This is a genomic window from Leisingera sp. CC-HEC093 (genome assembly GCF_059429195.1).
The window spans coordinates 168,099-389,985 of record NZ_JCAIJR010000001.1 but is presented as its reverse complement, the minus strand read 5'-3'; the positions used below and the strand labels follow the sequence as shown (position 1 = coordinate 389,985).

The window sequence follows — 221,887 nt, the reverse complement described above, 5'->3', positions numbered from 1 at the left end:
GATCTCGAACCGTGCAAGCGGGTTCTGCGTGTCGGGTTCGGCCATTGTCTGCTCCGGTCTGGTTTGGGCCAGAGGCACAGATAGGCGCTGGCCGGAGAAAGGGAAAGAGGTCCGGTGCAAAGCAGTGCCGGGCAGGCGGAGCGGCAGTTTTGTTTCCTCATCGGGGGTAATCAGGGGATTTTGCCGCCATTGTTGAAACTTTCTTGGGCCCAATCTCGTGCCTATAGGAGCGAAAGCGGAAATCAGGAGAAAATATCATGGCTCATTTAGCGTCAACTTACAGTTCCTTTGATACATTTTTGCGCGGCGCGGACGGCTTCTGGTCGGTTGATCTCGCGGCAATGAACAATTCTGGCATAACCGGCACCGCGGTGCTGGCGGTAAACACGGAAGAAGACGGAACCCGTTATCTCAACATTTCAATTGCAGCTGAAGGGCTGACGCCGGACGTGCGGCACGCTCAGCACGTGCATGGCACATTCGACACCGAGGGCAACCCGTCGGATGCCCGCATGCCTGACCTTGGCGATGATGCCGACATGGACGGTTTTATCGAGGTGCTGGAAGGGCTGGGGGCTTACGGCGACATTCTGCTGCCGCTGGTGGGCAGCGACGGTGCCTTGCCGCTGACGGACAGCAACGGGCAGCTGACCTTCATCCAGAACTACCGGCTGGATGATGACAGCAACTTCTTCAGCCCGGTCTCCGGAACGGATTATACCGCTGCGGACCTGATGCCGCTGGAATTCCGGGAAATCGTTCTGCACGGCCAGAATGTCGGCCCCGGCTTTGGCGCCGGCACGGATGGAGAGATCGACGGCAGCCAGGACGGATTTGTCGGCTTGCTGCCGGTGGCAGCCGGTGAAATCGAGATGACCACGCTTGAGCAGGCGCTGGACATTCTGGAAGACCAGATGGACATCGCGTCCGACGAGTTCCGCTTTGGCAGCGAAGATGACGAACTGAATGCAGGTTTGGGCAATGACACTGTGTTTGGCGGCGGCGGTGCCGACCGGGTGAATGGCGACAGCGGCGATGACATGATTTCCGGCGGCCGCGGAAATGACGTGCTGCGCGGCAGCGACGGCAACGACATGGTAAACGGCAACCGCGGTAACGACTGGCTGTCCGGCGGCAATGGCGACGACACCGTGAAAGGCGGCAAGGGCGACGATATCGCGTTCGGGGATGACGGCGACGATGTGCTGCGCGGCCGTGCCGGCGATGATGCCTTGTTCGGCGGCGCCGGGCGCGATGACCTCAAGGGGAACGACGGCAATGATCTCCTTTCCGGCGGCAATGGCCGGGACACGCTGGACGGCGGCGCCGGCTGGGATGAGTTCATCTATAACGACCTGAACGAAGGCCGGGATGTTATCAGAGGTTTTGAGGACGGTATGGATCTGATCAACCTGAACGGCCTCGGGCTTGGTTTTGAGGACATCACCGTGTCGGAAGCCCGCGGCGGTACCGCCAGCAGGGTCGAATTCGGAAATACCAAAATCGTGTTGCTGGATTTCAGCACCGATATGGTGGACTCAGGCGACTTCGTTTTCTGAACGGAATATTCGGGCAGTACCTTGGCTGCGGCCCCGCACACCGGGGCCGTGGCTTACTTTTTGGTGCTAATGACATCCGGCCGGCTGATAGCGCTGAGCTCATCAAGCTGCAGCACAACTGCCGCTTTACCCTCCGGCGGGACCATCCTATAAGGCCTTTCATGTCCCTATTCGCGGCCATCATTATTCGAATTATATCCCCGGCGCTCTGAAACCATTGAGCCGCCGGGCAAAGGCGCTTGAGCCATCGCGCCGAACCGAATATCCCAATTTCCGACCTTGATTATCCAAAGGACGCCCCCGATGTGCGCCGACACGCCCCAGACGCCTGACTACAAAGACACCCTGAACCTGCCGAAAACCGATTTCCCGATGCGCGCAGGCCTGCCCAAGCGCGAGCCTGCCTGGCTGGAGCGCTGGGCAGAGATCGGCGTCTACGACCGCTTGCGCGACAAGGCCGCCGCGGCAGAGCGCAAGCCCTTCACCCTGCATGACGGCCCTCCTTACGCCAACGGCCACCTGCACATCGGCCACGCACTGAACAAGACCATCAAGGACATGATCGTGCGCTCGCACCAGATGATGGGCTTTGATGCGCGCTATGTGCCGGGCTGGGACTGCCACGGCCTGCCGATCGAATGGAAGATCGAGGAGCAGTACCGCAAGAAGGGCAAGAACAAGGACGCAGTGCCAGTCGTGGAATTCCGCCAGGAATGCCGCGCCTTTGCCGACAGCTGGGTCGATATCCAGCGCGAGGAATTCAAGCGCCTGGGCATCACCGGCAACTGGGATGATCCGTATCTGACCATGAACTACCACGCCGAGGCTGTGATCGCAGACGAGTTCATGAAATTCCTGATGAACGGCACGCTGTATCAGGGCTCCAAGCCCGTGATGTGGTCTCCGGTCGAGAAAACCGCGCTGGCTGAGGCCGAGGTCGAGTATCACGACAAGGACAGCTTCACCATCTGGGTGAAGTTCAAGGTGGCCGAGGCGGGCGGGTTCGTGGCCGCGGACGGCGAAGATGCCGATTTTGCCGGCGCTGACTCGGCGATCGTGGCGCAGGACCTGGAAGGTGCCCATGTGGTGATCTGGACCACCACGCCCTGGACCATCCCGTCGAACAAGGCGGTGGTTTACGGCGCCGACATTGCCTATGGCCTTTATGAAGTCACCGGCACCCCTGAGGAATGCTGGGCCAGCACCGGCGACCGCTTCCTGCTGGCCGACAATCTGGCGGCAGAGGTGTTCAAGCGCGCCCGCCTGGGCGAGGACCAATACAAACGTCTGCGCGGCGTCTCAGCTGACGAGCTGTCCAGCCTTTCGCTGCAGCACCCGCTGCACGGCGCCGAGGGCTCGAACGGCGAATGGGACGGCATCCGCGACTTCCGCGCTGCCCCTTTCGTGACCGACACCGAAGGCACCGGTTTCGTCCACTGCGCACCCAGCCACGGTATGGAGGAATTCGAACACTACCGTGATCTGGGCATGCTGGAACAGATGATCACCTACAATGTGATGGACGACGGCGGCTTCCGGGCTGACCTGCCGTTCTTTGGCGGCACCTACATCCTGAACCGCAAGGGCGGCGAGGGCGATGCCAACAAGAAGATCATCGACAAGCTGGTTGAGGCCGGCGGCCTGCTGGCGCGCGGCAAGATCAAGCACAGCTACCCGCATTCCTGGCGCTCTAAGGCGCCGATCATCTACCGCAACACGCCGCAGTGGTTCGCGTCCGTCGACCGCAAGCTGGACGACGGCATGGATGAGATGGGCAACAGCATCCGCGAACGCGCCCTGCGCTCGATCGACGAACTGGTGAAATGGTGGCCGCAAACGGGCCGCAACCGCCTGCATTCTATGATCGAAAGCCGCCCCGACTGGGTGCTGAGCCGCCAGCGCGCCTGGGGCGTGCCGCTCACCTGCTTCACCAAAAAGGGCGCGCTGCCGACCGATGCGGACTTCCTCTTGCGCAATGAAGACGTGAACAAGCGGGTCGTGGCTGAGTTCGAAGAGCACGGCGCCGATGTCTGGTACGAGGACGGCTTCAAAGAGCGGGTGCTGGGTAACTCCGTGGATCCGGACGCTTATGACCAGGTGTTCGACGTGCTGGATGTTTGGTTCGATAGCGGCTCGACCCATGCCTTTGTGCTGCGCGACCGCGAAGACGGCACCGAGGACGGCATCGCCGACGTCTACATGGAAGGCACCGATCAGCACCGCGGCTGGTTCCACTCCTCGCTGCTGCAGGCCTGCGGCACCAAGGGCCGGGCGCCTTACCGCAATGTTGTGACCCACGGTTTCACGCTGGACGAGAAGGGCATGAAGATGTCCAAGTCGCTCGGCAACACCATCGTGCCGGAAGAGGTCGTCAAGCAGTACGGTGCTGACATCCTGCGCCTGTGGGTGGCCCAGACCGATTACACCGCCGACCAGCGGATCGGGCCGGAAATCCTGAAGGGTACCGCCGACAGCTACCGCCGCCTGCGCAACACCATGCGCTTCATGCTGGGCAGCCTGAGTGACTTCAGCGAGGATCAGCGGGTTGAGCCCGCGGATATGCCCGAGCTGGAGCAGTGGGTGCTGCACCGTCTGGCCGAACTGGATCACAAGGTCCGCACCGGCTATCAGACCTTTGATTTCCAGGGCGTGTTCTCGGCGGTGTTCAATTTTGCCACCGTGGACTTGTCGGCCTTCTATTTCGACATCCGCAAGGACGCGCTTTATTGCGACGGCGACACGTTGAACGCCCGCGCCGCGCGCACCGTGCTGGACATCCTGTTTCACCGTCTGACCACATGGCTGGCGCCGATCCTGGTCTTCACCATGGAAGAGGTCTGGCTGGAGAAGTACCCGGGCGAGGGCAGTTCTGTGCACCTGCAGGACATTCCGAACACACCTGCCGACTGGCTGAATGAGCCGCTGGCTGCCAAATGGTCCAAGATCCGCCAGGCCCGCCGGGTGGTGACTGCGGCGCTGGAGATTCAGCGTACCGACAAAGTGATCGGCGCCTCTCTGGAAGCCGCCCCTGTGGTGCATATCCGCGACAGCGAGGCGCTGGCAGCGCTGCAATCGGTAAACTTCGCCGATGTCTGCATCACCTCGGATATCCAGCTGACAAACGATCCGGCCCCCGCCGAAGCCTTCCGCATGCCGGAGGTGGATGGCGTGTCGGTGGTGTTTGAGAAGGCGGACGGCGGCAAGTGCCAGCGCTGCTGGAAGATCCTGCCGGATGTCGGCAGCCACGGCCATAAGGGTGTCTGCGGCCGCTGCGACAGCGCGTTGGGTTAAACCGGGTCTCACCCCTGAATTACACGCAGCGCCCGGCCTGATCGCCGGGCGTTGTTATTTTTGCGGTATTGCTGCGGCATTTTCCACACTCTTCCCGGGAAAATCATTGTGTGCCGCTGTATTGGATTCCGCTAAATGTTGACCGGTTTCCCTCAATTGGTTAAGAAAAAGTTAATTCCATGTAGATTTTAAACGGTCATTTCAAAAAATGGCATGGAGCAGGGGGCAGTATTCTATGCTGAAGCTGAAAGCGGATGCGCAACCGGCGGATGCGCCGGGGAGGGCGCGCGGTGCGTCAATTCGAATTGACGGAGTGTCGGCGCCGAAGAATATGAAGATCGGTCTGGTGGCAAGCGCGCCGGGCAAGGCACAGGCCGCGGCTGGTGGAGCCATGAGTGAAGCCAAGCCGGTCAACACCGCCCCCGCGAAGCCGGAACCAGCCGTCGATCTGCATCAGTTTGCTCCTTTGCCGGCGGAGGACGGATCTGCGCTGCCGAAGCTGGGCCTCGCTGCTGCGGGACTGGCAGTGGCTGCAGCGATGCTGCTCTATTTCCAGTTCGGCGGCAGTGCGCCTGCTGATGATACCCGAACCGCAACGCTTCCGCCGGATCCGTTTGTTGCGGATGTGCCCGCCGGGGCAGCTGCGGCGGCGGGGCTGGACGGCTCAGCCGCTGGCGGTGAAAATGCCCTGGTCGCCCGCATCACCGAAGGCACGCTTGCGGCGCTGCGCAGCAAGCAGGCACAGCCTGCAGCAGCGGTAGAAGCCGCGCCCGCTGCGCCTGCCGAGGGTTCGGCTCTTTACAAGATGGTGCTGACCGCTGCCGCGCAAGGGCAATCAGACGCCTATATCGACCAGATGGTAAATGGCGCCTATGAGCGGCAGGAAATCACTGTTCCGGCGAGTCTGATCAAGGCTGACGGGCGGGTGGATACCGCAACGCTGCTGGCGCTGTTCACCGGCAACTGAGCAGCCTGAAACGGCCGCAGCGCCAGAACGGCACTGCTTTGCAGGCAGCAGATCTGCCTGCGCACATTAACCAACAGAAATTCAGAACAACTGGCGCCGCATACCCATTCTGCGGACAAGGCGCCGCATACTTCCGGGGGGAATATGAAGACCTACATTGCTGCTGCCGCCATTGGGCTGTCCGGCCTTTTTGCCACGTCCGCCGCTGCCGAAACCTGCGGTGGCGTTTACACCGTGCAATCCGGCGACAGCCTGTCTGTGATTGCCGACAAACTGTACAAGGACGCAGGCAAATGGAGCGCCATTCACAACCGCAACATTGGCCAGATCGGCCCCAAGCCGGGTGCGATCCGCGTTGGCATGAAACTGTCTCTGGCCTGTCTTGAGGGGCTGCCGCTGGGCCTGCCGGGCGGCAAGGAGATCAGCGCATCCGTTCCGGCCGCCGCGGTGCAGGTCAAGGTTGCACCCGGCAATGCGGCTGTGCGCGACAAGATCAACCTGCTGACCGGCGACGACTACGCGCCCTTTACCTCCAAGGCGTCGCACAATGGCGGCCTGATCACCGAGGTTGTGAATGCCGCCATGACCCAGGCCGCCCCGGCAGAAGGGTATGCCATCCACTGGGTGAACGACTGGTCGTCGCACTTTGACCCGCTGTTGTCGAACGCGCTGCTGGATCTGGGCTTCCCCTGGTACAAGCCCGATTGCGAAACGGTGCCGGACAGCTACCGGTGCGAGAACTTCCACTTCTCCGAGCCGATGTTCGAAACCCTGATGCTGCTGTTTGCGCACAAGGACCGGCCGTTTGCGTTCACCAGTGACAGCGACATCGAGGGCAAGACCCTGTGCCGCCCCGCGGGCTACCTGACATTTGATCTGGACGAGCGCGGTCGCAACTGGATCGCGGAGAAGAAGATTACTCTGAAGCAGCCGCACAAGGTGAAAGACTGCTTTGACATGGTGGCCGCTGGCGAGGCGGACGCCGTGGCGATCAACGAATTCACCGGCCGCAGCGTGATGAAGGAGGCGGGCATCGCAGATCAGTTCACCGTGCTGCCGCAGCCCTTGTCAGTCCTGGGCATCTATGTGGTGGTGCACAAGACCCACCCGCGTGCGGGTGAAATGCTTGCGATGATCAACAAGGGCCTGCGCACGATCCAGGAGGACGGCAGCTACCAGACCATCGTCGAGGACCATATGGCCCGGATCTGGGCCGGATTCTGAGGGAGGGGACAGCATGAAACGGCTCTTCTCACGCCTCTTGCAACTGGCGGCTCTGTTCACCCTGGCGCCGGCCGCGGCCTGGGCGATTTGCGACGTGGACTATGTGGCGCAGCCCGGGGACTCGCTGTTCACGATCGCGGAGACCCACTATGGCGACCGCAACCGCTGGACCATGGTCTACTATGCCAATCAGAAATTGCTGGCCGGAGCCACCGTGCTGCCGGGCCGCAAGCTGTTCATCCCTTGCATTGCCGGCGCCACTGCACCGGATGCCACCCCGCTGCGCCAGGAAAAGGCGGAGCTGACATTGCTGACAGGCAGCGGCTACGCCCCCTTCACCGACCGCAGCCTGCCGGGGCAGGGGATGGTGACGGAGCTGGTCAACGCCGCGCTGGAACTGGCGCCGGCGCCGGTCAGCTATTCGGTCAGCTGGGAGGACGACTGGTCCAAGCACCTGTTCCCGATGCTGGACAAGAAGGAATTCGACATGGGATTCCCCTGGCTCAAACCCGACTGCACTGCGGAGCCGGACAACCAGCGCTGTGCCAATTTCCACTTTTCCGAGCCGGTGATGATTATGCCCATCATGCTGTTCGTGCGGGCCGGCGGCGGGTTTGAATATGAAGACGACGGTGATGTCGAGGGCAAGACCCTGTGCCGCCCGGCAGGCTATTTCACCCATGACCTGAACCGCGCGGACCGGCGCTGGCTGGCAGAGGACAAGATCACCCTGGTGCAGCCGGAAGCCCCGGCAGACTGTTTCCGCATGGTGGCAGAGGGGCAGGCGGATGCGGCTGCGGTGAACCTGTTCCTCGGCGCCAATACAATTGTGTCGGAAGACCTGCGCGACACCGTGGTGCCGCTGGAAAAACCGCTGTCAGAAGAAGGCCTGCATGTTGTGATCTCCAAGCGCCACTGGCGGGGCACCACACATCTTTACCGGATTAACGCGGGCCTGCAGAAGCTGCGCGACAGCGGCCGGTTCGAGGAGATCATGTCGCGCCATTTGGAGCTGTTCTGGGCGCAGCTGCAGTAAGGGAAAACGCGGCGGTTCAGGCCGACAGGGTCCTGGCCGCCTCATACCCGTGAAAGGCTGTCCCGGTAGCTGCAAGCACGCCGGTGGCCCGCTGACAGGCGCATTGCTGCAGCAGATGCTGTGCCAACACTGCATTCTCGTTCAGCAGTTCGCCGTCCGTCGCGGCACCCGCCATGTCCGGTGCGTCCAGCAGGGCGCCGGTACCGGATCGTTGGCGGCCGTCCCGCAGCTTTTCGTCCCGCTCGCGCGGTGTGTTATCGGCAGATTCGCTTTGGTCCGGATCATCTGACCGGACAACTGGCCGCGCGGACAGGTGGCCGCGGTTCGGCTTGATAGGATCTACCCGTCCTGAAACTGGTATAAACATAACAGAGGGTCCCTCGCGGTGGCATTGAACCGTTCTTAAGGGAGAATTAACACAACAGGCTTAACAGAACGTTAACAGGAGTAAGCCATGCAGGCACCTCCTGCCGAGCTGGGCTCAGCCTGTGATGCTGCGGGCCTTGGCATAGTTTGCTTCTGCGGCCAGAACGCTGACGGGTTTGGGACCGGCTTGGCAGCCATTCATCAGATCCTGGTAAAAGGCGGTCAGGTCGACGTGTTTGACCGGGCGCGGGTCCAATGCCTCAGCCTGGATTGCTGCGCGTGCGGGGCCAACATACCGGGCGGCGGCGGTCTGGGATTGACTGGCGTCCAGCGTCCCGGCCGGCGCGGGGGCGTGCGGGATGCCCTGGCTGGCGGCGGCGGACCGCAGTGCACCGGATTGCGGTGTGCCAGCGGCCGGATCCTGCCGGTGCGTGGCCTTCAGCCGCGCCTGGCTTCGGTAAAGGCTGGCAGCGCTGGAAACGGAATTGATCATTTTGCTGGCCTCATTGAAACGCTATTGAAATGTCTTTTAGTACAATTTGAGCCAATCCGGCGGTGAATTCTTAACGATGGTTAATGCGGCGTTAACAGCAGTTCTGCCAGTGAAAAGCTGGAGAAAGCGCTGCTTGCCTTTTCGGTGCTCCCGCCGGAGGATGCAGCGGGCAGCGCACCGGAGCGAAACGATGAACACAGCCAGTCTTGAAACGCCTGTCGGGCCGCTCAGCGTGGCTGAGCGCGACGGGGCCATCGTGCGTCTGGGCTGGACATCCGAGGGCGGTGGGAACTCGGCGCTGCTGGTGCGGGCGCTGGAACAGCTGCGCGCCTATTTTGCGGGGGAGCTGACAGCGTTCGACTTGCCGCTGCAGGTGGAGGGATCGGATTTCCAGCGGGCAGTTTGCGATGCGATGCTTGCGATCCCCTTTGGCGAAACCCGCACTTACGGCAGCATCGCCCGGGACTTGGGCGCGCCGCCGCAGCCGGTGGGCAATGCCTGCGGCGCCAACCCGATCCCGGTGATTATCCCCTGCCACCGGGTGCTGAGCGCCACGGGCCTGGGGGGCTTCTCGGGGCAAGGCGGGGTGGAAACCAAAGTCGCACTGCTGAAACACGAAGGCGCCGCCAGCCTGCTGATTTGATCTGTACGGCAGCCCGGATCCGGCGCTTCTTTCTGGCTGACAATACCCCGGGGTGCGTGCGCCCGGGGGTGCTGAGCGGCAGCACCCCTCAGCCTGGGAAGCTCTGACTGCAATGGGTCAGCGAGAACGTTCCGGCACGATCTGCTGGGCAATGCCGACAAACAGCAGATAAACAGAAGTCACGACCAGCCCCCAGTGGGCCCAGCTTTGCGGATCGAAATCGACCCAGGCGGCCCAGCCGGCAAAGAAGGTCCAAGCCAGCGCCATCGGCAGCGACACCTTGCGCCAGCGCACCGTGCGCACCGGGTGAATGAATTTCAACGGCAGGAACATGGCGATGGACAAGAGCGTCACCAGCACCAGGCTGGTCCAATGACTGGGCTCCAATGCAAAGATCACCAGCACTGGCATGTTCCAGACCCCAGGGTAACCGGAGAAGGAATTGTCCTTGGTTTTCATCCGGGTGTCGGCGTAATACATCGCGCTGCCAAAGGTGATCACGATGATCGCGAACCAGCCGGTCCAGCCCGCCATCAGCCCCGATTGAAACAGGGCAAAGGCAGGGATGAAGACATAGGTCAGGTAGTCGATGATCAGGTCCAGCAGCACCCCGTCGAACTCCGGCGAGTAGCGCTTGACATGGTAATGCCGCGCCAGCGGGCCGTCGACGCCGTCCACCGCAAAGGCCACAACCAGCCACAGGAACATCAGGCTCCATTTGCCGTCCGCCGCTGCCAGCATAGCCAGCATGGCGAAAACGGCGCCGGTTGCGGTAAGCAGGTGAACGGAGAGGGCGCGCAGTTGAGGTGTCATCAGTCCCTGATGGCGAATTTGCCCATTGGCCGCAAGCACTCAGTGCAGCTTTGAGCAGAATTCCGTGCCTGCAGGCAGCTGAATGCGGGCCGCGCGGCTGCGGCGGCTCTGGCTGCCTGGACAGGTGGCGTCAGGGAAGGAGAAGGGCAGCCGCAAGGGCAGATCGCGCTGACGCGGCTGGATGCCGGGCGGCGGGGCAGGGGCGGCAGGGGCGCCATCGGCAAACAATTCGGCAAAGCCGGCGAAGATCATGGCAGAATCCTTTCTGGATCGGTTTTTTGCCATCAAGCCTGCCCCGCCTTAACGGCAGCTTTCCCGCACACGCAAAAATAGCGCGCATTTTAATCAAGCTGTCCGCAGAGCGGGGTCAGCCGCAGCAGCAATCCCCCTGTTGCACCGGCGGGCAGGGGACAGTTCCGTAAGAGCAGAAAACGCAGCAATCGCCCGGTTTAGGCCGCAGCAGGGTGCGGCAGGACGGGCATTCATGGAACCATTGGCAGGCGTCCTGCGGCATCTCTTCGGCAGCCTCATGCCCGCAGGCGGGGCAGGTCAGAACGCTGGTCAGGATCACTTGCACAGGGGGTGTTTCAGTCATTGGCAGGCCTCCCTTCTTCCAGCAAAGGCCAGCAGCCGGGCCGGGTCAAGTCACGCCTTCGGGTGGGCCTTGTTGTAGACCTCCAGCAAATGGGTGGTATCCACTGCGGTATAGGCCTGTGTGGTCGACAGTGAGGCGTGGCCCAAAAGTTCCTGAATGGCCCGCAGGTCGCCGCCCGCCTCCAGCAGGTGGGTGGCAAAGCTGTGGCGCAGCGCGTGCGGGGTGGCGGTGGCAGGCAGGCCCAGCTGGGCGCGGGTCCTGGCCATCACCCCCTGGATCTGGCGCGGGTTCAGCGCGCCGCCGCGCACGCCGCGGAACAAGGGCGCTGCAGCCTCCTGCGGGTGCGGGCAAAGCGACAGGTAGCGCTCCACTGCATCGCGGGCAGCAGGCAGCACCGGCACCACCCGTTCTTTCCGGCCCTTGCCGAGGATGCGCAGAACCGGCGGCAGCGGCGCGTCGGCGCCCGTCAGCCCCAGCGCCTCGGAAATCCGCAGCCCGCAGCCGTAAAGCAGCGTCACCACGGCCGCATCGCGGGCGGCCACCCAGTCCTCTTGCGATTGCAGCTCAACCGTTTCCAGCACCGCCTTGGCAGCCTCCTGCGCCAGCGGACGCGGCAGCTTCTTCTGGAACTTGGGGGAGCGCGCCAGCAGCACCGCGGCCGGTTCAAACCCTTCGCGTTCGGCCAGCCAGCGGTAGAAATTCTTGACCGCGGACAGCTTGCGCGCCAGCGACCGCGCTCCTGTTCCGGAGGTGCGCTCCGACGCCATCCAGGCCCGCATATCCGTGGTGGTGATCCGCGCCAGCGCGCCCATCCCCTGCGGCCCGCCCGTATGCTCCGTCATGAAGGACAGGAAGGCGGCGACATCGCCGCGGTAGGCAGTCAGCGTGTTGGCCGAGGCATCCTCCAGCCCGCTTAAGCGCTCCAGCCAAAGCTGCAGCGCATCACGGCAGGCGGGGGAGATCAGGGTCATGACAGCCAGTAGCGCATCGAACGTTGGAAAACGCCGCCGAAGAAGGCCAGGAGATCGCTGCCCTGCATCGGCGAGAACTGATGCGGGTCCTCTGATCCCATCACCAGCATACCGGGCAGGCGGCCTTCGCCCAGGTTCAGCATCAGGCAGGCCTCGGAACGGATCCATTCGGCCTTCAGCCCGTAAACCCGCGGGCTGCCGCCCTGGGTCTGGCGCAGGGTCACGGGCCGCTCGCTGCCGGGCTGGCCGGCATAGCTTTCGGTGAAGCCGGGGCCTGCCAGCTTCAGCACGCCGGACTTGCGCTCAACCTCAGCGCCGCCGGGCTGCGCGGTCTCCAGCACGAGGGACAGCGCATGGACGCGCAGGATTTCCGGCATTTCCTGTTCCAGGCAGGACAGGAAGGCCGTGAAATCCTGCGGCTCCAGCAGCCGCAAAACGGCGCGGTGGATCAGGTTGGTGCCGGCCAGATTGTCATAGGCCGCGGCAATCACCGAGCGGTGGGTGTCCTCCAGCCGGTCCAGCCGTGCCGCCATCCGCTCCATCGCGATGCCGCGCAGGTCAACGACGTTGGAGCCCATCGCGCGCTCATTGGCGGCGACAAGCGCATTCATCAGGTGCTGATCCTCCAGCACCGCGTCGGGTTTGGCGAGGATCGCCTCGCGCAGCTGGTCTTCCAGGCTGGCTGTATTGCTTGAACTGCTCATGGGTGAACTCTTGCGGCTCCGGACCTCTGGCGGGTTTGGCGATGTGTATAACACGGGATTTTTGCAATGCTGAGGAAAAATGCGGATGCAGCGGAAAATGCTTGGACCAGTGGTTCTCCCGCCCGTCGCCAGTGCATTTGCATGCCCCGCTCCCGTTGGGCGGTGCGCCGGGCTGCGGCCCGGCGCTTGCGGCGTGCAACGCCGCCGCAGCGCGCCTTGAGGCGCGCTGCCGGGCCCAAGCCGTCACGTGGTCCGGTGTCAGCCGGGCCGCAACGGGGCGCGGGAGGGCTTGGCCCTCAGAATTGCAAGCGTTCCAAGAAAAAAGGCGCCCCGGACTTGGGCGCCTTCCATTGTGCTCCGTCTGTCAGAATGATCAGAGGATCTTGATCTCAGCCGCCTTGATGTCGGCGAGGAACGCATCAAGGCCCTTGTCGGTCAGCGGGTGGTTCACCATCGCCTTGATCACCGCGGGCGGTGCGGTGATCACGTCGGCGCCGATGCGGGCCGAGTCCAGCACATGGTTCACCGAGCGGATCGAGGCCGCCAGGATCTGGGTCTCGAACCCGTAGTTGTCATAGATGGTGCGGATGTCCTCGATCAGCTCCATGCCGTCCAGGTTGATGTCATCCAGACGCCCGATGAAGGGGGAAATGAAGGTCGCGCCTGCCTTGGCTGCCAGCAGCGCCTGGTTGGCGGAGAAGCACAGGGTCACGTTGACCATGTGGCCGTCGTCGCTCAGGGTCTTGCACGCTTTCAGGCCGTCCCAGGTCAGCGGCACCTTCACCGCGATGTTCTCTGCGATCTCTACCAGCTTGCGGCCTTCGGCGATCATGGTTTCTGCGTCGGTTGCGGTCACTTCCGCCGACACCGGGCCATCGACCAGATCGCAGATCTCCTTGGTGACCTCAATGATGTCGCGGCCGGATTTCTTGATCAGCGACGGGTTGGTGGTGACACCGTCCACCATGCCCAGATCGTTCAGCTCGGCAATGGCGTCGATCTCGGCAGTATCTACGAAGAATTTCATGGGGCAGTCCTTTGGATGGGTTGGCCTCGGTCGCTTCTGCCTTTACCTCATGGGATTACGGGCGGCAACATGGGCAGCAGCATGGGCGGGCAGGAGTTCTTTCAGGCAGGCGAGAGGGTTGGGGTTCTGACCACGCAACCCCTTGACCGGCTGCTGGATTACCGCGCGCCGGAGGGCGGCTGCTACCTCGGCGCCTATGTCGAGGTGCCCTTGGGGCCGCGCAAGGTGCTGGGCGTGGTCTGGGGGCCGGGTGCCGGTGATTTCGATTCGGCCAAGCTGCGGCCGGTGATCCGGGTTCTGGATGTGGCACCGATGCGCACCGAGATGCGCCAGTTCCTGGGCAAGGCCGCCGACTACACGCTGACCCCGATGCCCGCGATGCTGCGGCTGGCGACCCGCGCGCCGGGGCTTTCCGACCCGCCCTCGATGCGCAAGATCCTGCGCCGGGGCGAGGGCGTGCCCGACCGGATGACCGAGGCCCGCACCCGCGTGCTGGAGGTGCTGGAGCAATACGGCGGGCTTGCTTTCACCCCGCGCGAGCTGGCGGATATGGCCGATGTGACACCCTCGGTGGTGAAGGGGCTGGTCAAGCAAGGCGCCCTGCGCGAGGAGGAAGCGCCCCGCGACACCCCTTATCCGTACCTGGATCCGGAACTGCCCTCCAAGCAGCTGACAGAGGATCAGGCCAAGGCCGCCGCCGCGCTGGCCGAAGGGGTCCAAAGCGGGCGCTATGGCACCACGCTGCTGAAAGGCGTCACCGGTTCCGGCAAGACAGAGGTGTATCTGGAGGCCGTCGCCGCCGCCCTGCGCGCCGGGCGGCAGGCGCTGGTGCTGCTGCCGGAGATTGCGCTGACGGCGGAATTCCTGACCCGGGTGGAGGCCCGTTTCGGCGCCAAACCCGCCGAATGGCACTCCGGCGCCACCATGACCGAACGCCGCCGGGTCTGGAAAATGGTCGGGCAGGGCGCGGCGCAGCTGGTGATCGGTGCCCGTTCGGCGCTGTTCCTGCCGTTCCGCGATCTGGGCCTGATCATCGTAGATGAGGAGCACGATACCTCCTACAAGCAGGAAGACGGTGTTCTTTACAACGCCCGCGACATGGCGGTGCTGCGCGCGGCGATGTGTTCGGCGCAGGTGGTGCTGGCCTCCGCCACGCCGTCCTTGGAGACCTGGGCCAATGCCGAGGCGGGCAAGTACAACCGGCTGAACCTGACCTCCCGTTTCGGCGCCTCGGTTCTGCCGGACATGCGCGCTGTCGATATGCGGTCAGAGGATCTGCTGCCCTCCACCTGGATCTCACCCACCCTGAAGCAGGCGATGAAACTGCGACTGGAACGCGGCGAGCAGTCGCTCTTGTTCCTGAACCGCCGCGGTTTTGCCCCGGTCACCATCTGCCGCGCCTGCGGCGCGCAGGTCGCCTGCGACCACTGCGATGCCCGCATGGTGGAGCACCGTTTCATGAAGCGGCTGATGTGCCACCAGTGCGGCGAGACCAAACCGGTGCCCGACGCCTGCCCCTCCTGCGAGGTGGAGGGCAAGATGGCCCCCGTGGGCCCTGGCATCGAACGGCTGGCAGAGGAAGCCACCGGCCTGTTCCCCGAGGCCCGGATTGCGGTGCTGAGTTCCGACCTCTTCGGCTCCGCCCGCGCGCTGAAAAGCCGGATTGAGGAGATTGCGGCTGGTGAGGCCGATATCATCCTCGGCACTCAATTGGTCGCCAAGGGGCATAATTTCCCGCTGCTGACGCTGGTGGGAGTGATTGATGCCGACCTCGGCCTGCAGGGCTCCGACCTGCGCGCGGCAGAGCGCACCTTTCAGCTGATGCGCCAGGTGGCGGGCCGGGCTGGCCGCGCCGAACGCCCGGGCGAGGCCTTGATGCAGACCTTCCAGCCGGAGCACCCGGTGATCCGGGCGATCCTGTCGGGGGATGAAGAAAGCTTCTGGAAGGCTGAGGCCGCCGAACGCCAGGCTGCCGGTGTGCCGCCTTATGGCCGGATGGCGGGAATCATCCTGTCGGGGCCGGATCTGGCGGCGGTCTTTGACCTTGGCAACGCCATGGCCCGCAACGATGGCCCCTTGCGCCAGATCGGTGCCCAGCTGTTCGGCCCGGCGCCCGCCCCTATCGCCCGCGTCCGCGGCCGCCACCGGGTGCGTCTGCTGGTTAAGGCCGCCAAGGGCGCGCCCTTGCAGGAGGCCTTGGCCCGCTGGACTGCGCCGCTGCGGCTGAAGGGTGATCTGCGCCTCAGCATCGACATCGACCCGCAAAGTTTCTTTTGACCGGGGCAGGGGGCGCTGCCTCCGGCCTGCGGCCTCCCCCGGGATACTTCCGGCCAGAAGAAGAGCGTCCCCATTGTTCTTCTGGCCTCGTTCTTCTAGCCTCAAATATCCCGGAGCGCGAGGCATCGCCTCGCATAGGGTGCCTCTGCGCGCTGGTGCGGAACTCATTGTGCGGGCGGGTTTTCCCTCTCGCCAGACCGGCGGAACAGGCGTAAACCGGGGCCCATGTTCAAACCGATGCCCCTTTCCGAGGCGCAGGGCCTTCCGTTCTGGCGCCGTCCTGTGACGCTCTTGTTCCTGATGGCGCTGGCGATGCCGATTGCCTTCAACACTTGGAGCGCGCTGCTCAACAATTTCGTGATCGAGGCGGCCAGCTTCGACGGCGCCGATATCGGCCTTTTGCACACGGTGCGGGAGATCCCGGGCTTTCTGGCTGTTGGTGTGATCGCGGTAATCCTGTTCATGCGCGAGCAGGTGCTAGGGCTGATCTCGCTGGTGCTGCTGGGGGTGGCGACCGCCGTTACCGCCTGGTTCCCCTCGCTCGGCGGCCTCTTGATGGTGACGCTGCTCAGCTCGATCGGGTTCCACTATTATGAGACTGTGAACCAGTCGCTGCAGCTGCAATGGCTGCCCAAGGAACGTGCACCGCAGACCCTGGGCTGGCTGGTGGCGGCGGGATCGGCGGCAACGCTGGTGGTTTACGGGCTGATTGTGCTGACCTGGGAGAGCCTGGGCCTGAGCTATAACACCGTGTTCCTGGCCGCAGGCGGGCTGACGGCTGCCATCGCGCTGTTTGCCCTCTTGGCTTATCCGCAGTTCGACGCTCCGCACCCGCAGACCAAAAAGCTGATCCTGCGCAAGCGCTACTGGCTTTATTACGCGCTGCAGTTCATGGCCGGTGCCCGGCGGCAGATCTTCGTGGTCTTTGCGGGCTTCATGATGGTCGAGAAATTCGGCTTTGAAGTGCATGAGCTGACCGGGCTTTACCTGATCAACCTGGTGATCAACATGACCGTGGCGCCGGTTCTGGGCAAGGCCGTGGCCGCCTTTGGCGAGCGCCGCACGCTGATTTTTGAATATTCAGGCCTGGCCATCGTCTTTGCGGCCTATGGCGGGATTTACTGGTTCGGCTGGGGCGTCGCCATTGCGGCTGTGCTCTATGTGATCGACCACGTGCTGTTTGCCTTGGCCCTGGCGCTCAAGACCTATTTCCAGAAAATCGCCGACCCGGGCGACATTGCACCAACCGCTGCTGTGGCCTTTACCATCAACCACATCGCGGCGGTCTTCCTGCCGGTGCTTCTGGGCCTCCTTTGGGTCTATGAACCGGGCTTGGTCTTTGCCCTGGCCGCTGCAATGGCGCTGGTGTCGCTGTCCCTGTCGCTGCTGATCCCGCGCCATCCCGAACCGGGCAACGAGACCATCTTCAGCAAATACGCCCGCCCTGCGCCGGCTGAATGACCCCTCCGCCCCGCAAAGGGGCGGAGCGCCCGCGCACACTGTGAGCGCGGGCGCTGCCTGGCTTGCAGCCAGGCGGAGGCGCTTGACGCGGGCCGCGCGGCGGCCTAGGCGCTTGGCAACAGTTTCAGGAGCGACGCCATGCCCACTTTCACCGCCCTCACCACCCTTCCCGGAAAAGCCCAGGCCGAGGCGCTGGGAGACGCCATGGAGCGGCTCATCCCGGAACCCACCGGTGTCGGCGTCTTTGAAATGGAAGACGGCTCCGGCCTGTGGGAAGTGGGCGGCTATTTCACCGAAGCGCCGGATGAGGCGGGGCTGGCGCTGCTGGCGGCGATGCATGACGCCAAGGGTTTTGTCGTCTCAGAGGTGCCGGAAACCGACTGGGTCGCCCATGTGCGCCGCGAGCTGGCGCCGGTCGAGGCGGGCCGGTTCTTCGTCTATGGCTCGCATGATGCGGACAAGGTGCCCGCGGACAAGATCCCGCTGCTGATCGAGGCAGCAATGGCCTTTGGCACCGGCCACCACGGCACCACGCTGGGGTGCCTCAAGGCACTGGATCATCTGCTGGAACAGGGCTTCCGCGGCGAAAAGGTGGCTGATATCGGCTGCGGCACCGCGGTACTGGCAATGGCTGCCGCCCGGGTCTGGGATGGCGCCATTCTGGCCAGCGACATTGACCAGGTTGCGGTCGAGGTGGCTGAGGCCAACCTCAAGGCCAATGGCATGGAAGGCCAGGTCGCCTGCCTGGAGGCGGCTGGCTTTGACAACCCGGAGCTGCAGGCGCAGGCGCCTTATGATCTGATCTTTGCCAATATCCTCAAGGGGCCGCTGGTTGCCCTGGCCCCCGATCTGACCGCGAATCTGCGCCCCGGCGGCTATGCGATTCTCTCCGGAATCCTGAATGAGCAGGCCGATGATGTGGTCAGCGTTTATGCACAGAACGGCGCCAATCTTGCGCGCCGCGACGAAATTGGTGAGTGGACAACGTTACTTCTCCGTAAAGCGGATTGATTGAAGCAAGTTTGCGGCAAATTTGAAAGGTTTGCCGCAATTTTGCCGCATTTTCAGCCAAGGATGGGCTATTCGCTGGTGGGGGCCAGCTCGGAGGCTCGCAATGGGCGAACATCGTGATCAGTTCCAGTCGCGCTTGCAGCAGATCAACCGCAAGCATACGGCCTTGTCCGCAGGCTATTCCGCGAAGATGCGGCCGGATGGGCTATTGGTGATCAAGCCGCACCGGATGCAATCCCGGATATCGGGGCGCACGCTGGTGTTTCTGGCGGCCTTCTTTCTGCTGTTCAAGGGGTTCCTGATGGCAGCACTTGGCTTTGGCAGCTATGATGAGCGTGTCAGAACGCTTGCTGACGGCAGCGCGGTGGAGCGTGCGGGGGCCTTTGTCATGCAGGCGGATCCCGTTTCTATATTTATCGCCCGGAACATCGGACCGGTTCTGCGCTGAATAAAGGGCAGTAACCGGGACTGGAAAAGGCCGCTGCGGGGGGGGGCGGCCTTTTTCATGCACCGGACGGACCGGTGGCCGCCAGATAAAAAAACGCCGCGGCCTTGATGGTCCGCGGCGTTTCCCTTTGCGCCCCGAGGGAGGAGGCAGGGCGAAATCAGGGTGTATCTCAGTAAACAGCTTTACCGCTGGCAACGTTTTCGATGTCGCCGCGGCACATGCCGATGTCGGCCAGCTCGCGATCGGACAGGCCGTTCAGGGCATTGCGGGTTGCGCGGGCGTCGTTCCAGGCAACGATCGCGCCGGCTGCAGCGGCGAAGAGGTCGCCGAAACGGCCAAACAGGCCGGTGGAACCATAGGTGGTGCGGGTGGTGTCAAATGCGGCCATATCCGTGTCCTCTGATTAGCGTTAAGCATCCGTCGCGGTGTTGCGATGGCCGGCATCTAGTAGCGAAATTTTTGCGCAGCAAGATATGAAAATGCATGTGTCATATGCGCTGAATGCATAGCTGTTTTTCATGTAAACAAGGGGTTTACGCGAAGGACCGCAATGGCGCCGGAAATGTCGCTCCCGTCAATATGAAGGGTCGTTTCCAGGCCGTATCTGCTCCGTTTCCGGAAGCAATCACCTGCGAAAGCAATTGGACATGTTCGCCTTTTGTGCTACTGCTGTGTCAAAATAATTTCCGGCACGCGGGCCGGTACACGGGCAAGGGCAGGCACATCATGCGGATTTTGGGAATTGATCCGGGGTTGCGGAACCTTGGATGGGGCGTGATCGAATCGCACGGCTCCCGGCTGAGCCATGTCGCCAATGGCGTCTGCACCTCCGACGGCGATGATCTGGGCGAGCGGCTTTTGTCGCTGCACAATCAGGTGTCAGAGATTATCGAGGCGTTCGCCCCGGATCAGGCCGCGATTGAACAGACTTTCGTAAACAAGGATGGCGCCGGCACGTTGAAGCTGGGCCAGGCGCGCGGCGTGGCGCTGCTGACGCTCGCCAAGGCCGGACTGCCGGTGGGGGAATACGCCCCGAACCGGGTCAAGAAGACGGTGGTGGGTGTCGGCCACGCCGAGAAGGAGCAGATCATCCATATGGTCAAACTGCAGCTGCCGGGCTGTCTGCCGAAAAACGCAGATGCGGCGGATGCGCTGGCGATTGCGATCTGCCACGCCTATTACGGCGGCACCCAGCAGCGCCAACTGAGGGAGAAACGCGCATGATCGGCAGACTGGCATGATCGGGAAACTGACGGGCCGCCTCGACTACCGGGCGCAGGACCATGTGCTGATCGACGTGCGCGGGGTCGGCTACATCGTCTATTGCTCTGACCGCACCATGGCGGCATTGCCGGGCGCAGGGGAGGCTGTTGCGCTATACACGGAAATGGTGGTGCGCGAAGACCTGATGCAGCTTTACGGCTTCACTTCGCTTGTGGAGAAGGAATGGCACCGCTTGCTGACCTCGGTGCAGGGTGTCGGCGCCAAGGTTTCACTGGCGATTCTTGGTGCGCTGGGGCCGGACGGGGTAAGCCGGGCAATCGCCCTTGGCGACTGGGCCTCGGTCAAGGCGGCCAAGGGTGTTGGCCCCAAGACCGCGCAGCGCATTGTGCTGGACCTCAAAGACAAGGCGCCCGGCGTGATGGCGATGGGCGGCACCGTTGCAGATGCGATGGACGGGCCGGGGCTGGAGGTGGTCGAAGACGCAGAACCTGCGCCTGCCGCCAAACTGGCCCGCAAAGCGCCGCCCAAGAAGCCTTCGGGGGCAGCTGCCGCCTCTGCCGGGGCGCTGTCGGCTTTGGGCAACCTTGGTTATGGTCCGTCCGATGCTGCGGCGGCTGTGGCCGAGGCTGCGGCCACATATCCGGACGCGGACGAGGCAGAGCTGATCCGCGCCGCGCTGCGCCTGCTGGCGCCGAAGGGATAAGAGAATGTCTGCAAAGAACTGCATGGTTTCGGTTAGGGCGGCGCCAGGCCCGGCGGGGCAGGAGGCGAAGCGCCCTCCCTGTGGGGGGCGGGACGGGCGCTGCCCGGCCTCTCGGCCGGGCGGTTCAGCAGAAACGTTGATGCACGCGGAGTATCGCAGATGATTGACGCCGACCCCGCCCTGCGCCCCGAGCCGCTGGCTGAAGACAATGACCGCGCCCTGCGCCCGCAGGGCCTTGGCGAGTTTATCGGCCAGGCCGAAGCCCGCGCCAACCTGCGCGTCTTTATTGAGTCCGCCCGCCGCCGCGGCGAGGCCATGGATCACACGCTGTTCCACGGGCCTCCCGGTCTCGGCAAGACCACCCTGGCCCAGATCGTCGCCCGCGAACTGGGAGTGAATTTCCGGATGACCTCCGGCCCTGTCCTGGCCAAAGCGGGCGACCTGGCGGCGATCCTCACCAACCTCGAATCCCGCGACGTCTTGTTCATCGACGAGATCCACCGTCTGAACCCGGCGGTGGAGGAGGTGCTCTACCCGGCGATGGAGGATTTCGAGCTGGACCTGGTGATCGGCGAAGGCCCTGCTGCGCGCACCGTGCGGATCGAGCTGCAGCCCTTTACCCTCGTCGGTGCCACCACCCGCATGGGCCTGCTGACCACGCCGCTGCGCGACCGGTTCGGCATTCCAACCCGGCTGCAGTTCTACACCATCGACGAGCTGTTTGAGATCGTCAGCCGCAACGCCCGCAAGCTGGGCGCGCCGGCCGATGACGCCGGCGCCCGCGAGATCGCGCGGCGCGCAAGGGGGACCCCCAGGATCGCCGGGCGGCTCTTGCGCCGCGTGGTGGACTTCGCGGTTGTGGAGGGCGATGGCACCATCACCCGGGAACTGGCCGATGGCGCCCTGACGCGGCTTGGGGTGGACCAGCTGGGGCTGGACGGCGCCGACCGCCGCTATCTGGCCTTGATTGCCGAAAACTATGGCGGCGGGCCGGTGGGGATCGAAACGATCTCGGCCGCCCTCAGCGAGAGCCGCGACGCGCTGGAGGAGGTGATCGAGCCCTATCTTTTGCAGCAGGGGCTGATCCAGCGCACGCCGCGCGGGCGGATGCTGGCGCAAAAGGCCTGGACCCATCTGGGAATGGCGCCGCCGCGCAGCCGGAACGACCTGTTCGGGTAGAAAAGGGGCGCACTGCTATAAGTTGTGGCAGCGGTGCTGTCCAAATGTTTCGCGCGCGAAACATTCGGGCAACGGTGCTGACCTATTCGAGGCGTGCTGCAACGCTGCGCGGCACGGCTTGCGGCGGGGATGTATCGGGCTGAAGGAAGGCCGAGGGGGCGCTGCGCCAGCAGCGCCGGGCCCAAGGCTGCTGGCGGCGGCCTGGCGCAGCCGGAAGGCCGGGCAGGCGCGGGAGCCTTCCGCTTGCTGTCCCGGCGCGCAGACGGCATAGACAGGGCAGCACTAAGGAGACACCCATGACCGCCCAGCTGCCAGACCTGACGCCAGAGCAGATCGAAGCCCTGTTCACCCGCCAAGACGGCACTTACGCCTTTGCCCGCTGGGGGCGGCCGGTTGCACCGATCGTGTTCGGGGTGCAGGACGAGACTCTCATCACCGTCAAAGGCGCGCTGGAGGCAGTGATGACGCTGGCGGGCCACCAGATGGCTGAGACCGATCCTGAACTGGGATCGAACCTGATGTTCTTCTTCTTCCGGGAATGGGACGAGCTTTTGGAGGTGCCGGACCTGGACCGGCTGATCCCGGGGCTGCAGCCGCTGGTCGCACGGCTGAAGGAGGCGGATGCCAGCCAGTACCGGGCGTTCCGGTTTGACGATCAGGGCGGCATCAAGGCGGCGTTTGTGTTCCTGCGGATGCAGGGCGCGATGGCGCAGATGCCGGCGGAGACCCTCGCGCTCACCCAGGCGGTGCAGGTGGCGCTGATGTGGGGCGATACTGCCTTCGCCGAGGCCTCGCCCCTGGCGGTGCTGCCGGAGACCGGCGCCACCATCCTGCGGCCCGAAATCGCGGGGGTAATCGCCGCGGCTTATGACCGGATGATGCCGGTGGCGGCAGAGGACAAATCCCACGCCCTGCGCCTGTTTGCGCGCCTGCAGGCGCCGGCGGCGGAACCGCCGCAGTCCTGATGCGCGCCTTCGTTGGCCTGCCGCTGCCTGATGCAGCCCTGGACGCGTTGGAGCGCGTGCAGGAAGGGCTGACCGTGGGCCGCCATATCCCGGCAGAGAACATGCACCTGACGCTGGCCTTCCTTGATGACCAGCCACAGGCCGCGCTGCAGGCGCTGCATCAGATGCTGGCGGAGATCAGCGCACCGCCCTTGGCGCTCACTTTCGGCGGGCTGGATGCGTTCGGCGGCAAGCTTCCCCGGATCTTAGCGGCTGAGGTGCAGAAAACGCCGGAGCTGGGCCAGCTGCGGGAGCGTGTTCGCAGTGCCTGCCGTCAAGCCGGGATCGATCTGCCGCGCGAACGGTTCCGCCCGCATGTGACCCTGGCGCGTTTCCCCCGGCACATGGAGGCCGGGCAAGTCGAAGAGATAGCCCGTTTCCTGTCCGCAGCAGCGGATTTCCGGCTGAGGTGCGAAGCGGAGAGTTTCGTTCTGTTCCAATCCACGCTGGCGCCAAGCGGTGCGCGGTATGACATTCTGGCGGAGTACCCGCTGGAGGGGTGAGCCGCTTGCAGCGCATCTGCGCCGCCCCTAGGGTGCAGCCGGAAACGCAAGGAGCAGGCAATGGATCACCAATTCCCCGTCCGGGTCTATTACGAAGACACCGACATGGGCGGGATCGTTTACCACGCCAACTACCTGCGCTTCATCGAACGGGCCCGCAGCGACTGGGTGCGCGGTATCGGCGTTGACCAGAACGCCATGCGCGAGGGCGGGCTGATCTATGTGGTGCGCCGGATCGAGGCGGACTATCTGGCACCGGCGAAATTCGACGAGGAGCTGCTGGTCGCCACCTCCATGCACACCGTGACACCCGCCCGGATGGTCCTGAATCAGGAGGTCACGCGCGGCGGCCAGCCGCTGTTCCGCGCCCAAGTCACCATCGTTTGCATCACCACGGGCGGCAAACCGGCCCGGCTTCCGGCAGAGATTCGCGCATTGCGGTAACATTTGGCACCCGCCCGCCTGTTTTATTGGCCTTTGCCATTGAACTGCGCTAGCGTCTGGCCAAATAAGGCCGGATAAACGGCCGGGAAAACCGTAGAGCAGGCGAATGGAAGCAGAAACTCTGGCGCTGGCGCAGGAGATTGATTTCTCCATGTGGGGCCTTTTCGCGCGGGCCACCGTAACCGTGAAACTGGTGATGCTGATGCTGGTGGGGGCCTCAATCTGGTCCTGGGGCATCATCATCCAGAAAACCATCAACTACCGTCTTGCCCGCAAGGAAGCGGATGCGTTTGACCGGGCGTTCTGGTCCGGCAATCCGCTGGATGAACTGTTCGAGCGCCTTGGGGGGGAACCCTCGGGCCAGGCGGCGCGGATCTTCTCTGCCGGCATGAGCGAGTGGCGCCGCAGCCACCGCAGCGACGGCGGGCTGATCCCCGGCGCGCAGGCACGCATCGACCGCTCGATGGATGTGGCCATCGCCAAGGAGACAGAAGGCCTGCAGGGCGGGCTTTCGGTGCTGGCAACGGTTGGCTCCACTGCGCCTTTCGTCGGCCTGTTCGGCACTGTCTGGGGCATCATGACCGCCTTTATCGAGATTGCCGAACAGCAGAACACCAACCTGGCTGTGGTGGCACCGGGCATTGCCGAGGCGCTGATGGCAACCGGCCTGGGCCTCTTGGCGGCCATTCCGGCGGTTGTTTTCTACAACAAGCTGAGCGCGGACAGCGACCGCATCATCGGCGGCTACGAGGCCTTTGCCGATGAGTTCGCCACCATCCTCAGCCGCCAGCTGGACTCCTAAGGCCATGGGTGCCGCAGTCCAGCAGCCATCAGGAGGCGGCAACCGCCGCCGGGGCCGCCGCCGCGGACGCGGGCGGCCGATGTCCGAGATTAACGTGACGCCTTTCGTGGACGTCATGCTGGTGCTTCTGATCATCTTCATGGTGGCGGCGCCGCTGATGACCGTCGGCGTGCCGGTGGAACTGCCCAAGACCGCTGCGGGCGCCTTGCCGGGCGACGAAGAAGAACCGCTGACCGTTACTATGACCGCCGGGGGCGGGGTGGAGATCCAGACCACGCCGGTGGCGCGGGATGAACTGGTGCCCAAGCTGCGGGCAATTGCGGCAGAGCGGTCCTCGGACCGGGTGTTCCTGCGCGCCGACGGGCGGATTGCATATTCGGACGTGATGCAGGTGATGGGCGCGCTGAATGCGGGCGGTTTTTCCAACGTGGGGCTGGTCACCGATACCGGCGGCCCGGCATTGGACGGGCAGCGGGCTGAAAGCACGGGGCAGTAGGCGGGGACGCGGACGGTGCAGACCGGAACCAAAATCTCGCTGGCAGGACATGGGCTGTTGATGACCTGGGTTGTCTTCGGCGCCTGGTTCCCGTCCGAACCTTTGCCGTCCAACGTGCAGCAGGTGGCGCTGATTTCTGCCGAGCAGTTCGAGAAGCTGAGCCAGCAGCGCCAGGCGCCGCAGGTGGCGCCGGAGCCTGCACCGCTGAATGAGCCCGCCGCAGTGCAGCCTGCACCGGAGCCTGCGCCGCAAGCGGACCCGGAGCCGGAGATTTCCCAGCCCGAACCGGTCGCCCCGGCAGAGCCGGACCCGCAGGTGACGGAACGCCCGGAACCGCAGGCGGAGCCTGACGTGCCGACCGAATTGCCCTCTGCCGCGGAAGAACCGGATGTTGCGTCGCTGGTGCCGCAGCTGCGCCCCGAAGCCGCGCCGCGCCCGGTTGACCGGGTGGCGCCGGAACCGGTTGCACCGCCGGAGCCGGACACCAAGATCGACGACATTGTCCAGCCTGAGGTCGCGCCGGAAGAAGGCGCCGAGACCGAGCAGGAGGTGCAGGAGGCCACTGCGCGGGAAGCCGCCAGCGACCGGATCGTGACCGAGGAGAACGAGGGCGAGGCTGTCGCTGCCTCTGCCGCGCCGGCGGTGTCCAAGCGGCCCAAAACCCGCCCCGCCCGGCCACAGCCGGAGCCAGAACCGCAAGTGACCGAAGCGGCCCAGCCTGCCGAACCGGAAGCAGCAGAGCAGGCGGATACAGCCGATGCTGTTGCCGATGCACTGGCGGAAGCGCTGGCAGGCGGTGCTGATGTGGAGGCACCGGAACCGTCCGGCCCGCCGCTGACGCTGGGCGAAAAGGACGCGTTGCGGGTCGAAGTGTCGCGCTGCTGGAACGTCGGCTCCCTGTCGACGGACGCGTTGAAGACCACTGTTGTTGTCGGTGTTTCACTGTCGCAGGACGGCAAGCCCGACACCGGCTCTATCCGGATGCTGTCCAGCACCGGCGGCTCGGATTCTGCGGCGAAACAGGCCTATGAGGCCGCCCGGCGGGCGATTATCCGCTGCGGGGCAAAGGGGTTTCAGCTTCCCGCTGAAAAATACGCGCAATGGCGCGATATTGAGATGACATTCAATCCTGAAAGGATGCGGATCAAATGAGAAAAATACTGGCAGCTCTTCTGATCGGTGCCGCGGCAGCGGCAGGTGCGGGCGCAGCCATGGCTCAGGACGGCCCGCTTCGCATTGAGATCGACCAGGGCGTGATCGAGCCGTTGCCCTATGCGGTGCCGGACTTCGTTCCGGAAACCCCGGCGGCGTCGGAGTACGCTGCCCAGATCGCACGGGTGATTGCGGCGGATCTGAGCGGCACCGGCCTGTTCCGGGAAGTGCCGGCAAGCGCCCATATCTCTAAGGTGGCCGGCTTTGACAGCCCGGTGAAATACGCCGACTGGAAGGCGGTGAACGCACAGGCGCTGATCACCGGTGCAGTCAGCGTCAACGGCAACCAGCTGACGGTCAGGTTCCGCGGCCATGACGTCTTTGCCGAAAAGGAGTTGGGCACCGGGCTGCAGTTCACCGGCACCACCGATGGCTGGCGGCGGATGGCGCATAAGGTGGCCGATGCGATCTACAGCCGGATCACCGGCGAGAGCGGCTATTTCGACAGCCGGGTCGTCTATGTCTCCGAAAGCGGCCCCAAGAACGACCGCCGCAAGCGGCTGGCGGTGATGGATTACGATGGGGCCAATGTGCAGTACCTGACCAACAGCGCCTCCATCGTGCTGGCGCCGCGGTTCTCGCCCACCGGCGACCGGGTGCTTTACACCAGCTACGAGAGCGGCTTTCCGCAGATCCATGTGCTGGACGTAGGCCAGGTGCAGCGCAAGGTGCTGTCCAGCGGCGACGGCACCATGAGCTTTGCGCCGCGGTTTGCACCCGACGGGCGCACCATTGTCTATTCGCAGACCCAGGGCGGCAACACCGACCTGTTCTCAATGGATATCAACACCGGCGCCAAGACCCGGCTGACCTCTGCCCCTTCGATCGAGACGGCACCGTCCTTTTCGCCCGACGGCAGCCAGATCGTGTTTGAAAGCGACCGCTCCGGCAACCAGCAGCTCTATGTCATGCCCGCGAGCGGCGGCGAAGCGCGGCGGATCAGCTTTGGCCAGGGGCGCTATGGCACGCCGGTGTGGTCGCCGCGCGGCGACATGATCGCCTTTACGAAACAGAACAAGGGCCGGTTCCACATCGGTGTCATGCGCACCGACGGCAGCGAGGAGCGGCTGCTGACGGCTTCCTTTCTGGACGAGGGTCCGACTTGGGCGCCCAACGGCCGGGTGATCATGTTCACCCGCGAAAGCCAGGGCAGCGCCGGGCGGGCGCTGCTGTATTCGGTGGACATCACCGGACGCAATCTGAAACCTGTGAAAACACCGGACGGGGCGTCGGATCCGGCCTGGTCGCCGCTGCAGAATTGAAAGAACTAATAAGGCGGGGATACCCGCATGGAACCTGATCCGGGCATGTGTTAATTTCCGGTCAAGAAACACAAAGGGATAGGCAGACGATATGAGCGGTTTGAAATTGGCAGTAGCGGCTGTTGCCGTCCTGGGCTTGGCGGCCTGCAGCAACAACCGGTGGGATGACACGGCAAACGGCGGAGCCGACGCCGGTGCGGGCGCCGGACTGGGGGCGGGGGCGCTGGACCCGGCAAGCCCGGCTTATTTCCAGCAAACGGTTGGCGACCGGGTTCTATTTCTGGTGGACCAGTCGACGCTGACGCCCGAGGCGCAAGGCATCCTGCAGGGGCAAGCGCGCTGGCTGACCCAGAACGCCGATTACGTGGTCACAATCGAGGGCCATGCGGATGAGCAGGGTACCCGTGAGTACAACCTGGCACTGGGTGCCCGGCGGGCCAATGCAGCACGCGAATACCTGATTTCCCAAGGCGTTGCCGGGCACCGGATGAAGGTGGTGAGCTACGGCAAGGAACGTCCGCTGGAGATTTGCTCGGAAGAGGCCTGCTATGCCAAGAACCGCCGCGCGGTCACTGTGCTGGCCGGCGGGCTGACGGGGTAGAGCGATGAAACGCCTGCGCACCGTGCTTTTGGCCTCCGTGATGCTGCTGCCGCTGCCGCTGGCGGCCCAGGACCAGCAGACGCTGGCGGACGTCCGCCAGGAGCTGACTGTTTTGCACGTCGAAATCCAGCGGCTGAAGCGGGAAATGTCAACGACCGGTGCACCGTCGGTGAATGTCTCGGGGGATACGGTCCTGGACCGGGTTGCCGCGATTGAGAGCGAGTTGCAGCGCCTGACGCTGCAAACAGAGGAGCTGAGCCATCGCGTCGACCGGATCGTGACCGATGGCACCAACCGGATCGGCGATCTGGAGTTCCGGCTGGTCGAGCTGGAAGGCGGCGATGTCGGCGCGTTGGAGGAAACCAGCACATTGGGCGGCGGTGAGCTGCCCTCTGCCGGCGGCACGGCGGCGCTGGACGGAGCGGGCCTGTCCGGTGCGGGCACCGCTGGCGGCGGGGCGGCGGGCGGCGAACTGGCGGTTGGCGAACAGGCGGACTTTGACGCCGCTGAAAAACTGCTGGCCGACGGGCTGTATCAGGATGCGGCGGAGAAATTCGCGGCCTTCAATCAGGCCTATCCGGGCAGCCCGCTGGCGCCGGCGGCTGAATTCAGCCGCGGCAAGGCGCTGGACGGGCTGGGCGACACCCGCGAAGCGGCGCGGGCTTATCTGGCGGCCTTTACCGGAAACTCTGCCGGTCCGGTGGCGCCCAAAGCCTTGTTCGAGCTGGGCGCGGCCCTGGGCCGTCTGGGCCAGACCGATCAGGCCTGTGTTACGCTGTCCGAAGTCGGGGTGCGGTTCCCGGGTGCTGCCCAGGAAGCTGAAGCCTCTGCAGAAATGGCCAAGCTGGGCTGTTCTTGACGGGCCTGCGGCGCGATATCCTGGGACTGCTTCGCAACCAGTTCCAACCGGCACAGACTGGCAAGCTGGGCATCGCGCTGTCGGGCGGCAGCGATTCGATGGCGCTGTTGCACTTGATGCACGAGGCCTTCAAAGATCAGCCGGTGGAGCTGCTTGCGGCCACCGTCGACCACGGGCTGCGGCCGGAAGCCGCGGCTGAGGCCCGCTGGGCGGGCGAGGCCGCGGACGCGCTGGGGATTGCCCACGAGGTGATCCGCTGGGAGGAAGGCCCCGGCAAGGGCAATCTGCAAGGCCAGGCCCGCGAGGCGCGCTATGATCTGCTGTGCGGCTGGGCCAGACGCAACAGCATTCCCATCCTGTGTGTCGGTCATACCGCGGATGACCAGGCTGAAACCCTGCTGATGCGGATGGCGCGGGCCGCCGGCGTTGCGGGCCTGTCAGGCATGGCACCGCGCCGCGTCCACGAAGGGGTCACATTGCTGCGCCCGCTTTTGGAAGTGACCCGCAGCGAATTGCGGCAATATCTGCAGGAGCGCGGCATCGAATGGTGCGAGGACCCCAGCAACAGCGACCTCCGGTATGAGCGCGTGCGGGCGCGCCGCGCGTTGGCGGAACTGGCGCCGCTGGGGCTGACCCCGACCGTTCTGTCCCGGGTTGCGGAAAACATGAGCAAGGCGCGCGAGGCGCTGGACTGGTACGTCTTTCTGGCTGCCCGCGATCTGGCGCATGTGCAGGCCGGTGCGGTGGTTTTGTGCCAGCGCAAGTTCCGCACTCTGCCCAGCGAGACAGGCTACCGGCTGCTGGTCAAGGCGATTCAGTGGGTGGCGGGCACCCCCTATCCGCCGCGCCGTGTGCCGATGGAAATCGCTGTTCTGGCCGCACGCGGCGGCGGCGCGGCAACTGTTTCCGGCTGTCACCTGCTGACAACGTCCAAGCAGATCTGGATCTGCCGGGAGGCCAAGGCGCAGCAAGGGGTCACGGCTCTGCCGGGGCAAGTTTGGGACGGCAGGTGGAAAGTTTTCGGCGGCGACGCAAAGGGTTGCGAAGTGCGCGCCTTGGGACGCGAAGGGCTGTTTCATTGCCCCTCCTGGCGCGCAACCGGTGTTCCGGGCACGGTGCTGGAGACCAGCCCGGCCATCTGGCGCGGGCCTGAACTGACCGCTGCGCCGGTTGCCGGAATGGCAAACGGATGGTCGGCAGAACCGGTGGCAAACGAAGAAGAGTTCTTTGCATCCCTTTTATCGCATTGAACCTGCCCGAATGATCCTTATTTTAAGCACAACGCAGGCGGCCTGACAGGCGCGCCTTACTGATAGGGAGAACTTTCCTTGGGCAACGCTCGCAATATCGCCTTTTGGGTTGTTCTGTTTCTGCTGATCCTGGCGCTGTTCAATCTGTTCAGCGGTTCCGGCAGCACGATGCAGAGCCGTGAACGCACTTTCTCGGACTTCGTGAGTTCGGTGGAGACCGGCAAGGTCAGCACCGTAACTCTGGATGGAGAGCAAGTCCGTTACACCACAACCGATGGGCAGAACTACGTCACCATCAAGCCGGCTGATGCCGAAGTCACCGCGCTGCTGATTGACAAGAACATCCCGGTACGGGCTGAAAAGCAGCAGCAGTCGGGCTTCCAGTCCTTCCTGATCACGCTGCTGCCATTCCTGCTGCTGATCGGCGTCTGGATCTATTTCATGAACCGGATGCAGGGCGGCGGTAAAGGCGGCGCCATGGGATTCGGCAAGTCCAAGGCCAAGATGCTGACTGAGAAGCACGGCCGCGTCACCTTTGACGACGTGGCGGGCATCGACGAAGCCAAGGAAGAGCTGGAAGAGATCGTCGAGTTCCTGCGCAACCCGCAGAAATTCTCGCGCCTGGGCGGCAAGATCCCCAAGGGCGCGCTGCTGGTCGGCCCTCCGGGCACCGGTAAGACGCTGCTGGCCCGCGCCATTGCAGGCGAGGCCGGTGTGCCCTTCTTCACCATTTCCGGTTCCGATTTTGTCGAGATGTTTGTCGGCGTAGGTGCCTCCCGCGTGCGCGACATGTTCGAGCAGGCCAAGAAAAACGCACCCTGCATCGTCTTCATCGACGAGATCGACGCGGTGGGCCGTCATCGCGGTGCCGGCTATGGCGGCGGCAATGATGAACGCGAGCAGACCCTGAACCAGCTGCTGGTGGAAATGGATGGTTTTGAGGCCAATGAGGGCGTCATCATCCTGGCTGCCACCAACCGCAAGGACGTGCTGGACCCGGCGCTGCTGCGCCCGGGGCGCTTTGACCGCAACGTGACCGTCGGCAACCCCGACATCAAGGGGCGCGAGAAGATCCTGGCGGTGCACGCCCGCAAAACCCCGCTGGGTCCGGATGTGGACCTGCGAATCATCGCCCGCGGCACCCCGGGGTTCTCCGGTGCCGATCTGGCAAACCTCGTGAACGAGGCGGCGCTGATGGCCGCCCGCGTCGGCCGCCGCTTTGTCACCATGGAGGATTTCGAATCCGCCAAGGACAAGGTGATGATGGGGGCTGAGCGCCGCTCGATGGTGCTGACCCAGGACCAGAAGGAAAAGACGGCCTATCACGAGGCCGGCCATGCCGTTGTCGGCCTGGCTTTGCCGCTATGCGATCCGGTCTACAAGGCCACGATCATCCCGCGCGGCGGTGCCCTGGGCATGGTGGTGTCGCTGCCTGAAATGGACCGCCTGAACTATCACCGCGATGAGTGCCAGCAGAAACTGGCTATGACCATGGCGGGCAAGGCAGCGGAAGTCATCAAGTACGGTGAGGACCACGTGTCCAACGGCCCGGCCGGCGATATCCAGCAGGCCAGCCAGCTGGCCCGCGCCATGGTGCTGCGCTGGGGCATGTCGGACAAGGTCGGCAACATCGACTATGCCGAAGCCCACGAAGGCTACTCCGGCAATACCGCGGGTTTCTCGGTTTCGGCCAACACCAAGGAGCTGATCGAGGAAGAGGTGAAACGCTTCATCCAGCAGGGCTATGAACAGGCGCTGGAGATACTCAAGGACAAAAACGAGGAGTGGGAGCGGCTGGCGCAGGGTCTCTTGGAATACGAAACCCTGACGGGCGAGGAGATCAAGCGGGTGATGAGCGGCGAACCGCCGCAAGCCGGTGACGACGAGGATGACAGCGAGGATCAGGGCAATGCCTCGGTCACTGCAATCCCCAAGGCGAAGCCCAAGAAGACCCCGCCTGATGGCGGCATGGAGCCTGAACCCTCCGCCTGATACCCCAAGACTTTGACCCCCGGATGCCGAAGGCCTCCGGGGGTTTTCATTTGAAGCAGTGAACAGCGGAAACACAATAAAGCATCCCGGCACCACTGGTGCCAGGCCGCGCCGCCTGTATGCTCGCCGCAACTTCAAAGGGCTATGCGAGGGAGAGCGGGCATGCCGGTGCTGCGGAAAACGGAATTCACGGGCGAGATTGTGTGGCTGGGCCATGTGCCTGCGAACAGCGGCTTGCAGGCGGTGCCTGCAGACCAACTGGACCTGGGTTTTGCCGGGATTGCGGGTGAACGCCATGAAGGCGTGAACCGTGCCTCCTGCGTGCGGGTGCGCAATCTCTATCCGGAAGGCACCGAAATCCGCAACGTGCGCCAGCTGACCATCCTGTCGGAAGAGGAACTTGCCCTGGTCGCGGCGGACATGGGGATGGACCGCATCGACCCCATGCATCTGGGCGCAACCATTGTATTGCGCGGCATCCCGGACTTTACCTTTGTGCCGCCGTCCTCGCGCCTGCAGGGGGCGGATGGGGTAACGCTGACGGTGGACATGGAAAACCGCCCCTGCGTGCTGCCGGGCCGGGAGATCGAGAAGGACCGCGCAGGCTTTGGCGCCCGCTTCAAGCCTGCTGCAAAGAATCGGCGGGGAATCACCGCTTGGGTGGAACGGCCGGGCAGTCTTTCTCTTGGCAGCGAGTTGGCTCTTTTTGTGCCCGACCAGCGCGCCTGGGCGCCGTAAGCGCCCGCTTTCCGGGAAATGGGTTTCCTTTAAGGAACCCGGGCAAGGCCTGCGAAAGACCTCACGCCGCTTCAGGGCAGGATAATGTCGGAAATCAAGCGCGTGTTTTGCCGCATATTGGCTAAGTCTAACGCCAAACCGGCATCTGATGCCGGCGATTGTATGCAAACTCAGCAGGAACCTTGCCATGAGCTACAAGAGTGACATCGAGATTGCGCGTGAGGCGCAGAAGAAGCCGATCCAGGAGATTGGCGCGAAGATCGGGATTTCCAGCGATGACCTGCTGCCCTACGGCCATGACAAGGCGAAGGTGAGCCAGGGGTTCATCGACTCTGTGCAGGAGCGCGAAGACGGCAAGCTGATCCTGGTGACCGCGATCAACCCGACGCCTGCGGGCGAAGGCAAGACCACCACCACCGTGGGCCTGGGCGACGGCCTGAACCGGATCGGCAAGAACGCGATGATCTGCATCCGCGAAGCGAGCCTCGGCCCGAACTTCGGCATGAAGGGCGGCGCTGCAGGCGGCGGCTATGCGCAAGTGGTGCCGATGGAGGAGATGAACCTCCACTTCACCGGCGACTTCCACGCCATCACCTCGGCCCACTCGCTGCTGTCGGCGATGATCGACAACCACATCTACTGGGGCAACGAGTGCGACATCGACATCCGCCGCGTCGCCTGGCGCCGGGTGGTCGACATGAACGACCGCGCCCTGCGCCAGATCACCGCGTCCCTGGGCGGTGTGTCCAACGGCTTCCCGCGCGAAGCGGGCTTTGACATCACCGTGGCCTCCGAAGTGATGGCGATCCTGTGCCTTGCGAACGATCTGAAGGACCTGGAAAAGCGCCTGGGCGACATCATCGTGGCCTACCGCCGCGACAAGACCCCGGTCTACTGCCGCGACATCAAGGCAGAGGGCGCGATGACCGTGCTCTTGAAAGACGCGATGCAGCCGAACCTGGTGCAGACCCTGGAAAACAACCCGGCCTTTGTGCACGGCGGCCCGTTTGCCAATATCGCGCACGGCTGCAACTCGGTGATCGCCACCAAGACCGCCTTGAAAGTCGCTGACTATGTGGTGACCGAGGCGGGTTTCGGCGCCGACCTGGGCGCCGAGAAGTTCATGAACATCAAGTGCCGCAAGGCAGGCATCGCGCCGTCGGCTGTGGTGCTGGTCGCCACCGTGCGCGCGATGAAGATGAACGGCGGCGTTGCCAAGGCGGATCTGGGTGCCGAGAACGTCGACGCGGTGAACTCCGGCTGCGCCAACCTCGGCCGCCACATCGAGAACGTCAAATCCTTCGGCGTGCCGGTTGTGGTTGCGATCAACCACTTCGTCACCGACACCGATGCGGAAGTGGACGCCGTCAAAGCCTACTGCGCCACCCACGGCGTCGAGGCGGTGCTGTCGCGCCACTGGGAGCTGGGCTCCGAAGGCTCCGCGCCGCTGGCCGAGAAGGTTGTCGAGATCGTCGACGCCGGGTCCGCCAACTTCTCGCCGATCTACCCGGACGAGATGCCGCTGTTCGAGAAGATCGAGACCATCGCCAAGCGCATCTACCGCGCTGACGAGGTGCTGGCGGACAACAAGATCCGCAATCAGCTGAAGGAATGGGAAGACGCGGGCTACGGCAACCTGCCGGTCTGCATGGCCAAGACCCAGTACTCCTTCTCGACCGATCCGAGCTTGCGCGGTGCGCCGGTGGGCCACTCGGTGCCGGTGCGCGAAGTGCGCCTGTCTGCGGGTGCGGGCTTCATCGTTGCGGTCTGCGGCGAGATCATGACCATGCCGGGCCTGCCGCGCAAACCGGCGGCGGAAACCATCTGCCTGAATGACGACGGCCAGATCGAAGGCTTGTTCTAAGACGCAAAATGCGCTTTTTGCGGCCCGGGGGCATCCCCGGGCCGCAAGAGTTTTAAGACATGACCAAGCTGACACCGCCGCAGGACTGCCAGTCGATGGCAGAGGTGCGGGCCCAGATTGACCACCTGGACATTGATCTGGTGCAACTTCTGGCCGTCCGGGCGGGCTATATCGACCGGGCGGTTGCGCTGAAGCAGGCAAACGGCTGGCCGGCGCGGATCCCGGAACGGGTTGAGGAAGTGGTCATGAACGCCCGCGCCGCTGCGGACGCTCAGGGGCTGGACCCCGATCTGATCGAGCACCTGTGGCGGCAGCTGGTGGACTGGTCGATTGCCCGCGAGGCGCGGGTCATTCGTGAGGAATAGGGCAGGCGGCTGGCCTGCGCAGAAAAGGAAGAGAGCAATGGCAGCAACTCTGATTGACGGCAAGGCCTTTGCGGCCAAGGTGCGCGGCCAGGTGGCCGAACATGTGGCGCGGCTGAAGGAAGAGCACGACATCACCCCCGGCCTGGCGGTGGTTCTGGTGGGCGAGGACCCGGCCTCCCAGGTCTATGTGCGCTCCAAGGGCAAGAGCACCGTCGAGGCCGGCATGAACTCCTATGAGCACAAGCTGGACGCGGACACCTCGGAAGCTGACCTGCTGGCCGTGGTTGAGCAGCTGAACAACGATCCTGCGGTGCATGGCATCCTGGTGCAGCTGCCGCTGCCCAAGCACATGAACGAGGAGCTGGTGATCAACTCGATCGCGCCGGAGAAGGACGTGGACGGCTTCCACATCTCCAACGTCGGCCTTCTGGGCACCGGCCAGAAATCGATGGTGCCCTGCACGCCGCTGGGCTGCCTGATGATGCTGCGCGACCACCACGGGTCGCTCTCGGGCATGGACGCGGTGGTGATCGGCCGCTCCAACATCGTCGGCAAGCCGATGGCGCAGCTCCTCTTGGGCGACAGCTGCACCGTGACCATCGCGCATTCGCGCACCAAGGATCTGCCGGATGTGGTGCGCCGCGCCGACATCGTGGTGGCGGCCGTGGGCCGTCCGGAAATGGTGCCGGGCGACTGGATCAAGGACGGCGCCACGGTCATCGACGTCGGCATCAACCGCATCGATGCGCCCGAAAAAGGCACCAATGAAGATGGCAGCGTCAAGACCCGGCTGGTGGGCGACGTCGACTTCGCCTCTGCCGCCGAACGCGCCGGCGCCATCACCCCGGTCCCCGGCGGCGTCGGCCCGATGACCATCGCCTGCCTGCTCGCGAACACCGTCACCGCCGCCTGCCGCGCCAACAACCTCGCCGAGCCCGAAGGCCTGACTGCCTGAGGCGCAATAGCACTAAGTTCTTAGAAAAGGGCGGCCCGTACGGACCGCCCTTTGTTCGTTGTCAGCCCTGAACCGGCACCATGGTGCCTTGCAGGAGGGCGACCAGCTTTTCTTCACCTCTTGTAACTGCGTGAACCTCTGCGGTGACGATGACCAGCCGGCGGCCGGGTTTGATGACTTTGCCGGTGGCGCGCAGGACATCACCGGCGCCGGGGGCCAGCAGATTGATCTTCATCTCCGCCGTCATCACTTCGCTGTCCTCTGGCATCAGGGTAAGCGCCGCATAGCCCGCGGCTGTGTCGCCAATCGCAAAGCTGAGGGCGGCATGGGCCACATCATGCTGCTGGCGGCTGCCGGGCAGGATCGGGGCGGTAATCACCACTTCGCCGGGGGCGACGTTTTCGACTTCGGCGCCCAGGGTCTGCATCATGCTTTGCTTGGCGAAACTGCTGCGGATGCGGTGGTCCATCTATGCTGTCCTTCTGCTGCTGGTGGCCAGCATAGAAGAGGCGTGGCGGCTGCAGGGCCGTGACGCTGCGCCACTTAGCGGGGCATTGGCACGGGCAGCACCTGCGGGCCGGTCAGGATCGCCAGCGCGTCCGGCGCCATCAGCGACGTGAGCGCGGGATCGGTAGAGCGCAGCCCGCCGGTATAGGTGCCGAAGGCAGGCAGGATCAGCCGCGACTGGTCCAGCAGGAAACAGGGGCGGGAGGTGCTGCGGATCCGCGCCTTGGGGTGGTAGTGTCCGGAGACTTCTGCCGCCGACAGGGGACCGGCGATATGGCGGAAGGTGAGGGGAGCAAAATGCAGCTCTGCCATCTGCTCGCCGCCCAAAGCCGCAGGCGCCGAGTCGTGGTTGCCCGTGATCCAGACCCAGCGGCGGTTCTGCATCAGGGTGGCCAGCTGGGATTGCTCCGCATCCGGCAAAGCCCGCGAGGCGGCATCATCGTCAAAACTGTCGCCGAGGCAGACCACCGTGTCCGGCTGCAGGACGGTTATTAGTTCCGTAAGACGGGCAAGCGTGTCCCGCGTTTCATAGGGCGGCAGGGTGCTGCCGCCGCGCCGGGCATGGCGTTCGGATTTCCCGAGATGCAAGTCGGAGACGCAGAGCAGGCGGTGCGCGGCCCACCACAGCGCGCCGGAGCCAAGGGCGGTAAGGCGGGCGCCTGCGAGGGTGAAGTCATATCCGGTCATTCTGCTGGTTTATCTATCCCGGCATCACAGGCAAGGCCTATTGCGGTAGTTGGTCGAGGCCGGATTTCTGCATCAGCGCTGCAGCCTCCTGCTGCAGCAGTTTTTCCTCCGCCGCGCCTTTGACCGGCACCTTGCCGACCTCCAGCAGAAGCGGCGCGGCGAGGGGAGAGATCCGCTCCAGCCGCCGGAGGGTGATGCGGCCATCGATCCGTTCCAGCATCTCCTCGATGCGGCCGAAATCCACCAGCCCGCGCAAGGCTTCTTCGCGGGTTATGTCCATTAGCAGGTGATCCGGATCGTATTTTCTGAGCGTGTCGTAGAGGATATCGGAGGAAAACGTGGCCTGCCGCCCGTTCTTGCGCGCGCCCGGCGTGTTGCGTTGAATGAGGCCCGCGATGGTGGCCGCGCCGCGGAAGGAGCGTTTCATTACTGCATTGCCGGCCAGCCAGCCCTCCAGCCCGTCGCGTAAGCTTGCCGGGTCGAACAGCGGGGCAGGATCGGAAACTTCCTTCAGCCCCCAGATCAGGGTGGCGTAGTCGGTGGCAACGAAGCCCAGAGGGTCCAGCCCCAGTTCCTCCATCCGCTTGGTCAGCAGCAAGCCCATTGTCTGCTGGGCGTTGCGGCCGGCAAAGCCGTAGATACAGATGTGCTCACGGTTGTCGTGCGGGAAGCTTTCGATCAGCAGCTTCCCCGAACGGGGCAATTCGGAGACTTCGCGCTGCAGCTCAAGCCAGTCTGCGGTGTGGCGGGGCAGAGTGGGCCAGCTGTCCTGTTTGAACATCGCGAGGATGCGGGCGCTGAGCTGGGTGGAGGTGGCGAACTTGGTGCCGGAGAACACTGCGATCTTGGGTTTCCTGCCGGGATTGCGGCTGACCTCGACGGTCATTTCACGCAGGCCTTCGTAGCGCACGGTCTGGCCGCCGATCAGGAAGGTGTCGCCAGGCGTGAGGGTGGCGGCAAAGGCCTCTTCGACCTCGCCCAGCGGCTTGCCGCCGCGGCTGCGTTTCAGACGGACCTTGATCAGGTCGGCGTCCTGGATGGTGCCAAGGTTCATCCGGATGCGCTGCGCTGCGCGCGGGTCGCGCAGCTGCCATTTGCCGTCCGGGCGCTGCAGCAGGCGCTGCCATTGGTCGTAGGCCTTGAGCGCGTAGCCCCCGGTTGCACAGAAGTTGAGGCAGGCATCGAATTCGGAGCGGGGGAGTGCGGCGTAGGCACCGGCCTGGGTCATCTCGGCATAGAGTTTGTCTGCGTCGAAGGGGCCTGCGCAGGCGGCGATCAGGATGTGCTGGCAAAGCACGTCGCGGGGACCGGGGCCGCGCGACTCCCCGTCCAGGTCGTTTTCCCGCACGGCCTCCAGCGCGGCACGGCATTCGACCACTTCGAACCGGTTGGCAGGCACCAGGATGGCCTTGGAGGGGGCGTTGTAGCGGTGGTTGGCGCGGCCGATGCGCTGGACCAGGCGTTTCACGTTCTTCGGCGCGCCGATCTGGATTACCAGGTCCACGTCGCCCCAGTCGATGCCAAGGTCCAGCGAGCCGGTGCAGACGATGGCGCGCAGCTCTCCCCGGACCATCGCCGCCTCCACCCGTTCACGCTGGACCCGGTCGAGAGAGCCGTGGTGGATGCCGATAGGCAAGGCCTCGTCATTGGCGAGCCAGAGGTTGTGAAAGAAGATCTCTGCCTGGGCGCGGGTGTTGTGGAATATCAGCGTGGTCTTGTGCGCCTTGATCTGCTCCATCACCGCCGGGATCGCATAAGCCGCGCCGCCGCCGGCCCAGGGCGGGGCCTCTTCGGTTTCCAGCATGCGGATGTCCGGCGCCGGGCCGGGGTCGGCCAGCACGATATCGCAGGGGTCCGGGTGGCGGGCGAGGTAGCAGGCGATGGCCTGCGGGTCGTCCACCGTGGCTGACAGGCCCACCCGGCGCAGGTCCGGGCACAGCGTCTGCAGCCGCGCCAGCGCCAGCATCAGCTGATCGCCGCGCTTGCTTTCGGCGAGGGCGTGGATTTCGTCAACCACCACCCGTTTCAACCCCTTGAAGGTGCGGGCGGCGTCTTCGTAGGAGGTGAGCAGCGCCAGGCTTTCAGGTGTGGTCAGCAGGATATGCGGCGGGTCGGCGCGCTGGCGCCTCTTGCGGGAGGCAGGGGTGTCGCCGGTGCGGTCATCAATGCGGATGGGCAGGCCGGTTTCCTCGACCGGGGTGCGCAGGTTGCGCTTGATGTCGGCGGCCAATGCTTTGAGCGGGGAAATGTAGAGCGTGTGCAGTCCTTCGTGGCTGCCGTCGGCCAGTTCCGCAAGGGTCGGTAGAAAGCCGGCCATCGTCTTGCCGCCGCCGGTAGGAGCGATCAGCAGCGTGCAGGGGGCCGCGGCGCGGTCCAGCATGGCCTGCTGGTGCGGGTGGATGCTCCAGCCGCGGGCTGAAAACCAGTCTTGGATGGCCTTTGGAAGTTCGCTCATCCATTCCTTTTAGGGGAAGGCCCAGAACTTTTCGAAAAGTTTTGGCAAGAGTTTTAAAAAAGCTCTTGCCGCCGCCGCGCCCGGTCCCGGTGTCACTTCACGATGTGCTCGTCCTTGACGAACATGTTCGCCCAGGCGCGGTCGATCAGCTCTGGTGACATCTGGTAGGGGATGCCTTCGAACTCGCAGATGGAGATCATCTGGTCGATCAGGAACACCGGCTGGTAGTTGGCGTAGATGTTGTTGATCGTCGGATATTTCTTCTTCAGCAGATGCACCAGCGCGGCCTCGTCCAGCGGCATGCCTTTTTTGCGGGCGACCATGGCAAAGATCTTGAGGAAATTTTCCTGGTTCGGCCCGTCGATCTTAATCTTGTAGAAGATCCGGCGCAGCGCCGCCTGGTCAAAGATCTCATTCGGGTGGAAGTTGGTGGAGAAAATCACCAGCGTGTCGAAGGGGACCTCGAATTTCTCGCCCGATTGCAGCGCCAGAATGTCCTTGCTTTCTTCCAGCGGCACGATCCAGCGGTTGACCAGCGCCTGCGGCGGCTCCGCCTGGCGGCCAAGGTCGTCGACGATGAAGATGCCGCCGGTGGATTTCAGCTGCAGCGGTGCCTGATAGGTGCGCGCAGTCGGGTTATAGACCAGGTCCAGCATTTCCAGCGACAGCTCGCCGCCGGTGATCACGGTGGGGCGCTCGCACATCACGTAGCGCTCGTCAAAGCGGCGGCGGCGGCGCAGGGCGTTGGGGTCTTCCGGCTCCTGTTCAACCTCGGTGTGCACGATCGGGTCGTAGACCGTGATCACCTGTCCTGCGTATTCGATGGCGCGCGGCACATAAACATGATCCCCCAGCGCGTCGCGGATACCGTTGGAGATCGAGGATTTACCATTGCCCGGCGGACCGTACATCAGAATGGAGCGGCCGGCGCTGACGGCGGGGCCAAGGTGATCCAGCAGGCTGTTCGGCAGCACCAGATGACCCATCGCATTGGTCAGCTGGTCCCGGGTCACCTGGATGTTGCGGATCGACTGGCGCTTGACCTGCTCCCGGTAGACTGTCAGCGGCACCGGCATGGCGCCGAAGTATTCCGACTGGCTGAGCGCATCCAGCGCCCGCGCCTTGCCCGCGTCGGTCAGCTGGTAGCCCATCTCGTTGCCGCTGTTGGCGTTCAGTGTGCCGGTGGCTTCCAGCAGCCGCTGCTCCCGGGCGATGTCCACCAGCTCTTGGGTGACGGAGGAGGGCAGGCAGATGGCTTCGGCGATCTCGGTCACATTTTCCACGTTCTTGCGGAAGATGGTCTTGAGCAGAATGTCCCGCATCATCACCTGCGGCAGCTGCATCTGTTCCAGCCCCTTGGGGGCGGGGGGAGCTACAACGGTGAGGTTCTGCATGTTCATGGCGATGCCTGTCCCTGAGTTCCAATTCTGGCCCCGGCGCGCGGGGCGGTCTTGGAAACAGACTATTCAGGACTGTGGCAACAGCGGGGCAGAGCTGCAGCAATTCCGCGAAGGCGGCTGGAAAACAGGTTTCAAATTAAGCAACCGGTGCCGCCGCGCGGGCGGCGCCGGGCCGTCCGCCTAGCTGCCGAACAGCGCCGCCAGAGCCAGATAGAGTGCCAGCGTGGCGCCCAGGCACAGGCCCATGGGAAAGCTCTTGCCGGTTTCCCAGCTTTGCCACTGGGGGGCCAGCTGCCGCAGGGGGGTGTGCTTGGCGATCCGGTGGGCGGTAAAACCGGCCAGCAGGGTTGCAGCGAAGATAATCATCAAAAGCCGCAGATCGCCAATCGCAAAGAACGGCGCGGCGGCGCCTGCGAATTTGGCGTCGCCAGCGCCAACCGCACCAGCGGAGTAGAACAAGAAGCCAAGGCCGATACCAACCGGCAAATGCAGCAAGTGCCAGCCGTAGTCGGCCCAGCTGGGCATCACCAGCGCCCCGGCGGCGACATAGATCACCGCCAGCAGATCAACTGTCCAGTTGGGAATGCGCATGCCGCGCAGATCAGTCAGCGCCACCGTGTAGCAAAGCGGCAGCACAAAAGGCAGGAACCACTGGGCTGCATGGGCCGGGAAGTGCATGGCTCAACCGTTCTCCAGCGCTGCCAGCGACCGCGAGGCTTCTTCGAAGTGCTGCGGATGGGTTTCGATCGCTTCGCGCAGGAGGCCCTCGCCGGTTTTCACGTCCCCCTGCTTGATTGCCGACAGCGCCAGCGTGTGCAGCAGCAGCGCGCGCTCGGTCTGTTCCATCGGGATCACCGGCAGGGTGTAGGTGCGCTGCGCGCCGCGGGCCAGGACGAGGTTGTTCTTGGCGGTGAACAGGGTCTGATCCTGCCGGATCGCCTCGCCGAACAGCCGTTCGGCACCGGCGAAGTCGCCGCGCGTCAGCTTGGAATAGCCCCAGTTGTTCATCACCTTGGCCGGACGGGTGGTCAGCCCCACCGCGATCTCATAGAAACTGTCGGCGCGTTTCCAGTCCTTGCCTGCGTCAGCCACCACGGCTTCCATCCGGTAGCGCTCGTAGGTTTCGTGGGTGGGTGGAACCTGATCCAGCTCGGCTTTGGCCGCATCCCATTCGCCGCTGCGCACCAAGGCACCAGCCAATTGGACCCGGTCCCCGCTGGTTGCGCCTTTCATCGACACCACTTTCTTCCAGGCTGCGGTGCCTTCGGTGTTGCGCTTGGCGCGGATCAGAGAATGTGCCAGACCGCGGTGCAGTTCGATCCGGTTCGGGCTGTTCTTGATCGTCCGCTGGAAATGGGCCACCGCCTCATTCGGGTCGGCGACGGACAGCATAACATCGTTGAGATTGCTCTCGTCGATGACATTCACTTCCTGAAAAGCCCGCTCAACGGTTTCGTCGGCTTTCTCCGCGCAGGCCGAGAGGACCAGCGCCCCTGCCAGAGAAGCGGATAGGAATAACTGCTGGCGCATTTTTGCGTCCCTTTTACTGCTCTGCCTCTGTCATGGTGCTTGGCGAATCAGGTAGCTGCCGCCGCCCTGCCGCACCAATTTATAGTCTTCTTTTTGAGGCTCACTATGCGCAGGATTTTCAAGTTTTGCGAGGGCCAGGCGCAAATTATCGCGGATTGCGTCACTTTCGCCATTGTCAAGCGCATAGGCGCGCCGGAGCACCTGCACCGCTTCGGCGGTCTTGCCGCGTTCCAGCAGCGCGACGCCCAGATTGTTCATCGGTTCCGGCCAGGCCGGATCGGCGTCCACCGCCCGGCGCAGCAGGTCTTCAGCCTGGCCCAGCCGCCTGAGACCCAGTTTGGCGCTGCCCATGCCGGACAGCACCTCAGCCGTCAGGCCGCGATCCAGCGCCGCCCGGGTGAAGGCTTCCAGTGCCAGCTCATGCTCGCCGGCTGCCATCAGCCTGTGGCCGACTTCCAAACCGTCCTCGGCTTGCTGACGGTGGTTCTCTCCAGGAGCCCAGGGGCTTCCCTTGTCCTGATTTATGCCGCCCGGCGAACATGCTGCCGCCAGCGCAAGGGCGCTGGCGGCAACTGTCATCTGCAGCAGGCGGGCGCGGCGCGCCCGATGCGTTTTGGCCATTACTGGGGTCCTGAGTTGCCCATATTCATGACGCCCTGCACCGATGGACCAACAAGGATGATCAGCAAGGGCGGAACTGTCAGCCCCATTGTGGCAAGTGTCATCTTCACCGGCAACTTGTTTGCGGCCTCTTCCGCACGCATCACACGTTTGTCACGCATTTCGGCAGCATAAACCCGCAGCGCGTCGGCAATCGAGGTGCCGAAGCTGGCGGACTGGATCATCACAGTCACAAAGGAAGAGATGTCCTGCACACCGCATCGCGTGGCCATGTCGCGCAGCACCTTGTCCTTTTCCTTACCTGCTTTCATTTCATAGGCGACCATTTCGAATTCAGAGGCCAAATCCGGGAACGAAGCATGAAGCTCCTTGGCCACGCGGACAATGGCCTGGTCCAGCGACTGGCCGGCCTCGACGCAGACCAGCATCATATCGAGCGAGTCCGGGAAACCTTCGGTGAGCTTTTGCTTGCGCTCCTCAATACGGCGGGTGATCCAGTATTTCGGCAGCATGTAACCGGCAGCACCTGGGCCAATGATGCGGATCGCCATCTGCTGGCTGTCATAGTCCATGTCCGCGTTCAGCACGTAGACAAAGAACAGCCCGCCCAGGAGACCCAGGATGCCAAGGGCGAACTGGGCAAAGTGAAACAGCCGCACCGAGTCCTTGGAGTGGTAGCCCGCCTGGCGCAGCTTCAGCTCCATGGCCGACAGTTCTTCGGCATCCTGCGGTTCCAGGAAGTTGGCAAACTTCTGCAGCTGCTCGTTACGGTTGGCCTGGCGCAGACGCTCCTTTTTGGGTGCGCCGCGGGTGTCGGGCCTGATGTTCTTTTGCAGCTTCTTCAGCGGGTCCTCGCGCTGGTTCAGCAACAGCGGAACGGTCAGCAGGATCATGAACAATCCCGTAATGCCAAGCGCCAGGAGCGGGCCGAGCTCTCCGAACTGAGATGTCAGGAAATCGTTTATTCCAGTCACAAAATCCACAGTCCACTCCTTAGACTTTGATGTTGGTCAGCATCCGCATGACGAACAGGTTTGCGGTCAGCATCAGCCCGACGCCGAAACAGGCCGGGATAAACCAGGGGTGATCCAGCACGTTGTCGTAATAGTTGGGGTCCTTGAGCAGGATCGCGACCAGGCAGAACAGCGGGAAGCCGGACAGAAATTTTCCCGACCATTGCGCCTCCGCGGTGATCGCCTTAACCCGGCGGAACAGGCGGAAGCGGGCGCGGATCACCTTGGCAAGACCGGCCAGAACTTCGGCCAGGTTGCCGCCCGACTGCTGCTGGATGGTCACGGCAACCGCGAGAAACCGCATATCCTGCATGTCCAAACGCTCAGCCATTTCCTTGAGCGCTTCGCCGACATCGCGGCCATAGGCGCATTCGTCGGAGATAATGCCGAACTCGGTCGCCAGCGGGTCGTCGACCTCATTGGCGACGATTTGAACGGCTGCGGTGAAGGGGTGGCCGACGCGCAATGAGCGCACCATCAGTTCAACCGCGTCGGGAAGCTGCTCCTCGATCATTGCCATCCGTTTGGCGGCTTTCTTGTTGACCCAAAAGAACACCGCGCCGACGCCGATGATGATGGAACCCAGTACGCGGACCGGCAGCGGTGTTGAGGTACCGATACTGAGCCCGGCAAAGGCAACGGCGGCCAAACCGGCCATGATCAGGATCAGCTGTTTGGGAGAGAAGGCAATGGCAGCCTTCTGCGCCCGTTCCGACAGCAAAGAATACAGCGGAATCGATTGCGATCTGGTGTGCTGGCCCAGTTCCTTGCGCAGCTGCTCCAGCACTTGCTGGCGGTCGCTGCCCTTCTCCATCATTTCCAGCCGGCGGTTCACCTTGCTGTTGAGGCTGATGGATTTGCCAAAGATGAACAGGTACAGGCCTTCAATCAGGGCCAGGACGCCAAAGAAAATCGCGCCATAGATAAGCGGTTCTGCACTCAGTTCCATCAGCGCGGCTCCATCACGGTGGGTTCATAGATCGACGGCGGCAGGTCGTAGCCCCAGAGGCGGAAGCGCTCAGAGAAGTGGCTGCGCACGCCGGTCGCGGTGAAATGGCCGATGATCTTGTTGTCCGGGGTCAGGCCGACCCGCTGGAAACGGAAGATTTCCTGCATCGAGATCACGTCACCTTCCATGCCGGTGATTTCGGTGATCGAGGTCATGCGGCGCGAGCCGTCCTGCAGGCGGGAGGCCTGCACGATCAGGTTCACAGCCGATGCGATTTGGCTGCGCACCGCCTTGATCGGCATTTCAATGCCGGCCATGGCGATCATGTTCTCCAGGCGCGAGATGCCGTCGCGGGCGGAGTTGGCGTGAATGGTGGTCATCGATCCGTCGTGGCCGGTGTTCATGGCCTGCAGCATGTCGATCACTTCCTCGCCGCGGGTCTCGCCGACGATGATGCGGTCGGGGCGCATCCGCAGGGCGTTTTTCAGGCAGTCGCGGGGGCTGACCTCGCCCTTGCCTTCCACGTTGGGCGGGCGGCTTTCCATCCGGCCCACATGGGTCTGCTGCAGCTGAAGTTCCGCCGTGTCTTCGATGGTGAGGATACGTTCTGCGTTGTCGATGAACGACGACAGCGCGTTCAGCGTGGTGGTCTTACCGGAGCCGGTACCGCCGGAGACGATCACATTGAGACGGGTGGAAACCGCGGCCTGCAGATAGGCTGCCATTTCCTCAGTAAAGGCGCCGAACTCCACCAGATCGTCAATACCCAGCTTGTCCTTCTTGAACTTCCGGATCGACACCAGCGAGCCGTCCACCGCAACCGGCGGCACCATCGCGTTGAAGCGGGAGCCGTCAGCCAGGCGGGCATCGACATAGGGGTTGGATTCATCGACCCGGCGTCCCACGGCAGACACGATCTTGTCGATGATCCGCATCAGATGCTTCTCATCCTTGAATGAAATATCGGAGAGCTGCAGTTTGCCGCTGCGCTCGACAAAGACCTGATGCGGGCCATTGACCAGGATATCGCTGACTGTCTCGTCCTGCAGCAGAGTTTCCAGCGGGCCGAGACCGGTGACCTCGTCATAGAGTTCCTTGTTCAGCTGCTGCCGGTCTTCGCGGTTCAGGACAATGCTTTTTTCAGCCAGGATTTCCGTCGCGATGTTGGCGATCTCGGAGCGCAGTTCGGACTCGCCTGCACGTTCCAGGGCAGCAAGGTTCAGGTTTTCCAGAAGCTCGCGGTGCAGCTGGATCTTGATTTCGCTGAGCCGTTCCTTGCGTTTGCGCTCCTTGTCAGCTGGCTGTGCCTCGGCGGGCTTGCGCTGGACCGGACGCCGCAGGCTGGTTGCGGGCTTGGCAGCAGCAGCTGTCGCCGATGCGGCGGCCGGTTCCGCTACCGGCGCAATGGGCTTCGCGGCCTGTTTCTTGTACTTGGAAAACATCAACTCACCCCTAATTCAGACCGCTCAGGCGGCTTCTGCTTCTCTGCGGCCCAGTTCGTGCAGCGAGGCTGCGAGCTTGGCGATTTCCTTGCGCAAGGGATTCTTTGCGGCGGAGACCGCCAGCGGCAGGCCGTGGTCGCAGCATTGCAAGATCTGCTTGCCGCCATCGGGCAGTTGCAGGTCGATTGAGATACCCAGCGATTCTGCCATGCGTTTGACGCGGCTTTTGCCGGTCAAGTCCGTAAACTTCGGGGCCCGGTTCAGCGCAAAGCGCAGTTTTTCGAATGGCAGATCCTCTGACTGCAGCGCACGCTTCATCCGCAGCGCGTTCTGGGCAGAGCGCATGTCCAGTTCGATCATGGCGAAATAGACATGCGCCATGTTCAGCACGGTCTCGGTCCACTGCACCAGAGTATGCGGCATGTCGATAACAACGAAATCGAAATGGCTGCGGGCAAGCCCGATCACCTTGGCGATGTCTTCAGGGGACAGCAGGTCCAGCGGCACCATTTCCGACGGTGCGGTCAGCACTTGCAGTTTCTCTTGGAACGGCAGCAGGGCCTGGCCGAACAGATCTTCGTCCACGGTTTCAGGTTCGCTGAGCATTTCCATCACCACCTCGCGGCGGGGCAGATCGAGATATGTTGCCACCGAGCCAGATTGGAGATCCAGGTCCAAAAGGCAGACGCTTGGCTCCTCCTGTTCGCTGAGCGCCGCAAGCTCCCAGGCGAGGTTGACTGCCATGGTGGTCGACCCAGTGCCGCCGGCCAGCCCGTGGCAGACAATAACCGCTCCTTCTCGCTGGCTGCCGGATTGCAGCTGGTGCGGGTTCTGCGGCACTGCGGGGGCGGGCGCCTGCAGCCGTTCGATTGCAGCCTGCAGTTCCTGTTCCGGAAGAGGGTAGGGGACGAATTCATCGGCGCCCTGACGCAGCAGCGTATGCAGCGCTGCCGGGGTCACATCCTCTGCAATCAGGATCACCTTGATGCCCCGGGCCTTGGCCTGAGCGATGACTTCGCCCATCAGCGGCAGATCGTCTTCGTCGGCGCTGTCGATGGCCAGGGCAATAAACTGCAACGGTTCCGCCTCTGCCTGGCTGAAGAAGGCCAGCGCCTCGGCAAAGCCCAGATCACCCCAGGCCTCGCCCAATGCGGCTTCCATGTCTTCGATCAGAAGGTCGAAATTCTGCACGTCGCGGCTGACCGTGCAGGCAACAATCGCAGGTGTCTCTGTTTGCGGCATACCGCTGCTCATCGCCATCATCCTTGTTCACTGGGGCGGACCGGGCTTTGGGCACAGTCCGCCTCTTGGAAACAATGTCGGCGGCAATCTAGGCGATATTGGGGCCAAAAATCCCCAAATATGGGGAATTGTTACTACTTCGTAACCGCTGAAAGGGTGTCCGGCCTATTCCAGAGTGCGCTCTAGCGATTTCTGCGCAGTCAGGGTGGTGCCCGGAACGGCGCTTTCCAGATACTCGCGGTAAATGATCTTGGCGTATTTGCCGTCCAGCAACGTTGGATGACGCTTGAGGAAACCGCTCACCTCTGTGACCGTGCGGCGGTTGCGGCGTTCGCGTTCCGGGGTCGGGACCAGCGGCTGGGTTTCGCCCTGCGAAATCACGGCCTCCAGGCGGCCGCGGCTGATGCCGCGGGACACCAGGTAATTCACCGCCGCACGGGCCCGGCGCAGGCCGAGAGTATTGTTGTAAGCGTTGCTGCCGACTGCGTCAGTGTGGCCGAAGACACGGAAACGCACCTCGGGGAACTGCTTGATCCAATGCGCCTGCCGATCCAGCACCGCGCGGGCGGACTGATCCAGCCGTACGCTGTCAAAGTCGAAATTGATGGTGGTGGGCACTTCCTTGGCGAACCGGGTCGCCAGCTGGATAGCAAAACTGCGCTCGCCGCTCATCACGGCGGCATTGCTGACTGTGGCATCGCCAAAGTTGCTGCGGCGGTTGAGTTCGTTGCCCGCTTCCTGCTCGCAGGCTGCCACGGTCAGGATAAGGCCAAGAAATGCAGCGGTTCTAATCATGTGTGCCACTCCTTATCAGTCCAGCACGTAGCCGTAAGAGCCGTTGAAATCTTGCTTGGCCACCTCAGCTGCGGGGCCGGTCTTGGTACGGGAGGTGCGCCCGAACAGGAACAGGTCCTTCTCGCTCGGCGGTGCCACGCGGTCGGTCGGCAGGGTCAGCGCTTCGCCGCGGGTCGGTGTGACAAGATGGGCGCTGACGATGATCACCAGTTCAGTCTGCTCGCGCTGGTAGTCGGCGCTGCGGAACAGCGCGCCCAGCACCGGCACGTCGCCCAGCCAGGGCAGCTGCGAGGAATTGTCGAGGAACTCGTCGCGGATAAGGCCGGCAATGGCAAAGCTTTCGCCGTCGCGCATTTCCACGGTGGTGGAGGTCTCGCGGCGGGTAAAGGCGTCGATGGTCAGGCCGCCCAGTTCCAGCGAGTTTGCCGGGTCGATGGCCGAAACGGCGGCGTTCAGTTCGAGATTGATCAGGTCGCCGTCGACCACCCGCGGGATGAAGTTCAGTTCGATCCCGAAAGGCTTGAATTCAATGGTGATCACGCCATCTTCCTGCGCCACCGGCACCGGGTATTCGCCGCCAGCCAGGAATTTGGCCTCTTGTCCCGACAGGGCTGAGAGGTTGGGTTCTGCCAGTGTGCGGACCACACCCTTTTGCTCAAGTGCTTCCAGAAGCAGGCTGACCTGGACAGAGCCTGCATTGAAGCCGAACAGGAAGGCGCCGGTGTTTTCGTTGGCGGCCGGGATGTTGCCGGCCAGCGAGTTGGCCAGCGAGCCAGCGGTGTTCAGTGTATTGTAACCGCCGGTGCGGCCGTTGCCGGTGCCGCCGTTGAAGCCCAGCGAGGCGCTCAGCGATTTTGACACCGAGCGCTGCATTTCAGCAAAGCGGACCTTGAGCATCACTTGCTGCACGCCGCCGACTGACATCAGGTTGCTGACCCGCTCCGGCGCGTAACGCTCTGCCAGGTCCAGTGCCCGCTGCAGGCGGGCGGAGCTGGACACGGTGCCAGACAGCACGATGCCGTCATTTGCGGTGCGCACTTCGATTTTCTCGTTTGGCAGAATCTGGCCCAGGCGCTGCTTGAATTCGGTGACATCTGCGGCGACCCGGACATCAACGTTGGTGATCAGGCGGCCGGAACCGTCGAGCAGTGTCAGTGTGGTCAGGCCCGGTGACTTACCCAGCACATAGATTGTGCGGTCGGACAGAGAGGAAATGTCCGCGATGCTGGGATTTGCGATGCTGAGCTCCGCAAAGGGAGTTTCGCTTTCTACAACGACTGCGCGGTTCATCGGCACATCCAGCGTTGCCGCTGTACCCTTTTTCACCACCCGCAGAGACTGCGCCGATGCCCCATCTGCATCAGGAATGCCAAAAAGCGATAGACCCATCAGGGCCGCCGCCACGAACCGTCGAATTGCCATGTGACCTGCCTTTCCGATCACGCCTCTATATCCGGGTCTTTGTGCCCGCTCTTGCCCGCACTCTGGTGCAGTTGCCGAATTATTGCAAGAATCAATGGCTTCGGAGCTATTCCTTACGCATGGCGATTGTGGGGCCTTGGCAACAGGCAAAGCAGCCGCCCTTCGGGTGGAAGGTGCGGCTGTTTCGGGTAACAAACTGTGCAGTAAGAATAATTCAGTTGGTGCAGGGGATCGGAATGGCCACCACTTCGGCACCGCGGCGGGTGCGAATTGTGCAGACTTTTTCCTCCTCCACCTCTTGCGGCACCTCCAGGGCGCCAAGGCCAAGAAGCTTGCGCTGGTCCACTTCGACAAAGGAGGCAATGGTGTCGTCTCCCGCGCCGACCAGAGCCAAGGACAGCCTCCCAGTGCTCTGCGCCTGGGCCAGGGCGGCCACCTGCTCAGGGCGCGCTGCCACGGTAACGGTGCGTGCGATGACGGCCTCATTGATGTCGCCGCCGGCACTTTGATCCACGGCCACCAGTTCTACATTGGTGTCAATCAGCCGGGTCGCTTCGCCGCGCTCGCCGCCAGCACCCGGGATCAAGCCGGTCCAGTAGACATCGACCTTGTCGCCGGGCCGCAGAAACCCGGAAACCCCGGAAGAGACGTCAACCTTGATCGCGAAGGCGCGCATACCGCGCTCCAGGCGCGAGGTAATGCCGGCATCCTCGCCGGGGGCGGTGAGCTTGACCGCCATGAGGGCTTCATTTGCCTCCATTGCACGCAGCACAACCCGTAGCTTATCGCCTGCATGGGGCGGGAAAAGCTCATCAGCAGAGGTGAACGCACCTTCGGGTATGGCATCTTGCGGCCAGCGCACGGCTCTGACGGCATCCTTGGCCAGCCGTTCTCCGTATTTCAGCGCCTTGGTAGCGACGTAGACGTCCACCGTTGGCACGGCCTCTGCACGGGCGGCGCGTTCACGCGCCAGTTCATTCTGGTAGGCTGAGATATAATTCTTGGCCATCAGGACGGCACCGCCGGCAAGGGCGACACCGACAATCAGCACAAGTCCGAAAACTGCACGCATTGTGTTACCTCCATGGCTGCCGGCCGCTCCTTTTAAGGGGGGGGCAGTTGCATACTAGGCGCCGCTAGAGTCTTTGCCTCATCGGGCAGAGCTCAGCAGCGCGGCGGGGTTATCCGACTGTGATCGAGTCCAGGTAGCTGCCGACATCTTCGGCTAGATCCCCGGTTCCGCCGGTGACGGCTAGGGTGCCTGCGGCAACCAGGCCGACCACAACAGCAGTCAGGATTACCCAGTCGACAGTTACGGCACCATCCTCGCTTGTGCGGAATCTTTTTAACAACGGCATATCGGAACCTCTTGTCGCTAAGATTTCAGCATGAGGGCCGCGTCCCGGTTTCAGGACGCGGCCCCCGCTCATTCAGACCGTTAGGTCAGCAGTCTCAGGCTTAGCTGGACGGGCCGCCGACGCCTGCAGTGCCCGGCGAGGATGCTTTGATGAAGGCGCCGGTGTCGGATGCCAGGTCGGAGGAGTTGGATTCGATCGCGGTGTACACGACACCGGCCAGGGCACAGACAGCAGCGGTCAGAACGACCCAGTCAACGGTCACGGCGCCAGATTCGTCTTTGCGGAAGTTTTTGATGAACTTGATCATGGTTTGGTCCCTCCAAAGGATCTCAGAATTTTCAACATCCCGCCTTCTCGCCAGGGTCTGCTCTCTCACCTGCTTGACCACTGTCCGGCTTGGATGAGTACATATAGCCAGTGCAGCGTGGCAGGATTTGGGCTGAATTCCGGAAATCGGCGCCCAATTTTTACTTTCTGGCAATATCTCTCTTAAGATGCCGAAATCGCAGCATTAATTTTTTATTAGTTCATGGGGTGCCGTGGTATTTCGGCGCCAGTACGGGGCAAATAAGGCGGTTACGCCAGATTCCGGGGCAGGAATGCTGGCATTTGCAGGCCAACTTTCCCAGTCTGGGGCAAACAGAAACCACAGGCAGGCAAGGCAATGTCTTTCCACAGAGCAGTCTTGGTGCTGGCAGCCTGTGCGTTGCCGCTGGCTGCAGCAGGGCAGGCGACGCCGCCCCAGCCGTTCCCGCAGTTCGAGGCAAAACGCATCAAGCCGCCGGCGCCTGGTACAGGCAAACGCATTACCATTCAGATTGAGCCGGCGCCGGAACCGGAAGAAGAGCCGGCGCTTGCTGCGCCGGCCGCGCCCGCCAGCGCTGAGGACGTGCCCCGCGGGCGCTACGGCTGGTTCTGGGACAAAGTAGCTGCAGGGATTGAGGGCGCCGGCCCGGGGCGCCTGGATGATGCGATGCAGGCGCTGAGCGGTGCCAAGGGCCTGGCCGCTCCGCGGCTGCAGCTGATGCAGGACATCGTGCAAGAGCGCGGGGTGCAGATCCTGACGGAGAGCGTCGGCACCGAAGTCTCACCGGCTTTGGTCCTGGCAGTGATAGCGGTGGAATCCGCAGGCAAGGCCGATGCGGTCAGCACGGCCGGGGCGCAGGGGCTGATGCAGCTGATGCCGGACACGGCCGCGCGGTTCGGCGTGACTGATGCGCTGGAGGCAAAGCAGAACATTTCCGGGGGCATAAAGTACCTCAACTGGCTGATGAGCGAGTTTGGCGGCGATCCCATTCTGGTGCTCGCGGGCTATAATGCTGGCGAGGGAGCGGTCCGCGCCCACAAGGGCGTGCCGCCCTATGCAGAGACCCGGGACTACGTGCCCAAAGTTCTGGCCGCCTATCAGGTGGCACGCGGAATGTGCATGACGCCACCGCTGTTCCTGTCCGATGGCTGCGTCTTCCGGATGCGAAACTGAAGCCGCTCCGCGTAAGGCAGCGCAGCGGCTTCGCAAGCGGAGGACCGGGTGTTGCGCACCCACCGTACGCCCCCTTCACGCAATTCTCACCCGGCTCTGCCAGACTGCCAGATGATCGCGATCCCCCGCCATGGCCCCGCGCATGGGCCATGATACGAGGCGCAGGCATCTGTGAGGCTGCCTGCGCAACACCCGGAGACCGGCCCTGATAAAAAGGGGGTCGTCCAAGCGAGCTTGTCCGAGCAGGCCCCCGGCGGGGTCTGTCCACCTCCACCCGGCGGCGCCGCCCCCATAATTGGGCTTCAGCGCGAAAACCGAACGGAACGAGCGAAAGAATCACGAGCCGCAAAGACCTGCACAGAAAAACCGCCAAGGGCAATCGCCCCAGGCGGCTAGATCTGCTGCGTATCCGGGGCCGGTGCATGACACTGCCGCTGGTCTTGTCCGGTGCCTCGCGTGCCTGACCCTAAGTGCGCTGAGTCTTTGATGAGGCTGACGCCGCGTTTTTCGGAAAATTGTTGTTTCCTTCGGCAGTTGGCCTTGCTGCTGTTCGGGTTGACTGATTTCTGACCGGTATTTTCAGACGCTCAAGCCTTTGGAGGCATAATTTGGATTTAGGTATTGATCCCTCGGCGGTGGCCGCGGGGGCGAAAGAGCTGACCAGCACATTTGCCATGTTCGGAACAATCGCATTCGTTGGTTTTTTCGGCCGGATGTTTTTTGTTACCTTTGGTCCCGGCATCGCAAAGTCCAATCCGTTCCGGGACTTTTCAGGCGGCGGCTTCATTCTTCTGGCAGCGGCATTGTTCGCCGGCGGGCTTTATGCCTCGGGCACGATGACCAAGGCCACCGTGCTGTTCAAGCAGCACTTGGCTGAGCCGTTCGTGGTGACCTGGCTGAGCCGCGACAGCTGTGATCCGGCTGATGGCAGCTACTGCGTTGTGGTGTTTGAAAACGGGCAGGAGAAGATCGTCAATTGGTACAACAAGCGGGTCTATATGTACGAGATCGTCAATCCGCCTGCGGGTGCAGTCTGGCACACTCTCCGCCCCCGTCACCGGCCCGGCTTTGCCGCCGGAGTATAGGCCGCAACAGAAAACGGCCCGCCTGTGAAAGGCGGGCCGTTTAATATGCAGAAACACTGAAACTCAGTTCACGATAGTGGCTTCGGTGGCTGCGCGCAGTTCGTCCTCGCTGACACCATCGGCCAGCGCTACAATTTTCAAGCCGCCATCGACCACGTCCAGCACACCCAGATTGGTGATGATGCGGTCGACCACGCCCTTGCCGGTCAGCGGCAGGGTGCATTCCTTCAGCACCTTGCTGTCGCCATGCTTGTTGGTGTGGTCCATCACCACGATCACGCGGCCGACGCCGGCCACCAGATCCATGGCGCCGCCCATGCCCTTGACCAGCTTGCCAGGGATCATCCAGTTCGCCAGATCGCCTTTCTCGTCCACTTCCATCGCGCCCAGGATCGCGGCTGCGATCTTGCCGCCGCGGATCATGCCAAAGGAGGTTGCACTGTCGAAATAGGCGGTGCGGTTCAGCTCGGTGATGGTTTGCTTGCCCGCGTTGATCAGGTCCGGGTCCTCTTCGCCTTCATAGGGGAAGGGGCCCATGCCCAGCATGCCGTTCTCCGACTGCAGGGTGATATCCTTGTCGCCCACGTAGTTCGCCACCAGCGTCGGAATGCCGATGCCGAGGTTCACATACATGCCGTCTTCCAGCTCCTGCGCGGCGCGCTCGGCCATTTGGTTGCGGTCCCAAGCCATGGTTCAAGCCTCCTCACGCTTGCGGGTGGTGCGCTGCTCGATGCGCTTCTCGTGCTCGCCCTGGATGATGCGGTGCACATAGATGCCGGGCAGGTGGATCTGGTCGGGGTCGAGCTCTCCGCGGGGCACGATTTCCTCCACTTCCGCCACGCAGATCTTGCCGCACATGGCGGCGGGCGGGTTGAAGTTGCGGGCGGTCTTGCGGAAAATCAGGTTGCCGGTGTCATCCGCCTTCCAGGCTTTCACGATGGAAAGATCGGCAAAGATGCCTTCCTCCAGAATGAAGGTCTCGCCGTTGAAATCCTTGTGCTCTTTGCCCTCGGCGATCACGGTGCCAACACCGGTCTTGGTGTAAAAGCCCGGGATGCCGCAGCCGCCGGCGCGCATGCGCTCGGCCAGGGTGCCCTGAGGATTGAATTCCAGCTCCAGCTCACCCGACAGGTACTGGCGCATGAATTCCGCGTTCTCGCCCACGTAGGAGGAGATCATCTTCTTCACCTGCTTGGTCTGCAGCAGGATGCCGATACCGAAGTCGTCGACGCCGGCATTGTTGGAGGCAAAGGTCAGGTCCTTGGCACCGGATTCCTTGATTGCCTGCAAAAGAAGTTCGGGGATGCCGCAGAGACCGAAGCCGCCCGCGGCGATCAGCATGCCGTCATGAAGCAGCCCATCGAGCGCTTCGGCGGCGTTGGCGTAGACCTTTTTCATGGAGTTCTCCCAACAAGTACCGTTTGACAGTGGTTCTGACGCCGGGGAGGACGCAAGTCAACGATACGGAGAGAAACGCGTATTTCTACGGAGGGGCGGCGAGGGATGTGCTCCCGCGCCTTCCCCACTGGTTTGCCTGCGGCAATCCAGCCGTCAGGCTTGGGCGTGGCGCCGCTGCGCGGCGCAAGGGGGATTGGCTGAGAAGCCCTGCAAGGGCAAGACTGCCCTGGCAGGGCGTTTGCCAGTGTTCCTTTGTTTCTCAGCGCGTCAAGGGCAAGCCGCTGGCGCGGCGGCTGCGCCGCCCTTGACCCGCTGCGAAACGGGTCCTGCCGGAAGGCCGCGCCGCGCCAGCGGCGCCGGGCCCAACGGAGAGGGCGCATGGCAATGCGCCCGGAGCCGGCGGGAGCACCCGCCTGCGGTCACTCCTTGGCAGCGGCCTTCTTCTTGGCTGCGGGCTTTTTGGCCGCGGCTTTCTTTTTACCGCCCTTCGACGATTTCTCTGCAATCAGCTGCACTGCCATTTCCATGGTCACATCCTTGGGCTCCACGTCCTTGGGCAGGGTGGCATTCACCTTTTCCCATTTGACGTAGGGCCCGTAACGCCCATCCATGATATTGACCGCGCCGCCGCTTTCCGGGTGTTCGCCCAGTTCCTTAAGCGGCTTGGCGGCGGCACGGCTGCCGCGCCGCCCCGGGTTGGCTCGTTTTTCGGCAAGCATTTCCACCGCCCGGTTCATGCCGATCTCAAAGACGTCCAGCGTCTCCTTGAGGTTGGCATAAACCGGCTTTTCCTCGTCGGGCAGCTGGTGCGCAATATAGGGGCCGAACCGCCCCAGGTTGGACTGGATGACGCCGCCATCCGGATGCTGGCCGATGTCGCGCGGCAGGGTGAGAAGGGTCAGCGCCTGCTCCAGGGTGATCTCGTTCGGGCTCCAGCCGGGCAGGAAGTCCTTGCCTTGTTTCGGCAGCGAGGAGCGCGGCGGCTTCTTGTTTTCAGGCGTGGCTTCGCCGCGCTGGACATACGGCCCGAAACGGCCGGATTTCAGGTGGATCTCGTCGCCGTCGTCTTCACCCAGAATACGCTCATACCCCTCAGCGCCTTCACCCGAAATCGGGCGGGTGTAATTGCATTCGGGGTAGTTGCCGCAACCGACGAAGCCGCCGGTGCGCGAGGTCTTCAAATGCAACTGGCCTGCGCCGCACTTGGGGCAGGTCCGCGGATCTGTGCCATCCTCGCGCGGCGGATAAAGCTGCGGTGCCAGCGCATCGTCCAGCACATCCAGCACCTCGGTGATGCGCAGGTCGGACGTTTCCGAAATAGCGGCCGAGAAATCCCGCCAGAACTTGCCCAGAAGATCCTTGTAGTCGCCGTCGCCCGCGCTCACGTCGTCCAGTTCTTCCTCCAGGTTCGCGGTGAACTCATAGCCCACGTATTTGCGGAAGAAATTCAGCAGGAAGATGGTGACGATCCGGCCCTTGTCCTCGGGGAACAGGCGGTTCTTTTCCTTGCGGACATATTCGCGGTCCTGGATCGTGGTGATCACGGACGCATAGGTCGAGGGGCGGCCGATGCCCAGCTCTTCCATCCGCTTGACCAGGGTGGCCTCGGTATAGCGCGGCGGCGGCTGAGTGTGGTGCTGCAGCGCCAGCACGGCACCATCGTCCGACAGAACAGAGGCGTCCTTGCCCGCCTTCTCAGCCTGCGCCGCCAACGAAGACGCGAATTTCAGCGCCTCGCCCTGCATAATTTGCGGCAGGCGTTTGTCGTCCTCGTCCGCCACATCGTCGCGGCCTTCCTCGTAAACCCGCATGAAGCCGTCAAACAGCACCACCTGGCCGGTGGCGCGCAGCACCACTTGGCTGTCGGCAGAGCCGATATCGACGGTGGTGCGCTCCAGCCGGGCGCCTTCCATCTGGCAGGACAGGGTCCGCTTCCAGATCAGGTCATAGAGCTTGCGCTGGTCGTCGTCGCTCACCTTCAGGCTGGCAGCATCGCGGCTCATATCCGTTGGGCGGATACACTCGTGTGCTTCCTGCGCGTTCTTGGCCTTGTTCTTGTAAATCCGCGGGCTGGCGGGCACGTATTCGGCGCCATAGCGCTTTTCGATCTCAGCGCGGGCTTCCTGCACCGCCTCCGGCGCCATGTCGATGCCGTCGGTCCGCATATAGGTAATGAGGCCGGCCTCATACAGCCGCTGCGCCGCGTTCATGGTCTGGCGCGCGCCCATGCCGAACTTGCGGCTGGCTTCCTGCTGCAGGGTCGAAGTCATGAAGGGGGCAGAGGGGTTGCGGGCCGCGGGCTTGGCCTCGACCGACAGTACTGACAGCTTGCGCGAGGCCACGGCCTGCACCGCCATTTCAGCAGAGGTCGAGTTTTTCAGGCTGTACTTGTCAAGCTTGTCGCCGCCCATGACGGTCAAGCGCGCCTCGAACTCCTGGCCGCGGGGGGTGGCCAGCTGGGCGCGCACGGACCAGTATTCCTGCGCGTTGAAGGCCTCGATCTCCATCTCGCGCTCGACGATCAGGCGCAGGCAGACGGATTGCACACGGCCCGCCGAGCGCGCGCCCGGCAGTTTACGCCACAGCACCGGCGACAGGTTGAAGCCGACCAGATAGTCCAGCGCGCGGCGGGCCAGATAAGCCTCCACCAGCGGCATGTCGACCTGGCGCGGGTTCTGCATCGCCTCGGTCACCGCTTCCTTGGTGATCGCGTTGAAGGTCACCCGGCTGACGGCGGTGTCCTTCTTGATAGACCGCCGCTTGGTCAGCGCCTCCTGCAAATGCCAGCTGATCGCCTCTCCCTCGCGGTCGGGGTCGGTGGCGAGAATCAGCGCATTGTCCTCTTTCAGCGCGTCGGCAATGGCCTTTACGTGCTTGCGGGAATCGTTGGCGACCTCCCAGGTCATGCCGAAATCATTGTCGGTATCGACTGAACCGTCCTTGGCCGGCAGGTCGCGCACATGCCCGTAAGACGCCAGAACCGTATAGTCGGGGCCAAGATACTTGTTGATTGTTTTTGCTTTGGCCGGGGATTCGACAACTACTACTGGCATAAATTCTGATACCTTTTCGGACCGCTTTGCCGGGTTCTATGGCGGGGCAGGATGTGGGGCGCAAGGGGGGAATGTCAATCCGGGTGCAATGGACGCGGCTGTAAAAGGCGGCAACCGGGGCTGCAGGAACGGTGCCCGGCACTGTACGGCAGAGGCCCGGCCGGACCCGCCGCGTGACAAAATCCGGATGGCTGGTCAGTCTTGATCCTCCTCAGGGAAGGCCTTGGACAGCAGCCCGCCAGGCTGCCGGCGGATGGCCCCCTCCAATTCCAGATCGGTCAATGCGGGGGCCACTTGCTGCGGCGGCAGCGACAGGTCGCGGATAAGCTGCATCTCTGAGGTGGGGGAGGGGCCAAGCCGGCTGAGGATCTGCTGGTGCAGCGCGTGGGTTTGCGCCAGGCTGCGCCGTTGCTGCGGCGGGGAGGGCAAGGCTGCCAGCGCGGCCTGCAGGTCTTTCTCGGCCGGACGCGGTGCCGGTGCTGCCTGTTGCGGCGGCAAGGCCTCCAGCACGTCGTTTGCGTCGCGGACCAATGTGGCGCCATCCCGGATCAGCCGGTTGCAGCCTGAGCTGCGGGCGTCAAACGGGTGGCCGGGAACCGCCAGCACCTCGCGGCCGTAATCCAGCGCATCCCGCGCAGTGATCAGGCTGCCGGATTTGGCCGCGGCCTCCACCACCACTACGGCACTGGACATGGCGGCGATGATCCGGTTGCGTTTGGGGAAGTCGCGCGCCTGCGGTGTCAGCCCCATAGGTTGTTCTGACAGCCGCAGCCCGGTTTCGCTGATCTCAGCCGCCAGCCGCGTGTTTTCTGCCGGGTAGATAACATCTGCTCCGCCCGCCAGCACCGCAATTGTGCCGGTCTTCAGGGCGGCCTGATGTGCTGATGTGTCGATGCCGCGGGCCATTCCGGAAACCACAGTAAACCCGGCCTCCCCCAGGCTTTGAGCCAGGGAACGGGCCATGCGAAGTCCCAGAGACGAGGCATTGCGGGCACCGACGAGGGAAACCATCGGACGCTGCAGCACCGGCAGGCCGCCGATGGCCCATAGCAGCGGGGGTGCATCCTTCAGGCCGGTGAGAAGTTGAGGGTATTCGGGATCTGAAAAGCACAAAAGCCGCGCTTTGGCGGCTTTTGCGGCATTGATTTCGGCGTCGACTGCTTTGGCGGGGCATATTTCATACCCTTTGATGCCTGCGGAGCGTGCCACTTCGGGCAGCGCATCCAGCGCGTTCTGCGCTGAACCGTATTCTGCGAGCAGCCGGTGGAATGTCACCGGGCCGACCCGTTTGGAGCGCAAAAGGCGAAGCCAGGAATACCGGGTATCTTCCGTGGTGGGTGGGAGTGGGGGGTGAGTGGAAGAATGTGCTTCTTCGGTCATCCGCAGCTCCGCCTGTTTGCAGCATCAGAATTAACCTTGAGGGGGTTAACAGATGGTGAACGGCGGAGGTTTTTTCATCAAAGCAACGAAAATTATCATAAGTTGCTGGTACGCATGGTGAATACTCAAGCCCATCAAGGAGGGCGGTCTTAGCTCCGGCTGCATGGAAGTGTGAAAGCGGGGCAAGGCCCGGCTTTCACTTGGCTGGCACATCTATTTACTGCGATTTCATGCGGCCGAGCCGCCCACGGTCAGCCCGCCCATCAGCACCGAGGGCTGTCCGACACCCACCGGCACCCATTGCCCGGCCTTGCCGCAATTGCCCATGCCGGGATCCAGCGCCATGTCGTTGCCGAGGCCGCGAATCTGCTTGAGCGCGGTCGCGCCGTCGCCAATCAGGGTGGCACCCTTAACCGGCGCGCCGACCTTGCCGTCCTTCACCCGGTAAGCCTCGGTGCAGGAGAACACGAACTTGCCGTTGGTGATATCGACCTGGCCGCCGCCAAAGCCCACCGCCCAGATTCCGTCCTTGATGCCTGCCACCAGATCGCCGGGATCGGCCCCGCCGCCCAGCATATAGGTGTTGGTCATCCGCGGCATCGGGGCGTGGGCGTAGCTCTGGCGCCGGCCGTTGCCGGTGGGGGAGACCCCCATCAGCCGCGCGTTCTGGCGGTCCTGCATAAAGCCGACCAGGATGCCGTCCTCGATCAGCGTGGTTTTCTGGCTGGGGGTGCCTTCGTCATCCACGGTGATCGAGCCGCGCCGGTCCGGGATGGTGCCATCATCCAGCACTGTGACGCCCTTGGCTGCAATTTGCTGGCCCATCAGCCCGGCAAAGGCCGAGGAGCCTTTGCGGTTGAAATCGCCCTCCAGCCCGTGGCCGATCGCCTCGTGCAGCAGGATGCCGGGCCAGCCCGGGCCAAGCACAACATCCATTTCGCCCGCGGGCGCAGGCACCGCGTCCAGGTTGACCAGCGCGATGCGCAGCGCCTCCTTCACCTGGGCTTGCCAATGCGCGGGGTCGACCAGCCCATCAAGACCCAGCCGCCCGCCGCCGCCGGCAGAGCCGCTTTCGCGGCGGCCGTCCTTTTCGACGATTACTGACACATTGAGCCGCGCCATCGGGCGGGTGTCGCGCACCCGCACCCCGTCAGCACGCAGGATCTCCACCTCCTGCAGGGATGCCGCCAGCGAGGCAGATACTTGCACCACGCGATTATCGAGATTGCGGGCATAATCGTCGATCTCGCGCAGCGTCTCCACCTTGACCGGGAACGGCATGGCGCTGATCGGGTCGGCGTCGGTGTAGAGCTTCTTGTTGGTGGCCTGCGGCGCGTCCGAATAGGTGCCGCCGCCGCCGCCAACCGCCAGTTTGGCCGTCTCGGCGGCCCGCCGCAGCGAGGCGATGGAGACGTCGGTGGAATGGGCATAACCCGCCACATCGCCGTTCACGGCCCGCAAACCAAAGCCTTCGGAGGCATCATAGCTGGCGCTGCGCAGACGCCCGTCATCAAAGGACAGCGCCTCCGACTTGCGGCGCTCGGCAAAAATCTCGCCGTCCTCCGCACCGTTCAGCGCATCGCGCAGGGTGGCCAGCGCCTCATCCTCCGGAAGGGCGGTTTCGAAGGGTCGGAAGGATGGGTTTTCCATGGCACGGTCCTCAGATTTTTTGATCTAAATCAAGAAAGCGACGGTTTGACGCTTGGCTGCCTCTTTATCTGTACGCCCGAATATGGTTTTAAGCTGCATCAAAGACAACGGGGCAGGTGCGTTTTGCGGAATCATTGATTCCCGTGCATTTCGTGCTGCCGCAGGAACAATACGATCAACCGATCAGGACAGAACATGAAAAACGCTTTGATGCTTTCGGGCCTTTTCGCCGGCCTTTCGAGCCTTCCAGCAATGGCGCAAGAAGGCCTGAAAACCATTGGTAAGCCGGTGGACGGCGGCCTGAACTTCCAGCCGGCGGCCACGTCGCTGATGGAGGGGATCCACAAGCTGGACTGGATGATCCTGGTGATCATTACCGTCATCTGCGTTTTCGTCGCCGGCCTGCTGCTGTGGGCTATCCTGCGCTTCAACAAGCGGGCCAACCCGGCGCCGGCCAAGTTCAGCCACTATACCCCGATCGAAATCGCCTGGACCGTGATCCCGATCCTGGTGCTGGTGTTCATCGGTTCCTTCTCGCTGCCGCAGCTGTTTGCCCAGCAGGAGATTCCCGAGGGCGACATCAACATCAAGGTGACCGGCTATCAGTGGTACTGGGGTTATGAGTACGAGGACCACGAGTTCGGCTTCGAAAGCTTCATGCTGCCGAAAGAAGACCTGGCTGCAAACGGTTACGCCGAGGATGAGTACCTGCTGGCCACCGACACCGCCGTTGTTGTGCCGTCGGGCAAGACCATCGTGATGAACGTGACCGGCGCTGACGTGATCCACTCCTGGACCATCCCGGCCTTCGGCGTGAAGCAGGACGCGGTTCCCGGCCGTCTGGCACAGCTGTGGTTCAAGGTCGAAGAAGGCAAGGAAGGCATCTACTTCGGCCAGTGTTCCGAGCTGTGCGGCAAGGACCACGCCTATATGCCGATCACTGTCAAAGTGGTGACCCAGGCAGAATATGACGCCTGGCTGGAAGGCGCCAAGGAAGAATACGCGGGCATCCCGCAGACCTATCAGGTCGCTTCCAACTGATAGCTGGCTATATGGAGCTTGAGGGAGCTCCATATGGATCAGAACCAAGACCAGGGTGCGCAGAGATGCGCACCTGTTGCCGCCAAAGGACCTAAGATGAGCGACGCAAGCATCAACGCAAGCCGGGCATATGAGGACGAGGCCAGCTTTGGCGATTACTTCGCCCTGCTGAAACCCCGTGTCATGTCGCTGGTGGTGTTCACCGCTCTGGTGGGGCTGCTGGCTGCACCGGTTTCCGTGCATCCCGTTGTCGGTTTCTGCGCCATCTTGTTCATCGCCATCGGCGGCGGTGCCTCCGGCGCGCTGAACATGTGGTGGGATGCGGACATCGACAAGGTGATGAAGCGCACCAAGTCGCGCCCGATTCCGGCTGGCAAGATCGAACCGGGCGAGGCGCTGGCCTTTGGTCTGGCGCTGTCGGGCCTTTCGGTGATCATGCTGGCGCTGGCCGCGAATGTCTTTGCCGGCGCGTTCCTGGCCTTCACCATCTTCTTTTATGTGGTGGTCTACACCATGTGGCTGAAGCGGGCGACGCCGCAGAACATCGTGATCGGCGGTGCCGCGGGGGCCTTCCCGCCGGTGATCGGCTGGATCGCCGCCACCGGCACCATGTCGGTTGAGCCCTGGCTGATGTTCCTGCTGACCTTCATGTGGACACCGCCGCATTTCTGGGCGCTGGCGCTGTTCATGCGCTCGGACTACGACGACGCGGGCGTGCCGATGCTGACCGTGACCCACGGCCGCCGCGCCACCCGCGTGCATATCCTGGTCTACACGGCGTTGCTGGCGGTTCTGGCCGTCGGCACTGCATTCTCCGGCATTGGCGGCCCGGTCTATCTGGCGGCGGCGCTGGTGATGAATGCGCTGTTCCTGCATGGCGCCTGGAAGATCACCCGCCGTGACGAGGACGATTCCGAGGCCGATAATTTCAAGGTGGAGCGCAGCTTTTTCAAGCTGTCGCTGCTGTATCTGTTCCTGCATTTCGGTGCCATCCTGGCCGAAGCACTGCTGAAGCCCTATGGCTTGGGAGGCTGGTAAGATGGCCCTGCGCAAGGAACATGAGATCCACAAGCGCCGGTCCGGCCTGAACAAGGGCGTCGGCATTTCACTGGCGGCCTTTGTGGTGCTGATCATGGCGCTGACTATGGTCAAGGTGACCTCTGCCAGCTTCAAGTTTCCCGATGCGCAGGGAGAGCAGAACTGATGGCGCTGCAGGGCCCCAGGAAGACTGTTGTCCAGCTGGTCGGCGTTGTCGTCCTGATGGGCGGCCTGTCCTGGGCGTCGGTCCCGTTTTATGACTGGTTCTGCCGCGTCACCGGCTTTGGCGGCGTTACCGGCGTTGCCAGTGCGGGGCCGGACACGGTGCTGGACCAGACCATCAAGGTCCGCTTCGACGGCTCCAAGCAACGCGGCATGCCGTGGGAGTTCAAGCCGGTCCAGCGCGAGATGGAAATCCGTCTGGGCGAAACCGGCCTGGCCTTTTACGAGGCCTACAACCCGACCGACCGCCCCGTTGCCGGGCAGGCGTCCTATAACGTGGCGCCTTATCAGGCTGGCGGGTTCTTTGAGAAAATCGACTGCTTCTGCTTTACCGAGCAGGTGCTTCAGCCGGGGGAGCGGGTGCAGATGCCCGTAACCTTCTATGTCGACCCGGAGATCATTGACGACCGGGACGCAAAATACGTGCATACGATTACGCTTTCGTACACGTTCCATGAAATCGATCTGCCCGAGGGCTATGCCGCTCTCGACACCGGGGTTAACACCGGGGCAGGCACAACCACGAACTAGGCCGCTAGGTGAGGGACACTTAAATGGCGCACGCTAAAAATCACGATTATCATATTCTGCCGCCGTCGATCTGGCCGCTGGCCTCTGCTCTGGGCACTTTCGTCATGCTGGTTGGCGCGGTGTTCTGGATGAAAGGCATCACCGCCTGGCCGTTCTGGATCGGCTTCGTTGCGGTTCTTTACTCGGCCTATGCCTGGTGGGCAGAAGTCGTTGCCGAAAGCAAGGTCGGCGACCACACCCCCGTCGTCCGCATCGGCCTGCGCTATGGCTTCATCCTGTTTGTGATGTCCGAGGTGATGTTCTTCTTCGCCTGGTTCTGGTCGTTCTTCAAACACGCCATGTACCCGATGGAGACTTATGTCGGCACTGAATACGTGGCGCCGGAGATCTATGCCGTCGACCCGTTCCATCTGCCGCTGATCAACACCCTGATCCTGCTGCTGTCCGGCTGCGCCGTGACTTGGGCGCACCACGCGCTGGTGCACAACAACGACCGCAAGGCGCTGATCCAGGGCCTGGCCATCGGTATCGCTCTGGGCGTCGCCTTCACCTTCCTGCAGGGCTATGAATACGCGCACCTGCTGCACGAAGGCTGGCAGTTCGGCGGCGACGAGTTCTACTCCAACTTCTTCATGGCAACCGGCTTTCACGGCTTCCACGTGATCATCGGCACCATCTTCCTGACCGTCTGCCTGATCCGCGCGATGAAGGGCGACTTTACCCCGGAGCAGCACGTCGGTTTCGAGGCGGCCGCCTGGTACTGGCACTTCGTGGACGTTGTCTGGCTGTTCCTGTTCTTCGCCGTCTACATCTGGGGCACTTCCGGCCTGTAACGGGCGGTTTGTAACGGTTACATGTTTGCGGTTCCAAAAACCGCAGACAGACCTTAATGAGCTAGGCGCGCAGGGCATCACGCTCTGCGCGCCTTTGTTATTGAAGCGGAGCGGCCCGGATGCGGCGTGTCATCTTCCTGTTGGTCATCAGTGGCGCGGGCCTGGCCATTTTGATCGGGCTGGGCAGCTGGCAGTTGCAGCGCAAGGCCTGGAAGGAAGGAATCCTGTCCACCATCGAGGAGCGTATCGCGGGCGACGCGGCCGATCACCTGCCGAAGGCGCTGGACAAGGACGCGGACAAATACCGCCCGGTCCGCCTGTCCGGAGAGATCAGTGCAGAGGAATTGCACGTTCTCACCTCGATCAAGGATATAGGCCCCGGCTACCGGGTGATTTCCCCCTTCACGCTGGCGGACGGACGCCGGGTGCTGATCGACCGCGGGTTTATTCCAGTGAAGGCCAAGCAGGCCGTGCGCCTGTCCGGCCCCGCGGATATCGAAGGCAACATCCACTGGCCGCAGGAGACCGACAGCTACACCCCGGCGCCGGACCTTGAAGCGAACATCTGGTACACCCGTGACGCGGGCCGCATGGCGGAACAACTGGGCACTGAGCCTGTGATGATTGTCCTGCGTACTAGCCCGCAAGGGGAGGCAGGCCTGCTGCCGGTACCGGTCGACACGGCCTCTGTTCCGAACAACCACTTGCAATATGCGATCACCTGGTTTTCGCTGGCCTTTATCTGGGCCGCGATGACTATCTACTTCCTGCGGCGCAGCCGCCCCAACCCGAAGAGCTGAAGGCGATGAAATATATCTCGACCCGGGGCCAAGCGCCCGAGCTGACCTTTGAAGATGCGATGCTGACGGGGCTTGCCCGTGACGGCGGACTTTATGTTCCGGCCGAAATCCCGCAGATGTCCCACGATGATATCGCAGCGCTGGCGGGCCTGTCTTATGAAGAAACCGCCTTTCGCGTCATGCGCCCTTTCCTGGGCGACTGTTTCACCGACGAGGAATTCCGCGGCATCATCGCCCGCGCCTACGAGGGTTTCGGCCACGCTGCCCGCGCGCCCTTGAAGCAGCTGGCGCCGAACCATTTCCTGCTGGAGCTGTTCCACGGCCCCACGCTGGCGTTCAAGGATTTCGCCATGCAGCTGATCGGCCAGCTGTTCCAGGCCGCACTGGAGCGCCGCGGCGACCGGGTGACCATTGCGGGGGCCACCTCCGGCGACACTGGTTCTGCCGCAATGGAGGCCTTCCGCGGCCTCAGCAATGTCGACGTCTTCATCCTGTATCCGCATGGCCGCGTTTCCGAGGTGCAGCGCCGCCAGATGACCACGCCGCAGGACGCCAATGTGCATGCGCTGGCGATTGATGGCGATTTCGACGACTGCCAGGCGCGCGTGAAGGATATGTTCAACGACTTCGATTTCCGCGACGGCGTGAAACTGGCGGGCGTCAATTCGATCAACATCGCGCGGGTGCTGGCGCAGGTGGTTTATTATTTCTCCTCCGCCGTGTCGCTGGGCGCGCCGCAGCGCAAGGTGAGCTTTACCGTGCCGACCGGCAACTTCGGCGACATCTTCGCAGGCTTCATCGCCAAGCAGATGGGCCTGCCGATCGACCAGCTGGTGGTCGCCACCAACCAGAACGATATCCTGCACCGCTGCCTGTCGGGGCAGGGTTATTACAAGGGGGAGACCCAGCCCTCGATCTCACCGTCCATGGACATTCAGGTCTCCTCGAACTTCGAGCGCGCCCTGTTCTACGCTTATGGACAGGATAGCAGGGCCATTGCGCAGCTGATGGACGAGCTGAAGGAGGGCGGCTTTGATGTGTCGCAAGGCGCAATGCAGGCGCTGGCGGAGAATTACGTCTCCGGCCGAACCTCCGAGGAGGAAACACTGGCGACCATCAAATCCGAACTGGCGGCCTCAGGCGAGCTGCTTTGCCCGCATGGTGCAGTGGCCGTGAAAGTGGCAAACGAACACCGCAACGGCGATGTGCCGATGATCACGCTAGCCACCGCGCACCCGGCGAAATTCCCCGCGGCGGTGGAAGAGGCCAGCGGCATTCATCCGCCCTTGCCGCCGCGCATGTCCGACCTGTATGAGAGGCCGGAACGGGTGACCCGGATCGCCAACGATCTGGCTGCCCTCGAGGATCATATCAGAAAGAACATCGCGAATTGACAGTTCAGCAGCACACACTCGCCAACGGGTTCCGCATCGTCTCCGAGCATATGCCGGGTCTGGAATCCGCGGCGGTCGGGATCTGGGTCAGCGCCGGCGGCCGCCACGAACGGCTGGAGCAAAACGGCATTGCCCATTTTCTGGAGCATATGGCCTTTAAGGGCACCAAAAGGCGCTCGGCCCTGCAGATCGCAGAGGAGATCGAGGATGTGGGCGGCTACATAAACGCCTACACCTCGCGCGAGGTGACGGCGTATTATGCCCGAGTGCTGAAGGATGACGTGCCGCTGGCGGTGGACGTGATCGGGGATATCCTGCTCAATCCGGTGTTTGACCATCGCGAGATCGAGGTCGAACGCGGGGTGATCCTGCAGGAGATCGGCCAGTCGCTGGACACGCCCGACGACGTGATCTTTGACTGGCTGCAGGAGGAAAGCTATCGCGGTCAGCCGCTGGGCCGCACCATTCTGGGCCCGGAGGAACGTGTCCGCAGCTTCTCCCGCGAGGATCTGCAGGGGTTTGTCGCTGAACATTATGGCCCCGGTCAGATGATCCTGGCGGCAGCGGGCGGTGTGGATCACGATGCGCTGGTCAAACTGGCGGAGCAGCTGTTCGGCCATATGGCGGCCAAGCCGGATTTCACCGCAGAAGGCGCGACCTTCACCGGCGGCGAGGCACGGCAGGTCAAGGATCTGGAGCAAGCGCATTTCGCGCTGGCGTTCGAAGGGCCGGGCTACCGCGATCAGTCGATGTACACCGCGCAAATCTATGCCAGCGCGCTTGGCGGCGGCATGTCTTCGCGTCTGTTCCAGGAGGTGCGCGAAAAGCGCGGCCTGTGCTACACCATCTTCTCGCAGGCGGGCTCTTATGCCGATACAGGCTCGATGACGGTTTATGCCGGCACGTCCGGTGAGCAGCTGGAAGAGCTTGCAGGCATCACCATCGACGAGATGAAACGTGCCGCGGATGATATGAGCGGTGCCGAGGTCGAACGCGCCCGCGCTCAGATGAAGGCCGGGATGCTGATGGGGCTGGAAAGCCCCTCGAACCGTGCCGAACGCCTGGCACGGCTGGTGCAGATCTGGGGCAAGGTGCCGTCGCTGGAGCGCACGGTGGACCGCATCAATGCCGTCACCACCAAGGATGTGCAGGAACTGGCGGAAACCATGGCGGTGACCGCTCCGGCGGCGCTGGCGCTGTATGGCCCGGTCGCGGATGCCCCGGCGCTGGAGAGGCTGCAGGAGAGGCGCGCCGCCTGATGCTGCTCACCCGCCGCAAGGTCCGCATTGAAACCGAGCGCCTGACCCTCAGGCCGCCGGTGCATTCGGATTTTCACGGCTGGGCGGCGCTCAGGCTGCAAAGCCAGCCCTATCTGACCCCGTGGGAGCCAAGCTGGGCGGCGGATCACCTCAGCCGCAAGAGCTTTACCAACCGGGTCTACTGGGCACGCCGTTCAGTTTCCGGCGGCACCGCGCTGCCGCTGTTCCTGGTCCGGCGCACCGATCAGGTTCTGGTGGGGGCGATCACGCTGGACAACATCCGCCGCGGCCCGGCGCAGGCAGGCACGCTGGGCTATTGGACCGGGCTGCCCTTTGCCCGCCATGGCTACATGCGCGAGGCGATCGGCGCGGTGGTGCATCACGCCTTTACCAAGCTGGATCTGTCGCGCGTCGAGGCTGCCTGCCTGCCGGAAAACCAGGCGTCGCGCGGGCTCTTGGAAAAATCCGGCTTCAAGTACGAGGGTGTTGCCCAGTCCTATCTGCAGATCAACGGCCGCTGGCGCACCCATGTGCTTTATGCCTCTCTGCGTCACGACCGCCGTGGCAAGACGCTGGCGGGACAGGCCTAGTAACGCTGCCGCAGCATGGAAAGAACTCCCGCCCGTCGCCGCTGCATTGAAAATGCAGCGCTCCCGTTGGGCCAAGCGCCGTCCCTGCGGCACGGCGCAAACTGGCCCCGCGGTCAGAAAATAGCCAAGCGATCCTGACTTCAGCCGCGCCTGGCCGCAGGCCCGGCGCCACGCCCAACTGCAATGCAGAATGCTGAATTCTGCCAGCGCAGGCGGGAGCGCCGCGCCCTGAATTTTCGGTGAGCAGGGCTGACAACACGGGTTTGCGCCCTAGAACCTGCCTCATGCGCGCGCTTGCCAGCCTCCTATGCCTCATCCTGTGTTCCGGTGCCCTTCAGGCGCAGGAGCGGCGGCAGAGCCATTGCATTGCCCTGGCACAGTCTGCGCCGGGGATGGCGTATCTGCAGCAGGCCAGCTGGCAGGACCCGGTGGCTGAAGACAGCGTGCAGATCCGCTATATCGCCCATGCCTCCTTTCTGCTGCGCACCGGGGGCGGGCTGAATGTGGTCACCGATTTCACCGGCTTCACCGGAGCGGCGCCGATGATCCCCGATGTGGTCACCATGAACCACGCCCATGAGACCCACTGGACCGCCCATCCGGACCCGGCCATCCCGCATGTGCTGCAGGGCTGGGGGCCGTTCGGCGCAGGCGTTGATCATCACCTCGACCTTGGCGAGATGCTGATCCGCAATGTCCCGACCGACATCCGCAACATGTTCGGCGGGTTGGAGGCACGGGGCAATTCGATCTTTGTGTTCGAGGCCGCGGGCCTGTGCATTGGCCACCTGGGGCATCTGCATCACGTGCCGACTCCGGAACAATACGCGGCGCTGGGGCGGCTCGACGTGGTGATGGCGGCGGTGGACGGCGGCATCACCCTGCCGCTCGACCAGATGCTGGAGGTGCTGGGGCGGCTGCGCTCTTCCGTGATCATCCCTATGCACTGGTTCAGCGACCACTCGCTGGAACGTTTCCTGGCCCGGATCGGCCCGGAATTTGACGTGGTGGATCAGGGGGCAAGCGAGCTGACCGTCTCTCTGCGCGGCCTGCCCAGCCGCCCGACCATCCATGTCCTGCGGCCCAAATACCTTTTGGACGACGAGTGAGCTGGCTTGCCAGCCGCAGGGCCTTGCGGCATGGATAAGGCATGACACTGAACCCTGCCGACGCTGCCTTTTCCGCCCGCCTCTCACGCCTGCTGCCTGAAGGCGTGCTGCGTACCGCCGAACCGCGCTATCTGGAAGAGCCGCGCGGCCGGTACCAGGGGCAGGCGGGGCTGCTGGCGCTGCCGCGGAATGTTGAGCAGGTCTCCATTCTGGTCCGCGAAGCCAACCGGGCGCGGGTGCCTGTGGTGCCTTATGGAGGCGGCACCGGCCTGGTCGGCGGCCAGGTGATGCCGGATGGACCGGCGCCGCTGGTGATTTCGCTGGAGCGGATGGCGGCGATCCGGGCGGTTCACGCCCGGGAGAATGTCCTTATCGCGGAAGGTGGCGCCATTCTGGCGGACGTGCAGGCGGCGGCGCAGGCGGCGGGCCGGCTGTTTCCCTTATCGCTGGCAGCGGAAGGGTCCGCGCGGATTGGCGGCAACCTGTCGACCAATGCCGGCGGCGTCAATGTTCTGCGCTACGGCAATGCCCGCGATCTCTGCCTGGGGCTGGAGGCGGTGCTGCCCTCAGGCGAGATCTGGCACGGGCTGTCGCGGCTGAGGAAGGACAACACCGGCTACGACCTCAGGAATCTGCTGATCGGGGCTGAGGGCACGCTGGGCGTGATCACCGCTGCGGCGCTGAAACTATCGCCGGTGCCGGCGTCGCAAGGCACCGCGGTCTTCACCGTGAAGGACCCGCAGGCTGCCATCGGCTTGCTGGCCTTGGCCCGTGATCATGCGGGCGAGGGTGTCAGCGCCTTTGAGCTGATCCACCGGCAGGGGCTGGACTTTCTGGCAGAGACACTGCCGCAGGTCCGCCAGCCCTTTGCTGAAGCGCCGGACTGGTGCGTGCTGATTGAGCTGGGCCTGCCGCGCGGGCTGGAGGCGGAGGACGTGCTGGCAGAGCTGTTTGAAGCCGCCGAGGCTGCAGGGCTGGCAAGCGACGGTGTAATTGCCCAGTCGGACAGCCAGCGGCAGGCGCTGTGGGCCGTGCGTGAGCATATCCCGTTGGCCAACAAAGCCATCGGCTCGGTGTCCAGCCACGACATCTCGGTGCCCATTTCGGAGATACCCGCCTTCATCGAACAGGGCAGGGATATGGTCGCCAGGCTTGGGGATTTCCGCATCAATTGCTTTGGCCATCTGGGCGACGGCAACCTGCACTACAACGTGTTCCCGGCCAAGGGCCGCAAGCGGGAGGAGTATGAGGCCCTGCGCGGTGCGGTCAAAGAGGCGGTGCATGATCTGGTCCACGCCTTCGGCGGCTCCTTCAGCGCCGAGCACGGGGTGGGGCGGATGAAGACCGGCGATCTGGAACGCTACGGCGACCCGGCCAAGCTGGCGGCGATGCGGGCGATCAAGCAGGCGCTGGACCCCAATGGCATTATGAACCCGGGCGCGGTACTCGGCGCAGAGTGATCCGGTTCAGTTTTTTGGGGGCTCCCGCAGCCCCGGCTGCCCGGCGATGCCGGACCGCCTGGCAGCTTTGGGCCCGGCGCCGCGCAGAGGCGCGGCGCGCCCCTTCCGGCCCAGGGGGCCTGAAGGGGCCATGCCCAACGGGAACAGCCTTTCCCAAGAAAGGCGCCTGACCGGCGGGAGACTTCCGGCCCCACACAGGCGGTCAGTGGGAGGTGTTCAGAGGCCCTCGAACTCGCAGAGCACATGCACGTCCATGCCCATGTCCTCCAATAGCTTGCGCCCGCCCAGTTCCGGCAGATCGACGATGAAGGCGCAGGAGACGATCTCGCCACCCAGCCGTTCGATCAGCTTGATGCCGGCGCCCGCGGTGCCGCCGGTTGCCAGCAGGTCGTCGACCACCAGGATCTTCTCGCCCGGCTTGATGGCATCGTCGTGGATCTCTACAATCGCCTCGCCGTATTCCAGTTTGTAGTCCTGGCTGATTGTCGTGCCGGGCAGCTTGCCTTTCTTGCGGATCGGCACGAAGCCGGTGCCCAGCTGATGCGCAATGGCGCCGCCGAGAATGAATCCGCGCGCCTCCAGCCCGACCACCTTGTCGATCTGCTCGCCTGCATAGGGGTGCAGCATCTGGTCGATCGCCATGCGGAACCCGCGCGGGTCGGCAAACAGCGTGGTCACATCGCGGAACATGATCCCTTCGTGCGGGAAGTCGACGATGGTGCGGATGTAATCCTTGACGGCGGGTTTCTTGGGCATCGGCTCGGCTCTCCTGAGCAAAATCGGTGATGGAGGCCTGGCAAATTGCCGGGCCAGCAGCGGTTTGGACGATCCGGTGCCGTGTTGCAAGGAAAAGCGGGAGGCCGCCCATGCCCCCGACCCGGGGTTACCGTGGCAAATCTGTGCTCCATCGCATCAGGGCTTCCAGCGGACCGCGTTTTGCAAAGAGATTCCAGAACCAAACCGCGACCATCGAGAGGGCGCAAAACCCCAGTGAGTAGCCGAAGATCTGCGTGGTGCTGAGAGAGCCGTCCAGTTGCCCCATGGCCTCCAGTGTGCCCATGCCCAGCAGAATATGGGCCGCATAGAGGCTGAGCGCCTGCCGTCCCGGGGCTGCCAGCCATTCCGCCAGACCGGCCTTGTCCAGGGCCGGGGTGATGGCAAGCACCAGCCCGGTGGCCGCCAGCGCGCTGCCAGCTGCGGCCAGGATGTAGAAGGGGCCGGGCGGGATGGCATTGGTGCCAAAAAGCTCAGCCAGCTCGGGGTCGGGGATCAGCATCCCGGGTACTGCCCCCAGTAACGCGGCAGCAGTCCCCCAAAGGATCAGATGCGTCTGAACCCGGCGGCTGGAAAGCTGCAGGCGGCCCGCCCACATGCCGAGGAACAGGAAGGCGGCCCAGGGAAATACCGGGTGCCAGCCGTTGAAGAATGAATGGCGCAGGAAGCCTTCTACAGTCCAAAAATCCGCGTATGCCAGGGTCTCCCAATCCCAGTGTGCCTCGTAATCCAGGGCCAGCAGGCTGATCAGCCCGATGAGCAGAATGCCCGCCGCCGCCCAAATCAGCGCCCGGCTGGAGGCGGTCAGGAACGGCAGCGCTACCAGGAAATAGAGCGCATAGAAATGCAGGATGTCGGCCTCGAAGATTGCCAGGTTCAAAAGCCCGATCACAAACAGGAACACCGCACGGCGGAAGATCGTTGCGCGGTCAGGCCTGCCCAGCGACAGGCCGATGCCTGCCAGCACCACAAACAGCGCCGCAGCCCGCCCCTCCAGAGCATTGGTGAACACGGACGCGGTATCGGTACCCGGTGTGACTTGGGCTGCAATGCGGAAATTCACCAGCACCATGCCGCAAAAGGCGAGGAAGCGGGCAATGTCCAATCCGTGCAAGCGCATGAAAGCCTCATAAAATCAAATGCAAAAAGAACTTGTCCCAATAAGATAAAGGCACTCTGGATGGCAAAGAAAAGGGCGCCCGAAGGGGGCGCCTCAGATAATTTCAGATACGGGCAGTGCCGGTCAGCTCAGCACCCGCCCTGCCACGGCGTCCAGTTTGGCCAGCAGCGCCGGGTCGCGTTTCTCCGGGGCGGTCATGATGGCGTATTCCAGCGCCTTGTCGCAGCCGTGCGGGCAGTCCGCGCGCTCCTGTCCGAGCAGGCCGGGCAGGCGGCGGACCAGCGCGCGGGCGTTGGCAGAGTTTCCCTGCAATGTGGCAATGATATCAGTTATCTCCACTGCGCCGTGCTCCGGATGCCAGCTGTCGTAATCGGTGACCATGGCGATGGAGGCATAGCACAGTTCTGCTTCGCGGGCGAGTTTGGCCTCCGGCATGTTGGTCATGCCGATGACGTCGCAGCCCCAGTGCTCGCGGTACATTTTGCTTTCGGCCATCGAGGAGAACTGCGGTCCCTCCATGCAGAGGTAGGTGCCGCCGCGATGAACCTTGACGCCGGCATCGCGTGCGGCCGCCTCTGCTGCGTCCGAAAGCCGTTCGCAGGTCGGGTGCGCGACGCTCACATGGGCGACGCAGCCGGTGCCAAAGAAGCTTTTTGCGCGCGCGAAAGTCCGGTCAATGAATTGATCCACAACAACAAAATCGCCCGGCGCCAGTTCCTCGCGGAACGACCCGCAGGCGGAGACAGAGAACACATCCGTCACCCCCAGCCGCTTCAGCGCGTCGATGTTGGCGCGGTAGGGGACCTCAGTCGGGGAATGCACATGGCCACGGCCGTGGCGGGGCAGGAAGGCCATCTTGACGCCGTCCAGGCTGCCGGTCAGAATGTGGTCCGACGGCGCCCCCCAAGGGGTCTCAGCCGAAACCCACTGCGCGTCTTCCAGCCCGTCGATCTCGTATATGCCGGACCCGCCGATCACGGCGATCATGGTTTCCTTGGTCACGTCCTGCCCTCCTGTTGCTGCTGGTTCCGGATATGCGCAAGCGGGATGGGATTTGGCAAGAGCGGGAAGAAAAAACCGGGGGTGGCATGCGTGCACCCGCTGTGCACCCCCGTACATCCCTCCTGTGCCCCCCCATGCACTGCACCTGGCGGGTGCCGGGGACGGGTTTTGCCTTCGGCAAGAGTATTTGGGGAAAGATGAAGGGGCGGGCCTATGCGCGCCGGATAATCCCGGTCAGCGCCGCCGCGCCGGGAAGCAAAAAGAGAAACCCGCCAAGCGGCGGGTTTCTTGAGGTTTGCATTTGAGCAAGAATTAGCCCTCGTAGTCGGGCATCCCCTTCAGCTCTTCCTCGGTCATCGAGATATAGACGCGCAGGTCCGAGCCGTCTTCGGCGCGCAGGATGTCGATCTGCGACAGTTCCAGCTCTACCGGCTTTTCGCCCAGGCCAAGGAAACCGCCCACATCGATAATTGCAGCCTTGACCTTGCCGTCGTCGGTCAGCAGCAGTTCCGACACTTCGCCGATCCATTCGTCGTTGGCGTCATAGGCGGCTGCGCCGGTCAGCATTTCGGCGGTGAGGTCGGTCTCTTCCGCGGTCATGTAGCCGTCGCGCTCAATGGCCGCGCGGGGCGGGACGGCGTCGGTGGTTTCGGCATCGGCTTCCATCTCAGCCTCGGCTTCCAGTTCGGCTTCGGCCTCAGCGGCTTCGTCGGCAACTTCTTCAGCCGCTGCTTCAGCTTCGGCTTCCACCTCGGCTCCGGCCTCAGCGGCCTCGTCGGCAACGTTTTCAGCCGCAGCTTCGGCTTCGGACGCCATCTCGCTGGCTTCTTCGGCAACCGCGTCGCCTGTTTCTTCAACGGCGGTTGCGGCGTCAGATGCCATTTCCGCGCCCTGTTCCGCGGTGGTCTCAGCGGTTTCTTCGATGGCGGTGTCAGATGCATAGGCGGGGACGAAGGTCACAGCGGCAAGCGCCGTGGAAAGTAGCAGCTTTTTCATAGCATTCATTCCTCGGTTATTTAGTGGTTTGTGCGCGAGCACTCATCGGATAAACGTCCGCGGCGGGTTTCGGTTCCCCGCCGAATTCGAAATGCGTGTCTTTTTTTGCCTGACCGCCTTTGCCTGACCGCTGTACAGGGCGCCTGGGGAGGCCGCTCTTGCCCCATGAGCGTATTTCCGCTAGGGGCGGGCAGCGAACACTTCTCCTCCCGAGCACAGGTACCTGATATGAGACGCGCAGCCGTGGCTTTGCTGGCCAAGCAGATTTCCCCACCGAACCTCTCTATCATGCAGGACGAGGGCTTTACCGCGGGGCGCGTGCGCATCGAATTGCTGTCGGGCCTGACCGTGGCGCTGGCGCTGGTGCCAGAGGCGGTTGCCTTTGCCTTTGTTGCCGAAGTGCATCCGCTGGTGGGGCTTTATGCGGCCTTTATGGTCGGTCTGATCACTGCGGTGTTCGGCGGCCGGCCTGGGATGATCTCGGGCGCAACCGGAGCGCTGGCGGTGGTGATGGTGGCGCTGGTGGCCGACCATGGAGTTGAATACCTGTTTGCCACGGTGGTGCTGATGGGGATTTTGCAGATCTTTGCCGGGGTCATGCATTGGGGCAAGTTCATCCGCCTGGTGCCGCATCCGGTGATGCTGGGGTTTGTGAACGGTCTGGCGATTGTGATCTTCCTGGCGCAGATGACGCAATTTACGGTTCCGGGGAGCGAAGGCGAGGAATGGCTGAGCGGCGCATCTTTGTACATGATGCTGGGGCTGGTGGCGCTGACCATGGTGATCATCTGGGGAATGCCGAAGATCACATCTGTGATCCCGGCACCGCTGGCAGGCATTGGCATTGTGGCGGTGCTGGTGATCGCGATGGGGCTGGACGTGCCGCGGGTGGGCGACATGGCCTCAATCGAGGGCGGTTTCCCGGCCTTCCACAACCCTTTTGGCACCGGTGAGGGGCTGTACCCCCCGCATATGCTGGCGCCGTTCACGCTGGAGACGCTGTGGATCATCCTGCCTTATGCGGTCATTCTGGCGGCGATTGGTTTGATCGAGAGCCTGCTGACGCTGAACCTGGTGGGCGAGATCACCGGCAAGCGCGGCGGTGCCAGCCAGGAGTGCATTGCGCAGGGCGCGTCGAACGTGGTGACCGGTTTCTTTGGCGGTATGGGCGGCTGCGCAATGATCGGCCAGTCGATGATCAACGTGAAGTCCGGCGGCCGGACGCGGATTGCGGGCATTGCCGCGGCGCTGTTCCTCTTGCTGTTCATCGTGGTGGCTTCGCCGCTGATCGAGCAGATCCCGCTGGCAGCACTGGTTGGCGTGATGTTCATGGTGGTGATCGGCACCTTTGCCTGGAACAGCCTGAAGATCATGACCAAGGTGCCGCTGATGGACGCCTTTGTGATCGTGCTGGTGACGGTGGTGACGGTGATGACCGACTTGGCGATTGCGGTGGTTGTGGGCGTCATCGTCTCAGCCCTGGCCTATGCCTGGAACAACGCGCGCCGCATCCACGCCTATACCCGCGAGTCCGCTTCCGACAAGGGGGCCAAGGTCTATGAGATCGAGGGGCCGCTGTTCTTTGGCTCCACCGACGGGTTCATCGAGCTGTTTGATGTGGCGGGCGACCCGGACCATGTGATTGTGGACTTTGCCCGCAGCCGGGTAGTGGATCAGTCGGCGCTGCAGGCGATTGAGGCGCTGGCTGGCAAGTATGAGGCTGAGGGCAAGGCCGTGGTGCTGCGCCACCTGAGCCGCGACTGCCACCAGTTGCTGACCAAGGCGGGCCATTTGATGGTCGATAGCGATGACGACCCGGAATACGAGGTTGCGGTGGATTACTCGGTCAAGACCGGGATCCTCGGCGGCCATTGAGCGGCTGAATGGTTGCAAAGAGAATGCCCGCGGTTCCGGTGAACCGCGGGCATTTTTGATTTCAAGAAGGGGCCTCGGACACACCATGCCTGCCAAGGCTTAGTCAGGCGCGATGCTTTCGAGCATGTCGAGGTCGCCGGACAGCAGCGCCGGTTCGGCGCGGGTGATGAGGTCCGCGGGCCAGTCCCACCATTTCAGTGCCAGCAGGCGGGCGATCTGAGGTTTGGAGAAGCGGTGGCTGTGCACCGCGGCGGGGTTGCCGGTGACAATGGCGTAAGGCGGCACCGTGCCGCGCAACACGGCGCCGGCGCCGATGATGGCGCCGTCCCCGATGCGGGCGCCGGGCAGGATCAGCGCGCCGTAGCCAATCCAGACGTCATTGCCCACGATGGTGTCGCGGGTGTCGGGCTGGAAACCGCCCATCTGGTCCGGGTCGAACACCGGGAAGGGGTAGCAGCTGAGGCCGTCCTGCGCGTGATTGGCCGAGGCGGTGATGAAGCGCACCCCATGGGCGATCTGGCAGAAGCGGCCGATGACCAGGCGTTCGCGGGCGCCGGGGAACAGGTAGGGCGCCAGGTGCTGCGCCCAGTCCTGGGGCGGGTCGAAATCGGAGGCGTAGGAGTAATCGCCCGCCTTGATGTTGGGGTGATCAAGCACCTGGCTGAGCATCACCGTGCCCGCGTGGGGCGTGCCATCGGGCAGGATGATCGGATTACGCTTGCGGGGGTCGGGAAGCGGCATGGCGGGTCTCAGTCGTCGGGGCGGGTCAGAGGGAACAGGTCGCGCACCACCGAGTAGTCCCGGTAGCCGAGACGGGCCAGCGGCTGGAATGCGGTGACGTCGAAGGTGCCGTCGCGCAGGCAGTCGTCGCGCAGGTGCACGCCGGTGACCTCGCCGAACACCACCTTGTTGGCCTCGCCCGGCAGGGTGACGATTTGGGTCAGTTTGCATTCCAGCGCTGCGGGGGCTGCGGCGACGCGGGAGCAGGCGATGGTTTCGCACTCTGCGGCCTCCAGCCCGGCGTGGGCGAATTCATCGACGTCCTTGGGCAGCGCGCCGGAACTGGCGTTCATCGCGTCCCGCAGCGCGTAGGAGACAACGTTGACGCAAAAGACGCCGGTGGCCTCGATGTTGGCGACCGAATCCTTGGTGCCGTCCTGGTCCGGCTTGCTGCTGGTGGAGGCAAACATCACCTGCGGCGGGGTGTAGGCGACGGCATTGAAGAAGGAATAAGGGGCCAGATTGCTGACGCCGTCTGCCGACCGGCTGGAGATCCAGCCGATTGGGCGCGGGGTGACAATGGCGTTGAAGGGATTGTGGGGGAGGCCGTGACCGTCCTCGGGCCGGTAGAACATTTCTGTTTCCTGCTCTGTTCATAGATGTTTGCCCAAGGCTTACGCCCATGCTAGGCCAAACGCCAGCCTGCAGGGAAGAATGCGGAGGCAGGGCGGCGTGATCGAATTGAGGGCAGAGCGGCCGGATGACCGGTGGGAGGTCGAGGCGCTGTATGACCTGTGCTTTGCACCGGGGCGCGAGGCGCTGTCCTCGTACCGCCTGCGCGAGGGTGTTCCGCCGGTTTCGGGCCTGAGCGAAGTGGCCCGCGACAGTGACGGCATTCTGGCAGCGGCAATCCGGTATTGGCCGGTTCTGGTGGGCAGCGCGCCTGTGCTGCTGCTGGGGCCGGTGGCGGTGCACCCGACACGGCAGGGCGAGGGGCTGGGCGGGTCGCTTGTGCGCGACAGTCTGGCCAAGGCCGGGGAAACCGGCTGGGCGCGGGTGATGCTGGTGGGGGATGCGCCCTATTACCAGCGGTTCGGTTTTTCCAAGCTGCAGGGTGTCGAGATGCCGCCGCCGACCAACCCTGAGCGGGTTCTGGGACTGGCGCTGCAGGAGGCTGCCTGGGATGGAATTCAGGGGCAGGTCACCCGCTGGCAGGCTTGAAATTGTGCCCATAGCTGCCGATCTTGAGAGAGCAGAGGAGACGCATGTGGCAGATGTTTTGACAGACGCGCGGGCTTTTACCCCGCAGGAGATTGAGGCCGAGCTGGACGCGCTGGCGCAGCGGCACCGGGCAGCGGGCGGGTTTGGCGTTGATCTGCTGAACCGGCTGGGCGGCAGCGGAGAAAGCCTGCTGGAGCGGCTGCCTGCACCGGTGCGGGCCGGTCTGACGGGGGCCACGGAGACCGCGCTGCGGGTTGCCATGAAGGGCGCCAGCCAGTCGCGCCGCCTGGTGCCGGATCAGAAACCGGGCGTTGACCGGATGGTGAGCGCCGCAATGGGGGCTGCGGGCGGTGTGGCGGGGCTGCCGGGCGCGCTGGTGGAATTGCCGGCGACCACCGCCTTTTTGTTGCGCACCATCCAAGGCGCCGCTGCGGCTGAAGGGTTCGATCCTGAGGCCGAAAGCGTGACTTTCGACTGCATTCAGGTCTTTGCCGCAGCAGGCCCGCTGGCTGCGGATGACGGCGCCGATCTGGGCTTTCTCTCTGCCCGTCTGGGGCTGCCGGGGGGGCTGCACAAGCTGATCGCCCAAGTGGCACCCAAGCTGGGCACGGTGCTGGGGCAGAAACTGGCGGCCCAGGCCGTGCCGATTGCCGGGGCCATGGCCGGGGCGGCGGTAAACTATGTGTTTGCGGGCTATTACCGCGAGATGGCACATGTGCATTTCGGCCTCAGGCGGCTGGCGGTGGAGGCGGATGTGGCGCAGGAGGAGCTGGCTGCGCGGCTGCGGCAGCGGCTGCAGCCTCCGGATGCCGCCCGGTAGCTGCACACTTGACACAGAGACCTCTTGCGCTTGCCGGAGAGGCAGATTTAATCAGCCTTTCCTGCTAAGAGAGTAAGCATGATTCAATACAGCCTCAAATGTGCGGACGGCCACGCGTTCGACAGCTGGTTCCAGTCGGCGGCGGCTTTTGACAAGCTGGCAGCAGCCGGGATGGTGTCCTGTGCGGTCTGCGGCGGCACGCAGGTGACAAAAGCCATCATGGCGCCGCGGGTGCGCCCGGGCCGCAAGGCGGTGTCGGGCGTCGGCGAGCCGGAAACAAAACCGAGGCCGGCGCCGGAGGCCGTGCCGGCGCCTGTACCGGCAGCTGCACCTGCGCCTGCTGCCTCAGGACCGGGAATGCTGAGCCGCCCGTCGGGCGAAGTGGAAAAAGCGCTGGCGGAGCTGCGGAAAAAGATAGAGAAAAACTCTGACTATGTCGGAGACAGTTTCGTGCGGGAAGCGCGCGCGATGCATCTGGGCGAGGCGCCGGAGCGGGCGATCCACGGCGAGGCCAGGCTGGAAGATGCGCGGGAGCTGATTGAGGAGGGCGTGCCGGTGATGCCGCTGCCGTTCCGTCCCGGTCGTAAATCAAATTGAAGGGCAGGGCAGAATGCATGCAGTTGTAACGGGAACCAGCCGCGGCATCGGCAAGGAGCTGGTGAAGCAGCTGCGGGAGGCGGGCCACGAGGTGACGGGCACCTCGCGCGATCATTCCTCGGGCGTCAAGCTGGATGTGTCCGATCCTGGCCAGCAGGCGCGTTTTGCGGCCCAGATCCGGAACCGGCCTGTGGATCTGCTGGTGTGCAATGCCGGCGTTTACATCGACAAGGCGATGGGGCTGGATGACTATTCGGCCGAGGTCTGGGCCAAAACCCTGGCGGCCAATGTGACTGGCGTGTTCCTGACGGTGCAGGCGATGCTGCCGAACCTGCGGCTGGCGGAAAACCCCAAGATTGCCATCCTGTCGTCGCAGATGGCCAGCCACACCCGGGCGCCGGGCGGCAGCTATGCCTACCGGGCATCCAAGGCGGCGGCGCTTAACATCGGGCGCAACCTTGCCACGGATCTGCAGCCGGAGGGGATTGCGGTGGGCATCTATCATCCCGGCTGGGTGCAGACCGACATGGGCGGCTGCGACGGTGATATCACGGTGCAGGAGTCGGTGGCCGGGCTGATCAACGAATTCGAAGTCCTGACCCTGGACACGACCGGCTGCTTCCATACTTGGGATGGCCGTATCCAGCCTTATTGACCACCGGCGGCCAGGGCTGAAACCGGGCTTTCCCGCGCCCGCGCCGCCGGGGCTGTGACCACCAAAAAAGCCGGCGCAGAACCTGCGCCGGCTTTCTTTGTTACACGGCCTGCCGGGCTTCCGCCAGGCCGGCTCCATCACTCCCAGCAGCTGACCAGGACGGTCATGCCGGAGGCCAGCCGGGTCATCGCGGCGTTGGGCAGGCTGCCGGAGGCCGCGGGCTGTGCCGCAGGGGTCACCCCGGCGGCGTTCAGCGCGGTGCGGAGCGCGTCGGCGTTGACGGCAAAGCTGACGTCTTCGGGCAGCTGCTGGCCGCCGGTTTGCCGCGGCAGCAGCATTCCCAGAACCGCGCCGGTTGCATCCATTACCGGGCCACCGGCATCGCCGGGCTGTGCCGTCAGCTCCAGCCGTGCAACATCGGTGTTGCCGTCCAGGCTTTTGACATCGGCGATCTTGCCCCAGGTGAGGCTCGGGGCGCCGAGCACGCCCGCATAGGAAAAGCCGGACACGGCGACCTCTGACTGCAATCGCGGCGAGGCGGTGCTGAGACCGGCCACTGCCGCAGGCGCCAGCGCCTCCGCGGGTTTCAGGATGGCGATGCCCCCGGCAGTGTCATTGGCTGCCACTTCGGCCTGATAGCCGTGGTCCAGAGTGATCCGGCTGCAGCCGGCCACCACATCGGAAGTGGTCAGCACGCTGCCTTTGCCGTCCACGAAGAAACCGGAGCGCGAGAGTTTGGGCTTGCGGATCTCCAGACCGGAAACGAGGTCGACGCTTTGCACCGCGTCACCGCCGGCGGCCGGGTCCAGCACCCCGTCGAGGCGGGTGACGCTGGCCTGCATTGCGGCCAGAACGCGGGTGCGGCGCTCTTCGTCACCGGCGGGCCAGACCAGGATGAAGCCTTTGACTTCGCCGTTTTTCAGGCTGGCCTGTGCGAAGGAGGCGATCTTGCTGTTGCGGCCTTCGATGGTGAAGCTGCTGCTGCCGCGCTCGCGCGGGCCTTCCAGCGGCATGATTTCCAGCGTTTGCAGGATGTCATAGAGGCCGAACAGGGTGCGCTTGTCGCCGGGCTGGCTGATCAGCAGCACCTGGGCGCCGGTATCCCCCTTGCCGGTGTAATGGGCAAAGGGCGATTCATAGCGGTCAAAGGCCACTTCACCGGCAGGGATTTGCAGCGCGATGCCTGCCTTGGCGTCCTCCACCCGGGCCATGCCGGCAGAGATCAGCGGAGCGTTGTATTCATCCATCAGCACCTGGCGCTGGGCAGTGGTCAGCACGCCGGTCGGCTCAAAGCCGCGGGCGGCCTGCCAGTCGCTCATCGAGGCGCGGGTGCCGCGGCCGAAGGCGCCGTCGATGCCGGAGCTGTAAAAGCCCGCGGCCTTCAGCGCGATCTGCAGATGCATCCGCTCTTCGCGGCTGAGCGTGCTTTCGCTGCGCCGTGCCTGAGCCGGGGTTTCATCAGGCAGGGTAGATTGCAGAGCCGCCTGCTGCTGGGGTTCCGGCTCCTGCGCTGCAGGTTCGGCCGGAGCGGGTGCCGGGGCCGGTTCTGCAGGCTGTGCCGCATTTGCCGCGACCGGGTAGAACTGGCTGCGCAGGTTGCGGCGGAAGGCGATGAAGCTGTCGCGCGGGATTTGGTTCTCAGCGCGGTAGACCTGCAGAACGCGCTCGGCGTCCTCGCGGGCGTAGGGGCCCAGAACCACACCGTACCAGCCGCCGCCAAGCGCATAGCCGGACACGTCGGGCAGGCGGGCGGCATAGCCGCGGGCCTCGTTCTCTGCCTCGCGCAGGGAGGAGCGGGCGGCGATCTGTATCCAGACCGAATCCCGGCTGCTTTGCGCCGACACAGGCGCCGTGAACGCAATGGCCAGCGCAATCAGCGGCAGCGCCAGTGCGGCAAACAGTTTTTTCATTGTCAGGGCCTCGTATCCCGGAAGTACTCTTATTCTTTGTTGCGGAGATTAAGCATTTTGAGACGCCAAAGGGAACTCCTCATGGCAGGGGGAATTCCCGGCCCGTTGCCGCAATCCCGCACTTTTGTTGCCGATGCGCTGCGTGCAGCGGGCCGCAGCGCGGACGCAAGCGCCCGCAGGGCGTTGACCCTGCCATAAGCCTTGCATAGGAAGATCCCCGCAATTGCTGCCTGAGCTGCCCCCAAAGGCCAGTGACCCCAAAAGGGATGAGAGATGACCCAGACCAACGGCGCGCCGCGCTCCTTCCAAGAGATTATCCTGAGGCTCCAGAATTACTGGGCCGCCAAGGGCTGCGCGGTGATGCAGCCTTATGATATGGAAGTCGGCGCCGGCACCTTCCACCCGGCGACCACGCTGCGCTCGCTGGGGACCAAGGCCTGGGCCGCGGCCTATGTGCAGCCCTCGCGCCGCCCGACCGACGGGCGTTACGGCGAGAACCCGAACCGGCTGCAGCATTACTACCAGTACCAGGTGCTGATCAAACCGAGCCCGCCGAACCTGCAGGAGCTGTATCTGGGCAGCCTTGAAGCGATCGGCGTCGATATGGCGATGCACGACATCCGCTTTGTCGAGGACGACTGGGAAAGCCCGACGCTGGGCGCCTGGGGGCTTGGCTGGGAGGTCTGGTGCGACGGTATGGAAGTTTCGCAGTTCACCTATTTCCAGCAGGTCGGCGGCCACGACTGCCATCCCGTGTCCGGTGAGCTGACCTATGGCCTGGAGCGTCTGGCGATGTATGTGCTGGGCGTCGATCACGTGATGGACATGCCGTACAACGATCCGGATGCGCTGATCCCGCTGACCTATGGCGATGTGTTCAAGCAGACCGAAGAAGAATACGCCCGCTGGAACTTTGACGTGGCCAATACCGAGGTGCTGCTGCGCCATTTCGAGGAAGCCGAGGCCGAATGCGCCGCGATCCTGGCTGAGGAGCATCAGGACCCGAAGACCGGCAAGCGCATCATTATGGCGCATCCGGCATACGACCAGTGCATCAAGGCCAGCCACATCTTCAACCTGCTGGATGCCCGCGGGGTGATCTCGGTCACTGAGCGACAGGCCTATATCGGCCGCGTCCGGGCGCTGGCTAAGCAATGCGCCGACGCATTCGTGCTGACCGAGGCCGGCGGGTATTCGGCTGAGACCGCGGCCTGAACAGGGGACGGCACGTTATGGGGAAATTCCTTGCCTTGATCCTGATCGTCTCCGGCCTCGCCGCCGGGGGGGCGATGTATTACCTGCAGGTCTATGGCTTTTATGATGAGGTCGCGCTGCAGCCGGGCCGCGACGTGGTGCTGGTGCCGCTGGATGGCGGCGAGGGGCAGCCGATTGCCTACTCGGATTTCGAGGCGATTGACGCTGACAGCTCCCCCATCCGCTACCGCGCCTGTTTCACCACCAAGGTGTCGCCGGATGAGCTGGCGCAGGTCTTTACCCTGTCGGACAAGACTGAACCGCGCAATGCGCCGGACTGGTTCGAGTGCTTCGATGCCGCCGCCATCGGTGCCCAGCTGGGCGACGGCTCTGCCAAGTCGTTCCTGTCGGTCAAGAACATCTCCTATGGTGTCGACCGCATTGTTGCCGTCACCGAGCAGGGCCGCGGCTATGTCTGGCATGAGCTGAATGACTGCGGTCAGAAAGCTTATGACGGCACCGTGGTGGGGGAGAAATGCCCGCCCCGTCCAGAAGCCGGACAGGCAGACGAATGACGTGCCGCATTGATCCCGTCCTTTCCAATTTTTCCGCTGCGCCCGCCCGCGCGGCCACGCCCGAGGATATCTGATGCCCGATCTGCTGATTGAACTGTTTTCCGAGGAAATCCCGGCGCGCATGCAGGCGCGTGCGGCTGAGGACCTGAAAAAGCGCATGACCGACGGCCTGGTCGAGGCGGGCCTGACCTATGCCGGTGCCGCGGCGCTGTCGACGCCGCGCCGCCTGACCCTGGCGGTGGACGGCCTGCTGGCAGAAAGCCCGACCATCCGCGAAGAGCGCAAAGGCCCCAAGGTCGGCGCGCCGGACAAGGCGATTGAGGGCTTCCTGCGCGGCGCGGGCCTGACCCGTGACCAGCTGGAGGAGCGCGATACCCCCAAGGGTGCGGTGTATTTCGCTATGATCGAAAAGCCGGGGCGCCCGGCAGCCGAAATCATTGCCGAAGTGCTGGAAGACACCATCCGCAACTTCCCCTGGCCGAAATCCATGCGCTGGGGCGCAGGGTCCCTGCGCTGGGTGCGGCCCTTGCATTCGATCCTGTGCATCCTGTCGGATGAGGCAGGTGCGAGCGTGGTGGATCTGGACATCGATGGCATCAAGTCCGGCAATACCACCCGCGGCCACCGGTTCATGGCGCCGGAAGAGATCACCGTCACCGGCTTTGACGACTATGCCGCCAAGCTGAAGCGCGCGCATGTGGTGCTGGACGCCCGCGAACGGGCGGAGGCGATCTGGCAGGAGGCCACCAATCAGGCCTTTGCCAGCGGGCTGGACGTGGTCGAGGACAAGGGCCTGCTGGCCGAAGTCGCCGGTCTGGTCGAATGGCCGGTGGTGCTGATGGGTGCCATTGACGCCGAATTTCTGGAACTGCCGCCGGAGGTGCTGCAGACCAGTATGCGCGAGCACCAGAAGTTCTTCTCGGTGAAGAACCCCAAGACCGGCCGCATCGAGAAATTCATCACCGTCGCCAACCGCGAGACCGCGGACAATGGCGCGACGATCCTGGCGGGCAACCAAAAGGTGCTGTCGGCGCGTCTGGCGGATGCCAAGTTCTTCTGGGAGAACGACCTGCGCACGGCGAAGTCCGAGGCCGGCATGAGCGCCTGGGTGGAGAACCTCGGCAACGTGACCTTCCACAACAAGCTGGGCACCCAGGCGGCGCGGATAGACCGCATCGCCGCGCTGGCGCGGGAGATCGCGCCGGTGGTGGGCGCCGATGCGGATCTGGCAGAGCAGGCGGCGCGGGTGGCGAAGGCCGACCTAAGCTCGGAAATGGTCTATGAATTCCCGGAGCTGCAAGGCCTGATGGGCCGCTACTACGCCGAGGCTGCGGGCCTGCCCTCGGCCGTCGCCAACGCCTGCGAGCAGCACTACTCGCCGCTGGGGCCGGGCGATGATGTGCCGTCGGAGCCGGTGTCGGTTGCCGTGGCGCTGGCCGACAAGCTGGACACGCTGACCGGGTTCTGGGCGATTGATGAAAAGCCCACCGGGTCGAAAGACCCCTATGCCCTGCGCCGCGCCGCGCTGGGGGTGATCCGGCTGGTGCTGGAGAATGATGCTGGTTTCAAGTTGCAGCGTGCAATGGAAACTTCTCGTTTCAACTTGGCACAACAGCTGTTTGAAAATGCGAATGCAATCTATTGCGCGAACACCTACCTCGATGAACCCAGAGAGAATTCACTCGTTAGGTTAAATCTTAGCAGCGAATTGTTATCTGAATACAAGAGTTTGATCTTTGTAAGCCTGGAGGATGCGGACGTTGAGCGTGTGTATGAGTTCAATGACCTCCCAGGGTACTCGCATGATCAAATCCGAGGGATGATCAATTGTGGTGGAGAGCAAATTGCCAACCTCCTCTCCTTCTTCCACGACCGCCTCAAGGTGTTCCTGCGCGACCAGGGCATCCGCCATGACGTGATTGACGCCTGCATCGCCATGGCGGGCAACGACGACCTGACCCTCTTGGTGAAACGCGCCCGGGCGCTGGAGGACTTCCTGAAAACCGAAGATGGCACCAACCTGCTGCAGGGTTTCAAGCGCGCCAACAACATCCTCAGCCAGGCTGAGGAAAAGGACGGCGTTGAATACTCCTATGGCGCCGACCGCAAGTTTGCCGAGGACGACGCGGAAACCGCGCTGTTCGACGCGCTGGAGGCCGGCGGGGCGGCGATCTCTCCGGCCATCGAGGCCGAAGATTTCGCGGCTGCCATGCGGGGCATGGCCGACCTGCGCGCGCCCATCGATGCGTTCTTTGAGGCGGTGCAGGTCAATGCGGAAAACGATATCGTCCGCCGCAACCGCCTGAACCTGCTGGGCCAGATCCGTCAGGTCTGCGGCCAGGTGGCGGATCTTACCAAGGTCGAAGGCTGAGAGAGCCAAACGCTCTTTCATCTTTCCAAAAGTACTCGCCCCGCAGGGACCGGCCTTACCGCGAGGGAAGGCCGGTTTTCCGTATCTGCGCCCGGCTTATCCCTCATCGCGCTGTTACAAGACCCTTGCGCCATCGCGTCTTCCCCTTATGGTGACTTTCAAAGGAGACGTGCTGCAGTGCAGAAAGATTTCGAACAGACCCCGCCGGCCTCGCTGATCACTCCGACTGCGCCGATTGCCACCGCGACCCATGGCGGGCGGGCGAAATGCCTGCAGCGGCTGGAGCGGCTGGACCTGCCGGTGCCGCGCACGGTGGCGCTGTCTTTTGATGCGGTGCACGCCATTGCCGAAGGGCAGATGCCGGACCTGAACGGGGTGCTGGCCGAATTCGATCCGGAATCGCTGCTGTGCGTGCGCCCGTCTTCGGAAGATCCCGATTGGGGCGGGCCGGGGGCGATCCTGAACATCGGCATGAACGATGCGCGCTATGTTGATCTGTGCGACAGCCTGGGACGGGAGGCCGCGGCGGCGCTGTATCTGCGGTTCGTGCAGTCCTATGCGGTGCATGTGGCGCGGCTGGATCCGGATGTGTTCGACGATGTCGAGGACGGCGGCCCGGATGCGCTGACCGATATTCTGCATGCCTATGAGGCCGAAACGGACGAGCATTTCCCGCAAGACCCGGGTGAGCAGCTGGCGGCGGTCCTGCGCTCTATGGCGCGGGCCTGGGAGGGCACCTCGGCACGGCTTCTGCGCCAAGCCAAGGGCGCGCCGGCCGATGCGGGTCTGGGCCTGGTGGTGCAGGAAATGATCCCCGGTGTGGGGCAGGGCGAATGCGGATCGGGCGTGCTGCAACTGGTGAATTCCACCACCGGCATGCCGCAGCTGACCGGCCGCTACCTGAGCCAGAGCCAGGGCCGCGATGCGCTGGGGGCGGGGGCCGGGGCGCTGTATCTGGGAAAAGATGAACGCGGGCTGTCGCTGGAGGAGCTGGCGCCGGAAGCCTTTGCTGATCTGAAATCCCACGCAGCACTGATGCGCCGGAAGCTGCGCGAGGAAATGCAGCTGGAATTTGTCGTGGAGAACGGCCGGGTGCATATTCTGGACGGGGTGCGGGTGACGCGCAGTGCTCAGGCTGCGGTTCGGATCGCGGTGGCGCTGGCCGAGGATGGCGTGATCCCCCAGGAGGAGGCGCTGATCCGGGTCGATGCGCATATTCTGAATGAACTTTTGCACCGTCAGGTGGCACCGGACGCCGAACGCGACGTGATCGGGCGGGGCATTGCCGCCAGCCCCGGTGCGGCCACCGGCAAACTGGTGTTCACTGCTGCCGGCGCGCAGGCCAGCGCTGCCCGCGGCGAGGCCTGCATTCTGGTGCGCCGGGAAACCTCGCCCGAGGATGTGCGGGGCATGCATGCGGCTGCCGGCGTGCTGACCGAGAAGGGCGGCATGACCAGCCACGCGGCGGTGATCGGCCGCGGCCTGGGGCTGCCGTGCATCGTTGGCGCCTCCAACATGAAGTTCCACAGCAAGCGCAAGATGCTGGAGGCCGCAGATGGCCGGGTGTTCAATGCGGGCGACATTATCACCATCGACGGCAGCAGCGGCCAGGTGCTGGCAGGCCAGCCTCAGATGCTGGAAGCCGCTGAGGACGGCGCGCTTCTGACCTTGCTGGCCTGGGCCGACGAGGCCCGGGATATCGGTATCCGTGCCAATGCGGATACGCCGGAAGATGCTGAAATGGCGCGTAAATTCAATGCGCAAGGCATCGGGCTGTGCCGGACGGAGCATATGTTCTTTGAACCCGGGCGGCTGACCGTGATGCGCGAGATGATCTTTGCCGAGACGCCCTCAGGCCGGGCGGCGGTGCTGGAGCGCCTTCTGCCGATGCAGCGCGACGACTTCCGGGAGCTGTTCCGGATTATGGAGGGGATGCCTGTCTGCATCCGCCTGTTCGACCCGCCGCTGCATGAGTTCCTGCCTGCCACCAAGACCGGCCAGCGCGAGCTGTCGGAGGCCTTGGGCATTCCGGTCAGCGATGTGACCCGGCGCGTGGAAGAGATGGACGAGTACAACCCGATGCTGGGCCTGCGCGGGGTGCGGCTGGGCGTGACGGTGCCGGAAATCTATGACATGCAGGCGCGCGCCATCTTTGAAGCCACGCTTGAGGCGTCGCAGGAAGGTGAACCGGTGGTGCCGGAAATCATGATCCCGCTGGTGTCGGCCAAGCGCGAGGTGGAGCTGGTCAAGGCCCGCATCGATGCGGTGGCCGCTGCCGTGAAATCAGAGCGCGGCGAGGATTTCACCTACCGGCTGGGGGTGATGGTGGAAACGCCGCGTGCGGCGCTGCGGGCCGGGGAGATTTCACCGCATACGGCGTTCCTCAGCTTTGGCACCAATGACCTGACGCAGATGACCTATGGGCTGTCGCGCGACGATGCCGGGCGGTTCATGTCGGAATATGTGAACCAGGGCGTTTTTCCCGAAGATCCGTTCCATGTTCTGGACACTGACGGGGTCGGCGAACTGCTGAAACTGGGGGTCCAGCGGGGCCGGGCGGAGAACGGCGGCATTACGCTTTCGATCTGCGGCGAGCATGGCGGCAACCCCGAATCGATTGCATTTTGCCGCGACGCGGGCTTTGACTATGTTTCGTGCTCGCCATTCCGTGTGCCCGTTGCGCGGTTAGCCGCCGCTCAGCTGGCGATTGGCGGCAAAATTGGCCAGGTTGCGCCAACTTACACAAAATATTAGGAAAAATCAGGATACCCAGCCGCCGGAAGCGGCTGCGGGCCTGCACTTGCGTTAACCATGCTGTCGCACTCGCGGGGGGCAAGCTGGACGTCCGGGGCCAATTCCATTAAGGGATGCGACCGCATGTGGCCGGGAAAACCGGTTGCAAGCTGCTAGGACGGGGGAACCCTGAATGAAATTGTTGACTATGATTGCCGTGATGGCTGCCACCATCACGATGGGTAAAAGTGTTGCTGCCGAAACCGGCCTGGATGCGCTGATCGAGCGTGAACAGGCGAGTCTTAACGCGGTGCCTGCGCGGAAGTTCAGCGGATTTTTCGGATTCCGCTCCAATCCGTTCAAGAGCCGGAAGACCGGCACGCAACCGGTGGAGTATTCAAAGGCCTGGCTGGATTCCCAGCCCAAAGCCGCCGGTGGCGAGCAGTTCGCCTGCCTGGCGGAGGCGCTGTACTTCGAGGCGCGGGGTGAGACCGTCAAGGGCCAGTTTGCGGTTGCTGAGGTGATCCTGAACCGGGTTAGGAGCGCGCAGTTCCCGAACACGCCTTGCGGGGTGATCAACCAGGGGACCGGGCGCAAATACCAGTGCCAGTTCACTTACACCTGCGACGGCCACAAGGAAGTGATCCGCGAGAAGAAAGCGTATCAGCGGGTGGCCAAGGTGGCGCGCGCGGCGATGGACGGGCTGAAGTCCGAGCTGACGGAAGGAGCAACCTACTATCACACCACCGCGGTGCGCCCGCGCTGGAGCCGGACCTTTACAAACACCACGCGCATCGGCGTGCATCTGTTCTACCGCGACGATCGCTACCAGACTGCGATGAGCAACTGATGGCTTGAAGGCGGCATCCCGGTGCCGCTTTCTGCTACTGGCATGGCGTATGCGGGACTGTTAAGAAGCCGCCGAAAGTCTATTGTTGGGACCCACACCTGACACAGCCAGCCAAAGGCCCGTTTCCCATGTCCTCTGAAATCCGCCTAGCCTTTGCGCATCCGTCCGAACGTTCGATGGCCACAGCCGCACCGGGCCCGCTGGACCGTATTTCCCTGCGGGACCACACCGTCGAGGTGGAAATCGGTGCGTTTCAGGCTGAGCGCGGCACCACCCAGCGGATCTGCTTCAACGTGGTGGTCGAAGTGGCGCCGCTGCCCAAGGACCTGGATGACGACGTCGACCGCATCCTGTCTTATGACAAGGTGACCGAGGCCATCGCGCATGAGCTGGCGGCGGAGCGGCTGAACCTGCTGGAGACCCTGGCGGAACGCGTGGCCGAACGGATCCTGCTGGAGCACCAGGCGGTGCGCGCCTTTGTGCGGATTGAAAAACTGGACCGCGGCCCCGGCGCGCTTGGCGTCGAGGTGGTGCGCTCTAAGGATCAGATCAGCCATTTGGCGGAAGAACAGGACCGGCCGCATCCGCGGCTGATGTATCTGTCCAACGAAGCCATCGAAAACGTTAATCTGACCGGCTGGATCGACCAGATGGAATGCCGCAAGCGGCCGCTGATACTGTGTGTCGGAACCCACCCGCTGGCGGTGCCGACGACGGGGCACAAATGGACTCAGCGCCGGATCGATCTGCTGGCAATTGAACAAAACGCGTGGCGTCTTGCGGCCAAGGATGACCGCTGCGTGGTGGTCTCGACGCGCACCGAACTGGACTGGGCGATGAAGAACGGCCAGATCTGCGTCTGGGCGCCCTCCAAGATCGTGCTGGATGCGGTGGACGGGCCATCGGCGCCGCCTTCGAACTCGGTTGCGCTGGCCGCCTGGTTCGCGGCGGCACTTCAGGCCGGTGAGATGATTGTGCTTGGCGGCGATTTGCCGGATAATCCCGGTGTCCCCCTGAGGGGCGTCAGCGTGGAGCAAGCACAACTGTGATTTATTACCGGCCGTTGGTTCAGCACGGAGAAGCGCGTCCCGAAGGCGCGCTCCCGCTGGCAGGCAGCGCCCTGTGGTTTACCGAGGTGGAAATTCTCAGCCGCGAGGCGCCGCCGCGGATCGCGCCCGCCGGGCTGGTGCCCGAGGCTGAACGCCGCCGGCTGAGCGCGCGCCGTGCCTCGATCGCCGGGCTGGATATGACCCAGCCGCAGATCATGGGCATTCTGAACGTGACCCCGGACAGTTTCTCGGATGGCGGCAGGCATGCGGGCGTGGAGGCGGGCAAGGCCGCAGCGCTGCAAATGGCGGCGGAGGGCGCGACCATCATCGACGTGGGCGGCGAATCCACCCGCCCCGGCGCCGAAGAGGTTGACGAAGCCGAAGAAATTGACCGCACCGCGCCGGTAATCGAAGCAATCCGCACCGAAAGCGCGGTGCCGGTTTCGATCGACACCCGCAAGGCCAATGTCGGGATGGAAGCGCTGGAAGCGGGGGCGAACCTGCTGAACGATGTGTCCGGCTTCACCTTTGATCCGGCACTGGCGCCGCTCGCGGCGCAGGCCAGCGTTCCGGTCTGCATCATGCATGCGCTGGGCGACCCGGCGACCATGCAGGATGATCCCAAATACGCAAACGTGCTGCTGGACGTTTATGATTTTCTGGACGCGCAGATCGACCGGCTGGAAGCCATCGGTGTGGTGCGTGAGCAGATCGTGATTGATCCGGGGATCGGCTTCGGCAAGACGCAGGAGCACAACCTGACGCTCTTGCGCAATCTCAGCCTGTTCCACGGGCTTGGCTGCCCTATCTTGCTGGGAGTGTCCCGCAAGGGGTTCATCGGCAAGATCGGCGGGGAGCCGCGCGCTGATGCCCGCGCGCCGGGTTCAATTGCGGTGGGGCTTGCAGCGCTGGCGCAAGGCGTGCAATTCCTGCGGGTGCATGACGTGGCTGAAACGGTGCAGGCCCTGCGCCTTTGGCAGGCCGTGCGGTAAGGCCTTTTGGCAGGAAAAGCATAATGCGGAAACTCTTTGGTACCGATGGCGTGCGCGGCACCGCCAATATTCATCCCATGACCGCCGAAATGGCGCTGCGCATCGGCGCTGCTGTCGGATGCTATTTCCGGCGCGACGGCACTGGGGTGCATCGGGTGGTGATCGGCAAGGACACGCGTTTGTCGGGCTATATGTTCGAAAACGCGCTGACGGCGGGGCTGACGTCGACCGGCATGAATGTGCTGCTGCTTGGCCCGGTGCCCACTCCTGCGGTGGGGCTGATGACCCGTTCTATGCGGGCGGATCTGGGGGTGATGATCTCAGCCAGCCACAACCCGTCCGAGGACAACGGCATCAAGTTTTTCGGCCCGGACGGGTTCAAGCTGTCGGACAGTGCCGAACTGGAAATCGAAGCACTGGTTGAGGCCGGCGTCGAGCCGGCAGAGGCCGCGGGTATCGGCCGCGCCAAGCGGATCGACGATGCCCGTTTCCGCTATGGCGAGCGGGTCAAGAGCTCTTTGCCGCGCAACCTTGGCCTCAATGGGCTGAAAGTGGTGATCGACTGCGCCAATGGCGCAGCACACCGGACCGCGCCTGAGGTCCTGTGGGAGCTGGGCGCCGAAGTCATTCCGGTTGGGGTGGCGCCGGACGGGCTGAACATCAACCGCGGCTGCGGTTCCACCCATCCGCAGGCGGCGGCCGAAGCGGTTGTGGCCCACGGCGCCCATGTGGGGATTTGCCTGGATGGCGATGCGGACCGGGTGATCCTGATTGACGAGACCGGCACGGTGGCCGATGGCGACCAGCTGATGGCCCTGCTGGCCAGCCGCTGGGCAGAAGAGGGCCTGCTGTCCGGCGGTGCGCTGGTTGCGACGGTGATGTCGAACCTCGGGCTGGAGCGTTTTCTGGAGGGCAAGGGCCTGGGACTGGAGCGCACCGCAGTCGGCGACCGCTATGTGGTTGAGCGGATGCGCGAGGGCGGTTTCAATCTGGGCGGCGAGCAGTCCGGCCATATCGTGATGAGTGATTACGCCACCACCGGAGACGGCCTGATGGCTGGCCTGCATTTCCTGGCCGCGATGGTGCAGTCCGGCAAAAAGGCGTCAGAGCTGGCGCATCAGTTTGAGACCGTGCCGCAGCGCCTGCGCAATGTGCGGTTCCAGGCGGGGCAGGCGCCGCTGGAGAATGACCGGGTGCAAGACGCGATTTCCGCGGCAGAGAAGATGCTGGACGGTCAGGGGCGGCTCTTGATCCGCAAATCCGGCACCGAGCCGCTGGTGCGGGTGATGGCAGAAAGCGAAGATGCCGGGCTGATGACGCTGGCAGTCGACAGTGTGGTTGCCGCTGTTGAGGCCGCTGTCGCAGAATAGGGCGGGGGTGTTCAGCCCCCTTTGTTGAACAGGCGGCTGAGCCTGCCGAACTGGCTGAGGCCGAGGCCGCCCAGGATCATCGCCATCGCAAGCAGCATCGAGGGCGGCAGCTCCTCGCCCAGGAAGATGGCGCCCAGCACCACTGCCCAGACCGGCACCTGGTAATTGGTGAGGGTCATGAAAGTGGGGCCTGCCTCGCGCACCACGATGACGCGCAGCAGGTTGGCGGCGGCTGTCGGGATCAGGCCGAGGATGGCGGCAATCAGAAGCGTCTGTGTGTCCGGCATCACCGGCGGGCCTTCGGTTGCCCAGGCGGCCGGGAAGATGATGAAGCAGCCGATCACCAGCAGGACAGCGGCCAGCCCCACGGGGTCCACCGGCGGCAGGCGGCGGGTCAGGATCGAACTGACCGAGTAGCAGGCCGCCGCTGACAGGCAGGCGGCTCGGCCGTAGGATTCCAGTTCCGCACCGCTGGTTTCAAACGCTTTGCTGCCGATCAGCAGTGCGACACCGGCAAAACCGATGCAAAAGCCGATCAGGCGGCGCAGGGTCATCTGCTCACCCGGCACAAAGACATGTGCCAGCGGCAGGACCATCAGAGGGATCGCCGCCATGCTGACCCCGGTAAAGCCGGAGGAGACATGCTGCTGTCCCCAGGAGATCAGCATGAAGGGCAGGGCGGTGCTGAGGATGCCGATGATCACCAGCGATGGCCAGTTGGTCTCTGATGTGAACAGCTTGAACCCGCGCCAGCCCCACACCGCGCACAGCAGCAGCGCGGCAAAGCCGATCCGACTGGCAGCCAGCCAAAAGGGGGTGATCCCGTCCAGCGCCAGCTTGATCAGCAGAAAGGTCGCGCCCCAGACAAAGCCCAGCGTGGCAATCATCAGCCAGTAGCGCGGGGCGATATCGGGCATGGCTTTCTCCTGCTGTCTTCCGCGCGACAAGACCCCGCCGTGCGGGCGGGGTCAATGGCAATTGCTTTGTTATCTATCGAAGTGTTTGGCCTTTACACCATGGCGCGCGGGCGGCGGCCGCGGCTGAGCAGGAGGCCGCCGAGGATCAGCGCAAGCGCGGCAAACAGCTGCGGCGGCAGGGTTTCCCCCAGAAGGGCTGCGCCGAAGATCACCGACCAGACCGGCACCTGGTAGTTCACGGTAGACAGGAACGCAGGGCCTGCGCTGCGGGCAACCTGCACCAGCAGCACCTGGGCCAGCGCCGTCGGCAAGAGGCCCAGGTAAATGACGGCGCCCAGTGGCATGGCGGCGGGCAGGTCCGGGACGCCCTCAGCCCAGAGCGCCGCCGGGGTCATCATGGCAGCACCGCAGAGGAGCGCCGCGGCGGAGAGCGACAGCATGTTCACCTGCGGGCAAAGCCGGGTGATGATTGAGCCGATGGCATAACACAGCGAGGCACCAAGACAGGCGAGGCGGGCCAGCGATTCAAAATCCGTTCCGGCAGAGCGGAAGGCGTCGAGACCGATCAGTATGACAACGCCGGCAAAGCCGATCAGGAAACTGATGGTGCGGCGCAGTGTCATATGCTCGCCCGGCACCAGCAGATGCGCGAGCGGCAGCACAAACAGTGGCACCACTGCCATGCAAACCCCGGCAAAGCCGCTGGCCACATAGGTTTGCCCCCAGCTGAGCAAAGTGAAGGGCAGCGCGTTGGTGAAGAAGCCCATGCCAATGGCGCAAGCCCAGATGATCCGGCCATCGCGCGAGCGCAGGGGCGGTAGACCGATGCCCATCGCATAGACCACGCTTAAGAGGCACAGCGCGCCGATAGAGATCCGAAGGGCTGCAATGGTCATCGGCGGGAAGCCCCGCAGCGCCAGCGACACCGCCATGAAGGAGGCGCCCCAGATCACGCCGAGAAACAGAAGCTTGGCCCAATTGGCAGCGCCGGGTGACTCTGGCATGGCGGAACCTCAATGAAATAAACGAAAAAAGGGCGCCCCAAAACCGGAGCGCCCTGCAAAGGTAAGGTCAGCGGAGGGTTCCGCGGGCGCCTTAGTTCTTCTCTTTGTCGACCATCTTGCCGGCCGAGATCCACGGCATCATGCCGCGCAGCTTGGCGCCGGTTTCCTCGATCAGGTGCTCGTCGTTGGCACGGCGGGACGCTTTCAGGGTCGGCTGGCCAACCTGGTTTTCCAGCATGAAGTCGCGCACGAATTTGCCCTGCTGGATGTCTTCCAGAACCGCTTTCATGCGGGCCTTGGTTTCGTCGTACTTCAGGATGCGCGGTCCGGTGACGTACTGGCCGTATTCGGCGGTGTTGGAGATCGAGTAGTCCATGTTGGCGATGCCGCCTTCATAGATCAGGTCCACGATCAGCTTCACTTCGTGCAAGCATTCGAAGTAGGCCATCTCCGGGGCATAGCCGGCTTCGACCAGGGTCTCAAAGCCGCAGCGGATCAGCTCAACCAGGCCGCCGCAGAGAACTGCCTGCTCGCCGAACAGGTCGGTTTCGCATTCTTCGCGGAAGTTGGTTTCGATGATGCCCGAGCGGCCGCCGCCGATGGCGGAGCAGTAGGACAAGCCGGTTTCCAGCGCTTTGCCGGTGGCGTCGGTGTGAACCGCAACCAGGCAGGGCACGCCGCCGCCTTTGGTGTATTCGCCGCGCACGGTGTGGCCCGGGCCCTTGGGTGCCATCATGATGACGTCGACGCCTTCTTTCGGCTCGATCAGGCCGAAGTGCACGTTCAGGCCGTGCGCAAAGGCGATTGCTGCGCCCGGCTTGATGTTGTCGTGGACGTATTTCTTGTAGGTCTCAGCCTGCAGTTCGTCGGGCATGGTGAACATGATCACGTCACACCAGGCGGCCGCTTCTGCGATGCCCATTACTGCCAAGCCTTCGCCTTCGGCCTTCTTGGCGGAGGGGGAGCCTTCGCGCAGAGCAACGACAAGGTTCTTGGCGCCCGAGTCGCGCAGGTTCAGCGCGTGGGCGTGGCCCTGGGAGCCATAGCCCAGGATGGCCACTTTCTTGTCCTTGATCAGGTTCACATCGCAATCGCGGTCGTAATAAACGCGCATGATCCACGTCCTTTCGTTTGGTGTTTGATGGCATCATAGGCATGTGGGCGGCGAACGCGATTGCTGTTGTGCATGAATTTCGCATTTTCTTTGCGGTAGTCATTCGTTGTTTTGCCTGATAGTGAAGAAATCATGCTTGATGATCTCGACCGGCGCATTCTGCGCTATATGCAAAGCGACCCGGAGCAATCGATTCCGGATCTGGCCGAACGGCTGGGGCTTACCGCCTCGCGTCTGTCGCGGCGGCTGGAGAAGCTGCGCGAGGCGCGCGTGATCCTGGGCCAGCGGGCGGTGATCGACTGGCGCGCCTTGGGGTATGAGGTGGAGGTGTCGCTGCGGGTGACGCTGGACAAGACCAACCCGCGCGCCTTTGATGAGTTCATCGAGGCCGCCCGCGGCATTGCCGAGGTGATCGAGATCCAGACCTTTCTGGGCCAGGTCGACGTGCGGCTTTCGGTGATTGCGCGGGATATGCCGCATTATCAGCAGATCTACCGCGCCGCCATTTTGAACCTGCCGCATATCACCGACATCGAGGCCCTGATGCATGTGGCGCGGATCAAGTCGGACGAGGTGCTGCCGGTATGAGTGCGCTGGATGATCTGGATTTTGCCATCCTGCGGGCGCTGTCGGAGGATGCGACCTTGTCGGCAGGCGCCTTAGGGCGGCAGCTGGGCCTCAGCCAGCCTGCCACCTGGCGGCGGATCAAGCGGCTGCAGGAGGCGGGGATTATCGCCGGGCGCAAGCTGGAACTGGACAAGGAAAAGCTGGGGTTTGGCGTCACTGTCTTTCTGGGCGTCAAACTGGCCACCAAGGGGCGGGTGTCCTTGGAGGATTTCGAGCGCGCGGTCTCTGCCATTCCCGAGGTGCAGACGGTGGAACATGTGCTGGGCATGTATGACTACCGCCTGCGGGTGACGGCGCGGGACATTTCCGACTTTGAGCGCGTCTTGCGGCGGCGGGTGATGACCTTGCCGGGGGTGGGGAATGTTGAGGCCAATGTGCTCTTGAGTGAGGAGCGCAGGCCGGGGCCGCTGGGGTGACGGTGCGCAATTGTTGCCGATCAGAAACCCGCTTGGCGCAAAACCGGGTGTTTTCTGTCGTGCTTGGGCTGTCTTTTCCGCTGAGTTTCGCCAGTATCATCCTTCGGAGAACGGCGGCAGCACTGTATGCCAAGGTAGGCTTTGCCAAAGCCTGCGGCACCGGCTAGCCGTTAGTCAAAGGAATACAAGGGAGGCCCAGATGGCACTGCTCGACACCGTGGACCCGCAGGGTCTGGATGAATTCTCGGTGGTTTTCACCGACCGCTCGCTCAATCATATGTCCAAGACCTTTCAGACCGTGATGCTGGACATCAATGCGATGCTGAAAGAGGTCTATAATGCCGAAGCGGTGGCGCTGGTGCCGGGCGGCGGCACCTATGCGATGGAGGCGGTGGCGCGCCAGTTTGCCCGCGGCGCAAATGCGCTGGTGGTGCGGAACGGCTGGTTCTCCTACCGCTGGAGCCAGATTTTCGAGGCGGGTGGATTTACCGCGTCCTCGACAGTGATGAAGGCGCGCCGCACCGGCAATGAGAGTGCCTCGCCGTTTGAGCCTGCGCCGATTGCGGATGTGGTGGCCGCGATTCATGAGCAGAAACCGGACATCGTCTTTGCCCCGCATGTGGAAACCGCCGCGGGCGTGATCCTGCCGGATGATTACGTGACTGCGATGGCCGCGGCCGCGCATGAGGTCGGCGCACTGATGGTGCTGGATTGCATCGCGTCGGGCTGTGCCTGGGTCGACATGAAGGCGACCGGTGTGGATGTGCTGATCTCCGCTCCGCAAAAGGGCTGGAGCGCCTCGCCCTCCGCAGGTCTGGTGATGTTCTCAGACCGTGCGCTGGCCCGGCTGGAGGAGACCACTTCGGACAGCTTTGCCATCAACCTGAAGCAATGGCGCACGATTATGAAGGCCTATGAGGACGGCGGCCACGCCTATCATGCTACCATGCCTACGGACGCGCTGAAGGCGTTCCGCGATACCATGCTGGAGACCAAGGAATACGGGTTCGGCAAACTGCGCGATGCGCAATGGGCGCTGGGCAATGGCGTGCGGATGATGCTCAAGGAAAAGGGCATCACCTCGGTTGCCGCCGACGGATTTGGCGCGCCGGGGGTGGTGGTGAGCTATACCAGCGACCCGGACGTGCAGAACGGTAAGAAGTTTCTGGCGCTGGGCACTCAGATTGCCGCGGGCGTGCCGCTGCAGTGCGATGAGCCTGCGGATTTCCGCACCTTCCGGCTGGGGCTGTTCGGTCTCGACAAGCTCTATGATGTGGATGCCACCATTGCGCGGCTGCAATCGGTCGTGGATCAGGTGCTTTAGCGCAAGATCCGGATTGGGCTGCGCAAGGGAATATTGCTTGTGCCGCCCAGCCCATGCCGCAGGGTGAGCCAGATCACCCCGAGGCTGATTGCCAGCCAAACCCCGCCCCACAGCATAGTTGCGCCGCCGAACTCCTCAGCCATCATCCGCGCGTCGGAGCGCAGGTAAGACCGTGCGATGGTGTCGTCCCAGATGTCGAGCGGCGCGTAGATCATGCTGCTGACCCCGATCACCCGCAGGATCATGTCGTTGATGTTGAGGCTGAGGTAGCGCGAAGCCGCCAGCATCAGTGCGCCGGTGGCGAGGGTGAAGCCAAGTGCAAACAGATCCCGGACATAGAAGACTGCCACCGCCAGCGTGACGGCGCCGAAGAGGGCAAGAACCTTCCTGTCCCAGTCGGTGCGAAGGGCGATCACAAACAGGGCAGCGCCGATCAGCAGGGATCCGGTGTAGCCTGCGGACAGCGTCAGGAACCGGCTGCCGCCGCGCGAGACAACCATACCACCCTCATACGGGTCGATGGTAAGGCTGACCACATCACCGCCGGTGAGCAGGGTGGCGGTTGCATGCGACAGCTCGTGCAGAAATACGGTCAGAATCCGCAAGGGCAGCAGCGCCGGGGTTTGCCAAAGGGCAGCAATTGCCAGGGTCAGGCAGAGGAGCTGCCAGTGGCCTTTGACGAAGCGTCCGGCAGCCCGCATGTTACTTGGTACCCATCATTTAACACCCAGGCCCATCTGCATCAGCGTCTTGCGCACCGGCGCCAGGGAATAGAGCGCGTTGAGCCCAAATGCGCGCAGGTCCCGCAATGGGCGGGGCGCCAGCATCGAGGTTCGGTTCAAGAGGTCGATGCCCTTTACGCGCAACAGGATCTCGTTGTGGCGGGCCTTGTGGTAGGCGGCCAGCATCTGCGCATCGCCCAGGCCTTCGGGGCGGGCCTCGGCCAGCTCCAGAAGGCTGCGCAGATCACCCAAGGACATATTGAGGCCTTGCGCGCCGATTGGCGGCACCACATGGGCGGCTTCGGCCATCAGTGCCAGCCGTTCGCCATTCAGCCGCTCTGCCGACTGGCTGATGATCGGCCAGATGGTGCGGCGCGAGGCCAGTTTCAGATCGCCGAACAATCCGCAGCTGCGTTCGGTCATTGCGGCCTCAAAGGCTGCGGGCTCCAGGTTCAAGAGTTCCTGTGCCTTGGGGCCGCGCTCCATCCAGACAATCGCGGAGGAGTGCTGGCCCTGGTAGTCGGGCAGCGGCACCAGCGTGAAGGGGCCGCCGGAGCGGTGGATCTCGGTCGAGACATTGTCATGCGGCACCGGGTGGGTGACGGCAAAGGCCAGCGCTTTTTGCCCGTAGCGGGTGGTTTTCACCGGAATGCCCGCGGCCTGGCGCATGGGGGAGTTGCGGCCGTCGCAGGCCACCACCAGTTTCGCGGTCACCTGGCTGCCGTCGCTGAGGCTGACGCGTGCTTCATTGGTGCGGGTGAACAGCCCGGCGGTGCCGGTGCCAAAGCGCAGGTCCGCGTTCGGCAGTTCCGCCAGCCGGTCAATCATCTCGCGGCGCAGCAGCCAGTTGGGCAGGTTCCAGCCAAAGGGCTGGTCGGAGATGTCTGCGGCGTTGAAGTCCTTGACCAACCGCGGCTCGGGCCGGGTGCCGCCGGCATCGACGATGCGCATGATCTGCAAGGGGGCGGCGTGGTCTGCCAGCCGTGCCCAGATCCCGCAGCGCTGCAGCAGCGCCTGGGCCGGTTGCAGGAAGGCCGTAGTGCGCAGGTCAGAGCCTTCGGCGTCGCGTTCGGTGACCGGCGGGGCCGGGTCGGCGCAGATCACGCTGAAGCCGCTGGAGGCAAAAGCGGCGGCTGCGGTCAGCCCCGCAATACCGCCGCCGGAAATCAGGATGTCGCAGGTCTCGGCCATGGTCTCAGCCCTCCGTTGTTGCCCTGAAATAGGCCCTGACGGAGGGGGAAGACAAGCGGCAACCTGCCGTGCGGGGATTTAGCCGCGGGTGATGGCAAGCAGAGTGAGGAACATCACTGGCACCATGCAAAGCGCCGGAAGGTAAAGCCCCGGAATGCCAAACAGCATGATCGAGCAGCCCCAAAGGCTGACAAAGGTTGCCAGGGCGTACCCGAGGTTCTCTTCCGGGCCGTAAGCGACCTCCTTGATCATCCGTCCCAGCAGCGGCACGGCAAACAGGATGCGCTGCGACAGGGGCAGGCGGGCGGGAAGGGTATAAGCGCTCATCGGTCGGTCTCTTGTGCTAGGGTTCGCGGCGCATATAGGCAGGAAAAGATGCGGCAAACAGGTATATTTTGCCGCAGTTGCAAAGATTTGCCGGAATGCCGTTGTACACATTCTGCAATGCGGCAAAAAGCGGCCGTTTGCGCCCTGTGCAGGGGACAGAAATCAGCTCAGAGCGGCTAGAAAGCCCGCCAGATCATCTGAGTGGTGGTGGATATGGGCGGCCTTGACCGGCTTTGGCGCCACATGCACCGTGCGCATGCCCATCTCATGCGGGGCCGCCAGATTGCGCGCGTCATCCTCGAACATTGCGGCCCGCTGCGGGGTGATGCCTGCACGGGAAAACACCCGGTCAAAGGCGCGGCGTTCCGGCTTCGGGTGGTAATCGGCGTGTTCGACGCCGTAGACGTCATCAAACAGCCCCGATAGACCGCGCGCGGCAAGCACCCGTTGTGCATATGGGGCAGAGCCGTTGGTATAGACGATCTTCTTGCCCGGAAGATTTTGGATGGCGGCAGCGAGCGGCGCGTCCTCATCCAGGTGGTCCATCGAAATGTCGTGCACCGCCACCAGGTAGGGCTCCGGGTCCAGGTCATGTTCCCGCATCAGCCCGGCCAGGGTTGTGCCATGCTCGCGCCAGTAGTGGCTGCGCAGGCGGTCGGCCTCAACCTGATCCACCTTGAGTGCATCCATCACATAGGCTGTCATCTTGACCTCGATCTGGTCAAACAGCCGCGCGGACGGGTGGTAAAGGGTGTTGTCGAGATCGAACACCCATTGGCGGACATGGGAAAAGGAATGCTTGGGCATGATGCCGGAGTAGGACGGTGCAGCCGGATTTGCAATCAAAAGCGCATTTTGCCTGCGGGTTTTCAGCACATTAGCGCCATCAGGGTTGATTGCTGAGTGACGCCCTGTAGAGATTGGCAAACCGGAATAGACAGGAACGACCATGAGCCAGAGCCGCAGCAACCAGAAAGATGCCTATGCGCTGATCCTCGAGGCGATCGACTCCGGGATCTACAAACCGGGCGACCGGCTTGTGGAAAGCGATCTGGCAGAGCGCTTTGGCGTCTCACGCACCCCGATCCGCGAAGCGCTGCAGCGTCTGGAGACGCAGTCGCTGCTGGAACGCGACGGGCGGTCGCTGATCGTGGCCTCATTGGATCACAACCAGATGGCTGAGCTGTACGTGGTGCGGCGCGAGCTGGAGGGGCTGGCGGCGCAGCTGGCCGCACGCCATGCCACCGAAGAAGAGATCAAGGTTCTTAAGGAAATGGTGGACTCTGATGACAGGCTGGTCGGGGATCCGGCGGCGCTGTCCAAGGCCAACCGCCGGTTCCATGAGCAGATCCACCTGGCCTCGCACAACCGCTATCTGGTGCAGCAGCTGGATCTGGTGCACCGGACCATGGCGCTGATGGCGACCACCTCGCTGGCGGCAGAGGGGCGCAGCGAGATTGCCCAGTCGGAGCACAAGGGTATTGTCGACGCCATCAGCCGCCGCGACGAGGCGGCGGCGGGCGCGGCGCTGAAGGAGCACATCTCGATTGCCTTCATGACCCGGCTGAAGCAGGACGCCAGCGGGCGGGGATAACCCGCCAGCGCCGCCGTCTGGCAGCGGGCTTGATGCCATGCGCCGTCTTGTCCCAGAAAAAGGGGCAGGCGAGCAGTTCATAGGCCGCCTTGGCCACGGCAACTGCCCCCATCGGAAAATAGAGGATCATGGCAGGCGCCCAGCCCGCCAGCCTGGGGCGTCCCATGGCGCAGGCCGCGGTCACGCTGATGATAACCCCCAGCAATTCAAAGAACACCAGCGCCGCAACCGCGAACGTCATCAGCAACGGCGGCACCGCGCCGCCGCTGGGATGCGGCAGGCCAAGGGTGAACAGCCAGAACGACCACAGCACCGGGGCAAACAGGAATTGCCCGATGGTGCCCAAGAAGAACGCCTGAAATCCCAGGAAGCGTTTCCAGCCCAAATCAGCCCGCAGGCGGAGCGGCTGGCGCATATGCACAAGGTAGGTGACCATGAAGCCCTTGAGCCAGCGCGAGCGCTGCTTGACCCAGGGCCAGGGGCGCCAATTGGCCTCCTCGTAGGTGGTGCTGGGCAGCATCTGCGTGCGGTAGCCCGCGCGGTAGAGCCTGACGCCAAGATCGGCGTCCTCGGTCACGTTGTGGGCATCCCAGCCGCCCAGCTCCTCCAGCACGCCGCGGCGGACAAACAGGGTGGTGCCGCCGAGGGGCACCACCAGGCCCAGCCGCGCGATCCCGGTCAGGACAATGCGGAACCAGCTGGCATATTCCAGCGTGAAACAGCGGGAAATCCAGTTGGTGGCCGGATTGTAATAGTCGAGCACCCCCTGGAAGCAAGCCGTGCGGCCGTCTGCGGCCGCAAAGCCCTGTGCCACCTGGTCCAGCTGGTCGGCCTGCGGCGCATCCTCGGCGTCCCAGACACCGATGATGCTGCCGCGGCAAAAGTTCAGCGCGTAATTCATCGCCCGCGGTTTGGTGGTCAGCCCGCCAAAGGCCGGAACTTCGATCACCCGCACCCAGGGCGGCAGGCGGGCCCTTGCAAGGGCGGCGCGGGTGACGCTGTCATGCTCCTCCAGTACCAGCAGCACATCGGTGAGCGCCCGGGGATAGCTGAGCTTCCCTATCCGTGTGAGCAGCGCTCGGCTGATTTCCGCTTCCTTGTAGAGCGGCACCATGACTGAGATAACCGGCCGCTCGCCCGGAGGGTTCAGACCGGGCTGCTGCGCGGGGCTGCCGCAACGGGCACGCCCGCTCCAAAACGAAGCGAGACCGCAGAGCTTCAGGGCGGAGAACAGAAATACGCAAAGCAGCGCCATGAGGCTCAGGGCAGTGAACACTGCCGCCGGAGCAGCCCAGGACAGGTACAGCGCGGGCAGGGCGCCGGCCCCGACCAGGGCGCGGCAGCGGGCGGGCCGAAGGGTGCGGCAGCTCAGCTGCGGGGCAACGCTGCAGCTGGCCTCGCGGGCCAGTGCGGGGCGGAAATGTGCGGTCAGCAGCTCGGTAATCTGTGCTTCTTTGACCAGAATCGGAACGACCTGTGCGAAGCAGTCTTGCAGCTCGTTCCGCAGTGCCTCGAACCGGTCGGGGTGGGCAATTGCAACGGTGACGGTCTGGCCCAGCTGCATCCAAGGCAGCGCGCAATGGCGCAGCCAGAACTGGGCAGGTTTATGCGCCAGCAGCCGGGCGCTGGGGATCTGGCCGGACAGATCGGCCTGGGGTATTCGGTACTGCCGCGCCAGGGTGTCCTGCACCCGGTCTTCGCTGACCAGCCCCTCGGCCACCAGTATCCGCCCCAGCGCCGCCTTCTGATGCTGGCGCAGCACCAGCGCCTTCATCATGCTGCTGCTGCTATCTGGTGACACCCTCGCTGCGGGCAGGGGCCTGCGCGGCGATGTTCCCTTCTGCGGCGGCCGAAGCTGCCGCAGCGGTTGTGACACAATACCCATCATACGCCTGCAACACTGAAACCAGAGGTGCTCAGGCTGGCGGCGGGGGCTTAAGAATTGGTAAATGGGTAATTAACCATGCCGCCTGGCGGCACGGTTAACCGTTGAATTTACGCAGATTTGCGCTCCGCCATCGCCTCGGCAAAGCGTTCGAACAGATAGAAGCTGTCCTGCGGGCCAGGGCTGGCCTCGGGGTGGTGCTGCACGGAATATACCGGGCGGCCGGAAATGCGGATGCCGCAGTTGGAGCCGTCAAACAGCGACACATGGGTCTCTTCGACGCCGTCCGGCAGGGTCTGTGCGTCCACCGCAAAGCCGTGGTTCATCGAGGTGATTTCCACTTTACCTGTGGACTGCTCCTTGACCGGATGGTTGGCACCGTGGTGGCCGTGGTTCATCTTGACGGTCTTGGCGCCCAGCGCCAGTGCCAGCATCTGGTGGCCCAGGCAAATGCCGAATACCGGCAGGTCCGCTTTCAGCACGTCCTGGATCATCGGCACCGCGTATTCGCCGGTGGCAGCCGGGTCGCCCGGGCCGTTGGACAGAAATACGCCATCCGGGTTGTGCGCCAGCACCTCCTCAGCCGTGGCGGTGGCAGGCAGCACGGTGACGTCGCAGCCGGCAGAGGCCAGGCAGCGCAGAATGTTGCGCTTGGCACCATAGTCAACGGCAACGACCTTGTGCTTGGGGGCTTCCTGGCGGGCATAGCCATCGGGCCAGGCCCAGCGCATTTCGTCCCAGCGGTAGCTTTGCGCGCAGGTGACGTCCTTGGCCAGGTCCAGGCCGACCAGGCCGGACCATTCGCGCGCCTTGGCAACCAGCGCCTCGACGTCGAAGTTGCCATCCGGATCGTGGGCAAGTGCTACATGCGGCGCGCCCTGCTGGCGGATCGCACGGGTCAGGCGGCGGGTGTCGACGCCGCCGATGGCGATGCGGCCGGTGCGGGTGAGCCAGTCCTTCAGCTCTTCGGTGGCGCGCCAGTTGGAGGCCAGCGTCGGGTCCCATTTCACCACCATGCCTGCCGCCACCGGGTCGCCGGTTTCGTCATCTTCCGGCGTCACGCCGGTGTTGCCGATATGCGGGAAGGTGAAGGTGACGATCTGGCCGGCATAGGAGGGATCGGTCATGATTTCCTGGTAGCCGGTCATTGCGGTGTTGAAGCAGAGCTCGGCCACGGTCTCGCCGGTGGCGCCGAAGCCGGTGCCGTAAAAGACGGTGCCATCTGCGAGCGCCAGGCATGCGGTGGGCTTGGTCGGGGCGGAAGCGGCCATTGCGCGAGTCTCCATGCGGGTGAAATTCATGGGCTTGTAAGGGGGGCGCAGCAGCGGGTCAAGCCTGCAAGGGGCGGGCAGGCTGACGCGGGGTCCGGAATTGAAAGTTTACTGTAAACTTGCACAGACGCATCAGAATGGATAACCATCGGTGTCCGGCAACCATGGGGATGCTTTTGCATATGGATACGCGCACACGGGTCAATCAGGCCCTGAAGCAGGCGATGAAAGACAAGGCGGCTGACCGGCTGGCCACGCTGCGGCTGATCAATGCCGCCATCAAGGACCGCGAGATCGCAGCCCGCGCTGATGGTGAGGAAACCAGCATCGGCGACGGCGAAATCTTAGCCATCCTGGGCAAGATGACCAAGCAGCGCAAGGAAAGCGCCCGTGCCTATGAGGAAGGCGGGCGGCTGGATCTGGCGGAGCGGGAACTGAGCGAGATTTCCGTTATCGAGGAGTTCCTGCCGCAGCAGCTGAGCGACGAGGAAGCCGCAGATGCAGTGAAAGCTGCCGTTGCGGACACCGGTGCCGAATCGATTCGCGACATGGGCAAGGTCATGGCTGCGCTGAAGGCGAAGTACACCGGCCAAATGGATTTCGGCAAAGCCGGCCCGATGGTCAAGGACCAGCTCTGCAGCAAGGGCGATTGCTGATCTGCTGACGCCGGGCTGATACCGCACTGGCGCGCGGTGCCTGCGGCGCGAGTATTTGACCAAAGAAGAAGAGATGAGGCCCGCATCGCGGGCCTTTTTCATGTGTGCTCAGCCGGACAGGGCGGTTTTGAGATCGCCGTAGAGCGCCACCCGTTCCTCCTCTGACAGGAAGGCGCCGATCTCCACCTCGCGGCCGCCGCCCTGCAGGGTGACATAATGGGGCACCGGGCCGTCATGGTCGTGCATCTCGACGCGGGTCCAGTAGCGGTTGCAGTGCCAGCTTTGACGATCGCCGTCCGGGTTGATCCGCACCAGCCGGGCCTCTTCCGGAGTGATGGTCAGCACTTCGAGAATCTGGTGGTCGCGGCGGCTGCGGTCCAACGCCCATTTCATTCCAAACAGCGCCAGCAGCAGGAAGGGCAGGAGGCCCCAAAGCAGGAAGGAGCCCAGGACCGGGATCAGCGGCACGCAGATCAGCACAGCAGTAAGGCCAAGGAAACGCGCGTAGCCTTGAGGCGGCAGCGATTGATGCGGCCATAGGTGCAGCTCGCGTTCGGCGCCGGATTGCGGGCGGGTCCAGTTGTAAGGCATCGGTTCTGGCCTGCTGGGAAGGAGAGACGTCTTTTAATGATGTGCCGGAAAAGCGCATTTTCCACTGCGGCTTTTTACCCAGCCAGGAAGATAAGAAAAGGCCCCGGTGCATCAGCGCCGGGGCCTTTGGAGTTTCAGAGTTTCAACCGCTTAGTGCGAATGCGAGCGGTCCCAGTCTTCCTGCTTGGGCAGGATTTCGAAGGTGTGCTCCGGCGGCGGGGAGGGCAGGGTCCACTCCAGGGTGTCCGCGTATTCGTTCCAGTAGTTGTTCTGGGTGACGCGGGCGCCGCGCAGCAGCGAATAGATCACCACGCCGAAGAACAGCAGGAACGAGGCAAAGGACAGGAACGCGCCGTAGGACGAGATCTTGTTCCAGTAGGCGAACCCTTCCGGGTAGTCGATGTACCGGCGCGGCATGCCCTGACGGCCCAGGAAGTGCTGCGGGAAGAAGGTCAGGTTTGCGCCGATGAAGAACATCCAGAAGTGGATCTGCGCGCCCAGCTCGTTGTACTGGCGGCCGGTCATCTTGCCGAAGTAGAAGTAGATGCCCGAGAAGATCGCAAACACCGCACCAAGCGACATCACGTAGTGGAAGTGGGCAACCACATAGTAGGTGTCATGGTAGGCCCGGTCGACAGCCGCCTGTGACAGCACCACACCAGTCACACCGCCAACGGTGAACAGGAACAGGAAGCCGAAGGCGAACATCATCGGTGCCTTGAACTCGATGGAGCCGCCCCACATGGTGGCGATCCAGGAGAACACCTTTACCCCGGTCGGAACCGCGATCACCATGGTGGCCAGCATGAAATAGGCCTGCTGGTTCAGCGACATGCCGACGGTGTACATGTGGTGCGCCCAGACGACAAAGCCCAGAACGCCGATGGCGATAATGGCCCAGACCATCGGCAGGTAGCCGAAGACGGGTTTGCGGGCGAAGGTGGCGATGACGTGGGAGATGATGCCAAAGCCGGGCAGGATCACGATGTACACTTCCGGGTGGCCGAAGAACCACAGGATGTGCTGGTACAGGATCGGGTCGCCGCCGCCTGCCGCGTCAAAGAAGGTGAAGCCGAAGTTGCGGTCCATCAGCAGCATGGTGATGGCGCCTGCCAGAACCGGCAGCGACAGCAGGATCAGCCAGGAGGTGACGAAGATCGACCAGGAGAACAGCGGAACCTTGAACAGGGTCATGCCAGGCGCGCGCATGTTCAGGAAGGTGGTGATCATGTTGATCGCACCCAGGATCGAGGAGGCGCCGGAGACGTGCACGGCGAAGATCGCCAGGTCCATCGAGTAGCCGCCTTCGTTCACGGACAGCGGCGGGTACAGAACCCAGCCGACGCCGGACCCCAGCTGGTCATTGCCGCCCGGGGAGACAACCGAGAGGACCGCCAGCGAGGTGCCTGCGACATACATCCAGAACGACAGGTTGTTCATCCGCGGGAACGCCATGTCCGGCGCGCCGATCTGCAGCGGCATGAAATAGTTGCCAAAACCGCCGAACAGGGCCGGAATCACCACGAAGAACATCATCAGGATGCCGTGGGCGGTGATCATCACGTTCCAGAGGTGGCCGTTCGGAGTACATTCCGCAGCGGCGTCTGCGAACAGGCGCGCGCCTTCAAGGCACATGTACTGAACGCCGGGATCCATCAGCTCAAGCCGCATGTAAACGGTGAAGATGACGGAGATGAGACCTGCAATCGCCGAGACGATCAGGTAAAGAATGCCGATATCCTTATGGTTCGTGCTCATGAACCAGCGGGTGAAAAAGCTCCGCTCGTCCTCGTGGCCGTGACCATGAATGGCTGCGTCTGCCATTTAGGTGCCTCCTGCTGCATAACGAAAGGCCCCCGGAGACGGACTCCGGGCGGCCTGGATTCCTTGCGAGTTTTAGTGTGGCCCGCCGGGGCCTTCAATGGCGGAGTTTGATCTGGATCAAGATTTATTGCCGCAGGGGCTTGAATGCACAACGGAATGCCCGGCCCCGCGGCGCTTGACCTGGCCGGCGGGCGGGCGCACAACCAGTGCAGCAGCAAAAAGGAGGCCAGATGCATGCCCGCTTATGACCCAGACAACATCTTTGCCAAGCTCCTGCGCGGCGAGATTCCTTCTACCCGCGTTTTCGAGGATGACGGCACCCTGGCCTTTATGGATATCATGCCGCGCGCGGACGGCCATCTGCTGGTGATCCCCAAGACCGCTTGCCGCAATATCCTGGATGCCAGCCCTGAGCAGCTGGCGGCGGTGATGCAGACCGTGCAGAAACTGTCGCATGCCGTGATCAAGGCTTTTGGCGCGGATGGTGTGACCGTGCAGCAGTTCAACGAGGCAGCCGGCGGGCAGGAGGTGTTTCACCTGCACATGCATGTGCTGCCGCGTTTCGAAGGCGACAGGCTGCGCCCGCCGGGAAAAATGGGCGACATGGAATTGATCCAGGAACACGCGGGCAAGATCCGCGCGGCACTGGCGGGCAGCTGACTGTCTCCGGCCGCCGGTGGCCTTTGGAAACAGGAAAACACCGCGGCAGTTTCCCGCGGTGTTTCATTTGCGAATTTGCGCATCTGAAATAAATGTTGAATTTTAGTTGAATTTGATCATAGCTGCTTCGCAGATTGGTTGAAGGTTAGTTGGGGCGCACGCGCCCAAGCGTATGGGAACCCAAGAATTGGGGTAGACCGGCATGGCATGCCAGCCTGGCAAGGGGTGGCATCAGCCGGGCATTTTCAGTTTACAGGCAGGCTGCCTGAAACCTGCAGGCCAGAAGGCCTGCAGCCGCCCGTGCGTTTGCGCATGTTTGCAAGGCGCTGGGACCCTTTGACGCTGAACGCAGTATTGGAGGGCGGGGTGACGCTCTTTTGCCAAGTGCAGGCCTTGTCGCAAGACCAGGTCGTCGCCGCAATATATGAGACAATGATCCGGCCGGAGCAATTCGACCGGTTTGCTGCAGCGACGCAGGACCTCGCCGGTGATGCCGCGGCGGCACCAGGCCGCCGCCAGCGCGACAGATTGCAGACGGCGCCAGTGTTTCAGGCGCATTTTTCGCGGGCTGCAGATATTCAAGAACAGCAGTGGGGCCGTGCCGGGCGGCCGCATCCGGGCCGGTATTCCGGCGAGTGCAGCCGGTTCTGGCTGCTGGCAGAGGCCGCGCCGGACGGCAGCGTGCTGAACGCGTCGCAGCGGGCGGCGCGCCAGCTGACAGGCGGATTAGAGCTGGCGGAGGCTATGGGCCTGACCGCAGCGGCGGCAGAACGCTGGCAAAACTTCCGGGCAGAAGTGCGCGCGGGAGATTTCTCCTGGACCGATGTGCTGCTCTTGGAGGCGCGCGCATCCGGCGAACGGTACCTTTGCCGCCCGGTCCGCATGAGCCATGCCGGCGGCACGGCGGCAGCAGTCATGGCAGAGCGGCTGGACGGCGCCTGGAGCGACGAGGCTGCGGGCCCGGTCGCAGCGGCCCTAGGATTGCAGAGGCAGGAGGTCGAGCCGTTGCGAGCGGCGATGAATGGCACCGGCGGCAAGGTGGATTGCGGCCTGCAGCGGATTGCCTGGAAGACAGGGATTCCGGGACCTGCAGAGCTGGTCCGGCTGGCGGCCTTCCTGATGAATGAGCACAGCCGGGATTTGGCCGTCGCCCGCGGGGACCAGTTGCCTGCATCAGAAACTTACGAAGATGGCAGCGGCCAATGCACCCAGTTTTTCCGGCTGGGGGCGGAAACCGGAAAACCTGTGATCTTCGTTCACGGAATGCTGGACGGGATCGCGCCGCTGCAGCGTCTCCAGCCGCAGCTCCGGATGCTGGGCTTCAGGGTCTATGCTCCGATGCGCCGCGGATACGGCAGTTCCACCGCACTGCAGCGCGGCCAGGATCCTGCAGAGGCTTTCGTGTGGCAGCTTGAGGCGCTGATGGCCCGTGAAAACCTGCAGCGGCCGGTGCTGCTGAGCCACCGCGGCGGGGCGCCCTACGGCCGCATCGCGGCCAGCCGCCTTCAAGCCAAGATCGCAGGCCTGGTGGCCGTGGCCTCCAACTGCGCCATCAGCTCGCCGCGGCAATTCTCCGGTCTTAGCGGCTATGCCTGGCTGGTCGCGCTTGGCGCCGCGCGGGCCAACTGGATGCTGCCCGCGCTGATGCAGGGCTGGTCCGCGGCGCTGCACTGGTACGGCCACCAGGCGCTGCTGCGGACGCAGACCCGCAGCGGAAGCAGGGAGCGGGCCATGCTGAACCAGCTTGAACTGTTGCCGCTGCTGCAGCAGAGCCAGCTGTTGTTCCGGCAGCAGGGCGGGGCAGGGTTCCTGGCGGATGTGCAGATGCTGCGGCAGGGCGGGCAGACTGCGCTGCCGGCATCCAGCACGCCGGTGGTGTTTGTGCATGGAGCCGATGACCGTGTTGCACCGCTTGCTGCCATCCGCGATGCCGCGGCCAGCCAAACGAACGCCCGGCTGTGCGTCAGCCAGGAGGCGGGCGCGCTGCTGTTTTACATGTTTCCAGAGCTGGTGCTGACAGCGCTGCAGGACCTCGTCAGCGCGGCGGATCATGGGTCCTAACTGCTGAACACCTGCTCAAAGCTGCGTCTGAGGGCGACATCCACATCTGCCATGGTGACTGGCAGGCCGAGGTCCACGAGGCTGGTCACGCCGTATTCGGTGATGCCGCAGGGCACGATGCCGGTGAAATGCTCCAGTTCCGGCTCGACGTTGATCGAAATGCCGTGAAAGCTCACCCACTTGCGCAGGCGGATGCCGATGGCTGCGATTTTGTCCTCAGCCATGCCGCCGGAAATCGTGCGCGGCTTGTCAGGCCTTTCAACCCAGACGCCGACGCGCCCGTCGCGGATGCGGCCCTTGATGTTGAACTCGTCCAGGGCGGCGATCACCCAGGTCTCCAGCTGCTGCACGAAGCGGCGCACGTCATGGCCGCGCTGGCCCACATTCAGCATTACATAGACCACCCGCTGGCCCGGCCCGTGGTAGGTGTACTGGCCGCCGCGCTTGCTCTCGTAGACCGGAAAGCGGTCCGGGTCGGTCAGGTCTTCGCGCTTGGCCGAAGTGCCGGCAGTGTACAGGGGCGGATGTTCGACCAGCCAGATGCATTCCTCTGCCGATCCTTCGGCAATTGCGGCCGCGCGCGCCTCCATGAAGGCAACCGCTTGATCATACTCGACTAAACCGTCTGATGTGATCCACTCAACCATGGCTGTAGCCGTCCTTTTCCACTGCGCGCGCGGCTTCCAGGAAAAATTGACCGGAAAACCCTAGGTGCCAGCGCTGCCTCTGGAGTATCCTGATTCCGTAACCAGTATCCATAGGGGGCGAGTATCATGTTTACCAAGCCGCTCAAGCCGGCTCTTACTGCCGTATTTCTAGCAACGTCTGCCACCGCTCCTGCCGTCGCAGATGAGCTTGGCGCCGCAATTGCGGGCGCTGTGATCGGCGGTGTCATTGTCAATGAAGTACATAAGAACAAGCAGCGCCAGCGCAGGGCCGCCACGACTTACCGGCGTGCACCTGTCTATTCCGCAGCAAGGGCAGAAAACCGCGAAACCCAGGTGGCTCTCAACTATTTCGGGTTCAATGCGGGTTCGGCGGACGGAGTGCTGGGGCGGCGGTCCCGCTCGGCCATCACCCAGTACCAGATTCACATGGGCTATCCGGCCACAGGGCGCCTGACTCCGTATGAACGGAACTTCCTGGTCAGTTCCTACAACCGGGCACAAGTGGGTGGTCCGGAGGTGATCCGGGCAATGCAAGGCCCGAACGGCGTGCGCGCCGTGCTGCATACCTGGCGGGATGAAGCTGCAGGCGTCCGCTCGGCAGGCACCAGCTATTCCGGCGGCGGCTACGGCGGGCTTCCGCCTGAGGTCAGCCAGGCAGTGGATGAGATTGCAGCAAGTTCCGAACCGACCGGTGAGCAGCTGCTGCAGCGCACAGGTTTCCTGCAGCTGGCAGATCTGAATGGCGACGGCCGCAACGACTATGTGCTCGATTCATCAGTCTCCGGCAGTTCCTTCTGGTGCGGCGCTTCGAATTGCTCAGTGATGGTCTTTGCCTCGACCCCGCAGGGCTACCAGCGCAACGATTTCCTGGCCCGCGGGGTGACCCCGGCCAGCTTTGCCTGCCATCAAGGCACCTGCCGGATGACGGACACTGGCGCTGAGGCCCCGGTTCAAGCGGCGCAGCAGCAGAACCGCAGCACCGTCGCGGCCTTTGCCGGCCAGGAAAGCGCGGCCCTGGGCGGCATCACCCTGTTCGACGAACCGGAGCAAAGCGCCTCCCTTACCAGCTATTGCAGCAAGGTCAGCCTTCTGACCAGTTCCAACGGCGGCTTCACGACGGTCGACAGCATGAATGATCCGGAATTGGCGCTGGGTGAACAGTTCTGCCTGGCCCGCACCTATGCCATCAACGCAGGCGAAGCCCGCGCGGCCAAGGTCTCCGGAGTCTCGCAAGCGAAGATCGACAGCCAGTGCGACGCCTTCGGGCCGGCCTTGAAGCCCTATCTTGCCAAGCTGGGCACTGCAGGCAGCGGTGAAGTGATGGGTGATGTGCAGAAGTTTGTCCTGCAATCCGGCATGTCGCTCGAGCAGCTCTCCAACACTGCGGGAATTTGCCTGTTCTCAGGCTACCGGCGTGACGACATGGAAGTTGCGCTGGGCGCGGCGCTGATCCTGACCGGCACCGGTCAGCGGCCTTATGCGGAACTGCTCGGGCACCACTTGGCGCTGGGCTTTGGCGCGCCGAATGCGGTGAAAAGGGCGCAGGAATGGTACAGCATGGCCGTGATCGCACTTGAAAGCGGCGCCGAACCCGCCTTTGCGCCGGGTCAGTCCGGACGTGCGGAGCTGATCAAGGCGGCGTCGACTGAGCTGGCAGGCGGCCGGGTGCAGCCGGTGCAGGCCTCCGGTGCCGCGGCGGCGCTGCCAACCTTCGGCGCTGACTGAAGCTTTCGCCGAAGCGGAGAAAATCAGGCGGCCGGCGGTTTCGCCGGCCGTGCTTCCAAGGCGCATTCCAGGACTGGTTCTGACCTGGGGGCAGTCGCCGCAACTTGATTTCCGTACTCTTTTCCATTGCTTAGCCGCGGACGGGCGGCGGCAGCAACATTCTGTGCAAAAAAGATGGTTTTCGGCTTCACATCGCAATCGCGCTGGTCTATACGCCGCTACACCAAGCCTAAGACAGTGCGGTCGTGGCGGAATTGGTAGACGCGCAGCGTTGAGGTCGCTGTTCCTTAACCGGAGTGGAAGTTCGAGTCTTCTCGACCGCACCATACTTTCCTGAAAAACAGTTCAACCATCTTTGTGCATCTCTTGGCGCAATGCCGGGTCTGTTGCGGGAATATCAGCTGGCAAACGCTTTGCGGGGCGGATGCGGCGTTTCCAGGTTTCTGCAATTCCGGGAGGCAGTTATAATGCTGCTGCTCCAGGCCTCAATGGGCCGGGGCCAAGAATGCCATTGAGTGATGCAGCAGTATGCCAACGTCTGACCCCCAGGATTGCAACGGCAAGATCCTTGAACGCGAACTGAGCGCTCTGACCCTGGCGGGCGGGCGCCGCCTTTTGGATGCCGTAGAGATGAGCACGGCTGAGGGCCGGCTGGCCCGGCTGTTCTTTCGCACCGGCACGCCGCATGACGGCATCAGTGTCCCGAAAGGCGGCAAGGCGGTTCTGCACAATTTTGGCGGGGCGCCTGTCCTGGATACCGGCATCGCCGCAGCAGGAGCCGGGGCGGTACTGGCGCTTGATGGCGTCCTGCATGAGGTGTCATTGCATCCCGATGAAACGGAGTTTTTTGCCGGGTTGAATGTGCTGACGGCAGTCCGCAACGGCGAGACGGCCGAAACCGCGGCTGACTGGCTGCGCTTTCATGTTCAGCTGCATGGTGTGCAGGGGGCAGTCATCTTTGACCGTGCGCCGCCGGACGGCAGCCGCAGCTTTATCCGCGGCTTGCGGGCGCTGGCTGAAAGCATGGAGGGGCTGGAGCGCGTTGTCGTGGTGCAGGCAGGCCTGCCTCTGGGCAAGGAAGGGCTGCCGGAGGAAGCGCATCCGTTCAACGCGCCGGGGGCGCCGGGCAAGGACCGGATGGAGATCCCGCCCGCCGATCCCTGGCGGGCGCCGCTGGGCGAGGTCCTGATCTACGAGGTCCTGCGCGCCCGCTTCCTGGCGCGCGCGCGTGCGGTGGCCAATATCGACTTGTTTGACCTGCTGGCGCCGGGCCAGGGGCCGAATGTATTCGACTGCGCGGTTGCCGCGCCTTCGGGCTGTATCCGCCTGGGCGGGGTGCAGGCCTATCCCTGGCGGGTGCGCAAGGGGGACGCGCCGTCCTTTGCCGATCACATTTGCACCCAGTTCGACGCGACCGGCCTGCGCCCGCGCTGGTGCCTTGCGCCTGCCAAGGCCGGGCCGGACTGCATCTGGCGGCTGATCCGGGTGGTCGGGGCAGACCCCGATCCCGGGCAGGAGGCGCGTTTCTACCGCTGCATGGCGCTGCGGCACCCTGCGGACACAGTCTCGAAAATCGTGCCGAAAACCAGCCTGGTGGAAACTCCGGAGCTTCTGGACCTGGCCACCGGCTACTTCAATGCCAAACCCGTGCGCATCCCGGAAGAACAGACGGCCAGGCGAAAACCCCGAAAACCCAGGACAGCCATTGTCACCACGATGAAGAACGAAGGCCCCTTTATCCTGGAATGGCTGGCCTATCACCGGATGATCGGGGTGGATGACTTTCTGGTCTACACCAATGATTGCACCGATGGCACCGACACCATGCTGCAGCTGCTGCAGGACAAGGGGATTGTTCAGCACCGCGAAAATCCTTTTCGCAACACCGGTTTGAAACCGCAGCATGCGGCGCTGCAGGCGGCCGAGGATGAGCCGGTTATCAAGGACGCCGACTGGCTGGTCTGCATGGATGTGGATGAGTTTATCAACATCAAATGCGGCGAAGGGCGGCTTGCGGATCTGTTTCAGGCGGTGGGCGGGGCGAACATGATCTCGATGACCTGGCGGCTGTTCGGCAACAATGATGTGCGCGATTTTACCGGCGATCTGATCCTGCGTGAATTTACCCGCTGCGCGCACGAGGTTACCCGAAAGCCGCACCAGGCCTGGGGGTTCAAAACCCTGTTCCGCAACAGCGGGATTTTCAAGAAACTGGGGGTGCACCGTCCCAAGGGGCTGAAGCCGCAATTGTGGGAAGATATCCGCTGGGTCAACGGCTCCGGCAAGGACATGCCGCGGGAGATGTTCCGCAACGGCTGGCGCTCGTCGATGAGCACCTACGGTTATGACTTGGTGCAGCTCAACCATTACGCCGTCCGCAGCGCCGAAAGCTTCCTGGTCAAGCGCGACCGCGGCCGGGTCAACCACGTCGACCGCGACCAGGGGCTGTCCTACTGGTTCCGGATGAACAACAATGCCGAGGAGGAGCGCTCAATCCAGCGCATGATCCCGGCGCTGGAGGAAGAGATGGCGCGGCTGCTGGCGGACCCGGACATCGCCGCCGCGCATGAGTATTCCTGCCGCAAGCATCGTGAGAAGGTCGAGGAGCTGAAGACCCGCGACGACATGATCGCGCTGTTCCACGAATTGACCGGCAGCAAGCTGTGCAAATTGTCCCGGATGCACGCGCATTTCGGTGCCAATGTGTTCCTGAGCGGACCGGAGGTGATCCCGGACGAGATCGCGGAGAATGAGCCGGGTGACGATTTTTGGTTTACCGTGTCGCGCGGCGAGACCACACATTGAGGCTTGCGCGCGCGGGCAGATTGACAGGCTTTCAGGCGGCGGGCTAAGTCTCTGTAACAAAAAGCCCGCTGAAACGGCTGTGGTATTGTGTGCAACAAGGGGCAGAAATCATGGCGCTTCCGGCCATTGCGTCACTCTGGGTGGGCGCTGAACTCAGCTGGCTGGAACAGCTGTGCCTGAAATCCTTTCTCGACAACGGCCATGAGGTGATCCTGTTCACCTACGATGAGGTCAAGGGCGTGCCCGAAGGGGTGCAAGTGGCTGATGCCAATGAAATTCTGCCTGCCGACCGTATCATCCGCCACGCCAGGACCGGCAGCCCGGCCTATCATGCGGATGTGTTCCGCCTGCATATGCTGCGCCAGACAAACTATGTCTGGGCCGATACCGATGCCTATTGCTGCCAGCCCTGGGACATCAAGGGCAAACACTTTCACGGCTGGATCTCGGACGACAAGCCGATGGTCAACAACGGGGTGCTGCGGCTGCCCAAGACGTCCAAGACACTGAAAGCAATGCTGCGGTTCACCAGCGATGAATACCCGGTCCCGCCCTGGTACTCTGCGGAAAAACAGGCGGAGCTGCAGGCGCTGAAGGACCGTGGCGATGGGGTGCATGTGTCGCTTCTGCCCTGGGGAGTGTGGGGGCCCGATGCGCTGACGTGGTTCCTGCAGGAAACCGGTGAGATCGCCCGCTCTCAACCCGGCCATGTGATTTATCCTGTGCCGTTCAAAAACGCGGGCGTTGTGCTCAACCCGAACCGGCCTGTTCAGGCGGCCAGGCTGATCCAGGACGACACGTTGTCGATCCATTTCTGGGGCCGCCGTTTCCGCAATATCGCCGCCAAATACGGCGGCGTGCCGGCCGACGGCTGCTTTGTGCAGGGGTTGCTTGCCAAACATGGAATCGACGCGGAAAAGACCCGGCATCTGCTGGCACCAGCGCCGCAAGCGGAACCTGCGGCTGCAGAGCCGGTCGATACGGCTTCGCTGGATTTCTCCATGTTTACGGATCAGGACGTGGCCAACATTTTGCTGCAGCGCTCTGAACTGGCAAGCTCCGGCCAGACCATCAGGGACTGGCTGGCCGGCGATGAGCAACTGCTGCTGGAAGAATCCCGGCGGCAGCGGGATCATATTCTGCACGGCGCAGTTCGCATCGCAGAGCGGGAATGCGGGTTTTTTCTGAACGGCACGGACAGCATAGCGCCCGAACGGGCCGCAGACATCGGCTGCGGATATGCCTTTGCCAGCCTGTTGCTCCACCGCCGCTACGGCTGCAGCATCGTGCTGATCGATATCGAAGAGGGCAACGGGCGGCATTTTGGGTTCGAGGGCGCGGGCGCGGGCTACAGCAGCCTCAAAACCGCCCGTTCCTTTCTGGAAAAAAATGGCGTGCCGTCCGGCAAGATCACGACGGTCAACCCGAAGACGGACGATACCGCTGCACTGGGTGCCATGGATCTGGTCATCAGCCTGGCGTCCTGCGGGTTCCATTACCCGGTCAGCACTTACGAGGATCTGTTCCGGAACCAGATCAGCGATGGCGGCGGCATTGTGCTGGATATCCGCAAGGGATCGGGCGGCATTGGCGCGATGAAGAGCTTCGGCACTGTCGATGTTCTGGCCAAGCACGGAAAATACTCCACCGTTCTCGCCCGCAAGGGGCAGCAGAAATGACGGAAATCCTCGAGACCCACGGAGTGAAGATCCCGCTGAACACGGGTGTCATTACCTCCAAGATCGAGCGCGCAATCCGCAAGGACCGTTATGAGCTGGACGAGGTTTCCGGCACGCCGAAGTTTCTGGAAAAGGACGACCGGGTGATCGAGCTGGGCGCCGGTATCGGGTTCATTTCCTCGTTCCTGGGCGTCAATCTCGGCGTCGGAAACGTTCTGTGCGTCGAGGCCGACCCGTCGCTCTGCGCCTTTATCCGGAGTGTGCACGAATTGAACGGCCTGTCCGCAGCGCAGGTGCGCAACTGTGTTGCCCTGAACGATGCCGGGTCCGAAGGTCCGGTCTCATTCTATGTCCGAGAGCAATTCTGGTCTTCCTCCCTGGATGGGGATGAGCCTTTTCAGAAGGCCATCGAAGTGCCGGGTATCCGCCTGTCGAAACTAATCAGGGAGTTTAAAGCCAACACTTTGATTGTGGACATCGAAGGCGGCGAGCGTGATCTGTTTTCCCCGGCAGACCTAAGCGGGATCGACAAGATTTTCCTGGAGATCCATACGCGGAAAATTAAGAGAATCGGGATAAAACAGTGCTTTGACGCGCTGTCGCAGAGCGGCTTTTGCTATGATCAGCAGGTCAGCCGCGGCGGATCTGTTCTGTTCCGGCGCATCCCAGAATGGCAGCTGAAGCAATATGCTGGGTGACAGCTTCGATTTTCAAACGGTTTTGCCCGCGCTGGATGCGGATGAGGTTGGAACTGTTGCGGATGTGAACGGCCAGGCCCCGGAGCTGGCTGCCCTGCTGCATCAGCGCTTTGGCTGCCGGATCGACGTGATCTGCCTGGACAGCAACGGTGCGTTTGCACCCATGCCGGAGGCGCAGCTGTCGGAATACCTGTCGGCGCTGGACCGGGGCGGGGTCGGCCGGAAGGCGGTCCGCGTGGTGGCCCGGCCGCGCCGCCTAGACCAGTATGATGTGCTGATTTCGCTGAACGGGTTCGGCGCGGCTCACCGGCCCCAGAACCTCAAATACGTGCTGGACCACGCGCTGCATCCGCTCAGCCGGGCGGTTTTTGAGATCCGCAAAGGATCCGGCAGTTACCCGTTTCTTAAATCCTACGGCGGCTGCAACACACTGAAGCTGCCGCAGAACGGTGCCAACGGGCTTGCAGTGCTCTCTGTCGAGCCGCAGGAGGATGCGCAGCCGGCAGAAGGCTGGTCGCAGATGGCAAGCGAACTGGCAGGGGAGGACGGGTTCTTTTCCGATTTGAGCGAGCATTCCTTCCTGTTTGTTCCCCGCGGCAGCACCCTTGTTGTGACCTTTGACAACCTCGATATCGCAATGACCAAGCGCGAGGAGAGGCGGCCCTGGGGCTATGGCTTTATCGAGGCTCAGGGCTGGTCGATGCTCGGGGTCATGGCCAACGGCTGGACCTGGTTCCGCCACCAGGAAGTCATCCGCAAATTCGAGGAATTGCGCGACAGCGGTTTCTTCGCGCAGTTTTCACGGGTGGTTTTCTATGGCGCATCCATGGGCGGCTATGCGGCAGCAGCTTTTGCCGCGGCGGCGCCTGGGTCAACGGTGTTTGCAATCAGCCCGCAGTCTACCCTCGACAAGTCGCTTGTGCCTTGGGAAACGCGCTACAGAAAGGTCTGGGACCGGGATTTCTCCGGCCCCTTCGGCGATGCAGCGCTGGCCAGCCAGGGGGCTGGGGATGTGCATATTATGTACGACCCCTATGTAGCGCTGGACGCCGCCCATGCGGCCCGGTTCACCGGTGCCAATGTCACCTATTGGCGCTGCCCGCTGCTGGGGCACCGGCTGGGGTCGTCGCTGCAGCAGATGGGGGTTTTGCAGGAAATCGCCGGCAGCGCCATCGCCGGCAGTCTGACACCGCACCGCTTCCATCAGTTGCTGCGCAACCGCCGCAGCTTTCCCCGGTTCCAGCGGGAGCTGGCCAATCTTGCGCTGGACCGCGGCCGCCCGGGGCTTGCGAAACAGATCTGCGCTTATATCTTGCGCCAGCGGGACGACCGGTTCTTCCGCCAGTTGAGGGAACGGTTATGAGCTGCGCCGCTGGCGGCGCAGCAGGCCGCCCGCATCCCGCTGAAAGCAACCCGGGAAGGGGCCGGACAGGATGATGAACCAGGCAAGCACTGACATGCAGGACATCACACTCGCCTTTCACGTCGGGGCGCCCAATACGGACAATGGCCAGCTGACATGGTCGCTGCGCAAGGATGCGCAGAAGCTGCTGGAGCACGGCGTGATGATCCGGCGCCCGGGCACTTACATGGCTGCGCTCACTCAGATGCTGCGCAAGCAGGACCAGGAGTTTGTGACAGAGCAGGAACGCGAAGCGCTGCTGGCTGGTCTCGTCAAGGACCAGGCGGTGTCCCGTATTATTCTGACCAATTCAAGCTTTCTGGGGGTACCGGGCTGGATGCTCAGCGGCGGGCGGCTTTACCGCAATGCCGGCAAGAATACAGCGGCCCTGCGGGGGCTGTTTCCCGGCAATCCTTGTGAGTTTTTCCTTGGCCTGCGCAACCCGGCCACCCTGATCGGGCCGGTGTTCAAGTCGCAGTCGGGCCGGACCTGGAACCAGTTCGCCGCGGATACCGATTTCCTGAACCTGCGCTGGTCGGAGGTGGTGGAGGACATCCAGAACCGCAACCCCGGCTGCCGTATAACGGTCTGGTGCAACGAGGAAACGCCGGTGATCTGGCCCGGCATCCTGGGCCATGTATCCGGTCTGGGGGACAGCTTCCGCTTCAGCGGCGAGCTGGACATCACCCGCGGGATTATCTCCGAGGCTGGCTACGAGCGGCTGGAGGCCTATCTGGCGGGCCGCCCGGGGCTGTCCGAAGAACAGCGGGAACGGGTGCGCGCGCTATTCCTGAGCTACTTTCACGACGAGGCGGAGATCGAGGAGGAGATTGACCTTCCCGGCTGGTCGCAGGCGCTTGTGGATGACATGAGCGAGGCATACCTGACCGATGCCGAGCTGATCCGGCACATGCCGGGTGTCACCTTCCTGTCCTGAGGGCGGCGCGGCCGTAGAGCGGTTTCATCAGGATTGCGGTCAGGTACATCGGGATCTGGTAGCAGCCCAGGAAGATCAGCAGCGGGTCGGTGGTGGCCGCGGGCAGGGCGATCAGGAAAAGCGCGAAGTTCCGGTTGCCGGCGACCACGGATACGGGCACGGCGCCACTGCCCGCGCGGCGGCGCAATGCAGCAAACACCAGCACCTGCAGGCCCAGGTTGGCTGCCAGCGCGAAACCCAGCCATTGCAGGACCAGCAGGGGGGCGGTCCGCAGCGCCGGCCCCAGTGCCGCCATCAGACCCACCACAATCACCGCGAGCGCAATGACAGTCAGCCCGTCTATGGCTCTGGCCTGGTCTTCCCGCATCTGCGGCAGGGTCAGGCGGCGCAGCAGGAAGGCCGCCGCCACGGTGAGGCCAATCGCACCGATCAGCCGTCCGGCAGCGCGCAGTACCTCGCCCAGATCCCCCAGGCCGGGTGCCAGCAGGAACACCGGAATCACCGTCAGCGGCATCAGTGCAGTCCCGGTGATCAGCAGGCGGAAGGCAGGTTCCGGCGCGTGACCCATCAGTGCGGTGATATTGGGGCTGCCGGTCACCGAGGGCGCGCTCAGCATCAGGATCAGCGCTATGGCGGCAGGGGTCTGCGCAACGCCGAACAGTGCCGCGAGCGCGAGCGCTGTAAGCGGCAGTGCGACTTGCAAAAGGGCGATGGCCTTCAGCGCGCCGATGCCGTCGGCCAGCCCGCCTGCGGCCTTGCGGAGGCCAATCCGGTAGGCGTTCAAAAACAGCAGCCCGGCCACCATCTGGGGCAGCCAGGGTTGCAGGGCAGAGGCTGCACCGGGCAGCAGCAGACCGGCCAGAAGCCCCAGGACCAAGGCGGCCCGCCCGTGCCGGGCGGCAAAGGCGAGCACGCGCATTATGTGGCTAGACGGGTCCCGGCCTGAGGTTGTTGGGCAGATAGGTCGCCAGCTCCGGGAAGGCGATCAGTACGAAAACCATCAGCACCATGATCAGGAACATCGGGATCGCGGCACGGGCGATATAGCTCATCTCGTGGTTGGTCATGCCCTGCATCACAAACAGGTTGAAGCCGATCGGCGGGGTGATCTGCGCCATTTCAACCACCACGACGATGAAGATTCCGAACCAGATCAGATCGATGCCCGCCTGCCGGATCATCGGTTCCACCACCGCCATGGTCAGCACCACAGAGGAAATGCCGTCCAGAAAACAGCCCAGCACGATGTAGAACACCAACAGCACCATCAAGAGTTCCAGGCGCGACAGCTCCCAGCCAGCAATCAGGTCTGCTAGGCCCCGCGGCAGGCCGGTAAAGCCCATCGACAGCGACAGGAAGGCGGCGCCTGCCAGGATCAGCGCAATCATCGCGCTGGTGCGGGTGGCGCCCATCAGGCTCTCGGTGAAGGTCTTCCAGTTCAGCGAACCCTGTCCCAGCGCCAGCAGCAAGGAGCCGATGACACCAAATGCGGCCGCTTCGGTCGCGGTGGCAAAGCCCAGGTACATCGAGCCGATCACCACCACGATCAGTGCAATCACCGGGGCCAGAAAGCGGGAGTTTTTCACCTTTTGCGCAAAGGACAGCTTTGCTTCCTGGTTGGGCTGCCAGTCCTTGCCGACCTTGGAGTAAATCGCCACATAACCCATGAACATCGCCGCCAGCACCAGGCCGGGCAGGATGCCGGCAAAGAACAGCTTGGTGATCGATTCATTGATGGTAACGCCATAGACGATCAGCGTCAGCGACGGCGGGATCATCAGGCCCAGCGTGGCCGCACCAGTAAGGGTGCCGATAATCATCTTTTCAGGATAGTTGCGCTTGCGCAGCTCCGGGATCGACATCTTGCCCACCGTGGTCAGCGTCGCGGCGGAAGAGCCGGAGACCGCGGCAAAGACGGTGCAGCCGACGATGTTGGTGTGCACCAGCCCGCCGGGCAGGGGCGCCATCCAGGGGCTGAGACCCTTGAACATGTCCTCGGATAATCGGGTCCGGTACAGGATCTCGCCCATCCAGATGAACATGGGCAGCGCCGTCAGCGTCCAGCTGGAGGACGCCGACCAGATGGTGGTCAGCATCACGTCGCCCACTGGTCTTGTGGTGAACAGCTCCATGCCGACCCAGGCCACGCCCATCAGCGCCAGCCCGACCCAGACGCCGGTACCCAGAAGGGTGAACAGCACGAAGAGAAACAGAATGATGACTGAGATATTTTCCATGTGCTCTTACTCCGCGTGGCTCTGATCTTCGAGATCCCGGGTGATGCGGTGGTCGCCGCGGAATATCACGTGGATCAGGTGGTCGGTGAGGGCGATGGCCAGGATGACCGCGCCGATCAGCATGGCGCTTTGCGGTATCCACAGCGGCGTGCGGTCCTGGCCCTGGCTTACGTCGTTGAACTTCCAGCTCCAGTAGACAAAGCGATAGGCGTAAAAGCAGAAGTACCACATCACCGCGGTGCCGATGCCAAAGCACCAGACCTCCAGCACCCGGCGGAATTTTTCAGGCACCGCATTGAGCAGGATCGACACCCGGATATGGCTGCCGCGGTTCAGCGCATTGGCAAAGGCCAGAAACGACGCCGCCGCCATCGCGTAACCGGCGTAATCCGGCGCGCCGGGAAAGACCTCACCGGTCCAGCGGGCCAGCATCTGGACAACGATCAGCCCCAGGATGGCGATCAGGCAGAGGGCGGCCAGCACCCCCGCCGCCAGGTACAAAAAATCGAGACCGGAGCGCAGCCCCCTGAGCACAGTCATAGCAACCCCATCTGCTTTTTCTTTATAAGAAAACGGGCGGCACTTCAGAGCCGCCCGTATCATGCGGAGTGGTTATTCGGCCTGGAACGCGTCGACGATGGCTTTGCCCTCGTCTCCGGCCGCTTCCAGCCATTCATTGGTCATGGTGACACCGATTTCCTTCAGCTCGCCCACCATCTGGTCGGACGCCGGACCCACGGTCATGCCGCCGTCGCGCAGCCCCTGCAGGGTAAAGCCAGTGTATTCCTTGGCGCGCCAGTTGCCCGCGTATTCGGCCAGTTTGGCGCAGCCCTTGATCACGTTCTGGTTGGCCTCAGCGGTGCCGTTCCAGATATCGGAGTTCACGAACACATAGTTGCGCGGCAGCCAGGCATCCACTTCATAGAAATAGTTCAGGCTTTCCCAGACTTTGCGGTCATAGCCGGTGGAGCCGGAAGACACCATCGACTCTGCCACGCCGGTGGCAAAGGCCTGGCTGATCTCGGCCGCTTCGATGGTCACCGGCAGCATGCCGGTCAGCTCCGCCAGCCGCGACGTGGCATTGTTGTAGGAGCGGAACTTGATGCCCTTCATGTCGGCAACAGAGGTCACCTCGTTCTTGAAATACAGACCCTGGGGCGGCCACGGCACGGCATAAAGCAGGGTGAGGTTCTGCTCTGCCAGCAGCTTTTCGATCGCGGGCTTGGCCGCCTTCCACAGCTTGTCGCTGTCGTCAAAGGAGGTCGCCAGAAACGGGATCGAGTCAAAGCCGAACAACGCGTTTTCGTTCTGGTGGCCGGACAGCAGCCGCTCGCCGATCGGCGCCTGGCCGGTCTGCACTGCGCGTTTGATGTCGGCGCCCTTGAACAGCGATCCCGACGGATGCGTCTTGACCTCGATCTCGCCGCCGGTGCCGGTGGTCACGCATTCGGCAAACTCCGCGCCGGTGGCGGAGTGGAAATTGGACGCCGAATAGGCCATCGGCATGTCCCAGGTTTCTGCCGCAGCGGGCAGGGCGGCAGCCGCAGTCAGCGCGGTGGCGGCCAGCAGTCTGGTCAGTTTCTTCATTGTTTTCTCCCTGATTTAGTTACGGCCCCTTCAGAGGCGCTGGTTGGATTCAAATCGCATAGCGCGCCGGGTCATAGGCGCTCATGTCCATATTCGGGGTGCGGCCCGAAATCATCTGCGCCAGCAGGCGCCCTGTCTTCGGCCCGCCGGTGAGGCCGATGTGATGGTGGCCAAAGCCCGCATAGGCGCCGCTGAGGCCCGGCACTTCGCCAATCACCGGGATTGAGTCCGCCGGTGCCGGCCGGGCGCCCTGCCATTCCACTTCCCGTTTCCAGGTGACACCGGGCAGGATGCGGCGGGCATTTTTGCGCAGCAACTCAAGCGGCCCCTTTGACGGCCCGGCCTCCAGCCCGCCGAATTCCACAATGCCTGCAATCCGGATCCGTCCCTCCATCGGGGTCACCACGCATTTGGCCGCTGCCACCATGACAGGCGCCTTTGGCATCGCCGAAGGCTCCCATAATTCAAGATGATAGCCGCGTTCTGCTTCCAGTGGTACGGAAATTCCCAGTTTCTCTGCCAGCGGCTTGGACCAGACCCCGGTGGCCACGATAACCGCATCGCAAGGAATGGTCTCGCCGCCTGCGCGCACGCCAGTCACCCTGCCGTTCTCGCGCGCCACATCCTCCGCAAAGTCCTGGATCAGCCGGCCGCCATTTGCAGTCACATGGGCTGCCAGATCCTTCACATACTGGCCGGGGTCGGTGATGATCCCGTGGTCTCTCAGCCGGGCGGCAAAGCCGAGTTCCTGAGCGTAGATATCGTCATAGGCGCGGAGACCGGCGCCCTCCAGCTCCTCCCAGCGGAAGCCGTGCTTGCGGCGCAGGCCCCAGCCGAATGCATCCTCGCCGAAATGCGCGCGGTCATTGTAAAGGAACAGATAGTCCGAGGGCTTTAGGTGCCGTTCCGCCCCTGTCCCGGCCGCCAGCGCCTGATGATCGGCCAGCGAATCCCCCACGATGGGCGCCAGGGCGGCGGCAATGCGGGCGGTATCCTCTGAATTGGCGTGACTCATGTATTTCATCAGCCAGGGTGCCAGCTTGGGCAGGTACCCCCAGCGCATGAACAGCGGCTGCTCCGGGTCCAGCAGCATCTTCGGCGCCTTCTTCCACAGCCCAGGTCCGGTGACGGGCACGATAGAGCAGGAGGCCAGAATGCCGCCGTTGCCGTGGCTGGTGCCTTCGCCCGGCCCTTTGCCGTCGATCAGGATCACCTGATGCCCGTCGCGCTGCAGTTCGATCGCTGCCGAGACGCCGACAATGCCGGCGCCAATGATGGCAACGGTTTTCTTTTCCGCCGTCATGCCGCGATCCTCTTGGCGACTGCGTAGTGATCCAGCTTCTCTATTTCTGGCTTGAGGCCCAGCCCGGGTCCACCCGGCACCACAACCTGGCCGTCTTTGACCTGAAAAGGCGTCTCCAAAATGTCCTCCTTCAGGAAATAGCCTGCCTGATAGAACTCGCAGCCCAGCCGGATCTCGGGTGTTGCCGCAATCATGTGGGTGCCCGCCAGATGCGCCACCCCGGCCTCGAACATGTCGCCGCCGTAGGCCGACAGCCCGTTGGCCGCAGCAATCCGCGCCACTGTCTGGCCGCGGCTGAGACCGCCGGATTTCATGATCTTGACCGAAACACCGTCGCAGATCCCCTCCCGCGCGGCCCGCACCATGTCCTCCGGGCCAAAGACGCTTTCGTCCGCCAAAAGCGGCACATCAATCATCTGGCGCAGCTTTGCCATCATGCCAAAGTGATGGAACCGCACCGGCTGCTCGATGAAATCCGGTTTGAACGCAGCCACATCGCGCACCTGCGCAGGCGCATCCTCGATGCTGAGGCCCTGGTTGTAATCCACCCGCACCCGGAATTCGGGGAAGTCCTTGGCAATCCGTTCCAGCCGCATGATGTCAAAGGCGTGATCCTTGAAACCGGTCTTCAGCTTTATCAGCCCGACCTTGTCGTCGCGCAGCCGGTGCAGCAGGCCGATATCCTTCTCAAAATCCGGATCGGCAATCGAACAGCTAAGCGGGATGGTATCGCGGCACTTGCCGCCCAGCAGCGCCCAAACCGGCACGCCGGCAATCCGGCCCGTCAGATCCAGCAGGGCGGTTTCCAGCGCCGCCTTGGCCTCGGTGCAATGGGCGACGGCCTTGGCCGCGTCCTCCATGATCGCCGCTCTGTCCGCCACCCGGCGGCCCTCCACCAACGGGCGGATATAGCGGTCAAGCGCGGCCAGGCTCGCCTCCGGGGTGCCGGTGAACACTGACCAGGTCGAGGCTTCGCCATACCCCTCGGTGCCGCCTTCGCTGCGCAGCCGGACAATCACCACCTCGCAGGCGCCTTCAACAGATCCGATCCCGTGGTCGCGGCGCGACAAAACGGGCAGCGCGAGATGCCACAGGTCCATCCCGGCAATCTTTTGTTCCAGCACGTCGATCTTCCTCCCAGCTGCGAGGGGAAGCCTGCCTTGACTAGCACATCATTACCAATACAAAGAAATGGATAAGGTATCATAAAAAGTGATGTTCTGACATGTCCCTCCGCTTCCGCCAGTTGCAGGCCTTTCACGCCATTGTCGAAACCGGCACCGTTACCGGAGCGGCAGAGCAACTGGGGATCTCTCAGCCTGGGATCTCCAATCTGCTGTATCAGCTGGAACGCCAGACCCGCCTGAAACTGTTCGAACGCAGCAAGGGCCGCCTGATCCCGACACCGGAGGCAGGTGTGCTGTTTCAGGAGGTCGACACGGTGGTGCGCGGGCTGGACCACGTGGCGCAGGCGGTCACCGACCTGCAGAACAAACAGGCAGGCCAGCTGCAGGTCGCCTCGCAGCACTCCCTGTCCTTTGGTTTCATGCCCGCGCTGATCGCCCGCTTTGCCCGCAGCCGCCCGGATATGTCCATTTCCTTTCAGGCGCAGTACTCGCTGAAAATCCAGGAATGGGTCATCGCAGGCCTGTTTGAGATAGGCATCTGCGAGATGCCGCTGATCCACGACGGGCTGGAGGCGCATCCGGTTAGCGTCGAAACCAGGCTGGCGATGCCTGCGGACAGCCCATTGGCAAAACACGAGGTGCTGACGCCCGAGCTGCTGGAGGGGGTGCCCTTCATCGTCATGGGGCCAGACCACATGACCCACCGCCGCACCCGCGAGGTGTTCCAGCAGGCGGGCATCCCGCTGAAAACGCGGGTGCATTCGCATCTGTTCAAGAACCTCCTCAGCTTTGTGCAGGAGGGGATGGGGGTGTCGATCCTGGACCCCTTTGTGCTGGATTTTGAAGGCGGAGGCCGGTTTGTTTCCCGCCCGTTCCGGCCGCGGATCATGATGGATATGGCGGTGATCACCTCCAAGTCGCGCCCGCTGTCAGCAGTCGGGCAGGAGTTCCTGGCGCTTCTGAAGCAGGAGCTGGCGCCCTATACGGAGACCGGTTCCTGATCCGCGCTTGAAACTGTATGCAGTTTCGAATTCAATATTGCCAAGGGACGGGTGCCGCCTTACCTTGCACCGCGGATTGAACAAATGGCGGGAACATGGCCAAACGCGAAAGCAATGTGGATAGGGTCTATGAGGCATTGCGCCGGATGGCGGCGGATTTTGCCTTCAAGCCGGACCAGCGGATCAACGAAAGCGCATTGTCAGAGGTGCTGGGCGCCAGCCGCACACCGCTGCGCGAGGCGCTGAACCGGCTGGTGGCTGAGGGGTTTTTGACCTTCCAGAACAACCGCGGCTTCTTCTGCCGTCCGCTGACGCCCAGCTACATCATGGATCTGTATGAGGCCCGGGTGGCGGTGGAATGCGAGGCCGCCCGGCTGGCCTGCACGCGTGCGTCAGACGAGGACATCGCGGCGCTGGCGGATTACCTGAACCGGATGGAGCCGGAGTATCAAAGCGCCACCGACCCGGAAGAACTGCTGGCAATGGATGAAAGCTTCCATGCGCGCCTCGCGCAGCTTTCGGGCAACAGCGAGCTGCAGCGCATCCTGAACAACCTCAACGGCCGTATCCGCTATATCCGGCTGATTGACCTCAAACGCATGCGCGACCGGGCAGGGGGCAAGGCGCCGGGCGACATCTCGGCCCACCGCCGGATTGTCGAGGGCATCGCCGCCCGCAACACCGAGGCGGCCACAGCAGCCATGCGCAGCCACATCGAAAAACGCCGGGAGGAGGCGACGGAAGCCGTCCGCATCGCCTTTTCCCAGCTCTACGTGCCCGACGAATAGGGGATGCCCATGGAACACGGCGGCAAAACAGTCTTTGGCGCGGCGGTTGGCATCCTGATGCTGGAAACACGCTTTCCCCGTATCCATGGCGACATGGGCAACGCGATGACCTGGGACTTCCCGGTGCATTACAAGGTGGTGCGCGGTGCCAACCCCGAAAACGTGGTTTGCGGCAACCCCATGGAACTGGTGGATCTGTTTGTCGAGGCCGGCCGCGACCTGATCGCTATGGGGGCGGATGGCATCACCACCAACTGCGGTTTCCTGGCGCTGATCCAGGACGAGGTGAAACAGGCGCTGGGCGTGCCGGTGGCGACGTCCTCGCTGATGCAGGTGCCGATGGTGCAGTCTTTGCTGCCGGCGGGCAAGCGCTGCGGCATCCTGACGATCTCCAAGGCGACGCTGACGCCTGCGCACCTTGTTGCCGCAGGTGTTGCGCCGGATACGCCCATTGCCGGCACCGACGGCCTCCGCGTCTTTACCCGCGATATCCTCGGCGACGCGCCTTCGATTGATTTTGAGGCCTGCCGTCTGGACATGATCGACGCCGCCCGCGCGATGGTTGCAGATATTCCGGACCTTGGTGCCATCGTGCTGGAATGCACAAATATGGTGCCTTATGCCCGCGATGTGAGGAAGGCCACCGGCCTGCCGGTGTTCTCGATCCATTCCTTCATCAACTGGTTTCAGGCCGGTCTGCTGCCCAAGGGATTTCCGCTGGAACTGGACGATCCCCGGTTTTGACGGCGGTAACCATTTGGTGAAAAATTGCTAATGAAATCTGAAGGATAAGGTCAGTCTTATTGCCCGAATGTTTCGCGCGCGAAACATTCGGACAGAATTGCTGACCTTTTTCGTCAGCTCAGTACCAGCAGCCAGAACCACACCGTCAGGATGCTTGCCCCGGTGGCAATCAGCACCGAAGATGCCGCCACCCGCTTGGCCCGCCCATACATATTGGCAAAGATATAGCCGTTGAACCCGGTCGCCATCGCCGCGTTCAGCACGCCGGAGCGGAACAGGTCCTGCGGCAGCGCCAGCGCCGACCCCATGGTCCAGACAATTGCCGGATGGATCATCAGCGAGGTGAAGCAGACAAACAGGATTGCCCGCATATCGCCTTCGGGACGGTACTTCACCAGCACGCCGCCAAGGGCAAACAGAGCGCAGGGCAGGGCGGCGCGAATGATCAGCGACAGCGCCTCATCCACCACCAGCGGAATCGAAAACCCAGAGAGGTTTACCGCAAACCCGGCGGCAATGCCCAGGATCAGCACATTCCGGAACATCGCGTTCAGTACCGAGACCGCGGTTTTCATGCCGCCCGCCCCGCGGTTGCGCACAAATTCCATCGCGGTGATGCCGACCCCGTAGCAGAAGGGCGAGTGAAAGGCGATGATCGCATAGTTTCCGGTCAGATTCTCCGGCCCGAACGCGCGTTCGGTGATCGGCAGCCCCAGCAGGACCGAATTGGAAAACAGGCAGCAAAAGCCGATGGCGATGCAGTCCTCCCACTCCCGCTTGAACAGCATCCGGGCGCCGAACACGCCGATCAGAAAGCAGGTGAAGGCGCCGGAGTAAAAGCTCGCCAGCAAACGGGGATCGAAACTGGCGGACAGGTCCAGTTCCGCCATCGCCTTGAACAACAGGCAGGGAATGGCAAAGCCCTGCGCGAACTTCATCACGCCTTCGATGTGATCCTGGCTCAGCACGCCCCGCGCGGTGGCGGCATAGCCCGCGCCGACAACCAGGAACACAGGCAGGATGACGTCAATCAGGCTTTGAAACAACTTACGTCCTCAAACCGCGCAAATGAAAAAGGGCGCTGATGCGCGCCCCTCAGATCTCCATCCGGATCACCATCCCGTCATAGGCCGGGGTGATATGCTCCGGTGTCTCGCCCTCAATGGTGGCGTAATCCATGTCGATGTGCATGTTGGTGATGACGCCGCGCTTGGGGGCCATCTTTTCGAACCACTGCAGCGCGTCCTGGTAGCTGAAGTGTGTCGGATGCGGCGTGCGGCGCAGACCATCCAAAATCCAGATGTCCAGCCCTTCCAGCTCTGGCAGGGCGGCGTCCGGGATCTCCTTCACATCCGGCAGATAGGCCAGACCGCCGATACGGAAACCAAGCGCGTCGATGGAGCCATGGTTCACCTCAAAAGGGCGGAAGCTGATACCGCCGCCGGGGCCGTCGATGGTGAATGGCCCGCCAATGGTCTTCAGGTCCAGGATCGGCGGGTAGGGGGAGCCTTCGGGCTGGGCAAAGGCATAGCCGAAGCGGTTCAAGAGAGCGTCCTGGGTAGGGCCGTCAGCGTAAACCGGAATGCGCTGGCGCATGTTGAAATAAACCATGCGCAAATCGTCGATCCCGTGCAGGTGATCCGCATGGGAATGGGTGTAGACCACAGCGTCCAGCCGCGTGACTTCGGCATCCAGCAACTGGTTGCGCATGTCCGGCGGCGTGTCGATCAGAACTGAGGTCGTGCCGCCCGTATCAACGCGCTCCACCAGCATCGAGCAGCGGCCGCGGCGGTTCTTGGGGTTCTTGGGATCGCAATCGCCCCAATGGCCGCCAATCCGCGGCACCCCGCCGGATGAGCCCGAGCCGAGGATGGTAAAGCGCAGCTCAGCCATCAGGCGGCAGCCTCATAAGCCGCGGCCTTCCAGAACAGCCGATCAAAATTGGCCTGTGTCTGCGCCGCGAAATCTGCGTAGTCCATGCCAAACACCTCAGCCCCCGCCTTGGCGGTAAAGGCGGTGTAGGCAGGCTCGTTACGCTTGCCGCGGTAGGGCGGCGGCGCGAGGTAGGGGGCGTCGGTTTCGACCAGAATGCGCTCCACCGGGGCGGAGGCAAAGATATCGCGCAGCTCCTGGCTTTTGGGGAAGGCGGCAATGCCGGACATCGACAGATAAAACCCCAGATCCAGGGCTGCACTGGCCAGCTCAGCCGAGGACGAGAAGCAGTGCATCACGCAGGAATAGGCACCGTTCTTCATCTCCTCACCCAGGATGCGCGCCATATCGTCGTCCGCCGCGCGCGCGTGGATGATCAGCGGCAGGCCGGTTTCGCGGGCGGCTGCAATGTGGATGCGCAGGCTTTCCTGCTGCACCTTCGCGCTGTCCGCGGTGTAGTGGTAATCAAGACCTGTCTCACCGATGCCGACAAACTTCGGGTGCTTGGCCAGCGCCACCAGTTCGTCAACGGTGACAATCGGCTCGTCCGCGGCGCTCATCGGGTGGGTGCCTGCGGCGTAGAACACCGGCGCGTGGGCTTCGGCAATCGCGCGCACAGCCGGCTCGTTTTTCATCTTGGTGCAGATCGTCACCATCCGGGTCACGCCAGCTTCCGCCGCGCTTGAGATCACTTCATCCAGGCGGCCTTCGAAGTCGGGAAAGTCCAGGTGGCAATGGCTGTCCGTAATCTGGGGGGGCGTCTCGGTCATGTATCCTCTGGTGCCGCTTGCGCCGCGCCGGATGCCTAGCGCGACGCGGTTTCCTGCATCTTGAAAACCGTATCTAGGACAAGCGCCGCGGGGTCAAGGTTCACCGCCTGTCCGTGGCGGGCACGCGCTGTCACTTCTGCGGCAAGGTCGGCCCAGGCACGCGCCTTGCGCGGATCGGGCGACAGGCGCTGCAGCATCGCTGCCTCCTGCGGTGCCGCTTCCGGCGCTGGCGGCGCACCGGTGGCGCCTGTGCGCGCGAGCCGGGCCAGCGCCATCTCCGTCAGCGACAACAGCAGCTCGAACCGGTCTGCCGCACCGCGCTGTGCGGCGGCCTCGGCCAGGGCCATGGCCCGCTGGCGGTCCAGCCGCGGCATCGAATCCAGGATCTGCACCAGTTCGGCATAGATCTTGAGCCCGCCCAGACTGATCAGCCGCAGCGCCGCACCGACAGACCCGCCTGCCAGGGCCGCGAGATTGTCCATGTTCTGGGGCAGCTCGACACCCGATTGCGCCAGTGCCGCCTCCATGTCCTGTGCCGGCAGCGGCCCCAGCCGCAAGGTGCGGCAGCGCGAGCGGATGGTGGGCAGCAGGCGCGAGGGCTGGTGCGAGATCAGCAGGATCGTGGTACGTGCGGGCGGCTCCTCCAGCATTTTCAGCAGCGCGTTGGCCGCGCTCACGTTCATGTCGTCGGCAGCGTCCACGATCACCACCCGCCGCCCGCCATCGGTGGCCGACAGGCCAAAGAAGCGGTTGAGCTTGCGGATGTCGTCCACCACGATCTGGCTGCGCAGCTTGCCCTTGTCGTCATAAGAGCGGGTGATCGGCGCCAGTCCCGGTTCCGCCAGCGCCTGAATGCGGTGGGAGACCGGGTGCTCCGGGCCGATGTCCAGCGTCTGCGGCGGGGGAGGGGCGCCGAACAGGCCGTCTTCCGGCGGCGGAGTGGCCAGCAAAAAACGCGCGATCCGCCAGGCCAGTGTTGCCTTGCCCACGCCCTGCGGGCCGGTCAGCAGCCAGCCGTGGTGCAGGCGGTCGGAATTATAGGCGGTCAGGAAATCCTGCTCCGCGGCGTCCTGGCCAATCAGGCGCAAGGTTTCGCGCGGGTGCGGCGCGCCCTCGGCCTGGTCGGCGCGGGGCAGCTCGTCGTCTGCGCTCATGCCCCGGTTCCTTTCAGGGCCGTTTCTGCCAGCTCACGGACATCGGCGGCGACGTCCTCCACCGGGCGGGCGCCATCGACCACGCGGAAACGGTCTGCAAACTCCTGCGCCAGCGCCAGAAAGCCCGCGCGCATCTTCTCCTGCAGCCCGACACCGAAATCCTCGAACCGTTCTTCCTTGCCCTGCCGCCCCTTGGCGCGGGCCAGCCCTTCGGCCGGATCCATATCAATAAGCAGGGTCAGATCCGGCTCACGCCCGATCATCAGCTGGTGCATCTGGTCCACCGCGGCACGCAAATCGCCCCGCGACAGTCCCTGATACATCCGGGTGCTGTCGGCAAAGCGGTCGCATATCACCACCTTGCCGGCCTCCAGGGCAGGTTCGATGGTGCGTTCCAGATGGTCGCGCCGCGCTGCCATGAACAACAGCAGTTCAGTTTCAGCCGACCAGCGGTCGGGATCACCCTCCAGCACCAGGCGGCGGATCTCCTCGGCGCCCGGGGAGCCGCCCGGCTCCCGCGTCAGCACCACATCGCGGCCCGCCGCCCGCAGCGCCTCAGCCAGAAGGCGGCATTGGGTGGACTTGCCGGACCCGTCGATGCCTTCGAAGGTGATGAACAGGCCGCGCCCCAAGCCAGCTGTCACAGCGCCCCCTCGGGGCCGGTCAGGAATTGCTTGATCAGCACCTGCGCCGCGGTTTTGACACGCACCACAAAGCCGCCCGCAGGCACGTCGCTTTCCGCCACCAGCGGCAGCCGCACCTCCGGCAGTTCCTCCGGCTGCAGCACCAGTTCCGCCAGGCGCTGGCCTTGCTTGACCGGTGCTTCAATCGGACCGCTATAGACAACTTCGCCCTCGATGGTGCCGCCCGCCAGCGACGGCAGCAGGATCTCCAGGTCCTCGGCCGGCACCAGCCCTACCGATCGCTCGGCCCCCCGCCAAATCTCGGCTTCGGCGATGGGGATGCCTTCCTTGGCAACGGTTTTCTTGGCAAATTGGCGAAACGACCAGTTAACGAGGGCTTCTGCCTCCTCTGCGCGCCCGCGCTCGCTGTCGAGCCCCGAGACCACGAAGATCACCCGGCGGTCGCCTTGCTTGGCAGAGCCGACCAGGCCGTAACCCGCTTCCTCGGTGTGGCCGGTTTTCAGCCCGTCAGCGCCGATGCCCAGCTTCAGCAGCGGGTTGCGGTTTCGGGTATTGGACGGCGCGCGGCCGTCGAACTCAAAATGCGTCTCGGCAAACAGCGGGTAGTATTCCGGGAAATCCTCGATCAGCCGTTCGGCCAGGATCGCGAGGTCATGCACCGACATCCGGTGCCCGGCGGCAGGCCAGCCGTTGGAGTTGGCAAAGGTCGAGGCGGTCATGCCCAGCTCCTGGCCGCGTTTGGTCATGTAGCGGGCAAACCCCGCCTCAGTTCCATCCGGGCTCAGCGCCTCGGCGATCACCACGCAGGCATCGTTGCCGGACAGCACGATGATGCCGCGCAACAGATCCTCGACCCGGACCCGGTCCAGCGTGTCCAGGAACATGGTCGAGCCCTTGTAGCTCATGGCGTGCTCGCTGACCGGCAGGGTTTCGTCCAGCGTCAGCCGCCCGTCGCGCAGGGCCTCGAAGGCCACATACAGCGTCATCAGCTTGGACATTGAGGCCGGCGGCAGCGGCACATCTGCGTTCTTGGACAGAAGCACGGTATCGGTGCCTGCATCCAGCACATAGGCCGCCTCCGCCGAGGTATCAAAGGCGGCAGCAGACAGCGCCGGCAGGCTGATTGCCAGCCCGGCAGCCAGGCCCATGCGCAGCGTAGATTTCAGGGCACGCGCCAGGCGCGCGGTTCGGGGGTCAGTTTGAGACTGCATAGGCATCCGCGAATCCGGTGTCCTTCACGCTTTGCAGCAGCTGGCTGCGTTCGGATTTGTTCTGCGCCGGGCCGATCAGCACCCGCCAAAAGGGCTTGCCGCCGGTAGAGTGCTCGCGCACTTCCGGCACCATGCCGGCACTGCGCATCGCGTTGGCCGCACGCTCTGCATTGGCCTGCACGCTGAATATCCCGATTTGGATATAGGGTTTGCTCAGCGAGGATTTCTGCCTTTTGGGCGCGGGAGCTGCTGCAGGCTCCGCCTTGGCGGGGGTGGCAGCTGCTGCGGCACCCGGAGCTGACGGTGCGGAGGCCTCGATTGCGGCAGCGGCCCCGGCAATCGGGTCCAGCGCGGTTTCTGATATCTCACCGCCCGCCAGCGCGGTTTCGGTGACCTCTGCCCCCTCGGGCAGCGCAGCGTCCCCGGCTGCGGCCGCATCCGGCTGCGGGTCCGGCGCGACTTCCTCGCGCCGCAGGGCGGTCACGTTCAACTCCACCGGGGCACCGGCCAGCAGGCCCAGGGCTGCAGCCGCGTCGGAGGAGACCTGCAGGCGCGGTCCCGGAATTTCACGCTCGCGCCGGAACAGGGCGCCGATCACGAATTGGCCGTTGGCGTTGTTGCGGATGATCACTCGCTCAGGATCCTTGGTATCGGGGTGCGCCACCCAGACGCCGCCGATCGAGGGGCGTCCGTCCCACAGGCCCGCTTCGGTCACCTGGAACACATCCGGTGCTTCGACGTCGCGTTCAACCAGCTTGGTGCTGCTGGAGGCTTTGACCTCTCCCTCCGCCTTGGCCTTTGGTGACAAAAAGCCCAGCTTCGGCCCATCTTCGCAAGCCGCCAAAACCAGCAGGCCCAAGGCCGCCACGGCGATCCGCGGGGCCGTTGTTGCTCTCGCCATGGTAACTTTCATGCTCTCATCCTTGCCTGTGCCCGCGGCGCTTTTGCGCCCCCGCCGGAATACCCGGTCTTCTTGATTTGGCGGCATGATAGCCTGCGCTTCCGGCCATGAAAACCCTGACGGGCCAAGGCACAGGGGAAAGCTGCAGCGGCGGCATAAATCCGCGCGCCCGGCATGGGCCTGTGCTTTTCTCTTGCAGCACGGATTTCCCCTTGCCTCGCCCGGCGTTGCATCCTAAACCGCTGACGGACCGGGGAGGTGGCAGAGTGGTCGAATGCGGCGGTCTTGAAAACCGTTGAACGTGAGAGCGTTCCCAGGGTTCGAATCCCTGTCTCCCCGCCATTATCTTCTTTTGGCAAGAAAACCCCTCTAACACCTTGAATGGTAAGGTGGTTTTTGGTGTTCGAAGTCCTTCATTTCGTACAAAGCTAATCTTATCTGCAAAGGCCAGCCTCAGGACAGTCCTTTGGGCAATCAAGTTGCCGCTTTTCCAGAGTTTCCAAGGGTTTGACAGGAATTGTAGCGCGTGTTCGAACATTTGCTCGAAAGTATGCAGTGGCTTTCCTCTGGTTTGCAGTTTTTCGTCTAAAATCAGCTTCTCACGCTCCATCTTTTCGATGCGTTTCTCATAGGCTGTGATCAGGGTTGGGCTATCCGCGTCCACAACACGATCCAGCAGGCCCTCGATTTGCTTTTCGATCTGGTTGCGTTCCGTGCGGATCAGGCGTTTGTCAGCCTCCATCTGTCCCGCACGTTGCCCCCAAGCGTCCTTGAACATCTTGGTTGCCATCGAGAACATCCGCTCAGACGGCGTGAGGCTTTGCATCAATGCGTCGAACTCCCCTTCCAGCACATCACGGCGGATGGATTTACGATAGCTGGGACAGCCTTTGGCGTGACAGAGGTAATACGGATGCTTCTTTCCCGACTTGCTGGTGGACCAGCAGGCCGTCAGAGGCGTGTTGCAGTCATCGCAGCACACGAAGCCCCGCAAAGGGAAATCCGCGTTGATGTCCTTGCGAGCGGGCGCTCTGGCCCCGTCCTTGATCCGTTGCTGGATCAATTCATGGGTCTCAAGTGAGATCAGGCCTTCATGGTGGCCTTTGCGAAGTGACACATCCCATTCGGGGATTTCGATATAGCCCGCAAAATGTATGCGGGTCATCAGGCGAATGATCCGTTCAAAACGGATCGTGCCATCGGCAAAATCTTTCGGAAAGGCAGGTTTGGATTCCAGAAACCGTTTCACTTCGGCCTGCGTTTCAAAATGCCCTGAGGCAAACCCTTCCAAGGCCTCTTGGATGATGGATGCCAAAGGTTCGTCCCGCACCAGCATATTGCCATGTCCTGCAACGCGTTCGTATTTGTACCCGATGGGAGCACGGAACACCCAATAACCATTGAGCGCACGGCCCCGCATACGGTTCTTGGTTTGCTCACCGTTTTTCTGCCGTTGGTGCTGGGACACAGAGGCCAACAGGTTCTCGACCAGAATGCTGTCACTGTCCTCGCCAAACTCAATCGATGGGCTTTCCAGCTTACCGCCCGCTTCGGCCAGCAACGCCCGCAACTGCCAATGCCCAACCACATCCCGCGCAAAGCGGTTAATGTCGTCAATGATGACAACGCAGGTTTCCTTTTGCGCTTTCAGGTATCCCAGCAGAGCAATCATAGCAGGGCGATCTGCATCACCACCTGACTTGTTGTCATTGAAGACCTCTAGAACCTCATAGCCCTTATACCGCGCGTATTCTCGACAACGGCTTTCTTGTGATGCCAGCCCGTCACCCTTCTTCAATTGAGCGACGCTCGAAACGCGGGCGTAAATGACGGCGTGTTGTTTTGTTTCCATTAAAGACTCCCTTCCTGTTGCCCGTCAGTCTCGGGGGCTGCGGCGGTTTCAAAAGTTGTTTTGGTATTGGGTAAGTTTAGCACATCCACAGCGGGCATTTCTGCCAAAGACACGTCTTTTCCACAGGCCTGTTGGACGGGGTGAACACCGAACCCGAGATCGACAAAGCTGACCATAATGGACCACAGAGCTTCGATCAGCTCGCGCTTGTGTTCATCCGAGATATCCTCATCTTCGAAGAATGGCAGATAGGCATCCCAATCAATCGTCAGGCGCGGCGGAGCCGTTTCGGGATTAAACTCTGGGGGAATGTCGGTCATGGCCTACCTCTTTCTGCCTCTCGGCGTTTCTCTGGTTCGGGGTCTCCTTCTTGGCCTCTCACCGCGAGAGAACATAAGTGGAACATAATAGGATAATATTCCCAAGACCCAAAGCGTTAATTTTCTGGCTTCGGAAACTGGATATCCTAAAATACCACTGCGATGGCCGTAGTTTGCGGGTAAGATCGGGTAGTTTTGAGGCAAGGATTTTGATGTGGATAACAATTGGAAGTCAGCGACCAAAGCTGACCGTGCTGCCCTGTATCATGTCGCCCGTGCTGTTGCAGACACCACCAATCTGAGCGTGGAAGCCATTATGGAGCAAGCCTTCGGTCACAAGCTGATGGTTGGGACCGATTATCTATCGAATTTTCGAAGCGGAGCCATCGGACGCCCAAAAGCCAAGCTGATCCACGCTTGGCTCGCTGAGCACCATGCCGAAACGGCGCATGCGATTGACCCCAGATTATTCCCGAAAACGCATACGGACGCATGGGCCGATTATCTTGCCAATCATGCCATCCACGGGAAATTGCGCATCGTTCGGTTCGACAAGTCGATGGGGTTGGTGCAACGAAAACGCAACCAACCTAAACCTGATGAGGTTTTGAGACTGGGAGAGGAGTTTTGCTTCCACTTAGACAGTGGCACCAAGGGTCATGCCGCGGCGTTTCAGTTGTATGAAGGGATCATGCACCAATTGCCGCTTGGCCCTAATGAAGAGCGAACAACCACCGTTTGTGCAGGTGAACAGTTTCTTCCACTTGACGAAGTCGGGGAGCCTGAGAAATTATTCGAACTAAATGACTTAGGACATCACAAGTTCATAATCGCAGTGATGGAGGATGCAGAATGTTTGCCAAAGCCAATACAACTGCCCAACCAGAATTGGGAAATAGATTTTCATGTCGTTCAGGTTCAGTTTATTTCTTAGTGTTCGTCTCCTATGCGGTTCGTAGAAGGAAATAGAGGCGCCACTCAAAGTTTCGTTTGAATTAACGCTATCTATTGACTGAGCCAGCTTTCAATACTGCCTTGGCCGCAGCGCTGAACTTGCGAATCCGAGCGAGTGGAAGGATGCGGGTGTTGTTTGTAACTATCGGAAATCGAGTGACTACAAACGGTTCGACCCTTTCAAGTCCAAGATGATTTTTAAGAAGGTCCTCACGCGAACGCTCCTTGACGATTGCCCTTTCATAGTAGCGCTCGAGCGTCCGGTTGGTTCGGATGAAGCGTTTCGGATCGAGATCAAGCCAAGATGGGTCAACTAAGTTGTTCTTGCATTGAACATTATAGCAAACGCCATCCCGCGTTGCGATAACGTCGAATTCTTTGTGATTGATCCTCGTAATCGGTTGTACTGTGAAGCCCTGCTTAGTGAGTTCGTCTTTAATACGTTGTTCGAAGATGAACCCAGAGCGTATCTGGAAGCGGCGTTTCCTGTAGAGGCAGACATTTTTGAAGTTGTAGAGAAACCGACTAAGCAGGGTAACTGAACTTTGGAACTGGTTTCCATTGCGAACGAACGGTGCATAAGAGTTTAAGGACGAAACAAATGTTGTACCTGAGAACGTGAGCAACTGTCGATGTGCAGTCGACACTCCATATCTTTCTGAAAGTGCATCAAGCTCTGCGGACGTTACAGTTATCCAAAAATCGTCTTGAACAAGATAGGAAAGCTCACGGACCAATGCAGCCATTCCAGAAAAGGCAGTATTTTGGAGCTCGAATTCATCAAATGCCCATTCCATGAGTGTGATATTGTTGCGCAACTCACTAGAACTAAACACTCGGTCGGGCGGCACATTCTCGATCTTTTGGGATTGCAAATTTGACGTTCGTTCAGTGATGGGTACTCTTTCGGCCTCGAGGAACAACTCATCCAAGTTTGAATATTGGTGTGACGCGGTAAACCCTTTCAATCCGACGTAGAGTGTAAAGTCGTCGAAGAGTTTTCCCAACACTCGCTGCTGCAGCAGGCCAGTAATTGTAGTTCCGCTTACTTCCGCCTGCGGCAATATCCACGTCAAGGCGTCGCTAGTGGTCATAGCAACGTGACCCCTGCATGCCCCTGATCCCATCAAATAAAGCAGGCCAACAAAGTGGCGACGCCTTGATTGTAAATAGCCGATAGCCTGTCTAACAGTCGATAGGCCCAGCATAGCTGGAAGGATACCATGCATTGCAAAACTCTGTTGCATTGCAGAGAGTTGAATGAGCAACTTTGCCTGTCGCTGGGCGAAGTCAGCACCATATAGGTAACTCAGGTGGTGCAATACGAATTTCAAACGCGATGAAATATTTGCTTCAGTGAGAGTGAGCCCTACTAATTCTCGTTCGAGTACATCGTCATCCAGTTCGCTCGGTAGATTTATGAGTTCCTCAATCGCGCGAAGTGTTTCGAGCCAAGCGTCTATCGCAGCCTGAGGTTCTAATGTGGCCAATACATTGAGGATGCCGTTGGTATGCTGGTTGAGCTGGTCTTCGATCAAATCGAGCGCGTCCTGCCCAGCTAAGCTGTGTTCAATCATTTTTGGGTCAGCTCTGCATCCTAGAAGCTATTTCGTCCAACACTTCTCTGCCTTGAAGTTGATGTGACCACCCTGCAGCAAATGAAATATCGTTAGAATCAGGTAGTTTGTCTTTCGGCAGTGTTCTAATCCTAACTCTCGCGGGTAATGCGGCTGCTTCTCCGACAAACAACGCTTCTTGTCTTGGTAGAGAAGACAAAACCGAGGTCATGTTGGAGAGGCTATCAGGAAGAAATCGCTTTACATGTTGTTGATCTTGACTGTTTGACAACCGCAAAACGATCCACGAGTTGCACTGTGAAATGACAGTGCCTTCGACATCTGCTGGGCGTTGCGAAATCAACATGAGGCCTAGGCCGTATTTCCGCCCCTCGCGGGCGATACGGCGCACCGCATCTTGGGCAACGGCATACTGGGCTTCGCCCCGATCTGGAACATATCGATGCGCTTCTTCACAAACTAACAAGATCGGATCACGTTCTCGACTCTCTCGGTTTTGGGCAAGCTTATACTGGAACAACAATCTTGCGATCGATGCTGTAAGTGGTCCCGCAACTTCGTTGGGAAGGCCAGAAATATCGATAATCTTGATCTTTGTCTGCTGTTCGTTAGCAACAGGCAAAAACTGAGCAAGAACGTCAGAAAGTGTCAGTGGTTGAGCTTCGTCAAGGTGGTCGTTTAGAAGAAACGCAATCCTTGTATCAGATCTTAACACGGTGACTTTATCGAGAATTGAAGCAAATTTTTGTTTATTTGTAGCAGTTTCATCGACCCAACCATTGTTGGTGTGACGCTTTGTTTGAAGTTCGCGGATATGCGCCACAAATTCTGACAACCTAAAAGGACGTGGTTTATCGCGGTCAAAATTCGCGATTGCTAGCTTACGTGCAGCCAATTCGTCAGGATCATCTGAGGGAATGACTATCGGTTCCTGTGGATGTTGATCTGCTCCAAGAGTGGCCAGATCAATATTTTCCACTGCCCGTATTAATCCTGCTTCAACCATCCGTGCATGGGTGAGGGCTTTGTAAACGATGTTTGACTGAGACGTGGCTTCGTTCTCAGTCTTCCCAACAACCAGTGAACGGAATTCATCACTCGACATAAGCCAAAAGGGGAGCTTCAGGTTAGCATGTCCTACTGCAGCTTCATTTGGAGCGTCATAGGCTCTGTACAGCGAGGCTTCTTCGCCGAAGGCTGCAGCATACTCGCCATGTGGGTCAATAATCACAATGCGTGGGTTGGAAATTTGCTCTTCAACAGGTTGGTGAGCGATCACAGAGTGTAGTATGGAAGCGACCGTACCTGACTTACCTGAGCCGGTGGAGCCCAAGACAGCACTATGTTGGCCAAAAAGTTTATCTATATTGGCTCGACACGTGACGCTAGTTGCTCCGACGTAATCACCTATTGCGACGTGACGATCGACATTGTCATCGCGCGCGCTTTCAACGCTCGCATAGAGCCGCTCGGTTTCTCCCTTTGTCATCAAAAACACAGACTGTAGTGGGAGCGGGAATGTGCTTATACCTCGACGGAAATCTAGCTTTTCTTCCCTTGGTTGCCACCAAGCCTCACCTAGCAGATCGGCCTCGATGACGCGCTTGTCAACTGTAGAGACTGCGCTTCCAGCAGAGGCTGCAATTGCGGCAGCTTCCTCGTCAGACTGAAGGCGCAAAAGACTCACCGTAGCAAAGATAACCTTCCTGCCGATGTGCAGTTTAATCACACTACCAAGCTGACCAACGGAGTAGCTTCTCCCGCGATAGCCCCTTGTTAATTCCGTGATCCGTTTGTCGAGGGCAATTTTGATGGAATTGCCGGAAACCTCGAACACCGTACCAATCTCTAGGCCAGGTTCTACTGTAAAATCAGTCATGCTATTGCCTCCTGAATGTCTGCTGGCAGACCGTCCGAGAGCATTTCCGTCACACCACCGAACGTCCACCAATCACGGCCGCCCTCTTTTTCCCAGAATGGTCCACGGTTGCCGTTATACAGCCCCTTTGTTGACACGACATAGACTCTCTCACCCCAAGACGTCTTCCTCCAAGTATCAAGTACAGGAGGAAGCGCTTCTCTTTCTTCGGAGAATGCTACTAGGGTTAGCTGACTATTAGGAGCGGACATTGCAACTTCAATGTCCTGATTGATATGTTCGTCTCCGAAGGAATATCCGCAAACCAGTAAGACCCTTTCGGAGCCGTCGGCGAGGTTTGCGCGAAATCGTTGGAATAACTCAGCAAAAGGATCAAGTTGGGTGTTCACGTATTTTGTAGACTGCGGATAAATCACCACTTGGTTTTTAGACGCAGGGTAAATGTCATGATGCCGAACTCTCAAAAGCCGCGAAGCATCGTCTTTGGGAGCTACCCAATCGATTGATCCGTGCAGCTTCACAATTCTGGCCTTGGTGGTCGGGTTTGTGTCGCGGCTGTAGCCCGCCCAGAATGCTACACCACCTCCGGAAAATCCGTCATCGTAAGGAACACCACGTAATGCGAGAGCATCTTCGATTAGCGTGTCATAGTTGGTCGTGAAAAATTCTACTGGCCCGCGCAGTGCTTCAAGCCCAGCCCTATTGCGCCCAAAGACAGCTCTCACAAAACTAAGGTGATGTTCAACTGTTACAATTGGCTTTTCCGAAGTTCCTACATGCGGATCCGTTGGGTCGCCATTGTCGTCCCAGTTTTCGCGGTATCCCCACCGAATTGTTTCAGATATGACTTCCAAAAGCCCGTGGTGCAGCTTGGTCAAAGTATCGAACCCGACTTTCTCATTGCCCAGCTGTGCAGTGTGATCACGAGAGCGCACTGACATAGAGATCAGGTCTGCCAAATGGGTCAAGAAGATTTCTATGTGCGCGTTCTCATCGATATCGCCTGCAATAAAATCGATGGTCGAGAGTATTTCAGCCTCATCTTTGAAGAACTCTGTCTTTGCCAACTCCAACACACGCCTTGTCAAAGGATACATCAAGGGGATGTTGGACATGAAGCTTGCACCTGCCGCCAGAAGCCAAGTCTGTTTCGGTGTATTGAACGCTTTTTCAAATTGTTCTGCTATATCTCTGGCTTCATCAGACATCTGTAACTACTCTAAATTATTCAATAAAATAGAAGATGAAGGATTTTTTGGGAGCGCACAAGCGAAAGTTGAATTTTTGAATCGAAAACCTACTTTTTCATCGCCTTGAGGGTGAAGTTCACTGCGGCGGTGGACGGTTAAGTGCCTTTCTAACTTTATAACACGGCTTTGTCTCTGAACTTGACTAGGCTGCTCCACTGCTTTGCCCCAGAGGTTACAAACTCATCTGGACCAGCATCACCTATGAGCTTTGCTACTTGAACATCATGGAAAAAGTCTGTCGCGCTGCCCAGATCATCCTCGATCGACCGCGCTTCTGCAACCTTTGCAAGCAAAACCGTATCGAAGAAGGCAGGAAAGACAACTTGCGCAGCAAAGCTTTCTTGTTCTGCTTGCGTGGGTAGAATGTCTTGGCGAGGTTGCCGGTTAGAGCCTAGGTTCGATCCTGAATGTGCTGCGAGCAAGGGCATGTCGATAACGTGACCAAAAAGCTGAAAAACGCGTGTTGCGGCCTTGGGGTGCGTTACATCCGACGTTTGGTTCGAGCTACTGGCCCGCTCGATCAACATCATCATCGCCGAAAGGGCTCCTATGCGAACGCGCAGAGAAAGCCACTCATCAGATGAGTATGCATCGAGCAACATTTCGGTGGCATCATGGTCGGCCTGCATTTCCAAAATCAGGCTGGTTTCAGTGACATTAGAAGAATGGGTCGGAGCGCTTTTCTTTGCCCGTGTGACCAATCCGCGTTCTTCTATGAGGCCTTCCTGTGAGGATCGTCTTGCAGTGGCGATGCCGAAATGCCCCATCTGGAAATGATGCATTTCATGCAGCATCAGCCAAACAAGACTGATATGGGACATCGTCGCGGCACCAGCACCAGTCGGCATTCCGAAATTCTCGAGGAAATCGCCATCGGCAAATGCCGAAGCCCAGAGAGAGGCAGTACTTTCAGCGGTTCCCACGCTTGCGCGAATTCTGAACTTTCCGCCATCCATTTCAGCCACGGCCCAAAATTCAGGATCATCGACAACATCAAGTTCTGGCACAACGGGGAATGCTTCTGCCATCGTTTCAGCGTACTGCGCCAGAGCAGTCTCCAACGCTCGCGTGAGTTGTTGCTTTGCATCAGACATGACGGATTTGTCGCAGAGTTGCACTGGATTTGCTACCCTGCAGAAAGGATCAATGATCCCAGTGGCCCCGGTTAAGGTCAATCGCGAGATGGGGTCATGCTGACCCGTTTCGCTGCGTCCCCTTCGGGCCATCACACAGCACTAAGTTGTGCTGCAAGATGTGTGTGGTAGTACCACACTATCTTGACAAGGGGGCTGCTGCGCTCCCCCGTTGTATCCTCCAAAGCTGATGGTCGAGAGTGGCATTGAGCCAGCTACGACCATGCAAACATATCGGTGTTTGATCCCTCGTTGGGGAGATGTCATCTCTCCCCAACACCCCATAGATCAACCGTCCGCCGATTGAATGCCGTCAGCGTATCGACGCTGAACCCGAACAAAGGGCGTGTCGTCGCCCCTTGTGACCACCTCGCAGGATTTGGAGAACTGACCTCTCCACCTGCACCAAACCATGCACAATCCTTATGGTCGATTGATCCCCAATCAGGGGAGATTGTCCGCTCCCCCAATACCCCCATGACAGCTAGGGCGGCTGCCCCCGCGCAGATCAAAGGGTGGGTCCTCGCCATGCTCGGTTCGCTGTGCTGCACCTGCGCGTGGCTCTGGTCCTGCGTGACCGCACCTTTGATCCTTGCACCCCCGCTCCTCGGCGGAAGCCAGACGGTTGCATGCGCAACCCGTCAGAACAAAGAAGAGGAGACAAGACAATGCCGCAACTACACGCTCAACCGTATGACATCACCGCCAATGGGTTCTATTTCGAAAGCCTTGAAGACTATGCCGATAAGGCAAGCAGCAACCGCAATGACTACGGTGATCCCGTTGAGGAATACGAAATCCAGTTCATTGATGGGGATCATATCGACTGTGATCTGGCGAAAGCTTGGGAGGTCAATCAGGCCAACATAGGTGGGTATTTCAAAGCCTGTGAAGACTGGGAAACCTATCAAAAACAAGCGTTCGTTATTGCAGTTGGTGAAATCGGATACAGTTTCGATCCTGAGACTGTGTACCCCGACAACTTCGATATCGACATCTATCACGCGGACAGCATGCTAGACCTGGCCGAACAGTTTGTCGACGAAGGGTTCTTTGGCGACATCCCGAACCAGCTTAGCGGGTATATCGACATGCATGCTATCGCCCGCGATCTGGCATTCGATTACACCGAAACCGAAATCGCAGGCGAGCGGCTGATCTATCGGGCAGCTTGATGCTGCCCTGCATCTTGGGGTTAAGCCACCGTTTTGGAATTTGCGACATCAAGGCCGTAGACCCATAGACGAAGATACTTATACAACAGAAGCCCCAACCAGCCACAGGCAGCACAAATCAGAAAATACACAAACGCATCGAAAGCGAAAAGCGTCGGATAGCGGCCATTCACACTGTAGCCATAGAGCCTGACCGCGTAGTAAAATGGCAAGACTCCAAGAGCGCCGAAGATCAAAATCCCCATATACCCACGCCCCCCGATCCTCGTTTGCGCGATTTTAAGCTCCCTTCGTCTCTCATCTGCGGTGGCTTGGTTGATTTCTTCTTCGGTGAGCTGCGTGTAGGCCTTCCGAACCTCGTCAGGAATAACCCTGAGGGGTGTGCGCATCACGCCATCAGAAAGAGCCTGATGGAAAGCCTCCATCAGCTTTGTGCGTTCTTCCTCGTCGGTGACGTTTATGAAGAAAGTCGGTCTTTCAACGGATCGAAAATGCAAGGTAATGCCAGTGCCGTTTCGCGCTTTCGATTGTTCGACAGAATTGCGCATCGCCAAACCAATGGATTGCCCGATACCGCGCGCGCCACTCATCTGATTTTGGGAATAGAATTCCTCCGATTGAGGTGCATTTTCGGTGGCCCGTCGAAGGTCCGCTAGTGCAATCTTATCGTCAAACCACTCTCCGTTGATCCGCTGAAACAGCAACATCGTTTGGTTTTCTATATTGATCGAAAACCCGATGCGATCACGAAAATAGACCAGATCATCGCCCACGAAATCTTCGATGAAAATTGGATCGTCATGCTCGACTGTGTCAGGCCCAAGAGGCATCTCTGCGCGAAGCTGTTGCATGTCTCTGCGAACTCTCTGTCTTGGAGCGGAGGTTCGTGTTCAAAAAGGGTTCCCTTTTGATATGTCTGACAGAAATCACCTGCAAAGTCATCCCGCCACTGATTATCCACAGTTTTCTTGATCGGGGAAATGGCTGAAATCGTTACTCAGAGCGGCGTTCAAAAGGGAACCCTTTTAGCAACGGGAAAATGCCATGAAACACGCTTGTGATAACGGTTTGGACTGCTACGATTTAGGAATGAACGAAGGAAAACAGCAAGGACGCAAGGTCGGCTATGTTCGCGTGTCCGACAAAGATCAAAGCGAAGCACTACAAATCGATGCGCTGAAGGCCGCTGGGTGTACTGTGATCTTTGGGGACCACGGCGTATCAGGCTCAGTTACTAAACGGTGCGGGCTGGACTGGAGTGCCCCATCTGAACTGGTCCACCGTTATGTTTAGGAAACGGAGGACAGAGAATGGCGAACAAGCGGCACAAGCCAGAGGAAATAGTTCAGAAGCTGCGGCAGGTTGATGTGCTTGTCGGGCAAGGAATGGCGCGGGTTGATGCAGTCCGGGAGGTTCGCATCACGGAGCAGACCTACTACCGCTGGCGCAAGCAGTATGGTGGGATGGGAACCGACCAACTGAAGGAACTCAAGCGTCTCCAGAAGGAGAACGAGCGGCTGAGAAAGGCCGTGTCGGATCTGACACTGGACAAGCTCATCCTGAAGGAAGCCGCACGGGGAAACTTCTGAGCCCCGCTCGTCGCCGAGCCTGCATCCAGCTGATCCGTAGCGGGATGAAGGTATCGGAGCGTCGGATCTGCCGCGTGCTCGGGCAACATCGCTCGACACAGCGGCATCATCCAAGGGGCCGGGAAGACGAGGAACGGCTGGTTGCCGACATGACCGGATTGGCCAGGCAATACGGCAGCTACGGCTACCGGCGCGTTGCTGTGCTGCTGAGGGATTCAGGCTGGCAGGTCAGTGATGGCCGGATTGAGCGGCTGTGGCGACGAGAGGGGCTGAAGGTGCCACCGAAGCAACCGAAGAAAGGAAGGCTTTGGCTGAACGATGGGTCATGCATCCGGTTGCGCCCCGAGTATCGCAACCATGTCTGGTCGTATGACTTCGTGCATTGCCGAACCGACGATGGGAAAGCGTTCCGCACACTGAACATCTTGGATGAGTTCAGCCGTGAATGCCTGGCGATCCGAGTGAAGCGGAAACTCAACTCGACCGACGTGATTGATGCCCTGACGGACTTGTTCATCCTGCGGGGGCCGCCAGCTTACGTTCGAAGCGACAACGGGCCGGAGTTTGTTGCCAATGACGTGCGGGCCTGGATTGAGGCTGTCGGGGCTAAGACCGCTTTCATCGAACCCGGAAGCCCCTGGGAGAACGGCTACGTCGAGAGCTTCAACGCCCGGATGCGGGACGAACTGCTCAACCGTGAGATATTCTATTCGGTGAAGGAGGCTCAAATCATCATCGAAGGCTGGAGGAAACACTACAACACAAAGAGACCCCACAGTGCATTGGGCTACAGGCCCCCGGCTCCAGAAGCCATCATCCCGATGGAACCGAGGCCAATGATGCACTAACAATCAAACTGGACCAGTCAGATCAGGCCACCCAGGGCGACCCAAACGACAATCACAAGCTATGGAGAAGGCATTATGTGAACTTGAGAAGTTTAAGGTGTTGGATGGGGCTACAATGGGCGATGCGGATTGATGAACAAAGGCACATCTTCTCCTGCTCGATGGCGGTGTGCTTCATCCATGACAAGCTGCATTTCCAGATAACCTTGAAACGTGATATTGAAACCTGAATAGCTGTGTCGATCCACATCGAGGTCTGCAGTCCACTTATCCATATTCCAACCTTGAGACGTTTGTAGCCAATCGTAGTGTTTCCAGTGCCGAAGTGGCAATGTCACCGTCTCCATGACGCCGAGTGCGTTTTTTACTTTTCGTCCAATATATTGTTCATCTTCAATGAACTGCCCGTTCATAATTGTCATCTTGTAATTATGTCATGAATTATGACCTAATTCAAGCTTTAGGGTCGCATTTTGTGTTTGTTCGTATGATCAAATGCGGGTTTCACTTCTGGCATTTCGAGGCCGTTTTCCTGTTTCATTGCTCTCATCATAACTTGAGTTGCGAGTGCATCCGAGGGTTTCTGAATCCATTCCCCCTTGTCGTATGACCTGCCCCCCGCAAAATCCCTCACCATGAAGTAGAGTCTGCCCAACCTATGTAGGAGCAGACGAATGCGTAAGAGCCGTTTCACTGAGGCGCAAATCATCGGGATGATCAAAGAGCAGGAAGCCGGGATGCCGACAGCGGAGGTGTGCCGTCGGCACGGCCTGAGCCCGGCGACCTTTTACAAACTGAAGTCCAAATATGGCGGCATGGAGGTGTCGGAGGCCGCGCGGCTGAAGGCCCTGGAAGATGAGAACGCCAAGCTGAAGCGGCTGCTGGCGGACACGATGCTCGACAACGTGGTTTTGAAAGACCTGCTGGGAAAAAGCTGACGACACCGAAAGAGCGGCGAGAGGCAGCGCTCAATGCAATGCGGGATCATGACATCTCGCAGCGCAGGGCCTGTCGGCTTGTCGGTGTCGACCCCAAGACGGTCCGGCGCGAACGCCCGCTCGACCATCCCGAGATCCGCCAGGAGATGAAGGAGATCGCTGGCAAACGCCGCCGGTTCGGCTACCGGCGGATCGGCGTGCTGCTTGAGCGAAAAGGCATGATCATGAACCACAAAAAACTCTACCGCCTCTACCGGGAAGAAGGCCTTGCGGTGAAACGGCGGCGGGGCCGCAAGCGTGCCCGGGGCTCGCGAACGCCGATGCCCGAAGCCACACAGCCCAACCAGCGCTGGTCCCTGGATTTCCTGGCAGACAGCTTCGGCGCGTCGCGGAAGTTCCGCATCCTGGCCGTAAACGATGACTGCTGCCGGGAAAACCTGTGCCTGGCCGCGGACACCAGCATTTCGGGTGAGCGCGTTGCCCGGGAGCTGGACGCGCTCGTCCGGATCTACGGAAAACCTGTTTGCGTTGTCAGTGATAACGGCACGGAATTCACCAGCCGGGCAATCCTGAGATGGGCCGACAGGAACGGCGTGGATTGGCATTACATCGATCCCGGAAAACCGCAGCAGAATGCCTTCATCGAGTCATTCAACGGAAGCCTGCGGGACGAGCTTCTCAATGAAGAGCTGTTCGATACCCTGGACGATGCCCGCCGCAAGCTGGCGCTGTGGCGCTACGATTACAACAACGTCAGGCCGCACTCTTCGTTGGGGAACAGAACGCCAAAGCAAGCGCGGCAGGCGCTTGAGCAATTTGAGGGCTCCGCGCCTGCCGCGCTTGCCAAGCCCGAAACCGACGACTACCAAAATCAAACCCGCAGACTCTCGTCATGAGCGAGGGACCCGCGGGGGGCAGGTCACGTAATGTGCAAGAATGTCTTCCTTTCCAATTTTTCCTTGAGTCAGAGTCATTCGTGTTATTCGACCACCCTTAATACCATCTGGTGTTGGGCCGCCTTCATTGATACGAAGAAGGACAGTGATCCCTAGCATTTTCTCTTCATGATTGATGTCCATGCGGTCCAATTTCACAGTCATTTTGCGTTCTTTCGGCGTCTCTTGGTGCATAGTGATCACAACCTGCTGATTGCTCTTCACCGCAACACTACCCATGGGGGTTAGGCTTGCTGCATTGTAAGACTTTTCATTTTTCTTATTGTGGTTCTGTCCTGTTGTGTCTTTTTCGGCAGGTGTGCGTGGATCATCTGAGTTATCGTCATCAGCCATTTTCGAACTCCATGTTTAGAATGTCATCGTGTGCGGTCGACTTAGGTGGTTCAGTCATTTCAGGGTGCAAGTCCATGCCCATTTCTTTGAGTTCTTCATCCTCAAACCATGGGACTTTTCTTGCCATGAGAGGCGGCATGTCTTCGATCAAAACAAGCTGCTTGCCATTCGACAGGCGCATCAACTCATCAGGGTAGATGAGCTTCCGTTGGGTGGCGGCATGGGTGTCACTGCTCGTATCGGTGGTCGATGATGATCCGCCGCCTTGCCCAGATGAACTGCCAATCGCTCTCGAAATTGCTGTGCTGATGTTCCAAACCGTTGTCTCCCCGCAAAGGCTGGAAAAATACTCAGAGGTCATTTTGTCAGACGAGCCGAAGTAGTTGATCATGCCTGCGTTGGCGATGAACGATTGCCACCCCTTGCCGTAAATGCGTTCAAGTTGATTGAGGTCTTGGACAATCGCCCAGAGCTGCATTCCAAACCCTGCCATAAGGCCATATGCTTGTTCGATCATGCTGAGTTTCCCAAGGGCCGCAAACTCATCAAGGATAAACAGAACAGGTTTTTCAGGTTTGTCGGCAATGTTTCGGGCATTAACAGTGAGAGCTTGTTGCACGAGCAGGCGCATCCATCGACCAAACGCATTGAGGCGATCTGCTGGCAACACCAGATAGATCGTCATGGGTTTGGACTTGAGGTCTTCGAATCTGAAGTCCGATTTCAGGGTATTTTGTTGGATACGGGCACTGTCCAAGAAATGTGTTTGTGCCTGTGTGGAGGCCAACACGTTCGAGAGTAACTCGGGGTCCTTCTGTAAGCATCGATGCCCCGTGCTGGCGATAATATGATGGCCAGAATTGGCCATCGCCTGAAACAGTTTGGTTTGCTTTTCGCTGCTGGAAACCAAGTGCTCGCGGACTCGCTTCAGAGTGCGGTGGCCTTCTTCTTCATCAGCGGTTGCCACATACATGATGAGGCCTTGGAGCAAGGCTTTGGCCTCTTCAATGAAAAACGCTTTGTCATTTCCGCCCTCAACCACCAGAGCATCTGCGAGGATCATCGCATTTTCTGTGATGTCGATATCGGTGATGTCCAGCCAGTCCAGCGGATTGAAAGATGAGGTTTCAAAGCCAGCAACGTGAGCAATACCCCAAGGATCAACGATATGAACTTCTTGCCCCAGTTCTTTGCGGCGTTTGGCCGTGATCAGGGCATTTTCTCCTTTTGGGTCAATCACCAACATGGACCCTTCATAGGTCAACAGGTTGGGGATGATCTGGGTTGTGCCTTTCCCCGATCTGGTAGGGGCAACCGTCAACAGGTGACGATCACCATTGTACGAGATGAAATCACTTTCGCCGTCTTTGTCGGGAAATGTCTCGCCCAATGAAATTCCGTCATCGCCTAGCACTTTACCCTCACGAAGATCATCTGTGTTGGCCCATCTGCTTGACCCAAATGTCGTTGGATTTTGTGCAAGAGATTTTATGCCAGTGGCAGCCCACCAGCCCAGTGCGACCATGAAGCCAAGAAATGACGCAAGTAGCGTAAGCCCCCAACCAACAGGGCCGTCCATCAGAAGAACCATCAAAACGACTGCAAAGGCCAAAGCGCCGCCGATAATGTGGCGGGCGTCCCTTGCTTTGTCCGTCATGAGCCAACCGACTCCAAACCCAATTGCCGTTGATGCTATAACAAGTGTAACTCTGAGGCCCGCAGAGGAATTTCCTCCCCCTTGTCCGAACATGGATTGAGCTTCTGCGGGCAACCCTGATGCAATGCCTGCAACAGCAAAGCTGCCCAAGATCATTGTGCGTTTTAAGTTCATAAATTTGCCCTTCAAGTTCTAAAGTGAAAGCCCATGGCCACGCTTGAGTGACCTGTTCAATTGGTGCGTTGATTTGTGGCTATTGCTGATTGACTGCTTTATGGACTGCGCCAGCATTCGCCGTTCATCTTGATGCTTTCGCCGCAGTTTGAATTTTTTGTTCTGCAAGGCACGGCGTTCTTTCATTTGCGCCAGAACCATGAAATCACGTTGTTTCTGATCGCGCAGAGCACATTTGCGAGCCTCTAGTTCATTGTCTGCTCGGATAGCTTTCGCCGCTCCTGTAAGGCGATCAAACAAACCACGCAGCCCTTTGTTCAGGCGTTCAGAGCGCGTTTTAGTTTCCGCGATCCAACGGGCTTTTTGACCATCGTTTAGCTTCTGACGTTCGCGCTTGTGAGCCTTCTTCAAGGTTTGTTGTTCCTCATGGAGCGGTTCCAAATCTTGATCTTGACGATCCTTGATTTGAGAAATGTATCGCCGCATCTGGGCCGATACCTTGGATCGAATGTTGGATTGAGCTTCGTCGACCGAAGGAAGGCTATCTGGCAAACCGAGTTTGGCTTTCACGTCCTTGGCCTTGATGCCTGCCCACTTGGCAATCGAATGAACATTGCCGTCGACATCCAAAGCGACAAACCCGCGTCGTTCACCACGGGCGAGGAAGTAACCACGTTCCTCCAAAGCATGTCTAAAACCAATCTGGCTGTCGCTGTGTTCCCACGCTTGCTGAAACGCCTGTTTAATCTCACGCGGATCAAGACCTTGCCGTTTGGCCTGTTGCCATTCTTCCAATGTGAAGTTGAGCGGAGACTTGTTCCCATAGGTCGCCAGCCCATCGGGCAATTGCCACCCATGATCCAAAAACAGATCACGCGACAAATCCCGTAGCTTGTTTTTGAAATGGGGCAGATTGATTGCTTTCATCTCATCCACATCAATCCGCGACCACACCACATGCGCGTGGCGACGACCTTCTTTCTCATGCACAACAATGGCGCGGGGCTGGTCAGTCAGTCCCAGTTTTTCTTCGGCACGGTTTGCGGCCTCAAGGAAATCCTGTTCGGTGGCGATGTGATCTGTTGGTGGGTTTAAGCTGAGGGAGAACATATACTGCTTACATTGGGTGGCCTTGGAAATTGCGTGCATTTCAGCGAGCGCACCATGAAGTTGTTCGCTTGAAAAATCTCGCAACTCTAAGCATGACACATGATCATTGTCACGATCATTCATGAGATGATCAGCCAGTGCCTTCGCACCCGAACGCTGGGAGCCTTTGAGGATCATTGTTTTACCCCCAAGGCTTCCATCAACGTTGCCCGCATCCAAGCCACTTCGGCAACGGCCCGTTTGAGGTCTTCTTCCAATTCGGGATCGACGATCAACGTGCCTTGGTTCAGGTGCTTGGCGATTTGATTGAGGTTGTTGGCCTGCCGCGTTTGCCCAAGTCGTGCCAGCACCTCTGCCAATAACTGTTGCTCCGCAACAGGTGGTTTGCGCCGCTTCCGATATTTGGGAGCTTCAGCGGCAAAAACCACGGACTTGATATACGAGGACAGAGGCATTGTCCCAGCTTGGGCTTCAAGCTGAGATCGTTCCTCTGGTGTCAGTCTTAACGAGAACGGTGCGAGGCGGCTCATGGGCGCGGTCCTCGCAAATGTTTCTTATGGGGCTTGAGAACCTCGTTCCAGTTCTCCAATTCCTCAAAAAGGGTGTTCGAACAAAGTTGCTCTCTGTCCGCCACTCAATCCTGCAGCCGCCTCTATACTCTGTCTCCTCCTCAGGAAGGCATTCGTCTCCTAGGTCTTGCGCAGCAGGTAGATGTCCATGATCCAGCCATGCTCTGCGCGCGCCTTGGCGCGGGTGGCGATGATCTGCTCCGTGACCTCTGCCAGCGGCCCGGCGACGGAGATCTGGTTTTCCATCCCGGCATAAGCGGTCCAGAAAATCTCCACTCCTTGCGGCTCAACCGCCTGGAAGGAGCATTCCCCGTCCAGCATGATCACCAGCGTACCGGCGCTGTCCGGCCAGCCGTTTTCGCGCAGCTGCCGCCCGGTGGTGATGGTGAAGGGCGCGCCGATTTCGTTGACCGGAATGGCATGCGCCGCGGTCAGCGCCTGGATCGAGGTGATGCCGGGGATCACCGTCAGCTTGATCTCGGCCAGCGTCTTCAGCCGCTCGGCAATCCGCATGGTGCTGTCGTAAAGCGACGGATCCCCCCAGACCAGGAACCCGGCCTTGCCGCCGTCCGGCAGGTTGGCGGTGATGGTCTGCCACCAGATCTCCGCGATGGCGTCATGCCAGTCATCCACCCGCTTGCGGTAGCTTTTGGTGGCCTCGTCGCGCACCGGCAAAGCAAACTCGACGATCTTCGGGCCATCGCCCCGGATCGCCCGGTTGCAGATCTCGCGTCTGAGCCCTGCCAGGTCGTCCTTGCCCGCTCCCTTGTTGGGGATCAGGATCAGATCCTGAGCGTTCAGCGCCTCGATTGCCTGCAGCGTCATGTGCTGCGGGTTGCCGGTGCCGATGCCGATCAGGGAAAGCTCAATCATGATGGTGTCTTTCTAAGGGGCCGGCTCAAACGCCCGGCATGTCCTGGTCCGCCAGCGGCCCGTAAAGGATCAGCACCGGCGCCTTGGTTTCCATCGCGCGCAGCACTGTTGGCAGCTCGCCCACGTTATGGCAGAACAATTTCTGTTCAGGCGTTGAGACACCCAGAGCGACCATCGCGTGGGTCTCTGCGGGCAGGCCGGCCTCCATCAGCTTTTCTGCCAGCGCGGCAAAGGTGCTCTTGCCCATATAGACCACGGTGGTGGCATGCGGGTCGGCCAGCGCCGCCATGTTCAGATCATCCGGCAGCCCGCCGGTCACGTCATGGCCGGTGATGAACTGCAGACGCCGCGCCGTCAGCCGCCGGGTCAGCGGAATGTTCGCCGCTGCCGCCGCCGCCGAGGCCGCGGTGACGCCAGGCACGATTTCAAACCCGATGCCGGCCTCGCGCAGCGCGGTCATTTCTTCCTCCAGCCGCCCGAAGACGCCGGAGTCCCCCGATTTCAGCCGCACCACGTTCAGACCGCTTTGTGCGTAATCGACCAGTAGCTGGCTTACATGGTCCTGTTTGGGGGAGGGGCGGCCGGCGCGTTTGCCCACACCCACCAGATCGGCGTCGGCGCGGGCATGGCTCAGGATCGGGCCTGAGGACAGGTCGTCGAACAGGATCGCATCCGCAGTTTCCAGCCGCTTCACCGCCTTAACGGTCAACAGCTCGGGGTCGCCGGGGCCGGAGGAGACAAAGCTGACAAAACCGCTCATGCCTGTTCTCCCGTGATCAGGTGGAAGAAGGTGCCGGTGACATGGCCTTTGATGGAGCCGGTTTCAGGCACCGGGCCGCCGTCGGCGTCCATCACATTGGCCAGCGGCGCATCCGGTTCTTCCAGAATGGTGGAGTAATGAAATTCATGGCCGCGCAGCGCAGTGCCAGCATCAAAGCCTGGCATGCCTGCTTGCAGAATGGCGCGGCGGTAGCCGAGGTGGAACTTGCGCTTCTCGTACGACGTCACAAGACCCAGAAGGCCCAGCATCTGGTGGCGGTTGCCCTCCTTGTCGATCAGCGCCTCGCCCAGGGCCATGTAGCCGCCGCATTCGCCATGCACCGGCTTGGTCTCGGCGTGTTTCTGCACACCGGCGCGGAAGGTTTCCGCCGCCGCCAGCGTGCCGCCATGCAGCTCAGGGTAGCCGCCGGGCAGCCAGACCAGATCGGCATCCGCCGCCGGGGCTTCATCCGCCAGCGGCGAGAACGGCAGGATTTCTGCGCCTGCCGCGCGCCAGCCGGTCAGCAGATGCGGGTAGGTAAAGGAAAACGCCGCATCCCGGGCCAGCGCAATCCGCTGCGCAGGCGGCTTGGGCAGGCTTGCTGGCGCAGGCGCCCGACCGGCCAGTGCCGCGGCCTTGATTGCGTCGAGATCCACATGCTCGCGCAAAAACGCCGCATAGCCCGCAATGGCGGCTTCCAGGTCGGGGTGCTCCACCGCCTGGATCAGTCCCAGATGGCGTTCCGGCAGGGTCAGATCGCCGCGCCGGGGCAGGGAACCCAGCACCTTGATACCTGCCTTCTCCATCCCCAGCCGGGTCAGCCGCTCATGCCGCGGGCTGGCGACGCGGTTCAGGATGACACCTGCAAACGGCAGCTCAGGGTCGTAGGTCCTGAACCCCAGCGCAGTTGCCGCTGCCGATTGCGCCTGGCCGCCCACATCGACCACCAGCACCACCGGCCAGCCCATCCGCTTGGCGGTCTCGGCAGAGGAGCCAAAGCCCGACTGCCCGCGCGTTGCAACACCGTCATAAAGCCCCATCGAGCCTTCGCCGATGCAGATTTCCGCCCCCGCCGACTGGCCTGTGACCGCATCCAGCAGGCGTGCGTCCATCGCCCAGGTGTCGAGGTTGAAGCTGGGCCGCTTGGCCGCTGCCAGATGAAACGCCGGGTCAATGTAATCCGGCCCGCTCTTGTAGGGCTGCACGGTCAGCCCATCCTCGGCCAGCGCCCGCAGGAGGCCGAGCATCACGGTGGTTTTACCGGTGCCCGAGGAGGGCGCCGAGATCATCAGTCCGGGAGGGTTCATATCTGTCATGGCTTTAGTCGTCCCCGTGGCTCCAGCTCGACCACGGGCTGTCGGCGCTCTGCGGCCGGTAGCGGCGGTCGTAGTCGGTGGAATAAAGGCAGCTTTCGTCAAAGCCCTCGCCCTTCAGCACCGGCCCCACCAGGATCAGCGCGGTGCGGGAAATCTTCTCGTCCAGCGACTCTTTCAGCGTTTCCAAAGTGGCGCGGATGATCTGCTGATCCGGCCAGCTGGCGCGGTAGACCACCGCCACCGGGCAATCCGCGCCGTAGTGCGGCGTCAGGCTCTCGACCACATGGTCCAGATTGCCGATCGACAGGTGGATCGCCAGGGTGGTGCCGGTCCGGGCGAAGTTCTCCAGCGACTCGCCTTCTGGCATAGACGACGCGCGGCCGGGCGTGCGGGTCAGCACCACTGACTGGCCAAGGCCGGGCAGGGTCAGTTCGGTGCCAAGCGCGGCAGCGGCAGCAGCAAAGGACGGCACCCCGGGGGTGACGCTGACGGGGATGCCTTCGGCCTTCAGGCGGCGGATCTGCTCGCCCATCGCCGACCACACTGACAGATCGCCGGAATGCAGCCGCGCCACATCCTGGCCCGCCTCATGCGCTGCCTTGATCTCTGCCACGATGGCGTCGAGGTCCATCGCCGCGGTGTTCACGATCTTGGCCTCCGCCGGGCAGTGGCTCAGGATTTCCTCCGGCACCAGCGAACCGGCGTACAGGCACACCGGGCAGGCGGCGATGATATCGCGCCCGCGCAGGGTCAGAAGGTCGGCAGCGCCCGGTCCGGCGCCAATGAAGTGAACGGTCATGGCTCAAGTCTTTCTGCTATGGCCGCGGTGGCAAGCCCATCCGCGGTGACAACTCTGGGGGCAAGAAGGCGCGATCCGGCGCCCGGCACCCCGTGGCGCGCCCCGGCCAGCGCCGCGGCTTCCGCCAGCGACCCGGTGCCGAACCGCGCCTTTATCCGGGGGGAACAGGTCAGTGTCTGCTCCCCGGCAATATCGTTTTCCTGCAGCGCAATCACCGGCAGTCCGATGCTGTGCGCAAACTCCTGCATGGCGGGCGCCCCGGCCTTCTCCGCGACAGAGGCCAGCGCATCCACCTGCGCGCCGGTCAGCGCCAGTGCCGCCTGCAAATCCTCGGCCGTCGCAGCCTCGCGAAATCCGATGCCCGCCACCTTCATCGGGTGACGCTCCACTGGATCACGGGCCGCGCCCGCCGCCAGTCGCGCATGGACCCCAGCGGCCCGGCCTCGGCGATTTCCGCCTTCAGCAGATGGCCGCCGCGGTCCGCGTGGGCGCGCATCAGCAGGGTTTCGGTTTCCAGCGTGACGCCATTGGCCACCAGCCGGGTGCCTTCAGGCAGGATGTCCCACAAGTGGTCCAGCAGCTCTTGCGAGCCGCCGCCGCCGATGAACACGCAATCGGGCAGGGGGTGGCCGTCCAGCACATCCGGCGCCTTGCCCGGCACCGCGGTCATTCTGTGGTCCAGACCAAAGGCGGACGCATTGGCGCGGATGTTCTCCAGCCGGCTCTCGCGCGGCTCAAACGTGATGGCCCGCGCAGCCGAAGCCGCCAGGCACCACTCGACAGAGACTGAGCCGGAGCCGCCGCCGACATCCCACAGCAGTTCACCGCTGCGCGGTGCCAGGGCCGACAGTGTCAGCGCCCGGATCGGCCGCTTGGTGATCTGCCCGTCGCTGGTAAAAAGATCATCTGCAAGGCCGCAGGCCTGCGGCAGGCCCTTGTATCCCGCAGCCTCGACCGCCACGGCAACAGGCGCCTGTACGTCCTTCAGATCAAACCCTTCGGCAGTGATATTGCGCACCTTCTGGCGCGGCCCGCCCAGGCATTCCATCACGGTCAGCGTTGAGGCGCCGAAGCCCTTAGCGGTCAGCCATTCCGCCAACTCCGTGGGCGCGTCGCCATCCCGCATGGTGCAAATCACGCGCGTCCCGTTTCCAAGCAGAGCCCGCAGCCGTGCATAGGGGGCCGCGTGCAGGCCGAGGCAGAGCACCTCCTCCAGCTTCCACGCCAGATGGTTGGCCGCCAGCGCAAAGGTGGAAGCGACAGGATAAGAGACCCACTCGCCAGCCTCCAGATGCCGCGCCAAAGAGCCGCCGGCACCATGCCAGAACGGATCGCCGGATGCCAGAACAGCTACGCGCTGCCCCCGCGCCGCCAGCACCGGCTCAATGGAAAAGGGCACCGGCCAGGGCTGGCCCTTGCTGCCCGCACCCGCCAGTTCCAGATGCCGCGGGCCGCCGAAAACCAGTTCCGCCTCCGCCAGAGCTTTCCGGCTTGCGTCATTCAGGCCTTCCAGTCCATTTTCGCCCAGACCAATGATTGTGAGCCACGGATCAGACATGACACGCATCCTTCTGCTGGGCGGCACCTCTGAGGCCTCGACTCTGGCCAAGACCTTGGCCGAGGCGGGCGAGGATGCGGTGTTCTCCTACGCTGGCCGCACTGCCAAGCCGGTCAGTCAGCCGCTGCCCACGCGCATCGGCGGCTTTGGCGGTGTGGACGGACTGGCGGCCTATCTGCAGGCCGAAGGCATCACCCATGTGGTCGACGCAACCCACCCGTTCGCGGCACAGATGAGCACCAACGCGGTGCAGGCTTGCGCAGCGGCGGGTGTGCCGCTTTGTGCCTTTGAACGCCCGGCCTGGCAGGCGGGAGAGGGCGACCAATGGGTGCATGCGGAGAGCATTGAACAGGCCGTGGAGGCTCTTCCCGCAACCGCGGCACGGGTATTTCTGGCCATCGGCAAGCAGAACCTTGCGCAGTTCGCGGCCAAGCCCCAGCACCATTACCTGCTGCGGCTGGTGGACGCGCCGGAGGCACCCTTGCCGCTGCCGCACACCACGGTCGAGATTGCCCGCGGGCCGTTTGATGCAGCGGGGGACACTGCCCTGATGCAGCGCCATGGCATCACCCATGTGGTTGCCAAAAACGCCGGCGGCGCGGGTGCTGCGGCCAAGCTCACTGCCGCGCGCGACCTCGGCCTGCCGGTCATCATGATCGGCAGACCCAAGGTGCCCGAGCGCCCCATTCTGGGCAGCGTGGCAGAGGTTATGGCCTGGCTGTCTCATCCCGCAGCTTAACCTTCAGCCGCGTAGCGAGGCGTGTAGACGTAGCTGCCGACACGGCGGGTGTTGCGGTTACCGACAATCACCACGGTGCGCATGTCGGCCATCTCAGGTGTTGCGTCCTTCAGCGGCACGGTCAGCAGCTCCTGTCCCGGCTTGGTCACGTCGCGAGCAAAGGTGATTAGCGTGTCCTGTCCGCAGGCCTCGCGCAGGATCTCCAGCGCGCGGGCAAACTGATGCGGCCGCGACTTGGAGCGCGGGTTGTAAAACGCCATCGCCAGCCCGGCCTCACCCACCAGCTGCAGGCGCTTTTCGATGAGACTCCAGGGCTTCAGGTTGTCGCTCAGGTTGATGGCGGCAAAGTCATGCCCCAACGGTGCCCCGATGGCGGCGGCGGCGGCCAGCATCGCGGTGATGCCGGGCAGAACCTTGATCTCAAGATCCAGCCACTCCGGTTTGCTTCCCGCATTGTTTTCAAGCGCCTCGAACACGGCAGAGGCCATGGCAAAGACACCCGGATCACCGGAGGAGACGACAACAACGCGCTTGCCTTCGGCGGCCATTTCCAGCGCATGGGTGGCGCGGTCGACCTCAACGCGGTTGTCAGTAGCGTGCAGGGTCAGCCCCTCGCGCGGCGCGATGCGGTTCACATAGGGGATATAACCAACGATATCCGTGGCTTCTCCGATGGCGTCGCGGACTTCCTGCGTCACCAGCGCCTCATTGCCGGGGCCAAGCCCCGCAATCACCACCCAACCGTTTTGCGATAGCTTCATGGCCGGCGCCCCTGTCCGTGAACCAATACGATGGAGAAATAGGGCACTTCGCCGGTGATCTCCGAGAGCTTCTGCACGGTTTGGCCTGGCATGGTGCCGCGTTCGACCAGCCAGGCGTCCTGCGCGCGGTCCGCGCGTTCCAGCGCGCGGCGCAGCTTGGGCAGGTTGCGGCCGATCTTCATCACCACCAGCGCGTCCGTCTCGGCGGCGCGTTTGGCCAGCTCATCCTCGCTGAGGGTGGCCATCGCCACGGTCAGCACATCGTCCCCCCAGGTAATCGGCTGGCCGGAGGCGGTCCAGCAGCCGGACATGCCGGTAATCCCGGGTACGATCTCCTGCTCGGCGCGGCCTTGCAGGCGGGTGTAGAGATGCATGTATGAGCCATAAAGAAACGGGTCGCCCTCGCACAGCACCACCACGTCTTCGCCTTTGGCAATCTCGGCCAAGGTATCGGCCCATTGGTCATAGAATTCCGCCAGCACCCGGTTGTACTCGGGGTCCGAGAAATGGATCTCCGTCGTCACCGGGTATTCCATCGCGTGTTCAGTGACGCCCTCGGCCAGCATGCCCTCAATGATGGCGCGGGCCTGGCCCTGGCGGCCGGCCTTGCGGAAATAGGCGATGTGGCGTGCGGAGGAAATCAGCCGGTGCGAGCGGACGCTCATCAGATCGGGATCCCCGGGGCCAAGCCCTGCGCAGATGACTTTGCCCATCGTTATTCTTTCCAGCTTGCCAGCGCGTTCACCGCCGCGACGGTGATGGCAGATCCGCCCAGGCGGCCCTTCACGATCATGGACGGCACGGGGAGGTCCTCCATCAGCGCGTCCTTGGATTCCATTGCGCCGACAAAGCCAACCGGACAGCCGATGATGGCGGCGGGGCGGGGGCAGGACGGGTCCTTGAGCATGTTCAAGAGGTGGAACAGCGCGGTGGGGGCGTTGCCGATGGCAACCACGGCGCCTTCCAGTTTCGGGCGCCACAGCTCCAGCGCGGCGGCGGAGCGGGTGTTGGACATCTCCTTGGCCATCTCCGGCACCTTGGGGTCGCGCAGGGTGCAGATCACCTCGTTGTCCGCGGGCAGGCGCGGGCGGGTGATGCCTTCGGAAACCATATAAGCGTCGCAGAGGATCGGCGCGCCGTTTGCCAGGGCTGCGCGGGCGGTCTCCGCCATGCCTTCGGAGAAGCGCACGTGCTGTTCCAGCCCGACCATGCCGGCGGCGTGGATCATGCGGACGACAACGCTTTCCTCGTCTTTGTTGAAGCGCGCCAGATCGGCTTCGCGGCGGATGGTGGCAAAGCTTTCGGCGTAGATCGCGGCGCCGTCGGTTTCGTAGGTGTGGAGCATGTCAGCTGCCCTCTGTCAGAAGTTCGGGAGCGGCGCGCAAAGCGCCGGCGCTCAGGCGGGTCTTTAGCGGCTGATCCGCGGCAGTGCCATTGCGGATCAGGGAGAATTCATCGTTGCCGGTGGCGGTCAACGTCAGCGTTGCGGTGCCGGGGCAGGCGCAGCCCTTGGCGCAGCCGGAAACGTGCAAGCGGGTGCCGGCGGGGACATGCGGGGCAAGATCGCGCGCCAGATCACGGGTAGTGGAAAGCGCCTGCAGGCAGCCGGGCGCGCCGGTGCAGGCGACGACTTGCAGGCGCGGATCTGTTGCATCCAGGATCAGGCCGGGCAGGGGCGGTAGATCCGCGGTGCCTTCCACCAGCAGCATGCGCCAGGGGGTGAGGCGGATTTCGCCATGGTCTGCCAGCTGTGCAAGCGTTGCAGCAGGCATCTGGCCGAACTCCAATGCGGCAAGCGTCCCCGCGGGGACAGCGCCAGGTTTTGCGGCGAAGCTGGTCTTGCCCCTTGGGGTTGTGTGGCCCGCGGGCAGCGGGATGCCTTTTGCAACATGCGGCTTCATCCGGCCGCGGCCATTGGCGGCACCGCCGGTTGCGACGAACCAGCGGGCAAGGGCGAGGGCTTCGGAGACGGCGGATTCACGTGTGGCGGGCTTGCCGGCACCGGACCCGTCTGCCCGCAGGATCAGGGTGCTGCCAGAGCGTTCGATGCGGATGTCGGCGGCGGTGTCTTGCAGCACCGGAGCCGCGCCGCAGTCGACGGCAAAGCCGAATTTTCCAGGCAGGGCCAGATCCGTTGCCGCGGTGAGCGCTGCGCTCAGCTCCTTGGCGATGGTGTGAGTGTCATCGCCCGCTGCCCAGAACGGGGCGAGCAGGACATTGCGGCGGGCTTCGGCGTTTGCATCCGGGTCGATCAGCCCGAATTCGCGCAGCCCTGCAATCAGGTCCTCATGCGCGTCTTCGCGGATGCCGCGCATCTGCAAGTTGGCGCGGGCGGAGATATCCAGCAGGCCGTTGCCGAATTCCTCAGAAAGTCTTGCCACACCGCGCGCCTGGTTAACGGACAGTTTACCGAGCGGCGCGCGCACCCGCACCACCAGCCCATCGCCTGACATCATCGGGCGCAGGGCGCCGGGGCACCAGCCGTAAACCTTAGGCTCTGGGTGGGCACTCATGCTGCGCCCTCCAGCTCTGCCATGATCGAGTTGCGCCGGGTGCTCCAGAGGCCCGCATCGTACAAGGCGCGGAACCGGTCGCGCATGGCCGCGAGCGCCTCCGGGTTTTCGCGCTCCATGAAATCGACCAAATCATCCCGGCCCAAGGTGGCCTCGAAGTAGAGGTCAAACAGATGCGGCTGCACCACCTGCGCCAGATGCGCGAAGGCGGCCATGTGATCGAGCGTTGCAGCAATCTCAGCCGCGCCGCGGAAGCCGTGTTCCATCATTGCAGTGGCCCAGTCCGGGTTGGCGGCGCGGGCGCGGGTGACGCGGGCGATTTCCTCGCCCAAGGAGCGCGCCTGCGGCTTGTCCGGGCGGGTGGCGTCGAGGTGGTAGAGCGCCGGTGCGGTCTGGCCGATGCGGGCCATGGCGGCGGCAAAGCCGGCCTCATGCGCAGCATAGTCAGAGGCGACCAGCAGGTCGGTCTCCGGCAAATCCTGCAAATGCACAAAGCTGTCGGCGCCCTGAAGGCGGGTTTCGAGCGCCGCGCGGGCGTCGGTGATCGCGCCCTTGGCGTCAATCGCGTGGGAGGAGGCGTTGAGCCAGGCCTCGCCCGCCGCCTGACGGGCCGCGTCGGTGTAGTCGTCCAGATGCGGGTTCATCGACAGCCCGTACTGGCCCGGCTTGGGCCCGAAGACGCGCGGGGTTTCGGTGAGGTAGGGGTTGTCGGCCTGCGTCTCCTCGCGGCCCGCCAGCGCGGCGGCGGCACTTTCGAACATCTGGGCAAGGCCGGGGAAGACGTCGCGGAACAGGCCTGAGACGCGCAGGGTCACGTCGATGCGCGGGCGGTTCAGCATCGACAGCGGCAGCACCTCGAAGCCGGAGACGCGTTCGGAGCCTTCGTCCCACTGTGGCGCGAGGCCTGCGAGGTGCAGCGCCATGGCAAACTCCTCACCCGCGGTGCGCATGGTGGCGGAGCCCCAAAGGTCGATCACCAGCCCCTTGGGCCAGTCGCCGTGGTCCTGAAGGTGGCGGCGCAGCAGCTCTTCCGCCAGTTTGACACCTTGCGCATGCGCCGCCCGCGACGGCACCGCCCGCGGATCGGTGGTAAAGAGGTTGCGGCCGGTGGGGATCACATCGGCGCGGCCGCGGAACGGCGAGCCGGAGGGGCCGGGGGTGACGATCTTGCCGTCCAGCGCGGCAATCAGCCCGGCGCGTTCCTCTGCCCCGCATTGGCCGGTGCCGAAGATATGCAGGCCCTCGCCGTACTGGCTTTCCTTGATGTCGCAGACAAAGGCGTCGATGCGGGTGATCGCCTCGGCGGGGGAGGTGTCGGGGGTAAGGCCCAGGTCTGCCTCCACGCCGGTTCCCTGCGCCTCTGCCCGGATGTCGCCGATCAGCCGGTCGCGCCGGGCCGGATCAAGGCCGTCGGCGGTGGAATATTCGTCGAGCAGGCTTTCAAGCCGGGACATGCCCTCAGGCAGGGTGGTCTGTGCCAGTGGCGGGGGCAGGTGGCCGATGGTGACGGCGCCGATGCGGCGCTTGGCCTGTGCTGCCTCGCCCGGATCGTTGACGATGAACGGGTAGGCGACGGGCAGCGGGCCGGTCAGGACTTCGGGCCAGCACGCGCCGGAGAGGGCAACCGCCTTGCCTGGAAGCCATTCCAGTGTGCCGTGGGCGCCGATGTGGATGAGGGCGTCAGTCTGGGTGCGCAGCCACAGGTAAAACGCCACATAGGCGTGGCGCGGGGTGCGGTCGAGGTCGTGGTAATCGTCGACGCGGGTCTTCACTTCGCCGCGTTCGGGCTGCAAAGCGATCAGGGCTTTGCCTGCGCGCAAGGCCTTGAAATGAAACGCGCCATCGCGGAAATCTGCGTCTTTTTCCGGGCTGCCCCAGGCCGCGGCCAGCGCGTCCTGCAGCTCTTGCGGCAGGGTGGCGAGGGCTTGGCGGTAGTCCTCCAGCGGAACGCTGAGGGTCTCTTTCATCAGCCGCAGGCCGGTGTTCTCCTGCGGCTCGACGGTATAGCCCTGATCCCAGAGCGCGCGCAGGATTTCGTCGCAGGAGGCCAGCGCGTCGAGGCCGACGGCATGGGCCAGATTGTGGTCGCGGCCGGGGTATGTGGAGAGGATCAGGGCCAGGTGCTTGTCTGCATTCGGCAGATTGGCGAGGTGCAGCCAGCCCTCCACGCGGTCCACGGCAGCCTTGATGCGGTCCGCATCTGCGCGGTGGGCAAAGCGGGAGTACTGCAGGTCCTCGTCTTTCTTGCCCGGCGATTTGAAGCTGACAACGCCTGCGAAGATGCGGCCGTCAACCTCCGGCAGGACGACGTGCATGGCGAGATCGGCGGGCGATAGCCCGCGGTCTGCTTCGGCCCAGTCTTTCTTGCGGGCGGTGGACAGAGCGACCTGGAACACCGGGCAGCCGGTGGTGGACAGCGGCGAGGCGCTGCCGTCGGTGCCTTGGGCGGAAAACGCGGTGGCGTTGATGATCGCTGCAGGGGCCAGTTCAGGGAGTTTCGCGCGCAGCCAGTCTGCCGCGGCGGGGGCCTTGAGGCTGGCGGCAAAGATGCCGAAGGCGGCGTAGCCGCGGGCGCGCAGCTCCTCGATCAGAGCATCTGCCGGAGCAGTGTCGGCAGCTGTGAGATAAGAGCGGTAGAAGCTTACCAGCACCAGCGGTTTGTCCTGCGGCGGCAGGTCTGCGAGCACGCCCTTGGCCGGATCGTAGAACCCGTGCTCCGGCATTGTTTTGAGGCCGAGGACAGGGCCGGCATAGAGGCCGGCTGCCAGCGACAGCTGGGCCAGCGCGGCCTGGGCTGCAACGGCGCCGCCGGCATCGCAGAGGGACTGCAGGCGGCGCAGAGTGGAGACGGGCAGGGTGGACAGCTCATCAAGCCGCGCATCCTCGCGCCCGTCAGCGGGCAGGATTGCCAGCGCAATACCTTTGCGGCGGGCCAGGTCCTGCAGGGTGGCAAGGCCATAGGACCAGTAGCTTTCGCCGCCGATCAGGCGGACGAGGACACCCTTGGCACCTTCCAGTGTCTGTTCTGCATACACATCGACCGACAGCGGGTGCTTCAGCGCTACCAGGTTGGCGAGGCGCAAGCTGGGGAGCCTGCCGTCTGCCCGGTGCCAGCCCGCCGCGAAGGCGCCGAGATCGCTGTCGGAGAAAGACAGCACCACCAGATCGCCGGGCGTCTGCCCGAGATCCTGCGGGGTGTCGGTCTCGTCAAGGCCGTGGCTTTCGCGGAAGACGACGTGCATAGGTCAGGCCCTTTCGGAAAGAAGAGCAGAGGGCAGTGCCCGGCCTCGGGAGGAAGCGAAGCGCCCTCCCGTGGGGGAGGTCGGGCGCTGCCCGGCGTTGCCGCCGGGCGAAACCTTTAAAGTTTCGCCTTGGGGCATCAGCTTCAGGCCCCCAGCTCGGCGCGGATGGCTTGTTCGTCGATATCGTCATGCTCGGCGATGACCACCAGGGCGGTCTTGCGCGGCTGCGCGCCCCAAGGCTGATCATACTGGGCGCGCAGGCGCTCGCCCACGGCCTGAACCAGCATCCGCATCGGTTTCCCCTCCACCGCGACATAGCCTTTGACGCGCAGGATGTTGCGCTCGCGGGCGAGTTTCACGATGGCATTCTGCAGCGCTTCCGGGTCGGAGACTTCACCCATTTCGACAACGATGCTCTCAAAATCGTCATGCTCGTGGTCGTGGTGGCCGTCGTGGTGGCTGGGGCGTGCCTCCAGGTCGTCCTCGGCAGCGGCACCCAGACCCAGAATGATGCGCGGGTCGATGACGCCTTCGCTCATCGGCAGGATCGGCAGCTTGCGCGGGGCTTCGGCCTCAATCACCGCGCGGGCCTTGTCGACGCCTTCGTCGCCGGCCAGGTCGGCCTTGGACAGCAGCACGATGTCGGCGCAGGAGATCTGGTCCTCGAACACTTCGCTGAGCGGGGTTTCGTGGTCGATGCTGTCATCCGCCTCGCGCTGGGCCTGAACGGCGTCCAGGTCGGGGGCGAACTGGCCCTTGGCAACCGCCTCGGCGTCGGCCAGCGCAATCACGCCATCGACGGTGATGCGGGAGCGGATGGCGGGCCAGTCAAACGCTTTCAGGAGCGGCTTGGGCAGGGCCAGACCGGAGGTTTCGATCACGATGTGATCGGGCTTTTCCGGCAGGTCCATCAGCTGTTCGATGGTGGGGATGAAGTCATCCGCGACGGTGCAGCAGATGCAGCCGTTGGCCAGCTCCATGATGTTTTCCGCCGGGCAGTTCTCATCCGCGCAGGACTTCAGGATGTCGCCATCGACGCCGGCGGTGCCGAACTCGTTGACCACAACCGCCAGGCGCTTGCCCTGCGGGTTCTGCATCAGGTGGCGGATCAGCGTGGTCTTGCCGGCACCGAGGAAGCCGGTGATGACGGTGACGGGGATCTTGTTGAGGTCGCTCATGATTACTCCTCGGAGAAGAACTTGGCCGGCGGGATGCGGGCAACGGATTGCTTGCGGAAGGTCTGCGGGCGCTCGCGCCAGGGCACGACGCCGTCAGCGGTGGCGGCATAGGCGGCAGCCCCTTCCAGGATTTCAGGGACGTGCTGATCCGGGTCGAGATCGCCGTAGACATAGGTCCAGCGTTCCGCGCCGCCGATCAAAGCCACGGCGCAGCCGCGTTTGCAGGAGGACAGGCATTCGACCCCGCGCAGACGGACGCCTTCGGGCATCCCGGCCTCTTCCAGGGCTGCGTGCAGAATGGCGCCGGGGCGGGTGGCCTCGGGGTCCGCCCCCTCGCGGCGGCAGGTAAGGCAAACGGTCAATGTGACCGGTCCCGGGGTCCTGGCAGCTTGGCCTGCCATATCGTCAGCCATCGGCGCGTCTCCTGTCGCGGCAGGGCGTGCGGGATGGCCAGAAAGGAGCCGTATCGTGCCAGCCCCTCACCCGGTCGCAGAACACCCCGTCTGCCCGTTGAACTCTCTTTCGCTGGCAGGTCTCCCGGCTTGCGGATGCCAAGGCTTGGGCCTTGCCGGCCATCCTGCCTTCCCGGGGCTAACCCCAGTGGCATGGCGGCCTCATCCGGTCACGGTCGCGGGGGCGGCTGTGCTTGAGCCTTGGCAAGGCCTTCACATTCCCTCTTCGCCTGTTTTCACAGGAACCAGCTGAACCCCCTTGCGCTATGGCGGGCTTCTTTGTCAAGACATGGGGTCAAACAGCTGGAGAGCCCCCATGAGCGAAAAGTCTGAAACCGGCATCTCAGAGGAAGAAGCCGCCCGTCACGCGTCCAAAATGGCCAAGAAGAAGGCCGCGCGCGACCGGATGATGAAGACCAAGGAGGGCGAGAAGGGCCTGATCATCGTTCACACCGGCCCGGGCAAGGGAAAATCCTCCTCCGGGTTCGGCATGATCATGCGCTGCATCGCCCACAAGATGCCTTGCGCCGTGGTGCAGTTCATCAAGGGTGCCTGGCAGACCGGCGAGCGCACCCTGATCGAGGAGAACTTCAGCGATCTGTGCCAGTTCTATGCGATGGGCGAGGGGTTCACCTGGGAAACCCAGGACAAGGCGCGTGACATTGCCGCCGCGCAAAAGGGCTGGGAGAAGGCCAAGGAGATGATCCTGGATGAGCGCAATACCATGGTGCTGCTGGATGAGATCAACATCGCGCTGCGTTATGAGTATCTGGACCTGGAGGAGGTGCTGGAGTTCCTGGTGGAGCAGAAACCGCCGATGACCCATGTGGTTTTGACGGGCCGCAACGCCAAGGAAGAGCTGATTGAGATCGCCGATCTGGTGACCGAAATGGGCCAGATCAAGCACCCGTTCCGCGCCGGGGTAAAGGCGCAGAAGGGCGTCGAGTTTTAATGGAACCGCTGCCCGGCCTGCAGGCCGGGTGGCGCCCGTCCCGCAGGGACCGGCGCTGTCTTCGAACCTAAGCCGCGAGCTGCGCTGCTTTGCCTTGGATGTAGGTATCCACCGCCGCGCGCTGGGCTTCATCCAGCCGCAGCCCCAGCTTGGTGCGCCGCCACAGGTAATCTTCGCCGCTGCGCACCCATTCGCGGGCAATTGCCCAATCAAGCTCCCGCGCGGTGATCGTAGCGCCGAAGTCCTGCCCCAAGTCTTCGGCGGATTTCGCTGTGCCCAGCACCGCCCAGGCCTCTGTGCCGTAGGCGCGGATCAGGCGGCGCGTCGCGTAGGGGGTGAGGAACGGATAGTCCGCTGCGAGTTTGTTTTGCAGCGTTTTCACATCCGTCACCGCAAAATCGCCGCCGGGCAGGGCCACGCCTGCGGTCCAGTCCGCGGGCAGCTGGGGGAACACCTCGCCGATTTTTGCCAGTGCTGCCTCGGCCAGCTTGCGGTAAGTGGTGATCTTGCCGCCGAAGACATTGAGCAGCGGCGCCTGCGCCTGATCCAGAGTCAGCACGTATTCGCGGGTTGCCGCGGTGGCAGAGCTGGCACCGTCATCATAAAGCGGGCGCACGCCGGAATAAGTCCAGACGATATCCTCCCGCGCAAGCGGCTGGTTGAAATATCCGGACGCGAAATCAATCAGATAGTCCTGTTCTGCTTCGGTGCATTCGGGGGCTGTGCCCGGATCCGGATGATCGGCGTCAGTGGTGCCGATCAGGGTGAAATCCTCCTCATAAGGAATGGCAAAGATGATCCGCCCGTCGGTGCCCTGGAAGAAGTAGCAGCGGCCGTGATCGAACAGTTTCGGCACCACGATATGGCTGCCGCGCACCAAGCGGACATTTTCGCGGCTGTTCTGGCCCAGCTTCTGATGCAGCACGTCCGCCACCCACGGACCGCCTGCGTTGATCAGCATCTTTGCGCGGCGCTGATGGGTGTCGCCGGTGGCCTGATCCTGCAGGGTGATCACCCATTGATCTGCTTGGCGTTCGGCTGACAGGACCTTGGTCCGGGTCAGGATCTCGGCGCCGCGGGCCTGTGCGTCGCGGGCGTTGAGGACGACCAGGCGGGCGTCCTCAATCCAGCAGTCGGAATATTCAAAGGCAGTCTTGAATTTGTCCTTCAGCGGCCTGCCTGCCGGATCATGTGCCAGTTCCAGTTTCGCCGTTCCGGGCAGGATGCCGCGTTTGCCCAGCGAGTCGTACAGAAACAGCCCCAGCCGGATCAGCCAGGCCGGGCGGCGGCCCTTCATCCACGGCATAAAGGCTGTGAGCAGCTTGGATGTCGGGGTTTCGCTGTCAAACCGCATATCCTTGTGGAACGGCAGCACAAAGCGCATCGGCCAGGAGATATGCGGCATCGCTTTCAGCAGCACCTCGCGTTCGATCAGCGCTTCGCGCACCAAGCGGAACTCGAAATACTCGAGATAGCGCAGGCCGCCGTGAAACAGCTTGGTCGAGGCCGAGGAGGTGGCGGACGCAAGGTCGTTCATCTCTGCCAGCGTCACCGACAGGCCGCGGCCGGCGGCGTCACGGGCGATGCCGCAGCCGTTGATGCCGCCGCCGATGATAAATAGGTCCGTTACAGGCGTGTTAGTCATTTTCGCTGCTTTCGTTTTGTCCTGCGGTCAGGATGCGGGTGCCAGCCGCCTGCGCGGCCTTGGCGAATTCTTGCGGCACGGGGCGGTCGGTGATCATGACGTCCAGATCCGCCACATCGCAGATCCGCACCGGGGCGGAGCGGGTGAACTTGCTGCCGTCGCAGATCAGGATTTTCTGCCGGGCATTGGCGAGAATCGCACGCGCTACCGCCACCTCGCGCCCGTCGTGGTCCATCACGGCGCCGTCTTGGTCCAGGGCCGAGGCGCCGATCACAGCGTAATCCACCTTGTAGCGCCCAAAGAAAGTGCTCGCGTCTTCGCCGACAATCGCACCGTCGCTCTGCCGGACTGCACCGCCCGCGACGATCAGTTCCTGTGCCTGTCCGCCCATCATCAGATTGATAATGTTGATATTGTTGGAGAGAACGGTCAGGCCCCTGTGCCCTGCCAGCGCCCGCGCGGCCTGTTCGGTCGACGTGCCGATATTGAGGCTGATCGAGCAGTTTTCCGGGATCAGGTCCGCTGCCGCTGCCGCCATTGCCTGTTTGGCGGAGGCGTTCAGCAGGCGGCGGTCGGCATAGGCCCGGCTGGCAACTGCGCTGGTGCGCACGGCCCCCCCGTGCACGCGTGACAGCTTTCCTTGCGCGCTGAGATCGCGCAGATCGGTCCGGATGGTCTGCAGGGAAACACCAAACCGGGCTGAGAGATCCTCCACTTCAACACGTTCCCGCTGCTCCAGGAGTGAAAGTATTTCGGAGTGGCGGGAGCTGGCGTCCATGGCGGCGTCCGTGTTTGATTCTGTGCTGACGCTTTTGTATATCTTTCGGATTACTTTCGTAAAGCTTTTGTTATCGGGCGCGCGCGTTGCTGATGTGATCAATGGATCCAGGTTACGGCTTTTCTTTGAGGGATACTGCTCTAGCTGAATCTGTAGTCATTTGGAAAGAAACAGGAATTTAGAGATGGGGATGAAGGTGGCAGTATTGGCTTCCGCGCTCGGCGGGGGTTTCGCATTTTCCTTTGCTCAGCCGGGGGCAGCTGCTGAATGGGTGCTGGGGATCGGCGCCGACGATATCTTTGACGAAAACAAGAATACCATTGCCGCATTTCTGGCCGAGTACCATTCGGACCCGTTTAGAGAGTTCGGGAACGTTTCGCTGTCCTGGATGGCTGCAGTTCAGGCCGATACCGGCGGGGACGTTCTGGGGGTCGTCGGGGTCCATTTTCTTTTGGGCGGCCGGAGCAGCGGCTGGATCATCGAAGGCAGTCTGGGGGCGGGCGTGCTGCATCAGGGCAGCGATCCTTTGGAGGAAGGGGACACCTTTCAATTCCGAACATCAATCGGAGCCGGTCACGAGTTAAACAATGGCGCGCGGATTACGCTGAGCATAGATCATCTGTTCAACAAGGACTTCGATAACTGGAAACCCGGGACCGAAGCGGTTCTGCTGCGCTATACACAGCAATTCTGATCCGGGCCGTATTTCAGGATGGTTTGCGGCGGAATTGGTCCAGCGGGATCAGGTGATTATCCCACGCCAGGTCCGCGCTGTGCAGCGGAAATTGTCCGGTGCCGGAGACTGCAATGAACTGGCCGGTGCCGGTGCTGGCGATGAAGCCGGTGGCAGAGGGCGCCAGGCCGCAGACGTCGGTCATCCTGTGTTCCCGCAGCAGCGCGCCGCTGACTGTGCCCAAAACCTGCAGCACCCCGCCGCGCGGCGAGGTGACGCCAAGCTGGCTGCCGTCAGCGGAAAACGCGACAGAGCCGCCGTAGCCATTCATATTCAGCACGCGGGCGTCATCTTCGGCCAGCAGGAACGGCGCACCACCGGGATGGTGCAAACCGGCCGTGGGGACTTGTTCGCCCAGGTCGCCCTGCCATTGCATGGCAAAACCGACAGTGCCGTCCGTCCGGACTGAAAGGTGGCGGATTGAGTTCAGGCGGAGTTCCTGCGGCAGTTCCATCTGGTCCTGCAGCTTTCCGTCCAGACTCAGGTAGCTGAGGTTCGGGCGCATGTCCGGAAGGTTCAGCTTGGCACGGCCGCTGTCGGGGTGTGTCTCGATGCCGCCATTGGCGACTGCTAGACCGGGCGCGTCACGGCGCAGAAGCATATCATGCGGGCCAGTGCCGCCGGAGGAGAAGGCGGCGATGCGGCGATACCCGTCTGAGACGTCCCAGACCCCGATCACACCGCGGGCGTTTTCATAGTCGTTTTCGGTGGTGAACAGGCGGCTGCCGTCCGGGGAGAACACTCCGTGGCCGTAAAAGTGATGCCCGGCAGGCGGCTCAATCCGGGCAAGGGCGGCGCCGGTCCGGCAGTCAATCACATCGGCAAAGCGGCCCGGGCGGCGGGCAAAGGCAACGGCTTCGGGACGGATGGGGTGCGCGGCTGCCGCATGGCCGCGGCCGGGCAAGGGGTGGCGGAACAGGATCCTGCCTGTTTCGGTGAGGCCGGCCAGCAGGAAGGCGCCGCTGGCGTCTTGGCCGGCTGACAGGAACGCCGGGCTGCCTGCAGCGGCCCAGCTGGCCTGCGGTGTGAATGCGGAGGCCGCAAGGCCTGCCAGAAATCCGCGGCGGGATGTCATGCCGGGTCCTTTCCGTCAGTCGCCGTCGAGCGAGTTGAAGCCCGCGGCCACGCCAAGTGCCGGGCCGAGACGCGTTGACACCAGGCCGCGAAGGTCCTTGACCTGCTGGCGCAGCGCTTCGATGCGGATACGGTCAGCGGGTACGGCGACCCCGGCAAAGATGGGATCATCCAGCATATCCGCCCGACTGCGGACCTTTTCAAATCCGCGGGCGAGGTCATTCTTCAGTGCATCATCACTCTGAGCAAGCGCCAGCGCCAGCGGCGCCATCGCGTCCAGCGATACCAGCACATGGCGCAGGCTGCGGCCCGATCGGCGGGCTTCGGCGCGGTTGGGACGCGGTTTGTCATAGCTGCCCAGCGGACGGCCCAGGCGCATGTCGTCCAGCACTTGCAGTCCTGTGGTCAGTGCCTTCAGCAGTTCCTGGGTGATTTCGGCTTCGCTCCGGTAACGCTTGGCCGGGGCGCGCATTTCGTCTGCGTAGGTTTCCGCCCAGTCCTTATTGATGGCTTGTGCGGTGGCCGCAATATCGGTGCTGACCGCGCGGGTTAGGACGCAGTGGTAGTCTGCGCTGCCCGCGGTGGAGAGTTCCGGATCATAGAGCAAGTATTCCAGCGCATAAAACCCGCGGTTGGCGATGGAATAGCTGGCGAATGCGGGAGAGTCTGAGACGCCAGCGTCCTCGCTGCGGATCAGATTGGCCAGCGCCTTGGGTGTCTTGCTGCGGCTGTCAGGCCAGAAGGCCAGCGCAAAAGCGCGGCTGTCTGTTTCTGTCGGGCCAAAGCGGTAGTGGCTCGCGGCGATCCAGGCGTCGAAGGCCGCGCCATAGGCTGCACGCAGGGTTTTAGAGTGCGGATCGCAATCTGCCTCTGCTGTGTCTGCCAGTGTTGCCGCATCTTCTGCCAGCTCCGCGAACGCAGGGAGGATCAGCTGATCTGTGATCATGCTGGACAGCTCGGATGCTGCAGCGGGGCCTGCCGCTAGGGCAAGGGTCAGGGCAAGGGCGCGCATCAGAGGCTCTCCAGGAAGGTCATAAGGGCAGCGCGGTCCTGCGGCGCGAGGTCCACGACGCGGTTCTTAGCCGCTTCAGCCTCGCCGCCGTGCCACAGGATGGCTTCCAGCAGGGTGCGGGCGCGGCCGTCGTGCAGGAAGTTGGCGCGCGGCGAGACCTGCTGCGTCAGGCCGATGCCCCAGAGCGGCGCGGTGCGCCACTCGCGCCCTGTGGCGCGGGCCTCGGGGCGGTTGTCGGCGAGGCCGTCGCCCATGTCATGCAGCAAGAGGTCGGAATAGGGCCAGATCAGCTGAAAGCTTTGCTCCGGGCGGTCTGCCAGCCGATGGGTTACGTATTTCGGCACATGACAGGCGGCGCAGCCCGCGTTGTAGAACATCTTTTTGCCGCGCAGAACCATTGGGTCATCAGCCTTGCGGCGGGCCGGCACGCCGAGGTTGCGGCTGTAGAAGGTAACCAGATCCATATTGGCCTGGTCGATCTCGGTTTCACGGGAATCACCGCCGCCATGGGGTGCGGAATGGCAGGCGGTCTGCAGGTCAGTGCATTCACCCGTGTGGGCCGGGAACAGCGGGGTTGAGATGCCGATGTCGCCGGCAAAGGCGCCGGCGGACTGTTCATGCACGGTCGGCATCCCGGCCTTGAGGCCAAAGCGGCCCAGCATGATCCGGTTGAATTCCCGCGACCAGACCAGATTGGCGCGTCCGGAGATGCCGTCGCCGTTGGCGTCGTCTTCATCCGCATGGGCAAGGATATCGGCGGCAGGGATCGCCTCCAGCAGGCCAAGGCCGATCATCGGCGGCGCGACGCGGGGGCTGAGCATGGCGTTCTCTGCCAGCGGGCCGTAGCCAAGATCCGCGGTGGTGTAGCCGGGGCGGCGCAGGGTAACGGTTTCACCGCCGTTCAGCGCGATTTTGATTTCCTCGTAATCGACCTTCAGCTTGTACTCCGGTGCAATGCCGGGGGCGGAGAAATCCTGCAGCTGGCTGCCATAATTCGGATCGGGCGCTGTTCCTATGTAGTCGCTGACTGCTTGCATCTGCGGCGGCACCGGGCCGGGAACGGAGACGCGCAGGAACATGGAGGCAGAGGCATAGTCCGGCTGGTCCGGCACATGGCCGCGGCCGTCCTTCAGGTGGCAGCGCTGGCAGGAGCGGGCATTGTAAAGCGGGCCGAGACCATCGGAGGCCCTGGTGGAGGCAGGCGAGAAAACCCAGATCTTCTTGAACAGCCCGTTGCCAAGCTTGAATTCCAGTTCCTGCTCGAAGCTGAGATTGGAAGAATGCTGGGAGAAGGCCTCATCATCGGTTCTGGCGCGCACAGTGGCTGCGCCTGCGGGCAGGTTCTCAAACGGTTCGGGCGCGGAGAAGCTGCTGGCAGGCGCTGTCACCGCCGCGATCCGGGCGCGTTCGGCATCTGTGCGGGGGAGGGGAGAGAGGTGCGGCTCTGTATGATGCCGGCTGGCCAGGTCCAGCGCCGCTAGGGGTGTGGCCGCCGCAAGCGCGGCAGCCAGCATGATGTTAGTCTTCAATCTCTGCCATCTTGGTGGCGTTGAGCTGGGCATAGTTTTCGGCACCGATCCGGTCGTGCAGTTCAAGCTGAGTTTCGAGGAAGTCGATATGGCCTTCTTCATCCGCCATCAGATCTTCGAACAGCTTCTGTGTGACGTAATCGCCCGCCTTATTGCAGGCATCGCGGGCTTCCTTATAGAGCGCGCGGGCGTCCACTTCGGCGGCAAGGTCGCATTCGAGGGTTTCTTTTGGCGTCTGGCCGATCCGCAGCGGGTCAAGCTTTTGCAGGTTCGGGTGGCCGCCGAGGAACAAAATCCTTTCAATCAATTTGTCCGCGTGCTCCATCTCCTCGATGGATTCTTCGCGGCTTTTTTTGGCCATGCTGCCCAGGCCCCAATCGTCCTGCAGCCGGTAGTGCAGCCAGTACTGGCTGACCGCTGTCAGCTCATGGCGCAGTGCCTTGTTGAGATAGTCGATGACCTTGGCGTCGCCCTGCATAATGTGTCTCCTGAATTGATGCTGCGCGCAAATTTGTAAGCTGCGCAGGTACTTCCAGCTTACTGCTGGAACGCATCGTGTCGAGGAAAAGCGGCATGCAGCCGCCGCAATCGGCGGTTTTTCCCAGCGCATGATAGATTTTGCCGGGGGTGATTATCGTTTCAGGGTCGGCGCTTCGCATCCAGTCGATGGCGGCGCGGATATCGTGATCCGAGATCTGTGTGCAGTGGCAAACGATCATGCTGCTGCGTCCTTGCCTGCTGGCCGCAGAGGCCAAGTGATTCCGTTGGGAAATATATCTGACAGATTTACTGGGAATACAAGGTTTATCCAGAGTAAAATGCTTAGGTAATGGAGCGGAAACAAATTGCGGGCCGCAGAAAGCTGCGGCCCGCGACTGCCCTGTTGCCTGTTTCTTACTCGAAGACTGCCGAGGGGTTGTCGAGGCTGTCGGAGCCTTCGATGGCGACACCGTCCAGGTTCAGCGTGGAGACCACGCGCTCAATCGAGCGGGTCTGGTCGATGAGCCCGTTGATGCCACCCATCACCAGCGCTTCGCCGGCTTCATTGCCTTGCGCCAGCATTTGGTCATAGGAGAGGCCTGCTTCCGCAGAGGTCTTGATACGGCCAAGCGCCTGCATGGTGGTGGAAAGCTTGGTGCGCATCTCGGCGTCCAGTTCCGCGTCTTTGGCGGCCACCAGATCCGCCAGGGAGGCGCCTGACACCAGTTCGCCGTTCACCCGCACATATTCGCCGAGATAGACGTTTTGCACGCCCAGCCCGTCGTAATAGTGGCTGTTGTGGGTGTTGTCGGAGAAGCAGTCGTGCTCTTCCTCCGGGTCGTTCAGCATCAGGCCCAAGCGCATCCGTTCACCTGCCTGCTCGCCATAGGATAGCGAGCCCATGCCGGTCAGCATGGCGGTGATGCCGGCGTCTTCGTCCGCCAGCAGCGCAGTGCGGGCATCGCCTTCGGCGCCCCACTGGCCGGCGATCCATTCCAGATCGGAGATCAGCAGTTCGGTCGCGGCCTGCAGGTATTCGCCGCGGCGGTCGCAGTTGCCGCCGGTGCAAGCATCCCCTTGGGCGTAGTCGGTCCAGGGACGGTCGCCGGCGCCATGTTCGGTGCCTTTCAGGTCCTGGCCCCAAAGCAGGAATTCGATGGCGTGGTAGCCGGTCGCCACGTTGGCCTCAACCCCGTCGGCCTCGTGCAGGGCGCCTTCCAGAAGTTCCGGGGTGATCTTGGCGGCATCGATCACCTTGCCCGACAGCTCAAAGCTGGGGTTGGCGATCACGTTCAGTGCCGCCAGGGTGTTTTCGTCACTCGGCCCGCCATAAGAGGCATCGACATAGTCAATCAGGCCTTCGTCCAGCGGCCAGGCGTTTACCTTGCCTTCCCAGTCGTCGACGATGGCATTGCCGAAACGGAACACCTCGGACTGCTGGTAGGGGACGCGGGCGGCGATCCAGGCGGTGCGGGCGGCCTCCAGATTTTCTGCCGAGGGGTGCGCTACCAGCGCGTCGACAGCAGCTTTCAGCACCTGCGCGGTCGCCAGGCTGTCCTGGTATTTTGCCTCGGCAATATTGGCATAGTTGGTCAGAACAGCGGCCTTGTCAGCAGCAAAGGCGGTTGTGGCGCCAAAGGCGAGACCGGCGAGGGCAGTGCCCGTGAGAAAGACAGATTTCATCAGCTAAGTCCTTAAGGTCTGTGGGGGTCAGTGAAGTGTGGCGGCTGCGGGCCGGGGGCATTGCAGAGGTGCCGGCATGCCCAGAATTTGCCGCATCAGCAGGCCGCAGCCGGATGCCAGCTGCGTGAGTTCAGACGCCTTGCGCGGGGTCACGATCAGCGACGCCAGGATATGCGCATCGTCCTGGTGGCCGTCCGCGGCCGAAGCCAGCAGGTTGGCAAAACAGTTTTCATCCGCACCCAGGCAGTTGCAAGCCATGCCGTGGCGCACCAGCGGACGGCGGCCGTGGGCAGCGCAGAAATTGCAAAGGTGCCCAAATGCCTCAAAGGCGGTTTCGGCCATTTCGGGCCCGAAGTTCACCTCGAAGTCGCGGCGCATCTGCGCGCGGGTCTCAGCACCGGAAAACCAGTGGCGCAGGTATATCACCGCGCCGGCTTCCAGCGGCGGCAGCTCCGACAGGGTGCCGACTGTGACCCCGCCGCGGGACTGGGGGGCTGCGGTGCTCATTTGGTCAGGATAAGCTTGCCCGCGCGGGTGATGCGCAGCGAATAGATCTGGCCGTTCAACAGGATACGGGCCTGGGTGCCGCCACGGGTCAGGTCCTCGGCGTGGTAGGTGGGAAAGACTTCGGCGGTGGCCTCAGTGGGGACAGGTTTGGAAGTGATCTGGTTCATGACTTGCGCCCATTGCTGAATTCCGCCCTGTCCAGAAGCCATTCCAGACAAAAACCGGACAGCGCGCCGGACGGTGCAAAGACCTGCGGCCACAACTGGCGCATGTCCTCAGGGTCCGGCTGCTTGATGTCAGGGCCGCTAAGGCGGCGCGCACTGGTCGGCATGGGGGCGATCTCGGTTGAATGAATGTCACTCGGGCTCGCCCGATCCGAGTCAGGCTGGCTGGAATGCCGTATACCTGATTTATTTACTCACCTATGTCAATCCGAGTTTTTTGGTCGGAAATAGATTTTGTGCAGCAGCAAGGAGATGGCAAATAAAAAGGCCGCCCAATGGGCGGCCTCTGTCTCAGTCCAAGTCCCGTGCGTCAGGCGCGGGTGCCGGAGAACCGCTCCTGCCACTCTTCGCGCTGCTCGTCGGTGATCTTGGCGAACAGCACCTCCGGCACGGTGAAGCTGTGGCCTGCGGGCAGGGCCGACAGGGCCGCTGCCGCATCTTCGGGCCAGCTGCGGTCGTCCGAGTTCATTGCCGCCATCAGCTTGTCCGAAGCCTGCGGAATGAACGGTGCCGACAGTATTGCATAGAGCTGGATCAAGTTCAGGCCCAGGCGCACCTGCGCGGCGGCGCGTTCGGGGTCTTCCTTGAACACCGACCAGGGCGCCGCGGACTGCAGGTACTCGTTGCCGGCAACCCAGATCGCCCGCAGCTCCTGTGCCGACTTGCGGACATCCATCGCGTCCATGTGGCCCTCATAAGCGCGGATGCGGGTGGTGAGCTCATCGATCAGCGCCTGCTCCTGCGGCCCGTATTCGCCGCCGGCCGGAACTTCTTCGCCGAACTTGGAGCGGCAGAATTTGGTGATGCGGCTGACGAAGTTGCCTAGCACGTCGGCCAGATCCTTGTTCACCGATTGCTGGAAGTTTTCCCACGTGAATTCGGAGTCGGAGCTTTCCGGCGCGTGGCTCAGCAGCCACCAGCGCCAGTAATCGGCGGGCAGGATCTCCAGCGCCTGGTCCATGAACACGCCGCGGCCTTGGCTGGTGGAGAACTGGCCGCCGTCATAGTTCAGGTAGTTGAAGGATTTCAGGTGGTCGACCATCTTCCACGGCTCGCCGGAGCCCAGAATTGTGGCCGGGAACGACAGGGTGTGGAAGGGGACGTTGTCCTTGCCCATGAACTGGACGTATTTCACGTCTTCGGCGCCCTTGTCGGTGCGCCACCAGCGCTGCCAGTCGGCGTCGGATTTGCCATTGGCTTCGGCCCATTCGCGGGACGCTGCGATGTACTCGATCGGCGCATCAAACCAGACGTAGAAGACCTTGCCTTCCATGCCCGGCCAATCCTGGTCGCCTTTTTTGACCGGCACGCCCCAGTCCAGATCGCGGGTGATGCCGCGGTCCTGCAGCCCGTCGCCGTCGTGCAGCCACTTCTTGGCAATCGAGGTGGTCAGGACCGGCCAGTCCTTTTTGCTGTCGATCCAGGCATCCAGCTGATCCTTCAGCTGTGACTGGCACAGATACAGGTGCTTGGTCTCGCGCACTTCCAGGTCGGTGGAGCCGGAGACGGCAGAGCGCGGGTTGATCAGGTCGGTCGGGTCCAGCTGCTTGGTGCATTCCTCGCACTGATCGCCGCGGGCGCGCTCATAGCCGCAGTTGGGGCAGGTGCCTTCGATGTAACGGTCCGGCAGGAAGCGGCCGTCGGCGTTGGAGTAGACCTGCTTTTCGGTCACTTCGCGGATCAGCCCGGCCTCGGCCAGCTTGCCTGCAAAATGCTGGGTCAGCGCGTGGTTCTGCGGGCTGGAGGAACGGCCGAAATGGTCGAAGCTCAGGGCAAAGCCCTTGGCGATCTCGGACTGGACGGCGTGCATTTCGGCGCAGTATTCCGCCACTGGCTTGTCCGCCTTGGCGGCGGCCAGTTCAGCCGGGGTGCCATGCTCGTCAGTGGCGCAGAGGAACATCACCTCATTGCCGCGTCCGCGCTGGAACCGGGCGTAAAGGTCGGCAGGCAGCTGGCTGCCGACCAGGTTGCCCAGATGCTTGATCCCGTTGATGTAGGGGATTGCCGAAGTGATCAGAATGCGTGCCATGCCATCCATCCAGGTAATGCGTCAGAGGCCCGTCTAGCGCATGGCGCGCGCGGCGGAAACCCCGCCCGCGGGTTTCGGTGCAAAATTGGGGCGCCGGTGCTACCGCCCTTCGCGCGAGCGTTTCAGCAGGCGGCCGATGGTGAAGGAGGTGCGAGGTGAATAGACGTAGCTGGTACGCTCCTCCGGCACCGGGCGGGCGCGCATCCGGTTGAGACCGAAGACGATCAGCAGCACGTGGCCGCAAGCGACATAGGCAAACAGCGCAGGCGGGCCGAAGGCATCGATCAGGGAGGAGGAGACATAGGGCGATGCAATGGCGCCAAGCGCGTACCAGAACATCAGCGCCGCCGCCAGCTCGACCCGTTCGGCAGAGGTGGCAAAGTCGTTGGCGTGGGCGGCAGAGACCGAGAAGATCGGAAAGGTGGTGAAGCCGAAGAAACCGGCCGCCAGCATCACGCCCAGGGTGCCGGTGCCGCTGGCCGCCATGGTGATGCCGCAGCTGAGGATGGCGATGCCGGACAGCCAGATCAGCACCCAGCGGCGGTCATATTTGTCGGCCAGCCAGCCCATCGGATACTGGGCCAGCGCGCCGCCTGCCACAAAGGCCGCGAGGAAAAAGGCGATTTGGCCCACGGCAAGGCCGACCTCTTGGCCATAGACCGGTCCGACCATCCGGAAGGAGGCGGAACTGAGCGCGGCTACGATCACACCTGCCACTGCCAGCGGAGAACAGCGCCAGGCCAGCTTGGGACGCAGCCGGGGGGCGTCGGGGGTTTCGGGCTGGCTCGCCCTGGTCAGGGTCAGCGGCAGCAGTGCAGCGCAGCACAGCACGGCCAGCAGGTTATACGAAATATAGACTGCAGGCGGCAGCACAGCGATGATCAGCTGCGCCGCGAGCGAAGAACCCATGTCGACAATCCGGTAGGTGCCCATGGCGCGGCCGCGGTTTTCATTTGTGACCTTGGCGTTCAGCCAGGCCTCGATCACCGTATAGGCGCCGGCCACGCACAGGCCGGAGGCCATCCGCAATGCTGCCCAGGCATAGGGGTTTTCAGTCAGCGTGTGGCCCAAGAGGCCCATTGCGCCAAGCGCGGTGCAGACGGCAAAGGCGCGGGAGTGGCCGACGTTGCCCATCAGCCGCGGCGCCCACCAGCAGCCGAGGAAGAAGCCGAGGAAATGGCCGGAGCCGAGGAGGCCGATCTGTTCCGTGGTGAAGTTGAGCGTCAGGCCGGAAATGGCGTCGAGCGGACCGACGCCTCCGGTCGACAGCTGCAGCAGGATGACGGAAAGGAACAGGGCGGCAAAGGAGACGATCAGGCGCATAACGGTGCGACCATGACAGGCTGGCGCGGCATTGCCAGCCGGTTTCCGCCACCTGCGTGTCGTATTTCTGCGCGGCGGTGTTTTTTGGCACCGGCGCGGGCAGGGTCAGCCTGCGCGGCGGATGCGGGCCTTGATGGCGAGCGTGACCCGGTCGGCCACCAGATCCGCGTAGCCGGTGGCACCGAAGGCGGCGCGGCTGAGCTGGCCGGAGAGATGCACGTCCAGCTCGCTGAGGTCATCCGGCGCGCTGCCGGGGCGGCGGTAGAGCGCGGCCTGCAGGGTCAGCGGCCGGGTGGTGCCGCGCAGGGTGAGAGCACCGGTGATAGTTGCGCCGCCGGACAGACGCCCGTCCGGCCCAAGGCGGACCCGGCTGGAGCGGAAGCGGATTTGCGGGAAGCGGGCGGTGTGCAGCAGCCCGGGGCTTTTGAGTGCTTCGGTGGCAAACACCAGCCCGGTGCGGGCACGGCTGGCGTCTAGGGTGATATCGGCCTGGCTGCGGGCCAGGTTCTGCGGGTCAATGCCGATGCGGGCGGCAGAGACGGGGAGCCGCCCGTGCTGCGGCTGGCCGCTGAGCAGAAAGGTGAAGCGCACATCCGTGGCCCCGGGGATCAGGCGGTAGGGCAGGAAGGCGGCCAGCAGCGTCTCCGGCATCAGCAGGGCAGCGCCGAGGCCGGCCAGAAGGGGGCGGCGCGTCAAACGTGGGTTGCCCATGCGTGCGGTTCCTTCTGTGGCTGCTGGCTGTGGCTGCTGGCCGGTGTTTTCTGTTCTGCCGGATGAGCTTAACCGGGTTATCCTCTGCGGGCCGCTCACTTTTACTTGCGTGCCCGTGAAACCGCGTGCGGGCTCCTGCCAGCTGCGGGGCGCAGGGTGCGGGCGCGCAGCCGCTGCAGGGTCCAGCAGCCCGCAAAACAGGGGCGGTCCCGGGCGTATGCCGGGCCGCAGGGGGGCAGCGGCGCAGGGGCCAGGTCCAGCGGCTTTCGATGTCCTGGGCGCCGCCCTTTCCGGGGGTGAGCAGCAGGCCCAGCGGGGCCGGGCTGAAACTGCCGTCGGCCCGCGGCCTTGGCCGGGCAGCGCCTGATCCGCGGTACGGCGTGGCGGGCCTCAGCCCTCGCGCGGAACCACCGGGCCGCCCTGTTTGGCCCATTCGGTGAAGCCGCCCTCCAAATGCACCACCGGTTTCAGACCCATCTCCATCGCCGCCCGCGCGCCGAGCGCCGAACGCCAGGCACTGGCGCAATAGAACACATAGGTCTTGTCCTGATTGAATACCGGCTTGTGATAGGGGCTGTCCGGGTCGATCCAGAATTCCAGCATGCCGCGCGGGCAGGAAAACGCGCCGGGGATCATGCCGCTGCGCTGCAGCTCGCGGATGTCGCGCAGGTCGATGAAAACATAGCCCTCATCCAGCACCTTCTGCTTGGCTTCTTCGGCGGTCATGGTTTCGACAAGGCTGTTTGCCTCGGCCAGCAGCGCCTTGACGCCTTTGGTGATCTGTTGCGGCATTCTGCGCGCTCCCCCAAGTAACACGGGAGGCAGGCTGCAGCGTTTTGCGCCCGGGTGCAAGCGGCTGGGGGCGGCTCAATGAACCCGCTGCTGATCAAGCGCTGCCACGCAGCCGCCAGCGGCGAGCCAGGCATCCATTCCGCCATCCAAAAAGAAAACCTGCCGCAACCCCATATGCCGCGCGCTTTGCGCGGCCTGAGAGGCGTTCAAGCCGTTGCCGCAACAGAAAACAAAGACCTTCCTATTGGCCGGCGCGGCGCCGTTGATAGGGCTATCGGGATCAATCCACAGATCCATGAGCCCATGGGGGCAGGGAAAAGCCCCGGGGATAAGACCGGTTCTTTTCATTTCCCAGGTCATGCGCAGATCAACAAAGACGGCACTGCCGCGGGCATGGAGCTGCCGTGCTTCTGCAGGCGACAACTGCGGCAGAGGCACTTCAGTTTCAATGGCGGGATCACCGCCGTTTTCAAACACTGTAATCGTCATCGGCCACTCCTCGTTTTTCAATTTGCGGCAAATTTGAGTGTATCACATTTTAGGAGAATCTCTTTCAGGTTGTCTCTGAATGGTTAACGCCTGTCCGCCGGCAGGACGCAGCCTGCTTGCACTTGCCGCCCTGCCGGTTAGGGTCGCGGGCAAGTCTGCAGCAGGGGAGCGCGCAAGATGAAAATGAACCCGTTGGGCCGCACCGGCATAATGGTGTCCGAACTGTGCCTGGGCACGATGACCTTTGGCACCCAGACGCCCGAGGATGAGGCGCATGCGCAGATCGGCATGGCGCTGGCGGCAGGCGTGAACTTTGTCGACACCGCTGAGATGTACCCGGTCAATCCGGTCAGCGCGGAGACCCTGGGCAACAGCGAGCGGATTATCGGCAACTGGAACGAAAAGACCGGGCGGCGCGGGGATTACATCTTGGCAACCAAGCACTCCGGAGAGGGGATGCGCCATGTGCGCGACGGGGCGCCAATCTCGTCCAAGACCATCGCGCCTACGGTGGAGGCCTCGCTGAAACGGCTGAAGACGGACTATATCGACCTCTACCAGTTCCACTGGCCGAACCGTGGCAGCTACATGTTCCGCCAGAACTGGACCTTTGACCCCTCCAGCCAGAACCGCGAGGAGACACTGGCCAATATGGAGGATTGTCTGGAGGCGCTGCAGCGCGAGGTAGAGCGCGGCACCATCCGCGCCTTTGGCCTGTCCAATGAGAGCGCCTGGGGCACCGCGCAATGGCTGCGGATTGCTGAGGCGCGCGGCGGGCCGCGGGTGGCCTCGATCCAGAACGAGTACTCGCTGCTTTGCCGGATGTATGACACCGACCTGGCGGAACTGAGCGTGAATGAGGACGTGGGATTGATGGCGTTTTCGCCGCTGGGCACCGGGCTGCTGACCGGCAAATACCAGGACGGGGCGGTGCCGGACGGGTCGCGCAAGTCGATCAACCCGGAGCTGGGCGGACGCCACAGCCCGCGGGTTTATGATGCAGTGGCGGCCTATCTGGAGATCGCAAAACGCCATGGGCTGGATCCGGTGCATATGGCGCTGGCCTGGTGCCGGACACGGCCGTTCATGGCATCAGCCATCTTTGGCGCGACGCATCTGCCGCAGCTGGAGCATCTGCTGCAGTCGGTGGAGCTGGAGCTGAGCCAGCAGGTGCTGGACGAGATCAATGCTGCCCACCGGGCGCATCCGATGCCGTATTGATCGCATCCGGGGCGGGGTGCTCCCGCCCGGCCTGCGGTCATTGACATGCCCTGGGCCGGTTGGGCCTGGCGCTGCTGCGCAGCGCGGAAGAATTGGCTGAGAAGCGTTCAGGGGCAGGTCTGCCCCTGAAGCGACTTTGGAAGTGTGTTCAAAGATTGCACGTCAAGGCTGAACGGTGCTGCGCACCGCCGCTGTGCGGCCCTTGACCCGCGGGGCCGGGGCGCCGGTCAATGCGCGGTCGGGCGGGCCTGTTCCTGGCGCAGGTCGCGGGCTGAGGTGCCATGGGCGGTGCGGAAGGCACGGGCGAAGCTTGACTGCGAGGTGAATCCGGTGGCGATTGCCACCTCCATCAGCGGCATCGCGGTATCGGTGACCAGGCGGCGGGCCTCGGCCAGGCGCAGCTGCAGGTAATGGTCCTGCGGCGTGGTGTTGAGCTTGAGCCGGAATTGCTGCTGCAGGCTGCGCGGACTGGTGCCCAGCGTCTCGGCGATCTGCACCAGCGGCAGCGGCTCATCCAGCGAGGCCTCCATCAGCGCATTGGCCTTGGCGGTCAGCGCGCTGTGGGCCCGGCCGCCCAGGCGGCTTTGCGGGCGCGGCAGGGCGGAGGGGCCGTCGAACAGGAACAGTCCGGCCACGCGGGAGGCGAAGCCGGCGCCGTGACGGGCGCTGATGATGTGCAGCATCATTTCAATCGCCGGGGTGGCGCCGCCGGAGGTCAGGCGGGCATCGGACACGGTGAAGCGGTCGTTGCGGGCATCGACCTCGGGGAAGCGGGCTGCGAAATTCTCCAGGTCCTCCCAGTGAGTGGTGGAGGGGTGGCCGTCCAGCAGCCCGGCCTCGGCCATCAGCCAGGGGCCGCCGTCGATGCCTGCGATGGTGGCACCAGTGGCGGCGATGCGGCGCAGGCCGGCCAGCAGGCTGGGGGTGGCGTGGCGGGCCAGTTGGAAGCCGGCGACGATAATCAGCAGCTCGCAGCCCTGCAGCCGGGCCAGCGGGAAGCTGGGCACGGTGAGGCCGCTGGTCAGCATCGGCGGCTCTGCCGTGGCGCTGACATAATCCCAGTCAAATGCTGCCCGCCCGGCCAGCCGGTTGGCGGCGCGCATCGGGTCCACTGCTGCGGCAAAGGACAGCGTGTTGCATTCATCGAGTACCAGCACCGCTGTTTTCAGAGGCCGGTTTTCGGGCTGCAGGATGTTTTTTGCGGATTTCATCAACTTCGATTCGCCTGGTGTAAACTGTGCCGTAAAAGGCTGCGGCAGAGTCGCTGTCAGCGCAAATCAGAATCTGGGGAGGAGCCTGGGGATAACCGCAGGCAAAACCCTGTACATCGACGGGAAAAGCAAAAAATGCCTCTGACCATGAACCGCGACGTCTTTATCACCTGTGCCGTGACCGGCTCCGGCGGCACCCAAGATCGCAGCCCGCATGTGCCGCGTTCGCCGAAAGCAATCGCCGACAGCGCCATTGCCGCGGCCAAGGCCGGCGCCGCCGTGGTGCACTGCCATGTGCGCGATCCGGAGGCCGGCGCGCCGTCCCGCCGGCTGGATCTGTACCGTGAGGTGACAGACAGGATCCGTGACGCCGAGGTGGATGTGGTGCTGAACCTGACCGCGGGCATGGGCGGCGATATGGTGTTTGGCGACACCGAAAACCCGCTGCCGCTGAAGGAGGCGGGCACCGATATGGTGGGCGCAACCGAGCGGGTGGCCCATGTGGCGGAATGCCTGCCGGAAATCTGCACGCTGGATTGCGGCACCATGAACTTTGCCGAGGCCGATTACGTGATGACCAACACGCCCGGCATGCTGCGGGCGATGGGGCAGATGATGACGGATCTCGGGGTCAAACCGGAGATCGAGGCCTTTGATACCGGCCATCTGTGGTTTGCCAAGCAATTGGTAAAAGAGGGAGTTCTGGAAGCGAACGCTTTGGTGCAGCTGTGCATGGGGGTGCCGTGGGGCGCGCCGGATGACCTCAACACTTTCATGGCGATGGTCAATAACGTACCGGACAACTGGACCTTCTCTGCCTTTGCGCTGGGCCGCAATCAGATGGCCTATGCGGCGCAGTCAGTGCTGGCGGGCGGCAATGTGCGGGTCGGGCTGGAGGACAACCTGTGGCTCGACAAGGGCGTGCTGGCGGAAAACTGGCAGCTGGTCGAGCGGGCAAATACCATCGTGTCGAACATGGGCGCGCGGGTGATCGGGCCCGCCGAAGTGCGCGAGAAGCTGGGCCTGACCAAGCGCGCGCCGGTAGCGAAGTAAGCAGAATTTCAGGGGGGTGCCATGCGTGCACCCCCGTACACCCCCCTGTGCACCGGGTGGTGCGGCAATAAGGGGGAATTGGGGGCTAGCCCCCAAACCCCAGGATATTTGCGGCCAGAAGAAGAGCGGGGCGCTTTTGAAAGGAATTAGGATGAAAACAGCGGCAATCATCGGCGGCGGGGTTATTGGCGGCGGCTGGGCCGCGCGGTTCCTTCTGAATGGCTGGAACGTGCGGGTGTTCGACCCGGACCCGGAGGCGGAGCGCAAGATCGGCGAGGTGCTGGATAATGCCCGCCGCAGCTTGCCCGGTCTGGGCAATGTGGCCCTGCCGGCCGAAGGCAGCCTGACTTTCCATGAGACCATCGCGGAAGCGGTGCAAGACGCCGAATGGATCCAGGAGAGCGTGCCGGAGCGGCTGGACCTGAAGCAGAAGGTCTATGCAGAGCTGCAGGCGCATTGCGCGCCGGATGCGGTGATCGGCTCCTCCACCTCCGGCTTCAAGCCGTCGCAGCTGCAGGATGGGCGCGAGACCCCGGGCCAGATCGTGGTCGCGCACCCGTTCAACCCGGTCTACCTGCTGCCCTTGGCCGAGCTGGTCACGACAGCGGCCAACCCGGCGGGCGTCATCGACCGGGCCAAGGAGATCATCACTACCATCGGCATGTATCCCCTGCATCTGAAGAAGGAAATCGACGCCCATGTGGCCGACCGGTTCCTGGAGGCGGTCTGGCGCGAGGCGCTGTGGCTGGTGAAGGACGGTATTGCCACCACCGAGGAGATCGACAATGCCATCCGTTACGGCTTTGGCATCCGCTGGGCGCAGATGGGCCTGTTTGAAACCTACCGGGTGGCCGGCGGCGAGGCGGGCATGAAGCATTTCATGGCGCAGTTCGGCCCGTGCCTCAGCTGGCCCTGGACCAAGCTGATGGATGTGCCGGAGTTCACAGATGAGCTGGTGGACCTGATCGCGGGCCAGTCGGACGAACAGTCCGGCCAGTATTCGATCCGCGAGCTGGAGCGGCACCGGGACGATAACCTTGTCGGCATGATGCGGGCGCTGGGCGCCAATGACTGGGGTGCGGGCGCGTTGCAGAACGCCCATGATCTGGGCCGTGAAGGTAGCGCCGGGCTGGTGCGGTCGATGGACGGTCTGGAGGACCTGAGCCAGCCGGTGCTGACCCAGAGCCGCGTGGTGCCGCTGGATTGGACCGATTACAATGGCCACATGACCGAGAGCCGCTATCTGGATGCCTTTGCGCAATCTACCGACCGGCTGATGATGATCATCGGCTGCGATGCCGAGTATATCGCCAATGGCGGCAGCTACTTCACCGCTGAGACCCATATCCGCCATATCGATGAGGTGCACGCGGGCGACCCGATTCAGGTGCGGACCCGGGTGATCATGGGCGCCGGCAAGAAGATGCATCTGTGGCACGAGATGTTCTGCGGTGAGCGGCTGCTGGCGACGGGTGAACACATGCTGCTGCATGTGGACCTGAAAACCCGCCGCTCGGCGCCGCCTGCGCCGCATATCGAGGCCAATCTGGTGAAGCTGGCAGAGGCCCATGCGGCGCTGGCGGCACCGGAGGGGCTGGGCCGCGCAATTGGAGCCCCCAGATGAGCCGGGTTCTGATCACCGCCGGCGGATCTGGGATTGGCCGGGCGATGGCCGAGGGCTTTGCCGCCGCCGGGCATCAGGTCTGGGTCACGGATGTCAGTGCCGTGGCGCTGGCAGACGTGCCGGAGGGGTGGCGCACCACGGCGGTGGATGCCACCGATGAGGCCGGGGTCAAGGCGCTGTTTGCGGAGATCTCTGAAACCTGGGGCGGGCTGGATGTGCTCTGCGCCAATGCGGGCATCGCCGGGCCGACCGCGCTGATTGAGGACATCGCGCTGGAGGACTGGCGCAAATGCGTGAGCGTCAATCTGGAGGGGTGTTTCCTGGCCGCCAAATACGCGGCGCCGATGATGAAGACCGCCAGGGCCGGATCGATTGTTGTGACGTCCTCGACCGCGGGGCAGTACGGCTATCCGAACCGGGCGCCTTATTGTTCCGCCAAATGGGCGGTCATCGGGCTGATGAAGACGCTGGCGATGGAGCTTGGCCCCTTTGGCATCCGCGCAAACGTGATCTGCCCCGGCGCGGTGGAAGGGCCGCGGATGGAAGTCGTCTTGGCGCGCGAGGCGGCGGCCAAGGGCATGACCCGGGATGAGGTCTATGCGGGCTATGCGGCCGGCACCTCTATGGGGCGGTTTGTCGAGGCCGGCGATATTGCCAATATGGCGGTGTTTCTGGGGTCGGACGCAGCGCGGCTGGTGTCCGGGCAGGTGATTGCCGTGGACGGGCATACGGAGAACCCGGATCCCAAGGTGTGAGCCGGGCTGAACGGGCGGGTCACGTTTCCCGGCGCGGGAAACGTCCCGGAAAACACGTGTTTTCCGAGCCGGAATTCGCGCCGAATTCCGGCGGTCCTGCTGAAGTGTTCAGGAAATCGCGGCTCGCAGCGCCCTGAGCCGCCCCGGCAATTGCCGCGCGGTGATATCCGCCTCGCGCACCAGATTGTCGAAATGGCTGGTGAAGGTGGCGATCCGCTCCTTGTCGCGGAAAGCGAGGTAATGGGTGCCCGCATAAAACACGCACAGGAGCGGGCCGAAGATGGTGATCGGCGAGGAATAGAGGCGCTTGGCATCGAACAGGTAGATGCGCAGGCGGGGGTAGAGCTGCTCGCACAGGCGTTCGAACTGGGCGAGCTGCTCCAGGCGCACCTCCAGCGGCAGGCCTTCGTAATAACCTACGCCATAGGCAAAGCTGTCGAGTTCATAGAGCGGCATGGCGATTTCATAGTCGGACGGCGACTGGCGCATCCAGGTGAGCCGGTCCTCTGACGCGCCGATGGCCTGATCTGCGGTGCGGCCCAGGTGCGGCGCATATTCCCATTCCAGCAGCGCGCGGGTTTTCAGCATGTCGGGAAGTGCCGCCGGGACATGGCGGATCTTGTACCCCTCGGCCTCCTGATGCCAGTCGAAGATGCGTTCGTCCACCAGGGCGCGGGGGGCCTCTGACAGGGTGAGGCTGGAGGCCAGCAGCTCGGCGGCGCTTTCGGGGCGGTCCGACAGGCTCAGGAGCCAGTCGGCAGAGACGCCAAGCGCGGCGGCGCAGGCGCCGACCACATGGGCGTTGGGGAGGCGCGCGCCGTCATCCGTCAGAAGCTGCGAGATGGTGGAGCGGTCCACGCCGATGGCTCGTGCCAGGGCGCTTTGGCTGAGGCCGCTGTCGCGCAGCGCCCGGTTCAACCTTTGCCGGAACTGTTCAGCGCGGACCCGTTTGTCGATATTATCCATCATATGTTTTGAAATATCACACTTGATGGAATTTGTTAACTGCATTCGGAATTCTGCACAGCCCGCAGCTACGGTAGTTTGGAAACAAGCACTTAGCAAAAAAATCAGGAGGCAAGATGGAAACGCGCAGGCGCTCCATTGTGAAGGCAGTGATTTGGAACATCCTCGGGCTGGCGACGATGACGCTGGTGGGACTGATCGCCACCGGGTCGGTCAAGGCGGGCGGCATGATGGCGCTGGTCAATACAGGGATCGGCTTCACCGTTTACCTGGTCTACGAGCGCACCTGGGCAAAGATCACCTGGGGGCGCCGCCATGTCTGAACGCTGCCGGGAATATATGCCGCGGGGCGTGGAGTGGGGCACGCTGGCGCTGATCCTTGGCTGTTACGGCGGCTGGCTGGCGGCGCTGTGGCTGCTGCCGCAGGTGAGCCTGGGGCTGGCGGTGCTGGCGCTGGGCGTGCTGGCGGCGCTGCATTCCTCGCTGACCCATGAGGCGCTGCACGGGCATCCGTTCCGCAGCCGCTGGGTGAATGAGGCGCTGATGTTCTTTCCGCTCAGCATGGCGATCCCCTATGGCCGGTTCCGCGACACCCATCTGGCGCATCATGAGGATGAAGCGCTGACCGACCCCTATGACGATCCGGAAAGCAATTTTCAGGACCCGGGCGTGTGGGCGCGCTTGCCGGGCTGGCGCAAGGCGCTCTTGCGGGTCAACAATACGCTGCTGGGCCGGGTGGTGCTGGGGCCGCTGATCGGGCAGCTCTGTTTTATGGCGGGCGACTGGCGGCTGGCACGCAAGGGGGCGCTGGGGGTTGTCCGCGACTGGGTCCTGCATGCGCTGGGGCTGGCGGCGGTGGTCTGGGTTGTGCTGCAGTCGCCTGCGCCGCTATGGGCAGCGGTTGCCGGGGCCTATCTGGGGCTTGGCCTGCTGAAAATCCGCACCTTCCTGGAGCACCGCGCGCATGAGACCGCCCAGGGCCGCACCGTGGTGATCGAGGACAAGGGGGTGCTGGCCCTTCTGTTCCTGAACAACAACCTGCACATCGTGCACCACATGCATCCAGGCGTGCCCTGGTATGCGCTGCCGCGGCTTTACTACACCCGCCGGGCAGAGTTCCTGGCGGCCAATGGCGGTTACTTCTACCGCAACTACCTGCAGATTTTCCGCAACTACCTGCTGCGCGCCAAGGACCCGGTGCCGCATCCGCTCTGGCAGCAAGGGGAATAAGCGCGCATAAGCGGGGGCATGATTGCCTGGATCCCCGTTTCCATCGCTGCTGCCAGTTTCCAGACCGTGCGCTTCATGCTGCAGAAGGTCCTGAGCAGCGTGACGCTGTCGCCGGGCGGAGCCACCTTCGCCCGGTTTGTCTATTCCGCACCGTTCATTCTGGCCGGGCTGGCCGCGTATTTGGCGGTATCGGGGCGGAGCCTGCCGGCATTGCCGTCCGCGTTCTGGATTTATGCAGCCATTGGCGGCACGGCGCAGATCCTGGCCACCGTCTGCGTGGTGGCCCTGTTCAAGCAGCGCAATTTTGCGGTCGGCATCACCTTTAAGAAGACCGAAGTGATCCAGACCGCCATCGTCGGGCTGGCGGTGCTGGGCGATCCCGTCAGCCTTGGCGGCTGGGCGGCGATCCTGATCGGGCTGACGGCGGTGCTGGTCCTGTCCAAGACACCGGATGCAGCAGGCCCCTGGTGGCGGCATCTGACCAACCGGGCGTCGCAGCTGGGGCTGGGGTCCGGGGTGCTGTTTGCCTTTTCCGCGGTCAGTTACCGGGGGGCGTCGCTGCAGCTGGCGGAGCTGGAGCCGATGTTCCGCGCCGGGGTAACGCTGGCGGCGGTCGTCTGCCTGCAGACGCTGTTCATGCTTGTCTGGCTGAGCCTGCGGGAACGGGGCGAGATTGCCCGGGTCTGGGCGGCGCGCAAGGTGGCGGTCTGGGTCGGGCTGACCAGCATGGGCGGCTCATTCTGCTGGTTCTGGGCCTTCACGCTGCAGAATGCCGCCTATGTCAAGGCGGTGGGGCAGGTGGAGCTGCTGCTGTCGCTGCTGGCCTCGGTGCTTTTCTTCAAGGAAAAGGTCACGGGGCGCGAGCTGGCAGGCATGGCGCTGCTGATCGTGTCGATCCTGGTGCTGGTTCTGGCCTTTTGAAAGGTGCCGCTGGCGGCAGGGCAGCCGGAATTATGCGATAATTCCGGCTCGGAAAACACGTGTTTTCCGGGACGTTTCCCGCGCAGGGAAACGTGACCCGTCAGCCGTCAGCCGTCAGCGGGCATCGGGTAGCCTTTGAGGCGCAGGAACAGGCTGGCCTCGTCGTTGTTGTGGAAATAGGGCACGCTTTGCGGCGGCTCGGCGTCCTGGACGCGGGCGGTCACCTCGGCCAGCACCACCTCTGTGATGAAGGGCAGATCGAAGCTGCGCACCTGGCTGAGCGGGATCCATTGCAGGTGCGACAGCTCATCCGCGGCGCGGGAGAAATCATCCAGATCGCCGGTGATCTGATCGGCGTCGACCAGGAAGAAACGCGCATCAAAGCGGCGCGGGCGGCCCGGCGGGGTCAGGGCGCGGAACACGAATTGCATGGCGCGGGCAGAGGGGACATGGCCGGTTGCGGCAAAGCTCTGCCAGTCTTCGGGGATGTTGCCGTTCCAGGTTCCCGGCTCCCCCAGGATCAGTCCGGTTTCCTCCCACAGCTCGCGCACCGCGGCGACGCTGAGGGCGTGGTGCACACCCTCGGGCGCTTTGTCGGCAAGGCGTTCCTGGCAAACCGGGGAGATCGGCGAAGCCAGCGGTATGTCCGCGTCCGCCATATCCACTGCGCCGCCCGGGAAGACGAATTTGTTCGGCATAAATGCCGCCTTGGCACCGCGCTGGCCCATCAGCACCTGAGGGTCCTCCGACATTCGGCCGCGCATGGCGATCACTGTTGCCGCGTTGCGGATTGCGGTCTTGTCGGTTGTGGTCTCGCCGCACAGGAATGTGTCGCTCATGGTGTTACTGCCCTTTGTCCGCCGGGGTGGCCCTGCCGAAGCCGTGCATGCGCCGCGCCCATTGGTAGGCGATGACGACCCCCTTCATCCGCGGCAGAAGATAGAGGGAAGACGCCAGACAGCCAATCGCGAATACCGTGAACATCACCAAGGGCTCCGGCCGCCAGGAGAAATAGACCACATGCATCATGGGGGCCATGATGTGGCCGACAATCAGGATGGTGAGGTAGGCCGGCCCGTCGTCGGCGCGGGCATGGGTCAGGTCGAGGCCGCAGTTGCTGCAACGCTCGTTCACTTTGAGATAGGAATGCAGGAGCCGCCCCTTGCCGCACTCAGGGCATTTGCAGCGCCAGCCCTTGGCCAGGGCGGGCATAGTGGGGCGGTCGGTGTCTGTGCCGGGGGCCGTCACGGCGGGGGACTCGGTCATGGCAATATCCTGTGTGCTGGGCACATCTTTGCGCGCTTCAGGTGGGGGCGAAAGGGGAAACGCCAATTTCTGCGCCGGTTTGCCGCAACGGGATAGCGGCTGAATTTTTTTTCCGAATTCTGCGACGGAAGCGCGGGTCCGGGGCGTTTCTCCTGTGCATCGGGCAGCAAGAGGCTGCCGCTGAACAAAGGAAAGACGACATGAAACACGTCAAGTTCATTGCCCTGATCGTGGCCGCAGCAGGCATGACCGCAGGCAGTGCCGCGCTGGCCAAGGGCTTTGGCCATCATGGGCCAAAGATGTCCTTTGAGGAGATCGACACCGACGGCAGCGGCGAGGTGACCAAGGCGGAAATCCAGGCGATGAAGGATGCCCGTTTCACCAAGGCGGATGCCGACGGCGACGGCAAGCTGACGCTGGAGGAAATGCAGGCGCGGGCGCGGCAGCATGCAGACCAGCGGGCCGCCAATATGCTGGAACGCTTTGACAAGGACGGTGATGGCGCGTTGAGTAAGGACGAGATGCCGCAGCCGCGCCGGGCGGGCAGGATGTTCGACCGGATGGATACCGACGGCAGCGGCGGCATCTCCAAAGAAGAGTTTGAAGAGGCCCGGGCGCGGCATGGCGGCAAGCGCTGGCATGGCCACGGGGATGAAACGGAGCAGAACTGATCGCTGAGGCGTGCTGCATAAGGCGGAAATGTCGCGGCGCCGGACCCTGGGTGCGGGTCCGGCAGCCATGAGCGCATCGGCGGAGGAGGCCTCTGACGATGCGCTTCTGGTGCTCTATGCCAATGGCGACAGCCGGGCGGCAGCGGAACTGACCGCGCGTCTGGGGCCGCGGGTCTTTGGTGTGGCGATGCGGGTGATGGGGATCCGCGCCGAGGCCGAGGACGTGACCCAGGAGGCGATGCTGCGCTTGTGGAAGATGGCGCCGGACTGGCGGCCCGGGGAGGCGCAGGTGTCGACCTGGCTGTACCGGGTGGCGATGAACCTGTGCATCGACCGCAAGCGGCGCGCCCGTGGCGGGTATGTGGATCTGGATGCGGTGCCGGAACCGCCGGACCCGGGCCGCTCAGCCGCGGAGCAGCTGCAGGAGGGCGCGCGGCAGGATGCGCTGCAGGCGGCGCTGATGCAATTGCCGGAGCGGCAGCGGCAGGCGGTGGTGCTGCGGCACCTGGAAGAGCTTTCGAACCCGGAGATTGCCGGGATCATGGACATCAGCGTCGAGGCGGTGGAAAGTCTCACCGCCCGGGGCAAACGGGCGCTGGCCGCGGCCCTGGCCGGGCGGCGCGAAGAATTGGGGTATGACGATGGCTGACACGGACAAAGCACATCAGGCGCTGGAAGAGCTGTTTGCCGCGGCACGCAGCGAACGGCCTGCGCTGCCGGAGCATCTGAACGCCGCCGTTCTGGCGGATGCCGCACGTGTTCAGCCGGGATACCAGCCTGCGGAGCCGGCACGGCAGCCTCTGTGGCGGCAGCTGGCGGAGGCGCTGGGCGGCTGGCCGGCGCTGGGCGGGCTGGCTGCCGCCAGTGCGGCAGGCGTGTGGATCGGTCTGGCGCCGCCCTCGTTTGTGCCGGACCCTGTGGCGCTGGCCGGATATGAAGACAGCAGCACCGCGTTTGCGGACGGCAGCTATGACATGGCGCTGATGCTGAGCGAGGATCTGCAATGACTGCGGAGGGAAAACCCGGGATGAAACTGTGGCTGAAGCTGCTGCTGGCGGGATCGCTGGCGCTGAACCTGGCGGTGATCGGCATTGCCGCCGGGGCGGCCTGGCGGTTTTCCGGCAAGGACCGGCACTGGCAGCGGCCGCCGTCGGTGGGGGCGATGATCTTCCGCGAGCTGGACCGCGAGACCCGCAAAGCGTTGCGGCAGGAAGCGGGCGGCAGCCACGGCAGTTTCCTGAAGCGCCGCCATGCGGAGGGCGAGGCGGTGATTGCGGCGCTGCGCAGCGAGACGTTTGATAGCACCGCACTGCTGCAATTGCTGCGCGGGCAGTCAGAGGCACGGCATGCCTTTCACACCAGCGTGCAGGAGGCCTGGGTGCGCAAGCTGGAAGCGATGACGCCGCAGCAACGGTTGGATTTCGCCACCCGCATGGAAGAGCGGATGCAGCGCCGCGGCAAAGGCAAACGCCATGGCTGGCGCGGAGAGGATTAGGCTGCCCTTGCATGCGGTCGCGGCGGAGACCTGTGCGGCAGGATTCCGCCGCGGCCCTTTTCCGCCCCTCCCTATTGCTTTGCGGTAACGTTGTGCCACGGAGGCCACTGGGGTTGCGGGGCTGGTCTGGCTTGTTACGTAAATGTTGCTCAGAATGACGGGGCGTGCTCCAAGGCCATCAGGCCGCTGCGGTCCTCTTGCCGGGGCAGAATAGCCGCCCGCAGAGGCTGGCGTGCAGCTGGTGCTGAGGTGAAACTGGAAGAAGGACACAGGCAAGATGACGGGCATTGAGACAGGCGCGGCCGGCAGAATGGGTGACACGTCAGGCGCTGCGGCAGCTGTTCAGTCGATCATTGAGCGTCAGGATCTGGGGCCGAAGGAAAAAATCCGCCACCTTCTGGCGCAGGGAAACACATTGTTCGGAACCTCGTCTGCGCTGGTGAGCAACGTCCAGGGCAGCAAATACGTTATCGTTTACTGCGTTTCGGAGGATGCGGAGGTTGATCCCGGCACCGCGTTCGAACTGGAAAACACATACTGCATCCACACCTTGCAGGCAGACGGGCCACTGGCGTTTCACGAGGCGAGCGAGTCGGAGATTGCCGGGCATCCCTGCTACAACATGTTCCGGCTGGAAACCTACATCGGGGCGCCGATCCGTTTCGGCAGCGCGCGCTGGGGGACGGTGAACTTCACAGCCATCGAATCGCGGGAACCGTTTGATGGCGCGGAGCTGGAAATGATGGCAAAGCTGAGCGAGGCGGTTGGCCGCCAGCTGGTTGCTGCAGGTCAGGCCGCCTGAGTGCAGGCCGCCGGCAGGGTGACCTGATTGCGGCCGGCATCTTTGGCGTTGTAGAGCGCCTGATCTGCTTTTTCGACCAATGCAGAGGCGCTGCTGTCCTTGCCTGCGCCGCCCATCACTGCACCGATGCTGATGGTGACCTTGACCGGCTCTGCGGCGCCGGGCACCTGAAACGGCGTGCTGTTGATGGCGTTGCACAGGGCGATGGCGGCCAGGCCCGCCTCTGCCTCGGTGGCGCCCGGCAGGACCGCCATGAATTCCTCGCCGCCGACACGCGCCAGCAGGTCGGCTGGCCCCAGCACCGCCTGCATCCGGCGGGCGGCCTCGATCAGCACCGCGTCGCCGGCAGGGTGGCCATAGAGATCGTTGATCCGCTTGAAATGGTCGAGATCGGCCAGCATGACTGCGAACTTTCCGCCCGTTTCCGCCGCCGAATGCGCCACCCGGTCCAGGAAGGGCCTGGCATAGCGGCGGTTATAGAGGCCGGTCATCGGATCCAGCACTGCCGCGCGCAGCCCGTTGCGGACACTGTCGCGCAGCCGGTCGGCGCGGATTTTGTGCTGCAGCTGGCTGTTCAGGCGCAGCTCCAGCTCCTCTACATCAAAGCCGTTCTGCAGCACGTCATGGGCGCCGCGATCCAGCGCTTCCGCCGCGATGGCGGGGTCAGCCGGGTTGGGTACGGCAATCACCACCGATTTGCGGGTGGCGGCGCGGGCGCGCAGATCGGCGAGCAGGCGCAGGCCAGGGCCGGCCGAGGCCTCGTTCAGCTCAATGATGATGGCATCGGCCACCGGCGCCTGCATCAGCCCGTGAATGTCGCTGATGGCATGGGTGCGAAGCTCATAGGGGAGGCGGCCCGAGAGGTGGTCGCGCCAGGCCATGGCGGTGCGGGGATCCTCTGCCACCAGGGCAACGGCGGCATTGCGCAGATCCTCGCTGCAGGCGCGGTCGCTGAGCGGCAGGATGAAGCCGTGCGAGGCGTCGCGCTGCAGGTTCAGTTCTTCGCTGGCGCTGCGGGCGCGCAGAAGGCTGCGGATGCGGGCCTGCAGGATCACGTCGTCCACCGGTTGCTGCAGCACGTCGTCAATGCCTGCCGCCAGCGCCTGCAGCCGGGCCCTCTGCCCCTCCCAATCGGAGACCGCGATCACCGGCAGGTCGGCCAGCGCCTCATCCCCGGCCAGCGCGCGTTTGACGTCGGCAGCGGTGCCGTCAGGCAGCGACATGGCGGTGAGCACCAGATCGGGGCGGCAGCTGCGTGCGGCCTGCAGCACCTCAGCCACGCTTCCGGCCTGGACCGCATCGTAATAGGCAGCCGCCAGCTGCACCTTCAGCATGATGCGGTTGGTGGAAACGCCGTCGATGACCAGGATAGTGCCTTGCACGCGGTATCCTTTCGCCCCTTGCAAATCCTATGGCTTACAGTTTCTGCTGAGACTGGTTAAAAAAACCTTTCGGGTTTTTACTAAATTGGCCGCAATGCGGCAGGAAAGTGGGGAACATGCGGATTTCCGCCGATGGCGCTGAGACTCTGGCGCTGAAAGCCCTGGCCTGGCTGGCCGGAAATGATGAGCTTTTGCCGGTGTTTCTGGGTACCACCGGTGCCAGCGAGGCGGATTTGCGGGCGCGGGCGGCGGAGCCTGAGTTTCTTGGTTCGGTGCTCGATTTCTTAACGATGGATGACGCCTGGGTGATCCAGTTCTGCGATGGCGAAGGGCTGGCCTATGAGATGCCGATGCAGGCCCGGATGTCGCTTCCGGGCGGTTCCCAGGTGAACTGGACTTGAGATCGCACAGGGCTGTGCCTAGGGTCCTGACCGAAACCCGTAGAAAAAGGACCCGCTATGCCCGTTGATGCCTTTCTGTTCGACAAGGACGGAACTCTGTTCAACTTTGCGGCCACCTGGAATGGCTGGGCCGCAGATTTGCTGGACGTCCTTTCACGGGGAGACCTGGCTGTCAAAGAGGCGATGGCAGAAGCGATCAGCTATGACCTGGAGCGCGCGGCATTCAATCCCGACAGCCTGGTTATCGCCGGCTCCAACGACGAGGTGGCAGAGACGCTTGCCCCCTATGTTGCGCACATGAGCCTTGGGGAGCTGACAGAGTATCTGGCGCAGAGCGCGGCTGAGGCGGAACTGGCGCCGGCGGTGCCGCTGGCGGAGTTCTTGGACGGCCTTCTGGCGCGCGGCAAGGTGCTGGGTGTGATGACCAACGACGCTGAGTTTTCCGCCAAGAGCCAGCTGCAGCGGGCTGGTGTGCTGGACCGTTTTGCCTTTGTTGCCGGGTGCGACAGCGGCCATGGCGCCAAGCCGGACCCGGACCCGCTGCTGGCGTTCTGCAGGGCGGCGGGGGTGGATCCGGCCCGCACGGCAATGGTGGGCGACAGCCGCCACGATCTGGAGGCCGGTGCCGCCGCTGGGATGCTGCGGATCGGGGTGCTGACCGGCCTGGCGCTGCGCGAGGAATTGCTGCCGCTCGCCGATACCGTGCTGCCGGATATCGGCCATATCCCCGGCTGGCTCGACCGCTGATCAAACCGCTGCCTTGACCTGATGCCTGCAGCTGCCGGCGGGCTGGACATGCTGAGCCGGCGCAGGACCCTTGTGCGCCGGTTTTCTTGCGCGGCGCACTGGGCATAAGTGTACAGAAAATGGCCGGCCCGGCGCTTGATGAAGGAAAAACGACAGCCGGGGTCGGGAACTGACAGGTTCCGGCAGGCGGGTTTGGCACAGTGGGTGGCGATCAGCACTCAGGAAACGCGGACCCAGGGGAGGGTGGCATGGCAGAGACAGGCGCACGAAAACGGCGGGGCGGGGGCAGGGCAGGCGCGGCAGCCCGGCGCGGCAGTGCCGTGCTGGAGCAGATGCCCTGGCAGGTTCCGGTCAACATCGACCGGCCGACAGAACCCCTGAGCGAAGAGGGCATTCAGGCGATCCACGAGGGCGCAATGCGCATCCTGGAAGAGATCGGCGTGGTGTTCCTGAACCCAGAGGCGCTGGGGATCTTCAAAGAGGCGGGTGTCAAGGTCGAGGGCGAACTGGTCAGAATGGACCGTGATTTCGTCATGGAGATGGTGGGCAAGGCGCCGCGGGAATTCTCTATCACCCCGCGCAACCCGGACCGGACAATCCCCCTGGGCGGCAACCATATCCTGTTCGGAAACGTGTCCTCGCCGCCGAATTACTGGGATATGGAGCTGAACCGGAAGGTGGCGGGCAACCGGGAGCAGTGCCGCAACCTGCTGAAGCTGACGCAGTACTTCAATTGCATCCACTTTGCCGGCGGCTACCCGGTGGAGCCGGTGGATATCCACGCCTCGGTCCGGCATCTGGATGTGCTCTATGACAAGCTGACGCTCACCGACAAGGCGATGCATGCCTATTCCCTGGGCAAGGAGCGGGTCGAGGACGTGATGGAGATGGTGCGGATTGCCGGCGGGCTCAGCCATGACGAATTCGACGCCACGCCGCATATGTACACCAACATCAACTCCACCTCGCCGCTGAAGCACGACTTCCCGATGATCGACGGCTGCCTGCGGCTGGCGCGGCGCGGCCAGGCGATTGTGGTGTCGCCCTTTACCCTGGCCGGTGCGATGGCGCCGGTGACCATGGCCGGAGCAGTGGCGCAGTCGATTGCCGAAAGCCTCTGTGCGATTGCGCTGTTTCAGTATGTGCGCCCGGGCACGCCTTGCGTAATCGGCACCTTTACCTCCAACGTTGACATGAAGTCAGGGGCGCCGGCGTTCGGCACGCCGGAGTACATGCGGTCAACCCAGATGACCGGGCAGATGGCGCGGTTTTATGGCCTGCCGATGCGCTCCTCCGGGGTCTGCGCTGCCAATGTGCCGGACGGTCAGGCGGTTTGGGAAACCTCGAATTCGCTGTGGGCGGCGGTGCAATCGGGCACCAACATGGTGTACCACGCGGCCGGCTGGCTGGAAGGCGGCCTGATCGCCAGCCCTGAGAAGTTCATCATGGACTGCGAAATCCTGCAGCAGATCGAACGCTACATGCAGCCGCAAATCTCTGCGACCGGGCCGGAGGAAATTGCCCTGGATGCGATCCGGGAAGTCGGCAATGACGGTCACTTCTTTGGCATTCAGCATACCCAGGACCGCTATGCCACGGCGTTTTACCAGCCCTTCCTGAGCGACTGGCGCAACTACGAGGCCTGGGAACAGGCTGGCGCCACCTGGACCGCTGAACGGGCGCACAAGATGTTCAAGGAGATCATCGGCTCCTTCGAGGAGCCGCCAATGGATGACGGTATCCGCAGCGAGCTGGCCGATTTTGTCGCCCGCCGCAAAGCGGAAGGCGGCGCCCCCACAGATTTTTGATTTGTCCGAAAGGCGGGAAAAGCGGAGGCGGGCCTCCGCTTTTTTTGTTTCCGGAGGCAGCGGCGGAGGATCGCCGCCGGTTCGGTGCCGGTGCGCGCTGCCGGCTTGCCTCAGCGGGCGTGACGGTCCACTAGGGGGTGGAGCATAAGGGAGCGTCAGCGGCACTGGTGCTGTCTGGGTCTTCAGCAGGATATGGCTAGGGGCCGGGTGCATGCGCTGGGGGGCTGGTTTCGCGTTTAGGTTAAGTAAGGCGGCGGAATTGCACGCAAATTTATCCGCAAATTTGTTTTGTTGGGCCTTTCTTAACCTGCAGGCGTCAAAACTGCAGCATAGGCAAAGAGGGGCCATTGAATGCACGGTCTGATCAACAGGGCGATTCAGGCTTTTGTGACAAGTACTTACGGTGCGGACCGGTGGGAAGAGGTCATGGAAGAAACGGGGCTCGGATTTACCGAGTTCGAAGCCATGCTTTTTTACACCGAAGAGCAGTCCGGCCAAATGCTGTCAGCAATGGAAAAGGTGCTGGCACGTCCGTTGCCGGAAATGCTGGAGGATATGGGCACATTCCTGGTGTCAAATCCCCAGGTGGAGGCCTTGCGCAGGCTGTTGCGGTTTGGCGGTGTCAATTACGTCGAATTCCTGCATTCCCTGGATGATCTGCCGGACCGGGCCCGGCTGGCGGTGTCGGATTTGCATCTGCCGGGATTGGAGCTTCTGGAGCAGGCGCCTGACCAGTTCGCACTGGTCTGCCAGCCGGGGCTGCCTGGCTATGCGCACGTCCTGATGGGGGTGCTGCGGGCGATGGCAGACGATTATGGGGATCTTGTATTTCTGGATCACCATGGCACGCAGGATGATGCCGAGTTAATCTCGATCACGCTTGTGGAAACAAAATTTGCTGCAGGCCGCGAGTTTGATTTAGGGGCGCATTCGTTATGATGACACTCCAGCAGCTGACCGGAATGGCGGGTGTGATTTGTCCGATGTACGCCATCGTTGACGGCAAGGGCCGGATCGTGTCCGCCGGACCGACGCTGAAGAAGCTCCGGCCGCAGCTTGACTGGGAGGGGCGGCGGTTCTTCCGGGTGTTCGACCTGTCCCGGCCGCGGTCGGTGCGCTCAGTCGAAGATCTGCTGCGCACCGCGGGCAGCAAGCTGCATTTGCAATTCCGCGACGCCCCGCAGACCGGCCTTAAAGGGGTTTGCACGCCGCTGCCCGAAGGGCAGGGGGCGTTCATCAACCTGTCCTTCGGCATCTCTGTGCTGGAGGCGGTTCGGGATTATGACCTGACCAGTGCGGATTTTTCGCCGACGGACCTGACCATCGAAATGCTCTATCTGGTGGAAGCAAAGTCCGCCGCGATGGAGGCTTCGCGCCAGCTGAACCTGCGCCTGCAGGGGGCTAAGATCGCTGCTGAGGAACAGGCCTTCACCGACACGCTGACGGGCCTGAAGAACCGCCGGGCAATGAACCATGTACTGGGGCGGCTGATCAGCAGCGGCCGTGAATTCGCGCTGATGCACCTGGACTTGGACTTCTTCAAGCAGGTCAATGACACGCTGGGCCATGCGGCCGGCGATGCGGTTCTGCAGCACGCTGCCCGGATGATGGTGGAATGCACCCGCCAGTCGGACACGGTGGCCCGTGTGGGCGGCGACGAGTTCGTGATGATCCTTGAGGGGGTGCTGGACACCGTGAGGCTTGCCGCAATTGCCAAGCGGCTGATTCAGCGGCTGGAGGAGCCTGTGCCTTTTGGCGGCCGGACCTGCCGGATTTCCGCAAGTGCCGGCACCACGCTGTCCACATGGCAGAAAGTCCCCGACGCCCAGCAGCTGCTCAATCAGGCGGACTTGGCGCTTTATGCCGCCAAGCGTGCCGGCCGGGCACAGCATTGCTTCTACCGCGAGGGTATGGAGAAGGCGGACGGCGAGGCGGGCGCGCCGGCAGCATCTTAATCACCGGACCACAACAGACTGCCGGTGCGGGCCAGAGCGCGCGCCGCAGCTGAAATTTTGTGCGGGCTTCGCTGGTGAGTTTTCTTGCAGCAGCCGGCAGTCGCAGCATGGTCAAGACAGGCCATGACCCCCATGCCGCAGGCCTGGAGCTTATGCCTGATACCCGGCTGCGCCATCAGCGTTTTTATCTGGGTGGGAAGAAGTGGCAGCCCGTAGGGGAATCGAACCCCTCTTTCCAGGTTGAAAACCTGGCGTCCTAACCGATAGACGAACGGGCCACTCTGTCTGTGAGGCGGTGTTTACTGATTGCGCCGCACGGGCGCAAGAGAATTTTTGCAGAAATGCGAAGTTTTTCAACCTGCCCGCTGCACGCGTTAATGTGTTGTTATAAAACGAAAAAATCACGCCAGATCGGCGTGTTTCCGGGATTGTCTGGAATGGCAAAAGTGGCAGCCCGTAGGGGAATCGAACCCCTCTTTCCAGGTTGAAAACCTGGCGTCCTAACCGATAGACGAACGGGCCACTCTGTGCGTGAGCGGGTGTTTAGTTGTAAGCGGCGAAACCCGCAAGCGAAAAAATACGCCTTTGTGGATTTTCTTATCCACAGGAAGCAAGCCATTGAAAAATCAGGCTTCGGCAGCATCTTCCAGGCGCAGTTGCGGGCTTTGGCGGCCGCCCCAGGTGTTGATTTCCAGCCGCCCGGCGAAATGAAAGCGCGCGCCGCCGTGTTCCAGCAGCCGCGGCCCCAGCGCGGTATCGAAGGCGCCAAAGCAGATCGCGTCGACGCCGCCGCCCATGCCGTCGCTGAGGGAGAGCTTCAAGTGGCTTTCACCCACTTTCTTGGCAAAACGCACCTGCAGGTCCGGCAGCGCATAGCGCGGCGCTGGGGCGCCGGCGCCAAAGGGGCCGGCCTGCTCGATCTGCTCAATCAGGTCCACGCTGGCAGCCCCCGGCATCAAGGCGCCGTCGAGCTTCAGATCGGCCGGGCCGCCCTGGCCTGCGCCCTGTTTGGCCAGCAGTTCGGTCAGCCGCGCCATGGCCGGTTCCAGCTTGTCCCGCATCACGGTGAGGCCGGCAGCCATCTTGTGGCCGCCGCCCTTGACCAGCAGGCCTTCGGCAGCCAGGCGCTGGATCGAGGCGCCAAGGTCGACACCGGACACAGACCTGCCGGAGCCTTTGCCCTCTTCGCCGTCAAAACCGATCACGATGGCGGGCCGGTTGGCGGCGTCCTTCAGGCGCGAGGCGACGATGCCAACAACGCCGGGGTGCCAGCCCGCGCCCGCGGCCCAGACCAGCGGTGCCTCCAGGCCGCGCTCTTCCGCCTGCTCAAGCGCGGCGGCGCGCACTGCGCTTTCGATGTCGCGGCGGTCGGTGTTCAGCTCATCCAGCCGTTCCGCCAGGGCGGCGGCCTCATGCGGGTCGCTGGTGGACAAGAGCCGTGCGCCAAGGTCGGCCTTGCCGATGCGGCCGCCGGCATTGACCCGCGGCCCCAAAAGAAACCCGAGGTGGTAGGTGGAGGGCGCCGAATCCATGCGGGAAACATCTGACAAAGCCACCAGGCCGGGGCGTTTGCGCGCGCCCATCACTTTCAGCCCCTGGCGCACCAGCGCCCGGTTGGCACCAATCAGAGGCGCGACATCCGCGACGGTGGCCAGGGCCACCAGGTCCAGCAGGGCCATCAGGTCCGGACCTTTGGCGCCACCCTCGCGCAGCTGCCGGCCTGCCTCGACCAGCATCAGGAACACCACGCCGGCGGCACAGAAATACCCGAGATCGCCGCTTTCGTCCTGCCGGTTGGGGTTCACCACCGCCACGCAATCCGGCAGCGTTTCGCCGCCCAGGTGGTGGTCCAGCACGATCACATCGGCGCCTTTTGCGGCGGCGATGGGTTCGTGGCTGAGGGTGCCGCAATCGACGCAGATGATCAGGTCGTGGGCGCGGGCAAGCTCCTGCATGGCTGGCACGTTGGGGCCATAGCCTTCGTCAATGCGGTCGGGGATGTAAAGCGTGGCCTCCAGCCCCATCTGCCGCAGCCAGACCAGGAGCAGCGCTGCCGAACTGCCGCCGTCGACGTCGTAATCGGCAAAAACGGCAATCCGCTGCCTGCGCCGCACCGCTTCCAGGAAACGCACGGCGGCGGCTTCCATGTCCTTCATCTCGCGCGGGTCCGGCAGCAGCTCTTTCAGCTTCGGCTCCAGGAAACCCTTGGCCTCCATTGCAGGCACGCCGCGCCGGGCCAGCACCTGGCAGACAGAACGGGGCAGGCCGGTCTGCTGCGCCATCATCTCGGACGCGCGGTCCACCTCAACCCCGGGGCCAACCCAGCGGCGGCCGGTCAAGGACTGCTCAACACCCAAAAAGCTCATGCGTATCCCTCAAGTGCAAAGGCCGGACCCAATCGGATCCGGCCCTTCTTCTGGCTCTAAATATCCCCGCCGGAGGCTGCGGCGCAAGCCGCTTCCCGGCCCTGGGCCGGTTTACTTCTGATGCGGTTCCAGCGGCGTGCGGTAGGACATACGGCGCACCGAGCCGGTCTTGGAGCGCATCAGGAGGGTGGTGGTTTCAACCCAGCCCGGAGTACGCTTAATGGCGGGCAGCAGCGAACCGCCGGTCACGCCGGTTGCGGCGAAGATCACGTCCTGGGTGACCATTTCGTCGCGGGAATAGATCCGGTCCAGATCGGTGATGCCGGCCTTGGCGGCGCGGGCCTTTTCGTCGTCGTTGCGGAACAGCAGACGGCCGAAAATCTGGCCGCCCATGCATTTCAGCGCGGCTGCCGCCAGCACGCCCTCTGGCGCGCCGCCCTGGCCCATGTACATGTCGATGCCGGTCACATCGCTTTCGGCGCAATGCATGACGCCGGCCACGTCGCCGTCGGTGATCAGGCGGATGGCGGCGCCGGTTTCACGCACTTCCGCGATCATCGCCTCGTGGCGCGGGCGTTCCAGGATGCAGACGGTGATGTCGGACGGCGCGCAGCCCTTGGCCTTGGCCAGCGCCTCGACGCGTTCCCGCGGGGACATGTCCAGCGAGACCACACCGTCAGCGTAACCCGGGCCGATCGCCAGCTTATCCATATAGGTATCCGGCGCGTGCAGCATGGAACCGCGAGGGCCCATGGCGATCACGGTCAGCGCGTTCGGCATGTCCTTGGCAGTGAGGGTGGTGCCTTCCAGCGGGTCCAGCGCGATGTCAACGCCGGGGCCGTTGCCGGTGCCGACTTCCTCGCCGATGTACAGCATTGGCGCCTCGTCGCGCTCGCCTTCGCCGATCACCACCACGCCTGCGATATCCAGCAGGTTCAGCTGCTCGCGCATGGCGTTGACCGCAGCTTGGTCAGCGGCTTTCTCGTCACCCCGGCCGATCAGCGAGGCAGAGGCAAGTGCTGCCTGCTCGGCAACGCGGGCGAGGCCCAGCGACAGCATGCGGTCATGAAAGGGCGCGTCAGAGGTGTTCGATGTCATACCGGAAATCCTGTCTCAACGGGTCAGATGTAAATGGGCGTTTCAAGCCGAATAGCGCGTGGCGGGGCAGGCTCGCAAGGGGCGATAGGGGCTGCCGCGGCAGGAAAGCCCGGCTGCAGCCCCCAAAATTGCCGATTTCCGCCGGATTGCGCCCGGCTCAGACCTCTTCGATGCGCAGCGCGACCGGAGTGCCATCGACAACGTCAGTGGCGGTGAGGCCTTCCAGCGCCACGTCCAGGGTGGCGCGGGTGCACTTGTGAGTGACAAACAACACCGGCGCCACTGGTGCCTTGTGGCTGTACTGGCGCATCCGGTCGATTGACACACCGGCCTCGCCCAGAATGGCGGCGACCTTGGCGAGTGCGCCGGGTTTGTCCAGCAGTCCCATGCGCAGGTAAAATGGCGCGGGCAGACCTGTCTGGGCGGCGGGCACATCCTGCAGGGAGGTGGCAGGCTGGCCGAAAGTGGCAATGCGCAGGCCGCGCGCAAGGTCCAGAATGTCGCCCATCACCGCGCTGGCAGTGGGGCCTTCGCCAGCGCCGGGGCCGCGCAGAACCACTTGCTCGATGGCGTCGCCCTCTATCACCACCATGTTGGTGCCGCCTTCCAGCTGGCCAAGGGGGGAATCGTCGGGCACCAGGCAGGGCGACATGCGCTGTTCCAGCCCGCGGGCGGTGCGCTGCGCCACGCCCAGGAGCTTGATGCGGTAGCCCATGTCGGCGGCGGCGCGAATGTCGTCCAACTGGATGCGCTGGATGCCTTCCAGTTCCACGTTGTCGAAGGCCGGTTTGGTGCCGAAGGCGATGGAGGCCAGCAGCGCCAGCTTGTGGCCCGCGTCGATGCCGCCGACATCAAGGTTCGGGTCGGCTTCCAGATAGCCCAGGCGGCCGCATTCCTCGAACAGGGCGTTGTAGCCCTGGCCGGTGGCCTCCATCTGGGTCAGGATGTAGTTGCAAGTGCCGTTCATCACCCCCATGACGCGGGTGATTTCATTGCCTGCCAGACCTTCGGTCAGGGATTTGATCACCGGGATGCCGCCGGCAACGGCGGCCTCGAAGCGGATCACCCGGCCGGCAGCCTCGGCCTGTTCCGCCAGTTCCTGGCCGTGGATGGCCAGCAACGCCTTGTTGGCGGTGACCACGTCCTTGCCGGCGGCCAGTGCAGCTTCGGTTGCGGCCTTGGCGGCACCGTTATGGCCGCCCATCAGTTCGACAAACACATCAACGTCATCGCGCACGGCCAGCGCAACCGGATCGGTCTCCCAGGCGTAATCCCTGAGCGGTACGCCGCGGTCCTTGTCCGGGTCGCGGGCCGATACGGCAGAGATCACGACAGGGCGTCCGGTCCGCGCCTCCAGCAGCGCGGCGTGGCGGCGGATGATCTTCACCACGCCGATGCCGACGGTGCCCAAGCCTGCGATCCCTAGGCGAAGCGGTTCTGTCATGGCTTGAGGTCCTTTGTCCGTAACTTGTCCGCCCCGCCTTAGCGGGTTCGGCGCAAGCGTGCAACGCCGCTGCGGAACAAGGCGCAGCGGTGCGGGCAGGAATGCCGCGGAGGGGTCAGAGTTCGGCGTTTTTGATGGCTTCGGCGCGGCGTTTCAGGCGCTCGCTGCGGGCATCAAGCTCATCCTGCAGATCCTGGCTGGCCTGCTGCGGCGGATCCAGCGGTTCCAGCGCGTCATCCAGCGGCAGCAGGGCAGGGTAGTCCGCGCCGCGCAGGTCCGGTGTTAGCCGGTCCTCTAGCTCAGGCACGCGGGTGCAGGCGGCGGCTGCCGCCACAGCCAGAAAAAATGCGATCCGTGTCCAAAACTGCATTGCCCAAACCCCATGCTCTGCTGGACCGGTTTTAGGAGGTCCGGCGGGCTGGCACAATTGAATTCCCGCAGCTATTGGGGGATGGTCCTGCAACCGAGGAGCTATGGATGTGCGAAGCAGGCCCATTCGCTCTTTTTTCTGAACAACTGTTCAGTTATTGTCGGGCCATGGCACGCACCCAAGGTTCTCATTCCGATATCACCGGCCCCCGCATCCGCGAGGCGGCCCTGCGGCTGTTTGCGCAGCATGGCTATGCCGCGGTTTCGATGCGCCAGATCGCCAAGGAGGTCGGGGTGCAGGCGGGCGCGCTTTACAATTACACGCCAGACAAGCAGAGCCTGCTGTTCAACCTGATGTCCGGCCATATGGCAGAGCTGCAGGCGGCCTGGGACGCGGTGCCGCAGGCGGACAGCGCCCTGGAGCGGCTGCGCGCCTTCACCGGCTTTCACATCCGCTTTCACCTGGAGCGCCCGGATGCGGTGTTCATCGCCTATATGGAACTGCGCAACCTGACGGAGGAGAACTTCACCGTCATCGAATCGCTGCGCCGGGATTACGAGAACGGTGTGGAAGGGATTCTGAAGCAAGGTGTGGAGCAGGGCGTATTCGCTATTCCCGACACCAAGATTGCAACGCTGGCGGTGATTGCCATGCTGAACGGGGTCAACACGTGGTACCGCTCAGAGGGGCGGCTGTCTCTGGATGAGGTGGAGCGGGTCTATTGGGGCATGGTGGAGAAGGCGGTCAGCACATGAGCTTGCTGGACCTGAAGGCCGGCCGCCTGAGGGCCGCCCCCTGGCAGGACTTGACGGCAGCGGAACTGGCGGGCCTGTTTGCGCCGAAGGTGGTGCAATGGCTGCCGGACGGGTTTCAGACACAAGGCAGCGATCAGAGCCGCCGCGACTTCCTGACGGCTGTGTCGCAGCAGGCCGAAGTGGCGGCCCTGTGCAATACGTCAGGGGAGGGCATCGGGCTGATCATCCTGTCCCTCCCGGAAGAAGGCAGCGACACCCGGAGCCTGGGTTACCTTTTTGCCGAACGTGCTTGGGGGCAGGGGCTGGCCAGCGAGCTGATCGGCGGTTTGCAGGCGCATTTCCGCGGCAGCGGCGTCACCTTGTCCGGCGGTGTCATGCAGGAAAACGCGGCATCGGCCCGGGTGTTGCAAAAAGCCGGTTTTACGCCGGAGCCTGCGGGGGCAGAGACCGTGTACAGCTGGTTTACCGGCATCTGACGGTCAGCTCAGCAGTCCGATCATGTCGTAGTGGTCGATCTGGCGGCTCAGCACCATCGGGTCCTCTTCGGGCAGCACATGCGGCTGCTCCCAGTCCTCGCCGGCAAAGGCCTGCAGCGCCTCAACGCTTTCCCAGACCATCACCACGCAGAAAGTGGCCGGCGACTCCGGCCGCGGCAGTCCGGCGGTGACTGAAACCAGCCCCGGCTGGCGGCGCACATGCGGTACTGCGGTATCGGTCAGAAAGGTCTGGAAGTCCTGGATCTTGTCGTCGCGGACGGTGGCACGGAAAACGCGGATAATCATCACTCCCCCCATCGGTCATTGGACAGGGGGAGTATAGCACATCGGGAATGCGTTTGGCGGGCCGATGCGGTCAGTGCGCGGGCTTGATGCGCCGCGCACAGGGAAAAGTGGGCACCGGTTTTCCCGGTCAGTGCGCGGGCTTGATGAATGTGCCGTTGCGCAGGTCGCGGAAGGCCTGGTGCAGTTCCGCCTGCGTGTTCATCACGATCGGCCCGTGCCAGGCCACCGGCTCGTTGATCGGCGCGCCGGAGATCAGCAGGAAGCGCACGCCCGCAGGGCCTGCCTGCACGGTGATCTCATCGCCGGTGCCAAAGCGGATCAGGGTGCGGTCGCCGGACAGGTCGCGGATGTTGACCTCCTGGCCTGCGACCTCCTTCTCCAGCAGCACACCTTGCGGGGCTGAGGCATCGGCAAAGGCTGCCTCGCCGTCGAATACATAGGCAAAGGCCCGGCGGTAGGTGTCGATGGGCAGGGTTTTCCTGACACCGGCTGGGACGTAAACATCCAGATACTGCGGATCGGCGGCAATACCGTCCACCAGCCCGCGCTTGCCCCAGAAGCCGCCGGCGATCACCTTTACCCGGGTGCCGTCGTCGTCGATGATTTCGGGAATTTCGGTGCCTTTGATGTCCTGGTAACGCGGCGCGGTCATCTTCTGGCTGGAGGGCAGGTTGCCCCACAGCTGGAAGCCGTGCATCTGGCCCTTGGCATTGCCCGCGGGCATCTCCTGGTGCAGGATACCGGAACCGGCGGTCATCCACTGCACGTCGCCTGCGCCAAGGGTGCCTTCATTGCCCAGCGAGTCGCCGTGTTCGACGGTGCCTTCCAGCACGTAGGTGATGGTCTCAATGCCGCGATGCGGGTGCCAGGGGAAGCCGCGCAGGTAGTCCTCCGGGTTGTTATTTCGGAAGTCGTCGAACAGCAGGAACGGGTCCAGTTCCGACGGGTCCTGAAAGCCGAAAGCGCGGTGCAGCTTGACGCCGGCGCCCTCAGTATGGGGCTGCGCAGGGCGGGTTTCGAGGATGGGTCTGAGGGACATTTGCCTGCCTCCTTTGAACGGTGTGTGCCGTTAAGTTAGAAGGTGCGCAGCCCCACTGAAACGGGCCGCAGGCCACGCGTCCTGTGCGAAAACGCACAACTCGCTCCGCAGCCCGCAGGGCTGCCCGGCCCAACGGGGCGCGGTGCCGGAGGCGCCAAGGACGGGCGGGAGCCTCTGCGCTGTTCAATCCTGCCCGGAAGAGGATGCAGCCCACCAGTCCGATGGCTTTCTTCGCGCGCCGTGCTTCCCCGCCAGCCGAAGCGCCAGTTTGCGCAGCGGGCCAAGCGCCAGCTTCAGCCACAGGCGGTTGCGGCGTTTGGAATAATCGCGGTTGAACGGGCAGACCCGCATGCAGATGGCGCAATCCGAAGTCATTTTGGCCCAGAAAGAGAAACATTTCTCTGCATCAGAGGTCCATTTTTTGACGCCTTTGATGGCCGAGACATTGGCGGTCTCTGCCGAAGGCGGCCCGTAGGGCAGGGCCTTGACCGGGCAGGCATCAGCGCATTTGGTGCAGATATCGCAGAAGGCCCTAATCCCGAGCGGCCGCGGGGTGTCATGCGCCAGCGGCAGATTGGTGAAGATCTTGGAAAATCTGAGGCGCGGCCCGAATTCCGGCGTGATCACCATCTGGTTGCGGGCGTATTCGCCCAGACCTGCCTTCACGGCGTAGGGGATCACCAGCCCGGTGTCATTCATCGACGGCACCGCCTCATAACCCAAGTTGCGGATATAGGCGGCGAGCTGCATCACGATCGAGGCCTCATGGCTGTACTCCCGCCCCGTCGCTGCGCCGGCCAGGGCGGAGGGGTAGGTGGCAACCAGTTCCTTGTCCATTTCATGGCCCAGCACGATCACGCTGGTCAGCCCTTCTGGCAAATCGTGCGGCGCCTCTGACATATCGCGGGCATCGACGCGGGCGGTGTAGAGCCAGCGCTCGTCCAGATCAGTGATGCCGCAGAGATTGGCACCGAAGAATTTTGCAATGCGTTTCACCTCGGCGGACATCTTTGCGGGATTGTCAATCTCCATCGCATCCTTGGCCACCGGTGTGTCCGGGCGGATGGCGGCCTGGAACCCCTCGCGGATGCCGTCGGGCGCGCGGCGGGAGGAAATCACGTCGGAAATCAGCCAGGACGCGTTGCGCAGAGCAAAGTCGCGCTGGGTGAAGCCGTCGCCGCGCCGCGGTGCGGCTTCCATCCTGTAGGAGGAGAAGAATTTCTCTGTGTGCCTGGATTTCACCCGGTCATCCCAGAAGGCGCGGGTGAAGATGTCATTGCGTTGCGAGAACCGCTCGAAACCGTCGGTGACTTCGATCCCGGCGGCTGCGTCGCCGTTGCGCTGGGGCGGGGTGTTCTGAGGCCAGGGCATGCGGGGACGCTAACCTCCTGCTGTGTTTCCGGCAAGGGCCGCGGTGCAGGCCCTTAACAGAACAAAGAGACGACCCAGTCGCGCACCATGGCGGCTTCGGCACTGTTGGGGGCTTCGCCTGCGGCGGGCATCAGGTAGTGGCCCTGGCCCATTGGGATCTCTGCCCCCGCCACAGGTGCCAGCCGGCCCAGCGACAGGGGCAGCTCAGCATAGCGGCGCATCAGCATGGCCACGCCGGCGCCGGAGGCTGCCATCTCGATCGCCGCCAGCGATGTGTCGACATAGAGCGGCGCGGAGCGGTTCTTGAGCGGCACGCCCTCCTGCTCCGATAGGCGCAGCCAATGGTCCTGGTAGCCGTGGATGTGAATGAGGGTCTGCTGGAGCAACTGGTCGACTGAGTGCAGCTGTGCTGCAAGCTGCGGTTGGGCTACGGGGATGACGCTTTCGGTTGCCAGCAGATGCGCGCGGCGGTCGAACCAGCCTGAGGGCCCGAGCCGCAGGTCGATATCCACATCCCCATCCTGGGTGCTGTCGGCCCAGACAGCAGAGATCAGCCGGATGCGGATATGCGGGTGGGCCGCATGGAAGGCCCCCAGCCGCGGCGCCACCCACAGGACCGCGGTGGAAACCGGTGCCCGCAGGGTCACTGTCCGGGTCTGTGCATGCCCCAGCAGGCCGCGGGTGGAATAGGCAATATCGGTCAGCGCCTGCGCGACCGAGGGGTAGTAGGCGTGGCCCAGTTGCGTCAGTTCCAGATGCCGGGCGCGGCGGATGAACAGGGTGATGCCAAAGCTCTTTTCCAGGCTGCGGACCTGGTGGCTGACGGCGGCCTGGGTGAGGCCCAGCTCCTCCGCGGCAGCGGTGAAGCTTTGCAGGCGGGCGGCGGCCTCAAAGGCGCGCAGCCAGACGAGGTTGGGCAGGTCGGACATTGTGTTGCAAATATTTATGGGTCTAGGTCGCGTTATTATTCGTTTTTGTTTTATCAGAGGTCAAGCTAGCCATTTGTCAAACGATCACCCCGGGAGGAGAAACGGGACATGAAAACGGATATGAAGATCGGATTTATCGGCCTTGGGAACGTTGGCGGCAAGCTGGCGGGCAGCCTGGTGCGCAACGGGTTGGATGTGGCGGTGCATGATCTCGACGCTGCGCTGGTCGGAAAATTCGTGGCGCGCGGCGCTAAGGCGGGCGGCAGCCCGGCGCAGATGATGCAGGATTGCGACGCGGTGATCACTTGCCTGCCCAGCCCGGCGGCTTCGGACGCGGTGGTGACCGAAATGCTGCCGCATGTGAAATCCGGCAAGGTCTGGATGGAAATGTCCACCACCGACGTGGCGGAGGTGAAACGCTTAGGCGCCTTGATTGCAGAACGCGGCGGCGAGGCGGTGGACTGCCCGGTCTCCGGCGGCTGCCATCGGGCCGACACCGGCAATATCTCCATCTATGCCGGCTGCGAGCGCGCGACCTTCGACCGCATCCTGCCGATCCTGACCACCATGGGCCGCCGCATCCTGCATGTGGGTGAGATCGGCAATTCCTCGACCCTGAAGGTGATGACCAACTACCTGGCCAACCTGAACCTGCTGGCAGTCATGGAAGCGCTGACGGTCATGAAGGCCTGCGGCATGGATCTGGGCATGACATTCGAGGCGATCTCGATGTCCTCGGGCACCTCCTTTGCGCATGAGACCGAAAGCCAGCTGATCCTGTCCGGCTCGCGCGATGTGAATTTCACCATGGATCTGGTGATGAAGGACATCGGTCTGTTCCAGACCCTGGCCGACCGCCACAATGTGCCGCTGGAGCTGTCGCCGCTGATGATCGAGATGATGAAAGACGGCCAGCGCCGCTATGGCGAGCGGGCGCAGTCGGACCGGATGATCGAGCGGCTGGAAGAAGCCACCGGCCTGTCGATCACCGCACCGGGTTTCCCGCAGGAATTGATTGACGATGAGCCGGAGGAACCCGGGTACGAGGTAGCCGTGCGCCGCGCAGCTGCTGAGTAAGTTTCCCCAAAACGGCACGGCTGCATTCAGCCCCCGGTGCGCCGGGGGCTGTTTTCTTGTGCCGATCCGGTCTATGCCCGGCAGGGCAGCAAAACGCAAAGGGGAGCAGCGAATGAGCAAGGACATTCTGGCCACGATTGAGGCCTCAGCCAGCCGGCGTGTGATGGGGACGGCGATGCTGGGAATGACCGGCTGCCTGCTTGTCTATGTCGCCTTTGCCGCGCCGCCGTCGCCCGCCTGGCTGGTGTTTCTGGTCGCAGTTGGTGCTGCCGCGCTGTGGCTGGCAGTGCGAATGTGGCAGGCAACTGTCCACCGGATTGAGCTTACGGCGGAGGAACTGCGCTGCTCGGACGGGCAGGTGATCGCGCGGGTGGCAGAAATCGAAGCCATTGACCGGGGCTTCTTTGCCTTCAAACCCTCAAACGGGTTCCTGATCCGTACCGCCACGCAGGGCAGCCGGGCCTGGATGCCGGGGCTATGGTGGCGGTCCGGCCGCCGGATCGGTATTGGCGGGGTGACGCCGGGGTCGCAGGGCAAGGCGATGTCCGAAATTCTGGCCGCAATGCTGATGCAGCGCGGCCAAGAAGGCTAAAGGCGGGACCTCAATCGGTGCCTTCTCCGCCATCATTATGGTCGCCGCCGCCTGAAGAACTGCCCTCAAACGCAACCAATGGGGCAAAGCGCGGGCGGGTGAAGATGAAGTTATCAATGTCGAACGTCGGCAGGCCGATTTTGAAAGCCGGTTCCATCTTGTTAAAAGTTTCAACCAGAATGACACGTTCCTGGTCCGGCATGTCCGGCAGTTTTTCCTTTACGGAGTTTATCGTCGCATCCGTCCAGGTTGTCGTTGATGTGCCGCGGACTTCGGACCAGTCGACATAGTACTTATCGTCATCGTTGTCCCAGTGCACCACCGACACCCGCAGCCCCAGCTGTGAGTCCTGACGGATCAGCAGCTTGGTCATTTCGTACATGCTGTCCAGGTAATCGTCATTGATTGCCGTAGTTTCGCGCGAGATCAGGTCAGAGACCGTGTAAGCGGCCTTGAGGTTCACGCTGTCCCGGCGAAATCCGTCAAACAGAGTGTACATTGTCAAAAACGAGGTCACCAGCAACGGCGCGTAGAGCGCGAACTCGATAGTGACGCTGCCCCGGGTGTCCTTGGCAAAGCTGCGGGCGGATCCGGGCAGCTGCCGGGACGGAAGGCGGAAGAGTAGAGACAGCATGGTGTTACCTCGGTTCCTGGACGAAGGCGGATGTCGCAACCAGGTTGATGCGGCCATCACCGTCTTTGTTCAGATCTTTACCCAATCCCCAGGTTGGGAAGATCGGTTTGAACGTCATGCAGGCACGGACCAGCATCAGATCGTTGGATTGGCCGTGTTCGAATTTTCGCACAGGCTTAGGATCTTCGATGCTGTCTATGCAGTCCGGATCAGGGTCGACGGGTGCCCAATTGAATGGATCAATCTGCACCATCTCCAGCCTGAGGGACGATTCACATTCGTCAATGAACCCGGAGAGCGTGCAAATTTCGTCCCGGATCGTCTCATGGTCCTTGTTGGCGCCTGTGTTCAGGCGGACGCCGCGCACCGATTGGTCCAAGGCACGTTCCAGCTGTGAGTGACGGAGATTGATCATGCCCAATTCGACGGTGGACATCAGGGTCACCATGAAGAAGGGGAAAACGACAACCCATTCAACAGTGAAGCTGCCATCTTCGCGCTGCCGGAACCGGCGCAGGGCATTTTTGATTGAATGTATCATTGGGTCAGCCTCAGCTGGCGGATGGAGGTCGCGATCGAGGCAAAGGCATCGCTGATCTCCAGCCCCTGCACGTCAAAGTAATGGGAGTCTGAACTGGCGCAGTCCTGGAGCACCGCAACACCGTTGCTGGGGGCCTCAAAGCCGATGGTGTAGACGATGACACCCTGATCTTTCGCCGCTTGGCAAATATTGCGGGTGCGGCTGTTCTTGGTCGAGTTGCCGTAGTAGTCGTAAACGCCGTAGTACCACGTGGATTTTGCGGAGTTCATCCAATCGCCGTAGAGGCTGTAGTACAGGTACTTCAGGGATGTGTAAGCAAAGAGGTCGGAGTACGCTAGGCGTGCGACAGTGCCGGATTCCTGTTTCCAGCTACAGCTGTCGCAATTGCGATACCACTCCGACCCGGTGCCAAACGGATGATCTTCCCATCGGGCGCCGTAGGGCAAATGCCAATAGTACTGACCGTTGGACGGATTGAGTGTGGAGTATACTTCGGTTCCCTCATCCGTGGTCGTGAACCAGACGTTGGATTCACCTTCCCGGTGATCGCTCTCGATGTAGTACTGAGAGGTGTTCTGCCCGTCGGTCATCAAAACGATGACCTTGACCGTGTCTGTATCGGAGTACGCCGACGGACGGGCGGAAAAGTTATTGGGCACGTCGCCGTTCGCACTCAGCGCGCTGATAGCGGGACGGGCGGATGGGTCAAGCAGGGTGGTGCCCCATTTCATGCCGATGTCGATAGAGGTGTTGCCGCCGCCCCAAAGGTCGTCAATGAAATTTTTGAGCTCGGTCGCGTCTTTTTGAAACAGCAGGATTTCCCGTTTTGGGTCATCCTCGCAAACCGGGGTGCTGACCAGCCGGGGCGAACTATAATATGTCCTGTTGTCCCGGGTTCTGCTGTCCCACGGCGTGAAGTGCATGGTGCCTTCCAGCTCCGCAGTCAGCGACAGTGACGTGGATTGAAAGTGTGATCCAGAAAAATTGACGCAACGCGAATAGATCGTGCCGCCGGGAGTCGAAATGTTGTACTGGTCGTAAAGTTCCTCTGGCAGCGAGACCTGGGTCGCGTAAGGCACAATAGAGATCGACATTTTGCCGTCAGTGGTATTGGCCACCATGGTGTCGACAAAATCCTTGGCTGCAACTTTCAGGTTGGTCAGCCGGTTGTTGCGGGTCATAGAGCCGGACACGTCCAGCACCAGAGAGATTTCCACCCCGTCAATGCTTTCTTCCGCGCGCGAAGTGGCCAAGAGCGGGATATCGATTTCGCTAGGTTTGTCTTTGCCGCTGGCTGCAAGTCCGGGCGCACCGGAAAGGCCGACGGCGAACTTCAGCCAGCCATCGGGGAATTTGGAGTCGATTGTGGCTTGCACCTTTTTGAAGCCAAGCCCGGTCTCCCACCAGGGGGTCTGGTAATGCTCCGCCAGTCCCGATTTGGAGAGATAGTCCAAGACCACCGCATCCGGACTTTTTTGCTGATCAAGGTCCGCCGCAGCCAGAACTGCGCGGTCGAGCGTGTACTGCAGATGCGTCCGGTCGCGTTCCAGCCGCATCAGATCGACCGCGATGCCGCCAATGGAAAGCATGGCAAGGAGGGTAAGCAGCGCCTGATTGGCGAGCACGCCGTCCTCTTCCCTGAGGAACCCCTTTACCTTTGCAAAACATCGCCGCATCAGCGGATTGGCAAGTGCGGTGGAACTTTTGTGACGCTTACTCATCTGAATACCCCCCATGCCGGCTTAGGAACGGGTCAGCACGGCTGTCGCAGCGGAATTTACACTTATTAATGCTTGGTAAAGGTGGCGGAATTGGGGCGGGATTGGGCCTGAAAATCTCCAATTGCCAGCGAATGGTTTTCAGTGGCCGGGGCTTTCCGGTGTTGTCTCGCAGCTGGGGACAATCGCCATTCAGAATGAAAACGAATCGCACACCGGCTTCTAAGTTACGAATCTTTTTGGCCGGAAAGGGTCAAAAAGGTCGCACTCCCCCAGCAACTCTGCATAGAGTGATGGGGCCATCGGCAGCGAGTCGATGTTTGAGCACGGAGAAATTTTTTATGAGCAGCCGCACAGAGCCGAGCTTCCGCGAGAGCGTGGACCTGATGTTTAACCGGGCAGTAAAGCTAATGGACCTGCCGCCGGGGCTGGAGGAGAAGATCCGGGTTTGCAACGCGACTTATACGGTGCGGTTCGGTGTGCGCCTGCGCGGCGCAATGCATACGTTCACTGGCTACCGTTCGGTGCATTCGGAGCATATGGAGCCTGTGAAGGGCGGCATCCGCTATGCCACGGGTGTGAACCAGGACGAGGTGGAGGCGCTGGCGGCGCTGATGACCTACAAATGCGCCCTGGTGGAGGCCCCGTTCGGCGGATCCAAAGGCGGTTTGTGCATCGATCCGCGCGAATACGAGGAACATGAGCTGGAGCTGATCACCCGCCGCTTTGCCTATGAGCTGGCCAAGCGCGACCTGATCAACCCGTCGCAGAACGTGCCTGCGCCCGACATGGG

General features: G+C 62.8%; 217 protein-coding genes, 4 tRNA genes, 4 pseudogenes and 1 riboswitch (2 of these 226 only partly in view). Of the genes and pseudogenes, 103 read left to right on the top strand and 122 right to left on the bottom strand.

What is annotated here, in order from left to right; genetic code table 11:
* Positions 1-45 carry the beginning of a group III truncated hemoglobin gene (locus tag AC5STB_RS01945; RefSeq protein WP_495441300.1) on the bottom strand. 378 nt of this gene lie to the left of the window's left edge, so the window shows 45 of its 423 coding nt (coding positions 1-45); it begins with the start codon at positions 43-45; the stop codon falls past the left edge of the window.
* 212 nt (positions 46-257) lie between these two features.
* On the opposite strand from AC5STB_RS01945, the gene AC5STB_RS01940 reads away from it, so the two are divergent.
* The 5 genes from AC5STB_RS01940 to AC5STB_RS01920 all read left to right on the top strand — a co-directional run bounded on the left by AC5STB_RS01940 (position 258) and on the right by AC5STB_RS01920 (position 8,077).
* The gene (locus tag AC5STB_RS01940) at positions 258-1,559 is read left to right on the top strand and encodes a calcium-binding protein (protein ID WP_495441299.1); all 1,302 of its coding nucleotides are present in this window, start codon (positions 258-260) and stop codon (positions 1,557-1,559) included.
* Between the two features lie 303 nt (positions 1,560-1,862).
* Positions 1,863-4,850, top strand: coding sequence for an isoleucine--tRNA ligase (gene ileS / locus AC5STB_RS01935; protein ID WP_495441298.1), 2,988 nt, complete (start codon positions 1,863-1,865; stop codon positions 4,848-4,850).
* A 235-nt stretch (positions 4,851-5,085) separates the two neighbouring features.
* Positions 5,086-5,817, top strand: coding sequence for a hypothetical protein (locus AC5STB_RS01930; protein WP_495441297.1), 732 nt, complete (start codon positions 5,086-5,088; stop codon positions 5,815-5,817).
* A gap of 144 nt (positions 5,818-5,961) precedes the next feature.
* Positions 5,962-7,041 (top strand): peptidoglycan-binding protein LysM, encoded by a 1,080-nt coding sequence (locus AC5STB_RS01925; protein ID WP_495441296.1) that lies wholly within the window; start codon positions 5,962-5,964, stop codon positions 7,039-7,041.
* A 13-nt stretch (positions 7,042-7,054) separates the two neighbouring features.
* Positions 7,055-8,077 (top strand): ABC transporter substrate-binding protein, encoded by a 1,023-nt coding sequence (locus AC5STB_RS01920; protein ID WP_495441295.1) that lies wholly within the window; start codon positions 7,055-7,057, stop codon positions 8,075-8,077.
* 16 nt (positions 8,078-8,093) lie between these two features.
* On the opposite strand, the gene AC5STB_RS01915 is transcribed toward AC5STB_RS01920, so the two are convergent.
* Positions 8,094-8,444, bottom strand: a complete 351-nt coding sequence (locus AC5STB_RS01915) for a hypothetical protein (RefSeq protein ID WP_495441294.1) — start codon at positions 8,442-8,444, stop codon at positions 8,094-8,096.
* Between the two features lie 114 nt (positions 8,445-8,558).
* Positions 8,559-8,936: a hypothetical protein gene (locus AC5STB_RS01910; protein WP_495441293.1), complete on the bottom strand. Its 378-nt coding sequence runs from the start codon at positions 8,934-8,936 to the stop codon at positions 8,559-8,561.
* Between the two features lie 190 nt (positions 8,937-9,126).
* On the opposite strand from AC5STB_RS01910, the gene AC5STB_RS01905 reads away from it, so the two are divergent.
* On the top strand, positions 9,127-9,579 hold the full coding sequence (locus AC5STB_RS01905) for a methylated-DNA--[protein]-cysteine S-methyltransferase (RefSeq protein ID WP_495441292.1): 453 nt from the start codon (positions 9,127-9,129) through the stop codon (positions 9,577-9,579).
* Between the two features lie 117 nt (positions 9,580-9,696).
* Here the strand turns inward: AC5STB_RS01905 and AC5STB_RS01900 are convergent, their stop codons facing one another.
* The 6 genes from AC5STB_RS01900 to fsa all read right to left on the bottom strand — a co-directional run bounded on the left by AC5STB_RS01900 (position 9,697) and on the right by fsa (position 13,689).
* Complete coding sequence (locus AC5STB_RS01900) at positions 9,697-10,392, bottom strand: CDP-alcohol phosphatidyltransferase family protein (protein WP_495441291.1); 696 nt, start codon at positions 10,390-10,392, stop codon at positions 9,697-9,699.
* A gap of 39 nt (positions 10,393-10,431) precedes the next feature.
* Positions 10,432-10,644, bottom strand: a complete 213-nt coding sequence (locus AC5STB_RS01895) for a hypothetical protein (protein WP_495441290.1) — start codon at positions 10,642-10,644, stop codon at positions 10,432-10,434.
* Between the two features lie 115 nt (positions 10,645-10,759).
* Complete coding sequence (locus tag AC5STB_RS01890) at positions 10,760-10,987, bottom strand: GDCCVxC domain-containing (seleno)protein (RefSeq protein ID WP_495441289.1); 228 nt, start codon at positions 10,985-10,987, stop codon at positions 10,760-10,762.
* 50 nt (positions 10,988-11,037) lie between these two features.
* Positions 11,038-11,958: a tyrosine recombinase XerC gene (locus tag AC5STB_RS01885; RefSeq protein ID WP_495441288.1), complete on the bottom strand. Its 921-nt coding sequence runs from the start codon at positions 11,956-11,958 to the stop codon at positions 11,038-11,040.
* Positions 11,955-12,662: a DUF484 family protein gene (locus AC5STB_RS01880; RefSeq protein ID WP_495441287.1), complete on the bottom strand. Its 708-nt coding sequence runs from the start codon at positions 12,660-12,662 to the stop codon at positions 11,955-11,957. The genes AC5STB_RS01885 and AC5STB_RS01880 overlap by 4 nt, the downstream gene beginning before the upstream one ends.
* 373 nt (positions 12,663-13,035) lie before the next feature.
* Positions 13,036-13,689: a fructose-6-phosphate aldolase gene (fsa, locus tag AC5STB_RS01875; protein ID WP_039183490.1), complete on the bottom strand. Its 654-nt coding sequence runs from the start codon at positions 13,687-13,689 to the stop codon at positions 13,036-13,038.
* Between the two features lie 81 nt (positions 13,690-13,770).
* Between fsa and AC5STB_RS01870 the strand changes: the two genes are divergently transcribed.
* From AC5STB_RS01870 to AC5STB_RS01855, 4 genes are all read left to right on the top strand, one after another.
* Entirely contained in the window at positions 13,771-15,966 is a 2,196-nt protein-coding gene (locus AC5STB_RS01870; RefSeq protein WP_495444550.1) for a primosomal protein N', read from the top strand.
* A gap of 225 nt (positions 15,967-16,191) precedes the next feature.
* Entirely contained in the window at positions 16,192-17,427 is a 1,236-nt protein-coding gene (locus tag AC5STB_RS01865; RefSeq protein ID WP_495441286.1) for an MFS transporter, read from the top strand.
* Between the two features lie 138 nt (positions 17,428-17,565).
* Positions 17,566-18,438 (top strand): 50S ribosomal protein L11 methyltransferase, encoded by an 873-nt coding sequence (locus AC5STB_RS01860; protein ID WP_495441285.1) that lies wholly within the window; start codon positions 17,566-17,568, stop codon positions 18,436-18,438.
* Between the two features lie 103 nt (positions 18,439-18,541).
* Positions 18,542-18,886 (top strand): hypothetical protein, encoded by a 345-nt coding sequence (locus AC5STB_RS01855; protein WP_495441284.1) that lies wholly within the window; start codon positions 18,542-18,544, stop codon positions 18,884-18,886.
* A gap of 169 nt (positions 18,887-19,055) precedes the next feature.
* Here AC5STB_RS01855 and AC5STB_RS01850 read toward each other — a convergent pair whose 3' ends face one another.
* Complete coding sequence (locus tag AC5STB_RS01850) at positions 19,056-19,274, bottom strand: DUF1127 domain-containing protein (RefSeq protein WP_495441283.1); 219 nt, start codon at positions 19,272-19,274, stop codon at positions 19,056-19,058.
* Between the two features lie 338 nt (positions 19,275-19,612).
* On the opposite strand from AC5STB_RS01850, the gene ruvC reads away from it, so the two are divergent.
* The 18 genes from ruvC (at position 19,613) to folD (ending at position 36,339) form a co-directional block, all read left to right on the top strand.
* Complete coding sequence (gene ruvC, locus AC5STB_RS01845) at positions 19,613-20,110, top strand: crossover junction endodeoxyribonuclease RuvC (protein WP_495441282.1); 498 nt, start codon at positions 19,613-19,615, stop codon at positions 20,108-20,110.
* Positions 20,111-20,123: 13 nt separating this feature from the next.
* The gene (ruvA, locus tag AC5STB_RS01840) at positions 20,124-20,813 is read left to right on the top strand and encodes a Holliday junction branch migration protein RuvA (RefSeq protein WP_495441281.1); all 690 of its coding nucleotides are present in this window, start codon (positions 20,124-20,126) and stop codon (positions 20,811-20,813) included.
* 159 nt (positions 20,814-20,972) lie between these two features.
* Positions 20,973-21,992, top strand: a complete 1,020-nt coding sequence (gene ruvB, locus AC5STB_RS01835; RefSeq protein WP_495441280.1) for a Holliday junction branch migration DNA helicase RuvB — start codon at positions 20,973-20,975, stop codon at positions 21,990-21,992.
* Positions 21,993-22,288: 296 nt separating this feature from the next.
* Positions 22,289-22,957, top strand: coding sequence for a hypothetical protein (locus AC5STB_RS01830; protein ID WP_495441278.1), 669 nt, complete (start codon positions 22,289-22,291; stop codon positions 22,955-22,957).
* Positions 22,957-23,499: an RNA 2',3'-cyclic phosphodiesterase gene (thpR, locus tag AC5STB_RS01825; protein WP_495441277.1), complete on the top strand. Its 543-nt coding sequence runs from the start codon at positions 22,957-22,959 to the stop codon at positions 23,497-23,499. Before AC5STB_RS01830 ends, thpR begins: the two co-directional genes overlap by 1 nt.
* Positions 23,500-23,559: 60 nt before the next feature.
* Positions 23,560-23,943, top strand: coding sequence for a tol-pal system-associated acyl-CoA thioesterase (ybgC, locus tag AC5STB_RS01820; RefSeq protein WP_495441276.1), 384 nt, complete (start codon positions 23,560-23,562; stop codon positions 23,941-23,943).
* A 106-nt stretch (positions 23,944-24,049) separates the two neighbouring features.
* A complete protein-coding gene (gene tolQ, locus AC5STB_RS01815; protein WP_495441275.1) occupies positions 24,050-24,745 on the top strand; it encodes a protein TolQ in 696 nt (231 codons plus the stop codon).
* A 4-nt stretch (positions 24,746-24,749) separates the two neighbouring features.
* A complete protein-coding gene (locus AC5STB_RS01810; RefSeq protein ID WP_495441274.1) occupies positions 24,750-25,241 on the top strand; it encodes an ExbD/TolR family protein in 492 nt (163 codons plus the stop codon).
* 15 nt (positions 25,242-25,256) lie between these two features.
* Positions 25,257-26,393, top strand: a complete 1,137-nt coding sequence (tolA, locus tag AC5STB_RS01805; protein ID WP_495441273.1) for a cell envelope integrity protein TolA — start codon at positions 25,257-25,259, stop codon at positions 26,391-26,393.
* Positions 26,390-27,715 (top strand): Tol-Pal system beta propeller repeat protein TolB, encoded by a 1,326-nt coding sequence (tolB, locus tag AC5STB_RS01800; RefSeq protein WP_495441272.1) that lies wholly within the window; start codon positions 26,390-26,392, stop codon positions 27,713-27,715. The genes tolA and tolB overlap by 4 nt, the downstream gene beginning before the upstream one ends.
* A 91-nt stretch (positions 27,716-27,806) precedes the next feature.
* Entirely contained in the window at positions 27,807-28,316 is a 510-nt protein-coding gene (pal, locus tag AC5STB_RS01795; protein WP_495441271.1) for a peptidoglycan-associated lipoprotein Pal, read from the top strand.
* 4 nt (positions 28,317-28,320) lie between these two features.
* Positions 28,321-29,175, top strand: a complete 855-nt coding sequence (ybgF, locus tag AC5STB_RS01790; protein WP_495441270.1) for a tol-pal system protein YbgF — start codon at positions 28,321-28,323, stop codon at positions 29,173-29,175.
* Positions 29,172-30,425, top strand: a complete 1,254-nt coding sequence (tilS, locus tag AC5STB_RS01785; RefSeq protein ID WP_495441269.1) for a tRNA lysidine(34) synthetase TilS — start codon at positions 29,172-29,174, stop codon at positions 30,423-30,425. Before ybgF ends, tilS begins: the two co-directional genes overlap by 4 nt.
* A 78-nt stretch (positions 30,426-30,503) precedes the next feature.
* Complete coding sequence (gene ftsH, locus AC5STB_RS01780; protein ID WP_495441268.1) at positions 30,504-32,417, top strand: ATP-dependent zinc metalloprotease FtsH; 1,914 nt, start codon at positions 30,504-30,506, stop codon at positions 32,415-32,417.
* 162 nt (positions 32,418-32,579) lie between these two features.
* Complete coding sequence (locus AC5STB_RS01775) at positions 32,580-33,155, top strand: MOSC domain-containing protein (RefSeq protein ID WP_495441267.1); 576 nt, start codon at positions 32,580-32,582, stop codon at positions 33,153-33,155.
* A gap of 187 nt (positions 33,156-33,342) precedes the next feature.
* Positions 33,343-35,019, top strand: a complete 1,677-nt coding sequence (locus tag AC5STB_RS01770) for a formate--tetrahydrofolate ligase (RefSeq protein WP_495441266.1) — start codon at positions 33,343-33,345, stop codon at positions 35,017-35,019.
* 59 nt (positions 35,020-35,078) lie between these two features.
* Entirely contained in the window at positions 35,079-35,384 is a 306-nt protein-coding gene (locus tag AC5STB_RS01765) for a chorismate mutase (protein ID WP_495441265.1), read from the top strand.
* A gap of 37 nt (positions 35,385-35,421) precedes the next feature.
* Positions 35,422-36,339: a bifunctional methylenetetrahydrofolate dehydrogenase/methenyltetrahydrofolate cyclohydrolase FolD gene (folD, locus tag AC5STB_RS01760; RefSeq protein ID WP_495441264.1), complete on the top strand. Its 918-nt coding sequence runs from the start codon at positions 35,422-35,424 to the stop codon at positions 36,337-36,339.
* A gap of 61 nt (positions 36,340-36,400) precedes the next feature.
* On the opposite strand, the gene AC5STB_RS01755 is transcribed toward folD, so the two are convergent.
* The 16 genes from AC5STB_RS01755 to AC5STB_RS01680 all read right to left on the bottom strand — a co-directional run bounded on the left by AC5STB_RS01755 (position 36,401) and on the right by AC5STB_RS01680 (position 52,067).
* Positions 36,401-36,808 carry a PaaI family thioesterase gene (locus tag AC5STB_RS01755; protein WP_495441263.1) on the bottom strand — a complete coding sequence of 136 codons (408 nt, stop codon included), beginning with the start codon at positions 36,806-36,808 and terminating at the stop codon, positions 36,401-36,403.
* Positions 36,809-36,882: 74 nt separating this feature from the next.
* Complete coding sequence (gene pdeM, locus AC5STB_RS01750) at positions 36,883-37,533, bottom strand: ligase-associated DNA damage response endonuclease PdeM (protein WP_495441262.1); 651 nt, start codon at positions 37,531-37,533, stop codon at positions 36,883-36,885.
* Between the two features lie 37 nt (positions 37,534-37,570).
* Positions 37,571-39,988 carry a ligase-associated DNA damage response DEXH box helicase gene (locus AC5STB_RS01745; protein WP_495441261.1) on the bottom strand — a complete coding sequence of 806 codons (2,418 nt, stop codon included), beginning with the start codon at positions 39,986-39,988 and terminating at the stop codon, positions 37,571-37,573.
* 92 nt (positions 39,989-40,080) lie between these two features.
* Complete coding sequence (locus tag AC5STB_RS01740; protein ID WP_495441260.1) at positions 40,081-41,388, bottom strand: DUF8689 domain-containing protein; 1,308 nt, start codon at positions 41,386-41,388, stop codon at positions 40,081-40,083.
* Positions 41,389-41,568: 180 nt separating this feature from the next.
* Complete coding sequence (locus tag AC5STB_RS01735) at positions 41,569-42,066, bottom strand: prepilin peptidase (protein ID WP_495441259.1); 498 nt, start codon at positions 42,064-42,066, stop codon at positions 41,569-41,571.
* Between the two features lie 3 nt (positions 42,067-42,069).
* The gene (locus tag AC5STB_RS01730) at positions 42,070-42,918 is read right to left on the bottom strand and encodes a tetratricopeptide repeat protein (RefSeq protein WP_495441258.1); all 849 of its coding nucleotides are present in this window, start codon (positions 42,916-42,918) and stop codon (positions 42,070-42,072) included.
* A gap of 30 nt (positions 42,919-42,948) precedes the next feature.
* Positions 42,949-43,539 carry a tetratricopeptide repeat protein gene (locus AC5STB_RS01725; protein WP_495441257.1) on the bottom strand — a complete coding sequence of 197 codons (591 nt, stop codon included), beginning with the start codon at positions 43,537-43,539 and terminating at the stop codon, positions 42,949-42,951.
* A complete protein-coding gene (locus AC5STB_RS01720; RefSeq protein ID WP_495441256.1) occupies positions 43,539-44,522 on the bottom strand; it encodes a type II secretion system F family protein in 984 nt (327 codons plus the stop codon). The genes AC5STB_RS01725 and AC5STB_RS01720 overlap by 1 nt, the downstream gene beginning before the upstream one ends.
* Positions 44,523-44,532: 10 nt before the next feature.
* Complete coding sequence (locus AC5STB_RS01715) at positions 44,533-45,501, bottom strand: type II secretion system F family protein (protein ID WP_495441255.1); 969 nt, start codon at positions 45,499-45,501, stop codon at positions 44,533-44,535.
* Complete coding sequence (locus AC5STB_RS01710) at positions 45,501-46,943, bottom strand: TadA family conjugal transfer-associated ATPase (RefSeq protein WP_495441254.1); 1,443 nt, start codon at positions 46,941-46,943, stop codon at positions 45,501-45,503. Before AC5STB_RS01710 ends, AC5STB_RS01715 begins: the two co-directional genes overlap by 1 nt.
* Positions 46,944-46,967: 24 nt before the next feature.
* Positions 46,968-48,197 (bottom strand): CpaE/TadZ family protein, encoded by a 1,230-nt coding sequence (locus AC5STB_RS01705; protein ID WP_495441252.1) that lies wholly within the window; start codon positions 48,195-48,197, stop codon positions 46,968-46,970.
* Positions 48,198-48,350: 153 nt separating this feature from the next.
* Complete coding sequence (locus AC5STB_RS01700) at positions 48,351-48,980, bottom strand: OmpA family protein (protein ID WP_495441251.1); 630 nt, start codon at positions 48,978-48,980, stop codon at positions 48,351-48,353.
* Between the two features lie 15 nt (positions 48,981-48,995).
* Positions 48,996-50,402 (bottom strand): type II and III secretion system protein family protein, encoded by a 1,407-nt coding sequence (locus AC5STB_RS01695; protein WP_495441249.1) that lies wholly within the window; start codon positions 50,400-50,402, stop codon positions 48,996-48,998.
* 214 nt (positions 50,403-50,616) lie between these two features.
* On the bottom strand, positions 50,617-51,474 hold the full coding sequence (gene cpaB, locus AC5STB_RS01690) for a Flp pilus assembly protein CpaB (protein ID WP_495441248.1): 858 nt from the start codon (positions 51,472-51,474) through the stop codon (positions 50,617-50,619).
* A gap of 109 nt (positions 51,475-51,583) precedes the next feature.
* Positions 51,584-51,760 carry a Flp family type IVb pilin gene (locus AC5STB_RS01685; protein WP_495441246.1) on the bottom strand — a complete coding sequence of 59 codons (177 nt, stop codon included), beginning with the start codon at positions 51,758-51,760 and terminating at the stop codon, positions 51,584-51,586.
* Positions 51,761-51,860: 100 nt separating this feature from the next.
* Complete coding sequence (locus AC5STB_RS01680; protein ID WP_495441245.1) at positions 51,861-52,067, bottom strand: Flp family type IVb pilin; 207 nt, start codon at positions 52,065-52,067, stop codon at positions 51,861-51,863.
* Positions 52,068-52,424: 357 nt separating this feature from the next.
* Between AC5STB_RS01680 and AC5STB_RS01675 the strand changes: the two genes are divergently transcribed.
* Positions 52,425-53,240 (top strand): lytic transglycosylase domain-containing protein, encoded by an 816-nt coding sequence (locus AC5STB_RS01675; RefSeq protein WP_495441244.1) that lies wholly within the window; start codon positions 52,425-52,427, stop codon positions 53,238-53,240.
* Between the two features lie 713 nt (positions 53,241-53,953).
* A complete protein-coding gene (locus AC5STB_RS01670) occupies positions 53,954-54,325 on the top strand; it encodes a hypothetical protein (RefSeq protein WP_495441243.1) in 372 nt (123 codons plus the stop codon).
* Positions 54,326-54,388: 63 nt separating this feature from the next.
* On the opposite strand, the gene AC5STB_RS01665 is transcribed toward AC5STB_RS01670, so the two are convergent.
* The 5 genes from AC5STB_RS01665 to tldD form a co-directional block, all read right to left on the bottom strand.
* A complete protein-coding gene (locus AC5STB_RS01665; protein ID WP_495441241.1) occupies positions 54,389-55,015 on the bottom strand; it encodes a CoA transferase subunit B in 627 nt (208 codons plus the stop codon).
* 3 nt (positions 55,016-55,018) lie between these two features.
* Positions 55,019-55,723 (bottom strand): CoA transferase subunit A, encoded by a 705-nt coding sequence (locus tag AC5STB_RS01660; RefSeq protein WP_495441240.1) that lies wholly within the window; start codon positions 55,721-55,723, stop codon positions 55,019-55,021.
* 419 nt (positions 55,724-56,142) lie between these two features.
* Complete coding sequence (topA, locus tag AC5STB_RS01655; RefSeq protein ID WP_495441239.1) at positions 56,143-58,776, bottom strand: type I DNA topoisomerase; 2,634 nt, start codon at positions 58,774-58,776, stop codon at positions 56,143-56,145.
* A 195-nt stretch (positions 58,777-58,971) separates the two neighbouring features.
* Entirely contained in the window at positions 58,972-60,156 is a 1,185-nt protein-coding gene (dprA, locus tag AC5STB_RS01650; RefSeq protein ID WP_495441238.1) for a DNA-processing protein DprA, read from the bottom strand.
* Positions 60,157-60,384: 228 nt separating this feature from the next.
* Entirely contained in the window at positions 60,385-61,806 is a 1,422-nt protein-coding gene (tldD, locus tag AC5STB_RS01645; RefSeq protein WP_495441237.1) for a metalloprotease TldD, read from the bottom strand.
* A gap of 195 nt (positions 61,807-62,001) precedes the next feature.
* On the opposite strand from tldD, the gene coxB reads away from it, so the two are divergent.
* From coxB to AC5STB_RS01590, 11 genes are all read left to right on the top strand, one after another.
* A complete protein-coding gene (coxB, locus tag AC5STB_RS01640; RefSeq protein WP_495441236.1) occupies positions 62,002-62,847 on the top strand; it encodes a cytochrome c oxidase subunit II in 846 nt (281 codons plus the stop codon).
* 96 nt (positions 62,848-62,943) lie between these two features.
* Complete coding sequence (gene cyoE / locus AC5STB_RS01635) at positions 62,944-63,885, top strand: heme o synthase (protein WP_495441235.1); 942 nt, start codon at positions 62,944-62,946, stop codon at positions 63,883-63,885.
* A 1-nt stretch (position 63,886) separates the two neighbouring features.
* Positions 63,887-64,051 (top strand): cytochrome c oxidase system small membrane protein, encoded by a 165-nt coding sequence (locus AC5STB_RS01630; RefSeq protein WP_495441234.1) that lies wholly within the window; start codon positions 63,887-63,889, stop codon positions 64,049-64,051.
* Positions 64,051-64,638, top strand: coding sequence for a cytochrome c oxidase assembly protein (locus AC5STB_RS01625; protein WP_495441233.1), 588 nt, complete (start codon positions 64,051-64,053; stop codon positions 64,636-64,638). Before AC5STB_RS01630 ends, AC5STB_RS01625 begins: the two co-directional genes overlap by 1 nt.
* 23 nt (positions 64,639-64,661) lie before the next feature.
* Positions 64,662-65,471 carry a cytochrome c oxidase subunit 3 gene (locus AC5STB_RS01620; RefSeq protein WP_495441232.1) on the top strand — a complete coding sequence of 270 codons (810 nt, stop codon included), beginning with the start codon at positions 64,662-64,664 and terminating at the stop codon, positions 65,469-65,471.
* A 119-nt stretch (positions 65,472-65,590) separates the two neighbouring features.
* On the top strand, positions 65,591-66,271 hold the full coding sequence (locus AC5STB_RS01615; protein WP_495441231.1) for an SURF1 family protein: 681 nt from the start codon (positions 65,591-65,593) through the stop codon (positions 66,269-66,271).
* A gap of 5 nt (positions 66,272-66,276) precedes the next feature.
* Positions 66,277-67,665, top strand: coding sequence for a threonine synthase (thrC, locus tag AC5STB_RS01610; RefSeq protein WP_495441230.1), 1,389 nt, complete (start codon positions 66,277-66,279; stop codon positions 67,663-67,665).
* Complete coding sequence (locus AC5STB_RS01605; protein WP_495441229.1) at positions 67,662-68,924, top strand: M16 family metallopeptidase; 1,263 nt, start codon at positions 67,662-67,664, stop codon at positions 68,922-68,924. Before thrC ends, AC5STB_RS01605 begins: the two co-directional genes overlap by 4 nt.
* Positions 68,924-69,514, top strand: coding sequence for a GNAT family N-acetyltransferase (locus AC5STB_RS01600; RefSeq protein ID WP_495441228.1), 591 nt, complete (start codon positions 68,924-68,926; stop codon positions 69,512-69,514). Before AC5STB_RS01605 ends, AC5STB_RS01600 begins: the two co-directional genes overlap by 1 nt.
* Before the next feature lie 284 nt (positions 69,515-69,798).
* Positions 69,799-70,623, top strand: coding sequence for an MBL fold metallo-hydrolase (locus tag AC5STB_RS01595; RefSeq protein ID WP_495441227.1), 825 nt, complete (start codon positions 69,799-69,801; stop codon positions 70,621-70,623).
* A 41-nt stretch (positions 70,624-70,664) separates the two neighbouring features.
* On the top strand, positions 70,665-72,083 hold the full coding sequence (locus AC5STB_RS01590; protein WP_495441226.1) for an FAD-binding oxidoreductase: 1,419 nt from the start codon (positions 70,665-70,667) through the stop codon (positions 72,081-72,083).
* A 216-nt stretch (positions 72,084-72,299) separates the two neighbouring features.
* Here AC5STB_RS01590 and AC5STB_RS01585 read toward each other — a convergent pair whose 3' ends face one another.
* The 4 genes from AC5STB_RS01585 to AC5STB_RS01570 all read right to left on the bottom strand — a co-directional run bounded on the left by AC5STB_RS01585 (position 72,300) and on the right by AC5STB_RS01570 (position 75,975).
* Positions 72,300-72,839 carry an adenine phosphoribosyltransferase gene (locus AC5STB_RS01585; protein ID WP_495441225.1) on the bottom strand — a complete coding sequence of 180 codons (540 nt, stop codon included), beginning with the start codon at positions 72,837-72,839 and terminating at the stop codon, positions 72,300-72,302.
* Positions 72,840-72,966: 127 nt separating this feature from the next.
* Positions 72,967-73,977 (bottom strand): DUF418 domain-containing protein, encoded by a 1,011-nt coding sequence (locus AC5STB_RS01580; protein WP_495441224.1) that lies wholly within the window; start codon positions 73,975-73,977, stop codon positions 72,967-72,969.
* Positions 73,978-74,100: 123 nt separating this feature from the next.
* Positions 74,101-74,964, bottom strand: a complete 864-nt coding sequence (locus AC5STB_RS01575; protein ID WP_495444549.1) for an S-methyl-5'-thioadenosine phosphorylase — start codon at positions 74,962-74,964, stop codon at positions 74,101-74,103.
* Positions 74,965-75,291: 327 nt separating this feature from the next.
* Positions 75,292-75,975: a PRC-barrel domain-containing protein gene (locus AC5STB_RS01570; protein ID WP_495441223.1), complete on the bottom strand. Its 684-nt coding sequence runs from the start codon at positions 75,973-75,975 to the stop codon at positions 75,292-75,294.
* Between the two features lie 228 nt (positions 75,976-76,203).
* Here AC5STB_RS01570 and AC5STB_RS01565 point away from each other — a divergent pair, with 228 nt between their 5' ends.
* Positions 76,204-77,850, top strand: a complete 1,647-nt coding sequence (locus AC5STB_RS01565) for a SulP family inorganic anion transporter (protein ID WP_495441222.1) — start codon at positions 76,204-76,206, stop codon at positions 77,848-77,850.
* 99 nt (positions 77,851-77,949) lie between these two features.
* Here the strand turns inward: AC5STB_RS01565 and AC5STB_RS01560 are convergent, their stop codons facing one another.
* Both AC5STB_RS01560 and AC5STB_RS01555 read right to left on the bottom strand, forming a co-directional pair.
* Positions 77,950-78,591 (bottom strand): CatB-related O-acetyltransferase, encoded by a 642-nt coding sequence (locus AC5STB_RS01560; protein WP_495441221.1) that lies wholly within the window; start codon positions 78,589-78,591, stop codon positions 77,950-77,952.
* Between the two features lie 8 nt (positions 78,592-78,599).
* The gene (locus tag AC5STB_RS01555) at positions 78,600-79,205 is read right to left on the bottom strand and encodes a flavin reductase family protein (RefSeq protein ID WP_495441220.1); all 606 of its coding nucleotides are present in this window, start codon (positions 79,203-79,205) and stop codon (positions 78,600-78,602) included.
* A 79-nt stretch (positions 79,206-79,284) separates the two neighbouring features.
* On the opposite strand from AC5STB_RS01555, the gene AC5STB_RS01550 reads away from it, so the two are divergent.
* The 4 genes from AC5STB_RS01550 (at position 79,285) to AC5STB_RS01535 (ending at position 81,863) form a co-directional block, all read left to right on the top strand.
* Positions 79,285-79,791 carry a GNAT family N-acetyltransferase gene (locus AC5STB_RS01550; RefSeq protein ID WP_495441219.1) on the top strand — a complete coding sequence of 169 codons (507 nt, stop codon included), beginning with the start codon at positions 79,285-79,287 and terminating at the stop codon, positions 79,789-79,791.
* Positions 79,792-79,837: 46 nt separating this feature from the next.
* The gene (locus AC5STB_RS01545; protein ID WP_495441218.1) at positions 79,838-80,611 is read left to right on the top strand and encodes an EcsC family protein; all 774 of its coding nucleotides are present in this window, start codon (positions 79,838-79,840) and stop codon (positions 80,609-80,611) included.
* Positions 80,612-80,689: 78 nt separating this feature from the next.
* A complete protein-coding gene (locus AC5STB_RS01540) occupies positions 80,690-81,208 on the top strand; it encodes a DUF1178 family protein (protein WP_495441217.1) in 519 nt (172 codons plus the stop codon).
* A 13-nt stretch (positions 81,209-81,221) separates the two neighbouring features.
* The gene (locus AC5STB_RS01535) at positions 81,222-81,863 is read left to right on the top strand and encodes an SDR family oxidoreductase (protein WP_495441216.1); all 642 of its coding nucleotides are present in this window, start codon (positions 81,222-81,224) and stop codon (positions 81,861-81,863) included.
* Between the two features lie 137 nt (positions 81,864-82,000).
* Here AC5STB_RS01535 and AC5STB_RS01530 read toward each other — a convergent pair whose 3' ends face one another.
* Positions 82,001-83,773 (bottom strand): trypsin-like peptidase domain-containing protein, encoded by a 1,773-nt coding sequence (locus AC5STB_RS01530; RefSeq protein WP_495441215.1) that lies wholly within the window; start codon positions 83,771-83,773, stop codon positions 82,001-82,003.
* Between the two features lie 273 nt (positions 83,774-84,046).
* Here AC5STB_RS01530 and AC5STB_RS01525 point away from each other — a divergent pair, with 273 nt between their 5' ends.
* The 9 genes and pseudogenes from AC5STB_RS01525 to glmM all read left to right on the top strand — a co-directional run bounded on the left by AC5STB_RS01525 (position 84,047) and on the right by glmM (position 94,907).
* On the top strand, positions 84,047-84,988 hold the full coding sequence (locus AC5STB_RS01525) for a glycine--tRNA ligase subunit alpha (RefSeq protein ID WP_495441214.1): 942 nt from the start codon (positions 84,047-84,049) through the stop codon (positions 84,986-84,988).
* A gap of 17 nt (positions 84,989-85,005) precedes the next feature.
* Positions 85,006-85,542, top strand: coding sequence for a DUF6446 family protein (locus AC5STB_RS01520; RefSeq protein ID WP_495441213.1), 537 nt, complete (start codon positions 85,006-85,008; stop codon positions 85,540-85,542).
* Positions 85,543-85,615: 73 nt separating this feature from the next.
* Positions 85,616-87,415, top strand: a pseudogene (glyS, locus tag AC5STB_RS01515) (glycine--tRNA ligase subunit beta); the annotation flags it as partial.
* Positions 87,392-87,913 (top strand): annotated as a pseudogene (locus AC5STB_RS01510) (DALR anticodon-binding domain-containing protein); the annotation flags it as partial. The pseudogenes glyS and AC5STB_RS01510, both read left to right, overlap by 24 nt.
* A gap of 177 nt (positions 87,914-88,090) precedes the next feature.
* Entirely contained in the window at positions 88,091-90,667 is a 2,577-nt protein-coding gene (locus AC5STB_RS01505; RefSeq protein ID WP_495441212.1) for a putative PEP-binding protein, read from the top strand.
* A gap of 172 nt (positions 90,668-90,839) precedes the next feature.
* Positions 90,840-91,496 carry a cell wall hydrolase gene (locus AC5STB_RS01500; RefSeq protein ID WP_495441211.1) on the top strand — a complete coding sequence of 219 codons (657 nt, stop codon included), beginning with the start codon at positions 90,840-90,842 and terminating at the stop codon, positions 91,494-91,496.
* 128 nt (positions 91,497-91,624) lie between these two features.
* Positions 91,625-92,545, top strand: coding sequence for a dihydroneopterin aldolase (locus AC5STB_RS01495; protein WP_495441210.1), 921 nt, complete (start codon positions 91,625-91,627; stop codon positions 92,543-92,545).
* On the top strand, positions 92,542-93,537 hold the full coding sequence (gene folP / locus AC5STB_RS01490; protein ID WP_495441209.1) for a dihydropteroate synthase: 996 nt from the start codon (positions 92,542-92,544) through the stop codon (positions 93,535-93,537). The genes AC5STB_RS01495 and folP overlap by 4 nt, the downstream gene beginning before the upstream one ends.
* A 23-nt stretch (positions 93,538-93,560) precedes the next feature.
* Positions 93,561-94,907, top strand: coding sequence for a phosphoglucosamine mutase (glmM, locus tag AC5STB_RS01485; RefSeq protein WP_495441208.1), 1,347 nt, complete (start codon positions 93,561-93,563; stop codon positions 94,905-94,907).
* 11 nt (positions 94,908-94,918) lie between these two features.
* Here the strand turns inward: glmM and AC5STB_RS01480 are convergent, their stop codons facing one another.
* The 3 genes from AC5STB_RS01480 to ilvC all read right to left on the bottom strand — a co-directional run bounded on the left by AC5STB_RS01480 (position 94,919) and on the right by ilvC (position 97,942).
* A complete protein-coding gene (locus AC5STB_RS01480) occupies positions 94,919-95,824 on the bottom strand; it encodes a DMT family transporter (RefSeq protein WP_495441207.1) in 906 nt (301 codons plus the stop codon).
* 92 nt (positions 95,825-95,916) lie between these two features.
* Positions 95,917-96,828: a DMT family transporter gene (locus AC5STB_RS01475; RefSeq protein WP_495441206.1), complete on the bottom strand. Its 912-nt coding sequence runs from the start codon at positions 96,826-96,828 to the stop codon at positions 95,917-95,919.
* Between the two features lie 91 nt (positions 96,829-96,919).
* Entirely contained in the window at positions 96,920-97,942 is a 1,023-nt protein-coding gene (gene ilvC / locus AC5STB_RS01470) for a ketol-acid reductoisomerase (RefSeq protein ID WP_495441205.1), read from the bottom strand.
* A 132-nt stretch (positions 97,943-98,074) separates the two neighbouring features.
* On the opposite strand from ilvC, the gene AC5STB_RS01465 reads away from it, so the two are divergent.
* The 3 genes from AC5STB_RS01465 to AC5STB_RS01455 all read left to right on the top strand — a co-directional run bounded on the left by AC5STB_RS01465 (position 98,075) and on the right by AC5STB_RS01455 (position 100,309).
* Positions 98,075-98,530, top strand: coding sequence for an Lrp/AsnC family transcriptional regulator (locus tag AC5STB_RS01465; RefSeq protein WP_174145420.1), 456 nt, complete (start codon positions 98,075-98,077; stop codon positions 98,528-98,530).
* Positions 98,527-98,985 (top strand): Lrp/AsnC family transcriptional regulator, encoded by a 459-nt coding sequence (locus AC5STB_RS01460; RefSeq protein WP_495441204.1) that lies wholly within the window; start codon positions 98,527-98,529, stop codon positions 98,983-98,985. Before AC5STB_RS01465 ends, AC5STB_RS01460 begins: the two co-directional genes overlap by 4 nt.
* A 199-nt stretch (positions 98,986-99,184) precedes the next feature.
* Positions 99,185-100,309, top strand: a complete 1,125-nt coding sequence (locus AC5STB_RS01455) for an aminotransferase class V-fold PLP-dependent enzyme (protein WP_495441203.1) — start codon at positions 99,185-99,187, stop codon at positions 100,307-100,309.
* Here AC5STB_RS01455 and AC5STB_RS01450 read toward each other — a convergent pair.
* The 4 genes from AC5STB_RS01450 to AC5STB_RS01435 form a co-directional block, all read right to left on the bottom strand.
* Positions 100,306-101,010: a M50 family metallopeptidase gene (locus AC5STB_RS01450; RefSeq protein WP_495441202.1), complete on the bottom strand. Its 705-nt coding sequence runs from the start codon at positions 101,008-101,010 to the stop codon at positions 100,306-100,308. The genes AC5STB_RS01455 and AC5STB_RS01450 overlap by 4 nt on opposite strands.
* Positions 101,011-101,025: 15 nt before the next feature.
* On the bottom strand, positions 101,026-102,222 hold the full coding sequence (locus AC5STB_RS01445) for a UbiH/UbiF family hydroxylase (protein WP_495441201.1): 1,197 nt from the start codon (positions 102,220-102,222) through the stop codon (positions 101,026-101,028).
* A 78-nt stretch (positions 102,223-102,300) separates the two neighbouring features.
* Positions 102,301-102,549, bottom strand: a complete 249-nt coding sequence (locus AC5STB_RS01440; RefSeq protein WP_495441200.1) for a hypothetical protein — start codon at positions 102,547-102,549, stop codon at positions 102,301-102,303.
* Between the two features lie 162 nt (positions 102,550-102,711).
* Complete coding sequence (locus AC5STB_RS01435) at positions 102,712-103,356, bottom strand: pyrimidine 5'-nucleotidase (protein ID WP_495441199.1); 645 nt, start codon at positions 103,354-103,356, stop codon at positions 102,712-102,714.
* A gap of 142 nt (positions 103,357-103,498) precedes the next feature.
* Here AC5STB_RS01435 and AC5STB_RS01430 point away from each other — a divergent pair, with 142 nt between their 5' ends.
* Complete coding sequence (locus AC5STB_RS01430; protein ID WP_495441198.1) at positions 103,499-104,143, top strand: GntR family transcriptional regulator; 645 nt, start codon at positions 103,499-103,501, stop codon at positions 104,141-104,143.
* On the opposite strand, the gene AC5STB_RS01425 is transcribed toward AC5STB_RS01430, so the two are convergent.
* Both AC5STB_RS01425 and carA read right to left on the bottom strand, forming a co-directional pair.
* Entirely contained in the window at positions 104,103-105,920 is a 1,818-nt protein-coding gene (locus tag AC5STB_RS01425) for a glycosyltransferase (protein ID WP_495441197.1), read from the bottom strand. The genes AC5STB_RS01430 and AC5STB_RS01425 overlap by 41 nt on opposite strands.
* A gap of 218 nt (positions 105,921-106,138) precedes the next feature.
* Positions 106,139-107,299, bottom strand: a complete 1,161-nt coding sequence (gene carA / locus AC5STB_RS01420; RefSeq protein ID WP_495441196.1) for a glutamine-hydrolyzing carbamoyl-phosphate synthase small subunit — start codon at positions 107,297-107,299, stop codon at positions 106,139-106,141.
* A 182-nt stretch (positions 107,300-107,481) separates the two neighbouring features.
* Here carA and AC5STB_RS01415 point away from each other — a divergent pair, with 182 nt between their 5' ends.
* Positions 107,482-107,955 (top strand): GatB/YqeY domain-containing protein, encoded by a 474-nt coding sequence (locus AC5STB_RS01415; RefSeq protein ID WP_495441195.1) that lies wholly within the window; start codon positions 107,482-107,484, stop codon positions 107,953-107,955.
* Between the two features lie 108 nt (positions 107,956-108,063).
* Here the strand turns inward: AC5STB_RS01415 and AC5STB_RS01410 are convergent, their stop codons facing one another.
* Together AC5STB_RS01410 and ctaD are read right to left on the bottom strand one after the other, a co-directional pair.
* Positions 108,064-108,546 carry a DUF2244 domain-containing protein gene (locus AC5STB_RS01410; protein WP_495441194.1) on the bottom strand — a complete coding sequence of 161 codons (483 nt, stop codon included), beginning with the start codon at positions 108,544-108,546 and terminating at the stop codon, positions 108,064-108,066.
* Positions 108,547-108,696: 150 nt separating this feature from the next.
* Positions 108,697-110,370, bottom strand: coding sequence for a cytochrome c oxidase subunit I (gene ctaD, locus AC5STB_RS01405; protein ID WP_271906090.1), 1,674 nt, complete (start codon positions 110,368-110,370; stop codon positions 108,697-108,699).
* Positions 110,371-110,604: 234 nt separating this feature from the next.
* Here ctaD and AC5STB_RS01400 point away from each other — a divergent pair, with 234 nt between their 5' ends.
* A complete protein-coding gene (locus tag AC5STB_RS01400; RefSeq protein ID WP_495441193.1) occupies positions 110,605-111,030 on the top strand; it encodes an HIT family protein in 426 nt (141 codons plus the stop codon).
* Between the two features lie 312 nt (positions 111,031-111,342).
* Positions 111,343-113,091, top strand: coding sequence for an alpha/beta fold hydrolase (locus AC5STB_RS01395; protein WP_495441192.1), 1,749 nt, complete (start codon positions 111,343-111,345; stop codon positions 113,089-113,091).
* Here AC5STB_RS01395 and lipB read toward each other — a convergent pair.
* Positions 113,088-113,744 (bottom strand): annotated as a pseudogene (lipB, locus tag AC5STB_RS01390) (lipoyl(octanoyl) transferase LipB); the annotation flags it as partial. The gene AC5STB_RS01395 and the pseudogene lipB sit on opposite strands and share 4 nt — an antisense overlap.
* A gap of 120 nt (positions 113,745-113,864) precedes the next feature.
* Between lipB and AC5STB_RS01385 the strand changes: the two are divergent.
* From AC5STB_RS01385 to AC5STB_RS01355, 7 genes are all read left to right on the top strand, one after another.
* Complete coding sequence (locus tag AC5STB_RS01385) at positions 113,865-115,484, top strand: peptidoglycan-binding domain-containing protein (RefSeq protein WP_495441191.1); 1,620 nt, start codon at positions 113,865-113,867, stop codon at positions 115,482-115,484.
* A gap of 239 nt (positions 115,485-115,723) precedes the next feature.
* Positions 115,724-115,810: transfer RNA gene (locus AC5STB_RS01380), tRNA-Leu, on the top strand.
* A 202-nt stretch (positions 115,811-116,012) separates the two neighbouring features.
* Positions 116,013-118,289, top strand: coding sequence for a glycosyltransferase family 2 protein (locus AC5STB_RS01375; protein WP_495441190.1), 2,277 nt, complete (start codon positions 116,013-116,015; stop codon positions 118,287-118,289).
* A gap of 110 nt (positions 118,290-118,399) precedes the next feature.
* On the top strand, positions 118,400-119,968 hold the full coding sequence (locus tag AC5STB_RS01370; protein WP_495441189.1) for a class I SAM-dependent methyltransferase: 1,569 nt from the start codon (positions 118,400-118,402) through the stop codon (positions 119,966-119,968).
* Complete coding sequence (locus AC5STB_RS01365; protein WP_495441188.1) at positions 119,965-120,666, top strand: FkbM family methyltransferase; 702 nt, start codon at positions 119,965-119,967, stop codon at positions 120,664-120,666. Before AC5STB_RS01370 ends, AC5STB_RS01365 begins: the two co-directional genes overlap by 4 nt.
* Positions 120,656-122,029: a hypothetical protein gene (locus tag AC5STB_RS01360; RefSeq protein WP_495441187.1), complete on the top strand. Its 1,374-nt coding sequence runs from the start codon at positions 120,656-120,658 to the stop codon at positions 122,027-122,029. The genes AC5STB_RS01365 and AC5STB_RS01360 overlap by 11 nt, the downstream gene beginning before the upstream one ends.
* 73 nt (positions 122,030-122,102) lie before the next feature.
* The gene (locus tag AC5STB_RS01355) at positions 122,103-123,005 is read left to right on the top strand and encodes a hypothetical protein (protein WP_495441186.1); all 903 of its coding nucleotides are present in this window, start codon (positions 122,103-122,105) and stop codon (positions 123,003-123,005) included.
* Here the strand turns inward: AC5STB_RS01355 and AC5STB_RS01350 are convergent.
* From AC5STB_RS01350 to AC5STB_RS01325, 6 genes are all read right to left on the bottom strand, one after another.
* A complete protein-coding gene (locus AC5STB_RS01350) occupies positions 122,989-123,924 on the bottom strand; it encodes a hypothetical protein (RefSeq protein ID WP_495441185.1) in 936 nt (311 codons plus the stop codon). The two genes, AC5STB_RS01355 and AC5STB_RS01350, sit on opposite strands and share 17 nt — an antisense overlap.
* 7 nt (positions 123,925-123,931) lie before the next feature.
* On the bottom strand, positions 123,932-125,242 hold the full coding sequence (locus tag AC5STB_RS01345; RefSeq protein ID WP_495441184.1) for a TRAP transporter large permease: 1,311 nt from the start codon (positions 125,240-125,242) through the stop codon (positions 123,932-123,934).
* 6 nt (positions 125,243-125,248) lie between these two features.
* A complete protein-coding gene (locus tag AC5STB_RS01340; RefSeq protein ID WP_495441183.1) occupies positions 125,249-125,782 on the bottom strand; it encodes a TRAP transporter small permease in 534 nt (177 codons plus the stop codon).
* A gap of 72 nt (positions 125,783-125,854) precedes the next feature.
* A complete protein-coding gene (locus AC5STB_RS01335; protein WP_495441182.1) occupies positions 125,855-126,829 on the bottom strand; it encodes a TRAP transporter substrate-binding protein in 975 nt (324 codons plus the stop codon).
* A gap of 49 nt (positions 126,830-126,878) precedes the next feature.
* Positions 126,879-128,132 (bottom strand): NAD(P)/FAD-dependent oxidoreductase, encoded by a 1,254-nt coding sequence (locus AC5STB_RS01330; protein ID WP_495441181.1) that lies wholly within the window; start codon positions 128,130-128,132, stop codon positions 126,879-126,881.
* Positions 128,129-129,256, bottom strand: coding sequence for an enolase C-terminal domain-like protein (locus AC5STB_RS01325; RefSeq protein ID WP_495441180.1), 1,128 nt, complete (start codon positions 129,254-129,256; stop codon positions 128,129-128,131). The genes AC5STB_RS01330 and AC5STB_RS01325 overlap by 4 nt, the downstream gene beginning before the upstream one ends.
* A gap of 101 nt (positions 129,257-129,357) precedes the next feature.
* Here AC5STB_RS01325 and AC5STB_RS01320 point away from each other — a divergent pair, with 101 nt between their 5' ends.
* The 3 genes from AC5STB_RS01320 to AC5STB_RS01310 all read left to right on the top strand — a co-directional run bounded on the left by AC5STB_RS01320 (position 129,358) and on the right by AC5STB_RS01310 (position 131,792).
* Entirely contained in the window at positions 129,358-130,260 is a 903-nt protein-coding gene (locus tag AC5STB_RS01320; protein ID WP_495441179.1) for a LysR family transcriptional regulator, read from the top strand.
* A gap of 95 nt (positions 130,261-130,355) precedes the next feature.
* Complete coding sequence (locus AC5STB_RS01315; protein ID WP_495441178.1) at positions 130,356-131,048, top strand: GntR family transcriptional regulator; 693 nt, start codon at positions 130,356-130,358, stop codon at positions 131,046-131,048.
* A 9-nt stretch (positions 131,049-131,057) separates the two neighbouring features.
* The gene (locus tag AC5STB_RS01310) at positions 131,058-131,792 is read left to right on the top strand and encodes an aspartate/glutamate racemase family protein (protein WP_495441177.1); all 735 of its coding nucleotides are present in this window, start codon (positions 131,058-131,060) and stop codon (positions 131,790-131,792) included.
* Between the two features lie 113 nt (positions 131,793-131,905).
* Here AC5STB_RS01310 and AC5STB_RS01305 read toward each other — a convergent pair whose 3' ends face one another.
* From AC5STB_RS01305 to AC5STB_RS01275, 7 genes are read right to left on the bottom strand one after another with little or no spacing between them, the layout of a single operon-like run.
* Positions 131,906-132,838 carry an AEC family transporter gene (locus AC5STB_RS01305; RefSeq protein ID WP_495441176.1) on the bottom strand — a complete coding sequence of 311 codons (933 nt, stop codon included), beginning with the start codon at positions 132,836-132,838 and terminating at the stop codon, positions 131,906-131,908.
* Positions 132,839-132,887: 49 nt separating this feature from the next.
* Positions 132,888-133,685 carry an MBL fold metallo-hydrolase gene (locus AC5STB_RS01300; RefSeq protein ID WP_495441175.1) on the bottom strand — a complete coding sequence of 266 codons (798 nt, stop codon included), beginning with the start codon at positions 133,683-133,685 and terminating at the stop codon, positions 132,888-132,890.
* Complete coding sequence (locus AC5STB_RS01295) at positions 133,685-134,494, bottom strand: TatD family hydrolase (protein WP_495441173.1); 810 nt, start codon at positions 134,492-134,494, stop codon at positions 133,685-133,687. The genes AC5STB_RS01300 and AC5STB_RS01295 overlap by 1 nt, the downstream gene beginning before the upstream one ends.
* A 35-nt stretch (positions 134,495-134,529) precedes the next feature.
* A complete protein-coding gene (locus AC5STB_RS01290) occupies positions 134,530-135,648 on the bottom strand; it encodes a DNA polymerase III subunit delta' (protein ID WP_495441172.1) in 1,119 nt (372 codons plus the stop codon).
* Positions 135,645-136,292, bottom strand: coding sequence for a dTMP kinase (tmk, locus tag AC5STB_RS01285; RefSeq protein ID WP_495441171.1), 648 nt, complete (start codon positions 136,290-136,292; stop codon positions 135,645-135,647). The genes AC5STB_RS01290 and tmk overlap by 4 nt, the downstream gene beginning before the upstream one ends.
* Positions 136,289-137,440 (bottom strand): D-alanyl-D-alanine carboxypeptidase family protein, encoded by a 1,152-nt coding sequence (locus tag AC5STB_RS01280; RefSeq protein WP_495441169.1) that lies wholly within the window; start codon positions 137,438-137,440, stop codon positions 136,289-136,291. The genes tmk and AC5STB_RS01280 overlap by 4 nt, the downstream gene beginning before the upstream one ends.
* Positions 137,441-137,486: 46 nt before the next feature.
* A complete protein-coding gene (locus AC5STB_RS01275; protein WP_495441168.1) occupies positions 137,487-138,416 on the bottom strand; it encodes an SPOR domain-containing protein in 930 nt (309 codons plus the stop codon).
* Positions 138,417-138,656: 240 nt separating this feature from the next.
* On the opposite strand from AC5STB_RS01275, the gene AC5STB_RS01270 reads away from it, so the two are divergent.
* A tRNA-Ser gene (locus AC5STB_RS01270) sits at positions 138,657-138,746 on the top strand.
* A gap of 505 nt (positions 138,747-139,251) precedes the next feature.
* Here the strand turns inward: AC5STB_RS01270 and AC5STB_RS01265 are convergent.
* Positions 139,252-140,256: pseudogene (locus tag AC5STB_RS01265) on the bottom strand (recombinase family protein); the annotation flags it as partial.
* The gene (locus AC5STB_RS01260; RefSeq protein WP_495441167.1) at positions 140,256-140,576 is read right to left on the bottom strand and encodes a hypothetical protein; all 321 of its coding nucleotides are present in this window, start codon (positions 140,574-140,576) and stop codon (positions 140,256-140,258) included. The pseudogene AC5STB_RS01265 and the gene AC5STB_RS01260, both read right to left, overlap by 1 nt.
* Positions 140,577-140,790: 214 nt before the next feature.
* Between AC5STB_RS01260 and AC5STB_RS01255 the strand changes: the two genes are divergently transcribed.
* Positions 140,791-141,510: a hypothetical protein gene (locus AC5STB_RS01255; protein ID WP_495441166.1), complete on the top strand. Its 720-nt coding sequence runs from the start codon at positions 140,791-140,793 to the stop codon at positions 141,508-141,510.
* A gap of 67 nt (positions 141,511-141,577) precedes the next feature.
* Here the strand turns inward: AC5STB_RS01255 and AC5STB_RS01250 are convergent, their stop codons facing one another.
* The 4 genes from AC5STB_RS01250 to AC5STB_RS01235 all read right to left on the bottom strand — a co-directional run bounded on the left by AC5STB_RS01250 (position 141,578) and on the right by AC5STB_RS01235 (position 147,330).
* On the bottom strand, positions 141,578-143,107 hold the full coding sequence (locus tag AC5STB_RS01250; RefSeq protein WP_495441165.1) for a hypothetical protein: 1,530 nt from the start codon (positions 143,105-143,107) through the stop codon (positions 141,578-141,580).
* A gap of 7 nt (positions 143,108-143,114) precedes the next feature.
* Positions 143,115-144,986, bottom strand: coding sequence for an ATP-binding protein (locus tag AC5STB_RS01245; protein ID WP_495441164.1), 1,872 nt, complete (start codon positions 144,984-144,986; stop codon positions 143,115-143,117).
* The gene (locus AC5STB_RS01240; protein WP_495441163.1) at positions 144,983-146,194 is read right to left on the bottom strand and encodes an SIR2 family protein; all 1,212 of its coding nucleotides are present in this window, start codon (positions 146,192-146,194) and stop codon (positions 144,983-144,985) included. The genes AC5STB_RS01245 and AC5STB_RS01240 overlap by 4 nt, the downstream gene beginning before the upstream one ends.
* A 155-nt stretch (positions 146,195-146,349) precedes the next feature.
* Positions 146,350-147,330, bottom strand: a complete 981-nt coding sequence (locus AC5STB_RS01235; RefSeq protein WP_495441162.1) for a phage exclusion protein Lit family protein — start codon at positions 147,328-147,330, stop codon at positions 146,350-146,352.
* 707 nt (positions 147,331-148,037) lie between these two features.
* On the opposite strand from AC5STB_RS01235, the gene AC5STB_RS01230 reads away from it, so the two are divergent.
* The gene (locus AC5STB_RS01230; protein WP_495441161.1) at positions 148,038-148,544 is read left to right on the top strand and encodes an antirestriction protein ArdA; all 507 of its coding nucleotides are present in this window, start codon (positions 148,038-148,040) and stop codon (positions 148,542-148,544) included.
* A 20-nt stretch (positions 148,545-148,564) separates the two neighbouring features.
* Here AC5STB_RS01230 and AC5STB_RS01225 read toward each other — a convergent pair whose 3' ends face one another.
* Entirely contained in the window at positions 148,565-149,395 is an 831-nt protein-coding gene (locus AC5STB_RS01225; RefSeq protein WP_495441160.1) for a hypothetical protein, read from the bottom strand.
* 193 nt (positions 149,396-149,588) lie between these two features.
* On the opposite strand from AC5STB_RS01225, the gene AC5STB_RS01220 reads away from it, so the two are divergent.
* Positions 149,589-149,837, top strand: a complete 249-nt coding sequence (locus tag AC5STB_RS01220; protein ID WP_495441159.1) for a recombinase family protein — start codon at positions 149,589-149,591, stop codon at positions 149,835-149,837.
* Between the two features lie 17 nt (positions 149,838-149,854).
* A protein-coding gene (locus tag AC5STB_RS01215) for an IS3 family transposase (protein WP_495441158.1) occupies positions 149,855-150,981 on the top strand; the annotation gives its coding sequence in 2 pieces (ribosomal slippage) (positions 149,855-150,119 and positions 150,119-150,981; 1,128 coding nt in all).
* Between the two features lie 110 nt (positions 150,982-151,091).
* Here the strand turns inward: AC5STB_RS01215 and AC5STB_RS01210 are convergent.
* Positions 151,092-151,403: a hypothetical protein gene (locus tag AC5STB_RS01210; protein ID WP_495441157.1), complete on the bottom strand. Its 312-nt coding sequence runs from the start codon at positions 151,401-151,403 to the stop codon at positions 151,092-151,094.
* Positions 151,404-151,655: 252 nt separating this feature from the next.
* On the opposite strand from AC5STB_RS01210, the gene AC5STB_RS01205 reads away from it, so the two are divergent.
* A protein-coding gene (locus AC5STB_RS01205) for an IS3 family transposase (RefSeq protein WP_495441156.1) occupies positions 151,656-152,815 on the top strand; the annotation gives its coding sequence in 2 pieces (ribosomal slippage) (positions 151,656-151,914 and positions 151,914-152,815; 1,161 coding nt in all).
* Here the strand turns inward: AC5STB_RS01205 and AC5STB_RS01200 are convergent.
* The 10 genes from AC5STB_RS01200 to cbiE form a co-directional block, all read right to left on the bottom strand.
* The gene (locus AC5STB_RS01200) at positions 152,810-153,208 is read right to left on the bottom strand and encodes a hypothetical protein (protein ID WP_495441155.1); all 399 of its coding nucleotides are present in this window, start codon (positions 153,206-153,208) and stop codon (positions 152,810-152,812) included. The two genes, AC5STB_RS01205 and AC5STB_RS01200, sit on opposite strands and share 6 nt — an antisense overlap.
* Positions 153,201-155,039, bottom strand: coding sequence for a type IV secretory system conjugative DNA transfer family protein (locus tag AC5STB_RS01195; protein ID WP_495441154.1), 1,839 nt, complete (start codon positions 155,037-155,039; stop codon positions 153,201-153,203). Before AC5STB_RS01195 ends, AC5STB_RS01200 begins: the two co-directional genes overlap by 8 nt.
* Positions 155,040-155,057: 18 nt before the next feature.
* Entirely contained in the window at positions 155,058-156,326 is a 1,269-nt protein-coding gene (locus AC5STB_RS01190) for a relaxase/mobilization nuclease domain-containing protein (protein WP_495441153.1), read from the bottom strand.
* Entirely contained in the window at positions 156,323-156,679 is a 357-nt protein-coding gene (mobC, locus tag AC5STB_RS01185) for a plasmid mobilization relaxosome protein MobC (RefSeq protein WP_495441152.1), read from the bottom strand. The genes AC5STB_RS01190 and mobC overlap by 4 nt, the downstream gene beginning before the upstream one ends.
* 159 nt (positions 156,680-156,838) lie before the next feature.
* Positions 156,839-157,591, bottom strand: a complete 753-nt coding sequence (gene cobF, locus AC5STB_RS01180; RefSeq protein ID WP_495441151.1) for a precorrin-6A synthase (deacetylating) — start codon at positions 157,589-157,591, stop codon at positions 156,839-156,841.
* 25 nt (positions 157,592-157,616) lie between these two features.
* Positions 157,617-158,351 (bottom strand): uroporphyrinogen-III C-methyltransferase, encoded by a 735-nt coding sequence (gene cobA, locus AC5STB_RS01175; protein ID WP_495441150.1) that lies wholly within the window; start codon positions 158,349-158,351, stop codon positions 157,617-157,619.
* Positions 158,348-159,667, bottom strand: coding sequence for a cobyrinic acid a,c-diamide synthase CobB (locus tag AC5STB_RS01170; RefSeq protein ID WP_495441149.1), 1,320 nt, complete (start codon positions 159,665-159,667; stop codon positions 158,348-158,350). The genes cobA and AC5STB_RS01170 overlap by 4 nt, the downstream gene beginning before the upstream one ends.
* 4 nt (positions 159,668-159,671) lie before the next feature.
* Positions 159,672-160,466, bottom strand: a complete 795-nt coding sequence (cobM, locus tag AC5STB_RS01165) for a precorrin-4 C(11)-methyltransferase (protein ID WP_495441148.1) — start codon at positions 160,464-160,466, stop codon at positions 159,672-159,674.
* Entirely contained in the window at positions 160,463-160,840 is a 378-nt protein-coding gene (locus AC5STB_RS01160) for a cobalamin biosynthesis protein (RefSeq protein WP_495441147.1), read from the bottom strand. The genes cobM and AC5STB_RS01160 overlap by 4 nt, the downstream gene beginning before the upstream one ends.
* Positions 160,837-162,024 (bottom strand): precorrin-6y C5,15-methyltransferase (decarboxylating) subunit CbiE, encoded by a 1,188-nt coding sequence (gene cbiE / locus AC5STB_RS01155; protein ID WP_495441146.1) that lies wholly within the window; start codon positions 162,022-162,024, stop codon positions 160,837-160,839. Before cbiE ends, AC5STB_RS01160 begins: the two co-directional genes overlap by 4 nt.
* Between cbiE and AC5STB_RS01150 the strand changes: the two genes are divergently transcribed.
* The gene (locus AC5STB_RS01150) at positions 162,023-162,763 is read left to right on the top strand and encodes a cobalt-precorrin-6A reductase (protein ID WP_495441145.1); all 741 of its coding nucleotides are present in this window, start codon (positions 162,023-162,025) and stop codon (positions 162,761-162,763) included. The genes cbiE and AC5STB_RS01150 overlap by 2 nt on opposite strands.
* On the opposite strand, the gene cobJ is transcribed toward AC5STB_RS01150, so the two are convergent.
* From cobJ to AC5STB_RS01115, 7 genes are all read right to left on the bottom strand, one after another.
* Positions 162,760-163,524 carry a precorrin-3B C(17)-methyltransferase gene (cobJ, locus tag AC5STB_RS01145; protein WP_495441144.1) on the bottom strand — a complete coding sequence of 255 codons (765 nt, stop codon included), beginning with the start codon at positions 163,522-163,524 and terminating at the stop codon, positions 162,760-162,762. The two genes, AC5STB_RS01150 and cobJ, sit on opposite strands and share 4 nt — an antisense overlap.
* A complete protein-coding gene (locus AC5STB_RS01140) occupies positions 163,521-164,237 on the bottom strand; it encodes a precorrin-2 C(20)-methyltransferase (protein WP_495441143.1) in 717 nt (238 codons plus the stop codon). Before AC5STB_RS01140 ends, cobJ begins: the two co-directional genes overlap by 4 nt.
* A 2-nt stretch (positions 164,238-164,239) precedes the next feature.
* Positions 164,240-164,869, bottom strand: coding sequence for a precorrin-8X methylmutase (locus AC5STB_RS01135; RefSeq protein WP_495441142.1), 630 nt, complete (start codon positions 164,867-164,869; stop codon positions 164,240-164,242).
* Between the two features lies 1 nt (position 164,870).
* Complete coding sequence (gene cobG / locus AC5STB_RS01130; RefSeq protein WP_495441141.1) at positions 164,871-166,037, bottom strand: precorrin-3B synthase; 1,167 nt, start codon at positions 166,035-166,037, stop codon at positions 164,871-164,873.
* Positions 166,034-169,279 (bottom strand): cobaltochelatase subunit CobN, encoded by a 3,246-nt coding sequence (cobN, locus tag AC5STB_RS01125; RefSeq protein WP_495441140.1) that lies wholly within the window; start codon positions 169,277-169,279, stop codon positions 166,034-166,036. Before cobN ends, cobG begins: the two co-directional genes overlap by 4 nt.
* Positions 169,280-169,422: 143 nt before the next feature.
* Positions 169,423-170,457: a cobalamin biosynthesis protein CobW gene (cobW, locus tag AC5STB_RS01120; protein WP_495441139.1), complete on the bottom strand. Its 1,035-nt coding sequence runs from the start codon at positions 170,455-170,457 to the stop codon at positions 169,423-169,425.
* 2 nt (positions 170,458-170,459) lie between these two features.
* On the bottom strand, positions 170,460-170,870 hold the full coding sequence (locus AC5STB_RS01115) for a DUF1636 family protein (RefSeq protein WP_495441138.1): 411 nt from the start codon (positions 170,868-170,870) through the stop codon (positions 170,460-170,462).
* Positions 170,871-170,967: 97 nt separating this feature from the next.
* Positions 170,968-171,174: riboswitch (cobalamin riboswitch) on the bottom strand.
* Positions 171,175-171,225: 51 nt separating this feature from the next.
* Here AC5STB_RS01115 and cobO point away from each other — a divergent pair.
* Positions 171,226-171,861, top strand: coding sequence for a cob(I)yrinic acid a,c-diamide adenosyltransferase (cobO, locus tag AC5STB_RS01110; protein WP_174148263.1), 636 nt, complete (start codon positions 171,226-171,228; stop codon positions 171,859-171,861).
* A 67-nt stretch (positions 171,862-171,928) separates the two neighbouring features.
* Here the strand turns inward: cobO and glpD are convergent, their stop codons facing one another.
* Entirely contained in the window at positions 171,929-173,506 is a 1,578-nt protein-coding gene (gene glpD / locus AC5STB_RS01105; protein WP_495441137.1) for a glycerol-3-phosphate dehydrogenase, read from the bottom strand.
* Complete coding sequence (locus AC5STB_RS01100; RefSeq protein WP_495441136.1) at positions 173,499-174,284, bottom strand: DeoR/GlpR family DNA-binding transcription regulator; 786 nt, start codon at positions 174,282-174,284, stop codon at positions 173,499-173,501. Before AC5STB_RS01100 ends, glpD begins: the two co-directional genes overlap by 8 nt.
* A gap of 196 nt (positions 174,285-174,480) precedes the next feature.
* Between AC5STB_RS01100 and AC5STB_RS01095 the strand changes: the two genes are divergently transcribed.
* Positions 174,481-174,978 (top strand): acyloxyacyl hydrolase, encoded by a 498-nt coding sequence (locus AC5STB_RS01095; protein WP_495441135.1) that lies wholly within the window; start codon positions 174,481-174,483, stop codon positions 174,976-174,978.
* A gap of 13 nt (positions 174,979-174,991) precedes the next feature.
* Here AC5STB_RS01095 and AC5STB_RS01090 read toward each other — a convergent pair whose 3' ends face one another.
* From AC5STB_RS01090 to AC5STB_RS01025, 14 genes are all read right to left on the bottom strand, one after another.
* Positions 174,992-176,092, bottom strand: a complete 1,101-nt coding sequence (locus tag AC5STB_RS01090) for a DUF1513 domain-containing protein (protein WP_495441134.1) — start codon at positions 176,090-176,092, stop codon at positions 174,992-174,994.
* A 15-nt stretch (positions 176,093-176,107) separates the two neighbouring features.
* On the bottom strand, positions 176,108-177,103 hold the full coding sequence (locus tag AC5STB_RS01085) for an imelysin family protein (RefSeq protein ID WP_495441133.1): 996 nt from the start codon (positions 177,101-177,103) through the stop codon (positions 176,108-176,110).
* Positions 177,103-178,632, bottom strand: a complete 1,530-nt coding sequence (locus AC5STB_RS01080) for a di-heme oxidoreductase family protein (RefSeq protein WP_495441132.1) — start codon at positions 178,630-178,632, stop codon at positions 177,103-177,105. Before AC5STB_RS01080 ends, AC5STB_RS01085 begins: the two co-directional genes overlap by 1 nt.
* Positions 178,622-179,110 carry a bacterioferritin gene (gene bfr / locus AC5STB_RS01075; RefSeq protein ID WP_027259753.1) on the bottom strand — a complete coding sequence of 163 codons (489 nt, stop codon included), beginning with the start codon at positions 179,108-179,110 and terminating at the stop codon, positions 178,622-178,624. The genes AC5STB_RS01080 and bfr overlap by 11 nt, the downstream gene beginning before the upstream one ends.
* Positions 179,058-179,351, bottom strand: coding sequence for a (2Fe-2S)-binding protein (locus AC5STB_RS01070; protein WP_495441131.1), 294 nt, complete (start codon positions 179,349-179,351; stop codon positions 179,058-179,060). The genes bfr and AC5STB_RS01070 overlap by 53 nt, the downstream gene beginning before the upstream one ends.
* Before the next feature lie 175 nt (positions 179,352-179,526).
* On the bottom strand, positions 179,527-180,795 hold the full coding sequence (locus AC5STB_RS01065) for an imelysin family protein (RefSeq protein WP_495441130.1): 1,269 nt from the start codon (positions 180,793-180,795) through the stop codon (positions 179,527-179,529).
* Between the two features lie 27 nt (positions 180,796-180,822).
* Positions 180,823-181,302 (bottom strand): hypothetical protein, encoded by a 480-nt coding sequence (locus AC5STB_RS01060; protein WP_495441129.1) that lies wholly within the window; start codon positions 181,300-181,302, stop codon positions 180,823-180,825.
* The gene (gene hemP, locus AC5STB_RS01055; RefSeq protein WP_019297511.1) at positions 181,299-181,469 is read right to left on the bottom strand and encodes a hemin uptake protein HemP; all 171 of its coding nucleotides are present in this window, start codon (positions 181,467-181,469) and stop codon (positions 181,299-181,301) included. Before hemP ends, AC5STB_RS01060 begins: the two co-directional genes overlap by 4 nt.
* A complete protein-coding gene (locus AC5STB_RS01050; protein WP_495441127.1) occupies positions 181,466-181,633 on the bottom strand; it encodes a hypothetical protein in 168 nt (55 codons plus the stop codon). Before AC5STB_RS01050 ends, hemP begins: the two co-directional genes overlap by 4 nt.
* A 203-nt stretch (positions 181,634-181,836) precedes the next feature.
* Entirely contained in the window at positions 181,837-183,555 is a 1,719-nt protein-coding gene (metG, locus tag AC5STB_RS01045) for a methionine--tRNA ligase (RefSeq protein WP_495441126.1), read from the bottom strand.
* Between the two features lie 99 nt (positions 183,556-183,654).
* The gene (locus AC5STB_RS01040) at positions 183,655-184,878 is read right to left on the bottom strand and encodes an MFS transporter (protein WP_495441125.1); all 1,224 of its coding nucleotides are present in this window, start codon (positions 184,876-184,878) and stop codon (positions 183,655-183,657) included.
* A gap of 105 nt (positions 184,879-184,983) precedes the next feature.
* A complete protein-coding gene (locus tag AC5STB_RS01035) occupies positions 184,984-185,589 on the bottom strand; it encodes a YceI family protein (RefSeq protein ID WP_495441124.1) in 606 nt (201 codons plus the stop codon).
* A 390-nt stretch (positions 185,590-185,979) separates the two neighbouring features.
* On the bottom strand, positions 185,980-186,381 hold the full coding sequence (locus AC5STB_RS01030; protein ID WP_495441122.1) for a rhodanese-like domain-containing protein: 402 nt from the start codon (positions 186,379-186,381) through the stop codon (positions 185,980-185,982).
* A gap of 75 nt (positions 186,382-186,456) precedes the next feature.
* Positions 186,457-186,870 carry a rhodanese-like domain-containing protein gene (locus tag AC5STB_RS01025; RefSeq protein ID WP_495441121.1) on the bottom strand — a complete coding sequence of 138 codons (414 nt, stop codon included), beginning with the start codon at positions 186,868-186,870 and terminating at the stop codon, positions 186,457-186,459.
* A gap of 177 nt (positions 186,871-187,047) precedes the next feature.
* Between AC5STB_RS01025 and AC5STB_RS01020 the strand changes: the two genes are divergently transcribed.
* Complete coding sequence (locus AC5STB_RS01020; protein ID WP_495441120.1) at positions 187,048-188,091, top strand: aldo/keto reductase; 1,044 nt, start codon at positions 187,048-187,050, stop codon at positions 188,089-188,091.
* A 227-nt stretch (positions 188,092-188,318) separates the two neighbouring features.
* Here AC5STB_RS01020 and AC5STB_RS01015 read toward each other — a convergent pair whose 3' ends face one another.
* Positions 188,319-189,302, bottom strand: coding sequence for a GlxA family transcriptional regulator (locus tag AC5STB_RS01015; protein WP_495441119.1), 984 nt, complete (start codon positions 189,300-189,302; stop codon positions 188,319-188,321).
* Between the two features lie 135 nt (positions 189,303-189,437).
* On the opposite strand from AC5STB_RS01015, the gene bcoG reads away from it, so the two are divergent.
* From bcoG to AC5STB_RS01000, 3 genes are all read left to right on the top strand, one after another.
* Positions 189,438-190,355 (top strand): 3-dehydrocarnitine:acetyl-CoA trimethylamine transferase BcoG, encoded by a 918-nt coding sequence (bcoG, locus tag AC5STB_RS01010; RefSeq protein WP_495441118.1) that lies wholly within the window; start codon positions 189,438-189,440, stop codon positions 190,353-190,355.
* A gap of 151 nt (positions 190,356-190,506) precedes the next feature.
* Entirely contained in the window at positions 190,507-191,979 is a 1,473-nt protein-coding gene (locus AC5STB_RS01005) for a carnitine 3-dehydrogenase (protein ID WP_495441117.1), read from the top strand.
* On the top strand, positions 191,976-192,734 hold the full coding sequence (locus AC5STB_RS01000) for an SDR family oxidoreductase (RefSeq protein WP_495441116.1): 759 nt from the start codon (positions 191,976-191,978) through the stop codon (positions 192,732-192,734). Before AC5STB_RS01005 ends, AC5STB_RS01000 begins: the two co-directional genes overlap by 4 nt.
* Before the next feature lie 108 nt (positions 192,735-192,842).
* Here AC5STB_RS01000 and AC5STB_RS00995 read toward each other — a convergent pair whose 3' ends face one another.
* Positions 192,843-193,703, bottom strand: coding sequence for a helix-turn-helix domain-containing protein (locus tag AC5STB_RS00995; protein WP_495441115.1), 861 nt, complete (start codon positions 193,701-193,703; stop codon positions 192,843-192,845).
* A 113-nt stretch (positions 193,704-193,816) separates the two neighbouring features.
* On the opposite strand from AC5STB_RS00995, the gene AC5STB_RS00990 reads away from it, so the two are divergent.
* From AC5STB_RS00990 to AC5STB_RS00980, 3 genes are read left to right on the top strand one after another with little or no spacing between them, the layout of a single operon-like run.
* A complete protein-coding gene (locus AC5STB_RS00990) occupies positions 193,817-194,023 on the top strand; it encodes a DUF2061 domain-containing protein (protein ID WP_495441114.1) in 207 nt (68 codons plus the stop codon).
* Positions 194,016-194,930: a fatty acid desaturase gene (locus AC5STB_RS00985; RefSeq protein WP_495441113.1), complete on the top strand. Its 915-nt coding sequence runs from the start codon at positions 194,016-194,018 to the stop codon at positions 194,928-194,930. Before AC5STB_RS00990 ends, AC5STB_RS00985 begins: the two co-directional genes overlap by 8 nt.
* 18 nt (positions 194,931-194,948) lie before the next feature.
* Positions 194,949-195,851 carry an EamA family transporter gene (locus AC5STB_RS00980; protein WP_495441112.1) on the top strand — a complete coding sequence of 301 codons (903 nt, stop codon included), beginning with the start codon at positions 194,949-194,951 and terminating at the stop codon, positions 195,849-195,851.
* 107 nt (positions 195,852-195,958) lie between these two features.
* On the opposite strand, the gene AC5STB_RS00975 is transcribed toward AC5STB_RS00980, so the two are convergent.
* Positions 195,959-196,690: an NUDIX hydrolase gene (locus AC5STB_RS00975; protein ID WP_495441111.1), complete on the bottom strand. Its 732-nt coding sequence runs from the start codon at positions 196,688-196,690 to the stop codon at positions 195,959-195,961.
* A gap of 4 nt (positions 196,691-196,694) precedes the next feature.
* Complete coding sequence (locus AC5STB_RS00970) at positions 196,695-197,117, bottom strand: DUF983 domain-containing protein (protein ID WP_495441110.1); 423 nt, start codon at positions 197,115-197,117, stop codon at positions 196,695-196,697.
* 200 nt (positions 197,118-197,317) lie between these two features.
* Here AC5STB_RS00970 and AC5STB_RS00965 point away from each other — a divergent pair, with 200 nt between their 5' ends.
* From AC5STB_RS00965 to AC5STB_RS00945, 5 genes are all read left to right on the top strand, one after another.
* Complete coding sequence (locus tag AC5STB_RS00965; protein ID WP_495441109.1) at positions 197,318-197,788, top strand: EF-hand domain-containing protein; 471 nt, start codon at positions 197,318-197,320, stop codon at positions 197,786-197,788.
* A 67-nt stretch (positions 197,789-197,855) separates the two neighbouring features.
* On the top strand, positions 197,856-198,437 hold the full coding sequence (locus AC5STB_RS00960; protein WP_495441108.1) for an RNA polymerase sigma factor: 582 nt from the start codon (positions 197,856-197,858) through the stop codon (positions 198,435-198,437).
* A complete protein-coding gene (locus AC5STB_RS00955; protein WP_495441107.1) occupies positions 198,430-198,795 on the top strand; it encodes a hypothetical protein in 366 nt (121 codons plus the stop codon). The genes AC5STB_RS00960 and AC5STB_RS00955 overlap by 8 nt, the downstream gene beginning before the upstream one ends.
* A gap of 20 nt (positions 198,796-198,815) precedes the next feature.
* Positions 198,816-199,283 (top strand): periplasmic heavy metal sensor, encoded by a 468-nt coding sequence (locus AC5STB_RS00950; RefSeq protein WP_495441105.1) that lies wholly within the window; start codon positions 198,816-198,818, stop codon positions 199,281-199,283.
* Between the two features lie 310 nt (positions 199,284-199,593).
* A complete protein-coding gene (locus AC5STB_RS00945) occupies positions 199,594-200,085 on the top strand; it encodes a GAF domain-containing protein (protein ID WP_495441104.1) in 492 nt (163 codons plus the stop codon).
* Here the strand turns inward: AC5STB_RS00945 and AC5STB_RS00940 are convergent.
* Complete coding sequence (locus AC5STB_RS00940; protein ID WP_495441103.1) at positions 200,073-201,467, bottom strand: diguanylate cyclase domain-containing protein; 1,395 nt, start codon at positions 201,465-201,467, stop codon at positions 200,073-200,075. The genes AC5STB_RS00945 and AC5STB_RS00940 overlap by 13 nt on opposite strands.
* Positions 201,468-201,583: 116 nt before the next feature.
* On the opposite strand from AC5STB_RS00940, the gene AC5STB_RS00935 reads away from it, so the two are divergent.
* From AC5STB_RS00935 to AC5STB_RS00915, 5 genes are all read left to right on the top strand, one after another.
* Positions 201,584-201,868 carry a DUF3572 domain-containing protein gene (locus AC5STB_RS00935; RefSeq protein WP_495441102.1) on the top strand — a complete coding sequence of 95 codons (285 nt, stop codon included), beginning with the start codon at positions 201,584-201,586 and terminating at the stop codon, positions 201,866-201,868.
* A 57-nt stretch (positions 201,869-201,925) separates the two neighbouring features.
* Positions 201,926-202,615 (top strand): HAD family hydrolase, encoded by a 690-nt coding sequence (locus tag AC5STB_RS00930; protein ID WP_495441101.1) that lies wholly within the window; start codon positions 201,926-201,928, stop codon positions 202,613-202,615.
* 248 nt (positions 202,616-202,863) lie between these two features.
* Entirely contained in the window at positions 202,864-204,423 is a 1,560-nt protein-coding gene (locus tag AC5STB_RS00925) for a trimethylamine methyltransferase family protein (protein ID WP_495441100.1), read from the top strand.
* Between the two features lie 351 nt (positions 204,424-204,774).
* Complete coding sequence (locus AC5STB_RS00920; protein WP_495441099.1) at positions 204,775-205,362, top strand: heme NO-binding domain-containing protein; 588 nt, start codon at positions 204,775-204,777, stop codon at positions 205,360-205,362.
* Complete coding sequence (locus AC5STB_RS00915) at positions 205,359-206,378, top strand: diguanylate cyclase domain-containing protein (RefSeq protein WP_495441098.1); 1,020 nt, start codon at positions 205,359-205,361, stop codon at positions 206,376-206,378. The genes AC5STB_RS00920 and AC5STB_RS00915 overlap by 4 nt, the downstream gene beginning before the upstream one ends.
* Positions 206,379-206,581: 203 nt before the next feature.
* Here the strand turns inward: AC5STB_RS00915 and AC5STB_RS00910 are convergent.
* From AC5STB_RS00910 to AC5STB_RS00885, 6 genes are all read right to left on the bottom strand, one after another.
* A tRNA-Glu gene (locus AC5STB_RS00910) sits at positions 206,582-206,656 on the bottom strand.
* 169 nt (positions 206,657-206,825) lie between these two features.
* Positions 206,826-206,900 (bottom strand) — tRNA-Glu (locus tag AC5STB_RS00905).
* 104 nt (positions 206,901-207,004) lie between these two features.
* Positions 207,005-208,744 (bottom strand): single-stranded-DNA-specific exonuclease RecJ, encoded by a 1,740-nt coding sequence (gene recJ / locus AC5STB_RS00900; protein ID WP_495441097.1) that lies wholly within the window; start codon positions 208,742-208,744, stop codon positions 207,005-207,007.
* A gap of 111 nt (positions 208,745-208,855) precedes the next feature.
* Entirely contained in the window at positions 208,856-209,842 is a 987-nt protein-coding gene (gene glpX / locus AC5STB_RS00895) for a class II fructose-bisphosphatase (protein ID WP_495441096.1), read from the bottom strand.
* Positions 209,843-209,999: 157 nt separating this feature from the next.
* Positions 210,000-211,286 carry a homoserine dehydrogenase gene (locus AC5STB_RS00890; RefSeq protein ID WP_495441095.1) on the bottom strand — a complete coding sequence of 429 codons (1,287 nt, stop codon included), beginning with the start codon at positions 211,284-211,286 and terminating at the stop codon, positions 210,000-210,002.
* Positions 211,287-211,401: 115 nt separating this feature from the next.
* A complete protein-coding gene (locus AC5STB_RS00885; RefSeq protein WP_495441094.1) occupies positions 211,402-211,656 on the bottom strand; it encodes a hypothetical protein in 255 nt (84 codons plus the stop codon).
* A gap of 167 nt (positions 211,657-211,823) precedes the next feature.
* On the opposite strand from AC5STB_RS00885, the gene AC5STB_RS00880 reads away from it, so the two are divergent.
* Both AC5STB_RS00880 and AC5STB_RS00875 read left to right on the top strand, forming a co-directional pair.
* Complete coding sequence (locus tag AC5STB_RS00880; RefSeq protein ID WP_495441093.1) at positions 211,824-212,411, top strand: TetR/AcrR family transcriptional regulator; 588 nt, start codon at positions 211,824-211,826, stop codon at positions 212,409-212,411.
* Positions 212,408-212,887 (top strand): GNAT family N-acetyltransferase, encoded by a 480-nt coding sequence (locus tag AC5STB_RS00875; protein ID WP_495441092.1) that lies wholly within the window; start codon positions 212,408-212,410, stop codon positions 212,885-212,887. The genes AC5STB_RS00880 and AC5STB_RS00875 overlap by 4 nt, the downstream gene beginning before the upstream one ends.
* A gap of 3 nt (positions 212,888-212,890) precedes the next feature.
* Here the strand turns inward: AC5STB_RS00875 and AC5STB_RS00870 are convergent, their stop codons facing one another.
* The 4 genes from AC5STB_RS00870 to AC5STB_RS00855 all read right to left on the bottom strand — a co-directional run bounded on the left by AC5STB_RS00870 (position 212,891) and on the right by AC5STB_RS00855 (position 216,532).
* Positions 212,891-213,193: an antibiotic biosynthesis monooxygenase family protein gene (locus AC5STB_RS00870; protein ID WP_495441090.1), complete on the bottom strand. Its 303-nt coding sequence runs from the start codon at positions 213,191-213,193 to the stop codon at positions 212,891-212,893.
* A 127-nt stretch (positions 213,194-213,320) separates the two neighbouring features.
* Positions 213,321-214,232 carry a pirin family protein gene (locus tag AC5STB_RS00865; RefSeq protein ID WP_495441089.1) on the bottom strand — a complete coding sequence of 304 codons (912 nt, stop codon included), beginning with the start codon at positions 214,230-214,232 and terminating at the stop codon, positions 213,321-213,323.
* 183 nt (positions 214,233-214,415) lie between these two features.
* Positions 214,416-215,603 carry a reductive dehalogenase gene (locus tag AC5STB_RS00860; protein ID WP_495441088.1) on the bottom strand — a complete coding sequence of 396 codons (1,188 nt, stop codon included), beginning with the start codon at positions 215,601-215,603 and terminating at the stop codon, positions 214,416-214,418.
* Positions 215,604-215,656: 53 nt separating this feature from the next.
* Positions 215,657-216,532, bottom strand: coding sequence for a LysR substrate-binding domain-containing protein (locus AC5STB_RS00855; RefSeq protein ID WP_495441087.1), 876 nt, complete (start codon positions 216,530-216,532; stop codon positions 215,657-215,659).
* Between the two features lie 120 nt (positions 216,533-216,652).
* Between AC5STB_RS00855 and AC5STB_RS00850 the strand changes: the two genes are divergently transcribed.
* Together AC5STB_RS00850 and AC5STB_RS00845 are read left to right on the top strand one after the other, a co-directional pair.
* Positions 216,653-217,609, top strand: a complete 957-nt coding sequence (locus tag AC5STB_RS00850) for an NAD(P)-dependent oxidoreductase (protein WP_495444548.1) — start codon at positions 216,653-216,655, stop codon at positions 217,607-217,609.
* Between the two features lie 112 nt (positions 217,610-217,721).
* The gene (locus AC5STB_RS00845) at positions 217,722-218,201 is read left to right on the top strand and encodes a hypothetical protein (RefSeq protein WP_495441086.1); all 480 of its coding nucleotides are present in this window, start codon (positions 217,722-217,724) and stop codon (positions 218,199-218,201) included.
* A gap of 10 nt (positions 218,202-218,211) precedes the next feature.
* Here AC5STB_RS00845 and AC5STB_RS00840 read toward each other — a convergent pair whose 3' ends face one another.
* From AC5STB_RS00840 to AC5STB_RS00830, 3 genes are read right to left on the bottom strand one after another with little or no spacing between them, the layout of a single operon-like run.
* Positions 218,212-218,835, bottom strand: coding sequence for a TadE/TadG family type IV pilus assembly protein (locus tag AC5STB_RS00840; RefSeq protein ID WP_495441085.1), 624 nt, complete (start codon positions 218,833-218,835; stop codon positions 218,212-218,214).
* Positions 218,836-218,839: 4 nt separating this feature from the next.
* Complete coding sequence (locus AC5STB_RS00835; RefSeq protein WP_495441084.1) at positions 218,840-219,376, bottom strand: TadE/TadG family type IV pilus assembly protein; 537 nt, start codon at positions 219,374-219,376, stop codon at positions 218,840-218,842.
* Entirely contained in the window at positions 219,373-221,097 is a 1,725-nt protein-coding gene (locus AC5STB_RS00830; protein ID WP_495441083.1) for a pilus assembly protein TadG-related protein, read from the bottom strand. Before AC5STB_RS00830 ends, AC5STB_RS00835 begins: the two co-directional genes overlap by 4 nt.
* 338 nt (positions 221,098-221,435) lie before the next feature.
* Here AC5STB_RS00830 and AC5STB_RS00825 point away from each other — a divergent pair, with 338 nt between their 5' ends.
* On the top strand, positions 221,436-221,887 hold the beginning of the coding sequence (locus tag AC5STB_RS00825; protein ID WP_495441082.1) for a Glu/Leu/Phe/Val family dehydrogenase. It continues 979 nt past the right edge of the window; 452 of the gene's 1,431 nt are visible here — the first part of the coding sequence; the start codon lies at positions 221,436-221,438; the stop codon falls past the right edge of the window.

What these genes read in the sequence shown, in the direction of transcription:
- AC5STB_RS00865 (WP_495441089.1), bottom strand. Translation starts at nt 214,232, where the DNA reads ATGTCCCTCAGACCCATCCTCGAAACCCGCCCTGCGCAGCCCCATACT.
- AC5STB_RS01860 (WP_495441285.1), top strand. Translation starts at nt 17,566, where the DNA reads ATGCCCACTTTCACCGCCCTCACCACCCTTCCCGGAAAAGCCCAGGCC.
- AC5STB_RS01040 (WP_495441125.1), bottom strand. Translation starts at nt 184,878, where the DNA reads ATGCGCCTGATCGTCTCCTTTGCCGCCCTGTTCCTTTCCGTCATCCTG.
- AC5STB_RS01335 (WP_495441182.1), bottom strand. Translation starts at nt 126,829, where the DNA reads ATGAAGAAACTGACCAGACTGCTGGCCGCCACCGCGCTGACTGCGGCT.
- AC5STB_RS00950 (WP_495441105.1), top strand. Translation starts at nt 198,816, where the DNA reads ATGAAACTGTGGCTGAAGCTGCTGCTGGCGGGATCGCTGGCGCTGAAC.
- AC5STB_RS01240 (WP_495441163.1), bottom strand. Translation starts at nt 146,194, where the DNA reads ATGTCTGATGAAGCCAGAGATATAGCAGAACAATTTGAAAAAGCGTTC.
- AC5STB_RS00850 (WP_495444548.1), top strand. Translation starts at nt 216,653, where the DNA reads ATGAAGATCGGATTTATCGGCCTTGGGAACGTTGGCGGCAAGCTGGCG.
- AC5STB_RS00830 (WP_495441083.1), bottom strand. Translation starts at nt 221,097, where the DNA reads ATGAGTAAGCGTCACAAAAGTTCCACCGCACTTGCCAATCCGCTGATG.
- AC5STB_RS01465 (WP_174145420.1), top strand. Translation starts at nt 98,075, where the DNA reads ATGCTTGATGATCTCGACCGGCGCATTCTGCGCTATATGCAAAGCGAC.
- pdeM (WP_495441262.1), bottom strand. Translation starts at nt 37,533, where the DNA reads ATGACCGGATATGACTTCACCCTCGCAGGCGCCCGCCTTACCGCCCTT.
- AC5STB_RS01770 (WP_495441266.1), top strand. Translation starts at nt 33,343, where the DNA reads ATGAGCTACAAGAGTGACATCGAGATTGCGCGTGAGGCGCAGAAGAAG.
- recJ (WP_495441097.1), bottom strand. Translation starts at nt 208,744, where the DNA reads ATGAGCTTTTTGGGTGTTGAGCAGTCCTTGACCGGCCGCCGCTGGGTT.
- AC5STB_RS01425 (WP_495441197.1), bottom strand. Translation starts at nt 105,920, where the DNA reads ATGATGAAGGCGCTGGTGCTGCGCCAGCATCAGAAGGCGGCGCTGGGG.
- AC5STB_RS01195 (WP_495441154.1), bottom strand. Translation starts at nt 155,039, where the DNA reads ATGAACTTAAAACGCACAATGATCTTGGGCAGCTTTGCTGTTGCAGGC.
- AC5STB_RS01140 (WP_495441143.1), bottom strand. Translation starts at nt 164,237, where the DNA reads ATGGGCAAAGTCATCTGCGCAGGGCTTGGCCCCGGGGATCCCGATCTG.
- AC5STB_RS01300 (WP_495441175.1), bottom strand. Translation starts at nt 133,685, where the DNA reads ATGGCTGAGCTGCGCTTTACCATCCTCGGCTCGGGCTCATCCGGCGGG.
- thpR (WP_495441277.1), top strand. Translation starts at nt 22,957, where the DNA reads ATGCGCGCCTTCGTTGGCCTGCCGCTGCCTGATGCAGCCCTGGACGCG.
- AC5STB_RS00920 (WP_495441099.1), top strand. Translation starts at nt 204,775, where the DNA reads ATGCACGGTCTGATCAACAGGGCGATTCAGGCTTTTGTGACAAGTACT.
- AC5STB_RS01430 (WP_495441198.1), top strand. Translation starts at nt 103,499, where the DNA reads ATGAGCCAGAGCCGCAGCAACCAGAAAGATGCCTATGCGCTGATCCTC.
- AC5STB_RS00870 (WP_495441090.1), bottom strand. Translation starts at nt 213,193, where the DNA reads ATGATTATCCGCGTTTTCCGTGCCACCGTCCGCGACGACAAGATCCAG.
- dprA (WP_495441238.1), bottom strand. Translation starts at nt 60,156, where the DNA reads ATGACCGAAGAAGCACATTCTTCCACTCACCCCCCACTCCCACCCACC.
- AC5STB_RS01435 (WP_495441199.1), bottom strand. Translation starts at nt 103,356, where the DNA reads ATGCCCAAGCATTCCTTTTCCCATGTCCGCCAATGGGTGTTCGATCTC.
- ruvA (WP_495441281.1), top strand. Translation starts at nt 20,124, where the DNA reads ATGATCGGGAAACTGACGGGCCGCCTCGACTACCGGGCGCAGGACCAT.
- AC5STB_RS01830 (WP_495441278.1), top strand. Translation starts at nt 22,289, where the DNA reads ATGACCGCCCAGCTGCCAGACCTGACGCCAGAGCAGATCGAAGCCCTG.
- AC5STB_RS01385 (WP_495441191.1), top strand. Translation starts at nt 113,865, where the DNA reads ATGTTTACCAAGCCGCTCAAGCCGGCTCTTACTGCCGTATTTCTAGCA.
- AC5STB_RS01850 (WP_495441283.1), bottom strand. Translation starts at nt 19,274, where the DNA reads ATGGCCGCATTTGACACCACCCGCACCACCTATGGTTCCACCGGCCTG.
- AC5STB_RS01540 (WP_495441217.1), top strand. Translation starts at nt 80,690, where the DNA reads ATGATTCAATACAGCCTCAAATGTGCGGACGGCCACGCGTTCGACAGC.
- AC5STB_RS01555 (WP_495441220.1), bottom strand. Translation starts at nt 79,205, where the DNA reads ATGTTCTACCGGCCCGAGGACGGTCACGGCCTCCCCCACAATCCCTTC.
- AC5STB_RS00965 (WP_495441109.1), top strand. Translation starts at nt 197,318, where the DNA reads ATGAAACACGTCAAGTTCATTGCCCTGATCGTGGCCGCAGCAGGCATG.
- AC5STB_RS01810 (WP_495441274.1), top strand. Translation starts at nt 24,750, where the DNA reads ATGGGTGCCGCAGTCCAGCAGCCATCAGGAGGCGGCAACCGCCGCCGG.
- carA (WP_495441196.1), bottom strand. Translation starts at nt 107,299, where the DNA reads ATGGCCGCTTCCGCCCCGACCAAGCCCACCGCATGCCTGGCGCTCGCA.
- AC5STB_RS01190 (WP_495441153.1), bottom strand. Translation starts at nt 156,326, where the DNA reads ATGATCCTCAAAGGCTCCCAGCGTTCGGGTGCGAAGGCACTGGCTGAT.
- AC5STB_RS00845 (WP_495441086.1), top strand. Translation starts at nt 217,722, where the DNA reads ATGAGCAAGGACATTCTGGCCACGATTGAGGCCTCAGCCAGCCGGCGT.
- cobM (WP_495441148.1), bottom strand. Translation starts at nt 160,466, where the DNA reads ATGACCGTTCACTTCATTGGCGCCGGACCGGGCGCTGCCGACCTTCTG.
- ruvB (WP_495441280.1), top strand. Translation starts at nt 20,973, where the DNA reads ATGATTGACGCCGACCCCGCCCTGCGCCCCGAGCCGCTGGCTGAAGAC.
- AC5STB_RS01630 (WP_495441234.1), top strand. Translation starts at nt 63,887, where the DNA reads ATGGCCCTGCGCAAGGAACATGAGATCCACAAGCGCCGGTCCGGCCTG.
- AC5STB_RS01450 (WP_495441202.1), bottom strand. Translation starts at nt 101,010, where the DNA reads ATGCGGGCTGCCGGACGCTTCGTCAAAGGCCACTGGCAGCTCCTCTGC.
- AC5STB_RS01700 (WP_495441251.1), bottom strand. Translation starts at nt 48,980, where the DNA reads ATGATTAGAACCGCTGCATTTCTTGGCCTTATCCTGACCGTGGCAGCC.
- AC5STB_RS01480 (WP_495441207.1), bottom strand. Translation starts at nt 95,824, where the DNA reads ATGCCCGATATCGCCCCGCGCTACTGGCTGATGATTGCCACGCTGGGC.
- AC5STB_RS01375 (WP_495441190.1), top strand. Translation starts at nt 116,013, where the DNA reads ATGCCAACGTCTGACCCCCAGGATTGCAACGGCAAGATCCTTGAACGC.
- AC5STB_RS00840 (WP_495441085.1), bottom strand. Translation starts at nt 218,835, where the DNA reads ATGCTGTCTCTACTCTTCCGCCTTCCGTCCCGGCAGCTGCCCGGATCC.
- topA (WP_495441239.1), bottom strand. Translation starts at nt 58,776, where the DNA reads ATGCCAGTAGTAGTTGTCGAATCCCCGGCCAAAGCAAAAACAATCAAC.
- AC5STB_RS00860 (WP_495441088.1), bottom strand. Translation starts at nt 215,603, where the DNA reads ATGCCCTGGCCTCAGAACACCCCGCCCCAGCGCAACGGCGACGCAGCC.
- AC5STB_RS01615 (WP_495441231.1), top strand. Translation starts at nt 65,591, where the DNA reads ATGCGGCGTGTCATCTTCCTGTTGGTCATCAGTGGCGCGGGCCTGGCC.
- AC5STB_RS01890 (WP_495441289.1), bottom strand. Translation starts at nt 10,987, where the DNA reads ATGACTGAAACACCCCCTGTGCAAGTGATCCTGACCAGCGTTCTGACC.
- AC5STB_RS00970 (WP_495441110.1), bottom strand. Translation starts at nt 197,117, where the DNA reads ATGACCGAGTCCCCCGCCGTGACGGCCCCCGGCACAGACACCGACCGC.
- AC5STB_RS01900 (WP_495441291.1), bottom strand. Translation starts at nt 10,392, where the DNA reads ATGACACCTCAACTGCGCGCCCTCTCCGTTCACCTGCTTACCGCAACC.
- AC5STB_RS01320 (WP_495441179.1), top strand. Translation starts at nt 129,358, where the DNA reads ATGTCCCTCCGCTTCCGCCAGTTGCAGGCCTTTCACGCCATTGTCGAA.
- AC5STB_RS00995 (WP_495441115.1), bottom strand. Translation starts at nt 193,703, where the DNA reads ATGATGGATAATATCGACAAACGGGTCCGCGCTGAACAGTTCCGGCAA.
- AC5STB_RS01735 (WP_495441259.1), bottom strand. Translation starts at nt 42,066, where the DNA reads ATGCACTTCCCGGCCCATGCAGCCCAGTGGTTCCTGCCTTTTGTGCTG.
- AC5STB_RS01035 (WP_495441124.1), bottom strand. Translation starts at nt 185,589, where the DNA reads ATGGGCAACCCACGTTTGACGCGCCGCCCCCTTCTGGCCGGCCTCGGC.
- cobF (WP_495441151.1), bottom strand. Translation starts at nt 157,591, where the DNA reads ATGATTGAGCTTTCCCTGATCGGCATCGGCACCGGCAACCCGCAGCAC.
- AC5STB_RS01625 (WP_495441233.1), top strand. Translation starts at nt 64,051, where the DNA reads ATGGCGCTGCAGGGCCCCAGGAAGACTGTTGTCCAGCTGGTCGGCGTT.
- cobG (WP_495441141.1), bottom strand. Translation starts at nt 166,037, where the DNA reads ATGAGTGCCCACCCAGAGCCTAAGGTTTACGGCTGGTGCCCCGGCGCC.
- AC5STB_RS01290 (WP_495441172.1), bottom strand. Translation starts at nt 135,648, where the DNA reads ATGAGCGCAGACGACGAGCTGCCCCGCGCCGACCAGGCCGAGGGCGCG.
- AC5STB_RS00960 (WP_495441108.1), top strand. Translation starts at nt 197,856, where the DNA reads ATGAGCGCATCGGCGGAGGAGGCCTCTGACGATGCGCTTCTGGTGCTC.
- glpD (WP_495441137.1), bottom strand. Translation starts at nt 173,506, where the DNA reads ATGACTAACACGCCTGTAACGGACCTATTTATCATCGGCGGCGGCATC.
- coxB (WP_495441236.1), top strand. Translation starts at nt 62,002, where the DNA reads ATGAAAAACGCTTTGATGCTTTCGGGCCTTTTCGCCGGCCTTTCGAGC.
- AC5STB_RS01160 (WP_495441147.1), bottom strand. Translation starts at nt 160,840, where the DNA reads ATGAAGGTGGCGGGCATCGGATTTCGCGAGGCTGCGACGGCCGAGGAT.
- AC5STB_RS00945 (WP_495441104.1), top strand. Translation starts at nt 199,594, where the DNA reads ATGGGTGACACGTCAGGCGCTGCGGCAGCTGTTCAGTCGATCATTGAG.
- AC5STB_RS01665 (WP_495441241.1), bottom strand. Translation starts at nt 55,015, where the DNA reads ATGGCTTGGGACCGCAACCAAATGGCCGAGCGCGCCGCGCAGGAGCTG.
- AC5STB_RS00875 (WP_495441092.1), top strand. Translation starts at nt 212,408, where the DNA reads ATGAGCTTGCTGGACCTGAAGGCCGGCCGCCTGAGGGCCGCCCCCTGG.
- AC5STB_RS01905 (WP_495441292.1), top strand. Translation starts at nt 9,127, where the DNA reads ATGAACACAGCCAGTCTTGAAACGCCTGTCGGGCCGCTCAGCGTGGCT.
- AC5STB_RS01775 (WP_495441267.1), top strand. Translation starts at nt 32,580, where the DNA reads ATGCCGGTGCTGCGGAAAACGGAATTCACGGGCGAGATTGTGTGGCTG.
- bcoG (WP_495441118.1), top strand. Translation starts at nt 189,438, where the DNA reads ATGCCTCTGACCATGAACCGCGACGTCTTTATCACCTGTGCCGTGACC.
- AC5STB_RS00925 (WP_495441100.1), top strand. Translation starts at nt 202,864, where the DNA reads ATGGCAGAGACAGGCGCACGAAAACGGCGGGGCGGGGGCAGGGCAGGC.
- AC5STB_RS01740 (WP_495441260.1), bottom strand. Translation starts at nt 41,388, where the DNA reads ATGAACATGCAGAACCTCACCGTTGTAGCTCCCCCCGCCCCCAAGGGG.
- AC5STB_RS01525 (WP_495441214.1), top strand. Translation starts at nt 84,047, where the DNA reads ATGACCCAGACCAACGGCGCGCCGCGCTCCTTCCAAGAGATTATCCTG.
- AC5STB_RS01330 (WP_495441181.1), bottom strand. Translation starts at nt 128,132, where the DNA reads ATGACGGCGGAAAAGAAAACCGTTGCCATCATTGGCGCCGGCATTGTC.
- AC5STB_RS01745 (WP_495441261.1), bottom strand. Translation starts at nt 39,988, where the DNA reads ATGAGCGAACTTCCAAAGGCCATCCAAGACTGGTTTTCAGCCCGCGGC.
- AC5STB_RS01280 (WP_495441169.1), bottom strand. Translation starts at nt 137,440, where the DNA reads ATGGGCCTGGCTGCCGGGCTGGCAATCAGCCTGCCGGCGCTGTCTGCT.
- AC5STB_RS01100 (WP_495441136.1), bottom strand. Translation starts at nt 174,284, where the DNA reads ATGGACGCCAGCTCCCGCCACTCCGAAATACTTTCACTCCTGGAGCAG.
- AC5STB_RS00835 (WP_495441084.1), bottom strand. Translation starts at nt 219,376, where the DNA reads ATGATACATTCAATCAAAAATGCCCTGCGCCGGTTCCGGCAGCGCGAA.
- AC5STB_RS01170 (WP_495441149.1), bottom strand. Translation starts at nt 159,667, where the DNA reads ATGACAGATATGAACCCTCCCGGACTGATGATCTCGGCGCCCTCCTCG.
- bfr (WP_027259753.1), bottom strand. Translation starts at nt 179,110, where the DNA reads ATGCAGGGCGACGCCAAGGTCATCGACTATCTCAACAAGGCACTGCGC.
- AC5STB_RS01400 (WP_495441193.1), top strand. Translation starts at nt 110,605, where the DNA reads ATGCCCGCTTATGACCCAGACAACATCTTTGCCAAGCTCCTGCGCGGC.
- glmM (WP_495441208.1), top strand. Translation starts at nt 93,561, where the DNA reads ATGCGGAAACTCTTTGGTACCGATGGCGTGCGCGGCACCGCCAATATT.
- hemP (WP_019297511.1), bottom strand. Translation starts at nt 181,469, where the DNA reads ATGAACCAGATCACTTCCAAACCTGTCCCCACTGAGGCCACCGCCGAA.
- AC5STB_RS01200 (WP_495441155.1), bottom strand. Translation starts at nt 153,208, where the DNA reads ATGGCTGATGACGATAACTCAGATGATCCACGCACACCTGCCGAAAAA.
- AC5STB_RS01865 (WP_495441286.1), top strand. Translation starts at nt 16,192, where the DNA reads ATGTTCAAACCGATGCCCCTTTCCGAGGCGCAGGGCCTTCCGTTCTGG.
- AC5STB_RS01920 (WP_495441295.1), top strand. Translation starts at nt 7,055, where the DNA reads ATGAAACGGCTCTTCTCACGCCTCTTGCAACTGGCGGCTCTGTTCACC.
- ruvC (WP_495441282.1), top strand. Translation starts at nt 19,613, where the DNA reads ATGCGGATTTTGGGAATTGATCCGGGGTTGCGGAACCTTGGATGGGGC.
- AC5STB_RS01475 (WP_495441206.1), bottom strand. Translation starts at nt 96,828, where the DNA reads ATGCCAGAGTCACCCGGCGCTGCCAATTGGGCCAAGCTTCTGTTTCTC.
- AC5STB_RS01150 (WP_495441145.1), top strand. Translation starts at nt 162,023, where the DNA reads ATGACACGCATCCTTCTGCTGGGCGGCACCTCTGAGGCCTCGACTCTG.
- AC5STB_RS01575 (WP_495444549.1), bottom strand. Translation starts at nt 74,964, where the DNA reads ATGATCGCCGTGATCGGCGGGTCCGGCATATACGAGATCGACGGGCTG.
- cpaB (WP_495441248.1), bottom strand. Translation starts at nt 51,474, where the DNA reads ATGCGTGCAGTTTTCGGACTTGTGCTGATTGTCGGTGTCGCCCTTGCC.
- AC5STB_RS01755 (WP_495441263.1), bottom strand. Translation starts at nt 36,808, where the DNA reads ATGGACCACCGCATCCGCAGCAGTTTCGCCAAGCAAAGCATGATGCAG.
- AC5STB_RS01235 (WP_495441162.1), bottom strand. Translation starts at nt 147,330, where the DNA reads ATGTCTGATGCAAAGCAACAACTCACGCGAGCGTTGGAGACTGCTCTG.
- AC5STB_RS01925 (WP_495441296.1), top strand. Translation starts at nt 5,962, where the DNA reads ATGAAGACCTACATTGCTGCTGCCGCCATTGGGCTGTCCGGCCTTTTT.
- cobJ (WP_495441144.1), bottom strand. Translation starts at nt 163,524, where the DNA reads ATGAAGCTATCGCAAAACGGTTGGGTGGTGATTGCGGGGCTTGGCCCC.
- AC5STB_RS01135 (WP_495441142.1), bottom strand. Translation starts at nt 164,869, where the DNA reads ATGCTCCACACCTACGAAACCGACGGCGCCGCGATCTACGCCGAAAGC.
- AC5STB_RS01580 (WP_495441224.1), bottom strand. Translation starts at nt 73,977, where the DNA reads ATGCGCTTGCACGGATTGGACATTGCCCGCTTCCTCGCCTTTTGCGGC.
- AC5STB_RS01025 (WP_495441121.1), bottom strand. Translation starts at nt 186,870, where the DNA reads ATGACGATTACAGTGTTTGAAAACGGCGGTGATCCCGCCATTGAAACT.
- AC5STB_RS01355 (WP_495441186.1), top strand. Translation starts at nt 122,103, where the DNA reads ATGAACCAGGCAAGCACTGACATGCAGGACATCACACTCGCCTTTCAC.
- AC5STB_RS01680 (WP_495441245.1), bottom strand. Translation starts at nt 52,067, where the DNA reads ATGATCAAGTTCATCAAAAACTTCCGCAAAGACGAATCTGGCGCCGTG.
- AC5STB_RS01440 (WP_495441200.1), bottom strand. Translation starts at nt 102,549, where the DNA reads ATGAGCGCTTATACCCTTCCCGCCCGCCTGCCCCTGTCGCAGCGCATC.
- AC5STB_RS01015 (WP_495441119.1), bottom strand. Translation starts at nt 189,302, where the DNA reads ATGAAATCCGCAAAAAACATCCTGCAGCCCGAAAACCGGCCTCTGAAA.
- AC5STB_RS01245 (WP_495441164.1), bottom strand. Translation starts at nt 144,986, where the DNA reads ATGACTGATTTTACAGTAGAACCTGGCCTAGAGATTGGTACGGTGTTC.
- AC5STB_RS01710 (WP_495441254.1), bottom strand. Translation starts at nt 46,943, where the DNA reads ATGTTTTCCAAGTACAAGAAACAGGCCGCGAAGCCCATTGCGCCGGTA.
- AC5STB_RS01030 (WP_495441122.1), bottom strand. Translation starts at nt 186,381, where the DNA reads ATGCCGCAACAGATCACCAAAGGCGTCAAGGCGCTGCTGGCCGAGGCA.
- ilvC (WP_495441205.1), bottom strand. Translation starts at nt 97,942, where the DNA reads ATGCGCGTTTATTACGACCGCGATTGCGATGTGAACCTGATCAAGGAC.
- AC5STB_RS01670 (WP_495441243.1), top strand. Translation starts at nt 53,954, where the DNA reads ATGTTTTTTGTTACCTTTGGTCCCGGCATCGCAAAGTCCAATCCGTTC.
- AC5STB_RS01870 (WP_495444550.1), top strand. Translation starts at nt 13,771, where the DNA reads ATGGGCGGGCAGGAGTTCTTTCAGGCAGGCGAGAGGGTTGGGGTTCTG.
- cobO (WP_174148263.1), top strand. Translation starts at nt 171,226, where the DNA reads ATGAGCGAAAAGTCTGAAACCGGCATCTCAGAGGAAGAAGCCGCCCGT.
- AC5STB_RS01705 (WP_495441252.1), bottom strand. Translation starts at nt 48,197, where the DNA reads ATGAGCAGCGGTATGCCGCAAACAGAGACACCTGCGATTGTTGCCTGC.
- AC5STB_RS00855 (WP_495441087.1), bottom strand. Translation starts at nt 216,532, where the DNA reads ATGTCCGACCTGCCCAACCTCGTCTGGCTGCGCGCCTTTGAGGCCGCC.
- AC5STB_RS01565 (WP_495441222.1), top strand. Translation starts at nt 76,204, where the DNA reads ATGAGACGCGCAGCCGTGGCTTTGCTGGCCAAGCAGATTTCCCCACCG.
- cobW (WP_495441139.1), bottom strand. Translation starts at nt 170,457, where the DNA reads ATGAGCGACCTCAACAAGATCCCCGTCACCGTCATCACCGGCTTCCTC.
- metG (WP_495441126.1), bottom strand. Translation starts at nt 183,555, where the DNA reads ATGGCACGCATTCTGATCACTTCGGCAATCCCCTACATCAACGGGATC.
- AC5STB_RS01350 (WP_495441185.1), bottom strand. Translation starts at nt 123,924, where the DNA reads ATGCGCGTGCTCGCCTTTGCCGCCCGGCACGGGCGGGCCGCCTTGGTC.
- AC5STB_RS01345 (WP_495441184.1), bottom strand. Translation starts at nt 125,242, where the DNA reads ATGGAAAATATCTCAGTCATCATTCTGTTTCTCTTCGTGCTGTTCACC.
- AC5STB_RS01600 (WP_495441228.1), top strand. Translation starts at nt 68,924, where the DNA reads ATGCTGCTCACCCGCCGCAAGGTCCGCATTGAAACCGAGCGCCTGACC.
- AC5STB_RS01885 (WP_495441288.1), bottom strand. Translation starts at nt 11,958, where the DNA reads ATGACCCTGATCTCCCCCGCCTGCCGTGATGCGCTGCAGCTTTGGCTG.
- AC5STB_RS01360 (WP_495441187.1), top strand. Translation starts at nt 120,656, where the DNA reads ATGCTGGGTGACAGCTTCGATTTTCAAACGGTTTTGCCCGCGCTGGAT.
- AC5STB_RS01115 (WP_495441138.1), bottom strand. Translation starts at nt 170,870, where the DNA reads ATGGCTGACGATATGGCAGGCCAAGCTGCCAGGACCCCGGGACCGGTC.
- pal (WP_495441271.1), top strand. Translation starts at nt 27,807, where the DNA reads ATGAGCGGTTTGAAATTGGCAGTAGCGGCTGTTGCCGTCCTGGGCTTG.
- ybgF (WP_495441270.1), top strand. Translation starts at nt 28,321, where the DNA reads ATGAAACGCCTGCGCACCGTGCTTTTGGCCTCCGTGATGCTGCTGCCG.
- AC5STB_RS01520 (WP_495441213.1), top strand. Translation starts at nt 85,006, where the DNA reads ATGGGGAAATTCCTTGCCTTGATCCTGATCGTCTCCGGCCTCGCCGCC.
- thrC (WP_495441230.1), top strand. Translation starts at nt 66,277, where the DNA reads ATGAAATATATCTCGACCCGGGGCCAAGCGCCCGAGCTGACCTTTGAA.
- ybgC (WP_495441276.1), top strand. Translation starts at nt 23,560, where the DNA reads ATGGATCACCAATTCCCCGTCCGGGTCTATTACGAAGACACCGACATG.
- tldD (WP_495441237.1), bottom strand. Translation starts at nt 61,806, where the DNA reads ATGGAAAACCCATCCTTCCGACCCTTCGAAACCGCCCTTCCGGAGGAT.
- AC5STB_RS01020 (WP_495441120.1), top strand. Translation starts at nt 187,048, where the DNA reads ATGAAAATGAACCCGTTGGGCCGCACCGGCATAATGGTGTCCGAACTG.
- AC5STB_RS01910 (WP_495441293.1), bottom strand. Translation starts at nt 8,936, where the DNA reads ATGATCAATTCCGTTTCCAGCGCTGCCAGCCTTTACCGAAGCCAGGCG.
- AC5STB_RS01550 (WP_495441219.1), top strand. Translation starts at nt 79,285, where the DNA reads ATGCGGAGGCAGGGCGGCGTGATCGAATTGAGGGCAGAGCGGCCGGAT.
- ctaD (WP_271906090.1), bottom strand. Translation starts at nt 110,370, where the DNA reads ATGGCAGACGCAGCCATTCATGGTCACGGCCACGAGGACGAGCGGAGC.
- AC5STB_RS01495 (WP_495441210.1), top strand. Translation starts at nt 91,625, where the DNA reads ATGTCCTCTGAAATCCGCCTAGCCTTTGCGCATCCGTCCGAACGTTCG.
- cyoE (WP_495441235.1), top strand. Translation starts at nt 62,944, where the DNA reads ATGAGCGACGCAAGCATCAACGCAAGCCGGGCATATGAGGACGAGGCC.
- AC5STB_RS00955 (WP_495441107.1), top strand. Translation starts at nt 198,430, where the DNA reads ATGGCTGACACGGACAAAGCACATCAGGCGCTGGAAGAGCTGTTTGCC.
- AC5STB_RS01060 (WP_495441129.1), bottom strand. Translation starts at nt 181,302, where the DNA reads ATGAGCACCGCAGCCCCCCAGTCCCGCGGCGGGGTCACAGTCGGCACC.
- AC5STB_RS01250 (WP_495441165.1), bottom strand. Translation starts at nt 143,107, where the DNA reads ATGATTGAACACAGCTTAGCTGGGCAGGACGCGCTCGATTTGATCGAA.
- AC5STB_RS01695 (WP_495441249.1), bottom strand. Translation starts at nt 50,402, where the DNA reads ATGGCAATTCGACGGTTCGTGGCGGCGGCCCTGATGGGTCTATCGCTT.
- fsa (WP_039183490.1), bottom strand. Translation starts at nt 13,689, where the DNA reads ATGAAATTCTTCGTAGATACTGCCGAGATCGACGCCATTGCCGAGCTG.
- AC5STB_RS01765 (WP_495441265.1), top strand. Translation starts at nt 35,079, where the DNA reads ATGACCAAGCTGACACCGCCGCAGGACTGCCAGTCGATGGCAGAGGTG.
- AC5STB_RS01915 (WP_495441294.1), bottom strand. Translation starts at nt 8,444, where the DNA reads ATGTTTATACCAGTTTCAGGACGGGTAGATCCTATCAAGCCGAACCGC.
- AC5STB_RS01070 (WP_495441131.1), bottom strand. Translation starts at nt 179,351, where the DNA reads ATGATCGTTTGCCACTGCACACAGATCTCGGATCACGATATCCGCGCC.
- AC5STB_RS01500 (WP_495441211.1), top strand. Translation starts at nt 90,840, where the DNA reads ATGAAATTGTTGACTATGATTGCCGTGATGGCTGCCACCATCACGATG.
- cobA (WP_495441150.1), bottom strand. Translation starts at nt 158,351, where the DNA reads ATGAGCGGTTTTGTCAGCTTTGTCTCCTCCGGCCCCGGCGACCCCGAG.
- AC5STB_RS00980 (WP_495441112.1), top strand. Translation starts at nt 194,949, where the DNA reads ATGATTGCCTGGATCCCCGTTTCCATCGCTGCTGCCAGTTTCCAGACC.
- AC5STB_RS01050 (WP_495441127.1), bottom strand. Translation starts at nt 181,633, where the DNA reads ATGCCGACCAGTGCGCGCCGCCTTAGCGGCCCTGACATCAAGCAGCCG.
- cobN (WP_495441140.1), bottom strand. Translation starts at nt 169,279, where the DNA reads ATGCACGTCGTCTTCCGCGAAAGCCACGGCCTTGACGAGACCGACACC.
- AC5STB_RS01085 (WP_495441133.1), bottom strand. Translation starts at nt 177,103, where the DNA reads ATGCGCGCCCTTGCCCTGACCCTTGCCCTAGCGGCAGGCCCCGCTGCA.
- AC5STB_RS01675 (WP_495441244.1), top strand. Translation starts at nt 52,425, where the DNA reads ATGTCTTTCCACAGAGCAGTCTTGGTGCTGGCAGCCTGTGCGTTGCCG.
- AC5STB_RS01880 (WP_495441287.1), bottom strand. Translation starts at nt 12,662, where the DNA reads ATGAGCAGTTCAAGCAATACAGCCAGCCTGGAAGACCAGCTGCGCGAG.
- AC5STB_RS01685 (WP_495441246.1), bottom strand. Translation starts at nt 51,760, where the DNA reads ATGCCGTTGTTAAAAAGATTCCGCACAAGCGAGGATGGTGCCGTAACT.
- AC5STB_RS01220 (WP_495441159.1), top strand. Translation starts at nt 149,589, where the DNA reads ATGAAACACGCTTGTGATAACGGTTTGGACTGCTACGATTTAGGAATG.
- tolB (WP_495441272.1), top strand. Translation starts at nt 26,390, where the DNA reads ATGAGAAAAATACTGGCAGCTCTTCTGATCGGTGCCGCGGCAGCGGCA.
- AC5STB_RS01595 (WP_495441227.1), top strand. Translation starts at nt 69,799, where the DNA reads ATGCGCGCGCTTGCCAGCCTCCTATGCCTCATCCTGTGTTCCGGTGCC.
- AC5STB_RS01660 (WP_495441240.1), bottom strand. Translation starts at nt 55,723, where the DNA reads ATGAAAAAGGTCTACGCCAACGCCGCCGAAGCGCTCGATGGGCTGCTT.
- AC5STB_RS00985 (WP_495441113.1), top strand. Translation starts at nt 194,016, where the DNA reads ATGTCTGAACGCTGCCGGGAATATATGCCGCGGGGCGTGGAGTGGGGC.
- AC5STB_RS01725 (WP_495441257.1), bottom strand. Translation starts at nt 43,539, where the DNA reads ATGGCCAAAACGCATCGGGCGCGCCGCGCCCGCCTGCTGCAGATGACA.
- AC5STB_RS00975 (WP_495441111.1), bottom strand. Translation starts at nt 196,690, where the DNA reads ATGAGCGACACATTCCTGTGCGGCGAGACCACAACCGACAAGACCGCA.
- AC5STB_RS01940 (WP_495441299.1), top strand. Translation starts at nt 258, where the DNA reads ATGGCTCATTTAGCGTCAACTTACAGTTCCTTTGATACATTTTTGCGC.
- AC5STB_RS01535 (WP_495441216.1), top strand. Translation starts at nt 81,222, where the DNA reads ATGCATGCAGTTGTAACGGGAACCAGCCGCGGCATCGGCAAGGAGCTG.
- AC5STB_RS01005 (WP_495441117.1), top strand. Translation starts at nt 190,507, where the DNA reads ATGAAAACAGCGGCAATCATCGGCGGCGGGGTTATTGGCGGCGGCTGG.
- AC5STB_RS01365 (WP_495441188.1), top strand. Translation starts at nt 119,965, where the DNA reads ATGACGGAAATCCTCGAGACCCACGGAGTGAAGATCCCGCTGAACACG.
- AC5STB_RS00890 (WP_495441095.1), bottom strand. Translation starts at nt 211,286, where the DNA reads ATGACAGAACCGCTTCGCCTAGGGATCGCAGGCTTGGGCACCGTCGGC.
- AC5STB_RS00930 (WP_495441101.1), top strand. Translation starts at nt 201,926, where the DNA reads ATGCCCGTTGATGCCTTTCTGTTCGACAAGGACGGAACTCTGTTCAAC.
- AC5STB_RS01730 (WP_495441258.1), bottom strand. Translation starts at nt 42,918, where the DNA reads ATGCGCCAGCAGTTATTCCTATCCGCTTCTCTGGCAGGGGCGCTGGTC.
- AC5STB_RS01315 (WP_495441178.1), top strand. Translation starts at nt 130,356, where the DNA reads ATGGCCAAACGCGAAAGCAATGTGGATAGGGTCTATGAGGCATTGCGC.
- AC5STB_RS01585 (WP_495441225.1), bottom strand. Translation starts at nt 72,839, where the DNA reads ATGCCCAAGAAACCCGCCGTCAAGGATTACATCCGCACCATCGTCGAC.
- AC5STB_RS01230 (WP_495441161.1), top strand. Translation starts at nt 148,038, where the DNA reads ATGCCGCAACTACACGCTCAACCGTATGACATCACCGCCAATGGGTTC.
- AC5STB_RS01530 (WP_495441215.1), bottom strand. Translation starts at nt 83,773, where the DNA reads ATGAAAAAACTGTTTGCCGCACTGGCGCTGCCGCTGATTGCGCTGGCC.
- AC5STB_RS01895 (WP_495441290.1), bottom strand. Translation starts at nt 10,644, where the DNA reads ATGATCTTCGCCGGCTTTGCCGAATTGTTTGCCGATGGCGCCCCTGCC.
- AC5STB_RS00915 (WP_495441098.1), top strand. Translation starts at nt 205,359, where the DNA reads ATGATGACACTCCAGCAGCTGACCGGAATGGCGGGTGTGATTTGTCCG.
- AC5STB_RS01415 (WP_495441195.1), top strand. Translation starts at nt 107,482, where the DNA reads ATGGATACGCGCACACGGGTCAATCAGGCCCTGAAGCAGGCGATGAAA.
- AC5STB_RS01260 (WP_495441167.1), bottom strand. Translation starts at nt 140,576, where the DNA reads ATGACCGACATTCCCCCAGAGTTTAATCCCGAAACGGCTCCGCCGCGC.
- AC5STB_RS01410 (WP_495441194.1), bottom strand. Translation starts at nt 108,546, where the DNA reads ATGCCTTACAACTGGACCCGCCCGCAATCCGGCGCCGAACGCGAGCTG.
- AC5STB_RS01855 (WP_495441284.1), top strand. Translation starts at nt 18,542, where the DNA reads ATGGGCGAACATCGTGATCAGTTCCAGTCGCGCTTGCAGCAGATCAAC.
- AC5STB_RS01310 (WP_495441177.1), top strand. Translation starts at nt 131,058, where the DNA reads ATGGAACACGGCGGCAAAACAGTCTTTGGCGCGGCGGTTGGCATCCTG.
- AC5STB_RS01370 (WP_495441189.1), top strand. Translation starts at nt 118,400, where the DNA reads ATGGCGCTTCCGGCCATTGCGTCACTCTGGGTGGGCGCTGAACTCAGC.
- tolQ (WP_495441275.1), top strand. Translation starts at nt 24,050, where the DNA reads ATGGAAGCAGAAACTCTGGCGCTGGCGCAGGAGATTGATTTCTCCATG.
- AC5STB_RS01395 (WP_495441192.1), top strand. Translation starts at nt 111,343, where the DNA reads ATGTTTGCAAGGCGCTGGGACCCTTTGACGCTGAACGCAGTATTGGAG.
- AC5STB_RS01455 (WP_495441203.1), top strand. Translation starts at nt 99,185, where the DNA reads ATGGCACTGCTCGACACCGTGGACCCGCAGGGTCTGGATGAATTCTCG.
- AC5STB_RS00990 (WP_495441114.1), top strand. Translation starts at nt 193,817, where the DNA reads ATGGAAACGCGCAGGCGCTCCATTGTGAAGGCAGTGATTTGGAACATC.
- AC5STB_RS01445 (WP_495441201.1), bottom strand. Translation starts at nt 102,222, where the DNA reads ATGGCCGAGACCTGCGACATCCTGATTTCCGGCGGCGGTATTGCGGGG.
- AC5STB_RS01570 (WP_495441223.1), bottom strand. Translation starts at nt 75,975, where the DNA reads ATGAAAAAGCTGCTACTTTCCACGGCGCTTGCCGCTGTGACCTTCGTC.
- glpX (WP_495441096.1), bottom strand. Translation starts at nt 209,842, where the DNA reads ATGACATCGAACACCTCTGACGCGCCCTTTCATGACCGCATGCTGTCG.
- AC5STB_RS01340 (WP_495441183.1), bottom strand. Translation starts at nt 125,782, where the DNA reads ATGACTGTGCTCAGGGGGCTGCGCTCCGGTCTCGATTTTTTGTACCTG.
- AC5STB_RS01225 (WP_495441160.1), bottom strand. Translation starts at nt 149,395, where the DNA reads ATGCAACAGCTTCGCGCAGAGATGCCTCTTGGGCCTGACACAGTCGAG.
- AC5STB_RS00935 (WP_495441102.1), top strand. Translation starts at nt 201,584, where the DNA reads ATGCGGATTTCCGCCGATGGCGCTGAGACTCTGGCGCTGAAAGCCCTG.
- AC5STB_RS01295 (WP_495441173.1), bottom strand. Translation starts at nt 134,494, where the DNA reads ATGACCGAGACGCCCCCCCAGATTACGGACAGCCATTGCCACCTGGAC.
- AC5STB_RS01275 (WP_495441168.1), bottom strand. Translation starts at nt 138,416, where the DNA reads ATGAAAGTTACCATGGCGAGAGCAACAACGGCCCCGCGGATCGCCGTG.
- AC5STB_RS01715 (WP_495441255.1), bottom strand. Translation starts at nt 45,501, where the DNA reads ATGGAACTGAGTGCAGAACCGCTTATCTATGGCGCGATTTTCTTTGGC.
- AC5STB_RS01065 (WP_495441130.1), bottom strand. Translation starts at nt 180,795, where the DNA reads ATGAAATCTGTCTTTCTCACGGGCACTGCCCTCGCCGGTCTCGCCTTT.
- AC5STB_RS01560 (WP_495441221.1), bottom strand. Translation starts at nt 78,591, where the DNA reads ATGCCGCTTCCCGACCCCCGCAAGCGTAATCCGATCATCCTGCCCGAT.
- AC5STB_RS01210 (WP_495441157.1), bottom strand. Translation starts at nt 151,403, where the DNA reads ATGACAATTATGAACGGGCAGTTCATTGAAGATGAACAATATATTGGA.
- AC5STB_RS01930 (WP_495441297.1), top strand. Translation starts at nt 5,086, where the DNA reads ATGCTGAAGCTGAAAGCGGATGCGCAACCGGCGGATGCGCCGGGGAGG.
- cbiE (WP_495441146.1), bottom strand. Translation starts at nt 162,024, where the DNA reads ATGTCTGATCCGTGGCTCACAATCATTGGTCTGGGCGAAAATGGACTG.
- AC5STB_RS01620 (WP_495441232.1), top strand. Translation starts at nt 64,662, where the DNA reads ATGGCGCACGCTAAAAATCACGATTATCATATTCTGCCGCCGTCGATC.
- AC5STB_RS00885 (WP_495441094.1), bottom strand. Translation starts at nt 211,656, where the DNA reads ATGCAGTTTTGGACACGGATCGCATTTTTTCTGGCTGTGGCGGCAGCC.
- AC5STB_RS01000 (WP_495441116.1), top strand. Translation starts at nt 191,976, where the DNA reads ATGAGCCGGGTTCTGATCACCGCCGGCGGATCTGGGATTGGCCGGGCG.
- folD (WP_495441264.1), top strand. Translation starts at nt 35,422, where the DNA reads ATGGCAGCAACTCTGATTGACGGCAAGGCCTTTGCGGCCAAGGTGCGC.
- mobC (WP_495441152.1), bottom strand. Translation starts at nt 156,679, where the DNA reads ATGAGCCGCCTCGCACCGTTCTCGTTAAGACTGACACCAGAGGAACGA.
- AC5STB_RS01460 (WP_495441204.1), top strand. Translation starts at nt 98,527, where the DNA reads ATGAGTGCGCTGGATGATCTGGATTTTGCCATCCTGCGGGCGCTGTCG.
- AC5STB_RS00880 (WP_495441093.1), top strand. Translation starts at nt 211,824, where the DNA reads ATGGCACGCACCCAAGGTTCTCATTCCGATATCACCGGCCCCCGCATC.
- AC5STB_RS01090 (WP_495441134.1), bottom strand. Translation starts at nt 176,092, where the DNA reads ATGACATCCCGCCGCGGATTTCTGGCAGGCCTTGCGGCCTCCGCATTC.
- ileS (WP_495441298.1), top strand. Translation starts at nt 1,863, where the DNA reads ATGTGCGCCGACACGCCCCAGACGCCTGACTACAAAGACACCCTGAAC.
- AC5STB_RS01590 (WP_495441226.1), top strand. Translation starts at nt 70,665, where the DNA reads ATGACACTGAACCCTGCCGACGCTGCCTTTTCCGCCCGCCTCTCACGC.